At 69.7% G+C, this 189021-nt stretch carries 187 protein-coding genes; 99 read left to right on the top strand and 88 right to left on the bottom strand.

The features are described 5' to 3' along the window. Positions 1–296 precede the first annotated feature (296 nt). Together accD and KTR66_RS11605 are read left to right on the top strand one after the other, a co-directional pair. The gene (accD, locus tag KTR66_RS11600) at positions 297–1166 is read left to right on the top strand and encodes an acetyl-CoA carboxylase, carboxyltransferase subunit beta (RefSeq protein ID WP_213612766.1); all 870 of its coding nucleotides are present in this window, start codon (positions 297–299) and stop codon (positions 1164–1166) included. Then, entirely contained in the window at positions 1163–2449 is a 1287-nt protein-coding gene (locus KTR66_RS11605) for a folylpolyglutamate synthase/dihydrofolate synthase family protein (protein ID WP_213612767.1), read from the top strand. The genes accD and KTR66_RS11605 overlap by 4 nt, the downstream gene beginning before the upstream one ends. On the opposite strand, the gene KTR66_RS11610 is transcribed toward KTR66_RS11605, so the two are convergent. The 8 genes from KTR66_RS11610 to KTR66_RS11645 are packed head-to-tail and all read right to left on the bottom strand — an operon-like array spanning position 2442 to position 10302. Further along, a complete protein-coding gene (locus tag KTR66_RS11610) occupies positions 2442–3320 on the bottom strand; it encodes an SH3 domain-containing protein (protein ID WP_213612768.1) in 879 nt (292 codons plus the stop codon). The genes KTR66_RS11605 and KTR66_RS11610 overlap by 8 nt on opposite strands. A 41-nt stretch (positions 3321–3361) precedes the next feature. Next, positions 3362–3733 carry a DsrE family protein gene (locus KTR66_RS11615; protein WP_213612769.1) on the bottom strand — a complete coding sequence of 124 codons (372 nt, stop codon included), beginning with the start codon at positions 3731–3733 and terminating at the stop codon, positions 3362–3364. After that, positions 3730–4530: a molybdopterin-synthase adenylyltransferase MoeB gene (locus tag KTR66_RS11620; RefSeq protein WP_213612770.1), complete on the bottom strand. Its 801-nt coding sequence runs from the start codon at positions 4528–4530 to the stop codon at positions 3730–3732. The genes KTR66_RS11615 and KTR66_RS11620 overlap by 4 nt, the downstream gene beginning before the upstream one ends. A 41-nt stretch (positions 4531–4571) precedes the next feature. After that, the gene (locus tag KTR66_RS11625; RefSeq protein ID WP_371819105.1) at positions 4572–5048 is read right to left on the bottom strand and encodes a glutathione peroxidase; all 477 of its coding nucleotides are present in this window, start codon (positions 5046–5048) and stop codon (positions 4572–4574) included. A gap of 16 nt (positions 5049–5064) precedes the next feature. Next, the gene (locus tag KTR66_RS11630; RefSeq protein WP_213612772.1) at positions 5065–6240 is read right to left on the bottom strand and encodes a M20 aminoacylase family protein; all 1176 of its coding nucleotides are present in this window, start codon (positions 6238–6240) and stop codon (positions 5065–5067) included. A 14-nt stretch (positions 6241–6254) separates the two neighbouring features. Further along, positions 6255–7109, bottom strand: coding sequence for a MaoC/PaaZ C-terminal domain-containing protein (locus tag KTR66_RS11635; protein WP_213612773.1), 855 nt, complete (start codon positions 7107–7109; stop codon positions 6255–6257). Continuing rightward, positions 7106–9196, bottom strand: coding sequence for an acetate--CoA ligase family protein (locus tag KTR66_RS11640; RefSeq protein ID WP_213612774.1), 2091 nt, complete (start codon positions 9194–9196; stop codon positions 7106–7108). The genes KTR66_RS11635 and KTR66_RS11640 overlap by 4 nt, the downstream gene beginning before the upstream one ends. A gap of 26 nt (positions 9197–9222) precedes the next feature. Next, positions 9223–10302 (bottom strand): M20/M25/M40 family metallo-hydrolase, encoded by a 1080-nt coding sequence (locus KTR66_RS11645; RefSeq protein WP_213612775.1) that lies wholly within the window; start codon positions 10300–10302, stop codon positions 9223–9225. A gap of 12 nt (positions 10303–10314) precedes the next feature. Here KTR66_RS11645 and KTR66_RS11650 point away from each other — a divergent pair, with 12 nt between their 5' ends. The 7 genes from KTR66_RS11650 to KTR66_RS11680 all read left to right on the top strand — a co-directional run bounded on the left by KTR66_RS11650 (position 10315) and on the right by KTR66_RS11680 (position 17623). Further along, on the top strand, positions 10315–11469 hold the full coding sequence (locus KTR66_RS11650; RefSeq protein WP_249732054.1) for a pyridoxal-phosphate dependent enzyme: 1155 nt from the start codon (positions 10315–10317) through the stop codon (positions 11467–11469). A 212-nt stretch (positions 11470–11681) separates the two neighbouring features. Continuing rightward, positions 11682–13178 (top strand): M81 family metallopeptidase, encoded by a 1497-nt coding sequence (locus KTR66_RS11655; RefSeq protein WP_213612776.1) that lies wholly within the window; start codon positions 11682–11684, stop codon positions 13176–13178. Then, entirely contained in the window at positions 13175–14260 is a 1086-nt protein-coding gene (locus KTR66_RS11660; protein WP_213612777.1) for an alanine racemase, read from the top strand. Before KTR66_RS11655 ends, KTR66_RS11660 begins: the two co-directional genes overlap by 4 nt. Beyond that, positions 14254–14661: a (Fe-S)-binding protein gene (locus KTR66_RS11665; protein WP_213612778.1), complete on the top strand. Its 408-nt coding sequence runs from the start codon at positions 14254–14256 to the stop codon at positions 14659–14661. The genes KTR66_RS11660 and KTR66_RS11665 overlap by 7 nt, the downstream gene beginning before the upstream one ends. Further along, a complete protein-coding gene (locus tag KTR66_RS11670; RefSeq protein WP_213612779.1) occupies positions 14652–15482 on the top strand; it encodes a (Fe-S)-binding protein in 831 nt (276 codons plus the stop codon). Before KTR66_RS11665 ends, KTR66_RS11670 begins: the two co-directional genes overlap by 10 nt. Before the next feature lie 260 nt (positions 15483–15742). Continuing rightward, a complete protein-coding gene (locus KTR66_RS11675; RefSeq protein ID WP_213612780.1) occupies positions 15743–16642 on the top strand; it encodes a retron St85 family effector protein in 900 nt (299 codons plus the stop codon). A 3-nt stretch (positions 16643–16645) separates the two neighbouring features. Further along, a complete protein-coding gene (locus KTR66_RS11680) occupies positions 16646–17623 on the top strand; it encodes a retron St85 family RNA-directed DNA polymerase (RefSeq protein ID WP_213612781.1) in 978 nt (325 codons plus the stop codon). A 78-nt stretch (positions 17624–17701) separates the two neighbouring features. On the opposite strand, the gene KTR66_RS11685 is transcribed toward KTR66_RS11680, so the two are convergent. Continuing rightward, positions 17702–18154: a GatB/YqeY domain-containing protein gene (locus tag KTR66_RS11685; RefSeq protein ID WP_213612782.1), complete on the bottom strand. Its 453-nt coding sequence runs from the start codon at positions 18152–18154 to the stop codon at positions 17702–17704. A 94-nt stretch (positions 18155–18248) separates the two neighbouring features. Here KTR66_RS11685 and carA point away from each other — a divergent pair, with 94 nt between their 5' ends. The 10 genes from carA to KTR66_RS11735 all read left to right on the top strand — a co-directional run bounded on the left by carA (position 18249) and on the right by KTR66_RS11735 (position 27303). After that, on the top strand, positions 18249–19622 hold the full coding sequence (carA, locus tag KTR66_RS11690; protein ID WP_213612783.1) for a glutamine-hydrolyzing carbamoyl-phosphate synthase small subunit: 1374 nt from the start codon (positions 18249–18251) through the stop codon (positions 19620–19622). A gap of 21 nt (positions 19623–19643) precedes the next feature. After that, entirely contained in the window at positions 19644–20402 is a 759-nt protein-coding gene (locus tag KTR66_RS11695; protein WP_213612784.1) for an SDR family NAD(P)-dependent oxidoreductase, read from the top strand. A 4-nt stretch (positions 20403–20406) separates the two neighbouring features. After that, on the top strand, positions 20407–20781 hold the full coding sequence (locus KTR66_RS11700) for a hypothetical protein (protein ID WP_213612785.1): 375 nt from the start codon (positions 20407–20409) through the stop codon (positions 20779–20781). Continuing rightward, positions 20782–21435 (top strand): LysE family translocator, encoded by a 654-nt coding sequence (locus KTR66_RS11705; RefSeq protein WP_213612786.1) that lies wholly within the window; start codon positions 20782–20784, stop codon positions 21433–21435. Next, entirely contained in the window at positions 21428–21691 is a 264-nt protein-coding gene (locus KTR66_RS11710; RefSeq protein WP_213612787.1) for a hypothetical protein, read from the top strand. The genes KTR66_RS11705 and KTR66_RS11710 overlap by 8 nt, the downstream gene beginning before the upstream one ends. Next, positions 21688–21957, top strand: coding sequence for a hypothetical protein (locus KTR66_RS11715; RefSeq protein WP_213612788.1), 270 nt, complete (start codon positions 21688–21690; stop codon positions 21955–21957). The genes KTR66_RS11710 and KTR66_RS11715 overlap by 4 nt, the downstream gene beginning before the upstream one ends. Then, positions 21957–22214 carry a hypothetical protein gene (locus KTR66_RS11720; protein ID WP_213612789.1) on the top strand — a complete coding sequence of 86 codons (258 nt, stop codon included), beginning with the start codon at positions 21957–21959 and terminating at the stop codon, positions 22212–22214. The genes KTR66_RS11715 and KTR66_RS11720 overlap by 1 nt, the downstream gene beginning before the upstream one ends. 45 nt (positions 22215–22259) lie before the next feature. After that, positions 22260–25505, top strand: a complete 3246-nt coding sequence (carB, locus tag KTR66_RS11725) for a carbamoyl-phosphate synthase large subunit (RefSeq protein ID WP_213612790.1) — start codon at positions 22260–22262, stop codon at positions 25503–25505. A gap of 117 nt (positions 25506–25622) precedes the next feature. Next, entirely contained in the window at positions 25623–26096 is a 474-nt protein-coding gene (gene greA, locus KTR66_RS11730) for a transcription elongation factor GreA (protein WP_213612936.1), read from the top strand. Positions 26097–26100: 4 nt separating this feature from the next. Beyond that, a complete protein-coding gene (locus KTR66_RS11735; RefSeq protein ID WP_213612791.1) occupies positions 26101–27303 on the top strand; it encodes a threonine ammonia-lyase in 1203 nt (400 codons plus the stop codon). A gap of 156 nt (positions 27304–27459) precedes the next feature. Here KTR66_RS11735 and KTR66_RS11740 read toward each other — a convergent pair whose 3' ends face one another. From KTR66_RS11740 to KTR66_RS11755, 4 genes are all read right to left on the bottom strand, one after another. Further along, positions 27460–28779 (bottom strand): TRAP transporter large permease, encoded by a 1320-nt coding sequence (locus KTR66_RS11740; protein WP_213612792.1) that lies wholly within the window; start codon positions 28777–28779, stop codon positions 27460–27462. Then, entirely contained in the window at positions 28779–29282 is a 504-nt protein-coding gene (locus KTR66_RS11745) for a TRAP transporter small permease (protein ID WP_213612793.1), read from the bottom strand. The genes KTR66_RS11740 and KTR66_RS11745 overlap by 1 nt, the downstream gene beginning before the upstream one ends. A 4-nt stretch (positions 29283–29286) precedes the next feature. Further along, a complete protein-coding gene (locus KTR66_RS11750; RefSeq protein WP_213612794.1) occupies positions 29287–30279 on the bottom strand; it encodes a TRAP transporter substrate-binding protein in 993 nt (330 codons plus the stop codon). Positions 30280–30389: 110 nt separating this feature from the next. Then, the gene (locus tag KTR66_RS11755; RefSeq protein WP_213612795.1) at positions 30390–30884 is read right to left on the bottom strand and encodes an Lrp/AsnC family transcriptional regulator; all 495 of its coding nucleotides are present in this window, start codon (positions 30882–30884) and stop codon (positions 30390–30392) included. A 107-nt stretch (positions 30885–30991) separates the two neighbouring features. Here KTR66_RS11755 and trxB point away from each other — a divergent pair, with 107 nt between their 5' ends. The 3 genes from trxB (at position 30992) to KTR66_RS11770 (ending at position 33802) form a co-directional block, all read left to right on the top strand. Next, positions 30992–31963 (top strand): thioredoxin-disulfide reductase, encoded by a 972-nt coding sequence (gene trxB, locus KTR66_RS11760; protein WP_371819106.1) that lies wholly within the window; start codon positions 30992–30994, stop codon positions 31961–31963. Then, positions 31963–32856 (top strand): LysR family transcriptional regulator, encoded by an 894-nt coding sequence (locus KTR66_RS11765; protein ID WP_213612937.1) that lies wholly within the window; start codon positions 31963–31965, stop codon positions 32854–32856. Before trxB ends, KTR66_RS11765 begins: the two co-directional genes overlap by 1 nt. Positions 32857–33280: 424 nt before the next feature. Then, on the top strand, positions 33281–33802 hold the full coding sequence (locus KTR66_RS11770) for an MAPEG family protein (protein ID WP_213612797.1): 522 nt from the start codon (positions 33281–33283) through the stop codon (positions 33800–33802). Positions 33803–33883: 81 nt separating this feature from the next. On the opposite strand, the gene KTR66_RS11775 is transcribed toward KTR66_RS11770, so the two are convergent. Together KTR66_RS11775 and KTR66_RS11780 are read right to left on the bottom strand one after the other, a co-directional pair. Then, positions 33884–34879, bottom strand: a complete 996-nt coding sequence (locus KTR66_RS11775; protein WP_213612798.1) for an aspartate-semialdehyde dehydrogenase — start codon at positions 34877–34879, stop codon at positions 33884–33886. Positions 34880–34958: 79 nt separating this feature from the next. Further along, a complete protein-coding gene (locus KTR66_RS11780; protein WP_213612799.1) occupies positions 34959–35795 on the bottom strand; it encodes a peptidase in 837 nt (278 codons plus the stop codon). A gap of 49 nt (positions 35796–35844) precedes the next feature. On the opposite strand from KTR66_RS11780, the gene KTR66_RS11785 reads away from it, so the two are divergent. The 8 genes from KTR66_RS11785 (at position 35845) to ureG (ending at position 41746) form a co-directional block, all read left to right on the top strand. Beyond that, on the top strand, positions 35845–36636 hold the full coding sequence (locus KTR66_RS11785) for an urease accessory protein UreD (RefSeq protein ID WP_213612800.1): 792 nt from the start codon (positions 35845–35847) through the stop codon (positions 36634–36636). 24 nt (positions 36637–36660) lie between these two features. Beyond that, complete coding sequence (locus KTR66_RS11790; RefSeq protein WP_213612801.1) at positions 36661–36963, top strand: urease subunit gamma; 303 nt, start codon at positions 36661–36663, stop codon at positions 36961–36963. A gap of 64 nt (positions 36964–37027) precedes the next feature. Further along, on the top strand, positions 37028–37333 hold the full coding sequence (locus KTR66_RS11795; protein WP_213612802.1) for an urease subunit beta: 306 nt from the start codon (positions 37028–37030) through the stop codon (positions 37331–37333). After that, complete coding sequence (locus tag KTR66_RS11800) at positions 37333–38112, top strand: hypothetical protein (protein WP_213612803.1); 780 nt, start codon at positions 37333–37335, stop codon at positions 38110–38112. Before KTR66_RS11795 ends, KTR66_RS11800 begins: the two co-directional genes overlap by 1 nt. Next, positions 38112–39821 (top strand): urease subunit alpha, encoded by a 1710-nt coding sequence (gene ureC, locus KTR66_RS11805; RefSeq protein ID WP_213612804.1) that lies wholly within the window; start codon positions 38112–38114, stop codon positions 39819–39821. Before KTR66_RS11800 ends, ureC begins: the two co-directional genes overlap by 1 nt. Positions 39822–39832: 11 nt before the next feature. Next, positions 39833–40390, top strand: coding sequence for an urease accessory protein UreE (locus KTR66_RS11810; RefSeq protein WP_213612805.1), 558 nt, complete (start codon positions 39833–39835; stop codon positions 40388–40390). Then, complete coding sequence (locus tag KTR66_RS11815; RefSeq protein ID WP_249732056.1) at positions 40302–41105, top strand: urease accessory protein UreF; 804 nt, start codon at positions 40302–40304, stop codon at positions 41103–41105. The genes KTR66_RS11810 and KTR66_RS11815 overlap by 89 nt, the downstream gene beginning before the upstream one ends. Further along, entirely contained in the window at positions 41102–41746 is a 645-nt protein-coding gene (gene ureG, locus KTR66_RS11820) for an urease accessory protein UreG (RefSeq protein ID WP_213612806.1), read from the top strand. Before KTR66_RS11815 ends, ureG begins: the two co-directional genes overlap by 4 nt. 28 nt (positions 41747–41774) lie before the next feature. Here ureG and KTR66_RS11825 read toward each other — a convergent pair whose 3' ends face one another. The 4 genes from KTR66_RS11825 to KTR66_RS11840 are packed head-to-tail and all read right to left on the bottom strand — an operon-like array spanning position 41775 to position 44303. Further along, positions 41775–43091: an MFS transporter gene (locus tag KTR66_RS11825; protein WP_213612807.1), complete on the bottom strand. Its 1317-nt coding sequence runs from the start codon at positions 43089–43091 to the stop codon at positions 41775–41777. Then, on the bottom strand, positions 43088–43696 hold the full coding sequence (locus tag KTR66_RS11830) for a nitrile hydratase subunit alpha (RefSeq protein ID WP_213612808.1): 609 nt from the start codon (positions 43694–43696) through the stop codon (positions 43088–43090). The genes KTR66_RS11825 and KTR66_RS11830 overlap by 4 nt, the downstream gene beginning before the upstream one ends. A 2-nt stretch (positions 43697–43698) precedes the next feature. After that, positions 43699–44010 carry an SH3-like domain-containing protein gene (locus KTR66_RS11835; protein WP_371819107.1) on the bottom strand — a complete coding sequence of 104 codons (312 nt, stop codon included), beginning with the start codon at positions 44008–44010 and terminating at the stop codon, positions 43699–43701. Further along, positions 44007–44303, bottom strand: coding sequence for an SH3-like domain-containing protein (locus tag KTR66_RS11840; protein WP_213612810.1), 297 nt, complete (start codon positions 44301–44303; stop codon positions 44007–44009). The genes KTR66_RS11835 and KTR66_RS11840 overlap by 4 nt, the downstream gene beginning before the upstream one ends. Positions 44304–44395: 92 nt before the next feature. Here KTR66_RS11840 and KTR66_RS11845 point away from each other — a divergent pair, with 92 nt between their 5' ends. The 7 genes from KTR66_RS11845 to phoB all read left to right on the top strand — a co-directional run bounded on the left by KTR66_RS11845 (position 44396) and on the right by phoB (position 50435). Then, a complete protein-coding gene (locus tag KTR66_RS11845) occupies positions 44396–45037 on the top strand; it encodes a DUF2336 domain-containing protein (protein ID WP_213612811.1) in 642 nt (213 codons plus the stop codon). 88 nt (positions 45038–45125) lie between these two features. After that, a complete protein-coding gene (gene pstS, locus KTR66_RS11850) occupies positions 45126–46169 on the top strand; it encodes a phosphate ABC transporter substrate-binding protein PstS (protein WP_371819108.1) in 1044 nt (347 codons plus the stop codon). Positions 46170–46229: 60 nt separating this feature from the next. Further along, positions 46230–47195 carry a phosphate ABC transporter permease subunit PstC gene (gene pstC / locus KTR66_RS11855; RefSeq protein WP_213612813.1) on the top strand — a complete coding sequence of 322 codons (966 nt, stop codon included), beginning with the start codon at positions 46230–46232 and terminating at the stop codon, positions 47193–47195. 10 nt (positions 47196–47205) lie between these two features. Further along, positions 47206–48114: a phosphate ABC transporter permease PstA gene (gene pstA / locus KTR66_RS11860; protein WP_213612814.1), complete on the top strand. Its 909-nt coding sequence runs from the start codon at positions 47206–47208 to the stop codon at positions 48112–48114. Between the two features lie 66 nt (positions 48115–48180). Next, positions 48181–48972, top strand: a complete 792-nt coding sequence (gene pstB, locus KTR66_RS11865; RefSeq protein WP_249732073.1) for a phosphate ABC transporter ATP-binding protein PstB — start codon at positions 48181–48183, stop codon at positions 48970–48972. Positions 48973–48983: 11 nt separating this feature from the next. Beyond that, the gene (phoU, locus tag KTR66_RS11870) at positions 48984–49706 is read left to right on the top strand and encodes a phosphate signaling complex protein PhoU (protein WP_213612816.1); all 723 of its coding nucleotides are present in this window, start codon (positions 48984–48986) and stop codon (positions 49704–49706) included. 12 nt (positions 49707–49718) lie between these two features. After that, entirely contained in the window at positions 49719–50435 is a 717-nt protein-coding gene (gene phoB / locus KTR66_RS11875; RefSeq protein ID WP_213612817.1) for a phosphate regulon transcriptional regulator PhoB, read from the top strand. Between the two features lie 77 nt (positions 50436–50512). On the opposite strand, the gene KTR66_RS11880 is transcribed toward phoB, so the two are convergent. Together KTR66_RS11880 and KTR66_RS11885 are read right to left on the bottom strand one after the other, a co-directional pair. Then, a complete protein-coding gene (locus KTR66_RS11880) occupies positions 50513–51676 on the bottom strand; it encodes a calcium-binding protein (RefSeq protein ID WP_213612818.1) in 1164 nt (387 codons plus the stop codon). 445 nt (positions 51677–52121) lie between these two features. Then, entirely contained in the window at positions 52122–53663 is a 1542-nt protein-coding gene (locus tag KTR66_RS11885) for an acetolactate synthase large subunit (protein ID WP_213612819.1), read from the bottom strand. Between the two features lie 88 nt (positions 53664–53751). Here KTR66_RS11885 and KTR66_RS11890 point away from each other — a divergent pair, with 88 nt between their 5' ends. The 6 genes from KTR66_RS11890 to KTR66_RS25080 all read left to right on the top strand — a co-directional run bounded on the left by KTR66_RS11890 (position 53752) and on the right by KTR66_RS25080 (position 58380). Further along, on the top strand, positions 53752–54219 hold the full coding sequence (locus tag KTR66_RS11890; RefSeq protein WP_213612820.1) for a hypothetical protein: 468 nt from the start codon (positions 53752–53754) through the stop codon (positions 54217–54219). A 17-nt stretch (positions 54220–54236) separates the two neighbouring features. Beyond that, positions 54237–55118 carry a formate dehydrogenase accessory sulfurtransferase FdhD gene (gene fdhD, locus KTR66_RS11895; protein WP_213612939.1) on the top strand — a complete coding sequence of 294 codons (882 nt, stop codon included), beginning with the start codon at positions 54237–54239 and terminating at the stop codon, positions 55116–55118. Positions 55119–55217: 99 nt separating this feature from the next. Then, a complete protein-coding gene (locus KTR66_RS11900) occupies positions 55218–56558 on the top strand; it encodes an LLM class flavin-dependent oxidoreductase (RefSeq protein WP_213612821.1) in 1341 nt (446 codons plus the stop codon). Continuing rightward, positions 56555–57535, top strand: coding sequence for a tripartite tricarboxylate transporter substrate binding protein (locus KTR66_RS11905; protein ID WP_213612822.1), 981 nt, complete (start codon positions 56555–56557; stop codon positions 57533–57535). Before KTR66_RS11900 ends, KTR66_RS11905 begins: the two co-directional genes overlap by 4 nt. An 81-nt stretch (positions 57536–57616) precedes the next feature. After that, complete coding sequence (mobA, locus tag KTR66_RS11910; RefSeq protein ID WP_213612823.1) at positions 57617–58222, top strand: molybdenum cofactor guanylyltransferase MobA; 606 nt, start codon at positions 57617–57619, stop codon at positions 58220–58222. 32 nt (positions 58223–58254) lie between these two features. Next, entirely contained in the window at positions 58255–58380 is a 126-nt protein-coding gene (locus KTR66_RS25080; protein WP_256437564.1) for a hypothetical protein, read from the top strand. 141 nt (positions 58381–58521) lie between these two features. Here the strand turns inward: KTR66_RS25080 and KTR66_RS11915 are convergent, their stop codons facing one another. Then, the gene (locus KTR66_RS11915; protein WP_249732074.1) at positions 58522–59502 is read right to left on the bottom strand and encodes an NADPH:quinone oxidoreductase family protein; all 981 of its coding nucleotides are present in this window, start codon (positions 59500–59502) and stop codon (positions 58522–58524) included. Position 59503: 1 nt separating this feature from the next. Then, positions 59504–60442: a tripartite tricarboxylate transporter substrate binding protein gene (locus tag KTR66_RS11920; protein ID WP_213612825.1), complete on the bottom strand. Its 939-nt coding sequence runs from the start codon at positions 60440–60442 to the stop codon at positions 59504–59506. 60 nt (positions 60443–60502) lie between these two features. Between KTR66_RS11920 and KTR66_RS11925 the strand changes: the two genes are divergently transcribed. The 9 genes from KTR66_RS11925 to KTR66_RS11965 all read left to right on the top strand — a co-directional run bounded on the left by KTR66_RS11925 (position 60503) and on the right by KTR66_RS11965 (position 72670). After that, entirely contained in the window at positions 60503–61630 is a 1128-nt protein-coding gene (locus tag KTR66_RS11925) for a CaiB/BaiF CoA-transferase family protein (protein ID WP_213612826.1), read from the top strand. Positions 61631–61633: 3 nt separating this feature from the next. Then, positions 61634–62980, top strand: a complete 1347-nt coding sequence (locus KTR66_RS11930) for a tetratricopeptide repeat protein (RefSeq protein ID WP_213612827.1) — start codon at positions 61634–61636, stop codon at positions 62978–62980. 236 nt (positions 62981–63216) lie between these two features. Next, on the top strand, positions 63217–63555 hold the full coding sequence (locus KTR66_RS11935; protein ID WP_213612828.1) for a DVU3141 family protein: 339 nt from the start codon (positions 63217–63219) through the stop codon (positions 63553–63555). A gap of 8 nt (positions 63556–63563) precedes the next feature. After that, positions 63564–64367, top strand: coding sequence for an ABC transporter permease (locus KTR66_RS11940; RefSeq protein ID WP_213612829.1), 804 nt, complete (start codon positions 63564–63566; stop codon positions 64365–64367). 7 nt (positions 64368–64374) lie between these two features. Continuing rightward, complete coding sequence (locus KTR66_RS11945; protein ID WP_213612830.1) at positions 64375–65022, top strand: ABC transporter ATP-binding protein; 648 nt, start codon at positions 64375–64377, stop codon at positions 65020–65022. Between the two features lie 40 nt (positions 65023–65062). After that, positions 65063–66331: a capsule biosynthesis protein gene (locus tag KTR66_RS11950; protein WP_213612831.1), complete on the top strand. Its 1269-nt coding sequence runs from the start codon at positions 65063–65065 to the stop codon at positions 66329–66331. Further along, positions 66321–68120, top strand: a complete 1800-nt coding sequence (locus KTR66_RS11955; RefSeq protein WP_249732058.1) for a polysaccharide biosynthesis/export family protein — start codon at positions 66321–66323, stop codon at positions 68118–68120. Before KTR66_RS11950 ends, KTR66_RS11955 begins: the two co-directional genes overlap by 11 nt. 227 nt (positions 68121–68347) lie before the next feature. Next, positions 68348–69520: an efflux RND transporter periplasmic adaptor subunit gene (locus tag KTR66_RS11960; protein WP_213612832.1), complete on the top strand. Its 1173-nt coding sequence runs from the start codon at positions 68348–68350 to the stop codon at positions 69518–69520. 6 nt (positions 69521–69526) lie between these two features. Continuing rightward, positions 69527–72670, top strand: coding sequence for an efflux RND transporter permease subunit (locus tag KTR66_RS11965; RefSeq protein WP_213612833.1), 3144 nt, complete (start codon positions 69527–69529; stop codon positions 72668–72670). A gap of 189 nt (positions 72671–72859) precedes the next feature. Here the strand turns inward: KTR66_RS11965 and KTR66_RS11970 are convergent, their stop codons facing one another. Then, complete coding sequence (locus tag KTR66_RS11970; protein WP_213612834.1) at positions 72860–73453, bottom strand: DUF2889 domain-containing protein; 594 nt, start codon at positions 73451–73453, stop codon at positions 72860–72862. 108 nt (positions 73454–73561) lie between these two features. On the opposite strand from KTR66_RS11970, the gene secB reads away from it, so the two are divergent. From secB to KTR66_RS11990, 4 genes are all read left to right on the top strand, one after another. After that, on the top strand, positions 73562–74056 hold the full coding sequence (secB, locus tag KTR66_RS11975) for a protein-export chaperone SecB (RefSeq protein WP_213612835.1): 495 nt from the start codon (positions 73562–73564) through the stop codon (positions 74054–74056). Positions 74057–74317: 261 nt separating this feature from the next. Beyond that, entirely contained in the window at positions 74318–75400 is a 1083-nt protein-coding gene (locus KTR66_RS11980; protein WP_249732059.1) for a DegT/DnrJ/EryC1/StrS aminotransferase family protein, read from the top strand. A 9-nt stretch (positions 75401–75409) separates the two neighbouring features. Continuing rightward, complete coding sequence (locus KTR66_RS11985) at positions 75410–76639, top strand: glycosyltransferase family 4 protein (protein ID WP_213612837.1); 1230 nt, start codon at positions 75410–75412, stop codon at positions 76637–76639. Further along, entirely contained in the window at positions 76636–77718 is a 1083-nt protein-coding gene (locus tag KTR66_RS11990) for a glycosyltransferase (RefSeq protein WP_213612838.1), read from the top strand. Before KTR66_RS11985 ends, KTR66_RS11990 begins: the two co-directional genes overlap by 4 nt. Here the strand turns inward: KTR66_RS11990 and KTR66_RS11995 are convergent. After that, positions 77715–78212: a thioesterase family protein gene (locus KTR66_RS11995; RefSeq protein WP_213612839.1), complete on the bottom strand. Its 498-nt coding sequence runs from the start codon at positions 78210–78212 to the stop codon at positions 77715–77717. The two genes, KTR66_RS11990 and KTR66_RS11995, sit on opposite strands and share 4 nt — an antisense overlap. A 142-nt stretch (positions 78213–78354) precedes the next feature. Further along, positions 78355–79059 (bottom strand): RraA family protein, encoded by a 705-nt coding sequence (locus tag KTR66_RS12000; RefSeq protein WP_213612840.1) that lies wholly within the window; start codon positions 79057–79059, stop codon positions 78355–78357. Between the two features lie 117 nt (positions 79060–79176). Here KTR66_RS12000 and KTR66_RS12005 point away from each other — a divergent pair, with 117 nt between their 5' ends. From KTR66_RS12005 to KTR66_RS12015, 3 genes are read left to right on the top strand one after another with little or no spacing between them, the layout of a single operon-like run. After that, positions 79177–80550 (top strand): carbohydrate porin, encoded by a 1374-nt coding sequence (locus tag KTR66_RS12005; protein WP_213612841.1) that lies wholly within the window; start codon positions 79177–79179, stop codon positions 80548–80550. After that, positions 80495–81160 carry a DNA-3-methyladenine glycosylase gene (locus tag KTR66_RS12010; protein WP_213612842.1) on the top strand — a complete coding sequence of 222 codons (666 nt, stop codon included), beginning with the start codon at positions 80495–80497 and terminating at the stop codon, positions 81158–81160. The genes KTR66_RS12005 and KTR66_RS12010 overlap by 56 nt, the downstream gene beginning before the upstream one ends. After that, on the top strand, positions 81160–82308 hold the full coding sequence (locus tag KTR66_RS12015) for an aminotransferase (protein WP_213612843.1): 1149 nt from the start codon (positions 81160–81162) through the stop codon (positions 82306–82308). Before KTR66_RS12010 ends, KTR66_RS12015 begins: the two co-directional genes overlap by 1 nt. 2 nt (positions 82309–82310) lie before the next feature. On the opposite strand, the gene KTR66_RS12020 is transcribed toward KTR66_RS12015, so the two are convergent. Further along, positions 82311–83285: a tripartite tricarboxylate transporter substrate binding protein gene (locus KTR66_RS12020; protein ID WP_213612844.1), complete on the bottom strand. Its 975-nt coding sequence runs from the start codon at positions 83283–83285 to the stop codon at positions 82311–82313. Positions 83286–83400: 115 nt separating this feature from the next. Here KTR66_RS12020 and KTR66_RS12025 point away from each other — a divergent pair, with 115 nt between their 5' ends. Continuing rightward, the gene (locus tag KTR66_RS12025; protein ID WP_213612845.1) at positions 83401–84351 is read left to right on the top strand and encodes an aldo/keto reductase; all 951 of its coding nucleotides are present in this window, start codon (positions 83401–83403) and stop codon (positions 84349–84351) included. A gap of 7 nt (positions 84352–84358) precedes the next feature. Here KTR66_RS12025 and hydA read toward each other — a convergent pair whose 3' ends face one another. After that, positions 84359–85804, bottom strand: coding sequence for a dihydropyrimidinase (hydA, locus tag KTR66_RS12030; protein ID WP_213612846.1), 1446 nt, complete (start codon positions 85802–85804; stop codon positions 84359–84361). A gap of 92 nt (positions 85805–85896) precedes the next feature. Between hydA and hemN the strand changes: the two genes are divergently transcribed. Beyond that, positions 85897–87237 carry an oxygen-independent coproporphyrinogen III oxidase gene (gene hemN / locus KTR66_RS12035; protein ID WP_213612847.1) on the top strand — a complete coding sequence of 447 codons (1341 nt, stop codon included), beginning with the start codon at positions 85897–85899 and terminating at the stop codon, positions 87235–87237. A 6-nt stretch (positions 87238–87243) separates the two neighbouring features. On the opposite strand, the gene KTR66_RS12040 is transcribed toward hemN, so the two are convergent. The 8 genes from KTR66_RS12040 to KTR66_RS12075 all read right to left on the bottom strand — a co-directional run bounded on the left by KTR66_RS12040 (position 87244) and on the right by KTR66_RS12075 (position 95519). Further along, positions 87244–87882, bottom strand: a complete 639-nt coding sequence (locus KTR66_RS12040; RefSeq protein WP_213612848.1) for an MBL fold metallo-hydrolase — start codon at positions 87880–87882, stop codon at positions 87244–87246. 64 nt (positions 87883–87946) lie between these two features. After that, entirely contained in the window at positions 87947–89011 is a 1065-nt protein-coding gene (locus KTR66_RS12045; protein WP_213612849.1) for a linear amide C-N hydrolase, read from the bottom strand. A 133-nt stretch (positions 89012–89144) separates the two neighbouring features. Further along, positions 89145–90560 (bottom strand): ATP-binding protein, encoded by a 1416-nt coding sequence (locus tag KTR66_RS12050; protein ID WP_213612850.1) that lies wholly within the window; start codon positions 90558–90560, stop codon positions 89145–89147. A 13-nt stretch (positions 90561–90573) separates the two neighbouring features. After that, on the bottom strand, positions 90574–91329 hold the full coding sequence (locus KTR66_RS12055; RefSeq protein WP_213612851.1) for a response regulator: 756 nt from the start codon (positions 91327–91329) through the stop codon (positions 90574–90576). Positions 91330–91502: 173 nt separating this feature from the next. Next, a complete protein-coding gene (locus tag KTR66_RS12060) occupies positions 91503–92255 on the bottom strand; it encodes an SDR family oxidoreductase (RefSeq protein WP_213612852.1) in 753 nt (250 codons plus the stop codon). 74 nt (positions 92256–92329) lie between these two features. Further along, entirely contained in the window at positions 92330–93832 is a 1503-nt protein-coding gene (locus tag KTR66_RS12065) for a tripartite tricarboxylate transporter permease (protein WP_213612853.1), read from the bottom strand. Between the two features lie 23 nt (positions 93833–93855). After that, positions 93856–94410, bottom strand: coding sequence for a hypothetical protein (locus KTR66_RS12070; RefSeq protein WP_371819110.1), 555 nt, complete (start codon positions 94408–94410; stop codon positions 93856–93858). Positions 94411–94547: 137 nt separating this feature from the next. Beyond that, positions 94548–95519, bottom strand: coding sequence for a tripartite tricarboxylate transporter substrate binding protein (locus KTR66_RS12075; protein ID WP_213612854.1), 972 nt, complete (start codon positions 95517–95519; stop codon positions 94548–94550). Positions 95520–95633: 114 nt separating this feature from the next. Here KTR66_RS12075 and KTR66_RS12080 point away from each other — a divergent pair, with 114 nt between their 5' ends. From KTR66_RS12080 to KTR66_RS12090, 3 genes are read left to right on the top strand one after another with little or no spacing between them, the layout of a single operon-like run. Further along, positions 95634–96836: a M20 family metallopeptidase gene (locus tag KTR66_RS12080; protein WP_249732061.1), complete on the top strand. Its 1203-nt coding sequence runs from the start codon at positions 95634–95636 to the stop codon at positions 96834–96836. After that, positions 96833–97600 carry a creatininase family protein gene (locus KTR66_RS12085; RefSeq protein WP_213612855.1) on the top strand — a complete coding sequence of 256 codons (768 nt, stop codon included), beginning with the start codon at positions 96833–96835 and terminating at the stop codon, positions 97598–97600. Before KTR66_RS12080 ends, KTR66_RS12085 begins: the two co-directional genes overlap by 4 nt. Then, positions 97597–98538: a ketopantoate reductase family protein gene (locus KTR66_RS12090; RefSeq protein WP_213612856.1), complete on the top strand. Its 942-nt coding sequence runs from the start codon at positions 97597–97599 to the stop codon at positions 98536–98538. The genes KTR66_RS12085 and KTR66_RS12090 overlap by 4 nt, the downstream gene beginning before the upstream one ends. Before the next feature lie 12 nt (positions 98539–98550). Here KTR66_RS12090 and KTR66_RS12095 read toward each other — a convergent pair whose 3' ends face one another. From KTR66_RS12095 to KTR66_RS12105, 3 genes are read right to left on the bottom strand one after another with little or no spacing between them, the layout of a single operon-like run. After that, positions 98551–99024 (bottom strand): nuclear transport factor 2 family protein, encoded by a 474-nt coding sequence (locus KTR66_RS12095; RefSeq protein WP_213612857.1) that lies wholly within the window; start codon positions 99022–99024, stop codon positions 98551–98553. Further along, positions 99021–99527: a hypothetical protein gene (locus KTR66_RS12100; RefSeq protein ID WP_213612858.1), complete on the bottom strand. Its 507-nt coding sequence runs from the start codon at positions 99525–99527 to the stop codon at positions 99021–99023. The genes KTR66_RS12095 and KTR66_RS12100 overlap by 4 nt, the downstream gene beginning before the upstream one ends. Positions 99528–99538: 11 nt before the next feature. Beyond that, positions 99539–100516, bottom strand: a complete 978-nt coding sequence (locus KTR66_RS12105; RefSeq protein WP_213612859.1) for an adenosine kinase — start codon at positions 100514–100516, stop codon at positions 99539–99541. A gap of 155 nt (positions 100517–100671) precedes the next feature. On the opposite strand from KTR66_RS12105, the gene KTR66_RS12110 reads away from it, so the two are divergent. The 5 genes from KTR66_RS12110 to KTR66_RS12130 all read left to right on the top strand — a co-directional run bounded on the left by KTR66_RS12110 (position 100672) and on the right by KTR66_RS12130 (position 104969). Then, positions 100672–101229, top strand: coding sequence for a polymer-forming cytoskeletal protein (locus tag KTR66_RS12110; RefSeq protein WP_249732062.1), 558 nt, complete (start codon positions 100672–100674; stop codon positions 101227–101229). A gap of 71 nt (positions 101230–101300) precedes the next feature. Continuing rightward, the gene (locus tag KTR66_RS12115) at positions 101301–101819 is read left to right on the top strand and encodes a hypothetical protein (protein ID WP_213612860.1); all 519 of its coding nucleotides are present in this window, start codon (positions 101301–101303) and stop codon (positions 101817–101819) included. A 30-nt stretch (positions 101820–101849) separates the two neighbouring features. Then, positions 101850–102776: an AEC family transporter gene (locus KTR66_RS12120; RefSeq protein WP_213612861.1), complete on the top strand. Its 927-nt coding sequence runs from the start codon at positions 101850–101852 to the stop codon at positions 102774–102776. A gap of 163 nt (positions 102777–102939) precedes the next feature. Continuing rightward, positions 102940–103923 carry a GGDEF domain-containing protein gene (locus tag KTR66_RS25185; protein ID WP_213612862.1) on the top strand — a complete coding sequence of 328 codons (984 nt, stop codon included), beginning with the start codon at positions 102940–102942 and terminating at the stop codon, positions 103921–103923. A gap of 74 nt (positions 103924–103997) precedes the next feature. After that, a complete protein-coding gene (locus tag KTR66_RS12130) occupies positions 103998–104969 on the top strand; it encodes a tripartite tricarboxylate transporter substrate binding protein (RefSeq protein ID WP_213612863.1) in 972 nt (323 codons plus the stop codon). Positions 104970–105014: 45 nt separating this feature from the next. Here KTR66_RS12130 and phbB read toward each other — a convergent pair whose 3' ends face one another. From phbB to KTR66_RS12150, 4 genes are all read right to left on the bottom strand, one after another. Beyond that, positions 105015–105737 (bottom strand): acetoacetyl-CoA reductase, encoded by a 723-nt coding sequence (gene phbB, locus KTR66_RS12135; RefSeq protein WP_213612864.1) that lies wholly within the window; start codon positions 105735–105737, stop codon positions 105015–105017. Positions 105738–105839: 102 nt separating this feature from the next. Further along, the gene (gene metW / locus KTR66_RS12140) at positions 105840–106439 is read right to left on the bottom strand and encodes a methionine biosynthesis protein MetW (protein WP_213612944.1); all 600 of its coding nucleotides are present in this window, start codon (positions 106437–106439) and stop codon (positions 105840–105842) included. A gap of 35 nt (positions 106440–106474) precedes the next feature. Continuing rightward, entirely contained in the window at positions 106475–107011 is a 537-nt protein-coding gene (locus tag KTR66_RS12145; protein ID WP_249732080.1) for a DinB family protein, read from the bottom strand. A 14-nt stretch (positions 107012–107025) separates the two neighbouring features. Then, on the bottom strand, positions 107026–108174 hold the full coding sequence (locus KTR66_RS12150; RefSeq protein ID WP_213612866.1) for a homoserine O-acetyltransferase: 1149 nt from the start codon (positions 108172–108174) through the stop codon (positions 107026–107028). Positions 108175–108252: 78 nt separating this feature from the next. Between KTR66_RS12150 and KTR66_RS12155 the strand changes: the two genes are divergently transcribed. The 3 genes from KTR66_RS12155 to KTR66_RS12165 all read left to right on the top strand — a co-directional run bounded on the left by KTR66_RS12155 (position 108253) and on the right by KTR66_RS12165 (position 111136). Continuing rightward, the gene (locus tag KTR66_RS12155) at positions 108253–109032 is read left to right on the top strand and encodes a chorismate mutase (protein ID WP_213612867.1); all 780 of its coding nucleotides are present in this window, start codon (positions 108253–108255) and stop codon (positions 109030–109032) included. A 4-nt stretch (positions 109033–109036) separates the two neighbouring features. Next, positions 109037–110125, top strand: a complete 1089-nt coding sequence (gene hisC / locus KTR66_RS12160) for a histidinol-phosphate transaminase (RefSeq protein ID WP_213612868.1) — start codon at positions 109037–109039, stop codon at positions 110123–110125. 123 nt (positions 110126–110248) lie between these two features. Beyond that, positions 110249–111136: a prephenate/arogenate dehydrogenase family protein gene (locus KTR66_RS12165; RefSeq protein ID WP_213612869.1), complete on the top strand. Its 888-nt coding sequence runs from the start codon at positions 110249–110251 to the stop codon at positions 111134–111136. A 126-nt stretch (positions 111137–111262) separates the two neighbouring features. On the opposite strand, the gene KTR66_RS12170 is transcribed toward KTR66_RS12165, so the two are convergent. The 5 genes from KTR66_RS12170 to groES all read right to left on the bottom strand — a co-directional run bounded on the left by KTR66_RS12170 (position 111263) and on the right by groES (position 116896). Beyond that, on the bottom strand, positions 111263–113464 hold the full coding sequence (locus KTR66_RS12170) for a bifunctional diguanylate cyclase/phosphodiesterase (RefSeq protein WP_213612870.1): 2202 nt from the start codon (positions 113462–113464) through the stop codon (positions 111263–111265). Positions 113465–113538: 74 nt separating this feature from the next. Continuing rightward, entirely contained in the window at positions 113539–114273 is a 735-nt protein-coding gene (locus KTR66_RS12175; RefSeq protein WP_213612871.1) for a VIT1/CCC1 transporter family protein, read from the bottom strand. A 115-nt stretch (positions 114274–114388) separates the two neighbouring features. After that, the gene (locus KTR66_RS12180; RefSeq protein WP_213612872.1) at positions 114389–114592 is read right to left on the bottom strand and encodes a cold-shock protein; all 204 of its coding nucleotides are present in this window, start codon (positions 114590–114592) and stop codon (positions 114389–114391) included. 321 nt (positions 114593–114913) lie between these two features. Next, positions 114914–116560, bottom strand: coding sequence for a chaperonin GroEL (groL, locus tag KTR66_RS12185; protein ID WP_213612873.1), 1647 nt, complete (start codon positions 116558–116560; stop codon positions 114914–114916). Positions 116561–116605: 45 nt separating this feature from the next. Then, positions 116606–116896, bottom strand: a complete 291-nt coding sequence (gene groES, locus KTR66_RS12190) for a co-chaperone GroES (protein WP_213612874.1) — start codon at positions 116894–116896, stop codon at positions 116606–116608. Positions 116897–117187: 291 nt separating this feature from the next. Here groES and KTR66_RS12195 point away from each other — a divergent pair, with 291 nt between their 5' ends. Further along, on the top strand, positions 117188–117460 hold the full coding sequence (locus tag KTR66_RS12195) for an usg protein (RefSeq protein WP_213612875.1): 273 nt from the start codon (positions 117188–117190) through the stop codon (positions 117458–117460). 147 nt (positions 117461–117607) lie between these two features. On the opposite strand, the gene KTR66_RS12200 is transcribed toward KTR66_RS12195, so the two are convergent. The 4 genes from KTR66_RS12200 to hemC are packed head-to-tail and all read right to left on the bottom strand — an operon-like array spanning position 117608 to position 121674. Beyond that, complete coding sequence (locus tag KTR66_RS12200) at positions 117608–118858, bottom strand: heme biosynthesis HemY N-terminal domain-containing protein (protein ID WP_213612876.1); 1251 nt, start codon at positions 118856–118858, stop codon at positions 117608–117610. After that, complete coding sequence (locus KTR66_RS12205; RefSeq protein ID WP_213612877.1) at positions 118858–119991, bottom strand: hypothetical protein; 1134 nt, start codon at positions 119989–119991, stop codon at positions 118858–118860. Before KTR66_RS12205 ends, KTR66_RS12200 begins: the two co-directional genes overlap by 1 nt. Beyond that, positions 119988–120677, bottom strand: a complete 690-nt coding sequence (locus KTR66_RS12210) for a uroporphyrinogen-III synthase (RefSeq protein WP_371819111.1) — start codon at positions 120675–120677, stop codon at positions 119988–119990. Before KTR66_RS12210 ends, KTR66_RS12205 begins: the two co-directional genes overlap by 4 nt. A 1-nt stretch (position 120678) precedes the next feature. Beyond that, the gene (gene hemC, locus KTR66_RS12215; protein WP_371819115.1) at positions 120679–121674 is read right to left on the bottom strand and encodes a hydroxymethylbilane synthase; all 996 of its coding nucleotides are present in this window, start codon (positions 121672–121674) and stop codon (positions 120679–120681) included. Positions 121675–121711: 37 nt separating this feature from the next. Here hemC and tsaD point away from each other — a divergent pair, with 37 nt between their 5' ends. The 6 genes from tsaD (at position 121712) to KTR66_RS12245 (ending at position 127861) form a co-directional block, all read left to right on the top strand. After that, complete coding sequence (tsaD, locus tag KTR66_RS12220; RefSeq protein ID WP_213612880.1) at positions 121712–122743, top strand: tRNA (adenosine(37)-N6)-threonylcarbamoyltransferase complex transferase subunit TsaD; 1032 nt, start codon at positions 121712–121714, stop codon at positions 122741–122743. 62 nt (positions 122744–122805) lie between these two features. Continuing rightward, positions 122806–124023: an MFS transporter gene (locus tag KTR66_RS12225; protein WP_213612881.1), complete on the top strand. Its 1218-nt coding sequence runs from the start codon at positions 122806–122808 to the stop codon at positions 124021–124023. Continuing rightward, the gene (locus tag KTR66_RS12230; protein ID WP_371819112.1) at positions 124023–124673 is read left to right on the top strand and encodes a trimeric intracellular cation channel family protein; all 651 of its coding nucleotides are present in this window, start codon (positions 124023–124025) and stop codon (positions 124671–124673) included. The genes KTR66_RS12225 and KTR66_RS12230 overlap by 1 nt, the downstream gene beginning before the upstream one ends. Before the next feature lie 11 nt (positions 124674–124684). Beyond that, positions 124685–125686, top strand: a complete 1002-nt coding sequence (locus tag KTR66_RS12235; RefSeq protein ID WP_213612882.1) for an aldo/keto reductase — start codon at positions 124685–124687, stop codon at positions 125684–125686. A 174-nt stretch (positions 125687–125860) separates the two neighbouring features. Then, a complete protein-coding gene (locus tag KTR66_RS12240) occupies positions 125861–126844 on the top strand; it encodes an amidohydrolase family protein (protein WP_213612883.1) in 984 nt (327 codons plus the stop codon). A gap of 60 nt (positions 126845–126904) precedes the next feature. After that, positions 126905–127861: a tripartite tricarboxylate transporter substrate binding protein gene (locus KTR66_RS12245; protein WP_213612884.1), complete on the top strand. Its 957-nt coding sequence runs from the start codon at positions 126905–126907 to the stop codon at positions 127859–127861. Between the two features lie 218 nt (positions 127862–128079). Here the strand turns inward: KTR66_RS12245 and KTR66_RS12250 are convergent, their stop codons facing one another. The 13 genes from KTR66_RS12250 to KTR66_RS12310 all read right to left on the bottom strand — a co-directional run bounded on the left by KTR66_RS12250 (position 128080) and on the right by KTR66_RS12310 (position 141326). After that, positions 128080–128610, bottom strand: coding sequence for a carboxymuconolactone decarboxylase family protein (locus KTR66_RS12250; RefSeq protein ID WP_213612885.1), 531 nt, complete (start codon positions 128608–128610; stop codon positions 128080–128082). Positions 128611–128761: 151 nt separating this feature from the next. Beyond that, a complete protein-coding gene (locus KTR66_RS12255; protein ID WP_213612886.1) occupies positions 128762–129337 on the bottom strand; it encodes a peroxiredoxin in 576 nt (191 codons plus the stop codon). 121 nt (positions 129338–129458) lie between these two features. Then, the gene (locus tag KTR66_RS12260) at positions 129459–133742 is read right to left on the bottom strand and encodes a DUF4011 domain-containing protein (protein WP_213612887.1); all 4284 of its coding nucleotides are present in this window, start codon (positions 133740–133742) and stop codon (positions 129459–129461) included. Beyond that, positions 133739–135307, bottom strand: coding sequence for a Na+/H+ antiporter (locus KTR66_RS12265; protein WP_213612888.1), 1569 nt, complete (start codon positions 135305–135307; stop codon positions 133739–133741). The genes KTR66_RS12260 and KTR66_RS12265 overlap by 4 nt, the downstream gene beginning before the upstream one ends. Continuing rightward, entirely contained in the window at positions 135307–135465 is a 159-nt protein-coding gene (locus KTR66_RS12270) for a hypothetical protein (RefSeq protein WP_213612889.1), read from the bottom strand. The genes KTR66_RS12265 and KTR66_RS12270 overlap by 1 nt, the downstream gene beginning before the upstream one ends. A gap of 55 nt (positions 135466–135520) precedes the next feature. Further along, positions 135521–136045 carry a heme-binding protein gene (locus KTR66_RS12275; protein WP_213612890.1) on the bottom strand — a complete coding sequence of 175 codons (525 nt, stop codon included), beginning with the start codon at positions 136043–136045 and terminating at the stop codon, positions 135521–135523. Between the two features lie 15 nt (positions 136046–136060). Then, positions 136061–137014, bottom strand: a complete 954-nt coding sequence (locus KTR66_RS12280; RefSeq protein WP_249732065.1) for a tripartite tricarboxylate transporter substrate binding protein — start codon at positions 137012–137014, stop codon at positions 136061–136063. 74 nt (positions 137015–137088) lie between these two features. Then, the gene (locus KTR66_RS12285; protein WP_213612891.1) at positions 137089–137349 is read right to left on the bottom strand and encodes a hypothetical protein; all 261 of its coding nucleotides are present in this window, start codon (positions 137347–137349) and stop codon (positions 137089–137091) included. A 142-nt stretch (positions 137350–137491) separates the two neighbouring features. Further along, a complete protein-coding gene (gene hemW, locus KTR66_RS12290; RefSeq protein WP_371819113.1) occupies positions 137492–138646 on the bottom strand; it encodes a radical SAM family heme chaperone HemW in 1155 nt (384 codons plus the stop codon). Positions 138647–138662: 16 nt separating this feature from the next. Further along, on the bottom strand, positions 138663–139247 hold the full coding sequence (locus KTR66_RS12295) for a glycine zipper family protein (RefSeq protein ID WP_213612893.1): 585 nt from the start codon (positions 139245–139247) through the stop codon (positions 138663–138665). 103 nt (positions 139248–139350) lie between these two features. Further along, on the bottom strand, positions 139351–139740 hold the full coding sequence (hpxZ, locus tag KTR66_RS12300; RefSeq protein WP_213612894.1) for an oxalurate catabolism protein HpxZ: 390 nt from the start codon (positions 139738–139740) through the stop codon (positions 139351–139353). A 3-nt stretch (positions 139741–139743) separates the two neighbouring features. Continuing rightward, positions 139744–141135 carry an AtzE family amidohydrolase gene (locus KTR66_RS12305; protein ID WP_213612895.1) on the bottom strand — a complete coding sequence of 464 codons (1392 nt, stop codon included), beginning with the start codon at positions 141133–141135 and terminating at the stop codon, positions 139744–139746. Continuing rightward, a complete protein-coding gene (locus tag KTR66_RS12310; RefSeq protein ID WP_213612896.1) occupies positions 141132–141326 on the bottom strand; it encodes a DUF4089 domain-containing protein in 195 nt (64 codons plus the stop codon). The genes KTR66_RS12305 and KTR66_RS12310 overlap by 4 nt, the downstream gene beginning before the upstream one ends. 171 nt (positions 141327–141497) lie before the next feature. Here KTR66_RS12310 and KTR66_RS12315 point away from each other — a divergent pair, with 171 nt between their 5' ends. Further along, positions 141498–143120, top strand: a complete 1623-nt coding sequence (locus tag KTR66_RS12315; RefSeq protein ID WP_213612946.1) for a lysine--tRNA ligase — start codon at positions 141498–141500, stop codon at positions 143118–143120. Beyond that, positions 143117–145033: a phosphatidylglycerol lysyltransferase domain-containing protein gene (locus KTR66_RS12320; protein WP_213612897.1), complete on the top strand. Its 1917-nt coding sequence runs from the start codon at positions 143117–143119 to the stop codon at positions 145031–145033. Before KTR66_RS12315 ends, KTR66_RS12320 begins: the two co-directional genes overlap by 4 nt. Before the next feature lie 6 nt (positions 145034–145039). Here KTR66_RS12320 and KTR66_RS12325 read toward each other — a convergent pair whose 3' ends face one another. After that, positions 145040–145561, bottom strand: coding sequence for a cytochrome b (locus tag KTR66_RS12325; protein ID WP_213612898.1), 522 nt, complete (start codon positions 145559–145561; stop codon positions 145040–145042). A 39-nt stretch (positions 145562–145600) separates the two neighbouring features. Here KTR66_RS12325 and KTR66_RS12330 point away from each other — a divergent pair, with 39 nt between their 5' ends. Beyond that, positions 145601–146542, top strand: coding sequence for a hypothetical protein (locus KTR66_RS12330; RefSeq protein WP_213612899.1), 942 nt, complete (start codon positions 145601–145603; stop codon positions 146540–146542). Here the strand turns inward: KTR66_RS12330 and KTR66_RS12335 are convergent. Then, positions 146532–146822 carry a hypothetical protein gene (locus KTR66_RS12335; RefSeq protein ID WP_213612900.1) on the bottom strand — a complete coding sequence of 97 codons (291 nt, stop codon included), beginning with the start codon at positions 146820–146822 and terminating at the stop codon, positions 146532–146534. The genes KTR66_RS12330 and KTR66_RS12335 overlap by 11 nt on opposite strands. Positions 146823–147120: 298 nt before the next feature. Between KTR66_RS12335 and typA the strand changes: the two genes are divergently transcribed. Continuing rightward, positions 147121–148965, top strand: a complete 1845-nt coding sequence (gene typA / locus KTR66_RS12340) for a translational GTPase TypA (protein ID WP_213612901.1) — start codon at positions 147121–147123, stop codon at positions 148963–148965. A gap of 374 nt (positions 148966–149339) precedes the next feature. Here typA and KTR66_RS12345 read toward each other — a convergent pair whose 3' ends face one another. Continuing rightward, entirely contained in the window at positions 149340–149795 is a 456-nt protein-coding gene (locus KTR66_RS12345) for a hypothetical protein (protein ID WP_213612902.1), read from the bottom strand. A 218-nt stretch (positions 149796–150013) separates the two neighbouring features. Further along, on the bottom strand, positions 150014–150967 hold the full coding sequence (locus tag KTR66_RS12350; protein WP_213612903.1) for an acetamidase/formamidase family protein: 954 nt from the start codon (positions 150965–150967) through the stop codon (positions 150014–150016). 208 nt (positions 150968–151175) lie between these two features. Between KTR66_RS12350 and KTR66_RS12355 the strand changes: the two genes are divergently transcribed. Beyond that, positions 151176–153161, top strand: coding sequence for a methyl-accepting chemotaxis protein (locus KTR66_RS12355; RefSeq protein WP_213612904.1), 1986 nt, complete (start codon positions 151176–151178; stop codon positions 153159–153161). 6 nt (positions 153162–153167) lie between these two features. Here the strand turns inward: KTR66_RS12355 and KTR66_RS12360 are convergent, their stop codons facing one another. The 5 genes from KTR66_RS12360 to KTR66_RS12380 all read right to left on the bottom strand — a co-directional run bounded on the left by KTR66_RS12360 (position 153168) and on the right by KTR66_RS12380 (position 156503). Next, positions 153168–154148, bottom strand: a complete 981-nt coding sequence (locus KTR66_RS12360) for a magnesium transporter CorA family protein (protein ID WP_213612905.1) — start codon at positions 154146–154148, stop codon at positions 153168–153170. 58 nt (positions 154149–154206) lie between these two features. Next, on the bottom strand, positions 154207–154869 hold the full coding sequence (mtnC, locus tag KTR66_RS12365) for an acireductone synthase (protein ID WP_213612906.1): 663 nt from the start codon (positions 154867–154869) through the stop codon (positions 154207–154209). Between the two features lie 170 nt (positions 154870–155039). After that, on the bottom strand, positions 155040–155579 hold the full coding sequence (locus KTR66_RS12370) for an acireductone dioxygenase (protein WP_213612907.1): 540 nt from the start codon (positions 155577–155579) through the stop codon (positions 155040–155042). Continuing rightward, the gene (locus KTR66_RS12375) at positions 155576–156139 is read right to left on the bottom strand and encodes a methylthioribulose 1-phosphate dehydratase (protein WP_213612947.1); all 564 of its coding nucleotides are present in this window, start codon (positions 156137–156139) and stop codon (positions 155576–155578) included. The genes KTR66_RS12370 and KTR66_RS12375 overlap by 4 nt, the downstream gene beginning before the upstream one ends. 82 nt (positions 156140–156221) lie before the next feature. Next, on the bottom strand, positions 156222–156503 hold the full coding sequence (locus KTR66_RS12380; protein ID WP_213612908.1) for a twin-arginine translocase TatA/TatE family subunit: 282 nt from the start codon (positions 156501–156503) through the stop codon (positions 156222–156224). 300 nt (positions 156504–156803) lie between these two features. On the opposite strand from KTR66_RS12380, the gene KTR66_RS12385 reads away from it, so the two are divergent. Then, on the top strand, positions 156804–157808 hold the full coding sequence (locus KTR66_RS12385; RefSeq protein WP_213612909.1) for a TerC family protein: 1005 nt from the start codon (positions 156804–156806) through the stop codon (positions 157806–157808). A 390-nt stretch (positions 157809–158198) separates the two neighbouring features. Here KTR66_RS12385 and KTR66_RS12390 read toward each other — a convergent pair whose 3' ends face one another. Continuing rightward, positions 158199–159191 (bottom strand): tripartite tricarboxylate transporter substrate binding protein, encoded by a 993-nt coding sequence (locus KTR66_RS12390; protein WP_249732066.1) that lies wholly within the window; start codon positions 159189–159191, stop codon positions 158199–158201. A 92-nt stretch (positions 159192–159283) separates the two neighbouring features. On the opposite strand from KTR66_RS12390, the gene KTR66_RS12395 reads away from it, so the two are divergent. From KTR66_RS12395 to KTR66_RS12415, 5 genes are all read left to right on the top strand, one after another. Then, complete coding sequence (locus tag KTR66_RS12395; RefSeq protein ID WP_213612910.1) at positions 159284–160240, top strand: tripartite tricarboxylate transporter substrate binding protein; 957 nt, start codon at positions 159284–159286, stop codon at positions 160238–160240. Between the two features lie 4 nt (positions 160241–160244). After that, positions 160245–162170, top strand: coding sequence for a hydantoinase/oxoprolinase family protein (locus tag KTR66_RS12400; protein WP_213612911.1), 1926 nt, complete (start codon positions 160245–160247; stop codon positions 162168–162170). Next, a complete protein-coding gene (locus KTR66_RS12405; RefSeq protein ID WP_213612912.1) occupies positions 162167–163801 on the top strand; it encodes a hydantoinase B/oxoprolinase family protein in 1635 nt (544 codons plus the stop codon). The genes KTR66_RS12400 and KTR66_RS12405 overlap by 4 nt, the downstream gene beginning before the upstream one ends. A 67-nt stretch (positions 163802–163868) precedes the next feature. Beyond that, positions 163869–165080, top strand: a complete 1212-nt coding sequence (locus tag KTR66_RS12410) for an MFS transporter (RefSeq protein WP_213612913.1) — start codon at positions 163869–163871, stop codon at positions 165078–165080. Positions 165081–165131: 51 nt separating this feature from the next. Further along, positions 165132–165530, top strand: a complete 399-nt coding sequence (locus tag KTR66_RS12415; RefSeq protein WP_213612914.1) for a hypothetical protein — start codon at positions 165132–165134, stop codon at positions 165528–165530. On the opposite strand, the gene KTR66_RS12420 is transcribed toward KTR66_RS12415, so the two are convergent. Together KTR66_RS12420 and KTR66_RS12425 are read right to left on the bottom strand one after the other, a co-directional pair. Then, on the bottom strand, positions 165511–166701 hold the full coding sequence (locus KTR66_RS12420) for an MFS transporter (RefSeq protein WP_213612915.1): 1191 nt from the start codon (positions 166699–166701) through the stop codon (positions 165511–165513). The genes KTR66_RS12415 and KTR66_RS12420 overlap by 20 nt on opposite strands. 4 nt (positions 166702–166705) lie before the next feature. Continuing rightward, positions 166706–167416 carry a glutathione S-transferase family protein gene (locus tag KTR66_RS12425; protein ID WP_213612916.1) on the bottom strand — a complete coding sequence of 237 codons (711 nt, stop codon included), beginning with the start codon at positions 167414–167416 and terminating at the stop codon, positions 166706–166708. Between KTR66_RS12425 and KTR66_RS12430 the strand changes: the two genes are divergently transcribed. The 5 genes from KTR66_RS12430 (at position 167403) to KTR66_RS12450 (ending at position 172380) form a co-directional block, all read left to right on the top strand. After that, positions 167403–168632, top strand: coding sequence for an Hsp70 family protein (locus KTR66_RS12430; RefSeq protein ID WP_213612917.1), 1230 nt, complete (start codon positions 167403–167405; stop codon positions 168630–168632). The genes KTR66_RS12425 and KTR66_RS12430 overlap by 14 nt on opposite strands. Before the next feature lie 27 nt (positions 168633–168659). Next, positions 168660–169397, top strand: a complete 738-nt coding sequence (locus KTR66_RS12435) for a dienelactone hydrolase family protein (protein WP_213612918.1) — start codon at positions 168660–168662, stop codon at positions 169395–169397. Between the two features lie 71 nt (positions 169398–169468). Beyond that, complete coding sequence (locus KTR66_RS12440) at positions 169469–170443, top strand: tripartite tricarboxylate transporter substrate binding protein (protein WP_213612919.1); 975 nt, start codon at positions 169469–169471, stop codon at positions 170441–170443. A gap of 70 nt (positions 170444–170513) precedes the next feature. After that, complete coding sequence (locus KTR66_RS12445; protein ID WP_213612920.1) at positions 170514–171482, top strand: tripartite tricarboxylate transporter substrate binding protein; 969 nt, start codon at positions 170514–170516, stop codon at positions 171480–171482. Positions 171483–171498: 16 nt separating this feature from the next. Then, a complete protein-coding gene (locus KTR66_RS12450) occupies positions 171499–172380 on the top strand; it encodes a TauD/TfdA family dioxygenase (protein WP_213612921.1) in 882 nt (293 codons plus the stop codon). Between the two features lie 7 nt (positions 172381–172387). Here the strand turns inward: KTR66_RS12450 and KTR66_RS12455 are convergent, their stop codons facing one another. Then, complete coding sequence (locus KTR66_RS12455) at positions 172388–173713, bottom strand: AarF/ABC1/UbiB kinase family protein (RefSeq protein ID WP_213612949.1); 1326 nt, start codon at positions 173711–173713, stop codon at positions 172388–172390. Between the two features lie 38 nt (positions 173714–173751). After that, positions 173752–175551 (bottom strand): M3 family oligoendopeptidase, encoded by a 1800-nt coding sequence (locus tag KTR66_RS12460; RefSeq protein ID WP_249732067.1) that lies wholly within the window; start codon positions 175549–175551, stop codon positions 173752–173754. A 96-nt stretch (positions 175552–175647) separates the two neighbouring features. Here KTR66_RS12460 and KTR66_RS12465 point away from each other — a divergent pair, with 96 nt between their 5' ends. Further along, entirely contained in the window at positions 175648–177363 is a 1716-nt protein-coding gene (locus KTR66_RS12465; protein WP_213612923.1) for a long-chain fatty acid--CoA ligase, read from the top strand. A 7-nt stretch (positions 177364–177370) separates the two neighbouring features. On the opposite strand, the gene KTR66_RS12470 is transcribed toward KTR66_RS12465, so the two are convergent. After that, a complete protein-coding gene (locus KTR66_RS12470) occupies positions 177371–178141 on the bottom strand; it encodes a sterol desaturase family protein (RefSeq protein ID WP_213612924.1) in 771 nt (256 codons plus the stop codon). Between the two features lie 19 nt (positions 178142–178160). Beyond that, positions 178161–179162 carry a nitronate monooxygenase family protein gene (locus KTR66_RS12475; protein ID WP_213612925.1) on the bottom strand — a complete coding sequence of 334 codons (1002 nt, stop codon included), beginning with the start codon at positions 179160–179162 and terminating at the stop codon, positions 178161–178163. A 124-nt stretch (positions 179163–179286) separates the two neighbouring features. Here KTR66_RS12475 and KTR66_RS12480 point away from each other — a divergent pair, with 124 nt between their 5' ends. Together KTR66_RS12480 and KTR66_RS12485 are read left to right on the top strand one after the other, a co-directional pair. Then, a complete protein-coding gene (locus KTR66_RS12480) occupies positions 179287–180477 on the top strand; it encodes an NAD(P)/FAD-dependent oxidoreductase (RefSeq protein ID WP_213612926.1) in 1191 nt (396 codons plus the stop codon). A gap of 83 nt (positions 180478–180560) precedes the next feature. Further along, positions 180561–180998, top strand: a complete 438-nt coding sequence (locus KTR66_RS12485; RefSeq protein ID WP_213612927.1) for an Rrf2 family transcriptional regulator — start codon at positions 180561–180563, stop codon at positions 180996–180998. Positions 180999–181007: 9 nt separating this feature from the next. On the opposite strand, the gene KTR66_RS12490 is transcribed toward KTR66_RS12485, so the two are convergent. The 5 genes from KTR66_RS12490 to truB form a co-directional block, all read right to left on the bottom strand. Further along, complete coding sequence (locus KTR66_RS12490; RefSeq protein WP_213612928.1) at positions 181008–182102, bottom strand: sulfite oxidase; 1095 nt, start codon at positions 182100–182102, stop codon at positions 181008–181010. A gap of 157 nt (positions 182103–182259) precedes the next feature. Then, a complete protein-coding gene (locus KTR66_RS12495; RefSeq protein ID WP_213612929.1) occupies positions 182260–182793 on the bottom strand; it encodes a cytochrome b/b6 domain-containing protein in 534 nt (177 codons plus the stop codon). Further along, positions 182790–183344, bottom strand: a complete 555-nt coding sequence (locus KTR66_RS12500; RefSeq protein WP_213612930.1) for a YceI family protein — start codon at positions 183342–183344, stop codon at positions 182790–182792. The genes KTR66_RS12495 and KTR66_RS12500 overlap by 4 nt, the downstream gene beginning before the upstream one ends. Before the next feature lie 79 nt (positions 183345–183423). After that, positions 183424–183693 carry a 30S ribosomal protein S15 gene (gene rpsO, locus KTR66_RS12505; protein ID WP_213612931.1) on the bottom strand — a complete coding sequence of 90 codons (270 nt, stop codon included), beginning with the start codon at positions 183691–183693 and terminating at the stop codon, positions 183424–183426. Positions 183694–183750: 57 nt separating this feature from the next. Further along, positions 183751–184692, bottom strand: coding sequence for a tRNA pseudouridine(55) synthase TruB (truB, locus tag KTR66_RS12510; RefSeq protein ID WP_213612932.1), 942 nt, complete (start codon positions 184690–184692; stop codon positions 183751–183753). A 152-nt stretch (positions 184693–184844) separates the two neighbouring features. On the opposite strand from truB, the gene KTR66_RS12515 reads away from it, so the two are divergent. Beyond that, on the top strand, positions 184845–186359 hold the full coding sequence (locus tag KTR66_RS12515) for a hypothetical protein (RefSeq protein WP_213612933.1): 1515 nt from the start codon (positions 184845–184847) through the stop codon (positions 186357–186359). Positions 186360–186365: 6 nt separating this feature from the next. Here KTR66_RS12515 and rbfA read toward each other — a convergent pair whose 3' ends face one another. Beyond that, positions 186366–186785, bottom strand: a complete 420-nt coding sequence (gene rbfA, locus KTR66_RS12520; protein ID WP_213612934.1) for a 30S ribosome-binding factor RbfA — start codon at positions 186783–186785, stop codon at positions 186366–186368. Between the two features lie 72 nt (positions 186786–186857). Beyond that, positions 186858–189021 (bottom strand): translation initiation factor IF-2 (infB, locus tag KTR66_RS12525; RefSeq protein WP_249732068.1); only part of this gene is annotated, 2164 nt, incomplete at its 5' end.

Below are 189021 nucleotides of genomic sequence, written 5' to 3' on the forward strand. Positions count from 1 at the left end.
CGCCATCTCCATCCCGTCGCAGCGTCCGGAGCATCCGGCCGCACGGCGGCCGGCGCGCCGCGCCCGCCCTTCCCTCCGCCGCATCCTCACGCGGCGCGAAGGCAAGGCGGCGGAGCCGCCGCCCGCCCCGCTTGACCCCAGCCCCGCAGCCCGCCATCTCCATCCCGTCGCAGCGTCCGGAGCATCCGGCCGCACGGCGGCCGGCGCGCCGCGCCCGCCCTTCCCTCCGCCGCATCCTCACGCGGCGCGAAGGCAAGGCGGCGGAGCCGCCGCCCGCCGTCTGAGGGCAGATAAAGATGAACTGGATTTCCGAGTGGGCGCTGCCCAAGATCAAGACGCTCTTCGGCACCTCGCGCGAGATGCCGGACAATCTCTGGCACCAATGCCCGAGCTGCCAGAAGATGATCTTCCAGACGGATCTGGAGAAGAACCTCCGCGTCTGCACGCATTGCGGCCACCATATGCGGCTCTCGGCGAAGCAGCGGCTCGACGCCACGCTGGATGAGGGCTGGCAGAAGATCGAGCTGCCCAAGGCGCCGGCCGATCCGCTGCGCTTCCGCGACCAGCGCCGCTATTCCGAGCGCCTGCGCGACGCCCAGACCAAATCCGGCATGGATGACGCCGTCGTGGTGGGCCATGGGCAGATCGAGGGCCAGCGCGCCGTCGTCGCGGTCTTCGAATTCGCCTTCATGGGCGGCTCGATGGGTGCCGGCGTGGGCGAGGCGATCGTCACCGCCGCGCGGCTTGCGGTGCTGCAGGACGCGCCGCTGATCGTGTTTGCCAGCTCCGGCGGCGCGCGCATGCAGGAAGGTGCGATCAGCCTGATGCAGATGCCGCGCACCGTGATCGCGACGCAGATGGTGAAGGATGCGGGCCTGCCCTTCATCGTCGTGCTGTGCGACCCGACGACGGGCGGCGTGACGGCCAGCTTCGCCATGCTGGGCGACATCCAGATCGCGGAACCCGGCGCGCTGATCGGCTTTGCCGGCGCGCGCGTCATCGAGAGCACGGTGCGCGAAAAGCTGCCCGAGGGGTTCCAGCGGGCCGAATACCTGCTGGAGCACGGCATCCTCGACATGGTGGTGAAGCGCGCCGAGATGCGCGAGACGCTGGCGCGGGTGATCCGCCTGCTGCGCGCCGCCGAGGAAGCGCCGGCCGCGGCATGAGCGGCACATCATCGGGCCGTTCGGAGGCCATCATCGAGCGGATGCACGCGCTGCATCCGAAGCTGATCGATTTGAGCCTGGGGCGGCTCGCGACGCTGCTCGGCAAGCTCGGGCATCCGGAGCGCAAGCTGCCGCCCGTGATCCATGTGGCCGGCACCAACGGGAAGGGCAGCACCTGCGCCTTCCTGCGCGCCATCGGCGAGGCGGCCGGCCAGCGCGTGCATGTCTATACCTCGCCGCATCTCGTGCGCTTCCATGAGCGCATCCGGCTGGCGGGCGAACTCGTCAGCGAGGATGCGCTGAGCGACGCGCTCACGGAGGTGGAGCGGGTGAATGGCGCCACACCCATCACCGTCTTCGAGATCACCACCGCCGTCGCCTTCCTGTTGTTCAGCCGCGTGCCGGCCGACCTGCTGGTGCTGGAGGTGGGGCTGGGCGGGCGCTTCGATGCGACCAATGTGGTGGCCTCGCCGGCGGCGACGGCGATCGCGAGCATCTCCATGGACCATATGGAGTTCCTGGGCGACACCATCGGCAAGATCGCCTTCGAGAAGGCCGGGATCATCAAGCCGGGCGTGCCCTGCGCCACCGGGCGGCAAGCCGATGAGGCGCTTTCGGTGATCGCGGCCCGCGCGGCGGAGCTGGGCGCGCCGCTGCTGGCGCGGGATGCGGCCTGGCGGATGGAGCGGATGGGATCAGCGCACCGCTACACGGATGGCGCGGGGAGCATCCTGCTGCCCGAGCTGGGCCTGAAGGGCGCGCATCAGCCGGACAATGCCGGCATCGCCATCGCCGCACTCCGCGCCTGGAACCCGGCCTGGCTGAACGAGGACGCCATCATCCGCGGCGTCGCCGCCGCCGAATGGCCGGCGCGAATGCAGCGCCTGCGGGGGCGGCTGGCACCCCCTGCCCCCTGGGAGCTCTGGCTGGATGGCGGGCACAATGCCGGCGCCGGGCAGGCGCTGGCGGCAACGCTAGAAGAGTTCCGCGACCGGCCGCTGCACCTCGTCATCGGCATGAAGCAGGGCAAGACGGCCTCTGGCTTCATGGCGCCCATCCTGCCGCTCGCCACCAGCGTCACGGCGGTTTCCGAGCCGGGGCAGCATCTGGCGATGAGTGTGGCGGACATCATCGCGGCCAGCGGCGGCGTCGCGAAGGCCGGGCCGGATGTGCGCGCGGCATTGGCCCGCATCCAGGCGGAGGAAGCGCCCGGGCGCGTGCTGATCTGCGGCAGCCTCTACCTCGCGGGCGAGGTGCTGAAGCTGGACGCGGCCGCTACTTGATTTCCTCGTCCGGGAGGACGCCGAAGATCTCGCCGCGCTTGATGAAGCCGCGGCGGTCCTGCACCTGCACCTCGCACCAGTCGCTGCCGGCCTCGCAGCCGCGGATGCGGCCGATCACGCCCGGCTTGAGGCGCGCGACGGGGGCGGAGGAATCCTCGGCGCGGCGGCGCAGCGGGATCTCGGCGCTGGGTTCGCCGCGCACGATGAAGGTGCGGCGCCCGGGCTGCAGGTTGGAGGCGGCGAGCCAGCCTTCCGCGCCGTCGGGGTCGCGGATGCGGCGCCACTGGTCATGCTCGCGGATGATCTGCACCGGCAGGTCGGAGCGCTGGTAGCGCCATTCGACCGGGAAGCGGCGGTCCGGGCCGACGCGCAGGTTCACGTCGTTGGAGCGGAGCGCGGCGAAGCGCGGCATGGGCAGGCCGGTGACGCTGCCGATGGGCGGGATGGGCTCGGGCGGCGGCGGGGTGGCGGGCTGCGGGGGGGCCGCGGCAGCCGCGGTTCCGGCGGCGGCTGCGGCCGCGGCGGCTGCGGCGGCGGCGCGGCGCTGCTGGGCCTGCTGGCGTTGGGCCTGCTGGCGCTGGGCGGCGGTGGGCGGCTGACGCTGCGCGGTGTTGGGCCGCGCGGCCGTGCCGCCCTGCGGCGGGCGTGCCGCCTGGCCCTGCGGCGGGCGCTGCCCCTGGGGCGGGCGCTGTGCGTTGCCCTGGGCGGGGCGCGGCGTGCTGGCGGCCGGTGCCGTGGTGGAGGATGCGGCGGGTGGCGTGGCCGCGCGCGGCGGCGGCACGCTGCCCTGCCCGCCCAGGCTCGATTGCGCGGCCGCCCCGCCCGCGAGGACGAGGACACAGAGCGTGGCAAGGGTGAGGCGGGCCTGCATCACCCCTCTGGATGCCAAGCCCGCCCGCGCCGGGTCAAGCGTCACAGCGAAATCACCTGCCCCCCGCCGACCGCGCCGAGGAAGGTGACGATGCCGGCCAGTTCCGTGCCCGGGGCCAGTTCCTCGCCCTCCAGCCCCTCGGCCTTCAGCCCGGCCTCGCAGGCGATGCAGCGGATTTCGAGGGCGCGTGCCGCTTCCATCAGCGTGGTGATGGTGGCGACCCCGGCGCGCGCCAGCTCCGCCTCGCGCGGGTCATGCTCCAGGGGAGCGGATTTCAGCAGCAGCCGGCAGCCGGCATTGGTGGCGAAAAGCGTGACCGGCCGGCCGAGGGCCGCGGCCGCGGTCGCCAGCATCAACGCGTAATGCGCCCGCTCATGCCCGCCCGAGATCAGCAGCAGGCCGAGCGCGTTCATGCGCCATGGGCCGAGAGGTCATGGATGGTGGCGTGCTCGCCGCAGAGGGCACAGGCCGGGTCACGCTTCAGCTTCACGGTGCGGAAGCGCGCATCCAGCGCGTCCCAGAGCAGCAGGCGGCCGGACATGTCCTCGCCGATGCCGAGAATGACCTTGAGCACTTCCGTGGCTTGCAGCGTGCCCATGACGCCGACCACGGCGCCCAGCACACCGGCCTGGGAGCAGGTGGGGACCAGCCCCTCGGGCGGCATTTCGGGGTTGAGGCAGCGGTGGCAGGGATGCGGCGCGCCCTCATGCGCGCGGAAGACCGAGAGCTGGCCTTCGAAGCGCAGCACGGCCGCGCTGACCAGCGGCTTGCCCAGCAGGTGGCAGGCATCGCCCAGCAGGAAGCGGGTGGGGAAATTGTCGGTGCCGTCGCAGATCACGTCGTAGCGCGGGATGAGCTCCTCGGCCGCCGCGCGGTCCATGCGGCGGGTGTGGAGTTCAAGGCGCACCTCGGGGTTCAGGCCGCGCAGGGCTTCGGCGGCGCTCTCGGTCTTGTTCTGGCCGAGGCGGGCGGTGCTGTGGGCCACCTGGCGCTGGAGGTTGGAGAGCTCCAGGTGGTCGTGATCCACAAGGCCGATGGTGCCCACGCCGGCGGCGGCCAGATACAGCGCCAGCGGCGAGCCGAGGCCGCCCGCGCCCACCACCAGCACGCGCGCCTGGCGCAGCCGCGCCTGGCCGATCGCGCCCACCTCCTTCAGCAGGATGTGGCGCGAATAGCGGTGCAGCTCGTCTTCGGTGAAATCGAGGTCCATGGCGGCCTATATGGGGTGGCAGGGCCGCGAAGGGAACGGGCCTACAGCAGCGCCTCGATCTCGCGCTTCAGCGCCTCGGGCTTGGTGGTCGGCGCGTGGCGGGAGACGACGTTGCCCTGCCTGTCCACCAGGAACTTGGTGAAGTTCCACTTGATCCCGTCGCCCAGGATTCCGCCCTTCTGCTTCTTCAGCCAGGTGTAGAGCGGATGCGCGTCGGCGCCGTTCACGGCGATCTTGGAGAAGACCGGGAAGGTGACGTTGTATTTGGTATCGCAGAAGGCCGCGATCTCGGCGTCGCTGCCGGGTTCCTGCGCGCCGAACTGGTTGCAGGGGAAGGCCAGCACCTCGAAGCCGCGCGGGCCGTATTCCTCCTGCAGGGCCTGGAGGCCCTTGTATTGCGGGGTGAAGCCGCATTTGGAGGCGACGTTGACAATGAGCAGGGCCTTGCCGGCATAGGCGGAAAGGCTCTGCTCCGTGCCATCGCCGAGCCTGGCGGTGAAGTCATGGACCGTCGTCACTGGGGTCTCCCTCGGGTCAGCCGCCGCCGAGTTGCTGCTCCACCAGGCGGGCGAAGCAGCTGGCGCCGATCGGCAGCAGCGCGTCGTTGAAATCATAGCGGCCGTGATGCACGGGCGTATTCCCGTGCTCCGGCGTCATCTGGCCCAGCAGCATGAAGGCGCCAGGGGCCTTCTCCAGATAATAGGCGAAATCCTCGCCGGCCGTCAGCGAGGGCAGGTTGGTCATGATGAGATCGTCGCCCACCACGTCGCGCGCCGCGGCCTCGAAGGCGGAGGCTTCCTCCACCGTGTTGATGGTGGGCGGGTAGGAGCGGCGGTAGTCGAGGCTGACCTCCACGCCATGGGCGGCGGCGATGCCATGCACGGTCTGGTGAAACAGCTCATCCATGGCGCGACGGGTGGTGGGCTTCAGCGTGCGGATGGTGCCGCGCATCAGCACCGTCTCGGGGATCACGATCTGCGAGGTGCCGGCCTGGAACTGGCCGATGGAGAGGACCACCGTCTCATGCGGGTCCATGCGACGGCTCACCAGGTTCTGCAACGCCGTGTAGATCTGCACGGCGCAGGGCAGCGGATCGAGCCCGCGATGCGGCTGGGCGGCGTGGCTGCTGCGGCCGGTCAGCGTCAGGTCGAAGTAGTCCACGGCGGCCAGCACCGTGCCGGGGCGGATGGCGGCGGTGCCGAGCGGCAGGTCATAGGCGTTGTGGATGCCATAGACCTGGTCGCAGGGGTATTTCTGGAAGAGGCCGTCGCGCAGCATTTCGGCGGCGCCCGTGAGCCCCTCCTCCGCCGGCTGGAAGATGAGGTGGACCGTGCCGGAGAAGTTGCGCGTCTCCGCCAGGTAGCGGGCGGCGCCCAGCAGCATGGTGGTGTGGCCGTCATGGCCGCAGGCATGCATGCGATTGGGGATGGTGCTGCGATGGGCGAATTCGTTCAGCTCCGGCATGGGCAGCGCGTCCATGTCGGCGCGCAGGCCGATGGTGCGGTTGCCCGGCCGCTTGCCGCGAATGACGCCGACGACGCCGGTGCGGCCCAGGCCGCGCTCCACCTCGATGCCCCAGGATTCCAGCTTCTCCGCCACGATCCCGCTGGTGCGGACTTCCTCGAAGCCGATCTCGGGATGGGCGTGGAAATCGCGCCGCCACTCCGTCATCTCGGCGTGGAATTCGGCGATGCGGGGGATGGGCTGCATGGCGGGACGACTCCTCAGGCGAAGCGGAAGAGGCCGTTGCTGACGACGACCACGTCGCGCTCGACGACGCGGGCTCGGAAGGCGGCCCCTTCGGGACGATGCCAGATTTCCGTGCGGATGGTCTCGCCCGGATAGACGGGGGAGGAGAAGCGGAGATCCATGCCGCCGAAGCGCGCCGTGCCATAGTCGCAGAGGCCCTTCATCAGCGCGTGGCAGACCACGCCGAAGGTGCAGAGCCCGTGCAGGATGGGGCGCGGGAAGCCGGCCTTGGTGGCCACGCCCGGGTCGATATGCAGCGGGTTGTGGTCGCCGTTCAGGCGGTAATAGGCGGCCTGCTCGGGGCGCGTCGGCAGGTCAATGACCAGATCGGGCGGGCCTTCCGCCTCGGGATGCGGGGGTTTCACCGGGCCCGTGGGGCCGCCGAAGCCGCCATCGCCGCGTGCGAAGGTGGTCATCGCCACCGTGGCGAGCTTCTCGCCGCTGGCGGCATCGCGGATCACGCGCTCGGAATAGATCAGCGCGCCCTTGCCGGGGCCGCGATCCACCAGGCCGGTGACGCGCGAGGTACCGATGACCTCGCCGCTGGTGGGCAGCGGGCGATGCAGGGTGAGGGATTGCTCGCCATGCACCACGCGCACCCAGTCCACGCCCGTATCGGGCGCCTTGATCCAGAAGCCGGGATAGCCGAGCACGACCGCCATGGAGGGCATGGCGGTGAGATTGGGCTCATAGGTGAAGGGAAGCTGGCGCAGATCCATCGGGTCCTGCCCCAGGCCGATGGAGAGGTTGTAGAGCGCCACATCCTGCCAGCGCAGATTCTGGCGGATTTCCGGGATGGGATAGGCGAGGAGCTTTTCGGCGACGATCATTCCCCGATCTCCAGCACGGCATCGGCGGCGAAGGCGCCCTCGCCTTCCGGCAGGACGAGCAGCGGGTTGATGTCCACCGAGAGCAGGCGCGGGCCGGCGGCGACGGCGAAGGTGGAGAGGTTGGCGAGCGCCTGCGCCAAGGCTGTCACATCCGCCTTCCTGCGGCCACGCACGCCGTCCAATAGAGGAAAACCCTTCAGCGAGCGGATCATCGCCTCGGCCTCGTCCACGCCGAAGGGGCAGCGGCGGAAGCTCACATCCTTCAGCACCTCGATGAAGATGCCACCGAGGCCCACCATGGCGACGGGGCCGAAGACCGGATCGCGCACCAGGCCCAAGGCCATCTCGACGGCGCCCTTGATCTGCTTGGCCACCAGCACGCCCTCGATGCGCGCACCGGGCGCGCGTTCGGCGGCGCGGGCGAGGAGGGTGGCGAAGCCTTCGCGCACCGCGGCCTCGCTCGCGATATCGAGCAGCACGCCGCCGATCTCGCTCTTGTGCAGGATGTCGGGGCTCAGGATCTTCAGCACCACGGGGAAGCCGAATTCGCGGGCGGCGGCGACGGCCGCTTCCACATCGGCGCAGGCGCGCTCGGGCACGGCGGGGATGCCGGCGGCGGCCAGGATGCGCTTGCCCTCGGCCTCGGTCGGCGTGGTGGCGGGCAGGGTGACTTGCGGGAGGGCCGGCGTGGCGGGTGTGGCGCGGGCGAAGGCCTCGCCGAAGCGGCCCATGGCGTGCAGGGCGACGACGGCGCGCGTCGGGTCCTCGAAGATCAGGAAGCCGTCCTTCTCATATTCGCGGATCATGTCGCGCGGCGCGATGATGGAGAGCGCCCAGAGCCGGTCCGGGTGCTGGTCCGCCACGGCCTTCATCTGCGCGCGCAGCTTGGGGGCCACCGATTTGGACGCGCCCACCTGGGTGAAGAAGCCGAGGCAGGAGGTATAGCCGCCATCCACCACCATGGCGGTGGCGAATTCGCCGATGAGCTCGGTCTGATTGATGGCCTGGGCGGTGCAATCCACCGGGTTGCGCGGCGCGCAGAAGGGCACGAAGCCGCGCAGCCGGTCCTGCGCCGGCTGCGGCATCTCGGGCATTTCGAAGCCGATGGATTCCGCGACGTCGGAGATCAGCACGCCCGCCCCGCCCGAGACCGTCACCACGCCCAGCGTGTTGCGCACGGGGTAGATGCGCTTGGTGGCGGCATAGGCGATGTCCAGCAGCTCCTCCGTGTTGCGGGCACGCACCACGCCGAATTCCTGCAGCACCGCATCGGTCACCGCGTCATCGCCGGCGATGCTGGCGGTGTGCGATTGGGCGGCAGCCTGGCCCAGCGCGCTGCGGCCCACCTTCATCATCACGATGGGCTTGCGGTTGCGGCGCGCGAGGTCGAGCGCCGCCAGAAAATTCTTCCCCTCGCGGATGCCCTCCGCATAGGCGCAGATCACGTCCACATCGGGGCTTTGCGCCATCCAGCCCAGCACGTCGCTCAGCGTCACCTCGGCCTCATTGCCGGTGGTGATGCAGATCTGCGTGCCGATCTCGCGGTCGCGCGCGATGGAATAGAGATGCGTGCCATAGGCGCCGGATTGCGAGGCGATGCCGATGCGGCCGGGCAAGGGCCAGCCGCTTTCGAAGCTGGCGGAAAAGGTCGCGTAGAAATTGATGGCGGAGTTGAAGAGGCCAAGGCAATTCGGCCCCATCAGCCGCATGCCATGCTTGCGCGCGCTGGCCACCATCACATCCTGCGCCGCCGCACCGCCCGCATCCATCTCGGCGAAGCCGGCGGTGAAGACGATGGCGCCCTTGCAGCCGCGCGCGCCGAGGTCCTCCACCGCCTGCAAGGCCGCGGAACTGGGCACGGCCACGATGGCGACATCCGGCGTCTCGGGCAGGCTGTTCACATCGGCGTAGCTGGTGAGGCCCTGCACCGTGGGGCGCTTCGGGTTGACCGGATAGATCGCGCCCTGGAAGCCGCGTTGCAGCATGTAGGAGATGGGGCGGCCGCCGATGCGCACCGGCTCGTCGGAAGCGCCGATGATCGCGATGGACCGCGGATTCACCACCGGGTCGAGCGAAGAGAAATCCATTTTTTCGTTTCCTCGGGAGTCGGTTTTCAGCCGGCCAGAAGGCTCTGGAAGATGGGCACGGCGCGGTTCAGTTGATCCAGCGCCACGCATTCATGCGGCGTATGCGCGGTCTCGATCGGGCCTGGCCCCAGCACCACGCAGGGCGCGATGGCCTGAAGCTCGGAGGCATCGGTGCCATAGGGCGCGGTGCGGGCGGCCTGACCCGTGATGGCTGAGGCGCGGCGGACCAGCGGGTGGTCCAGCGGCAGCTCTGGCGGGTGGCCCTCATGCGCCTCTTCCAGCGTCAGGCCATTGGCGCGCGCGGCCTCGCGCATCGCGGTCAGCACGGGGGACGGATCAATCTTGTGGCTGTAGCGGAACTTGATGCGGGCGGTGGCTTTCGCGACGGTCACGTTCACCGCCGTGCCGTGATTGTCCACCACCAGGTTGAAGTCGCTGAAGACGGGATCATAGGCCGTGTCCTGCAGCGACGGATCGTTGCGCAGCCGCTCGAACATCGCCTTCACCTCGACCAGGAAGGGGATCAGCGCCCAATTGGCGTTCAGCCCCTTGCCGGTGGAGGAATGCGCCTGCACGCCCTCGGCCGTCGCGGTGAAGGCGATGTGCGCGCGGTGGCCGCGGACGGGGATGAGGCTGGTGGGCTCGGCCACCACGATTCCCGTCAGGCCCGCCTTCTGCGCCAGCTTGGACTGGCCCGCGATGATGCGCGCACCCTGCTTCGTCGTCTCCTCATCGGTGGTGATGAGCAGCGTGGCACGGGGGGCCGATCGGGCGGCGATGACGCAGGCCGCGACGGCGCCCTTCATGTCCACCGAGCCCAGGCCATGCAGCACGCCGTCACGGATCGCGCCGCTCCAGGGGTCGTCCGTCCAGCCGGTGGCGGGGACGGTGTCCATATGGCCGGAGAGAGCGAGGCCGCCGGGGCCGCCGCGATGGGCGACGAGCGCGCGCTTGGCCACGCCGGCGCCGTCCACGTAATCGAGCCGTTCGATCTCGAAACCGGGGAGTTCGGCCTCGATGCGCTCGGCGACGGCGATGTTGGAGAGGTGGCTGCGGCTGTCCATCCGCACCAGGTCGGCCGCGAGGCGGGCGAGTTCGTCGTTCATGGGGGGCGAGGCTTGCCCGAAGCGGGCTTGCGCGCAACCCTGGGCGGCATGACCTCCTATCTCGATCCGCGCTCGGGCCGCATTTATCCGCTCGAAACCCCGCGCTGGTGCGGCGATGACCGCGCCCCCCTGCTGCTGACGGACCTGCCGGGAATCGGCCGGGACGACATCGCCTCCGGCGTGCGCAGCATCTGGCGCTATGCCGCCGCCCTGCCCTTCCTGCCGCAAAAGCCGATTTCCATGGGCGAGGGCTGCACGCCGCTGATGGAAATGACGCTGGGCGAGGGCACGGCGCTGCTGAAATGCGAATGGTTCATGCCGACCGGCAGCTTCAAGGATCGCGGCGCCTCGGTGATGCTCTCCCTGCTGCGGGAGCAGGGGGTGACCGCGGTGCTGGAGGACAGCTCGGGCAATGGCGGGGCCGCGGTGTCCGCCTATGCGGCGGCGGGGGGCATGGAGGCCACGATCTTCGTCCCCGCCAGCACCAGCCCGGCCAAGACGGTGCAGAGCCGCGCGGCGGGGGCGACCATCACGCTGGTGCCCGGCTCCCGCCAGGATTGCGCGGATGCGGCGGAGCGCGAGGCGGAGCGCCTCTTCTACGCCAGCCACAATTGGCAGCCCTTCTTCCTGCAGGGCACCAAGAGCCTGGCCTATGAGCTCTGGGAGGATTTTTCCTTCGCGGCGCCGGACAATGTGATCGTGCCGTGTGGGGCGGGGTCGAACGTTCTGGGCTGCTTCATCGGGTTTTCGGAGCTGCTGCGGGCGGGGCAGATCCGCAAGCTGCCGCGCATCTTCGCGGCGCAGCCCGCGAATTGCGCGCCGATCGCGCGGGCGGCGCTGGGGCTCGATCCGGTGGCCGCGCAGCCCACCATCGCGGAGGGCACGGCCATCGCGCAGCCGCTGCGCACCGCCGAATGCCTGCGCGCCATGCGCGAGAGTGGCGGCGGTGCCGTGATGCTGGCGGAGGATGAGATCGCGGCGGCCTCGTTGATGCTGGCGAAGCGCGGCGTCTATGTGGAGCCGACCTGCGCCCAGGCGGCGGCCGCCTTCGGCAAGCTGCTGGCCTCGGGCAAGATCGCCGCGCGCGAGAGCACGGTGGTCGTCCTGACCGGCACCGGCCTGAAATCCACCCCCCGCTATGCGGAGCTGCTGGGGGTTCAAGTCTAAGGTGCCGCAGGGGTCCGGGGAGCCCGTGGCTCCCCGGGTTTTCTTGACTTTTTGCGGGTCTTCGGCATATTTTCCTAGGATGATTTATGCCCCTGCCCCCTCCCCTCCGCGCCTCGTTCCGACCGGCTCCGGCGCGCGGGGGATTTGTCCGAAACCGGCCTTCGCTGCGCCGGTAAGATCGTAAGATGGTAAGATGGTAAGGTGACACCTGCATGAGTCCGCGCATCGCCCTGTTGGGCTTTTCCATCGAGTGCAACCGCTTCGCGCCCATCGCGACGGAGGCCGACTTCGCCTATCGCTGCCTGCTGCGGGGCGAGGCCATCGTGACCGATGCGCGCAGCGCGAGCCCGCAGGCGCTGGGCGAGATGCCGGGCTTCGTCACCGGCATGGACGCGACCGGGCCGTGGCAGCCGCGGCCGATCACGCTCGCCATGGCCGAGCCCAATGGGCCGGTGGAGCATGGCTTCTTCGAAAAGCTGATGGAGGAATGGCGCGCGGGGTTGCGGGCGCTGCGTGGGCAGGTGGAGGGCGCCTTCTGCGTCATGCATGGCGCGGGGCTGACGACGGTGCTGGATGACCCGGAGGGCGCGGTGCAGGCGCTGGTGCGGGCGGAGCTGGGGGAGATCCCCTTCATCTGCACCTATGACCTGCATGCGAATGTGAGCGACGCCAATGTCGCGCTGAACGACGCCTATGTGGGGTATCTGACCAATCCGCACATGGATATGCGCGCGCGGGGCGAGGAAAGCGCCGGGCTGATGCGCCGGCTGCTGAAGGGCGAGCGCTTCGTCCGCGCGCATCGGCGCCTGCCGATCGTGGCGCCGACCGTCTCGCTGCTCACGGCGCAGGGGCCTTATGCGGAGGTGATCAATCTGGGGCAGGCGCGGCGGGCGGCGGATCCGCGCATCGTGAATGTCTCGGTCATGGCGGGCTTCGCCTATGGGGACACGCCGTTCAACGGGATGTGCGCCATCGTCACCGCCACGCATCAGGGCGCGGCCGATGCGCTGGCCGATGAGCTGGCCGAGGCCGCCTGGGCGCGGCGGGACCGCTTCGTGGCGAAGCTGACGCCGCTGGAAGAGGCGACCGAGCGCGCGCTGACCAGCGAGGTGCCGCTCGCCTTCGCCGATGTGGCGGATAATCCGGGCGGCGGCGGGCGCGGCAACACCATGTGGCTGCTGGAGGCGTTTCACCGCGCGGGGGTGCAGGGCGCCGTGTTCGGCGTGATCCATGACCCGGCGCTGGTGGCCGACGCCAAGGCGCAGGGCGTCGGCGCGCGGTTCGAGGCGCGGTTCAACCGCGCGGCCGAGCAGGACCCGTTCAGCCGGCCCTTCGCGGCGGAGGCGGAGGTGAAGGCGCTCTCGGATGGGCATGTCACGGGGCGGCGCGGCATCTTCGCGGGCACGGCGATGCAGCTCGGCGATACGGCCTGGCTGCGGCTGGGTGGGATTGACGTGGTGGTGATCAGCCAGCGCACGCAATGCGCGGACCCGGCCTTCCTGGAGCATCTGGGCATTGATGTGGGCCAGGCGCGCTGCGTGGTGGTGAAGTCGCGCGGGCATTTCCGCGGCGGCTTCGATGAGTTCTTCCAGCACGAGCAGATCGTGGAGGTGGATGCGCCGGGGCTGACCTCGCCCATTCTCTCCCGCTTCGACTGGACGAAATTGCCGCGGCCGGTGCTGCCGCTGGATCAGGATGCGACGCGATGAATCTCGATGAATTGACGACGCCGGCGCTGGTGCTGGACCTCGGCGTGCTGAAGCGGAACCTGGCGATGATGCAGCGCGCGCTGGCGCGGCATCCGGGCGTGGTGCTGCGGCCGCATCTGAAGACCGCGAAGTCGCGCGATGTGGCGATGCTGGCGGCGCCGGGCTACGGGCCGGTCACGGTCAGCACGCTGGCGGAGGCGCGGTATTTCGCGGAGGGCGGCTGGAAGGACCAGATCTACGCCGTGGGCATCACGCCGCAGAAGCTGGATGCCGTGGCCGCGCTGAACGCGCAGGGCGCCGATGTGAAGGTCATCACGGATGATGTGGAGGCGGCGGAGGCCATCGCCGCGCATCCGGGCAAGATCCGGGCCCTCGTGGAAGTGGATGTGGGCGAGGGGCGCGGCGGCGTGCCGCCGGATGAGGCGCGCGCCATCGCGGCGGCGCTGGGTTCGAAGCTCGCCGGCGTCTTCACCCATGCCGGCCATTCCTATGGCGGGCGCAGCATTCCGGAGATGGCCGCGATCGCGGAGCTGGAGCGGGCGGGCGTGGTGCGCGCGGCCGATACGCTGCGCGAGGCGGGGTTCACGCTCGAGATCGTGAGCCTCGGCTCCTCGCCCACCGCGCTGCATGCGGAGAAGCTGGACGGCATCACGGAGATCCGCGCGGGCGTCTATATGTTCGGGGATCTCTTCCAGGCGCAGCTCGGCACGCATCCGGAAGGGGACATCGCGGTGACGGTGCTGGCCAGCGTCATCGGCCGCAAGCCGGCGCGGGGCGCGCTGCTGCTGGATAGCGGGGCGCTGGCCATGAGCAAGGATCGCAGCACGGAGAAGGCGCCGCGCGATTATGGGTTCGGGCTGGTGCTGGATATGGATGGCGGCAATACGCTGGGCGAGCCGATCCTGACGCGGGTGCATCAGGAGCATGGCGAGGCGGCGCCCGCGCCGATGCTGCCCATCGGCACGAAGTTGCGGGTCGCGCCCAATCATACCTGCCTGACAGCGGCGGCCTTCGACCGCTATCATGTGGTGGATGGATCGCGCGAGGTGATCGCCGTGTGGGATCGGATCAACGGATGGTAGCGCATCAGGACTGGTCCGCGCTGCGGGCGGCGGAGACCCAGCGCATGCTGGCCGCCTGCACGCGATGCGGGGCCTGCTTCGAGGCCTGCCCGATGGTGGCTTACGCGCCGGAGGCTCGCGGCACGGATGCGAAGGCGGCCGTGATCGGCGTGCTGGATGTGCTGGCGGGTGGCCCAGGCGATGCGGCGTCGCGCAACTGGATCAGCGTCTGCACGCGGAGCGGCTCCTGCAACGAGGCCTGCCCGGAAGCGGTGAACCCCATGCTCATGCTGCGGCTGGCCAAGTGGCAGGCGCAGGAGGGCGGCGTGATTCCGAAGCGGGATGCGGCGGAGACCATGGCGCGCGTGAAGGTCTTCGCGCGCTTGTCCATGACCGAAGAGGAGCAGGCGAAATGGCTGTGAGCACCTTCTGGTATGGCTGCAACATGACGCGCCATGGCGAGATCATCCGCCTGAGCCAGCGCATGCTGGAGGCGGTGGGCGTGGAGGCGGCGCCGGTGGGCGGGCCGGGCGCCTGCTGCGGCAGCCCGAAAGAGAGCACGCCGCGCATCGCGGAAGGCATGGCCGACCGGACGATGGAAAAATTCGCGGCGAGCGGGACGCCGCGCGTCATTACGTGGTGCCCTTCGTGTCATGCGAATCTCGATGATTTCATGGGGCAGACGAAGGAGCAGGGCTTCGACAGCCAGCATCTCTGCGAGGCGATCCATGAGAAGCGGGCCGCACTGGCGCCGCTGCTGACGCAGCGGGTTTCGGCGCGGGTCTTCGTGGACCGGCATGTGGGCTTCCAGGGGCGGGTGCCGGTGAATGACATCATCCCGGAGCTGCTGGGGATGATTCCGGGCGTCGAGGTGGTGGACCATCCCTATCGGGCGCCGAGCTACATGTGCTTCGGGCTGGCGAGCGTGCCGGGGGCGCTGGCGGATGTGCAGCGGACCACGCTGGCGGCGATGCGGGAGACGGGGGCGGATACGCTGGTGACGATCTTCCACTCCTGCCATCGCGAGATGATCGGGCTGGAGCGGGACCACGGGATTCGCGTGGTGAACTGGGTGCATCTGCTGGCTGAGGGCCTGGGCTGGCCCTACGAGGATGAATACAAGGCCTGGCGCAACGCCGAGGACCCGCTGGCCGCGATCGGCCCCGAGCGAGTCGCGGCGGCCGGGGAAGTCGCCGTGCGCAAATTGGTCGAGCCGGAGCTGACCCGGCCCAGGCTGGTCTAGGTCCGGATTTTACCTTGTATCGGAAGACCTAGGCGGCTTAAGGTTTAGGGGGTTTTCTCCGAGAGTTGATTACGTGATGGCACTGCTTGTGCTTTGTCTGGCGTTTCGCCAGACATGACTGGATTGTACACTTCTGGCCGGCGCGGGAGGCCGCGGCGACTCGCCGCGAGCCGCTCCGCTCGGCAAGTCGCCGCGGCCTCCCGCGCCTTTGGTAATTGAATCTCTCGGAGAAAATTCCAAACCTCCTTGAACGCTTGGACGTGACCAGCATACGCGTCTACGTCCCAACAAAAATTTTTCTAGTGTGTGGCGGACCACGCCTTACAGAGAATGGAACCCCCTCAAACTGGCGCGATGCCTTTTTACGAATTGCGAAATTCGTAGATCAGCCGGATATTGACGTCCAAATTCCTGAAGACTGCAGCATATTTCCACCGCATGGGCATTATCAAGACTGGCTAACATTCGAAACCGATTTCGCCCATTTATGCGAAGCGATTCTTTTATTCGTTGAAAGCGCAGGAAGTATCGCTGAACTAGGAGCATTTTCTGCAATACCACCTATCGCGGAAAGACTTCTTGTAGTTATTGACTATAAATACTTCAATCACGACTCATTTATTAGGCGCGGACCAGTCGAATATCTGCGAAAAATGCATGGAGATCATTCTGTCATCAGTCTCTCAAAGACAGATGTGGGATGTTTGACCGAAGCATCTTTTCACGACATCGACCTTAACATGCTTTATGATGCGATAATTCCCAACGCATCTATCGTACTTGAAAAATCCCGCCTGAAAACTACATTTGATAAATCGAACATTGGCCACTTGATCTTGCTGATGATTGGCCTAATACAGCATTATGGAGCACTTAAATTCGATGAAATCTCGGAATTAGTCAATTGCATTACAGACTCCTGCTATTCGCGAGAAAAAATCCGTCAGTATCTCTGCGCTGGCGAGTGTGCTGGCTGGATTGTTTCAAGCGTACGCGGGACGTCAGAATATTTCGGTTCCCGCATTACGAAAAAATGCTGGAACTTTGAAGTCACTGGTGAACACATAAACAGGGAGAGGTGGAGAACGGATATCATTGATCACTGGAAGACAAAAGAATCGAGTAGATTTAACTTCATCAGATCAATGGCGGGGGCATAAGTCATGCTTACGCAATATCTTGCACAAGCAACCGGGCTCTCAACCCTGGAGATTGAGAGAATCGCCCGTTCAGCGCCCCGTCGCTATAAAGATTACATGATTCCGAAAGCGAATGGAGGACATCGCCTTATCTCACATCCCGCGCGAGAGGTTAAGGCACTCCAACGCGCATTAGTTGAATGGCTGTCCGATAAATTTCCAGTTCATCATTGTGCCACTGCGTATAAGAAGGGAGGCTCTATCGCATTAAACGCCGATCAGCATGCCCAAAATGGGCCGATAATGAAAATGGACTTTAGAAATTTTTTCCCTTCAATCAAGAGTCACGACTGGATAAAGTTTATTACAGAGAATAATTTTCCGTTGAACGAATTTGATCGAGAATTGACTAGAACTATTTTGTTCCACAAGCGACCAAGCATGCCAGACCTACGCCTTGCAATCGGCGCGCCTTCATCTCCATTTATTTCGAATATAATGATGTATGACTTTGACTGTTACGTTCATGACAAAACGAAGGCGGAGAAAATTACATATACACGCTATGCCGATGATTTAACCTTTTCTTCTGCGCGCGCCTGGAATCTTCGTGACGTAGAGCCAATCATCAAGAAGGCAGTCAGGGATCATGCCTTCTCAAAACTCGAAATAAACAACGAAAAAACGAGGGTAGTTACCACCAAATTCCGGCGCATCGTTACGGGAGTAACGCTTGCCAATCAGGGTCACATTTCAGTCGGCCGGAACGCTAAACGTGAACTACGTGCCATAATGAGTCGACTTTCCTTGAGGCAGACACCCAAACAAAATCCATCTCAGATCGTAGGTATTTTGGGGTTCTTAGGCTCCATTGAGCCCAAATACCTTCAGTCTCTTAAAGAAAAATACGGAAAAGACACGTTCGACTTCTTATACAGTTTAGCTGGCGACTTGCGCACAGATAACAGGCAAGGGCAAGCGGATGCTGCGACCGAAGACTAACGGCGCAACGGATGGCTCCCAAAACTCGGGCCTAGGGCCTTGCGGCCCTGGGTAGCGCGGCGCGGAGCCGCGCGTCCCTCAGCCCCCCAAAGCCGCCTTCACGGCCGGCCCGGCCTTGGCCATGTCCAGGCTCGCCGCGTGCTTCGCCTTCAGCGCGGCCATGACCTTGCCCATCTCCTTGATGCTGGTGGCCCCCGTCTCGGCCACGGCGGCGGCGACGGCGGCGGCGAGTGCGGCGTCATCCATCTGCTGCGGCAGGAAGCTTTCGATCACCTTGATCTCGGCCTCTTCCTTGGCGGCGAGCTCCTCACGGTTGCCCTGGCGGTAGAGTTCCACGGCTTCGCGGCGGGATTTGGCCATGCCGCGGAGCATGTTGATGATGGCGGGCTCCTCCAGGGGCGGGCCGGGGCGGGCGGCGATGTCCATGTCCTTCAGCTTGGCCGTGATCATGCGCAGCGTGCCGGTGGTGGCGGCATCCTTGGCGAGCATGGCGGTTTTCAATTCGGCGGTGAAACGGCTACGAAGGTCCATGGCGTCATTCCTTACAGGGGCAGTCGGGAGTGTTTTTCCCAGGCGCGGGGCTCACGCCTTGCCTTGGGAAGTCATTTCCCACATATGATAGCCCATGCGCTCCGTGGAAGACATCCTTGCCCTGATGGGGGGCGCCGAGGCCGCCGCCGCCCAATGCCAGGTGGGCACCGAGGCCATTCGCAAATGGCGGCAGGCCAAATCCATCCCGGCCAAGCACTGGCCGGCGGTGCTGGCCGCCACCGGCCTCACCCTCTCCGACCTGACCAGCACAGCCCCCAATGGCGCGGCCCCCAACGCCCAGGAAACGACCATGCCCGACCAAGCTCCCGAAGGTGCCACCGCCGTCCTCGTGCTGGATGATGGTAGCGTGCATTGGGGCCGCGGCTTCGGCGCGCATGGCACCCAGGTGGCCGAGATCTGCTTCAACACCGGCCTGACGGGCTATCAGGAGACGCTGACCGACCCCTCCTATGCCGGGCAGATCATCAACTTCACCTTCCCGCATATCGGCATCGTCGGCACCAATGCCGAGGATATGGAGGCGGCGACCCCCGTCGCCCGCGGCCTGATCGTCAAGCAGGACGTGACGGAGCCCGCGAATTACCGCGCCACGCTGCATCTGCGGGACTGGCTGAAGCGACATGGCGTGCCGGGCATCAGCGGGCTGGATACGCGGGCGCTGACGGCGCGCATCCGCGATGGCGGCGCGCCCAATGGCGTGATCAGCTTCCCGGCCGATGGCCGCTTCGACATCCCGGCCCTGCTGGCCCAGGCCAAGGCCTGGCCAGGGCTGGAGGGGATGGACCTGGCGAAGGAAGTGACGGCCCGCCAAGCCTATCACTGGGACGAGACGCGCTGGTCCTGGGGCAAGGGCTTCGGCAAGCAGGCGGCGCCCAAGCATCGCGTGGTGGCGCTGGATTTCGGCGCCAAGCGCAACATCCTGCGCTGCCTGGCCGATGCCGGCTGCGACGTGACGGTGCTGCCGGCGACGGCCACGGCCGAGGACATCCTGCGCGAGAAGCCGGATGGCGTGTTTCTCTCCAACGGCCCGGGCGACCCGGCGGCGACGGGCGCCTATGCCGTGCCCGCCATCCAGGGCGTGCTGGCGGCTGAGGTCCCGGTGTTCGGCATCTGCCTGGGGCATCAGCTGCTGGCGCTGGCCTTGGGCGCCAAGACCTACAAGCTCGATCGCGGGCATCGCGGGGCGAACCAGCCGGTGCAGGACCTCTCGACCGGCAAGGTCGAGATCACCAGCCAGAATCACGGCTTCGCGGTGGACCCGAAGACCCTGCCCGAGGGCGTGGTGGTCACGCATATCAGCCTCTTCGACGGCACGAATGAGGGCATCGCGGCACCCGCGAAGCGCGCCTTCTCGGTGCAGTATCACCCCGAGGCCTCGCCGGGCCCGTCGGACAGCCACTACCTGTTCCATCGCTTTGTGGAGATGATGGACACGGCGAAAGCCTGAACAGGGAAAGGGAAACGCGGCATGTTCGATCTCACGGGGCGCGTGGCGCTCGTCACCGGCGGCAATGGCGGCATCGGGCTCGGCTTTGCCCGCGGCCTGGCCAAGGCGGGCGCGAGCGTGGTGCTGGCGGGGCGCGACGCGGCCAAGAGCGCCGCCGCGCTGGAAGAGCTGCGCGCGCTGGGTGCGAAGGCCGAGGCGGTGAGCGTGGACGTGACCGACCCTGACTCCATCAAGGCGATGGTGGCGGCGGCGGCCGGGTTCTTCGGGCGGCTCGACATCCTGGTGAACAATGCCGGCACCAATATCCGCTCGCGCCCCGAGGAGACCTCGCTGGCCGATTGGCACACGGTGCTGAACACGAATCTCACCAGCACGATGTTCGCGGCGCAGGCGGCCTATCCGCATCTCAAGGCGGGCGGCGTGGGACGCATCATCAACAACGGCTCCATGCTCTCCATCTTCGGGATGCCGCTGCACGCGGCCTATTCCTCGTCCAAGGGCGCGGTGGTGCAGCTGACCAAGACGCTGGCGACGGCCTGGGCGAAGGATGGCATCACGGTGAATTGCGTGCTGCCGGGCTGGATCGACACCGCGCTGACGCGCGGCGCGCGGCGGGACATGCCGACGCTGGATGAGAATGTCCGCACCCGCGCGCCGGCCGGCCGCTGGGGCACGCCCGAGGATTTCGAGGGCATCGCGGCCTTCTATGCGAGTGACGCAGCGGCCTACATCACCGGCACCTCCATCGCCGTGGATGGCGGCTACTCCATTCAGGGATGAGGACGTGGCGCTGCCGGAATTCATGCAGATCGAGGCGCCTCCCTTCGCGCCGCGTCGCACCCTCTCCCTGCTGGAGACGGAGCAATTCCTGCTGCTCGCCACCTATCACCTCTGGCGCGACGATGTCTGGCCGATTGATGGCGAGGCGCTGGACAAGCTGCGCGGCGCCTTCTCGCCGCACCCCGTGCGCGACCAGAACAAGCAGTTCGGCATGAACGTGCTGGAGATGGCGCTGGAGCGGATGAGCACGGGTGGCCTGATCGAGATCCGCAAGCGCGGCATCGTGCCCACGACGCGCGCGATCGAGGAGCTGGAGCGCGCCATCGCCGAGACGAGGAAGAGCGCCGAAGACATGCTGCGCAAGATCCTGGAGGACTAGATGCCCTCCCTCGAAACGCTCCTGGTCTTCGCCGCGCTCTCCTTCGGCCTGGTGCTCACGCCCGGGCCGAACATGCTCTACCTCGTCAGCCGCTCCCTGGCGCAGGGGACGCGCGCGGGCATGGTTTCGCTGGCCGGCTGCCAGGCGGGCTCGCTGCTCATCATGCTGTGTGCCGCGGCGGGCATCACGGCGGCGCTGTTTGCCATTCCCTATGCCTGGGATGCGCTGCGCATCGGCGGCGCGATCTACCTGGCATGGCTCGCCTGGCAATGCGTGCGGCCCGGCGCCACGCCGCTGTTTGCGCCGCGCGCCATGCCGCCCGAGCCCGATGCACGCCTCTTCGCGGTCGGCTTCGCCACCGCCGCGCTGAACCCCAAGGTGGCGCTGTTCTATGTGGCCGTGCTGCCGCCCTTTCTCGACCCCGCGCTGGGCAACCTCTTTCTCCAGGGCATCATCCTGGGCGCGGTGCAGATCGTCATCGCCATCGTCTTCGACGGCATCCTCGTCTGGGGTGCGGCGGGCACGGCACGCTTCCTCGGCACGCGGCCCGCCTGGCTCGCCGTGCAGCGCTATGTGCTGGGGGCGGCGCTGGCGCTGATCGCGGCGAAGCTCGCCTTCGGCGAGGGATTCTCGGGGAGTGCGGCGCGTGGCTGAGATGCTCGTCACCCTGCTCGTCGTGCTGATGCTGCTGGCCGGCTGCACGCTCGTCGCCATCATCGCCACCACCGCCTTCGGCCGGATGCTGCCGCGGCTGGAGCAGGCGCTCGGCCTCTCCATGCTGCTGATGGGCGTGCTGCTCTACCTGGTGTTTCCCGGCACCGGGGCGCTCTACGTCGTCGGCCTCGTCGCACTCTCGCATGCCATCGCGGGGGGCTTGATCTGGTATCGCAAGAAGGTGTTCGGGCGATGAACGGCTTCGTCTTCGCCCTCTTCGCGCTGGGCTATTCCGGCGGCGTGCTCTTCTGGCTGGCGCATGCGCTGAAGAAGATGTTCCCGCCGATGCGCGCGGCACTCACCGCCTTCGCCATCTCCGTCACGGTGCATGGCGTGACGATGTTCTTCCTGGAACCGCAGCATGTGTTGGCCGCACTCGGCTTCTGGGGCGTGCCGCATCTGATCCTGCTGCCGGCGCTGCTTTATTCCGCGTGGCGTGAATCCAAGGGGGTGCGAAGCTGATGGAACAGATCCTCATCATCGTGCAGGGGCTGGTCTATTCGGGCCTCGTCGTCACGCTGCTCGCCAATCGCCTCTCGCAGGGCAAGCCGGGCGTGATCCCGATCCTGGCCGCCGCCGGCTCCCTCATCCTGCTGCACGGGCTGCTGACCTTCCTGGTGCCCGATGCCTGGCGCACCACCTGGTTCGTCTTCTGGGTGCCGGGCCACATCATCACGCCGATCATCCTGATCTGGCGCCGTCGCGCCGCCAAAGACTGAGCTTCACCGGTCGCCACCGGCCTTTCCTTCCCTCTGAGGTCCCCCATGCCCAAGCGCACAGACATCTCCTCGATCCTCATCATCGGCGCCGGCCCCATCGTCATCGGCCAGGCCTGTGAGTTCGACTATTCCGGGGCGCAGGCCTGCAAGGCGCTCCGCGCCGAGGGCTATCGCGTCATCCTGGTGAATTCCAACCCGGCCACGATCATGACCGATCCGGGCCTGGCGGATGCCACCTATATCGAGCCCATCACGCCCGAGATCGTCGAGAAGATCATCGCGAAGGAGCGCCCGGATGCGCTGCTGCCCACCATGGGCGGGCAGACCGCGCTGAACACGGCGCTGAAGCTCGACGCCGCCGGCGTGCTGACCAAATACGGCTGCGAGCTGATCGGCGCGAAGGCCGAGGTCATCGACAAGGCGGAGGACCGCCAGAAGTTCCGCGATGCGATGAGCAAGATCGGCATCGAAAGCCCGCGCAGCGCCATCGCGCACACGATGGACGAGGCCTGGGCCGGCCTCGCGGAAGTGGGCCTGCCCTGCGTCATCCGGCCGAGCTTCACGCTGGGCGGCACGGGCGGCGGGATTGCCTATAACCGCGAGGAGTTCGAGCAGATCGTCTCCGCCGGCCTCGCCGCCTCGATGACGAGCGAGGTGCTGGTCGAGGAGAGCGTGCTGGGCTGGAAGGAATACGAGATGGAAGTCGTTCGCGACCGCGCGGACAACTGCATCATCGTCTGCTCCATCGAGAACCTGGACGCGATGGGCGTGCACACGGGCGACAGCGTGACCATCGCCCCCGCGCTGACGCTGACCGACAAGGAATACCAGCGCATGCGCGATGCGAGCATCGCCTGCCTGCGCGAGATCGGCGTGGATACCGGCGGCTCCAACGTGCAGTTCGGCATCAACCCGAAGGATGGCCGCATGGTGGTCATCGAGATGAACCCGCGCGTCAGCCGCTCCTCCGCGCTCGCCTCCAAGGCGACGGGTTTCCCGATCGCGAAGATCGCCGCCAAGCTCGCCGTCGGCTACACGCTGGATGAGCTGAAGAACGACATCACCATGGTGACGCCGGCCAGCTTCGAGCCGACCATCGACTATGTGGTGGTGAAGATTCCCCGCTTCACCTTCGAGAAATTCCCCGGCACGCCCGCCACGCTCACCACCAGCATGAAGTCGGTGGGCGAGGCAATGGCCATCGGCCGCAGCTTCGCCGAAGCCCTGCAGAAGGGCCTGCGCAGCCTGGAGACCGGCCTCTCCGGCCTGGATGAACAGGCGCCGCCGGGCGATGGCTCGCGCGAGGCGTTCCACGCCTCGCTCGCGACCCCGCGGCCGGACCGCGTGTTGACCGTGGCCCAGGCGCTGCGCGCCGGCGTGCCGGTGGAGGAGATCCACGCCGCCTGCCAGTTCGACCCCTGGTTCATCCGCGAGATCGAGCGCATCGTGCTGGCCGAGCAGCGCGTGAAGGCCGAGGGCCTGCCGAAGAGCGCGCAGGCCATGCGCAACCTCAAGGCGCTCGGCTTTTCCGACAAGCAGCTCGCCAAGCTGACCGGCCAGGCGGAGAGCGCGGTGACGGCGGCGCGCGAGGCGCTGGGCGTCACGCCGGTCTACAAGCGCATCGACACCTGCGCCGCCGAATTCGCGGCCGACACGCCCTACATGTACTCCACCTATGAGGGCGGCTTCGGCACGCCGGTCTGCGAATCCCGCCCCACGGCGCGCGACAAGGTGGTGATCCTGGGCGGCGGGCCGAACCGCATCGGCCAGGGCATCGAGTTCGACTATTGCTGCGTCCATGCCTGCTACGCGCTGAAGGAAGCGGGCATCGAGACCATCATGGTCAACTGCAACCCCGAGACCGTCTCGACCGACCCCGAGACGGCCGACCGCCTCTATTTCGAGCCGCTGACGCCTGAGGATGTGATCGCCCTGATCCGGCGCGAGCAGGAGGGCGGCCGCCTGCTCGGCTGTATCGTGCAATATGGCGGGCAGACGCCGCTGAAGCTCAGCCAGGCGCTGGACAAGGCCGGCATCCCCATCCTCGGCACCAGCGCGGAGGCCATCGACATCGCGGAGGATCGCGAGCGCTTCCAGCAGATGCTGAAGGGCCTGGGCCTGCAGCAGCCGCAGAACGGCATCGCCCGCAACCTGGAGGAAGCGGCGGCCGAGGCCCAGCGCATCGGCTATCCCGTCGTCGTCCGCCCCTCCTATGTGCTGGGCGGCCGCGCCATGGAGATCGCCTACAACGCGGAGCAGCTGCAGCGCTTCGGCGCCGAGGCGGTGCGCGTCTCGGGCGAAAATCCCATCCTCATTGACCAGTACCTGGCGGACGCCATCGAGGTGGATGTGGACTGCATCGCGGACAGCGACGGCGAAGTCTATGTCGCCGGCGTGATGGAACACATCGAGGAGGCGGGCATCCATTCGGGGGACAGCGCCTGCTCGCTGCCGCCCTATTCGTTGCCGCCGGCCATCATCACGGAGCTCAAGGCGCAGACCCAGGCCATGGCGCGCGCGCTCAAGGTGCGCGGGCTGATGAACGTGCAATATGCGGTGAAGGATGGCGAGATCTACGTGCTGGAGGTGAACCCGCGCGCCAGCCGCACCGTGCCCTTCGTGGCCAAGGCCACGGGTGTCGCCGTCGCCAAGATCGGCGCGCGCGTGATGGCCGGTGCGAAGCTCGCCGAGTTCAGCCTGGATGACGACGCGGTGGCCAAGCATGTGGCGGTGAAGGAGGCGGTCTTCCCCTTCAACCGCTTCCCCGGCGTGGATGTGCTGCTCGGCCCCGAGATGAAGTCCACCGGCGAGGTGATGGGCCTCGACACCAGCTTCGAGCGCGCCTTCCTCAAGTCGCAGATGGGCGCCGGCGTGAAGCTGCCCGAGGGCGGCACCGCCTTCATCTCGGTGCGCGAGGGCGACAAGGCGGCCTCCGTCGGCATCGCGCGGCGCCTCTCGGAAATGGGCTTCCGCGTGATGGCGACGCGCGGCACGGCGGCGCGGCTGCGCGAGGCCGGGATCGAGGTCACGGTGGTGAACAAGGTGCTGGAAGGCCGCCCGCATTGCGTGGACGCGATCAAGTCCGGCGAGATCCAGCTGGTGATCAACACCTCGGGCGGCGGGCGCAGCGTGTCGGACAGCTTCGACATCCGTCGCTCGGCGCTGACGCAAGGCGTTCCGCACTACACCACCATCGCCGGCGCCCGGGCGGCGGCGGGGGCCATCGCGGCGCTTCGCGCGGGAACCCTTGATGTAGCGCCCCTGCAATCCTACTCTATCACGTCGTTCTGAAGTCCGACTCCCTGAGGGAGAGGCGATTTTCCGCCTCCTCCCTCCCCCTGTCCCACCGGCCTGCCATCCAACGAGCCTGCCGGGGAGAGGGGTATCGCCGTGAAGGAAGATACCGCCGTGCAGAAGTTCCCGATGACCGCCGAGGGGCTGGCCAAGCTGGAAGAGGAACTGAAGCAGTTGAAGTCCGTCGAACGCCCCGCGATCATCGTGGCGATCGCGGAAGCGCGCGCGCATGGCGACCTTTCGGAGAACGCCGAGTATCACGCGGCGCGCGAGCGGCAATCCTTCATCGAGGGCCGCCTCGCGGAGCTCGAGGCGATCATCCCCTCGGTCGAGGTGATCGACGTCAGCAAGATGACGGGCACGCAGGTGCGCTTCGGCGCGCGCGTCACCATCATCGACGAGGAGACCGAGAAGGAGACGACCTATCGCATCGTCGGCCAGTATGAGGCCGACATGAAGACCGGTTCGATCTCGCTTTCCTCGCCGCTCGCCAAGGCGCTGATGGGCAAGAAGGTGGGCGACAGCGTGGAGGTGCCCGCGCCAGGCGGCGCGCGTGCCGTCGAGATCACCGCCGTCGCGTTCAACTGATCCCGTGACCCTTTCCATCGCCGATATCCGCGCCGCGGCCGAGCGGGTGCGCGGGCGCATCGTCCGCACGCCGAGCATCGAGAGCCCGGCCGTCACGCAGGCCTGCGGCACCCGGGTCTCCCTGAAGCTCGACAACCTCCAGGCCACGGGCGCCTTCAAGGAACGCGGGGCGGCCAATCGCCTCTCCCTGCTGACCGCGCGCGAGCGCGAGGCCGGCGTCATCGCCATGTCGGCCGGCAACCATGCGCAGGCCGTGGCCCGCCACGCGACGCTGCTGGGCATCGCGTCCACCATCGTCATGCCGCGCTTCACGCCCTCCACGAAGGTGGCGCGCACCGAGGGCTTCGGCGCGCGCGTGGTGCTGCACGGCGACACCCTGGCCGAGGCCGCGGCCCATGCGCATCACCTCGCGCGGACGGAGGGTCTCACCTTCATCCATCCCTATGATGATCCGGCCGTCATCGCCGGCCAGGGCACCCTGGCGCTGGAGATGCTGGAAGACGTGCCCGACATCGATGCGCTGATCTTTCCCACCGGCGGCGGCGGCATGGTGACGGGCTGTGCCGTCGCGGCGCGCGCGCTGCGGCCGGGCATGCCGGTCTTCGGCGTGGAGGTCGAGGGTTATCAGGCCATGCGCCAGCGCCTGGCTGGCCAGCCGGTGCAGGTGGGCGGCCCCACGGTCGCCGAGGGCATCGCCGTGCGCGATGTCGGCAGCCTGCCGCTGGAGATGCTGAAGCGCCTCGGCGTGGAGATCCTCGTCGTCCCCGAGCACGCGGTGGAGCAGGCGATCGCGCTGCTGGCCGAGGGCGCCAAGGTGGTGGCCGAGGGCGCCGGTGCGGCGGGTGTTGCTGCGCTGCTGACCCACCCTGATCGCTTCGCGGGGCTGCATGTCGGCACCGTCGTCTGTGGCGGCAACATCGACTCGCGCGCGCTGTCCAACGTGCTGCTGCGGCAGTTGCTGCGCGATGGGCGCATCCTGCGTCTCACCTTCGACATCCCTGACCGTCCCGGCATGCTGGCGCAGATCGCCGCGCGGATTTCCGAGATCGGCGGCAATGTGATCGAGGTGCAGCACCAGCAATTGTTCGGCGCCCCCACGGTGCAGAGCACCGAGCTGCATCTGATGATCGAAGTGCGTGACCGCGCCCAGGGCGAAGCCATGATCGCCGCCCTCGAAGCCGGCGACTTCGGCGTCCGCCGCACCTAGACCGCGCTGCGTTCACATGCGTTCACTTCGCGCGGCCTAGGATTTTTCTGAGAGGATGATTCAGCGTTTCGGCGAGTCCGCCTCAACGCATCATGCTCCAGCGGTTTCCAAAGGCCACGGCCTTTGGTGGGGTCCAAGGGGCAAAGCCCCTTGTCTTCACTTCAAGAAATCCGGCTCGATCAGCCGCGGCAGCAGCAGCGCCATATCCGGCCACAGGATCAGCAGCGCCAGCACGCCCAGCATGGGCAGCAGCATGATCATCACATCCTTCAGCGCATCGATGACGCGCATCTCCGCCACCGCGCAGGTGATGAGGAGACACAGCCCGTAAGGCGGCGTCACCAGCCCGAAAGCGAGCGAGACGATGCCGATCATCGCGAAATGCACCGGATGCAGCCCCGCGGCCTCGGCGATGGGCTGCAGGATGGCGCCCACGATGATGATGGCCGGGATCGCATCCAGGAAGCAGCCCACCACCAGGAAGACGCCCGCGATGAAGAAGCCGGTCATCGCCGGTCCCATCTGCCAGGCGCCGACGCCGGCCATCAGCGCCTCGGGGATCTTGTAGAAGGCGAGCAGCCAGCCGAAGGCACTCGCCGTGCCCACGCAGAAGAGTGCCACGGCCGAGAGCTTGCCCGTCTCGCTCAGCGCATTCCACAAGCCGCGCATATCCATCTCGCGATAGACGATGATGGAGAGGAACCCCGCATAGAGGACCGCGATGCAGGCGCTCTCCGTCGCGGTGAACCAGCCGAAGATCTTGCCGCCGATGATGATGAAGGGCGTCAGCAGCGCCGGGATCGAGACGAGGAAGGAGGCGAAGATCTCGTTGATCGTCGAGCGCGGATAGGTCGGGTAGCCGCGCATCTTCGCATAGGCATGCACCGTCCCCATCTGCGCGAGGCCGATGAGCAGCCCGGGCAGCACGCCCGCCAGGAACAGCGCGCCGATCGAGACGGTCAGCACCCCGCCCCAGACGATCATCAGGATCGAGGGCGGGATGATCACCGCCAGCACGGCCGAGACGGCGGTGATCGCGACGGAGAAGCTGTCGTCATACCCCTCCTTGCGCTGCGCCTCGATGAAGAGCTTGGCCTGGCTCGCCGCATCCGCGGTGGAGCTGCCCGAGATGCCGGCGAAGAAGATGGAGAGCACCACATTCACCTGCGCGAGGCCGCCCGGGAAATGCCCCACCAGGGCGCGGGAGAAGCGCACCAGGCGATCGGTGATGCCGCCGATGTTCATCAGGTTCGCCGTGAGCAGGAAGAAGGGCACGGCGAGCAGGATGAAGCTGTTATAGGCGTTGAAGGTCTCCTGCAGCAGCAGCATGGGCCAGAGCCGCTCCTCGATCAGCAGGATGGGCAGGCAGGCGAGGCCGATGGCCACCGCGACGGGAACGCGCAGCGCCAGCATGCCGAAGAAGCCGCCGAAGAGGATCCAGGCCGCCTGCGCGGAAGACAGCGTGCTCGCCCCCATCAGCCGCGCCCCCGCAGCACCTGGATGCTGTCGTACATGTGCTCACCGGTGAAGAGCAGCCAGGAGAAACCCGCGATGGGCCAGGCGACATGGATGGTCCAGAGCGGCAGTTCCGCCAGCTCGCTGATGCGGAACCAGGCGAAATCGGTGAACTCGATCCCCCACCAGAGAAAGACGAAGCCGAAGACGAGCATGAAGAGATTGGCGATGATATCGAGCACCGCCTTGAACTTGCCCGTCGCCGATGGGAAGAAATCCACGATGAAGTGGCTCCCTTCCCGCACGCCGATCATGGCCCCCAGCATGATCATCCAGACGAGGAGGAAGCGCGCCGCCTCCTCCGTCCAGATGTAGCGCGGGATGAATTCGGTGAAGCGCGCGAAGATCTGCAGCGTCACCGGCACGATGAGGATGACGACGGTGAGCACCACCAGCACATCGAGGAAGCGACTGTAGAGGAAGGTGGCGCGGCGGAAGGCGCCGCGCGGCTGGTGGTGCGCCATCGGCTCAGCTGTTCAGCGCGTTGATGCGGGCAAAGATGTTCTCCGCCTCGATCTCCCGCGCATAGGCCGCCATCACCGGCGCCACGGCGGCGAGCATCGCCGCGCGGTCGGCGAAGGGGATGCGGCGCAGGCGGCCTTCCCCTTCCAGGCGCGCCAGCGTCTGCCCGTCCTCGGTGCTTTCGGTCTGCCGGCCGAAGACGCCGGCCTCGCGCCCCGCGCGGCGCACCGCCTCCTGCACCTCGCGCGGCAGGCGCGCGAAGGTCTGGCCCGAGAAGCAGATGGGGCGCACCGTGATCGCGTGCTGCGTCATGGCGAGGTTGGGCGCCACCTCGAAGAAGCGCATGGCCAGCACGCCCGCCGCCTCATTCTCCCCCGCCTCGAGCACATTGTTCTGGATGGCGTTGTAGACCTCGTTATAGGCGATCACCTGCGGCGCCATGCCGGCCGCCTGGAAGGTGCGGTTCCAGATCGGCGCGCCCTGCACGCGCACGCGAAGCCCGCGCATCTCCGCCATGTTCGAGACCGGCTTGTTCGCGAAGATGTTGCGCACGCCCCCGCCCGCATAGCCGATGAGCATGACGCGCGCGCGCCGCTCCACCTCCTGCGCCACGGGCGAGAGCAGGTCCTGGTCCATCACCTGGTTCCAATGCGCCAGGTCGCGGAACAGGAAGGGCGCGTCGATGAAGGGTGCGGCCCGGCTGAAGGTGGACATGTGCGCGGGCGAGACGATGCCGTAATCCACCGCGCGCCCGGCCGACATGTATTCGAAATACTGCTTCTCGAGGCCGAGGCTGCTGTTGCGGTGCAGGACGAAGTTGATCGGCCGGTTGGCGTATTGCTTCACCAGCTCCTCGAAGCGCAGCAGCGTGCGGTTGAAGACGTGGTCATCATTGAACTGCACGGCGCCGTTCAGCGTGATGGGCGCTTGCGCCCGCACGACAGTGGGGGCGGCGAGCAGGCCAGCGGCAGCGCCGCCCAGAAGCGTTCTGCGATGCATATGCGGATCCTCCCTGTGGTTCCGTCTCACGGCGGGTTTCCCGCTCGCGAGGGGAAGCCTATGCCTTGGGAAGGTCCATTGGGAAGGGTCCGATTTCCGGCCGCCCGGGCCTAGAACGGAACCCCGACGGCGTTCTTCGCCGTGCGGATCGTCTGCAGCGTCTGCACCCGCAGCACGTTCTGCGCGCTCGTCAGCCGTGCCGTCAGCGCGTTCTCGTGCGCCGTGTCCCGCGCCACGAGGCGCAGCAGGAAATCGCCCCCGCCGCGGATCATGTGGCATTCGCGCACCTCCGGCCAGGCGATGACCTCGGCCTCGAAGGCGTCCAGCACCACCTGCTTCTGGCTCTCCAGCCCCACGATGGCGAAGAAGGTGACCTCGAATCCGAGCGCCGCGGGCTCCACATCGGCGTGGTAGCCGCGCAGCACCCCCGCCTCCTCCAGCCGGCGCACCCGGCGCAGGCAGGGCGGCGCGGAGAGGCCCACCCGGCTCGCCAGCTCCACATTCGTGATCCGCCCGTCCGATTGCAGCTCGGCCAGGATCCGGAGGTCGATCGCGTCCAGGTCAGCCGTGCCGACGGGCGTTGTTTCGTTGCTACGGGGTGCCATGCGGCGCAATATCCTTGCGGATGCTGCGAAGTGCAACCCACTCCCTTGTTCCGCATGCCAAGATGGGCAGATATGCGTCCCACACACGCCCGTCTCCGGAATCGCCCGTGACCGCCACCACCCCCACCCGCCTCCTGATCATCGGCGCCGGCCCGGCCGGCTACACCGCCGCGATCTATGCGGCCCGCGCCGGCCTCAAGCCCATCCTCGTCGCCGGCATGCAGCCGGGCGGCCAGCTGACCATCACCACGGAGGTGGAGAACTATCCGGGCTTCGCCGAGGCCGTCCAAGGCCCCTGGCTGATGGAGCAGATGCGCGCCCAGGCCGAACATGTCGGCACCGAGCTGAAATACGACCTCGTCACCAAGGTGGACCTCTCCCGCCGCCCCTTCCGCGCGGAATGCGACAGCGGCGAGGTCTACATGGCGGATTCCATCATCATCGCCACCGGCGCCCAGGCCCGCTGGCTCGGCATCCCTGGCGAGCAGGCGCTGTCCGGCTTCGGCGTCTCCGCCTGCGCGACCTGCGACGGCTTCTTCTTCCGCGGCAAGGATGTGGCGGTCATCGGCGGCGGCAATTCGGCCGTCGAGGAAGCCCTCTACCTCGCCAACCTCGCGCGCCACGTCACCCTCATCCACCGCCGCGACAGCCTGCGCGCCGAGCGCATCCTGCAGCAGCGCCTCTTCGCCAAGGAGAATGTCACCATCCTCTGGGACATGGTGACCGAGGAGATGCTGGGGACCGACGGCCCCCGCCCCGTGGCCCGCGGCCTGGCGCTCCGCCACGCCCGCACCGGCGAGCGGCGCGAACTCCCGGTGGACGGCATTTTCGTGGCGATCGGCCATGACCCGGCGACGAGCCTCTTCCGCGGCCAGCTCGCCATGGATGAAGGAGGCTATCTGATGGTGACACCAGGCGGCACCCGCACCAGCGTGGAGGGCGTCTTCGCGGCGGGCGACGTGGCGGACAAGGTCTATCGCCAGGCGGTGACGGCCGCCGGCACCGGCTGCATGGCGGCGCTGGACGCCGAGAAATTCCTCGCCGCCCAGGAAGCGGCTCATGACAAGGCCGCCGCGTGATGCCGCTCGACTGGGACAAGCTGCGCGTCTTCCACGCCGTCGCCGAAGCCGGCTCCTTCACCCATGCGGGTGAAACCCTGGCGCTGAGCCAATCCGCCGTCTCGCGCCAGATCCAGGCGCTGGAGGATGCGCTCTCCGTGCCGCTCTTCCACCGCCACGCGCGCGGGCTGATCCTCACCGAATCGGGCGAGACGCTGAACCGCACCGTGCGCGAGGTCTTCGCCAAGCTCGCCATGACCGAGGCGCTGCTGACGGAAGGCCGCGAACGCCCGGCCGGGCGGCTGAAGATCACCACCACCACCGGCTTCGGCGGCTCCTGGCTCGCCCCCCGCCTGCACCGCTTCCTGGAGATGTATCCGGAGATCAACGTCTCCGTGATCCTGGACGATGCGGACCTCGACCTCGCCATGCGCGAGGCCGACGTCGCCATCCGCATGCACCCGCCCCGCCAGCCGGACCTGATCCAGCGCCATGTGGCGAGCTTCGGCTGGCGCATCGTGGGCAGCCCGGACTACCTGAAACGCCACGGCATCCCGCAGCGGCCGGAGGACCTGGACGCCCACAGGCTCATCGTCTGGGGCGACTACCGGCCGCCCGTGGAGGAGATCAACTGGCTGGCCGAAGTCGGGCGCAAGCCGGGCCAGGGCCGGCGCGGGACGCTGGAGGTGAACAGCCTGACCGGCATGCTGCGCGCCGTGCAATCGGGCATGGGCCTGGCCGCCATGCCCGACTATGTGGGCCCGGAACTGGAAGGCCTGCTGACGGTGCTGCCCGAGCTGAAGGCGCCCAAGATCAACGCCTATTTCGTCTATCCGGAGGAAATGCGCGCCTCCAAGCGCGTCTCGGTCTTCCGCGACTTCCTCGTGGCGGAACTGGCCGGCGCCAACAGCTGAGCCGGGCGCGCGGACCGCGCCGCGCGCCACATCACGCCATGCACGGTTTCGGACAAATCCCGCGCCCGGCGAAAGCCGGGGGCGCGAGGGCTTGGCCGCGGGCAAGCCCAGCTCGTTGGCCGGGTGGGTCGTGACGCCCGGCACCCGGCTTCGGCACCGGCTGAACATGCCCTGCCGCGATGCCAAAACCGCCCCATAGAGGCCCTTTCCGGACGTCTGGGTGGGGCCGGCAGAGGGGAAACGAGAGCGCATGCCGTCACTATAGGAAAATATACCAGATAAGCGCCAGGAAAAAAGGCCTCCGGCGGCCGAGGGGCTTGCCCCTCGGAACCCGATTCCATCACCCTGGGAGGCGACGGGAAGGCCACTCGCCCGTCCGGGGAGCACGTGATGACAGACGCCGCGCAACGCCCGCGCCCACATCATGACGGCTGAGCAACGCGGCGTGGCCCTCGGCATGGCCACGGCCATGCTCGTCGCGGTGGCCGGCCTCAGCCTGGCCGCCCTGCTCGGAGGCAGCTCGCTGGGATCGGCCCCGTCCGTCGAGCTGCGGCTGGCCGTGCTGGCGTCCTCCGCCCTGGCGCCCGCCGCCGCCTTGATCTTCTGCATTGCCCGGCTGGCGCGGCACCGCTTCATCACACCGGAGGATATCCAGGGCAGCGGCCTGACCGAGGGCTCCGCGCGCGCCAGGCTGCTGCAGAACACGCTGGAGCAATCCGCGCTGGCCTGGCCGGTCTATCTCGCCGGCGCCGTGCTGCTGCCGGGCGCGCTTCTCGCCCTGGTCCCGGCCGCCGCTGCGATGTTCCTGATCGGCCGCGTGCTGTTTTTCGCGGGCTATGCCGGCGGGGCGCATGCGCGGGCCTTCGGCTTCGCCCTCACCTTCTACCCGACGGTCCTGCTGGCCGCGATCCCGATCGGGATCGCGATCATCCACCTCATCGCCTGACGGAAAGGCGATGCCCCCAACACCCGGGGTCCGGGGCCTCTCGGCCCCGGCGGGTCCAGGGCAGCGCCATGGAACTCCCCCTTACTTCCGCAGTTTCTCCGCGATCTGCACCGCGTTCAGCGCCGCCCCCTTCAGCAGCTGGTCGCCGCAGAGGAAGAAGTCCAGCCCGCGATCGCCGAACACCGGGTTCGCGCGGATGCGCCCCGCTTCCACGTCATCCTGCCCCGTGGCCGTGATCGGCATGGGGTAGCGCTGGGCCGCGGGCTCATCCACCACCCGCACGCCCGGCGCGCGGGAGAGCACCTCGCGCGCCGCTTCCGGTGTGATGGGGCGTTCCGTCTCGATGGTCACGGCTTCCGCATGCACGCGATAGGTCGGGATGCGAACGGCGGTGCAGGAGATCAGAAGATCGGGCATGCCCATGATCTTCCGGCTCTCCCAGGCCACCTTCATCTCCTCGCGCGTGTAGCCGTTCGGCTGGAAGGTATCGATCTGCGGGATGACGTTGAACGCCAGCGGATGGGCAAACACGTCATGCTGCGCGGGCTGGCCTTCCACCAGCACGCGCCGCGTCTCGCGCTCCAGCTCGGCCATGCCCTCGGCGCCAGCGCCCGAGGCCGCCTGGTAGGTCGAGACGATGACGCGCTTCAGCCCGAAGGCCTGGCGCAGCGGCTCGAGCGCCACGACGAGGATGGCCGTCGTGCAGTTCGGGTTGGCGATGAGGCGATGCGCGCCGATGGCACCTTCGTTCACCTCGGGCACCACCAGCGGCACATCGGCCTCGAGGCGCAGCGCGGAGGAATTGTCCACTACGGCCACGCCATCGGCGGCCAGCGCGCGCGCATGCGCCTTGGCGAAATCGCCCGAGACGGCGAGCAGCGCGAGATCGAGGTTGCGGGCGCCGTCCGGGCTATAGGCCTCGATCGCGACGTCGCCCCAGGGCGTGGTCTGTTTGGTGCCGGCGCTGCGCGTGGAGGCGAAGAGGCGCAGCTCGCTCACGGGGAATTTCCGGCGGGCGAGCACCGCCACCAGTTCCTTGCCGACCGCGCCCGTGGCACCGATCACGCCCACACGCATCACACACTTCTCCAGGTTGAAAACGGGTTCGTGTAGCGCAGGCGGCGGCGCGGGGAAACCGCGCTCAGCGCAGGGCAGATCAGACCGGCTGGAGGCGCGTGAGGCGCGAGGGATTGATCTCGGCCAGCAGCACGCTGCCATCCGGATGCAGCGCGATGCCATGCGCCCCGTTCAGCACCGCCCGCGCGCGCCCCACCAGGGCGCCCGTGCGGGAGAAGACGGAAAGCCGCGGCACCTGGTCCGTCACCCACCAGTTCCCCTCGGAATCCGAGCCGATATCCATGGGCTTATGCACGTCGGTGATGTCGCGCAGGAAGGTGCCGTCGGGCGTGAAGATCTGCACGCGGCTGTTGTCGCGGTCCGCCACCGCGATCTCGCCAAAGGCGTTCATCCAGACGGCGTGCGGCGTGCAGAACTGGCCGGGGCCGCGGCCGGGCTCGCCCCAGCCGCCATCGGGCGTGCCGTCCGGCTTGAAGCGATGGATGCGCGACGCCGCATAGCCATCCGCCACGAAGGCGGTGCCGTCCGGCGCGAAGCAGATGTCGCAGGGGCTGTTGAAGGGCTCGCACGGCCCATGCCGGCGGCCCAGCGCGCCCAGGCGCTCACCCTCCGCATCGAAGCGGATGATCTCATGTGCGTCGCGGTCCACCACATGCACGCTGCCATCGGGTGCCGCGCAGAGCATGTGCCCATCCGCCACGCGCTCCCCCCAGGAATCCAGGCGCCGCCCCTCGGCGTCGAGCACGATGACGGTGTGGATCGCCGGGTCCACATAGGGGTCGGCGCGCAGCAGCACGTAGATCAGCCCCGCCGCATCCACCGTCACGTCGCTTACGCGGCCCGCGCCGTCCGGCACGGCGCCCCAGGGGCGTTGGATCCGGTAGCGCTGCGCGCCGAGCGTGACGAAGAGTTCCATGCGGTGAAGCTTGCCATGCGCGCGGCGTGGCGGCCAAGCTTCACGCCACATGATTCGACACCAAAGAGCGATCGGCGCCGCATCCCTCGACGTGGCGGCGCACGGCCTTGTCCGCCTGGCCCAGGCCTCGCCGCTGCGCATCCTCTTCCCGACGCCCGAGCCGGGGGCGGCGCTGGAGGCGGCCTTCGTGAATGTCGCGGGCGGGCTCGCGGGCGGGGATTCCATCACCTCGGGCATCACGCTCCTGCCCGGCGCGCGCGCCCAGATCACGACGCCGGCCGCCGAGAAGATCTATCGCAGCCTGGGCGACGCGTCGGCCATCACCACGCGCATCGAGGTCGCCGAGGGCGCCGTCCTGGAATTCCTCCCGCAGGAGGCCATCCTCTTCGACGGCGCGGTCCTGACGCGCGCCATGGACGCCCGCGTCGCCCCCGGCGGCACGCTGCTCGCCGCCGAGGCCGTGGTCTTGGGCCGCATCGCCCGCGGCGAGGTCTGGCACCACGGCGCCCTGCACGACCGCTGGCGCCTCTCCCAGGGCGAGCGGCTGATCTGGGCCGACGCCATGCGCCTCGACGCCGCGCGGCGCGATGCCCCATTCGGCCTGGATGGCGCGGATTCCCTGGGCATGATCCTGCTGCTGGCGGAAGACGCCGCCCGCCACCGGGAACTGGCGCGCGACCTCACCGATGGCGCGGCCTCACTCGTCCGCCCCGGGCTCCTGCTGCTGCGTTTCCTCGGCACGGCCGGTGCGGTGCGTGGCGCCATGGCGGCCGCCATCCCGGCACTGCGCGCGGCGGCCCTCGGCCTGCCGCCCGTTCTTCCAAGATTGTGGACGTGCTGAGCCAAGCCGTTCCATGATGCTGCAATGCACCTGACCCCTCGCGAAAAAGACAAGCTCCTCATCGCCATGGCCGCCCAGGTGGCGCGCCGCAGGCTGGAGCGCGGCGTGAAGCTCAACCACCCCGAGGCCATCGCGCTGATCACCGATTTCGTCGTGGAAGGCGCGCGCGACGGCCGTTCCGTGGCCGACCTCATGGCCGCCGGCGGCGAGGTCATCACGCGCGCCCAGGTGATGGAAGGCGTCGCCGAGATGATCCACGACATCCAGGTGGAAGCCACCTTCCCCGACGGCACCAAGCTCGTCACCGTCCACAACCCCATCCGTTGATGCTGGGCCGATTCACCCTCCGCGCCGCAGCGGCGCTTCGGGACCGGACCAGGGAGGCACTTCGATGATCCCAGGTGAAGTGATCTGCGCGCCCGGCGAGATCGAGCTGAACGCCGGCCAGGAGGTCACCGAGCTGGAGGTGGCGAACACCGGCGACCGGCCGATCCAGGTCGGCAGCCACTACCACTTCTTCGAGACCAACCCCGCGCTGCAATTCGACCGCGCCGCCGCGCGCGGCAAGCGCCTCGACATCGCCGCCGGCACCGCCGTGCGCTTCGAGCCAGGCCAGTCCCGCACCATCCGCCTCGTGCCGCTGCGCGGCGGCCGCGTGGTGCATGGCTTCCGCGGCGACATTGAAGGAAAGCTCTGATGCAGGACGTGATGACACGACTGGGCCTGTCCCATCGCCCGGGCATCGGGGATGTCCCGCGCATCGTCTCCAGGCTGCTCGGCCTGCCCGCCACCGCGCCCGCGCGCCCCACGCCCAAGGGGCTGCTCACGGCACCCGGCCTCGGTGCCGCGCCGCCGCGCGAAGTGAAGCGCAGCCTGCTGATCGCCCTCGGCCTGCAGCCGCATCCGGCGGATCGCGGCAAGCCGCTCGGCCTCATCTCCGGCTTCGGGCCGCGCCCGGTGGGCATTGACCTGCGCACGCCGCGCGGCCTGCTGGTGGCGCCGGGGCTGAAGCCCTCGCCGCTGCACAATGCGGCGCCGGACGGGTGGCTGGCCGCCTTCGGCCTGCATCCACGCGGCGTCACGCCCAACCGCTTCCGCGCGGCACTCGGCCTCGGCCCGGCCGTCCCGGCGCAGCGCGGCCTCTTCATCGTCCCAGGACCTGCGCCCCGTGGCCCCGGGCCCGCCTTGCCGCGCGGCATCCTCGTCCGCCTCGGGATCGTGCCGGCCTCGGCCCGCTTCATCGGCGGGCGCGCGCCGCTGGTGATCCGCGACCTTGCTCCCTCCCGGCTCACCCGGCCCGCCTGGCTGGCGCCGCCGCCCGCCGCCGTCGAAGCCGTCCGCAAGCTCGGCGAGCGCCTGCCCGTGGCCGATCTCCGCCGGAAGCTCAACGAACGCGTCGCGGCGATCGACACCAGCAGGCCCCGGCAATGGCTCGGCACCGCGCGCGATCGCCTCGCCGCGCTGAGGAACCGCTGATGGCCCGCCTCACCCGCAACGCCTATGCCGGCATGTATGGCCCCACGGTGGGCGACCGCGTGCGCCTGGCCGATACCGAGCTCTTCATCGAGGTCGAGCGTGACCTCACCACCTATGGCGAGGAGGTGAAGTTCGGCGGCGGCAAGGTGATCCGCGACGGCATGGGGCAATCCCAGGTCACGCGCGAACAGGGTGCCGCCGACACCGTCATCACCAATGCCCTCATCCTCGACCATTGGGGCGTGGTGAAGGCCGATGTGGCGCTGCGCGACGGGCGCATCCATGCCATCGGCAAGGCCGGCAATCCGGACACGCAGCCCGGCGTGGACATCGTGATCGGCCCGGGCACGGAGATCATCGCGGGCGAGGGCAAGATCCTCACCGCCGGCGGCATTGACGCGCATATTCATTTCATCTGCCCGCAGCAGATCGAGGAGGCGCTGGCCTCCGGCGTCACCACCATGTTCGGCGGCGGCACCGGCCCCGCCCATGGCACGCTCGCCACCACCTGCACGCCCGGGCCTTGGCATTTGGCCCGCATGATTCAGGCGGCCGAGGGCTTCCCGATGAATCTCGGCTTCCTCGGCAAGGGCAATGCCGCCCGCCCCGAGGGCCTGGAGGAGATGATCCGCGCCGGCGCGGCCGGCATGAAGCTGCATGAGGATTGGGGCACCACGCCGGCGGCCATCCGCAACTGCCTCGCCGTCGCCGACAAGTATGACGTGCAGGTCGCCATCCACACCGACACGCTGAACGAGAGCGGCTTCGTCGCCGACACCATCGCCGCCTTCGAGGGCCGCACCATCCATGCGTTCCACGTGGAAGGCGCGGGCGGCGGCCATGCGCCGGATATCCTGAAGCTGCTGGGCGAGAGGAACGTGCTGCCCAGCTCCACCAACCCCACCATGCCCTATACGGTGAACACGGTGGATGAGCATCTCGACATGCTCATGGTCTGCCATCACCTCGATCCGCGCATCGCGGAGGACGTGGCCTTTGCCGAAAGCCGCATCCGGCGCGAGACCATCGCGGCGGAGGACATCCTGCACGACCTCGGCGCCATCTCCATGATGTCGAGCGACAGCCAGGCCATGGGCCGCGTGGGCGAGGTGATCATCCGCACCTGGCAGACCGCCCACAAGATGAAGGTCCAGCGCGGCCGCCTGCCCGGCGCGACGGGCGAGAACGACAATCTCCGCGCGCGGCGCTACATCGCGAAATACACGATCAACCCCGCCATCGCGCAGGGCATCGCCGCGCATGTCGGCAGCGTCGAGGTCGGCAAGCTCGCGGACCTCGTGCTCTGGAACCCGGCCTTTTTCGGCGTGAAGCCGGAGATGGTGCTGAAATGCGGCACCATCGCCATGGCGCCGATGGGCGACCCCAACGCCTCCATCCCCACGCCGCAGCCGGTGCATTACCGCCCCATGTTCGGCGCCTATGGCCGCGCCGCGCTCTTCACCAGCGTGACCTTCACCTCGCAGGCCGCGCTGGATGGCGGCCTGGCGAAATCCCTCGGCCTCACGCGCCCGCTGCTGCCCGTCGCCAACACGCGCGGCGGCATCTCGAAGAAGAGCATGGTGCTGAACGACGCCACCCCCGTGATGGAGGTGGATGCCGAAACCTACGAGGTGCGCGCCGATGGCGAATTGCTGATCTGCGAGCCCGCGAAGGTGCTGCCCATGGCGCAGCGCTACTTCCTGTTCTGAGAGAACACCCGATGCACGACATCCTCCCCCGCGCGACGCGCGTCGCACCCCCCGGCAGCTTCACCGCCGATGCCGAGGTGCGCCTCGATTTCGATGACCGCTACCGCCGGCGCAAGCGCTATGAGACGGCGGGCGGCATCCCCTTCGTGCTCGACCTCGCGGAAGCCCAGGTGCTGCGCGAGGGCGATGGCCTGATCCTCGATGATGGCCGCGTCATCCTGGTCCGCGCCGCGGAGGAGCCGCTGGTGGAAATCCGCGCGCACAACGCGGCCGAGATGATCCGCCTCGCTTGGCATCTCGGCAACCGGCACCTCCCGGCCGAACTGCAGGAACACCGCATCCTGATCCGCGAGGACCATGTCATCGAGCAGATGCTGCGCGGCCTCGGCGCCCATCTCCAGAAGGTGCGCGCCCCCTTCAACCCCGAGGGCGGCGCCTATGGCGAGCACAACCGCTCCTCGCACCAGCACCATCATGGCCATGACCACGGCCACCACCACCACCACGGCGATGGTCACCACCATCACCACCATGATGACAACGGGCACCACCACCATCCCGGTGACTGACGCAGACCTTTTCCGCCTGATGGCCTGGACCTCGCCCGCCTATCCGGTGGGCGGCTTCAGCTACAGCCACGGCATCGAGATGGCGGTGGAGGAAGGCCGGCTGAAGCGCCAGGCCGATCTCGTCGCCTATATCGCCGCCGTGCTGCGCCAGGGTGCGGGGCGGGTGGATGCGGTGCTCTTCGCGCAGGCCCATCGCGCCGCTGGCCGCGATCGCCCTGAGCTTCTTGGCGAAGGGCGTGAATCGCCGGCCCAGAGTGATGCGGCCCTCGACGAGATCGCCGAACTCGCCTTCGCCTGGCGCGGCACGGCCGAGACCGCGCTGGAATCCACCCAGCAGGGCGGCAGCTTCGCCAGCGTCACCGTCACCTGCTGGCCCGACGCACGCTTCGCCACCTTCGCCCAGCGGCATCGCGGCCGCCTCTCCCACGCCGTCGCCTTCGGCGCCGCCGCCGGCATGGCCGGCATGCCGCTCCGCCCCGCCCTCTTCGCCTTCCTGCAGGGCTTCTGCGCCAATCTCGTCTCGGCCGGCGTGCGCCTCATCCCGCTCGGCCAGACCGACGGGCAGATCGCGACCGCCGCGCTTCTCCCCATCATCTCCGAATGCGCCGATGCGGCGCTCATCACCCCGCTGGACGAACTCGGCACGGCGTCCCCGCTGCTCGACATGCTCTCCATGCGTCACGAAACCCAATACACGAGGCTCTTCAGATCATGAGCAATGGACCCTTCCGCGTCGGCGTCGGCGGCCCTGTCGGTTCGGGCAAGACGGCGCTGGTCGAGCGCCTCTGCCGCCTGCTGCGCCAGACGCACGACATCGCCGCCATCACCAATGACATCTACACCAAGGAAGACGCCGAATTCCTGACGCGCGCCGGCGCGCTCGACGCCGACCGCATCATGGGTGTCGAGACCGGCGGCTGCCCCCACACCGCGATCCGCGAGGATGCCTCGATCAACCTCGCCGCGGTGGATGACATGTCCGCGCGCTTCCCGAATCTCGAAGTGCTCTTCATCGAGAGCGGCGGCGACAACCTGGCCGCGACCTTCAGTCCCGAGCTGGCGGACCTCACCATCTACGTCATCGATGTGAGCGCGGGCGACAAGATCCCGCGCAAGGGCGGCCCCGGCATCACGCGCTCCGACATCCTGGTGATCAACAAGATCGACCTCGCCCCGCTGGTCGGCGCCGACCTCTCCGTGATGGATCGCGACGCGCGCCGCATGCGCGGGCAGCGGCCCTTCATCTTCAGCAATCTGAAGATCGACAAGGGTGTGGCCGAGATCGCGGATTTCATCCTGGAGCAGGGCGGGCTGGCCACGCGCGAATCCCGCCAACTGGTGGGGTCTGGGGCCTGAGGCCCCAGCCGCCGGAGGCCCTTTTTGCTTATCGTCTGGCCAGGCTCAGCACGCCCGCCAGGACCGCCAGCACCGCCCCGCAGTAAAACCCCATCCACGGCCCCGCCAGGGTGAAGCAGGCGGCCGCCGTCGTCGCCCCCAGGCTTTGCCCCAGCACGCGCGCCGTGGCCTGCATGCCACCCGCGCTGCCCGCGCGGTGGCGCGGCGCGCTGGAGAGGATCGCGCGGTTGTTCGGCGCCTGGAAGCAGCCGAAGCCCACCCCCGCCAGCAGCAGCGCGCCGCAGACCCAGAGGCTGGCCGGAATGCTCCCCAGCAGGATCAAGGCCAGCGCCAGCACGCCGCCACCCGCCGCGACGGGCAGGGCCGAGGCCGTGCGATCCGCGAAGCGTCCGGCGATGGGCGCCAGCAACCCGACCGCGATCGGATAGGGCGTGATGATCAGCCCGATCTGCACCGGCGTGAATCCCGCCGCCGAGAGGTGGAAGGGCATGGAAATGACCGTCACCATATGCGCCGCGAACATGCAGATGGAGGCGGCGATCGCCAGCCGCACCGTACGGATGCGCAAGAGGTCCAGCGGCAGCAGCGGCACGGCGCGCGCCATCTCCCGACGGATCAGCAGCGCGCCGGTGAAGATGCCCAGCGCCAGCGCGACGAAGCCCGGCACCGGCCAATGCAGGATGAGATCGAGCCCGAGGAAGACCAGCCCGAAGGCGGCCACGTTCATCGCCGCCGCGCCGAGGTCGAAGGCGCGCGCCTGGGGCGGCACGTCGGGCAGCACGCGCGCGCCGAAGATCAGCGCGGCCAATCCCACGGGAAGGTGCACCAGGAACACCGCCGGCCAATTCGCCACCGCCAGCACGGCCGCTCCCAGCGAAGGGCCGGTCGCCGAGCACAGCGCCACCACCATGGCGTTGAAGCCGATGGCGCGGCCCAGCTGCGCGATGGGATAGGTGTGGCGCACCAGCCCCGACATCAGGCTCATCACCGCCGCGCCGCCCAGCCCCTGCGCGATGCGCGCGGCCAGCAGCGCCTCGAAGCTCGGCGCCAGCGCGGAGCACAGCGCGGCCAGGAGAAACAGCGCCAGCCCGGCATTCCAGACGCGCTTGAACCCCGCAATCTCGCCCAGCGCCGCGAAGGGGATGAGCGTGCCGACGACGGTGATCTGGTAGGCATTCACCACCCAGACCGATTCCGCCGGCGTCAGCCCGAGGTCCCGCGCCGCCGAGGGCAGCGCGATATTGACCATCGCGGCATCGAGCACGGTGAGCGCGATCCCCGCCGCGATGCAGGCGGCGGCGCGGGTGCGTCTGGGTTCGGGAAGGCCGTCCGCCTCGGCGTTCACGCCGCGTGCGAGACCTTCCGCGCGGCCTGCGGCAGCGATACGCCGACCAGATGGTCGCGCGAGACGATGGCGGTCAGCTCATCCTCGCTCCAGCCCTCGGTGCCGGGCGGCCGCATCGGCAGCACCATCCAGCGGAAATCCGCCGTGCTGTCCACCACGCGCACCTGGATGCCGGCCGGCAGCACCGTGCCGAATTCGGCCAGCACCGCGCGGGGTTCACGCACGGCGCGCGAGCGATAGGCGGCCGATTTGTACCAATGCGGCGGATAGCCGATCACCGCGCGCGGGTAGCAGGAGCAGAGCGTGCAGACGACCAGGTGATGCACGCTCTCCGTGTCTTCCAGCACGCCGAGCGGCGGGTTGCCCTTCATCGAGACGCCCATGGCCTCGGCCGCGGCCGTGCCGTCGCGCAGCAGGAATGCGCGCCACTCCGGGTCGATCCAGGCGCGGGCCACCATGCGGGCGCCGGTCTCGGGATTCGCGCGCTCGGCGATGGTCCGGCGCAGCGCAATCTCCTCCTCGGTCACGATCCCGCGCGACTTCAGCGCGGCGACCAGCTTTTCCAGGAGGGCGACGCTTTCCGGGCGTGCTTCGTAGCCGGCCATGATTACGCCTCCTCCAGCCAGTGTTCGAACAATTCGATCAGCAGCGTGTCGCCGGGCTCGCCCTCGTTCCAGACGGGCGGCTGGTCGAACAGCACATGGTACAGCACGCGCGGCTCGGCCGGGCGGTTGAAGGCGATGTCCTCGGGGTTGGGGAAGGTGCCCAGCGCCCGCGTCACCGTGCCCAGGCGGCCGCGCACATAATGCGGCGTGCGCAGGTGCAGCCGCGCGATGCGCTCCGGCCGCGCATCCTTCACCCGCACGCGCTGCCCGGCCTTGAAGCGGGCGGCCGCGATGTCACCCACGCCGGTGCTCACTGCAGTTCCTCCCAGCTCACCGCGCCCTTGGCGAGCATGACGGCGGCGATCGCCCGCAGCCATTTCTCGTAATAGGTCAGGCCGAAATACTCGGCCTCGGGCAGGCTTTCGATGTTCAGGCGCTGCTCATCGGTGGTCAGCAGGCCCTTCTCGCGCAGCACCACGCGGAGCGCGTCCACGCGCTTGCCGAAATCATCGGGCGGGCCGTCGGCATCGGGCTCGACGGGGGTGCAGCGGAAGCGGGGATTGCCGCCCAGGTCGTGCTGGGCCGGCGCGGGTGCGGGCGTGTCCATGTCCCCAGCCTAAGCCTGCCTGCCACGCCCTCGCAACCGGCTCGGCGCGCCGTCTTCACCGGTTCGTAAGCCTGCCCCGGCATATTCCGGCCATGACGCCCCGCTTCCCCTCCGCCGGCGCGCTGCCCGAGCGCCTGGCGCTGGCCACCCGCCCCGATGCGCCCCTGCTGTTGCTGGCGGCGGATGAGGCCGCCCCGGTGCGGCTCGCCGTCGCCGCCAACCCGCATGCGCCCGCCCTCGCCGATGCCCTGCTGGCGCGCGACCCGGTGGCCGAGATCCGCGCACGGCTCGCCCGCAAGCTCGCCTGGCACGCGGCGGAGCTGGCCCGGATGGACTGGAGCCGGCTGCGGCAACTCGCGGGCGACGGATCGCCCCAGGTGCGCCACGCGGTGGCCGATACCCTGGCCGACCTGCACGACGCCCCGCATGACCTGGTCCTCGCCCTCGCACGCGACGCCGAACCCAGCGTGAGCGAACCACTGATCCGCCTCTCGCGCGTGCTGACCGAGGATGACCTGATCGCCCTCGTCCAGGCGCCACCCGGGGCGGAGGCCCGGCAATCCGTCGCGCGGCGGCTGAACGTCCCGGAAGCTGTGGCGGCAGCCATCCTGCGCAGCGGTGATCCGGTGGCCATGGCCGCGCTCCGTCGCAACCCCACGGCGCGCCTGCCGGACATGCGGGGGCATGGACCAATCGCGCCAAAGGTCGGTGTCATCGAAGCTTCACAAATCTGAAACACCAGCGTCTCCCCGGCCGCCTACCCCTCCGCCCGCTGAGACGCGGGCCGAGCCCCGCGGATGCCCGATCAAAACGGAGACTCTTGTGAACCGACGCTCCCTCCTGGCCCTGCCCGCCCTTCTGCCGCTGCTGCCCCGCACGGGCTTCGCGCAGCAGGCCACCATCACCGGTGCCGGCGCCACCTTCCCCCGCCCCGTCTATGAGCGCTGGGGCCAGGCCGCCCGCGAGGGCGTGGGCGTGACCCTCAACTACCAGTCCATCGGCTCGGGCGGCGGCATCAATCAGATCACCAACCGCACCGTGGATTTCGGCGCGACCGACGCGCCCCTCTCCGAGGCCCAGCTGCGCGAGCGCAACCTGATCCAGTTCCCGACGGTGATGGGCTCGGTCGTTCTCATCGTGAACCTGCCCGGCGTGGCCGACAACGCGCTGAAGCTCTCGCCCGAGGTGATCACCGACATCTTCCTGGGCCGCATCACCCGCTGGAACGACCCCCGCCTGGTCGAGCTGAACCGCGACATCCGGATGCCGAACCTGCCCGTCTCGCCCGCCTATCGCGCGGATGCCTCCGGCACCACCTTCGTCTTCACCACCTATCTCTCCCGCGTGTCCGAGGCCTGGAAGAATGGCCCGGGGGCCGCGACCAGCGTGCAATGGCCGGTCGGCAACGGCGCGCGCGGCAATGAGGGCGTCTCCAACGCCGTGCGCAACACGCCGGGCGCCATCGGCTATACCGAGAACGCCTATGCCACCGTGAACCGCCTGATCACCACGCAGATCCGCAACAAGGCCGGCAACTTCATCGTGCCCGCCATGCCGAGCTTCCAGGCCGCTGCCGCCGCGGCCGACTGGAACCGCCCCGGCTTCGCGGCCGACATGGTGGACCTGCCGGGCGCCGATGTCTGGCCCATCGTCTCGCCCACCTTCATCCTGCTGCCGACCAACCCGGTGGCGGAGCGCGTGGCGGGCAGCCGCAACACCATGCGCTTCTTCGACTGGGCCTTCCGGAACGGCGCCGACGCCGCCCGCCGCCTGGAATATATCGCGCTCCCCGAAGCGGTGCACACCGCCATCCGCACCAGCTGGGGCCAGGTGCGCGACCCGGCCGGTGCGGCTATCTGGAGCTGACGTCTCAAGGGGGCGGCCATCCGCCCCCTTCCTGTTTCCGCTGAAGGACGAGGTTCCGGCGTGTCGCAATCCATCACCCCCCTCGCCAAGCCGCGCGGCTCCAGCGGGGCGCTCGGGGACAAGCTCTTCGAATGGCTCTGCCGCGGCGCCGGCCTGCTGGTCCTCGCCCTGCTCGGCGCCATCATCCTGACGCTCTTCATCGGCGGGCTGCCGGCCTTCCGGGAATTCGGCCTGCAATTCCTCTGGTCCACCGCCTGGCAGCCGGTCGAGGGGCGCGAGAATTACGGCGCGCTGGTGCCGGTGCTGGGCACCATCGTCACCTCCATCCTCGCCATCCTCATCGCCGTGCCCGCCGCCTTCGGCATCGCCTTCTACCTGACCGAGCTGGCGCCGCCCTGGCTGCGCCAGCCCGTCGGCACCGCCATCGAGCTGCTGGCCGCCATCCCCTCCATCATCTTCGGCATGTGGGGCCTCTTCGTCCTGGTGCCGATCATCCAAAACTGGATCCAGCTCCCCTTCGGCGAGGCGCTGAGCGCCCTGCCGGTGATCGGCGCCATCTTCGACAGCAACAACTTCGCCGGCACCTCGGTCTTCGCCGCCTCCATCGTGCTGGCGATCATGATCCTGCCCTTCATCGCCGCCACGATGCGCGACGTCTTCCTCCAGGTCCCGCCGGTCTACAAGGAAAGCGCCTATGGCCTGGGGGCCACGCGCTGGGAGGTGATGCGCGGCGTGGTGATCCCCTACACCCGCGTCTCCGTCGTGGGCGGCATCATGCTGGGCCTGGGCCGCGCGCTGGGCGAGACCATGGCCGTCACCTTCGTCATCGGCAACGCCAACCGCATCTTCACCTCGATCTTCGATCCCTCCACCACCATCGCCTCGGTGGTCGCGATGGAATTCCCGGAGAGCCTGATGGGCAGCCTCAAGCAGTCCTCGCTGCTGGCGCTAGGTTTCCTCCTCTTCGTCATCTCCTTCATCGTGCTGGCCACCTCGCGCTGGCTGCTGCGCTCGCGGCTGAAGTGAGGAGCGCGCCATGAGCACCACGACCTTCAATCCCGCCAGCGCACCCGCCAAGAACATGTCGGTCGCTCGCGCGCTCGGCCGCCGCCGCCGCCTGGTGGACCGGACGATCCAATACGCCTGCGTCGCCGCCACGGTGATAGGGCTGATCTTCCTGGCCTCCATCCTCGTCACGCTCTTCCTGCGCGGCTTCGCCGCCCTGGACTGGACGGTGCTGACCAAGGCCTTCGAACCCACCACCTATGGCGATGACACGGCCCCCCGCGGCGGCCTCTCGCACGCCATCGTCGGCACGCTGATCCAGACGACCCTGGCGACCCTGATCGGCACGCCCATCGGCCTGCTGGTCGGCACCTACCTCGCCGAATATGCGCGTGGCTCGAAGCTGGGCGAGGCGGTGCGCTTCGTCTCGGACGTGCTGCTTTCCGCCCCCTCCATCCTGATCGGCCTCTTCATCTACCAGCTCGTCGTGCTGCCGATGGGCGGCTTCTCGGGCTTCGCCGGCACGCTGGCGCTGGCCGTCATCGTCATCCCCGTCGTGGTGCGGACGACGGAAGACATGCTGCAGCTCATCCCCAACACGCTGCGTGAGGCGGTGGTGGCGCTCGGTGCCCCCAAGTGGAAAATGGTGGTCCTGGTCTGCTGGCGCGCGGCCGTCTCCGGCATCGTCACCGGCATCCTGCTCGCCTTCGCCCGCATCGCGGGCGAGACGGCGCCGCTGCTGCTCACCAGCTTCGGCAACAATGTGATGAGCACGGATCTCTCGACCGCCATGGCGAGCCTGCCGGTCGCCATCTACCAGCAAGCCAATTCCGGCTTCCCCGACCTGATCAGCATCGCCTGGGCGGGCGCGCTGCTCGTCACCCTCGGCGTTCTCGCCGTCAACATCATCGCGCGGGTTCTGCTCCGCAAGCGCAAGTAGAGTGAGGGCATCGCCATGAACTCCGACACCCAGACGAATATCGAGAACACCGGCAGCTTCGGCGGCATGCAGGTGCGCTCCGATGCGGTGCTGAGCACCGACAACCGCATCAGCATCCGCAACCTCGATTTCTACTACGGCCCGACGCTGCCCAAGGCGCTCAAGGGCATCAACCTGAACTTCCCGAACCGCCAGGTGACCGGGATGATCGGCCCCTCGGGCTGCGGCAAGTCCACGCTGCTGCGCGTGATGAACCGCATGTACAGCCTCTATCCCGGCCAGCGCGCCGAGGGCGAGGTGATGATGGATGGCCAGAACCTGATCGATCCCAGCGTGGACATCAACGAGCTGCGCTCCAAGGTCGGCATGGTCTTCCAGAAGCCCACGCCCTTCCCGATGACCATCTATGAGAACATCGCCTTCGGCGTGCGCCTGCACGAGAAGCTCTCCAAGGCCGAGATGGACCAGCGCGTCGAATGGGCGCTGACCCGCGCGGCCATCTGGACCGAGGTGAAGGACCGGCTCCAGGCCAACGCCATGGGCCTCTCCGGCGGCCAGCAGCAGCGCCTGTGCATCGCGCGCACCATCGCCGTCCGGCCCGAGGTGATCCTCTTCGACGAGCCGACCTCCGCGCTCGACCCGATCAGCACGCTGAAGATCGAGGAGCTGATCGACGAGCTGAAGCGCGACTTCACCATCGCCATCGTCACGCACAACATGCAGCAGGCGGCGCGCTGCGCGGACCAGGTGGCCTTCTTCTACCTGGGCGAGCTGATCGAGGTGGCGCCGGCGGCCGAGATGTTCACCGCCCCCAAGCAGCGCAAGACCCAGGAATACATCACCGGCCGGTTCGGCTGAGGAGCAGTCAGATGCCCAATGGTTCCCCCTCGCACATCGTCAAATCCTACGAGGAAGACCTCAAGCGCCTGCGCGAGATGATCGCCCGCATGGGCGGCCTCGCCGAGCGCCAGGTGGCCGACGCCGCCGATGCCCTGATCCGCCGCGACAACAAGCTCGCCGCCGAGGTGGTGGCGCGCGACAAGCTGCTGGACGACATGGAGCGCGAGGTGGAGCAGTTCTGCGTCCGCCTCCTGGCGCTCCGTCAGCCCATGGCGCAGGACCTGCGCCTCATCATCGCCTGCATGAAGATCAGCCAGGACCTGGAGCGCATCGGCGACTATGCGCGCAACGGCGCCAAGCGGGCCATCGTCGTCTCCCAGCAGCCGCTGCTGGGCAGCCTCAACGGCTTCGAGCGCATGGCCGAGCTGGTGCAGGAGAACCTCAAGGGCGCGATCGACGCCCTCGTCGAGGAAGACCACGCCCAGGCCGACGCCGTCTGGGCGAATGACGAGCCGATCGACGGCATCTACAACGGCATCTTCCGCGAGATGCTGACCTTCATGATGGAAGATCCGCGGAACATCACCGCCGCCACGCACCTGCTCTTCATCGCGAAGAACATGGAGCGCATCGGCGACCACGCGACCAACATCGCCGAGCGCGTGCATTTCGCCGTGCTCGGCACGCCGCTGACCGAGGAGCGCCCCAAGGCGGATGTCTCCACCTCGGCGGTCGTCGAGCCCCCGGCTTAAGGAGTGCGCGCCATGCCCGAAGGCTTCCATGGCGGGGCCAAGCCCACCATCCTCGTCGTCGAGGACGAAGCGGCCCTGCTCGCCCTGCTGCGCTACAACCTCGAGCGCCAGGGCTTCCATGTCGAGGAAGCGACCGACGGGCAGGAGGCGCTGATCCGTATCGCCGAAGCCAAGCCCGACCTGGTGCTGCTCGACTGGATGCTGCCCGCCATGTCCGGCATCGAGGTCTGCCGCCAGATCCGCCGCCGCCCCGCCACGCGCGACCTGCCGGTCATCATGGTCACCGCCCGCACCGAGGACCAGGACGCGGTCCGCGCGCTGGACACCGGCGCCGATGACTACATCGCCAAGCCCTTCGCGGTGGAGGCGCTTCTCGCCCGCATCCGCGCTTTGCTGCGCCGTTCCGCCAGCGTGCCGGCCAAGGGCAGCATCACCTATGCCGACCTCGCGATGGACCAGGACGCGCACCGCGTCACGCGCAATGGCCGCGCGCTGCATCTGGGCCCCACCGAATACCGGCTGCTGGAATTCTTCCTCAGCCACCCGCGCCGCGTCTTCACGCGCGAGCAGCTGCTCGACGCCGTCTGGGGCCGCGACATCCATGTGGAGCTGCGCACGGTGGATGTGCATATCCGCCGCCTGCGCAAGGCGATCAACGAGGAAGGCGAGGTGGACCTGATCCGCACCGTCCGCTCGGCCGGCTACGCGCTGGACGCCGACGGCGGCTGAGCCGGCCGGCCCCGGCGCGCGCATGAAAAAGGGGGCGTGCCGGCGACCGGCACGCCCCCTCTGACGTCTGCGGCGGATCAGACCATCCAGTCATTGCCGAAGATGCTGGCCACGCCGGCGAGCGTGAAGGTCTCGGTGAACCCACCGAGTTCCTGGATCTGGAACTGGCCGTTGCCGAGGCCCACGACGGTCACCCCGAGGCTGTAGCCCGTGAGAACCAGCCGGTCACCGCCCGACGCCGCGCCATTCGCGTTGAAGTCGAAGATGGCATCACCCTCCACCTGACCACGGGCCAGATAGAAGCGATCATCGCCAGCACCGCCGAACATCTGATCCGCGCCGGCGCCGCCATAGATGCTGTCATTGCCCAGGCCGCCATGGATCGTGTCGGCGCCGCCATCGCCATAGAGGATGTCGTTGTTGTCGCCGCCATCCACATAGTCGGTGCCATTGCCGCCATAGAGCAGGTCGCTGCCGACGCCGCCGATGAGGCTGTCCGCACCGCCCATGCCGTACATGGTGTCATTGCCGGAGTCGCCCTGGAGGTAGTCGACATCGCCGCCGCCGGTCACGGAATCCGCGCCCTCGCCGGCGATGACCTGGTTGAAGCCGGCGCCGACCGTGATGCGGTCATCACCAGAGCCGCCATCCACGTAGTCATTGCCCGATCCGGTGGAGATGGTGTCGGCACCGGTGCCGCCGAAGACCTGGTTCACACCATCGCCGGCATTGATCGAGTCGTTCGCATCGCCGCCTGAAATATAGTCATTGCCGCTGCCGGCGTTGATGGTGTCGAGGCCGAAGCCGCCATAAACCTGGTTCGCGCCGTCCCCGGCATTGATGGAGTCGTCGCCCGCGTCACCGGTGATGTAGTCATTGCCGCCGAGCGCGATGATCGTGTCACCCCCGGCGCCGCCGAAGACCTGATTGTCGCCGGTACCGGCTTCGAGACGGTCATTGCCTGCGCCGCCAAGCAGCGTGTCCGCATCCTCACCACCGCGAAGGACGTCGTCGCCATCACCACCATCCAGGTAGTCCCGGCCGACGCCACCGATCAGCGTGTCATTGCCGCCGAAGCCGAAAAGGGTGTCATTGCCCTCGCCGCCGTCCACCCGCTCGGCCAGGGAGCGGCCCTCGAAATAGTCATGTCCATCGAGGAGGTTATAGGTAACCACACTCAAGGGACGGCCGGTCGCAATGATGCGATCAGCCAAGTTGGTGCCGGTAAACGTGCCGCTCATGACAATGACCTTTTCGTTTTCCCGTCGGGGGGGGGGATAGGGGGCAGATCACAGAAATAGATGCCTGCGACGACAATGCGAAACCAACCAATCAGAGAGTGAGCCAACACTTGCTCCCGCCTGGGTTGCGTTTTTCTCACATGTATTTTTTTTGGCTCAAGTCAGATCAATAATAGCGCCGTATGCCTGTTTTGATGCTCGGTCGCATAAAGTGGTATCAGTTTTCTGTCCTTGCCCCACGGCATGGACTCTTCGCGCGTTCTGGACGCACCTCTTTCAGATTATGATGCAGATTGCACGGAAGCGTTATGGATTAATTTTCAGTAATTTTTTGGGGCCGTGGAGCACGCTCGGCCGCGCCGAGCCCACAAAAAAAGCCGCGCATGACCCGGGTCATGCGCGGCCTCGTGCCATGCCCCCCGGGATCGGGGGGCATGCCGTCGCGTCAGATCACCAGTTCGATCAGGAAGGGCCCGGGCCGGGCGAAGCTCTGCGCCATCAGGTCCGCCACCTGGTCCAGCGTGGTGGCCTGCGCGGCCTCCACCCCCATGGATTCAGCGAGCTTGACCCAGCCGATATCCGGATTGCCCAGATCCAGCATGTTCATCGCCGTCGGGCCCGGATTGGCGCCCACATTGTGATACTCGCCGATCAGGATCTGGTACTTGCGGTTGGAGAGGATGATCGTCGTCACCGGCAGCTTCTCGCGCGCCTGGGTCCAGAGGCCCTGCACCGTGTACATGGCCGAGCCATCCGCCTGCAGCGCGATCACGCGCCGCCCGCCGCCACCGATCGCCGCACCCGTCGCCAGCGGCACGCCGCAGCCGATGGCGCCGCCCGTGATCTGCAGCCAGTCATGCGCGGGCGCCGCATGGGTGTGCGGGAAGAAGCCGCGGCCATAGCTCACCGCCTCATCCACGATGATCGCCCCTTCCGGCATGAGTGCGGCGACCGTGCGCGCCAGGCCCTCGGGCGTCGGTCCGCCGCGCACCGCCTCGGGGCGCGGGCCCGGATCAGGCATCGCGACCTTCGGCGCGCTCAGCTCATCGGCGAGCGCGCGCAGCGCCGCCACGGCATCCTGCTCCGGGCGCGTCAGCACGGTGATGCCGGCGCCCTCCGGGTAATGCTTGGAAGGCATGTTCGGATAGGCGAAGAAGCCGATCGGCGCCTTGGACCCGACCAGGATGATCTGCTCGTAATCCTTCAGCCGCGCGATGGCCTGGTCCGCCGGATAGGGCACGCGCTCGAGCTGCAGGCGGCCGCGGCCGCGCTGGAACTTCGCGTTGGAGGTCTCGGCCAGCAGATGCGCGCCGGTCGCGGCCGCGATCCGGTTGGCCTCGATCTGCGCCGCCTCGCTCGTGCCCATGGTGCCGCCCAGCAGCACCAGCACGTTCTTCTTCTCGCGCAGCACGCGCGCGGCATTGCGGATGGCGTGCATCTCGGCCTGCGGCACGGCCGGCACCGGCAGCGCATCCGCCACCACGCCGCCCTCATCCCAGCAGGTGTCGGAGGGCAGGATCATGGTGGCGATCTGCCCGGGCGAGGTGCGGGCGGCCTGCACCGCCGTCGCGGCATCGGCGCCCACATCGGCGGCCTTGGTGCTGGTGCGCACCCATTGCGAGACGCCGCGCGCGAAGCCCTCGGTATCGGCCGTCAGCGGCGCGTCATAGGGGCGGTGATAGGTCGCCTGGTCACCCACGCAATTCACGATGCCCGAGCGCGCACGCCGGGCGTTGTGCAGGTTGGACAACCCGTTCGCGAGGCCCGGGCCGCAATGCAGCAGCGTGACCGCGGGCTTGCCCGTCATGCGCCAATAGCCATCCGCGGCGCCGGTCACGACATTCTCCTGCAGGCCGAGCACGCAGCGCATGCCGGGGATGCGGTCCAATGCGGCCACGAAATGCATCTCGCTGGTGCCAGGGTTGGAGAAGCAGACCTCCACGCCGCTCTTCAGCAGGCTGTGGACAAGGCTTTCGGCACCGTTCACGCAAATTCTCCCCAAGTGTCAAAATGGCAGGCTGGACCCGCAGGGCAGCCTGGGCCACAGATGGCTTCCGGGCAAGACGGGGGTCGCGATGTCGAAGTCCACGGGCAGCAAGATCTGGTTCATCGGCTTCATCGTGGGCGCGCTGGCCATGATGGCCTTCCACCAGGCCTTCCTCCACGTGCTGCACCACCACGCCCATAAGATCCCCATGGTCACCGATGCCATCGGGCGCTTCCCCATGGCCTTCGATTTCCGCCCCGTGTCGCCCTATGGCATCCCCATGCTGGCCCTGCTGGGCCTCTGGGGCGGGGTCTGGGGCATCATCATCGCAGTGCTGGTGCGCATCACCCGCGTCGGCAATTTCGACCTGCCGCTCGGCCTCCTCTTCGGCGGCATCGCCATCACCGCCGCCGAGACCACCGGCCTGCCCGCGCTGATCGGCCTGCCCGTGCTCAACAGCGCCAATGAACCCGCCCTGATCCGCGCCGCCATCCTCAATGCGAGCTTCGGCTTCGGCACGGTCTTCTTCCTGCGCCCCTTCGCGGTGCGCGGCTGAACCGCCATATGGCGGGCATGGACACGCCCGACCTCCAGGTCCGCCCGGACCCCGCCGACCCCCGCCTGACCCGCCGCGTCACCGGCCTCGACCACACCGGCGCCGAGGTGGAGACCAGCGTCACCATGGAACGCCCGCTCACGCTCTACCTGAACGGGCAGGAGATCGTGACGATGATGACGATCCTCGACCGCCCGGAGGATCTCGCGGTCGGCTACCTGCTGAACCAGGGCATGCTCCGCGCGGAAGATCGCCTGACCGGCGTGGATTACGATGACGACCTGGGCGTCGTCGTCGTCCGCACCGAGGCGCGCACGAACTTCGAGGAGAAGCTGAAGAAGAAGACGCTCACCTCCGGCTGCGCCCAGGGCACCGCCTTCGGCGACCTGATGGAGGGCTTCGCCAGCGTGAGCCTCTCCACCGAGGTGAAGCTCCGCACCAGCGACCTCTATCGCCTGCTGCACCGGATCAACACCATTCCCTCGCTCTATCTCGAGGCCGGCGCCATCCATGGCTGCGCGCTGGCCCTGGCCGACCAGCCGCTCTGCTACATGGAAGATGTCGGCCGCCACAACGCGGTGGACAAGATCGCGGGCTGGATGTTCCGGAACGGCATCCCGGGCGCCGACAAGATCTTCTACACCACCGGCCGCCTGACGTCCGAGATGGTGATCAAGACCGTCCGCATGGGCATCCCCATCCTGCTCTCCCGCTCCGGCTTCACCGCCTGGGGCGTGGAGCTGGCGCGCGAGGCGAACCTGACGCTGATCGGCCGCTGCAAGGGCAAGCGCTTCACCGTGCTGGCGGGCGAGGGCCGCATGGTCTTCGACGCCGATCTTCGCTACGTCGAGGAGGAGAGCGCGAAACACTGGCGCAAGAACGCGGCGGAAGCAGAATAGGACGCCGCCGCCCAACAAACCGGCAAGTCGTCCGGTCAAAAAATGTCCATGCGGGCCAAAACCCCTTTTCTTCGGGGTTGAGCGGCGCATCATCGCCTGATGACCGCGCCCCGCCAGATGGCCCTCGCCACCCTCGTCCAGCCCAATGGCAATCACCTCGCCGCCTGGCTCGCCCCCGGCGCGCAGCCCGATGCGGGCACCGACATCGCCTGGTGGCAGCGCATCGCGCAGATCGCGGAAGCCGGGAAGTTCGACCTCTTCTTCATCGCCGACACGCCCACCGTGCGCACCGACGACATGCGCATCTGGAGCCACGCGCCCGTCTTCATGAACCAGCTGGAGCCGCTGACCCTGCTCTCCGCCGTCGCCGGCGCCACGAAGCGCATCGGCCTCGGCGCCACCGTCTCCACCAGCTTCAGCGAGCCCTACAATGTGGCGCGCTTCTTCGCCTCGCTCGATCACATCTCGCAGGGGCGCGCGGCCTGGAACGTCGTCACCTCGGCCAATGACTACGCCGCGCGCAATTTCGGCCATGCCAAGCTGGCGCCCCATGGCGAGCGCTACGAGCGCGCTGGCGAATTCGTGGAGGTCGTGAAGAAGCTCTGGAACAGCTGGGAGCCGGATGCCTTCGTCTATGACACGACGGAAAAGCTCACCTTCGACCCCGCGAAGTTCCACCTGGTCCAGCATGAGGGCAAGCATTTCCGCGTCCATGGCGGGCTGAACATCGCCCCCGCGCCGCAGGGCCATCCCGTCATCATCCAGGCCGGCGCATCGGACACCGGCAAAGAGCTCGCCGCCGCCACGGCGGAGGTGGTCTTCGGCACCTCGGCCACCATCAAGAGCGCCGTGGCCTTCTACCAGGACCTCAAGGGCCGCATGGCGAAATACGGCCGCGCGCCGGAGACCCTGAAGATCCTGGGCGGCATCACCGTCATCGTCGGCGACACCGCCGAGGAAGCGGAGGCGCTCAACCGCGAATACCAGGAGCTGCTGCACCCCGCCGTCGGCGTCATGCGCCTAGGCCAGGATCTCGAGACCGACCTCAGCGACCTGCCGCTGGACGAGCCGGTGCCCGAGCACCGCATCCCCGCCGCCAGCAACCACCACCAGGCCTATTTCGCCGAGATCGCCGGCCTGATCCGCGAGGGCCTGACCCTTCGCCAGGTCGCCATGCGCTACAACCGCAGCAAGGCGACGCTGTGCGGCTCGCCCAGCCAGATCGCCGATCTCATGCAGGAATGGATGGAAGCCGGCGCCTGCGACGGCTTCATGGTGACCTTCCCGGTCATGCCGCGCGGCCTGCAGGATTTCGTGGACAAGGTCGTGCCCGAACTCCAGCGCCGCGGCCTCTGCCGCCAGGACTACACGGGCACGACGCTGCGCGAGCATCTCGGCCTGCCGCGCCCCCGCCACCCCGCCCAGGAGACCCCAGCATGACCTTCCCCCGCCGCTCGCTGCTCGCCAGCCCCTTGGCGCTCCCGGCGCTGGCCACCGCGCAGACGGTGGATGGCTGGCCCAACCGCCCGGTGCGCCTCGTCATCGCCTTCGCCGCCGGCGGCGCGCTGGATGCCATCGCCCGCTCGATGGGCCGGCACATGGAGCGCGAATACGGCCAGCCCTTCGTGACGGATGCGCGCAGCGGCGCGGGCGGGCGCATCGGCACCGCGCATGTCGGCCGCTCGCCCGGCGATGGCTATACGCTGCTCGTCACCAGCAGCGCGGCCCACGGCGTGGCCCCGGGCCTCTACCCGGACCTGCCCTATCACCCGATGAACGACTTCACCCATATCGGGCTCGTCGGCACCGCTCCCATGGTGCTGCTGACCAGCGGCAATGCCCCCTATCGGGACCTTGCCGGCCTCGTCGCCTCCGCCCGCGCACGCGGCACGCCGGTGAATTTCGGCTCGCCCGGCATCGGCAGCCTCGGCCACCTGACGGGCGAACTCGCCGGCCGCACGCTGGGCATCCCGGTGCAGCATGTCTCCTACCGAGGCTCAGCCCCGGCGCAGCTCGACATGCTGGCCGGGCAGCTGGAGCTGGTCTCGGACAACCCCTCCTCCCACAGCGGGCCGATGCAGGCAGGCCGCATCCGCTGCCTCGCCGTGGCGGCCCCCCAGCGCATGGCCGCCTTCCCCGATGCGCCGACCTGGGCCGAACAGGGCTTCCCGCAGATGGTCGCCAGCGCCTGGTACGGCTTCTCCGGCCCGGCCGGCATGCCACCCGCGTTGGTGACCCGCCTCAACGCCAGCCTGGCCGCCTGGCTCGCCACGGCCGAGGCGCAGGAGCTGCTGCGCGGCATGGCGATGCAGCCGGAAGGGCGCATGTCCTCGGCGCAGTACACCGCCTTCGTGGCCTCGGAAGTGGCGCGATGGGCGCAGGTGGCGCGGGACGCGAATGTCAGGGTGGAAGGGTAAGCGGGGCCTCCGGCAGCTGGGGCCGAAAGGCCCCAGACCCCGGCAATTGACGGGCGCGCCCAAGGCCAACACAAGCGCCTGATGCACGATACCTATGGCGTCATCCTGGCTGGCGGCCTCGCGCGCCGAATGGGCGGCGGCGACAAGCCGCTTCGGCCCCTCGCAGGCAAGCCAATGCTTGATCACGTCATCGCCCGCCTCGCGCCCCAATGCGCCGCCCTGGCACTCAACGCCAATGGCGACCCCACGCGCTTCGCGGCCCATGGCCTGCCCGTCCTGCCCGACACCCTGCCCGACCACCCGGGCCCCCTCGCCGGCATCCTCGCCGCCATGGAAGCCTCGCCGCTCCCCTGGATCGTCACCGTCCCCGGCGATTCCCCCTTCCTGCCAAACGACCTCGTCGCCCGCCTCCACGCGGCGCGCGAGGCCGCCGGCACGCCCATGGCCTGCGCCGCCTCGGGCGGCTACACGCATCCGCCCATCGCCCTCTGGCCGCGCGACCTCGCCCCCGCTTTGCGCCAGGCCGTGGCGGAAGGCGAACGCAAGATCGACCGCTGGACCGCCCGCCACGGCGTCGCCACCGCCGAATGGCCCACCACCCCCTTCGATCCCTTCTTCAACGCCAATACTCCCGAGGAACTGGCCGAAGCCGAGAAGCTCTTGCTCAACCGGGGCGTTTCGCCGTAACGGATGATCCGCCTTTTCCGGGAGAAAAGAACATGAAATCCGTCATCACCGGCATCCTCGCCGCCACCATCCTGTCCCTTGCCGCCGCCTTCGTGCTGGACACGCGCGTGCAGGAAACGGTGGACGAGCGCTTCGCCACTTCCGGCGTCCGTCTTTGATGGGACGGCACGAAGGCGTGGCCTTCGTGCCCCTCAAGCGCCGGCGGGCCGCGTCCGCGGTCCTAGGCTTCGCGGCATAAGCCGCGGGGCGCATTCGCGCCCTCGGCCCTACGGGCCGTAGTTTTTTCCTGATGCGGCCCCTCAGGGCCGCAGCACCACCCGCCCCACCGCCCGCCGTCCGCGCACTTCCGCCATCGCCTCGCGGAACTGCGCGAGCGGGAAGCCCGCATGCACCTCCGGCCGCAGCTTCCCTGCCGCCCACCAGACCATGAGCTGATCCCACAGCGCCCGCACGCGCGGTGCATGGCCCTCGCGCCCATCCCCCGGCGACCAGCCGAGATAGGTGCCCCAGTTCAGCCCGGCCACCGCGATGTTCTTCAGCAGCAGGATATTGGCCGGCACGCTCGGGATGCGCCCCGCCGCATAGCCCACCGTCACCAGCGTGCCGCCATCGGCGAGACACCGCAGGGATTCATCGAAGACATCGCCGCCCAGCGTGTCCAGCACGCAGGCCACCCCCGCGCCGCCGGTCACGTCCCGCACCGCCTCGCGGAAGGGCGCATCGCTCTCCAGCACCAGATCGGCGCCGCGCGCCTGCAGCATCGCATGCTTCGCCGCCCCCGCCCGCGCAATGACCTTCGCCCCCAGCGCCTTCAGGATCTCGACCCCCGCCAGCCCCACGCCGCCGGCCGCGCCATGCACCAGCACCCAGTCGCCTGCCTGCACCCGCCCGCGCCACATCAGGGCCGAGGCCGCGGTCGGGTAGCTGATCGGGAAAGCCACGGCCGGTTCCAGCGGCAGTCCGTCCGGGATGGGCACGACGTGGACGGCGTCCACCACCGCCTCCTCCGCGAAGCCGCCCCAGTCCAGCGCCGCGAAGACCCGCGTCCCCACCGGCAGCGGCCCTTCCAGCACGGTGCCCACCACCTCCGTCCCCGGCGCGAAGGGCAGGGGCGGCTTGCGCTGATACTTCCCCGCGACCACGAGCTGCACCGCGAAGGAGACGCCCGCCGCCGCGATCTTGATCCGCACCGCGCCGGGCCGCATCGGCGGGCGAGGCACCTCCTTCACCTCCAGCGCGTCGAAATCGCGCCAGGATTCGCACACCAGTGCCCGCATCATCTCACTCACCCTTGATGTCCGCCTCGCGGATCAGCCTTCCGAAGCGTTCGAACTCCGCGCGCGTGAATTCCGCAAAGGCGGAGGGCGTGCTCGCCACCGGCTCCGCCCCCATCGAGGCGAAGCGCGCCTGCGCCTCGGGCGTCGCCGCCATCCGCGCCACGCTTTCCTGGATGCGATTGGCCAGCGCGGGCGCCATGCGCGGCGGCCCCCACATCCCGTACCAGGTCGTCATCTCATAGCCCGGCACCGTCTCGGCCACCGTCGGCAGATCAGGCTGCGCCGGCAGCCGCGCCGAGGTCGTCACCGCCAGCGCCCGCAGCCGCCCCGACCGCACATGCCCGGCCGAGGAGGCGAGGCTGTCGAACATCACCTGCACCGTGCCGCCCAGCAGGTCCTGCAAGGCAGGGCCGGAGCCGCGATAGGGCACATGCACCATGTCCGTCCGCGTCATCAGCTTGAACAGCTCGCCCGCCAGATGCGGCGCACCGCCGATGGAGGAGGAGGCATAGGAGAGCCGCCCCGGCTGCGCCCGCGCGAGCGCGATCAGCTCAGCCACATTCCGCGCCGGCACCGCCTCATTCACCACCAGGACCAGCGGCACCTTCACGATTTCGCTGATCGGCGTGAAGTCGGTCAGCGCGTCATAGGGCATGTTGCGCTGGAGATGCGGCACGATGACATGCGCGGACGCATTCACCAGCAGCATCGTTCCATCGGTCGCGGCGCGCGAGACCTCCCCCGCGCCGATGGCACCCCCCGCCCCCGGCCGGTTCTCCACCAGCGAGGGCTGCATCCCCGCGGACGCCACACGCCCCACAAGGTCGGTCGGCCCGCCGGGCGGATAGGGGACGATGAAGCGTGTCGGCCGCTCCTGCGCCTGTGCCAGCCCCGCGCAGCCCAGCATCGGCATGGCCAGCATGGCCCGTCTCGTCGCGTTCATCCGCCCTCCCTTTCCAGTCGTGGATTTTGGGGGATGATAGGCGCAACACAGAGGAACGCCATGTCCCAACCCTTGAAGCCCTATGAAGGCCTGGTCGTGCTGGACGCCGCGCAGGGCATTGCCGGCCCCTATTGCGGCATGCTGCTGGCCCAGGCCGGCGCCACCGTCATCAAGCTGGAGCCGCCCAAGGGCGATTGGTCCCGCGGCCTCACCTCCCGCGCCGGCAGCCACAGCGTCATGCACACCGCCTTCAACCGCGGCAAGCGCAGCCTGGTGCTGGACCTGGCCACGGAAGAAGGCCAGGCGCGCGTGAAAAAGCTCGCCGCCCGCGCCGATATCCTGATCGAGGCCTTCCGCCCCGGCGTTGCCGCCCGCATCGGCCTCGGCCCCGAAGCGGCGAAGGAAGATGCCGTCTGCGTCTCCGTCTCCGGCTTCGGCCAATCCGGCCCCTATCGCGAACGGCCCTGCACCGATGGCATCGCCCAGGCCTTCTCCGGCCTCGTCGCGGTGAACACCGGCGCGGATGGCGTGCCGCACAAGACCGGCACGCTGGTGGTGGATGTCGTCACCGGCATTTCCGCCTTCGCCGCCTGCCAGGCGGCACTCGCCGAACGCGCGCAGGATGCCGCCGCGGGCCGCCCGGGCCGCCGCCGCCACCTCGATGTCTCGCTGATGCAGACCGCGGCCTCGCTGCTCGTGCTGCCCATCTCGGAATCCGGCCTGCTCGGCCGCCTGCCGGGCGAGCTGAACACGCCCGCCGGCAGCTATCCCACCAAGGATGGCGCCTGGATCATGTTCGCCCTGGTGCGCGAGGAGGAATGGGTGAATCTCTGCCGCACCATCAAGCGCGAGGACCTGTTGGAAGACCCGCGCTTCACCGATTTCAAGACGCGCTTCGCCAACAAGCCCGCGCTGATCTCCATCCTGCGCGACGAGTTCATGACGCGTGACGCCGCCGAATGGGTCGCGCTGCTGCAAGCTGCGCGCCTGCTCTGTGACCGGGTGAACACGCCGCTCGAATTCCTGGCCGATCCGCATGTCCAGGCCGTGGGCGCCGCGCCCGTTCTGCAGCAGCCGGAGCTGGGCGCGCTTCCCTTCCCGGCCATCCCGGGCTTCGGCGCCTGGGAGGAGACCGCCCCCGCGCTGGGCGAGGACACCGAGGCGCTGCTTTCCGAATGGGGGATCTGAACCATGGCCCATGACGCCCAGGGCAACCGCGCCACCTTCGCCTCCGCCGAGGCCGCCCACGCCTTCGACCACATGGTGGAGGGCTTTCTGAAGTACCGCCTGGACACGCCGCTGCGCCTCAAGGCCGTGCTGCAGCTCGATCCCGAGGCGCCGCTGCCCGTCATGATGAAGGCCGGCTTCGCCATGCTGGCCTACAAGGCCGCCCATGTGCCGGCCGCGAAATCCGCGCTCGACCAGGCCCGCAAGCTCGGCGGCAATGCGCGCGAGCAGATGCACCTGGCCGCGCTCGACGCCTGGGCCGAGGGCGGGCAGGACCGCGCCATCGCCATCTGGGAGCGCATCATCGCCGAGCACCCGCGCGACATCCTGGCCTTCCGCTTCCACCACTTCGCCGCCTTCTGGATGGGCAAGGCGCCCGCCATGTGGAACGCGGTGGAGGGCATCCTGCCGCATTGGGATGGCGAGGTGCCGGGCTATGGCTCCGTGCTGGCCTGCCGCGCCTTCGCCAATGAGGAGGCCGGCAACCTGCTCATCGCCGAGCATGCGGGGCGCGAGGCCATCCGCCGCGACCCGGCCGATCTCTGGGCCGCCCATGCGGTCGCCCATGTGCTGGAGATGCAGGGCCGCCGGGCCGAGGGCATCGCCTGGATCACCGGCCTGCGCCCGCATTTCGAGGGCGGCAACAACCTGATGCATCACATCGACTGGCACCAGGCCATGTTCCACCTGGAGCGCGGCGAGCATGCCGAGGTGCTGCACCTCTACGACACCGGCTTCCGCAACCTGGAGAGCCCGGTCACGCAGATGCAGCCCGACCTCTACATCGACTGCCAGAACGCCGCCTCCATGCTCTTCCGCCTGGAGCGCCAGGGCGTGGATGTGGGCAACCGCTGGGAGGAACTGGCCGAGAAGGCCGAGGCCCGCATCGGCGACTGCCTCTCGGCCTTCACCCTGCCGCACTGGATGATGGCGCTCTGCGCCGCCGGCCGCTTCGAGGCGGCGGACCGCATGCTGGCCGCCATGCGGGACTACGCGGCCAGCAACACGGGCGAAAACCCGCGCGTGGTGCGCGAGGCCGCACTCCCCTGCTGCGAGGCGGTGCTGCTGCGCGCGCGGGGGATGCCTGCGGCGGCGGTCGCCGTGATGCGCCCGGCGCTCGGCGGGATGCATGAGCTGGGCGGCAGTCACGCCCAGCAGGACGTGCTGGAGCAGCTTTTCCTCGATTGCGCGGTCGCGGCCGGGCTGCAGGCCGATGCCGAGCTGCTGCTGGAGCGCGTCACCGGCCGCTGGCCGACGCCCCCCGATCGCCGGGTGGGATATCGCTCGGCGGCGGTGGGCTGGCGGGGCTGACCCCGCGCCACGCCTTCAGCGGCAACCAACACGCTCAACCCCTTGTCCTGATTCAATGATTTGACAGGAAAATCTTTTTGCGGTGTCAATCGGGAAGGGGCCGAGTATATAGCGGCCCTGACTCAAGGGGTGAGCCAGGCGGGGTGGCCAGATCGTCGAAGATCGCCCCTTCGCAGGTTGAAAGGCGCCCCCTCACCATGACGAAAGGTCTGTAGCCTTTGCTGCACACGAGATGGATGTTCCGTGTTTTCGCCCTGGCGCTCCTGCCCGGCTGCGGCATGCAATGGCCCGATTTCACGCCGATCGCCTCCAGTGCGCCCCCCCCGCCCGTCGTCGAGGCGCCGCGCGGCCCTGATCCCCTGGGCGACTTCGCCGAAACCGCCACCCCCGGCGGCGTGGGCTTCGTGAACGGTGAGCGCGCCCGCCTCGTGCGCTCCTACAACGCCGCCAGCGGACGCGAATGCCGCGAGATCATCCTGGGCTCCGGCGGTGCCGAGCGCGTGGCGGTGGCCTGCCGCAACAGCGCGGGCCAGTACGTCTCCTCCACCCCGCTGCTGCGCGGCAGCCTCAGGTAGCCCCTTCCATGGACCTCGCGGGCAGGGATCCGGGCCTACTCGAGAGCTTCCGCGCACGCATGCGCGTCCTGCAGGCGCTGATGATCCGCGAACTGCACACGCGCTTCGGCCGCGAGAACCTGGGCTATGTCTGGCTGTTCATGGAGCCGGCCATGCTGGGCGTCGGCGTCGGCCTCTGGCAACTGGCGGTCCGCGGCAGCGCGGCCATGCCCGGGGATCTGAACAAGTTCAGCTTCTTCCTGATCGGCTATATCCTCTTCTATCTCTTCCGCACGCTCGTCGGTCGCTCGCCGCACGGCATCGCCGCCAATTATCAGCTCCTCTATCACTCCCGCGTGACGATCGAGGCGGTGATGTGGGCCCGCAGCCTGCTGGACGGCGCCGCCGTGGCCATCTGCATCGGGATCTTCCTGATCATCATCGGCGTCGCCTTGGGCGATTGGCCCACCGACCCCCTGCAGATGATGGTCGGCGTCGCCCTGATGACGCTGCTCGCGCACGGCACCGGGCTGCTCTTCCTCGCCGCGACGAGCCTCAACTCGCAGATCGTGGACCGCGTGGTGCATCCGTTCACCTACCTCTCGATCCCGTTTTCCGGCATGTTCTACATGGTATGGTGGCTGCCCGGCCCGATGCAGGAGGTCCTGCTCTGGTCGCCCCTCATCCACATCATGGAGTTCACGCGCGAAGGCCAGTTCGGCCCCCGCGTGCCCTATACCTACGACCTCACCTACGTCGCCTTCTGGATCGTGATCGTGAATTTCCTGGGGCTCTGCGCGCTGAAGGCGGCGAAGCCGCATATGGAGCATTGAGGGCGCGATGCTGCAGCTGGAGGGCGTGTACAAGAGCTTCAAGAAGAACGGCATCACGCGGGAGGTGCTGTCAGGCATCGACGCCACCTTCCTGCCGGGCGACGCCGTGGGCATCCTGGGCCGCAACGGCGCGGGCAAGAGCACGCTGATGAAGATCCTGGCCGGCGTCGAGCATCCGACGCGCGGCAAGGTACGCCGCCGCATGAGCGTCTCCTGGCCCATGGGCTACGACGCGGCAGTGCACGGCGCGTTGACGGGCGCCGACAACGCCCGCTTCATCGCGCGGCTCTATGACCGCCCGGTCGGGTGGGTGGAAAGCTTCGTCCAGGAATTCTCCGAGATCGGCGAAGAGTTCCGCAAGCCGGTCAAGACCTATTCGGACGGCATGAAGGCGCGCCTCATCTTCGCGCTCTCCATGGCCGTGGATTTCGACTGCTACCTGATCGACGAGGTGATCGCCGCCGGTGACGCCCGCTTCGCCGAGCGATGCCGCCAGGCCCTGCTGGCCCGGCGCGGCCGCAGCGCCTTGATTCTTGTCTCGCACCAGACGAATACGGTGCGGCAGCTCTGTTCCCACGCCGCGATCCTCCACGAAGGGAGGCTGAGTTTTCATGAAGATCTGGACCAGGCTTTCGCCGAATACGAGCAGCTCTAGCGCTGGCCCGGCGGCACCTCGTCCGGCGGCTGCGCCGGCGATGGCCGCTCCGGTCCGGACCTCGGGCGGTGCCAGCGCCCTGCGGGCGAAGACGACGCGCACGCTTCCAGCGCGCGCGCCCACGGCCCGCGCCGGCCAGACGGCGAGCCTCGCGGAACGGCTCTCCGGCCGCACGCTCGGCGCGGTGCCGAGCCTCGGCGGGCGCGGCGGCTGGCGGGGCTGGATGCGCGAACACCCCTTCACCATGTGGGTCGTCCTGCCCAGCCTCATCGCCGCCTTCTATCTCTTCTTCGTGGCCGCGCCCCAGTATGTGAGCGAATCCCGTTTCCTGGTGCGCGCGCAGATGCCGCGCGCCGCGACGTCCAGTTCCGTGGGCAGCGAGATGCTGGGCTCGGCCGGCTTCCTTCCCTCGCCCGAGAACGTCGCCGCCGTGCGGGATTTCCTCCTTTCGCACGACGCCGTGCGCAAGACGCGTGAGAAGCTCGACCTCGTCGAGATCTTCCGCCGGCCAGAGGCTGACCCGCTGTTCCGCCTGTGGTGGGCCCACCCCACGGCGGAACGCCTGCGCTGGTTCTACCGATGGCAGGTGACCGTGACGGTGGATCCGACGACCGGCATCTCCGACCTGCGCGTCTGGACCTTCCGCCCGGCCGACAGTCTGGCCCTGTCCAACCGGCTCCTGGAGCTGAGCCAGGAACTCGTGAATGAGATGAACAACAACATCCGGGAGGAGGCGCTGCGCATCGCCCGCTCGGAATTGCGCCGGGCCGAGACGCGGCTGACCGATGCGCGCGTGGCGCTGACCATGTTCCGCCAGCAGGAGCGGGAGGTGGACCCGACCGCCACCGCCACCGCCGCCGTCGCCACCATCAACAGCCTGCAGAGCGACATCGCCCGCGCGCGCAGCGATCTCCAGGCGCTGCAGGCCTTCGCACGCCCCGGCAGCCCGCAGATCCTGGTCCTCGAGAACCGGATCCGCGGCCTCGAGGCGCAGGTGGCCGAGGAACGGACGCGCATCGCCTCCGCCAATACCGGCGTCACCGAGCAGATGGAGACCTTCGCGCGGCTGAGCGCCGAGGTCACCCTGGCGCAAAGCCAGCTCGAGGCGAATGTGCTGGTGCTGGACCGTGCCAATTCGGACGCCGCCCGGCAGACCATCTTCCTCTCGCGCGTGGTGGACCCCAACCTCGCCGAGCGGTCGCTTTTCCCCCTGCCCTACTGGGCCAGTCTCTATGTCTTCCTCAGCCTGACCGTCCTCTACGGCATGACATGGCTGATCGTGACCGGAATGAGAGAACATGCGCGCTGACTTTCTTCGCCCCCTCGTCGTCGCCGCCGGTCTCGCCGGTCTGATCCCGGCCGGGGGCCAGGCCCAGGGCACCTTCACCGGGGGCATGCCGCCCGGCCTCGCCGCCGCGGCGGCCGCCATCACCAATCCGGGCGGGGGCGGCGCGCCGATGGGCGCTCCCGCCGGGACGGCGGGCACAGCCGGCAATGCCCTCTCCGGCGCGCCGGGCGATCCGGGCACCAACCGCCTGGGCAGCACGACGGAGGCCGAGGCCGGCGCCCTGGCCGCGCTGCCGCTGGGCGAACTCGGCCGCGCCGCCGGCCGGCCGACCGCCGTCTTCGGCGCGGCACTCTTCATGCAATCCGCCGCCGCCTCCTCGGAGGCGCCGAACCCGAACTACGTCCTGACGCCGGGCGACCGCGTCTCCGTCCGCGTCTGGGGCGCGGTGGACGCGGACCAGAGCGGCATGATCGACCCGGCGGGCAATTTCTTCCTGCCCAATGTCGGCCCCATCCCGCTCGCCGGCACGCGCTCGGGTGACATCCAGGCCCGCGTGGAGCAGGAACTCCGCCGCCTCTACACGCAGCAGGTCCAGGTCTATGCGACCGTGCTCTCGGCCCAGCGCATCGGCGTCTTCGTCACCGGCTTCGTCCGCACGCCCGGCCGCTTCGCCGGCAGCGCGGCGGATTCCGTCATCGACTTCCTGGTGCGCGCCGGCGGCGTGGACCCCTCGCGCGGCAGCTTCCGCGAGATCTCGATCCTGCGCGGCGGCCGCCAGGCGGCCAGCGTGGACCTCTACCGCTTCCTGCTCGACGGCCGCCTGCCGCCGCTGCGCCTGCAGGAGGGCGACACGATCGTCGTCGGCCGGCAGCGCGCCCTGGTGGGCGCCACGGGCGGCGTGCGCAACAACTTCCTCTTCGAGGTGCCCGGCACGGTCATGACGGGGCGCGAGCTGATCGACTACGCCCGCCCGCTGCCGAGCGCCACCAACGCCATCATCCAGGGCACGCGCGACGGCCGGCCCTTCTCGCGCTACAGCACACTGAGCGAGTTCGCCTCCCAGCGCCTGGGCGACCAGGATGTGGTGACCTTCATCACCGATCGCCCGATGCAGACCGTCCGCGTCACCGTCGAGGGCAGCCGCGTCGGCCCCTCGGTTCTGGTGATGGATCGCGACGCGCAGCTCTGCAACGCGCTCGACTACATCGAGGTCAACCCGACGCTGGCCGACACCGGCAGCATCTACATCCTGCGCGCCAGCGTCGCCGCCCAGCAGGCCCGCGCCCTGTCCGAGGCCGCCGACCGGCTGGAGCGCGCGCTCTTCCTCGCCGTCTCGCCCACCCAGGGCGTAGCCAATATCCGCTCGGCCGAGGCGCAGCAGATCTCCGCCTACCTGCAGCGCGCGCGGCGCGTGGTGCCGGAGGGGCGCATCGTCGTCTTCAGCGGCGGGCGCTGCAACAGCATCCGCCTCGAAGACAACGACATCATCGTGATCCCCGAGCGACGCGAGACGGTGCTCGTCACGGGTGAGGTCGGGGTCACCCGCGCGGTGCTCTGGCGCCCCGGCATCACGGTGCCCGATCTGATCCGCGAGGCGGGCGGCCTGACGGCGCGCGGGAACATGAGCAGCATCATGATCCGCCGCGCCTCGGGCGAGGTGATCCTCGACCCGCGGGAGCCGCCACGTCCGGGCGACGAGGTGATCGCCCTGCCCCGCATCGATCCGCGCAACCTCCAGGTGGCGCAGGACATCATGCAGGTCCTGTTCCAGGCGGCCCTGGCGGCGCGCGTCTTCGTGCCTGTGAATTAGAGTAACAGGCCGCGGCCCGGCCGCGGCAGCGGGCACCCCCCGCTGCCGCGTAACCGAGCCCCTGCCAACCAGTGCGGGGCGAGGCGCCGCCCGGCGCCTGATCGCGCGCATGGGCCCGCATTGCGGCGTTGCACAATTTTGGGTTGACCTGCCCCACCCCTTGGGTTGCAGATGAGGGAAGCTTCGCGGCGGGCCCTCCCGGCCCGTTGCCATAGGGATTTCTCTGCATGCGGTTTTTCGTTGCGTCGGTGTTCCTGGCGGCGGCCTCCCTGGCCCAGCCCGCCCAGGCGCAGATGGGACCCGGCGGCCCTCCTCCCGCCGTGGGCGTGGTCGAGGCACAGCGCCAGCCGGTCACCGAAAGTACCGAGTTCATCGGCCGCATCGAGGCGATCAACCGCGTCGAGCTGCGGGCCCGCATCACCGGCTTCCTGGAGGAGCGCCTCTTCCGCGAGGGCACCGAGGTCGAGGAGGGCAAGCTCCTCTTCCGCATCGAGCGCGCGCCCTTCGAGGCACAGGTGGAACAGGCGCAGGCCAATGTCGCCTCGGCCGAGGCGCAGCTCGCCAATGCGCGCACCTCGCTCGCCCGCGCGCGCGAACTGCGCACCACCGGCACCGGCACGCAGGTGGCGCTCGACAACGCCCAGGCGCAGGAGCGCACCTCCGCCGCCACGCTGCTCGGCGCCCAGGCGGCGGTGCGCGTGGCGGAGATCAACCTGGCCTACACCAACATCACCGCGCCCTTCGCAGGCGCCATCGGGCGCTCCACCTACACGCCCGGCAATGTCGTCTCCCCCTCCAGCGAGCCGCTGGCCACCATCGTCAGCCAGGACCCGATGCGCGTGGCCTTCACCATCGCCCAGCGCACCGCGCTTGAGCTGCGGGAGCGCTATGAGGGCCGCGGCGGCGCGGCGGCCGTCGTGGTGCGCATCCGCCAGTCGGACGGCACCATCTACCCGCTGCCCGGCCGCATCGACTTCATCGACACGCAGGTCAGCCGCGACACGGATTCCATCCTGGTCCGCGCGAGCATCCCCAACCCGATCCGCGCGGGCATGCAGCAGAACGACATCGGCGCACGGCAATTGGTGGACGGGCAGTTCGTGACCGTCCTGCTGGAGGGCGCGCAGCCGGTCATGGCCGTCACCATCCCGCGCTCGGCCATCGCGCAGGACCAGGCCGGTTTCTTCGTCTTCATCGTGGATGGCGAGGGCCGCGCCCAACGCCGCAACGTGACGCTCGGCCGCAGCACGGCCGAGACGGCCGTGATCGAAAGCGGCGTCGAGGCCGGCAACCGCGTCATCACCGAAGGCATCCAGCGCGTCCGCCCCGGCCAGCCGGTGAACGCCGCCCCCGCGGGCGTGCGCCCCGGCGCCCCGCCCCCCGCGGGCCGGCCGGGCTGACGGCGCATGTTCTCCGCCATCTTCGTCCGCCGCCCGCGCTTCGCCATCGTCATCTCGATCGTGATGACGCTGGCCGGCGCGCTTTCGATGTTCAACATCCCGGTCGCGCAGTTCCCGGACATCGTGCCCCCGGTGGTGCAGGTCACGGCGCGCTACCCCGGCGCCTCGGCCGGCGTGGTGGAGGCGACGGTCGCCCAGCCCATCGAAAGCGCCGTGAACGGCGCGGACCGCATGCTCTACATGCGCTCCAACTCGGGCAGCGACGGCAGCTATTCGCTCTCGGTCACCTTCGCGCTCGGCACGAACCCCGACATCAACACGGTGAACGTGAACAACCGTGTGCAGGGCATCCTGGCGCGGCTGCCACAGGAGGTGCAGCGCGCCGGCGTCACGGTGCGCAAGCAATCCTCGGCCGTTCTGCAGTTCATCGGCGTCTCCTCGACCAATCCCGAGCATCCGCCGCTCTTCCTCTCGAACTACGTGACCATCAACATGCTGGACACGCTGCGCCGCCTCCCCGGCGTGGGGGACGTGCAGATGTTCGGCGCGCAGGACTACTCGATGCGCGTCTGGTTCGAGGTGGACCGGCTGAACAACCTCAACGTCTCGCCCTCCGAGATCATCGCCGCCATCCAGGCGCAGAACATCCAGGCGGCGGCGGGCCGCATCGGTGCTCGTCCGATCGGCGAGGACCAGCAGTTCCAGTTCAACATCCAGACCCAGGGCCGGCTGATCACGCCCGAGGAATTCGGCGCCATCGTCATCCGCGCCAACCAGGACGGCTCGACGCTGCGCGTGCGGGACGTGGCGCAGGTCGAACTCGGTGCTGCCAGCATGGATGTGGAGGCCCGGCTCAACGGGCAATCCACCGTCACCATGGGCGTCTATCTCTCGCCCGGGGCCAATGCCGTGCAGGTGGCGCAGCTTGTCAGCCGCACACTGGCCACCATGGGCCAGCGCTTCCCCGAGGGGATGCGCAGCACCGTCATCTACGACACGTCAACCTTCGTGACCGACACGATGTATGAGGTGATCAAGACGCTCATCGAGGCCTTCATCCTCGTCGTCATCGTGGTCTATCTGTTCCTGGGCTCGCTGCGCGCCACGATCATCCCGACCATCGCGGTGCCCGTCAGCCTCATCGGCACCTTCGCCGTGCTCTATGCCATCGGCTATTCGGCCAACACCATCTCGCTGCTCGCCATGGTGCTCGCCATCGGCATCGTGGTGGATGACGCCATCGTCGTCGTCGAGAATGTCGAGCGCGTGATGGAGGAGGAGCCGGACCTCACCCCGGCGGAGGCCACCAACAAGGCGATGGGCGAGATCACGGCGCCGATCATCGCCATCACGCTCGTGCTGCTTTCGGTCTTCGTGCCGATCGGCCTGATTCCCGGCGTCTCGGGCGTGCTGTTCAAGCAGTTCGCGGTGACCATCAGCGTCGCCATGATCATCTCCGCGATCAATGCGCTGACGCTCTCGCCCGCGCTCTGTGCCATCGTGCTGCGGCATGAGGGGGCGAAGCGGGGCCCCATCAAGTATGTGCTCCGCGCCATCGACAAGGTGCGGGACGGCTATGCCTGGATCGTGGGGCGGCTGGTGCGCGTCGCCTTCCTCTCCATCCTGCTCACCGGCGTCTTCGCCTGGGGCATCATGTCGCTCGGCAGCCGCACGCCGCAGGGCTTCCTGCCGAACGAGGACCAGGGCGCCTTCTTCGTCCAGCTCCAGCTGCCGCAGGGTTCCTCCGTCGCGCGCACGCGCGAGGCAACGATCCAGGTGGAGAATTTCCTGCGGCAGAATCCGGCGATCGAGAACATCCTCTCCATCATCGGCTTCTCCTTCATCGATGGCGGCGCGCAGTCCAACTCGGCCTTTCTCGTCGCGCGCATGAAGCCCTTCGAGGACCGCAAGACGGTGGAGGCGAGCGTCTTCACCGGCATCCGCTCGGTCTTCGGCTTCGCGGCGGGCTTCCGCGTCGCCAATGTCTTCGCCTTCAACGTGCCGCCCATCCTGGGCCTCGGCACCGGCGGCGGCTTCGAATACCAGCTGATGGATTATGAGGGGCGCGACCCGGTCGAGCTCGGCGGCGCCATGATGGGGATGATGATCGCGGCCAACCAGGATCCGCGGCTCGCGGCCGTCTTCTCCACCTTCTCGCCCACGACGCCCTCGCTCTACCTCGATGTGGACCGTGACAAGGCGCAGGCGCTGGGCGTGCGCATCAGCGACATCTTCACCACGCTGCAGGCCTCGCTCGGCGGTTTCTACGTGAACGACTTCAACCTCTTCGGCCGCACCTGGCAGGTGAACATCCAGGCCGTGGCCGCGGATCGCGACGACATCCCGGACATCTGGCGCCTGCAGGTGCGCAATTCGCGCGGGCAGATGGTGCCGCTGCGCGCCTTTGCCGATGTGCGCGTCATCCTCGGGCCACAGACCATCCAGCGCTACAACAACGTCCGCAGCCTGACGCTGAACGGCCAGGGAAGGCCGGGCGTCTCCTCGGGCGATGCCATGATGGCGATGGAGGAACTCTCGGCCCGCGTGCTGCCCTCGGGCTACAGCTTCGACTGGACCGGCACCGCCTTCCAGGAACGCCAGGCCTCCGGCCAGACCGGCGTGCTGATCGCGCTGGCTTTGCTCTTCGCCTATCTCTTCCTCGTGGCGCTGTATGAGAGCTGGACGATCCCGGTGCCGGTGCTGCTCTCGGTGGCGGTGGGCGGCCTCGGCTCCTTCGCAGCGCTGGTCATCGCGGGGCTGCCGCTCAACGTCTATGCGCAGATCGGCCTCGTCGTGCTGATCGCGCTGGCGGCGAAGAACGGCATCCTGATCATCGAATTCGCGAAGGAGCAGCGCGAGAAAGGCCTCTCGATCCAGGAGGCCGCGGTGCTCGGCTCCCGGATGCGGTTCCGCGCGGTGATGATGACGAGCTTCGCCTTCATCCTGGGCCTGGTTCCGCTGATCACGGCGACGGGTGCCGCGGCCCTGTCACGCCAGGCGGTGGGCCTGCCGGTCTTCGGCGGCATGCTCGCGGCCTCGGTCATCGGCATCTTCATGATCCCGATGCTCTACGTGGTGTTCCAATCGCTGCGTGAGCGGGTGAAGGGCATGCTTGGCAAGCGCGAGGGTGAGCCGGCGAAGGCGCATTGAGGGGCGGGGGCGCGGAGGACGCGCCCCACCTCGCCGCCAGACGCGGTGCCGAACCAGGCACCCGAGCACTACTCACAGAATCCGGCCGCACAGCGGCCGGCGCCGCCCAACCGACCTCTTGGCCCAGCACGACAGCCGCGCGGCGAAGCCAAGCGCGCGGAGCGCGCGCCCGGCGCCTGAGGGCGTAACCTAAATCTGACTCTCTTCCCGCTTCTCCGCGAGGTCGCTCCACTCGGGCCACTTCTTGCGCACCACCGGACTGTCCGGCGCATAGGCGTGGCAGGTGCCGAGCAGGGCGGGGCGCTTGCGCGGCGCGCCGGCGGCTTCCGCCTTGCGCTGCGCCGCCTGGCGGCGGTTGCGCAGCGGCCACATGGTCTGGAAGGCCACGGTGCCCATCTGCGCCAGCACCTCGCGCAGATGGGTGCAGCCCAGCACGCCCCCCACGCGCTCATTCACCGCGCGGTTGAAGCCCGGCCCGATGGTCAGCCCCGCGAGCTTGGCGAAGGCGGGCGTCGCCCCGGTGCAGACGGCGAAGGGCGTGTGGTCCGAGGCGGCCTCGCAGGCGATGATCAGCATGTCCTCATTGATCGTCATCCGCACCCACATGCCGTGGATGGGATCGCCGGGGCCCACCTGGCCGCGATGCTCGGAGGGGAAGCCGTAGGTCTTGGTGTCGGTGAGATGCGCCTCGATGTCCACCAGCCCATCCTCGCGCACATAGCCGCGCAACTGGATGTCGCGCAGGTGTTCGAGCTTGCGGGGGGCGGGGGCGGAGAGCGGCATCCCTCAGAGATAGGCTTTTGGTGCGCCGCCGCAAAGGGCGCGACATGGCTGGCGGCTCCGCGCCGCCCGTGGTAGCGCCCCCCATCCCTATTGATCGAAGGCGATCCCATGTCCGACCAGCCCCAGAACCCCGCCAACGGGAACCCCGCCAATGGCAGCTCCGGCCAGGAGCAGATGCCGATCGTCCTGAACATCCAGTTCACCAAGGACCTTTCCTTCGAGGTGCCCGGCGCGCCCGGCATCTACGCGACGCTGCGCGAGCAGCCGCGGGTGGACCTGGCACTCGACGTGCAGGCCCGCCCGATCCAGGAGGGCGAGAACGTTTTCGAGGTCTCGCTGATGATCCGCGCCGACGCCAAGGCGAACGACACGGCCTGCTTCATCGCCGAGCTGACCTATTGCGGAATCTTCACGCTGAACGTGCCGCAGGAGCATCTGGAGCCGGTCCTGCTGGTGGAATGCCCGCGCCTGCTCTTCCCCTTCGCCCGCAACATCCTGGCCGATGTGACGCGCGAGGGTGGCTTCCCGCCCGTGATGCTGAACCCGATCGACTTCGTGCAGCTCTGGCAGAGCCGCCGCGCCCAGCCCGTCGGCACGGCGTGACGCCCCGCAAGGGCGGGAATGCCCCCCGCCCTTGCATTTTTTCATTTTTGATCTGCGCGCGAAATTATAAATATCAGCGAGAAATACACGCAGGACTTGCATTTCCACCCATCTGCTCGCTCTAATTTTGGCCAACGGTTACCAAGGGTTAGCCGAATGGCCTCCGTCCGCCTTGCCTTGCCCGACAGCGCCATCCGGCAATCTCCCGGGGCGTCTCAAACGCTGCTCCCACTCTCCCCGCCCCATCTGGCGGGTGGTGAATTGGACCGCCTGCGGCTCTCCCTGGAATCCGGCTGGCTGGCCCCGGCGGGGCCCGAGCTCCTGGGTTTCGAGGCGGAGATCGCGGAAGCCGCGCGCCTGCCGCATGCGCTGGCGACCAGTTCCGGCACGGCCGCCCTGCATCTGGGCTATCGCCTGCTCGGCGTGGAGCCGGGCGACGAGGTCTGGGCGCCAAGCCTCACATTCGTCGCCACCGTGGCGCCGGCGGTGCAGATGGGCGCCACGCCCCGTTTCCTCGACGTGGACCCCACCTCCTGGACGCTCGATCCGTATCTGTTGCGGGAGGAGTTGGCCGTGGCCGCCCGGCGCGGCCGCCTGCCGCGCTGCGTGGTCCCGGCCGATCTCTACGGCCAGCCCGCCGACATGGCCGCCATCCGCGAGGCCTGTGACGCCTGGGGCGTGCCCATCCTGTCGGACAGCGCCTGCGCGCTCGGCGCCATGCAGCATGGCCGCCCAGCGGGCCATGGCGCGCGGCTGGTCGCGCTCAGCTTCAACGGCAACAAGATCGTGACCGCGGGCGGTGGCGGCGCGCTCCTCTCGGCCGAAGCGGGGCTGATCGCCCAGGCGAGGGCGCTGGCCACCCAGGCGAAAGAGCCAGCCGTGCACTACCAGCACGAGACGACCGGGTTCAACTATGCCATGAGCTCGCTGCTCGCCGCCGTCGGCCGCGCCCAATTGCCGAGCCTGGCCGAGCGGGTGACGACGCGGCGCGCCATCTTCGCGCGCTATGCCAAGGCGCTGGCCCATCTGCCGGGGCTTTCCTTCATGCCGGAGCCCGCCTGGGCGCAATCCTCACGCTGGCTCACCGCCATGCTGGTAGAGCCGCGCGCCTTCGGCACGGATCGCGAGGCGCTGCGCCGGGCCCTGGCCGAGGAAGGGATCGAGAGCCGCCCGGTCTGGAAGCCGCTGCACCTCCAGCCCGCCTTCCGCGATGCGCCCGTGGTGGGCGGCGGCGTGGCGGCGGCACTGTTCGAGCAGGGGCTCTGCCTGCCCTCGGGCAGCGGGATGACCCCGGCCGACCAGGCGCGCGTCATCGCCGTCATCCAGGCCCTGCATCGCGGGTGACGCGGCGCCTTGGCGCGGATCCTCTACCTTCACCAGCATTTCTCCACGCCCTCCGGCGCCACCGCCACGCGCAGCCACGCGCAGGCCCGCGCCCTGGCGCAGGCCGGGCATGCCGTCACGCTGGCCTGCGGCCAATGGCAGGGCGCAGTGACCGGCCTCGAAGGCGCCTTTCGGCGGGGCGCCCGCCAGGGCCGCATCTCGGGCTTCGAGGTGCTCGAATGGGCCATCCCCTGCGGCAATGCGATGGGCGAGGCGGCGCGCATCGGCGCCTTCCTGCGCTACGCGGCGCGCGCCACGCGGCTCGCGCTCCGGCCCGGATGGGACCTGGTGATCGCCAGCTCCACCCCGCTCAGCGTCGCCATCCCCGCGCTGCTCGCCCGCCAGGCGCGCGGCACGCCCTTCCTCTTCGAGATGCGCGACCCCTGGCCCGAGCTCCCTGCCGCCATGGGCCTGCGCCGCCCGCTGCTGCTGCACGCCATGGAACGCCTGGCCCGCGCCGCCTGCCGCGAGGCCGCGGCCGTGGTGGCGCTGACCGAGGGCATGGCCGAGACCGCCCGCCGGCGTGGCACGCCGCCCGAACGCCTCCGCGTGATCGGCCAGGGCTGTGACCTCGATCTCTTCGGCCCGCAGGTCCCGCCCTGGCGGCCGGATGGCGCGGGCAGCGGCGAGATGCTGGCCGTCTATGCCGGCGCGCATGGCCGGGCCAATGGCCTGCACCAGCTGCTGGAGGTGGCGGCCCTGTTGCGCGAAGAGCGCCGCATCCGCCTGCTGCTGGTGGGCGAGGGCGGCGAAAAGCCCGCCCTGCTGGCGGAGGCGGCGGCGCGCGGCCTGGCCAACCTCAGCTTCCTCGACCCGATGCCCAAGCCGGAGCTGGCGCGGCTGCTGGCCGGCAGCCAGGTGGGCCTCCTCTGCCTCGCGCCCATCCCCGCCTTCGCCGAATGGACCGCGCCCAACAAGCTGATGGACTATCTCGCCGCCGGGCGCCCCGTGCTCTCCAACGTCCCGGGCGAGGCGGCGCGGCTGCTGGAGGCCGGCGGCTGCGGTGAAACCCATGCGGAACCCGCCGCCATGGCCGCCGCCCTGCGCCGCCTGGCCGAACAGCCCACCCGGCGCGAGGCGATGGGTCAGGCCGCCCGCCGCCTGGCCGAGCGGCAGCATGACCGCCGCCAGCTCGCCACGCGCTTCGTCACCGCCGTCGAAGGCGCGCTGGCCGCCGCCCCCGCGAGGGCCCTCGCATGATCCTGCTGCTCTCCGCGGCGCATCCGAGCGACGACATGCGCGTGGTCCGCAAGGAGGGCGAGAGCCTGGCCGCGGCCGGCTGGGCCGTGACCCATCTCTCACCCGCACCCGCGCGCCCCATCGGCCCCGTGGCGGTGGAGGGGGTGCCGCCCGCCCCGCGCTGGCGGCGCTGGCGGGCGCTGCATGCGCGTGCCGTCGCCCTGCAGCCGCGCGTGATCCACGCCTCAGAGCCCGATGCCTGGATCATCGCCTGGCTCGCCGCCCGGCGCACGGGGGCACGCCTCGTGCTCGACGTCCATGAGCATTATCCCTCACGCCTGGACGCGCGCCTGCCCGCCTGGCTGCGGCCGGTGGCACAGGGCGCGATCCGGCGCGTGATGGCGGCCCTCGGCCGCCGCGCCGATGCCGTGGTGCTCGCGAAGGACGGCCTCGCCGAGGATTTCCCCGGCGCGCGCTGCGTAGCCGTCCGCAACCACGCGCTGGTGCCCGAAAACCTGCCCCGACGCCGGCACGGCCCAGGCCCGGTGACGCTGCTGCATCTGGGTGCCATCGGTGTGGCTCGCGGCTGGCCCGTGCTGCTGGAGACACTGGCGCAGTGCCCGCCGGAGACCCGCCTACTGGTCATCGGCCGCTTCACCGATGGCAGCGAGGCGGCCTTTCATGACGCGGCGGCCGCGCGGGGCCTGGCCGGCCGTATCACCTGCACCGGCTGGCTCCCGGCCGAGGCGGCCATGGCCCGCGCGGCGATGGCGGACGTCAACCTGATCCTGTTCCAGCCGGGCGAGGAGAATCACCGTCTCGCTTTGCCGCATAAGCTCTTCGACGGGATGGCGCTGGGCCTGCCCGTCATTGCGCCCCGCTTCGCGACAGGCGTGGCCGACATCGTGACGGGCAGCGCCTGCGGGCTGCTGGTGGATGTGACGGATGCGGGCGCCATCGCCGCCGCCGTGGCGCAACTGGGCGATGCGGCGTTGCGCGCGACGCTGGGCGAGGCCGGCTGGCAGGCCGCCCGCGGCGCCTGGGGCTGGCCCGCCGAGGCGGAGAAGCTCGTCGCGCTCTATCGCGAGCTGCTCGCCTAGGCGCCCCGCCGCCGCAGCGCGAGCCGCTTCGCCGGCTCGCCCGTCGCGCGGCTCGCCAGGATCTCCCGCACATCCGCAGGCCAGGGTGTCACGCGGCGGATGTTCAGGTCCACGCAGAGATAGAGCACCTCATGCTCCGAGGCGGTCCAGCCCTCGGTGAAGTGGAACATCCGGTGCTTCACCAGCAGGCGCTTGTCATCGGCAGCGAGCACCATGCTCTCCGCGCCGATCGGCATCGCCTCCGTCATCTCGCGCTGGTAGTCGAGCCAGGCCTCCGCCGCGAAGGTGCCGAGGCCGCCCTTCTTGAGCGAGGTGCCCAGCCCCAGATGCGGCCAGAGCCGGTCGGTCTGCAGGTCATAGGCGACCAGGTAGTAGCCCATGTTGAAATGGCGATAGCTGTCCACCCACTCGCGCTTCACCGCGACCAGCGGCTCATCCCAGCGGAACCAGCCATCCTCCAGCCGCGGCGCCGGACCATCCTCGACAAAGGGCATGCAGCCTCCCCAACCCGACCAGAGCAGAAACGAAGAACAAGCATCGCGCCCCGAGAATCCGGGCCGAATAGGCCCGGCGCAAAGCTTCAGCTTTGCGAAGCCAAGCGCGCGGAGCGCGCGCCCGGCGTCTGAGGGCATAAACTCAGTGAATATCGTCGGACTTGGCCAGCGCCTCGCGCAGCTTGCCGATGTCGAAATCCGGGCGCTTCGCCATCTCCAGGATCACCGCCTCCTTGCGGCTCAGCAGATCGATCGCGGCGGGCAGCGCCTTCACCGCATCGGCGGGGATGGTCACGGCGCCATGGCGGTCGGCATGCACCACCTCGTCATGCACCACCTGCATGCCGTGCACCGTCACCGGCCGGCCCCAATCCACCACATGCACATAGGCGTGGCTCGGGTTGATGATGCCGAGCAGCTGGAAGCCGGGCGCCACCATGTCGAGGTCGCGGATCGAGCCGTTGGTGACGCAGCCCAGCGCCTTCAGCCCCTTGTGGACATTGGTGTTCACCTCGCCCCAGAAGGCGCCGGTGCCCGGCACGTCGTCCAGATCCTGCAGCACGACCACGGTCGGCATGTCGGTGTTGGCGACATACTCGTACCAGCCGATGCGCGACGCGCGGTCCTGCTCCTTGGTGCGGCCCGAGGGGAATTGCGCGCGGATGGTGCCGACGCGCGCCGGGCCGCAGATCGGCTTCATGGAGGGGTGGGCGCAGTCGAAGGTGCGGACGGTGAAGCCATGGCCGCGCCGCGCGGGCACCACGAGTTCCAGCGCGTTGCAGATGGTGGGCGTGTCCCATTCGCAGAGCGCGTCGAGATCGGCTTGGGTATAGGGGCGCGTGACCATGGTGTTCCTCCTGAGGTTCGCGCCAGTGTCGGGCGCGGCGGCGCGCGCGTCAAACCGGGGCGTGACAGATTCGTGATGCGCTGGACAGGGCGCGGAACGGCGCTACAGCATCGCCGCGTGCGCGCGCTGCTGCTCCTGCTGCTGATGCTGCCCGGTCTCGCGAGCGCGCAGACCGGCCGCTTCAACTCGGCCGGCACGCCCAATATCGGCGATCCGTCGGAGGCGATGATCCCGAGCCTCGCCGCCAAGCAGGATCGGCTGGAGGAACAGGGCTGGCTGATCCGCGGCCAGGCCACCTTCATCCTGCAGGGCAATGCGGGATTCCGCTCGCCCTATCAGGGGGCGGCGAGCCTGCTGCCGCAGCCCCAGGCGCGCAACACCTTCTCCTCCGACCTCGTGATCGGAAGGCGCCTCTGGCATGGAGCGGAGGTGATCGTGAACGCCGCCGTCACGCGCGGCTTCGGCATCTCCAATTCCACCGGTGTCGCGAGCTTTCCCAATGGCGAGGCCTTCCGCCTCGGCAGCACCGAGCCGGTGCTCTTCTTCCCGCGCGTCTTCGTGCGCCAGACCATCGCGCTGTCGGAGGATATGGTCCCGCCGGACAATGACCCGCTGCGCTTCACCGAGCCGCTGCCGCGCGAGCGCATCACCATCACGGCGGGCAAGTTCTCCGTCTGGGACATCTTCGACGACAACCGCTACGCGCATGATCCGCGCACGCAGTTCATGTCCTGGGCCCTGGTGGGCGGCGGCGCCTTCGACTACGCGGCCGATGCGCGCGGCTATACGGAAGGGCTCGCGCTGGAATGGGAGAACGGCACCTGGGCGCTGCGCGGCGGCGCCTTCCGCGTGGCGCGCGAGGTGAACAGCCTCTTCCTCGACCCCTCGATCACGCGCGGCTTCCAGCTCATCGCCTCGCTGGAGCGCTTCTGGAAGTTCGGCGAGCGCGAGGGCGCGCTGCGGCTGATCTACGGCTATTCGCGCGCGCGGCAGTCGCGCTGGAACGAGCTCTTCAGCAACGGCTTCCAGACCTTCGATATCAACCCCTACGGCTATCGCGCGAAGAACAACGCGACCCTCTCCTTCGACCAGCAGATCACCGAGGATTTCGGCATCTTCGCCCGCGCCTCCTGGAATGACGGGCAGACGCAGAACTGGATGTTCACCGAGATGGACCGCGCCATCAGCTTCGGTGGGACGCTGATGGGCAACCGCTGGGGCCGGCCCGCGGATACCATCGGCCTCGGCACCAATATCGGCTTCATCAGCGGCGGGCGCCGGCGCTACCTCGAGGATGGCGGCATCGGCTTCATCACCGGCGACGGGCGGCTGAACTACAGCCCGGAATGGGTGACGGAGACCTATTACGACGCGCGCCTCGCCCCCGGCCTGCACGGGGCGCTCGGCTATGCCCTGGTGGTGAACCCGGCCTACAATGCCGATCGTGGTCCCGTCTCCATCTTCACCGCCCGGCTGCGCGTCGCCTTCTGACCGAACCGCGCTGTTTGCCGCCGAGCCGCGCTTCGCCGGCATCGAGGAGCGCGCGGGCCCGCTGCCCTGGCGCACGCGCCCGCGCGGCTTCGCCGGCCTGCTGCGCACCATCTGCGGCCAGCAGATCAGCAATCAGGCGGCCGGCGCCATCTGGCGGCGGCTCTCCGCACTCCCAGGGGCACTGACGCCAGCGGGCCTGCTCGCGATGGATGACGCGACGCTCTGTGGCACGGCCGGCCTCTCGCGCCCCAAGGCCCAGCATGCGCGCAGCCTCGCCACCGCCTGCCTCGACGGCACGTTGGATTTCGAGCGCATGGCCACGCTGCCCGATGCGGAAGCCATCGCCATGCTCAGCGCCGTGAAGGGCCTCGGCCCCTGGACGGCGGAGGTGCATCTGCTCTTCGCCGAAGCGCGGCCCGACATCTTTCCCTCCGGCGACATCGCGCTGGCCAATTCCGCGCGGCATCTCTTCGCGCTGGAGGCGCGCCCCGCGCCGCGCGCGCTGGCCCGCATGGCCGAGGCCTGGTCGCCCGCGCGCTCGCTGGCGGCGCGCCTGCTCTGGCACCATTGGCGGCACGAGACCGGCCGCCCGCTGATCGAGGACCCCTGATGCGCTTCTCGTCCACCATTCTCTCGACCGCCGAGCCGCCCATCCCGGCCGCCCGCGCCTGGGCCGCACGCTACCAGGGCCAACGCGGCCAGGCGCTCGACCTCACGCAGGCCGTGCCCGGCTATCCGCCGCATCCCGAATTGCTCACGCGCCTGGGCGAGGCGGCGGCCCAGCGCAGCGCCGCCGGCTATGGCCCCATCGCGGGTGACGAAGCGCTGCGCGCGGCGCTGGCCGAGGATGCGAGCGGCTTCTACGGTGCGGCCATCGGCGCGGAGCATGTGGCGATCACCGCCGGCTGCAACCTTGCCTTCGCCATGGCGATGAAGGTGCTGGCCGCGCCCGGCGACAATGTCCTCGTCCCCACGCCCTGGTATTTCAACCATGAGATGGCGCTGCGCATGGCGGGCGTCGAAGCCCGCCCGCTGCCCTGCCGTGCCGAGGATGGCTTCGTGCCCGATGCGGCGCTGGCGGCCACGCTGATCGACGGGCGCACGCGCGCAATCCTGCTCGTCACACCGAACAATCCGACCGGCGCCGTCTATCCGGCCGAGGTCATCGCCAGCTTCGCCGAACTCGCCCGCCAGCGCGGCATTGCGCTGGTGCTGGACGAAACCTATCGCGACTTCCTCCCCAACACCGTGCCGCATCGCCTCTTCAGCGACCCGGCCTGGGGCGAGGTGCTGGTGCATCTCTACAGCTTCTCCAAGGCCTATTGCATTCCGGGCCATCGCCTCGGCGCCGTCATCGCCGGCACGGCCTTCCAGCAGCAATTGGCCAAGGCGCTCGACACGCTGCAGATCTGCCCGGCCCGCCCCGCGCAGCAGGTGCTGGCCTGGGCCATTCCCGCGCTGCGCGACTGGCGCTCGGACAATCGCAAGATCATGCAGGCGCGCGCGAGCGCCTGCCGCGCCGCGCTCAACAGCGACTGGATCGACGCGATGGGGAGCTACTTCGCCTATCTTCGCCTGCCCGCCAGCGCGCCGGACGCGATGGCGGCGGCGGAATGGCTGGCGGCCGAGCAGGGGCTGATGACGCTGCCCGGCCCCTTCTTCGGCCCAGGGCAGGAGCGCCATTTGCGCCTTGCATTCGCCAATGCGGAAGCCGAGCGCCTCGCCGAACTGCCGGCGCGGCTGGCCGGACTGGGCTGAGCTCAGCCCGGCCGCAACCCCGCCAGATCCGCCGCGCGCCGCGCATTGGTCAGCTCCTGCCGCAGGAAGGCGGCGAAGCCATCTGGCGAGCGCTGCGCCTCGATGGAGGGAATGGCGCCCACCTCCGCGATGCGCGAGAGCACGGCCGCCTCACCCAGCGTCGCGGCCAGTGCCGCATGCAGCGCCGCCACCACCTCGGGCGACGCGCCGCTCGGCGCCAGCAGCCCGCCATAGCTGCCGGCGGTGAAGCCGGGCAGCCCCGCCTCGATGAAGGTGCCCACCTGCGGCATGAGGGGCGAGCGCTGCTCCGTCGCGATGGCGATGATCGGCGCCTGGTTGTCCCGGTGCAGCGGATAGGCGGAGGGCAGCTCCACCATCGCCACCTCCACCGCGCCGCTGATCAGGTCCGGGATCATCGCGCTGCCGCCGCGATAGGGCACATGCGAGGCGCGCACGCCCGCATTGGCCATCAGCAGCTCGAGCGCCAGATGCGCGGCGCTGCCATTGCCTGGCGTGGCCACCGTCACCTGGCCCGGCCGCGCGCGCATCATCGCCAGCAGATCCGGCAGGTTCCGCGCGGGCAGGCGCGCCGTCACCTGGCAGACCATGGGCAGGATGCCGACCAGGCCGATCGGCCGGAAATCGCGCTCCACATCGTAAGGCAGCCGCACCTGTAGCACCGGGTTGGCCGTCAGCGGCCCACCGGCGCCAAACAGCAGCGTGTACCCATCCGGCGTGGCGCGTGCGACGAGTTCCGCGCCCACGCTGCCGCCCGCCCCGGCGCGGTTCTCGATCACCATGGGCTGGCCGAGCCGCTCGGCCATGCGGGCCGCCAGGATGCGCGCCAGGATGTCGGTATTGCCGCCGGCCGCGAAGGGCACGATCACACGGATCGGCCGGTCCGGATAAGCGGCGTGCGCGGCACGCGAGAGGACAAGGCTGGGCGCTGCGGCGAGCAGCAGGCGGCGTGACCACATGGGCATCATCCTCCAACCCGGCATCTGCGGCCGGTTCCGGGAAAGCATGACGCAGCGGCCGCGCTTGCCGCAAGCACGGCGCTGCCCCAGCATCAGCCGAACAGGGAGAGGCGCGATGGAACAGCGGCGACTGGGCCGGACGGGGCTTTCCGTCTCGGTGCTCGGCTATGGGTGCGGGGCGATCGGCGGCCTCATGGTGAAGGGCACGGCGGCGGAGCAGGACCGCGCCATCGGCCGCGCGCTCGATCACGGCATCACCTATTTCGACACGGCGGCCGTCTATGGCGACGGCGCCTCCGAACGCAATCTCGGCCGCGCGCTGCGCGGGCTTTCCGCGCGACCGGTGGTGGGCACGAAGGTGCGCGTCTTTGCGCCCCAGCGCGGCGACATCGCAGGGCGCATCACCACCTCGCTGGAGGAGAGCCTGCGCCGCCTCGGCATGGAGAGCGTGGACATCTTCCAGCTGCACAACCCGATCACCCTCGCGGGGCAGGAGCCCGCCTTCACGCCGGCGCAGATCCTGGAGGAGGCCGTGCCCGCGCTGGAGCGAGCGCGCGCGGCGGGAAAATTCCGCTTCTTCGGCATCACCGGCCTCGGTGACGCGGAGGCGCTGCGGCAGGTGCTGGATGCCGGCGGCTTCGCCACCGCGCAGATCCCCTACAACCTGCTGAACCCGAGCGGCATCGCCCCCGCGCGCCCCGATGTGCCCGACCTCGGCGGCATCATCCGCCATGCGGTGGCGCAGGATGTCGGCGTCATGGCGATCCGCATCCTCGCCGGCGGCGCGCTGAGCGGGACGGAGGCGCGCAGCCCGCTGGGCGTCGCCAAGGTCGAGCCCATCGCCTCGGGCGCCAGCTATGCCGCCGATGTCGCGGCGGCGCAGCGCTTCCGCCCGCTGGTCGAGGCCGGCCATGCGGCGGATCTGGTGGAGCTCGCGCTGCGCTTCGTCATCGGCGCGAAGGAGATCGCGACGAACATCATCGGCACCTCCAGCCTGGAGGAGCTGGACCACGCGGTGGCGGCGGTCGCGAAGGGCCCGCTGCCGGCGGGCCTTATCGCGGATTGAGGGAGCCTTACAGCGGCGGCGCCGCGTCGAAGCCATTCGCCAGCACCCCGCGCGGCTTCACCATGTCATAGGGCCCGCGCGGCAGGTATTGCGCCGTCCCCGGCTCGGCCTGCACCACGCCATCGCGCATCACCACCTCGCCACGGCGGATGGTCATCACCGGCCAGCCCGTCACCTCCAGCCCCTCATAGGGCGTGTAGTCGATGGCGTGCTGCATCAGCGCATTGGTGATGGTGCGCTTCGCCTTCGGATCCCACAGCGCCAGATCCGCATCGGCGCCGATGGAAATGCTGCCCTTGCGCGGCGCCAGGCCCATCAGCCGCGCGGGATTCGTCGCCGTCAGCCGCACGAAGTCATCGAGGCTGATGCGCCCCTTGGAAACACCCTCGCTGAACAGGATCGGCAGCCGCGCGGCGAGGCCCGGGATGCCGTTCGGAATGTCGCGGAAGCTCGCATCGCGGCCGTTCTGTGCCTTGCCCTTGTCGCCCGCGAAGCTGAAGGCGCAGTGGTCGGAGGAGACGACGTCGAGCACGCCGCGCCGGATCAGATCCCAGATGCGCGCATGCTCCGCTTCGTCGCGCGGCGCGGGGCTGCACATGAACTTGGCACCCTCGAAGCCCGGCTGATCCATCTGCTCCGCGGTCAGCGTCACATATTGCGGGCATGTCTCGCCCCAGACCTTCACGCCGCGCAATTGCGCCCGTGCGATCTCCTCCGCCGCCTCCGCGCAGCTGACATGGAAGACCTGGATGGGCTGGTCCACGAATTCGGCGAGTGCGATGGCGCGGTGCGTGGCCTCGCGCTCCACCACCGGCGGGCGGGACCACGCGTGGTACTTCGGTGCCGTCATGCCGGCCGCCAGCAGCGCCTCGGTGCGCCAGTTGATCGCCGCATAATTCTCGCAATGCACGGTGACCAGGCAGCCATGCTTGCGCGCCGTCACCAGCACCTTGAGGTAATCCGCATCGCTCACATGCAGCGGCTCATAGGTGAGGAAGACCTTCAGGCTGCGCACGCCCTTCGCCACCAGCTGCGGGATCTCCCGCTCCAGCACCTCCTCCGTCGCGTCGCTGATGATCTGGTGGAAGGCGTAGTCCACCATGCCCTTCGCCGCGCGGGCGGAGCTGTCCGCGAAGCGCTCCAGCACGCCATGCCCCTTCCATTGCGGCACAAAGCAGACGACCGATGTCGTCCCGCCCGCGAAGGCGGCACGGGAGGCGCTCTGGAAGCTCTCCTCGTTCACGCCATGCGGGTTGGGCTCCTCGATGTGGCAATGGCTGTCCACGCCGCCCGGCAGCACCAGCAGGCCCGCCGCATCCACGCTGGCGCCGGCCGCCGGAAGTTGCTCCGCCAGCGCCACGATGCGCCCGCCCTTCACGCCGATATCGCAACGAACCGTGCCAAAGCCCGTCGCCACCTCGCCGCCGCGCACCACCAGGTCGTAATCCGCCATGAAGCCCTGTCTCCTCTTGCGCCGCCAGCATGGCGCGGCAGCTTGATCCGGCGCAAGGACAGGGCGGTGCGGTGGCGCGCACCGTCCCTCGCATGGACACCCTCGCTCGCCCCACCCCCACCGTCTCGCTCACCGCGAACCTGCCGCGCTACACGAGCTACCCGACGGCGCCGCATTTCGGGCCGATGGAGGAGGCGCTCTACCGCGAATGGCTCGCCGCCATGCCGGCGGGCTCCGCGCTCTCGCTCTACGTCCACATCCCCTTCTGCCACGAGCTCTGCTGGTATTGCGGCTGCCACACCTCGGTGACGCGCAATGACGCGCGCATCGCGCGCTATGCGGCCGCGCTCGAGACCGAGGCCGGCACGCTGGCCCGCGCGCTCCCGGCCGATGGCCTGGTGCAGCACCTGCATCTGGGCGGCGGCACGCCGAGTGCGCTGGGCGGCGCGCGGCTGACCAAGCTCATGGGCCGCCTGCGCGCCCTCTTCCCCTTCTCCCCCCAGGCCGAACTCTCCGTCGAGCTCGACCCGCGGACGCTCACGCAGGAGGTGGTGGACGCGCTGGCCACCTCCGGCTTCAACCGCGCCTCGCTCGGCCTGCAGGACGCGAATGCCGAGGTGCAGGAGCGCATGGGCCGCGTGCAGCCGGCCGAGATGGTCGCCGCGGCCGTCACGCGCCTGCGCAGCGCCGGCATCAGCCGCATCAATCTCGACATGATGTACGGCCTGCCGGGCCAGAGCTGCGAGCATGTGCGCGCCACTGCGGCGCTGGCCGCCGAGCTCGGCGCGGACCGCGTGGCCGTCTTCGGCTATGCCCATGTGCCCTGGATGAAACCCTCGCAGAAGGCCATCCGCATGGAGGAACTCCCCGGCGCCGAGGCGCGCCTCGAGCAGGCCGATGTCGCCGCCCAGGCGCTGCGCGCGGCCGGCTTCGTCTCCATCGGCCTCGACCATTTCGCCCGGCCGAATGACAGCATGGCCCGCGCCAGCCGCGACGGAAGGCTGCGCCGCAACTTCCAGGGCTATACGACGGACCAGGCGGAATACCTGCTGGGCATCGGCGCCTCCTCCATCGGTGCGACGCCGCGCGGCTATGCGCAGAACATCCCCGACGAACGCGGCTACGTCGCCGCCGTCGAAGCCGGGCGCCTCTCCATCGCGCGCGGCCTGACCCTCACCGAGGAGGACATCACCCGCCGCGCCGCCATCGAGCGGGTGATGTGCGACCTGGCGCTCGACCTCGACGCCCTGCCGCCCGAGGTGCTCGCCACCGCGCGCCCGGCGCTGGAGGTGCTGGAAGCGCAGGGCGTGGTGCGCCTCAGCGGCGCCTGGCTCACCGTGCCGGAAGAATCACGCCCCTTCCTGCGCCACGTGGCCGCCTGCTTCGATGCCTATCTGGGCCAGGGCAAGGGGCGGCACAGCGCCGCGGTGTAGCGCGGCCTAACCCTGCAAAAACGGATTGGTCCGCCGCTCCGTCCCGAAATCCGAGCCCGGCCCATGGCCGCAGACGAAGGCGATGTCATCGCCCAGCGGCAGCAGCTTCGTCGTGATCGCGGTGATCAGCGCCTCATGGTCGCCATAGGGGAAATCGGTGCGGCCGATCGAGCCCTGGAACAGCACATCGCCCACGAAGGCGATGCGCAATTCCTTGCTCACATAGACAAGGCTGCCCGGTGAATGGCCCGGGCAATGCAACACGTCGAAGGTGACACCGCCGATCGTCACCTGCGCGCCCTCGTCGAGCCAGGTGTCCGGCACCAGGTTGCGCGCGCCGCGAATGTCATAGGCGCGGCCCTGCTGCTCCAGATGGTCGAGCAGGATGGCATCCGCGCGATGCGGCCCGGTGACGGGAATGCCCGTCTTCTCGCGCAGCTCATCCGCGCCGCCCGCGTGATCAATATGCCCGTGCGTCAGCAGGATCTGCTTGAGCGTCACGCCGCGCGCCGCGATTTCCTGCTGGATGCGCGCCACATCGCCGCCCGGATCGATCACCGTCGCTTCCAGGCTCTGGTCGTCCCAGACCAGCACGCAATTCTGCTGGAAGGGTGTGACGGGAATGATGCTGGCCTTGAGCGGCATGTCGGGCCTCCTTGCGAGCGCGGGCTGTATCACCCGGCGCCCGGCGCGGCCACCCCGGGCGGCCTTACTCGTTGGCCGGCAGGGGCGTGAACATCGCGGCCGGCGCGAAGCGGCCGCCCACATCGCCGATCAGGTCGTAATTCCCCACGACCTCGAGCTTCCTCACGCCGGAAGCTGGCGCGAAGTCGAAGCGGCCGTAATCCACCCAGAACACATTGGCGCTGTAGACGCCGTCGAAATACACGGTCCGCTGCTCGAGGCTGATCACGCTGCGCCAGATGGTGGTGGCGATGTTGGGGCGCGAGCGATCCGCCACGCCGAAGGGGGCGGAGACGTTGCGCATCACGCTCATGATGGAGGCCACCGCCTCGCGCTGGTTGCGCGGTGTCGGCAGGTGCGTGACGTAATAGGCGGCGCGCACGAAGCGATCGGCCGCCTCATGCGTGCCGGGCAGCCGCTCCGTGCCGCCGAAGCCCTGGAAGCGGCGCAGATTCTCGAGCTGCTTGTCGAAGGTCGGCTGGTTGGTCATCACCACGAAGCGGCGGTCATGGTAGATGTTGATGCGGCCGTTGATGCATTCGAGGATCGCGCAGTCGCCGCTCCGGTCGTTCAGCGCAAGATGGACCGTGCCGGCCATGCCGCTATTGGGCTCGACCGACATGCGGAGCTGGAAGGGCTCCGCCCGCGTGCGCTCCACCGCCTCGGCCACGGAGGCGCAAGTGTCGAGATACCAGGTGATCCATTGCGTGATGGCGAGGCCGGGCTTGGCCGGATCACGCGGGCCGGTGCTCGTCTCCGGCAAATAGAGCACATGCGCGGCGAGCCCGGCCTCGTTCACGCCATCCACGGCCGTGTTGTCGTAGACCGTGACGACGAGGCTGCCGTAGCGGCTGGTCCAGCGCAGCGGGTTCACCGGCGTGGCGCCGCTGCGCTCCATGCCGCGCGGCAGGATCCAGAGGTTGCTCTCGCAATCCTCGAACCAGTCGAGATTGCGGCCGACGAAGACGCCAAGGCCCGGCCAGTTCCACAGGGCGCGCGAGCAGGCCTGCGCCGGGCGCGGCGTGGCCGCGAGGAAGGGCAGCGCGGCGCCCGCGCCGAGGATCATCCGTCGCCCGAGGGTCATCGCCATGCGCGTTCCTCCTGTGCTTCCCCGCGCCTCTCTCGCCCCGACCGCCCGGCAGCGATCAGGGGGCGCAGGTCGGGCGCTTGGCGGCAGACTCCCGCATGCCGGGCCAACGTGCAAGGGGAATGGGGGTCGGGTGTCAGCCGGGCAGGCGCGCGATTACGCGCAGGCCCCCGCCCTCGCGGTTGGCGAGCGTCACCTCCCCGCCATGCGCGCGCAGGATGCTGCGCGCGATGGTGAGGCCGAGGCCCGTGCCGCCCGTCTCGCGGTTGCGGCTCGCCTCGACGCGGCGGAAGGGCTGGAACACCGCCTCCTGCTCCGCCTCGGGGATGCCCGGCCCGTCATCATCCAGCGTCAGCACGGCGCCCTTGGCACGGGCTTCCAGCGTCAGCCGCGCGGCATCGCCATACTTGAGCGCATTGCCGACGAGGTTCGCCAGCGCCCGCTTCATCGCGACCGGGCGCAGCTGCAGCACCAGGTGCTCCGGCCCCGCATAGGTGATGCGATCCGCGTGGCCGGGGCTCGCATCCGCCGCCTCGTCCAGCACGGTGCGGGCCAGGCTCGCCAGGTCCACCGCCGCGGCCGGCTCATTCGCCGCATCATCGCGCGCGAAGGTCAGCGTGGCGGCGATCATCGCCTCCATCTCCGCGAGGTCAGCCAGCATCTTCGCGCGCTGGTCGTCATCCTCGAGGAATTCGGCGCGCAGGCGCAGGCGCGTGATGGGCGTGCGCAGGTCATGGCTGATGGCGGCCAGCATCTGCGTGCGGTCGGCCACGAAGCGGCGGATGTTGCTCGCCATGGTGTTGAAGGCGGCGGCCGCGGTCGCGACCTCGCGCGGGCCGTTCTCCGGCAAGGGGGGCGCGTTCACGCCGCGGCCCAGGCGCTCGGCCGCGGCGGCGAGGTCCGTCACCGGCCGCGTCAGGCGGCGCACCGCCCACCAGGTCATCAGCGCGGCGGCCAAAGACATGGCGAGGAAGGCCACGAGGAAGTTGTCGGAATGCCAGGGGCGCGGCGGCGGAATGCGGATGGTAAGGTTCAGCCAGCCCTGGTCCGGGAAGCGCATGGAGACGGCGAAGCTGCTGCGCCCCAGCGCGCCGGACTGCACCTCGATGGGCCGGAAGCGGCGCGGCGGCGGCGGCAGGCCCCCGCCCTCCAGCCGCAGCGCGGGGCGGGGCGCGCCCTCGAAATCCGGGCGGGGTCGCGGCGGCGGGGGTGGCGGCGGGGCGGCCGCATCCAGCCGGAACCAATTCGCCATCGGCAGCGGCACATGCGGCAGGCCGGCCGGCAGCGTCGAATGCGCGTCATAGGTGGCGCCGAGCGTGGAGGGCAGTTCGGCCTCGGCCAGGATGGCCGCGCGCCGCTCGGGCGGCGCGGTGACCAGGGCGCGCCACAGGCCGAAAATCCGCAGCGCCGTCTCCCGCGCCTCGGCCGCCCGCTGCAGCTCCACGCGGTCGAAGGCGTGGATGGTGAGGCCCACCGCCTGCACCACCATCAGCCCCAGGATGAGGACGAGCGCGGTGCGGCCGGCCAGGCTCCCCGGCCAAAGCCTTTTCATGACCGGGGGCGCTTCATTCCGCCGCGCGCTCGGCTGCCGGCTTCTCGCCACGCTCCACGGTGGCCGAGAGCACATAGCCCCCGCCGCGCACCGTCTTGATGACCGAGGGGTTGCGCCCGTCATCCTCGAGCTTGCGCCGGAGGCGAGAGACCGCGACGTCGATCGCGCGGTCGAAGGGCCCAGGCTGGCGGTTGTGCAGCAGGTCCATCAGCATGTCGCGCGTCAGCACGCGGTTGGGGCGTTCCAGCAGCGTGGTCAGCAGCTCATACTCGCCGCCGGTCAGCGGCACCTCCGCACCCTGCGGGTTGATCAGGCGGCGCCGCGCGGGCTCCAGCAGCCAGCCGGCGAAGCGGATATTGGCGCTGGCATCCTCGCTGGTCTGCGCCATGGCCTGCGCGCCCTCGGCGCGGCGCAGCACGGCGCGGATGCGCGCCAGCAATTCGCGCGGGTTGAAGGGCTTGGCCATATAGTCATCGGCACCGAGCTCCAGGCCCACGATGCGGTCCGTTTCCTCGCCCATCGCGGTCAGCATGACGATCGGGATGTTGGACTGCCCGCGCAGCCAGCGCGCGACATCGAGGCCGGATTCCCCCGGCAGCATCAGGTCCAGCACCACCAGGCTGTAGCGCGCCAGTGGCCAGACCTTCCGCAACTCCCGCGCATCACGGGCCAGCGTCACGCGCAAGCCCTGCTTCTCGAGGAACTTCCCGAGAAGCTCACGGATCTCACGGTCGTCGTCGAGGACAAGGATATGCGGGGCGGGTTCCATGGCGGAGATTGTAACAGCCACCCCCGTATCGGTCCGTCGCCAATTGTAACAGCGGGGCAAGCGGCCCGCAGGGCCGAAAGGCCGTCGCCGCTTATGCGGCGAAGCCAAGGGCCGCGGACGCGGCCCGCCCGGCGTCTGAGGGGCACGAGGGCAAAGCCTTCGTGCGGTCCCGATCAATGCGGAAAACGTCTCGTCCCGCCATCCACATGGATCACCTGGCCGGTGATGTAATGCGCGAGCGGCGAGGCCAGGAAGGTCGCCAGCACCGCCAGGTCCCGCGCCTCGCCGATATAGCCGACCGGCACCTGGCTTTCGGCCCAGGCGCGCCGCGCCTCCTCCGTCGGGAGGATGCGCTGGTCGATCTGCTCGGAGCGGATGCGGCCCGGCGGGATGGAGTTCACCGTGATGCCGTCCCGCCCCAGCGTGCGGCTCAGCGCCTTGGCCCAGATATGCACCGCGCCGTTCGGCGCATTGGCCGCATTGATCATCCAGGCCTCGTCCTGGCCCGTCAGGTTGATGATCCGGCCGAATTTCTGCGCCTGCATCATGGGCACCAGCGCATGCGTGATGCGGCGGCCGGCATGGAAGTTGATCTCCATCGCCTCCATCCAGGCCTCGTCCGCGCCCAGCCCCTCCTGCGGGCGGGAGGAGCCGGCATTGTTCACCAGGATGTCGCAGCGGCCGAAGCGCGCCTGCATCGCATCCCGCACGCGCTCCCCCGCATCCTTGGCCGTGAAGTCCTGCTCGATGATGAGCGGCTCCGCACTGGCCGGCAGCTCGGCGGCGAGCGTCTCCAGCAGCGGGCGGCGGCGCGCCAGGATGGCGAGGCGGCAGCCCTCGGCCGCCAACTCCTTCGCGATGGCCCGGCCGAGGCCGGCCGAGGCGCCCGTCACCAGCGCCACCTTGCCCTGCAGTTGAAGATCCATCCCGACGCCCTCCCCAAACGAAAAACGCCGCGGAGGTTGCCCTCCGCGGCGCGTTTCGGGAAGAGCGCCCGGCCTTACTCGGCGAGCGCCTTGTCCTTGCCCTTGCGGATGTTCGGCAGAAGCATGAGCGCCAGCGCGGTGGCCGCGATGCCGAGCATGGTCGCCGAGATCGGGCGCTGGATGAAGACCGACCAGTCGCCGCGCGAAAGCAGCATGGCGCGGCGCAGGTGCTCCTCCATCATCGGGCCGAGCACGAAGCCGATCAGCAGGGGCGCGGGCTCCAGCTTCAGCTTGTTGCACATGTAGCCGAAGACGGTGAACAGCACGGTCATGTACACGTCGAACACGTTGTTGTTCAGCGAGTAGACGCCGATGCAGCAGAACACCAGGATCGAGGGGTACAGGAAGCGGTAGGGCACCTGCAGCAGCTTCACCCACATGCCGATCATCGGCAGGTTGATGACCAGCAGCATCAGGTTGCCGATCCACATCGAGGCGATCAGGCCCCAGAACAGGTCGGGCTGCGCTTCCACCATGCGGGGACCGGGCTGGATGCCCTGGATGATCAGCGCGCCCACCATCAGCGCCATCACGGCGTTGGAGGGGATGCCCAGCGTCAGCAGCGGGATGAAGCTGGTCTGCGCCGCGGCGTTGTTCGCCGCTTCCGGACCGGCCACGCCCTCGATCGCGCCCTGGCCGAACATGTGCCGGCCCTTCGACATCTTCCGCTCCATCATGTAGGAGCCGAAGGCCGCGAGCGAGGCGCCACCGCCCGGCAGGATGCCGAGGAAGGAGCCGACGACCGTGCCGCGCAGCACCGCGGGCGTCGCGCGCTTGAACTCATCCTTGGTCAGCCAGAGCGAACCCACCTTGGAGCTGAGCACCGAGCGCGATTCCGGCCGCTCCAGGTTCAGCACGATCTCGGCGATGCCGAACATGCCCATGGCGATGGGCACGAAGCCGATGCCGTCAGACAGCTCGGGGATGCCGAAGGTGAAGCGCTGCTGACCGGTCTGCACGTCGGTGCCGACCAGGCCCAGCGCCACGCCCAGCACCACCATGCCGACGGCCTTGATGATCGAGCCCTGCGCAAGCACGCAGGCGATGATCAGGCCCAATAGCATCAGCGAGAAGTAGTCGGCCGGGCCGAAGCTCAACGCCACCTGCGTCAGCAGCGGGCCGGAGGCGGCCACCAGGATGGTGGCGATGGAGCCGGCGAAGAAGGAGCCGAGCGCCGCGGTGGCGAGTGCCGCGCCCGCGCGCCCGTTGCGGGCCATCTTGTAGCCTTCGAGCGTGGTGACGACGGACGACACCTCACCCGGCAGGTTCAGCAGGATGGCGGTGGTCGAACCGCCATACTGCGCGCCGTAGAAGATGCCCGCCAGCATGATGATGGCGGTGGTTGCAGGAAGCCCGAAGGTGATGGGCAGCAGCAGCGAGATCGTCGCCACCGGGCCGATGCCCGGCAGCACGCCGATCGCCGTGCCGATCAGCGCGCCCAACAGGGCGAAGCTGATGTTCTGCAAGGAGAGCGCAACGCCGAAGCCATGCGCGAGGTTGGTCAAAAGCAGTTCCATGGTCGCTATCCCCTATCCCGCACTCAGCTCTGCGGCCACAGATTCACACGGATGTCGAGTTCGTAGATGAAGACCCACCAGCACAGCACCAGCAGGAACACGAGCAGGCCCGCGACGCCCTTCTTGGTGTGGGTGTGCTCGGCCACGCAGCTCACCAGGATCACCGCCGTCAGCGCGGCGAAGAAGCCGCCCTTCTCGAGGATGAGGCCGAACAGCGCCACCGCCGCGCAGATGATCGCAAGCAGCTTCCAGCCGGCGGAGATCGCCATCACCAGGAAGCCCACGGTGATGCCGAGGCCCACCGCATTGTAGGTCTGGCCGAAGAAACCCCAGACGGAAGGCGAGAGCTTCCAGGCCAGGGTGCCGGCGGCGATGCCAAGCGCCAGGCTGCCCCAGTCCATCTTCGTCCACTTCTCCAGCGGATCGGGCCCGCTGAACAGGCTGAAGAAGATCACCAGCGCGCCAAGGCCGGCCTGGATGTAGAAGACCATCATGGGCATGTAGCCCGGGCCCATCCGGCGCGCCGTGCCCAGGCTGTGATCCTGGTTGAGGTAAAGCCCCACGAGCGCGACGAGCACCAGGAAGATTCCTGATGCCAGATCCTTGGCGTTGATCTTCAACTGCATAAGCCAGACTCCCAAACGTCGTGCCGGACCTTCCGGCATTTCGCACGAACTGCCAAGCGCCAAGCGCGCCTGGGATCAAATCTTACGAATCAGTCAGGTTGCGCGCCACTTTCGCGAACCAATGTGGCCCAGCTGGCGACCTCCGACGAGACAAAGTTCGAGTATTCCTCGGGCGAGAATTCACCCGCGGTGCCGCCGATTTCAGCAAAGCGCGCGCGGATTTCCGGCATGGCGAGGATCGCACGCACCTCGCGGGAGAGGCGCTCAACCACAGGTTGCGGCAACCTCGCCGGCCCGGAAAGCCCGAACCAGGAGCTGGTGACGAGGTCGTAACCCTGCTCACGCAGCGTCGGCACATCCGGGAAGGAGGGATGGCGCTCCGCGCTGCTCATCGCGATCGCGCGCACGCTGCCCTGGCGGATATGCGAGGCGGCCGAGGGCAGGCTGTCGCTCATCAGCGGCACCTGGCCACCGATCACCGCCGTCATCGCCGGGCCCGCGCCGCGGAAGGGGATGTGGTTGATCTCGCGCCCCAGGATCTGCCCCATGCGCACGATCAGCAGGTGGTTCGAGCTGCCCGCGCCGCTGCTTGCCATGTCCAGCCCGCGCGGACTCGCGCGATGCACCCGCGCGAAATCCGCCATGTTGGAAATGCCCGCGCGCGGATTCGCGACGAAGACCGAGGGGTTCAGCGTCAGCAGCGCGATATGGCTGAAGTCGCGCACCGCATCGTAGCGGATGTTCGGATACAGCGTGGGCGAGATGCCATGGCTCGCGATGTTGGAGAGCACGAGCGTATAGCCATCGGGCGCGGCCTGTGCGGCCATCAGGCTGCCCACCGTGGCGCCGGCGCCCGGCCGGTTCTCGATGATGATGGGCTGGCCCAGGCGTTCCTGCAGCGGTGTCGCCACCAACCGCGCGATGAGATCGGTCGTGCCGCCGGGCGCGAAGGGAACGATGAGACGGATAGGCTGCACGGGCCAAGCTTGCGCGAGCGCCGGCGTCGGCCCGAAGGCGGCGGCGGCCATCAGCGCATGGCGGCGCGTCAGCTTCCCGAACATCCATGCACCCCCGTGATTGTGGCCTGATTGGGGCCGATCATTAACGGCGCTATGGCACGCTGCCCCGCGGCTTACAAGCCGGAACCCTGGACAGTCCGTAAGCTCAGGGGGAGGATGAAGCACCGCAGCGAGGCCCAGAACATGCTCACCAATGATCCCGCCACCCGCATCCGCGAAGAGGCCGCCGCCCTGGAGCCGCGCCTGATCGAGCTCCGGCGCGACATCCACAGCCATCCGGAGCTCGCCTTCGAGGAAGTCCGCACCGCCGGCATCGTCGCCGCGGAACTCACGCGCATGGGCATCCAGCATCGCACCGGCGTGGGCCGCACCGGCGTCGTCGGCGTGATCGAGGGCGCGCGCCCCGGCCCCACGCTCGCGCTGCGCGCCGACATGGACGCGCTGCCCATCCATGAAGAGACCGGCCAGCCCTTCGCGAGCAAGTTCGACGGCAAGATGCACGCCTGCGGACATGACATCCATACCGTCACGCTGCTCGGCGCGGCCGAGATCCTGAACGGCCTGCGCGAGAATCTCGCCGGCCGCGTCGTGCTGATCTTCCAGCCGGCGGAGGAGGTGCTGGAAGGCGCGCCCGCCATGATCGCCGATGGCGCGGCGGAAGGCATCGACATGGCCATCGGCTTCCACAACCACCCGGACAAGCCCGTCGGCACCTTCGGCTTCGTGCGCGGCCCCTCGCTCGCCGCTTCCGACCGCTTCGACATCATCCTGCGCGGCAAGTCGGGCCATGCGGCGCATCCTTACGCGGCGGTGGACCCGATCGTGGGTGCGGCGCATCTCATCACGCAATTGCAGACCGTGGTCGCGCGCGAGCAGAAGCCGCTGCATCCCTGCGTCGTCACCGTCGGCATGTTCCAGGCCGGCACGACCTACAACATCATCCCCGAGCGCGTGCACCTGAAGGGCACGGTGCGCACCCTGCACGCCGAGGCGCGCGATGTCGCGGAAAACGCGATCCGCCGCCTGGTGGAGCACACCGCCGCCGCGATGCGGATGGAGGCCACCATCACCTATCGCCGCATGGTGGCGAGCCTGGTGAATGACGACCGCGTGCTGGAACCCGCCATCGCCAGCGTGCGCGCGCATTTCGGCGAGGTGGTGCACGAGGGCACGCCCTCGATGGGTGCCGAGGATTTCGCCGCCTTCGCCGAACGCGCCCCCGCCTTCCATCTCGGCGTCGGCGCCGGCGCGCCGGGCCGGGACGACAAGCTGCACAACGCGAACTACCAGCCGGATGAGCGCTGCATCGCGCTCGGCGTGCAGGCGCTGAGCCGCATCGCGGTGGACATGCTGTCGTGAGGATCGCGGAGCTTCCCGCGCCCGAGGTCGCGCGCCGCATCGCCGCCGGCCACGCCATCCTGCTGCCGCTCGGCAGCACCGAGACGCACGGGCCCGCCATGCCGATGGGCGACTATCTGCTGGCCGAGGCGATCGCGCTGCGCATCGCGGAAGCCGCGGGGGACGCGCTGGTCGCGCCGCCGGTCGCCTTCGGCGGCGTGGATTTCTTCCGCGGCGTGCCGGGCGGCGTGGCACTCAGCACGCCCACGCTGACGGCGCTGATCACGGAAATCCTCGTCGCGCTGGATGAGGGCGGCGCGCGCCGCATCCTCATCGTCAACGGCCATGGCGGGAACATTCCCGCCATCGAGGACGCGCAGCGCGCGCTGCGGCGCAGCCATGGCGTCATCATCCCCGTGCTGCATCTCTGGAAAACCGCCGGCCCCTGGCAGGCGGAACTGGGCGGCGCGCCCGAGGCGCTGGGCCATGGCGGGGATCCCGTCGCCTCCGTGGCGCTCCATCTGCGCCCCGATCTCTGTGACCCCGGCAAGCTCGCGCCGCGCGCGGCACCCGAGCCTTTCCTCGGCCTGCCCGTCAGCGGCTTCGGCACCATCCGGGCTGACGGCGTGGATTTCGGCGTGCCGATCGAACTGCCCGAGATCGCGCCCGGCGGCGTGCAGGCGACCGATCCTTCGGGCGCGAACCCCGAACTCGGCGCGCGCATCGTGGCGCGGCATGTCGCCGCCGCCACCGCGCTGCTCACCGCCATGAAGGGCGATGCATGAAGGTCACCATCTTCGGCGCCGGCGCCATCGGCAGCCATGTCGCCGCCCGCCTCGTGGCACGCGGCCGGTCGGAGGTCAGCGTCATCGCGCGCGGCCCGCAGTTGGAGGCGATCCGTGCCCGCGGCATCACCGTCGAGGCGCCGGACGGCAGCTTTACCGCCCATCCCCGCGCGGAGCAGGACCCGGCCGCCCTCGGCCCGCAGGATGCCGTGATCGTCACCGTGAAGGCGCCGGCGGTGACCGGCGTGGCCGAGGCCATCGCGCCGCTGCTGGGGCCGGAGACGCCCGTCGTCTTCGTCATCAACGGCATCCCCTGGTGGTGGGGTGAGACGCTGACGAGCCTCGACCCCGGCGGCGTCGTGCGCGCGCGGATCGGCCTCGATCGCACCATCGGTGGCGTCGTCTGGTCCGCCTGCACGGTCACCGAACCCGGCGTGGTCCGCGTGCTGAGTGCCGCCAACCGCGTCATCTTCGGTGAACTCGACAACCGCATGAGCCCGCGGATCCAGGCGCTGGCCGAGGCACTGGAAGGCCCAGGCATGGGTGGCGTCGCCACCACCGACATCCGCACCGCCATCTGGACCAAGCTGCTCAACAACCTGACCAACGGCCCGATCTGCCTGCTGACGCGTCAGGACATGAAGACGACCTTCACCGACCCGGTGGTGCTGGCCGCCGCGAAGGCCGTGATGCATGAGGGCCTCGCCATCGCCGCCGCGCTCGGCCATCCGGTGCCGGGCGACCCGGAGGCGCAGATCCTCCGCTCCGTCGGCATCGCTCATAAACCGTCGATCCTGCAGGATCTGGAGGCCGGGCGGACGCTGGAATTCGAGGCGCTGATCAGCGTTCCGCTGCAACTCGCGCGCGAAGCCGGCGTGGCGACGCCGGTCTTCGAGCTTCTGGTCTCCCTCGCCCGGCAGGCGGCGCGGGCGGGGTAGCTCCCGCGGCCCTTACCGCGCCTTCACGGGCCGGTTGGCGTGGCTGTCCGCCGGCACGCCGCGCGCGAGCGACATGTGGCTGTGCACCGCGATCCAGGGCTCGGCCCCGTCGCCCGGCACGAGAATGAGCGTGGTGCGGCCAGGCCGGTCGAAGCGCGTGCCGTCCGGCTGGTAGCCGGACGAGGTGAAGGGGGCGATGGCCACCGCCATCTTCCCATCCGGGCTTGCCAGGACGCGCGTCACATCCAGGCGGAAGGCGAAATCGGTGGTCTTCGGCCAGACCGATTCCCACTGCCGGTCCCTGAACACCTCCAGCCCCTCCACGATGGGCTGCACCGTGCCGAAGGCGATGATGCGCGGGTGCCAGAACGGGTAGGCGCTCAGGTAATCCACCTCCCGGACTGTGGCGGAGAAGCGGGTCAGCCAATCCAGCACGGCGTCGCGGATGGCGGGCGGCGCCTCGGGCAGGGCGGGGGCCGGGCTCACGGCCGGGCCCGCCGGGCGGGGGCGGGGCGGTTCAGCGCTGTCAGCGCCGCCTCGATCTCCGCCTGCGCCTTGGGGCGGTCATTGGCCAGCAGCGCCGCGCGCGCGGCGGCGATATGGCCGACCGGGCCGCCCTGCACGGGCTGTCCGGCCTGGGCGGGGACGGTGCTGCGCGTCAGCAGGCGGGATTCGGCGCGCTCCAGGAATTCATTGGCCTGGCCGGCGCGGCCGCTGCGCAGAGCGGTGGCCGCCGCCCGCAGCTGGGCCGCCGCATCATCGAGGCTCGCCGCATCGGCATCCGCCGCGTCCCGGCGTTGCGCCTGTACGCCCGGCGGCACGTCCGGGTTGCGGCGCTGGCGCTGCAATTCCTGGATGGAGTCCGGCGTGGCCGCCTGGGCCATCAGATTGGGCGCCGGATGGCGCTCCCCGTGATGGGCCCAGGCGGGAATGACGGTAGCGGGGGCGGCCAACAGCAGGGCCGCCGCTGCAAGCGAGAGATGGCGCATCAGCGAAGTTCCTATCCGACAAGCGCCTTGAGATCGGCCTGCGGGCGGGCCCCGTAATGGCTGATCACTTCGGCAGCCGCGATGCTGCCCCAACGCCCGGCCTCGGCCAAGGGCTTGCCCGCCGTCCAGGCGGCGAGGAAGCCCGCCGCATAGGCATCGCCCGCGCCGGTCGTGTCCACCACGGCGGTCGGCTGTGCGGCCACCACATGCCGCTGCCCGCCCGAGAGGATGACGGAGCCCTGCTCGCTGCGCGTGAGTGCGGCGATCTCGACATCCTGCGCCACGCGGGCGGCCGCCACCTCGAAGTCCTCCGTCTCATACAGCGCCAGGATCTCCGCCTCATTGGCGAAGAGGATGTCGCATTCCTCGGCCACGAAGGCGCGGAAGGCGTCGCGGTGGCGGCCGACGCAGAAGGGATCGGATAGCGTCAGCGCGACCTTGCGGCCCGCGGCATGCGCGGCCTTCGCCGCCGCGCGGAAGGCGGCCTGCGCCGCCGGCGGGTCGAACAGGTAGCCCTCCAGATAGACCACCTTGGCGCGCGCCACCTCGGCCGCGTCCACATCCTCCGGCCCGAAGGTGACGCAGGCGCCGAGGAAGGTGTTCATGGTGCGCTGGCCATCCGGCGTCACCAGGATCAGGCAGCGGGCCGTGGGCGCGCCGGAGGCCAGCGGCGCGGTCGGGAAGTGCACGCCTGCCGCCCTGATGTCATGCGCGAACACCTGCCCCAGCTGGTCGGCGGCCACCTTGCCGAGAAAGCCGACCTTGGCGCCCAGCGCCGCCGCCACCGCGCAGGTATTGGCCGCTGAACCGCCCGAGCTCTCCACGCCCGCCGGCATGGCGGCATAGAGCGCCTCGGCCTGGGCGGTGTCGATCAGCTGCATCCCCCCCTTGGGCAGGCCGCGCCCGGCCAGGAAGGCGTCATCCGTGGGGGCGAGAACGTCCACGATGGCATTGCCGATGCCGAGGATATCGAGGGAGGTGAGGCTCATGCGGGGCTGTCTTCCGGGTCCAGTCGAGGGCTCGGGGTAGCCTTCCCCGCCGGGAAATGCAAAGCCGTGCGGAAATCTTCACAGACGGCCGTTGCCCGGCCACGGCGGCGCGTTATACACCGCCCTCTTCGCTCGGATCTTGAAGGAACGCCTCCATGTCGATCTTCGGTCGCAAAAAGGATGAGAACGCCGATTCCGCCCAGGAAGGCACGAATGGCGGGGTGCCCCGCGACGCGGAGCTGACCATGCCGAGCTATCGCGCGCCCGCCGCCAACAGCGCGCCCATGGGCCTGCCGCCCAAGCCCAGCAACGCCCCGGTGCGCCCCGGCGTGCCCGCCCCGGCCGCCATGCCGGCCCGCGGCGGCCCCATCACCAGCGCCGGCAATGAGCGCCGCACGCTGATCGTCGGCCGCGGCATCAGCCTCCAGGGCACCGTCACCGACGCCGAGCGGCTGGTGGTCGAGGGCACGGTCGAGAGCCAGATGATCCAGGCGGCCGAGCTCTCCGTGGCCCAGACCGGCGTCTTCCGCGGCGAAGTCCAGGTCGAGGATGCCGAGATCGCCGGCCTGTTCGACGGCACGGTCACCGCCCGCGGCAACCTCGTCGTGCGCTCGACCGGCAAGATCAAGGGCATGGCGCGCTACAAGAAGCTCTCGGTCGAAGAGGGCGGCCAGATCGTCGGCAGCATGGAAATGCTGCAGGGCGAGGGCTGACCCACCTCCCGTCCCGCCGCCCCCGCGGCGGGATTTCTCGACTTGAGCCTCCGTTCAGGACCCCCCCGGCCATGGCGCGCCGCCTGATCCTTCCCCTGCTTGCGCTCACCGCCTGCACCGGCGGGCCGGAGCGTGAGCGGGAGGCCGCCGAGGCCATCCTGGACTCGCACCGCGCCACCCTCCAGGCGCTCGGCGCCCCCACGCCGGCGCCCCGCCCAAGGGCCGCGGCACCCCATGCGGGCCATCCCCACCAGGCCGCCTCGCTGCTGGGCGCGACGCCCGAGGCGGTGCGCGCCGCGCTGGGCGAGCCCATGCTGCGCCGCGCCGAAGGGCCGGCGCAGGTCTGGCTCTATTCCGGCGGCGGCTGCCAGCTCGACATCGTGCTCTATGCCGGCGCCTCCGGCCCGCGCGTCGCCCATGTCCAGGCCCGCGCCGGGGGCCTCGCGCAGCGCAGCGAGGCCTCCTGCCTGCGCGACATCTCGGCCCAGGCGGCGAATTCGCGCCACGCCGCCCCGCCCCGGCCTGATCCCCTTCCTGTGCCAGCCCCCTTGGCCGCCCCCTTGGCCGAGGAGGCCGGGTCGGACGCCTGATCCGGACCCCATGAAAGGGAATCGGGCGCGATGATCGCCTATCTCGACGCCTTCGTCCCCGCCTTCGGCCTGCTGGCACTCGGTGCGCTGCTCAAGCGCCGTCTGCTGCGCGAGGACGCGATCTGGGCCGGCATTGAGCGCCTGATCTTCTGGGTGCTGCTGCCCGCCCTGCTGGTCGCCGCCATCGGCTCGGTGAAGCTGGGCGAGGTACCGGTCTTCGGCATGATGGTGGCGATCTGGACCGCGCTCGGGATCGGCACCGCGGCCTCGCTGCTGATTGCCCGCAGCTTCCGCCAGCCACATGCCTCGATGACCAGCGTGCTGATGGGAGGCATCCGCTTCAACAACCTGATCGGCTTCGCGGTGGCCGGCGCGCTGTTCGGCGCGCCCGGCATCGCGCTCGGCGCCGTGGCCACCGGGCTGATCGTGCCCTTCGTGCAGTTCGTCACCAACACCGCCTTCGCGGCCGGCGGGGGGCGCCGCTTCCAGCCCTGGCCGGTGCTGCGCCAGATCCTGCTGAACCCGCTGATGCTGGCCTGCGTGGTGGGCTTCGCGGTGGCCTGGGCCGGCGGACTGCCGCCGGGCCTCAAGCCCTTGCTGGAATCGCTCGGCCGCGCCTCGGTGGCACTCGGCCTGCTGGCGGTGGGTGCGGCGCTCTCCCTCGGTGCCATGGCGGACCGGCTGCCGCTGCAGCTCGTCACCTCGGCGCTCAAGCTCATCATCATGCCGGGACTCACGCTCGCCTTCTGCCTCTGGCTGGGGCTGGAGCCGCTCTCCATCGCCATGGCGGTGCTCTTCATGGCGCTGCCGACGGCCGCCACCTCCTACGTCATGGCCCGCGCCATGGGGGGGGACGCGCCGCTCATGGCCGCGATCACCTCCACCGAGCATGCGCTGGCCATCATCAGCCTGCCGCTCTGGCTGCTGCTGGTGAAGCATATGACCGGGTTGGGCTGAGCGCCCGGGCGGGCAACGCAATGTTCATCCCTCACCCGGTAGCAAGGCGGCGGAGAAGAGGACCCCGCCGCCCCACATGCACAGCACCGCGACGCACCACGCCCCATCCCGTCCGCACCCAGCCCCGCGCAAGGATCCCACCCTGCTCCATGCGCATGCGGCCATGGGCTCCATGCTCGAGCACGGCCTCTCGCCGACACCGGCCAACTACCTGGTCTGGTTCAGCTACCACGGCGATTCCGCCCCCGGCCTGCGCGCCGAGCTCGAACGTCAGCTCGCGGCGCAACCTCGCGTGACGCAGGCCGTGATGGAGGAGCTGCACGTGCAGTTCTTCACCGCCGATCATGAGGCGCTCTCGCTGCGGGAGGTGGCGGCACGGCTCGAGGTGGCGGTGCACGAGGCCATCGGGCTGGTGCAGGACACGCGCGAGGACGCGCTGCGCTATGGCGGCACGCTCGCCCAGGCCTCCGACCGCATGGGCGGGGAGCCCGAATCCCTCAACGCCCTGCTGCGCCGCCTGGCGGCCGAGACGCTGGAGGTCTCGCGCCGGAGCGAGGCGGCAGCCCGCAACCTGGCCGAGACCGCCCGCAAGACGCAGGAGCTGCGCCACGAGCTGGCCGAGGCGCGGCGCCAGGCCGGCACGGACCCCCTGACCGGCCTCGCCAATCGCCGGCATTTCGACCAGGCCCTGCGGGAGCAGCTGGCAGGGCAGCGCCCCACGGCCCTCCTCATGGTGGATCTCGACCACTTCAAGGCGGTGAACGACACGCATGGCCACCCGGCGGGCGACCAGGTGCTGTGCCGGCTGGCGGACATCCTGGGCGAGGCGGCACCCAAGGGCGCGGTCGCGGCCCGCTTCGGCGGCGAGGAGTTCAGCCTCATGCTGCCCTGCAGCCAGCTGCGCGAAGCGATGAACATGGCCGAGCAGATCCGCGGCCGCATCGCGCAGGCCGCGGTGGAACTGCCGGAGGGTGGGGCGCGCATCAGCGTCACCGCATCCTTCGGTGTGGCGATGGCCATCCCGGGCGAGCGCCCGGCGCAGTTGATCGCCCGCGCCGATGCCGCGCTCTACGAGGCGAAGCGCGGCGGCCGCAACCGCGCCTGCAGCGATCCGCCCCCGCCCAAGGCGGAAAGCGTCTGGAACTGAGGGAAACACCCTTGGAAGGGGGCGCGGCGGGCCGCATGATGGGTCCAGCCGTCCATCGCATGAGAGAGCCCGCCATGCCCTTTACCAGACGCCGCCTCGCCCAAGCCGGGCTGGCGCTTGCCTCCATCCCCGCCGCGGCGCGGGCGCAGAGCTTCCCCGACCGGCCGCTGCGCTGGGTGGTCGGCTATCCCCCGGGGGGCGCGTCCGACACCTTCGCCCGGCTGATCGGCGCCCAGATGGCCGCACGCCTCGGCCAGAGCGTGGTGGTGGAGAACCGGCCCGGAGGCGGCGCCCTGCTGGCAAGCGAGATGGTCGCGCGCTCACCCGCCGACGGCTACACCTGGATGCATGTGGACAACGGCATCCTGACCTACAATCCGGCGCTTTTCTCGCGCATGCCGTTGAACCCGGATACGGACTTCACCGGCATCGGCTTCATCGGCCGCTTCCCGCTCTACATCGTGGTGCGGCCCGAGGGCTCGCCACGCAGCTTTGCGGACTTCCTGGCTGCCGCGCGCACCCGCGCACCCACCTATGGCACGCCAGCCGTGGCCTCGCCGCACCATCTGGCGATGGAGCTGGTGCGCCGCCGCACCGGCCTCGAAGCCACGCATGTGCCCTATCGCGGCGGCCCCGCCGCCATGCAGGACCTGCTGGCAGGCAATGTGGATTCGGTGGTGATCGATACGGCCACCGGCCTGCCCTTCATCCGCGACGGCCGCGTCCGCGCGCTGGCCGTGCTGAGCGATGCGCGCAGCCCCCAGGCGCCGGACGTGCCGACCATGGCCGAGCTCGGCCACGCCAATACCGTCGCCTATGGCTGGCAGGGCATGTCGGTGCCGGTGGGCACGCCGGCCGCCATCATCCAGCGCCTGTCCACGGACATGATCGCGGCCATCCAGTCACCCGAAATCACCGCGCGCATGACCACGCTCGGCATCGAGTATCAGCCCTGGACGCCGGCACAGTTCAACGCCTTCGTCCAGGCCGAGAACGCGCTCTGGCGCCCCTTGATCCGCGAGCTGGGCATCCGGCTCGACGGGTGAGCCGCGCAACGCTTCGGGCGCGCCATGCGGCGCGCCCGGGCGGCCTCAATACATATGCTGGCCACCGTTGATCGACAGCGTCGAGCCCGTGATGAAATCCGCCTCATCCGCCGTCAGGAACACCACACCGCGCGCGATGTCCTGCGCGGTTCCGAGCCGCCCGCGCGGGATGCGCGCGACGATCTTCTCCAGCACGTCGGCCGGCACGGCGCGGACCATCTCGGTGTCCACGTAGCCGGGCGCGATCGCGTTCACCGTGATCTGGTTGCGCGCCCCTTCCTGGGCCAGCGCCTTGGTGAAGCCATGGATGCCCGACTTCGCGGCCGCATAGTTCACCTGGCCGAGCTGCCCGGCCTGGCCGTTCACCGAGCCGATATTCACGATGCGGCCGAACTTGGCCGCGCTCATGCCGTCCCACACGGCCTTGCACATGTTGTAGCAGGAGCCGAGGTTGGTATCGATCACGTCGTCCCACATCTGGCGCGTCAGCTTGCGCATCATCGCATCGCGCGTGATGCCGGCATTGTTCACCAGGATCTCGATCGGCCCATGCTCCGCCTGCACCTTCGCCACGGCCGCCATGCAGGCCTCGAAGTCGGAGACGTCGAACTTGATGCAGGGGATGCCGGTGCGCTCCGTGAACTCGGCGGCGGCCGCGTCATTCCCGGCATAGCTGGCAACGACCTTGCGCCCGGCGGCCTTCAGCCCCTCGCTGATCGCGGCGCCGATACCGCGCTGACCACCCGTCACCAATGCAACTCGCGCCATATGCAACCCTCCCTGGGATCTGCTTGTCCTGTGACGGTTGTTTCGGCCGCCCGCCTTGATCTGTAACAAGCGCCGACAGCGCGCGCCACAGAAACCAACCGGCTACTTGCGGCGCAGCTGGAACAGCGCCTGCTGTCCGAACAAATTGGCGAGCCGCACGGAGCGCTTCCACGGGGCCTTCAACCCGCGCTCATCCACCGCCAGCCAGCGCTCGATCACATAGCCCTCCAGCTCCGCCAGCGCGAAGAAGTCGAGGATGGTGCATGGGTGGATATTGGGCGTCTCGTACCAGGGGCGGGACCAGGTCTCTGTGTCCGGCATGCGTCCGCCCAGCAGCAGCTTCAGCCGCACCTCCCAATGGCCGAAATTCGGGAAGCTCACGATCGCGTGCTGGCCGATGCGCAGCATCTGCCGCAGCACCTCGCGCGGGCGTTCCACCGCCTGCAGCGTGCGGCTCAGCACCACATAGTCGAAGGCGCCGTCGGGATAGAAGGCGAGGTCATTGTCCGCATCGCCATGGATGACGGCGAGGCCCTGCGCCACGGCTTCCGTCGCCTCGCGCATGTCGATCTCGATGCCGCGGGCATCCACGTTCTTCTCATTGGCCAGGTGCGCCATCAGCGCGCCGTCGCCGCAGCCGATGTCGAGCACGCGCGCCCCTTCCGGGATCATCTCCGCGATCAGGCGCAGATCAAGGCGCATGTTCTTCGCGACGTATTGGATCGTGCCGTCGCGCATCAGCGTCGCTCCGCCCAGAGATCATCCTCGGACCAGCCGAGGGCCGCGAATTCGGGCGCGCGCAGATGCGCCTCGCCCCAGCAATAGAATTCGTCGAGCTGCGGCGCGGCGCGCCCCAGCATCGCATGGGCCTGGCCGCGATGATGGATCTGGTGCTGGAACAGGTGCAGCAGCAGCCGGTCCACCCGCTCGCGTTGCACGCGATGGCCACGCTGCACCTCGATGATGCGCCCCATCTCCTCATCGCGCAGCGCCTCGCACCAGGCGATCAGCCGGTCATCCACGGCCGATTGCGCGGCCTGCAGGCTTGCGACATCGCGGCACGGCTCCCGGTCGGCCCAGGCGGCGGGGCCGAGCGTGCCACCCTCCAGCGCATCCACGTAGAAATGGTCGATGATGAGGATGTGGTTCAGCGTGGCGCGCAGCGAGGGGAAGAAGCCCATCCGCTGCTGCTCGAACTCCGCCTGGGACAACCCCGCGCAGAAGTTGAGCAGCCGGTGGTTGGCCCAGGCATTGTTGCGCGCCTGCGCGCGCATCAACAGCGCGCCGCTCATACGGCCAGCGCCGCCGCCGCGCCCGCCAGGAAACCGCCGAGCGCGCGATGGAATTCGGGCTCGTCCAGCAGGAAGGCGTCATGCCCCTTGTCGGTCGTGATCTCGACGAAGCTGACCCGCGCCGCCGCCGCGTTCAGCGCGCGCACCAGGGCGCGGCTTTCGCTCGTCGGGAAGAGCCAGTCGGAGGAAAAGCTCGCCACGAAGAAACGCGTCGGCGTGGCGCGGAAGGCATTGGCCACGCTGCCATGCTCATTCGCCAGGTCGAAGTAGTCCATGGCGCGCGTGATGGTGAGATAGGAATTCGCGTCGAAGCGGCGCACGAAGGTGCTGCCCTGGTGCCGCAGATAGCTCTCCACCTGGAACACGTCCTCCAGGAAGGTCAGCGCGCTCGCCCCTTGCAGCCGGCGGCCGAACTTGCGCGTCAGCGCCGCCTCGGAGAGGTAGGTGATATGCGCCACCATGCGCGCGACCGAGAGCCCCTGCGCCGGGATGCGCCCATCCTCCCAATAGCGCCCGCCCTTCCAGTCGGGGTCGGAATGGATGGCCGCGCGCCCCACCTCATGGAAGGCGATGTTCTGCGCCGAATGATGCGTGGCGCAGGCGATGGGGGCCGCCGCAAAGACGCTCTCCGGATAGGTCGCCGCCCATTCCAGCACCTGCATCCCGCCCATCGAGCCGCCGATCACGGCCAGCAGGCGCTCAATGCCCAGATGCTCCACCAGCTTCTTCTGCGCGCGCACCATGTCGCGGATGGTGACGGTCGGGAAATCCGTGCCCCAGGGGCGGCCCTGCGGCACCCCGTTCTCATCCGTCATCTCCTCGCGCGGCCCGGTCGAGCCCATGCAGCCGCCCAGCACATTGGCGCAGATGACGAAGAAGCGGTCCGTATCCACCGGCTTGCCCGGGCCGATGATCGCTTCCCACCAGCCGCCCTTGCCGGTGACGGGCTGGCGCTCGGCCACATACTGGTCGCCCGTCAGGGCGTGGCAGACCAGGATCGCGTTGCTGCGCGCCGCGTTCAGCGTGCCATAGGTGCGGTAGGCGACGGCGAGCGGCCGGATCACCGCGCCGCAATCCAGCGTCAGTCCCTCAGGCAGGACCGCGCGCTGGTGCTGGACCTCCGGGAAGGGGGCGATTTCATTCATGGAAGCGCAGAGATAGGGCCTGCCCCGCGCCGGGGCAACTTGGCGCGCGGCCCGGGCGCCGCTATGCCTTCCGCACCCATGTCCGAACCAAAGCCCGACCCTGACACGCTGGAGGCGCTGCGCGCCGAGATCAACAGCCTCGACGACGCGATGCATGACCTGCTGATGCGCCGCGCCGAGGTGGTGCATCGCCTGAGTGCCAGCCAGGCCAAGCCCGCCGGCACCGTCCTGCGCCCGGGGCGGGAGGCCGCGATCCTCCGCCGCCTGCTGGCGCGCCATTCCGGCCCCCTGCCGCGCCCAGCCCTGGTCCGCCTGTGGCGCGAGCTCTTCGCCAGCTCCATCGCGCAGCAGGGCAATTTCAGCGTGGCGCTGCCGGCCGACCCGGCACTGGCGCGCCTCGCCGCCGAGCATTTCGGCGTCACCACGCCGCAGCGCCAGCACCCCTCGCTCGGCGCGGCACTCGCCGCCCTCGGCCACCGCGAGGCGAGCATCGCCGTCCTCCCCTGGCCGCGCGAGAGCGACAACACGGCCGAGGAATGGTGGACGCGCTTCGATGCCGCGCACCTCTCCGTCATCGCCCGCCTGCCCTTCGTCTCGGATCGCGAGCCGCCGCTGGAGGCGGCCGTGATCGGCCTGCACCCGGCCGATCCCTCGGGCCGCGACGCCACGCTGCTGCGCGTCGAAATGCCGGGCGAGCCGAGCCGCGCCGCGCTCGCCGCCCATTGCGGCGCGGGCCGCGTTCTCATCATGCGCCGCGGCGCCGGCTTCACCCGCGCCCTGGTCGAGACACTGGAGCCGCCGCCCGCCGGCGCCACCATTCTCGGCCGCTATGCCATTCCCGAACGAGGGACCAAGTAACGCCATGAACGCGCTCCTCCCCCGCCCCTCCATCCTCTCCATCGAGCCCTATGTCGGTGGCGAGTCGAAGATCCCGGGCGTGAACCGGATCATCAAGCTCTCCTCCAATGAGGGCGCCTTCGGCCCGCCACCCATGGCGCAGGAGGCGATCATTGCCAGCGCGCGCGAGGCGCATCGCTACCCGGATGGTGGTGCCACCAAGATCCGCGAGGCGATCGGCGCCAAGTTCGGCCTCGATCCCGCGCGCATCGTCTGCGGCAATGGCTCGGACGAGCTGATCGCCTACCTGATCCTCGCCTATGGCGGCGAGGGCACCGAGCTGATCATGCCCGCGCACGGCTTCGTGATGTATGACCTGACCGGCCGCTATGCCGGCTGCCGCGTCATCAAGGTGCCGGAGAAGAACCTGCTCGCCGATGTGGACGCGATGCTCGCCGCCGTCGGCCCGCGCACCAAGCTCGTCTGCCTCGTGAACCCCAACAACCCGACCGGCGCGCTGCTGCCGCAGAGCGAGGTGAAGCGCCTGCGCGCCGGCCTGCGCGACGACATCCTGCTGATCCTCGATTCCGCCTACGCGGAATACGTGACCGATCCCGATTACGATCCCGGTCAGGCGCTGGTGGATGCCTCGGGCAACACCGTCATGACGCGCACCTTCAGCAAGATCTTCGGCCTGGGCGGCCTGCGCCTCGGCTGGGCCTATATGCCGCCGCAGGTGGCCGATGTGCTGGCGCGCATCCGCGGCCCCTTCAACGTGAACGCCACCGCCATGGCCGCCGGCATCGCGGCTCTGGCCGAGCCCGGCTGGATCGAGCGCAGCGTGGCGCACAACACGGAGTGGCGCGCCAAGACCGTGGCGGGCCTGCAGGCCGCGGGCATCAAGGTCTGGCCCAGCGCCTGCAACTTCATCCTCGCCGATTTCGAGGATGCGGCGCGCGCCAAGGCCGCCGATGCGGCGCTGCGCGCGCGCGGCATCATCGTCCGCGGCGTCGGCGGCTACAGCCTTCCCACCTGCCTGCGCATCACCATCGGCACGGCCGAGGAATGCCAGATGGTGATCGAGGGCCTGACCGAATTCATGCGTGATGTTTGACGCCCTCAGACGCCGGGCGCGCGCTCCGCGCGCTTGGCTTCGGAATGCTGAAGCATTCCGCCTCGGCTATTCGCCCCGGATTCTCGTGGCACGGCGCCTGACTTGGGCTGGCGGTTCCCGCCCGTGACCGAGCCCCTCTTCGATCGGCTCTGCCTGATCGGCGCCGGCCTCATCGGCGGCTCCATCGCGCGGCGCAACCGCGAGGGCCACGCCCTCGCGCGGGAGGTCATCGTCACCGCCAACAGCCAGGCCACGCGCGACCGCGTGCGGGAGCTGGGCTTCGCCGACCGCGTCGAGGATGACCTCGCTGCCGCCGTGCGCGATGCCGATTGCGTCATCCTCTGCGTCCCCGTCGGCGTCTATGGGCAGGTCATGGCGAAGATCGCGCCCCATCTGAAGCCCGGCGCCATCCTCACCGATGTCGGCTCCACCAAGGGCTCCGTGATCCGCGACGTGGCGCCGCTGCTGCCGCCCGGCGTGCATCTCGTGCCCGCCCACCCCATGGCGGGCACCGAGTTCTCCGGCCCCGATTCCGGCTTCCCCACGCTCTTCGAAGGCCGCTACGTCATCGTCACGCCGACCGAGGGCACCGACCCCGCGGCCGTGGAGAAGGTGCGCGAACTCTGGCGCCGCTGCGGTTCCATGATCGAAAGCATGGACCCCGTCACGCATGACAAGGTGGTGGCCATCGTCTCCCACCTGCCGCACCTCATCGCCTTCACCATCTGCGGCACGGCGGACGACCTCAGCGAGGAAACCCGCGAGAGCGTGCTGAAATTCGCGGCCTCCGGCTTCCGCGACTTCACCCGCATCGCCGGCAGCGATGTGAACATGTGGCGCGACGTCTTCCTCAACAACCGCGAGGCGGTGCTGGAAATGCTGGCCCGCTTCACCGAGGACGCGCAGGCCTTCGGCCGCGCCATCCGCTGGGGCGAGGCCGGCTTCATCGAGGACCGCATCAAGCGCGGCCGCAAGATCCGCCACAGCCTGATCGAGCGCAAGCAGGCTTAGTTTGCGCCCTCAGGCGCCGGGCGCGGCCTCCGGCCGCTTGGCTTCGCCGCGCCAGAGGCGCGCTGGGCCCATAGACCTGTTGGGCGGCGCCGGCCGCCATGCGGCCGGATGGTTCTGCAGACGCTCTCAGGCGCGCGCCAGCAGCTTCGGCGCGGGCGGCACAAGTGCCTCCGGGGGCATCGGGCGGGCCACCAGCCAGCCCTGGATGATGTGGCAACCCGCCCGGCGCAGCGCCAAGGCCTGCTCCTCCGTCTCCACACCCTCGCCGATCACCTCGATCCCCATGCCCCGCGCCAGGGCCATGGTCGCCCGCAGCACGGCGTAGGATTTCGGGTCATCGGGCAGCCCTGCCGTGATCGAGCGATCCAGCTTCAGCCGCTGCACCGGCAGCCGCACCACATGTGGCAGGCCCGAATGCCCGCCGCCAAAATCATCCAGGGCGAGTGGCACCCCCACCTCCCGCAGCGCGGCCAGGGTGCGCGCCACCCCCGGCAGGTCCCGGATCGCGAGATCCTCGGGAATCTCGATCTCCAGCTGCTCCGGGGGCACCCCGGCCGCGGTCAGCGCCTCGGCCACTTCAGCGGCGAAGGTCGGGTCATGCAGCGTCGCGATCGAGATGTTGATCCCGAGATTCAGCGGTGCCTCGGGGCGCGTCCCCCAGGCGGCCAGCAGGCCCACCGCGCGGTTGAGGACGAAGCGATCCAGCTCGAGCATCAAGCCCGCCTCGGCCGCCGTCACGAGCATCTCCGCCGGCGGCACCGTGCGGCCAAGCCGGGCGCTGTCCCAGCGGATCAGCGCCTCCGCGCCGACCATGCGCCCACTCTCGAGGTCAAGCTGAGGCTGCACATGCAGTTCCAGTTCGCCCGCGGCCAACGCCTCGCCGAACGCCTCGCGCAACTCGGCCCGCTGCTCGGCCCGCGCGCGCAGCGCGGGCTCGAACAGGGCCACCGCATCGCCGGAGGCGCCGCGCGCCTCGAAGAGCGCAAGGTCGGCCGCGCGCAGCAACTGGTCCGCCTCAACTCCATGCTCAGGCGCACAGGCGACGCCGAAGCTGCCGGACAAGGGCCATTCCGCGCCGCCGATCTCCACGGGGCGCCGCAGGGCCTGCCGGAGGCGCTCGGCCAGCGCGGCCGCGCCCTCATGCCCTGCGCCGAAGGCGAGGACGGCGAACTCATCCCCGCCCAGGCGACCCACCAGATCGCCCGGGCGGACGCCCTCGCGCAGGCGCCGGCCCGCCTCGACCAGCAGCGCATCGCCGACGGCCTGGCCGTGGCGGGCATTGGCCGCCTTGAACTGGTCGATATCGACCAGCACCAGCACGCCGCGCCGCTCCGCAGCCAGCATCTCCTCCAGCGCGGCCCTGAAAGTGCCGCGGTTGATGAGGCCGGTCAGCGGATCGCGCTCGACCAACTGCTCGATCTGCTCCTGCGCGGCCTTCAGCGGCGTCACGTCCAGCACCGAGAGGATGCAGCCGCGCAACTCCGCGGCCGGATCGCCCGTCGCCGCATGGGCGGCCGAGACCCAGGGGGAGGCCGCGATCCGCAGGCGCCGATCCACCTGCCCGGGCAGGGTCAGGCATGCCTCGCTCTCCATCTCCGTGCTGAAGCCGAAGGGCCCATCCGGATCGGGCGCCGAGGTCAGCAGGAGGCCGGAGTCCGCCAGCCCTGGCGGGGCCTCCGCGCCGAACAGCGCCACCAGCCGGCGATTGGCGAAGACGGTCCGCCCCTCACCATCCAGCTGCCAGATGCCGACAGGCGCCATTTCGAGCAGGGCGCGCAGTCGCCCCTCGGATTCCGCCAGCGCCAGCTCACCGCGCTTCACGGCGGAGATATCCACGGCGAAAACCGCAACTTCGCCACCCGGCAGCCGGGTCTGGCGCACACGCTCCCAGCCGCCCTCGCCTGTCAGCACCTCGAAGGGCTCACCCACCGCATGGGCATGCTTGTCCAGCCGGCGGGCCATTTCGGCAGCGCGCTCACGCGGCGGGAGGTGGGCGAGCAGCGCCTGCATCACCTCGACCAGATGCGGATGCCGCCCCAGCGGCGCGACGCGGCGCGTCCAGCCCTGGCCCGGCCGGCCATTGTGCCAGGCCAGGCGCTGATCGGCCGCGTAGATGGAGACGCGATAGGGCGTGGCCGCCATGACCTGTCGCCAGAGCGCGACCTCGCGGCGCAGGCGGCAGGTCCACCAGCCGAGGAGCGCGAACGGCAGCACAGGAAGAAACAGCCAGGCCGGCGCCGACCACCAGGCAAGGCCAAGGAACACCCCAACCACCAGGGCGATGCCCAGGCGAAGGATCGGCAGGTTCAGGCGCGGCGGATGGGGCATGTCACTCTCTTCCACGCGGAAGAAAGCGCCCGGGCCGGTTAAGCCTTCCTTGCAGCCACTCGGGAAAAACCGACTCAGATCAGCGCGATGAGCGCCAATGCAGCCAGCACGCCGCCGGCCCCCAGCAGGAGGGCGCGCAGGGTGCCGCCGGCCGCCACCTGCCCCTCCGCCCGCGCCAGCAACCAACCCGCCGGCGCCACGCCGAGGAGCGTCACGAGCAGCGAGGGCCAGGCGCCCGGCGCATCGAGCAGCATCAGCGGCAGCAACGGGAGGAGGCCGCCCATCGCCTGACCAACGGCCAGCGCCGCCGCCTCCTGCGCCGCGCGGGCCGGTTGCGGCTCGATCAGGTCAAGCTCGAAGCGCATCATGAAATCCACCCAACGGCGCTTGTCGGCGGCGATGGCCTCCACCGCGCGGGCCAGCGTATCGCCACGCAGGCCGTAGCGGTGCAGCACGGCCGCGACCTCCCATCGCTCGCGCTCGGGGTATTCCTCGGTCTCGGCTTCCTCGCGGCGGCGCTCGGCCGCGTAGCGCTCTGTGGCGCCCAGCACGGCGAAGTACCGCGCCAGCGCGGCGACCACCGCCCCCGCACCCAGCGCCGCGAGGCCGCCCGCCAGCAGCGCGGGCCCGCTGATGCCCCCCGCCAGCAGGCCGATGATGACGGCGAGCGGCAGCACCGGCCCCTGCGCCAGCCCGGTCAGGAAGGGTACTTCCGCGCGGCTCAGCAGCGCGTGCTGTTCGCCCTCCGGCGGGCCGGGCGGGGCGGGCGGCAATCCGTCGCGATAGGGGTGGGGCGCGGGGTGGTCCATCGCGCGGTTCTACCTCATCCACGCCGCGTGACGAAACCTTCGCGTGGCGCACGAAAAAAGGGCGCCCCTTGCGGAGCGCCCTTCATCATCCGCGATCCCGGAGGGATCGCCGAATTCAGCCGGCCTTGAGGTTGACCGCGGAGGTCTTGCCGCGCTCTTCCGCCAGCTCGTAGGAAATCTGCTGGCCGTCCTTCAGGCCCTGCAGGCCGGCGGCCTGAACCGCCGTGATGTGCACGAACACATCGGAACCACCGCCGGCCGGCGAGATGAAGCCGTAACCCTTGGTGGCGTTGAACCATTTCACGGTGCCAGAAGCCATCCGCTTATTCTCCAAAATCCTGCGCGCGGGAATCTCCGGCGCATATCACCCACTCCAGCCGGACTTCGCAGAACACGCGCTGATCGCCCGCACCTTTCCCGGCAGGGGCACGCGTTGTCCGGCGGGTACACATCCAGCGGGTCTGAAGAGAGCTTCTGGGGTCGGCACGGCAAGACGAAGGTGAGGCGCACAAGCGCAGATCGCCCCGGCGAAGTCAAACAAAACCGGTCGGCCTGCTGCCATGCACGGCACGCGTGGCGCAAAAAGAAAGGGCGGCCCTTGCGGACCGCCCCTCTCGTTTCGCGTCGAGCGAAGGACTTCTTAGAAGTCCATGTCGCCCATGCCGCCCATGCCGCCACCCGGGCCGCCGGCGGGCGCCGCCGGCTTCGCCGGACGCTCGGCCACCATGGCTTCCGTGGTGATCAGCAGCGAGGCGACCGAGGCCGCGTCCTGCAGCGCCGTGCGCACGACCTTGGTCGGGTCGATGATGCCGGCGTTCACCAGGTCCTTGTACTCGTCGAGCTGGGCGTCATAGCCGAAGGTCCACTCGCTGGAGCGGAGCACTTCGCCCGCGATCACCGCGCCGTCCTTGCCGGCGTTGGCGGCGATCTGCTTCACCGGCGCCTGGATCGCCTTGCGGACGATCTCGATGCCGACCTGCTCGTCGTTGTTCAGGCCCTTCAGCGAGGCCAGGTTGGTCGAGGCGCGCAGCAGCGCGGTGCCACCACCCGGCACGATGCCTTCCTGAACGGCGGCGCGCGTCGCATGCAGCGCGTCGTCCACGCGGTCCTTGCGCTCCTTCACTTCCACTTCGGTGCTGCCACCGACGCGGATGACGGCCACGCCACCGGCGAGCTTCGCCAGGCGCTCCTGCAGCTTCTCGCGGTCGTAGTCCGAGGTGGTCTCCTCGATCTGCGCCTTGATCTGCTCGCAGCGGCCGTTGATCTCGTCCTTCGAGCCGGCACCATCGACGATCGTGGTGTTCTCCTTCTCGATGCGGACGGTCTTGGCCTTGCCCAGCATGGCCAGCGTGACGTTCTCGAGCTTGATGCCGAGGTCCTCGCTGATCATCTGGCCGCCGGTCAGGATCGCGATGTCCTCGAGCATCGCCTTGCGGCGATCACCGAAGCCCGGCGCCTTCACGGCGGCGATCTTCAGGCCGCCACGCAGCTTGTTGACCACCAGCGTGGCCAGCGCCTCGCCTTCCACGTCCTCGGCGATGATGACGAGCGGACGGCCGCTCTGCACCACGGCCTCGAGCAGGGGCAGCATCGGCTGCAGCTGGGAGAGCTTCTTCTCGAAGATCAGGATGTAGGGCTGATCCATCTCCGCGATCATCTTCTCCGCATTCGTGATGAAATACGGGGAGACATAGCCGCGGTCGAACTGCATGCCCTCGACGACGTCGAGCTCGGTCTGGATGCTCTTGGCTTCCTCGACCGTGATCACGCCCTCATTGCCGACGCGCTCCATGGCGGAGGCGATCATCTCGCCGATTTCCTTCTCGCCATTGGCGGAGAGGGTGCCGACCTGGGCGACTTCGGCGGAGGTGGTGATCTTCTTCGTCTTGGTCTCGAGCTCGGCGACGACCTGGGCGACCGCCTTGTCGATGCCGCGCTTCAGATCCATCGGGTTCATGCCGGCGGCAACCGCCTTCGCACCCTCGCGGATGATGGCCTGGGCCAGCACGGTCGCGGTGGTGGTGCCGTCACCGGCGATGTCGTTGGTCTTCGAGGCCACTTCGCGCACCATCTGGGCGCCCATGTTCTCGAACTTGTCGGAGAGCTCGATCTCCTTCGCGACGGTCACGCCGTCCTTCGTGATGCGGGGCGCACCGAAGGACTTGTCGATCACGACATTGCGGCCCTTGGGGCCCAGCGTCACCTTCACGGCGTCGGCCAGGATGTCCACGCCACGGATCATCTTCTCACGCGCCGAAGCGCCGAACTTCACGTCTTTGGCAGCCATTTGATCACCTCATATGGGGTTGAAAGCGATGGTCGTGCGGGCCGATCAGGCCTCGACGATGCCCATCACGTCGGATTCCTTCATGATCAGCAGCTCTTCGCCGTTGACCTTCACCTCGGTGCCGGACCACTTGCCGAACAGGATGCGGTCACCCGCCTTCACGTCGAGCGGGCGGACCTCGCCCTTGTCGTTGATGGTGCCGGCGCCAACGGCCAGAACCTCACCCTCCTGCGGCTTCTCCTTGGCGGTGTCGGGGATGATGATGCCGCCCGCGGTCTTTTCCTCGGCCGTGATGCGGCGAACGAGAACGCGGTCGTGCAAGGGGCGGAACTTCATGTCGGTTCTTTCCTCCTGATGAGTCAGGCTATGGGAACCTCCCCGCGTGCGGCGCCTGTTGGCACTCACTGGCGAGGAGTGCCAGGGAGTTAGGCGGGGCCTCGGCCAGAGTCAAGGCGGATGGCAGCACTCTTCGAGTGCGAGTGCTAATCACCTGATTCCACAAAAGATTTTTCTAGCGAAGCCGCTTCCGATCATGTCAGCCTCATGACGTGACCAGCCCGAGCAACGGGCCGGCCGGAGGATCAGCCGGTCCCGCGGGTTGGAGACGACCCTGACGGAGGCTGCCTGATGCTGGATGTTCTCTCCCCCATGGTCCGCCAAAAGGACTGGCGCCTGACCACGGCGGAAATCCTCTACCACATGCCCGACCACCCGGGCGTTCTTCAGACCTTCATCTGGCAGAAGCACGATTTGGCGCCGAGTTTTCCCGAACTGACCCGCTTTCTGGACTACTGGAAGCGCGAAATCGAAGGGCCGCTCCACTCCGTCCGCGTGGCCAGCGCCGCCCTGATCCGCCCGGCGGACCTGAAATACGCCAACGGGGTGTTTTTGTTGCATTAACCGCCCAGAGATTTTTTGCGCCCTCAGGCGCCGGGCGCGCGCGCCCGCGCGCTTGGCTTCGGATCGCTGAAGCGCTCCGCCGGCCGCACGTGCGGCCGGATTCGGCATTGTCGCAACCCACATCCTTCGCGTGGCGCGCCTGGGGGCTTACTTCCCCGCGCCACTCCAGGTGATCGCCCCCGCCGTGCCGCAGGCGCCACAGAGCGGCTTCCATTCGGAATGCTCCGCCCCACAATGCCCGCAGCGCCAGACCGGTGGCACCGGGGCCATCGCCGCCTCGCGCAGCCAGCCTGCCTCGCGCTCGCGCGCCGCATCCGGCCCGTGCTCGGCCCGCTCGACCTCGCCCAGCAGGGCGTAGCAGCGCTGGTCCGCCTGCCCGGTCTCGCGCCAGAGGGTCAGCTCATGCCGCGCGCGCCCGGTCAGCCCAGCCTCGAAGGCGATGCGCGCGCGCAGCAGCCGGCTTTCCGGATGGGTGGGGGTGTGGCGCGTCAATTCCTCCACCAGCCGCACCCGGCGGATGCGGTCCGTGTCCAGGCTCAGCACCAGCTCCGCGATGCCCGGATGCGGTGCCGCATTCCAGCCGCGCTGCAGCACCCCCCGCGCCCGGCGCTGCTGCCCGGCATCCAGCAGCCGCGTCGCATGGGCGATGACGCCTGGCGCGAAGCCGGGCTCGGCCAGGAAGGCCTGGCGCTCCAGCTCGGCCGCACGGACCGGGTCACGCTCCTGCAGGGCGGCGGCGAGGCTGAGTGCGGCACGGGGCGCATCCGCGCCGGAGAGCGCCAGCGCCTCGCTCCAATCCTGCCGGCGCCGTGCCACCTCCGACCGCTCGGCGCGGAGCCAATCGGCCTCAGGCTCGACCGCCTGCGCCTCGGCCGCGATCTCGCGCGCCGCATCCCAGTCGCCCCGCGCTTCCGCCTGGCGCAACAGCCCGCGCAGGCCGAGGAAGCGCGCCTCGGGTTGGGCCGCGAGCGCCTGGAAGGCCTCGGCGGCGGCGGCCTCATCCCCCTCGGCGCGGGAGGCCTCGGCCGCCAGCAGCAGCAATTGCGGGCTGTCGCCCATCAGCCGCCGCGCCCGCGTCACCTCGATCCGCGCCGCCTCCGCCCGGCCCGCCGCCAGCGCCACCAGGGCGCGTGTCAGCGCCTGTTCGCCCTCGGCCCGGTGCGCCCGCTCCAGCCGCAACCGCCGCCGCAGGGGCCAGGCCAGCAGCCAGGACCAGAGCCGCAGCAGCGCGTGCAGCAGCAGGAAGGCCAAGGCCAGCAGGATCAGCGCGGCGGCCAGCGGCGCCCCGATCCAGAGGTCGCCATGCCGAATCTCGACGCTGCCGCCCAGCTCCATCAGCCAGATCACGCCGGCGAAGCCCGCCAGCAGCACCAGCAGCAGCTTGAGGACCAGCCGCATCAGCCGCCGGCCAGCGCCCTGAGCGCGAAGCGCGCCTGGGCCAGGGCCTGCGCCTCTTCCAGCCAGGCGCGCAGGCCCTGGCGCAGCGGCTCCGGCAGGCGCGAGAGATGGCCGAGCGCGCCCTCCACATCCCCCGCCTCCAGCGCGCGGCGGGCGCGTTCCACATTCACCTCGGTCGCATCGCCCCAGACCACCTCCTCGCCGCGGCGGATGGTGAGCAGGCTGTTCAGCCGGGGCAGCGTGCCCTCCTGCGCCACCGCCCGTGCCTGGCGCAAAGCCTCCTCGAAGCCGAGGCGCAGCGCAGGCTCCGTCGGCGGCGGAGTGGTGGCGAAGCGGGCCAGCGCCGGCGGCGCCGTCTGACCCAACCGCGCCAGCGCGGGCGCCAGCGGCTGCCCGGCATCGAGCAGCGCGCGCAGCGCATCAATGGCCGCCAGCCGCTCGGTCCGCGCCTCGGCCGCCGCGAGGCGCTGCAAGGCCTGCTCGACGGGCGCCAGCCGCTGCGCCGCCTGCGCCTCCATGGCCGCGACGCGCTGCGCGACCAGCGCCTCCAGCGCGGCGAGGCGCTGCAGCAGCCCGGTTTCCAGATTGGTCACGCGCTGGCCAAGGCTCGCCTCGCCCGCCAGACGCGCCTGATCGAGCTGCGCGACGCGCGCGCCCAGCGCCTGTTCCGCCGCCTCGCGCCGCGCGATGATACTGGCCTCGAGCGCGGCGAGGCGCTGATCGAGCCGCGCCGTCCCGGCCGCCTCCACCGCCGCCGTCGCCTGGGCGATGCGCTGCGTCAGCGCCGTCTCCAGCGCCGCGATGCGTTCCTGCAACGCCACTTGCCCGGCCGCGCGATCCGCTGCGACCTGCCGCTCCAGCGCGGCCAGCGCCACGGGGTCGCCCGCCGGGCGGTCGCTCAGCAGGCGGATGGTCGCCTCGGCTGCCGCCAGACGCGTCAGCGCGGCCTCCAGCGCCGCCGGCTCCACCACCGGGCGTGCCGCGAGCTGCGCGATCCGCGCCTCGGCCGCCGCCACGCGTTCATCCGTCCGCGCCGGCGGCGTGCGCCCGCTCAGCAGCCAGAGGATGGCCAGCACCAGCAGCAGCCCCGCGCCCAGCAGCGCCACCCAGGCGGGATCGAGCTTGCGGGTCATGGCAGCAGCTCCAAGAGATGGTCCTGGTCCGGCCGCGCCGCCACGCGAAGGCCCCGCCAGGAGACCCCTTCCAGCGCCGCCGCCACGCGCGGGCTGATCGCCAGCGCCTCGATGCCCTGGAGCGCCGAAGCCAATCCGCCGCCCGTGAGCAGCGCCACGCTACACGCCGCACTGCGGGGCGAGAAGAACATCGCGTGTGACACTTGGCCCGCCAGCAGCGCGGCCCTTGCCGCCTCCGGCAGGGTGGTCGCCTCGCGCGCCGCATAGACCACGCGGCGGATCACCCGGAAGCCGCGCGCCCGCAGCAGCGCCGTGAGGTCGAGCGAATAGCCCTCGCCCACCGCCAGCAGCAGCGGGCCGTCGGCGGGGCGCAGGGTCTCGGCGCAAAGTTCCGCCAGCGCCGCCGCATCACCGCCCGCAGCGCGCACATCGGCAAAGCCAGAAGCGCGCGCCGCCTCGGCCGTCGCCGTGCCCACCGCCAGCACGCGGATGGCCCAGGGGGTCAACGCACGCGCCGCCGCGCGGCTGGTCAGGAGCAGGGCCTGGGCGTGGGCGGGTGGCGCCAGCGGGCGTGGCGCCAGCAGCAGCGCCGGCGCCAGCACCGGCGTGAAGCCCAGCGCGCTCAGCCGCCTGGCGGTCTCGGCCGCGCCCGGTTCGGGCCGGGTGACGAGAACGCCGCCCTTCACGTCAGCCGAAGATGTCGGCCGGGCTATCCGCCCGCAATTCCTCACCCAGCGCGGCGCCAATCCGTGCCGCATCCTCGGCCGCGCCGCGCACCTCGCGCTTGAGCAGGAAGCTGCCATCCTCCCGCGCCACCAGGCCGGTCAGCTGCAGCGTCCCATCCGTCAGCAGCCGCGCATGCCCGCCGATCGGCGTCCGGCAGGAGCCGTCCAGCGCCGCCAGCAGCGCGCGCTCCGCCTTGGAGACGGCCGCCGCCTCGCGATCCTCGATGCCCGAGAGCAGCTCATGCAGCTCCACGTCATCCGCGCGGGTGGTGATGCCGACGATGCCCTGGCCGGCCGCCGGCACCATCACCTCGGGCGGCAGGACCACGCCGGCGCGATCCTCCAGCCCCAGGCGGCGCAGCCCGGCCAGCGCCAGCAGCGTCGCCGTCACTTCGCCACGGGCCACGCGGTCCAGCCGCGTCTGCACATTGCCGCGCAGGGTCACCACCTTCAGGTCCGGCCGCGCGGCCAGCAGCTGCGACTGCCGCCGCAGCGAGGAAGAGCCGACGACGGCGCCGCGCGGCAGGCAGGCATAGGGGTCGGAGGGGTCCGGCGTGCCGCAGCCCGGGCCCAGCACCAGCGCATCGCGCGCATCCTCCCGCCGCAGCGTGCAGGCGAGCACGATGCCGGGGGGCATCTCGGTCTCCAGATCCTTCAGCGAATGCACGGCGAAATCCACGCGCCGGTCCAGCAGCGCCTCATGGATTTCCTTGGCGAACAGGCCCTTGCCGCCGATCTCGGCGAGCCGCCGGTTCTGCACCAGGTCGCCCGTGGTGGCGATGGCGTGCTCCTCGAAGGCATTCACGCCGCGCAGCACCGGGCAGAAGCCGGTGATGATCTCGAGGAAATGCCGCGTCTGCCACAGCGCCAGCGGCGAGGCGCGCGTGCCCACGCGCAGCGGCAGCGCGCGCATGCGGGAATGCTTGGCCGGGTGCGAAGCCGGGCTCGGGGCGGACATGGCGGAAGACATCGGCGCGTCATATAGGGCGGGAGTGATGAACGAAACCCGCCCCGATGCATTGCCGGTCCTCGGAATCGAGAGCAGCTGCGACGAAACCGCCGCCGCCGTGCTGGATGGGACCGGACAAATCCTCGCCGAGGCGGTCTTCACCCAATCGGCCGAGCATGCGCGCTTCGGAGGGGTGGTGCCCGAGATCGCCGCCCGCGCCCATCTCCAGCGCCTGGAGGGCATGGTCCGCGGCGTGCTGGACCGGGCGGGCCTCACCCCGCGGGACCTCGGCGGCGTGGCCGCGACGGCCGGGCCCGGGCTGATCGGCGGCCTCATCGTCGGCGCCAGCCTGGGCAAGGGTTTGGCGATGGGGGCAGGCATCCCCTTCCTCGGCGTGAACCACCTGGAGGCGCATGCGCTGACGGCGCGGATGCCGGGCCTGTTCGAGACGCCGCCCGCCTATCCCTATCTGCTGATCCTCGTCTCCGGCGGGCATTGCCAATGCGTGGCGGTGGAAGGGCTGGGCCGCTACCGCCGCCTGGGCACCACGCTGGATGACGCGGTGGGCGAGGCCTTCGACAAGGCGGCCAAGCTGCTCGGCCTGCCCTGGCCCGGCGGCGCGCATCTGGAGCGGCTCGCCGCCGGCGGGGATGCCGGCGCCGTGCCCTTGCCGCGCCCGCTGCTGCGCCGCCCGGGCTGCGACTTCTCCTTCTCCGGCCTCAAGACCGCCGTGGCCCAGGCCGTGGGCAAGGGGCACCGGCGCGAGGACATCGCGGCCAGCTTCCAGGCCGCCGTCGCCGCCGTGCTGGCCGACCGTGCCCGCAATGCGGCCGCCATGCTGCCCGAGGCGACGGCGCTGGTCGTGGCGGGTGGCGTCGCCGCCAACCAGGCGGTGCGCGCGGCGCTGGCCGGGGCCACCCCCCTCCCCCTGCTCGCCCCCCCGCTGCGCCTCTGCGGCGACAATGCCGTGATGGTGGCCTGGGCCGGGCTGGAGCGCCTGCGCGCCGGCCAGCGCGACGCCATGGCCCTCGCCCCCCGGCCGCGCTGGCCACTCGGCGAATTGGCGCCGCCGGCATGAAATGGCGTTAAGCCCCGGCGCGCGACATTGACGCAGCCCCCGGCCGCGCTCAGGTTCCGGCGATGAGCGAAGCCACCCTCTCCGCCCGCCGCGACTATCAGATCTGCGCCCTGATCGGCACGGGCCACTTCCTCAGCCACTTCTACATGCTCTGCCTGCCGCCGATCTTCCTGCTCTGGCGCGCGGAGTTCGACGTCTCCTTCGCCATGCTCGGCGCCTCGCTCGCGCTGATGAGCGGCACCACGGCCCTGCTGCAGACGCCCGTGGGCTTCCTCGTGGACAAGTATGGCGCGCGGCGCTTCCTGGTGGGCGGCACGCTGCTCATGGCGCTCTCCATCAGCGCCATGGCCTTCGTCCAGGATTTCCGGCTGATCCTGGTGCTGGCCGTGCTGTCGGGCATCGGCAATTCCGTGATCCACCCGGCCGACTACGCCATCCTCGCCGGCTCCATCCGCAAGGAATTCGTGGGCCGCGCCTTCGCGCTGCACACCTTCACCGGCAATCTCGGCTTCGCGCTGGCACCCCCCACCATCGCGCTGCTGCTGCTGGTGATGGATTGGCGCGGCGCGCTGATGCTGGTGGGGCTGCTGGGCGTGCCCGTCGTCGGCCTCATCCTCTGGCAGTCGCGCATCCTGAGCGACCAGCCGAAGGCGCGCGGGCCCAAGAAGGAAGGCGGCGTGCGGCTGCTGACCAGCAAGCCCATCCTCGCCTTCTTCGCCTTCTTCCTGCTCTCGGCCATGGCGGGCTCGGGCATGACGGCCTTCCTCATCACCGTGCTGGGCAAGCTCTGGGGCACGCCCATCGCCGTCGCCTCGCTGGCGCTCACCGGCTACATGGCGGGTGCGACGGGCGGCACGCTGGTGGGCGGCTGGTGGGCCGACAAGAAGGGCGGGAACCTGCTGGGCTTCGTCACGGTGCTGACGCTCTGCGCCGCGGGCCTGATCCTCTCCCTCGGCTTCGTGCCCATCGCCGAATGGCTGCTGGCGCCCGTCGCCCTCGTCGCCGGTCTCTGCCTCGGCTCGTCCCGCACGCCGCGCGACGTGATGCTGAAGGAGGCCTGCCCGCCCGGTGAGATCGGCAAGGTCTTCGGCTTCGTCAGCGCCGGCCTGCCGCTGGGCTCCGCCCTCATGCCCGTGCCCATGGGGCTGCTGATCGATTTCGGCCTGACCTGGCTGGTGCTGCCCGTGGTGGCGAGCCTGCTCGTCCTCTCCCTGCTTTGCGCCGGCAGCGCGCGGGCCATGGCGGCGGCGCCCGGGCCGCGCGTGCAGCCCGCCGAATAGTGGCCGCGCTCGACGCCTGGCTCTACTGGATCGACCACGCCGCCATCGCGGTCTTCGCGATCTCGGGCGCGCTGGTCGCCTCGCGCAAGCAGATGGATGCGGTGGGCTTCATCCTCATCGCCATCGTCACCGGCTTCGGCGGCGGCACCCTGCGGGACCTGCTGCTGGGCCGCACGCCGGTCTTCTGGCTGAAAGCGCCGGAGCTGGTGGCCGTCGCCGTCGTCTCGGCCATCCTCGTCTTCTTCATGGCCCATCTGGTGCAGAACCGCTTCCGCGCCCTGCTCTGGGCCGATGCGGTGGGACTGTCCATCTATGCCGTGCTGGGCGCCGAGATCGCGCTGCTGGCCGGCGCGCATGCCTGGGCGGCGGTCATCCTCGGCGTGATCACCGCCACCTTCGGCGGCATCGCGCGGGACGTGATCTGCAACGAGATCCCGCTCATCCTCCGCCGCGAAATCTACGTCACGGCCGCCGCGGCCGGGGCCACGGTCTTCATCCTGCTGCGGCTGGACGGCGTCTGGCGCGAGCCCGCCTTCCTGGCCGGCGTGATGACCTGCTTCCTGATCCGCGCGGCCGCGCTGCGCTATGGCTGGAGCCTGCCGGGGTATCGCGCCCGCCCGGGCCGGGATTATCCTAATCCCGACACGTGAGGGGGAACGCCATGGAATATCGTGTGCTCGGCCGCAGCGGGATGCGCGTCAGCCGGCTCTGCCTCGGGACGATGATGTTCGGCGGCCCGACCGACGCCGCCACCAGCGCCCGCATGATCGCGACCGCCAAGGACGCCGGCTTCAACTTCCTCGATACGGCCGATGTCTATTCGCGTGGCGCCTCGGAGGAGGTGGTGGGCCAGGCGCTGGCCGGCACGCGCAACGATTGGGTCCTGGCCACCAAGCTCGGCAACCCGATGGGGCCGGGGCAGAACGAGAAGGGCCTCTCCCGCGCCTGGATGATCCGCGCCGTGGAAGGCAGCCTCAGGCGCCTCGGCACCGACCACATCGACATCCTCTATCTGCACCGCGAGGACCACGACACGCCGCTGGAGGTGACCGTGGCCGCGCTGGGTGACCTGATCCGCGCCGGCAAGATCCGTGGCTTCGGCCTGTCGAACTTCCGCGCCTGGCGCATCGCCGCCCTCTGCGAGGCTTGCGATCGGCTCGGCGTGGACCGGCCCATCGTGAACCAGCCCCTTTATCACGCGCTGAACCGCATGGCGGAGGTCGAGGTGCTGCCCGTCGCCGCGCATTACGGGATGGGCGTCTTCCCCTATAGCCCGCTCGCGCGCGGCGTGCTCACCGCGAAATACGACCCCGCCGCGCCGCCCGCGCCCGAAAGCCGCGCGGGCCGGGGCGACAAGCGCATGATGGAGGCGGAATGGCACCCGGCCTCCATCGCCACGGCGCAAAAGCTGGCGCAGCACGCGGCGGCGCGCGGCGTTGCGTCCGCGCATCTCGCCATCCAATGGGTGCTGCACAACCCGATCATCACCGGCGCCATCGTCGGCCCGCGCACCGAGGCGCAGCTCGCGGACTACATCGCGGCCCTCGGCTGCACCTACACGGCGGAGGATGAGGCGGTGATCAGCGGCCTCGTCACGCCGGGCCATGCCGCGACGCCGGGTTATAACGACCCGGCCTATCGCATCGAAGGCCGGCCCGCTTAGGTACCGAGGGCGAGAGGCGACGCCTCACCGCCGCGCTTGCCTCGCGAATGGGCAGGCGCTGATGCCGGACAGGGCAAGCCGCGCGGCGGCCGTCCACGACCGCGGCGCCGCGCGCGTTGACGCTCCCCGCCGCGCACCGCATCACACACCGCATCCCTCTCGCGGTATCCGGCCATGATCATTGACGCGCACACCCACACGCTCTGCCCCGGCGTGAACCCGATGGTGGCCGGGCGGCCCGAGCTCCGCGCCATTCCCTATAATCGCGACATGGAGCCGGAAAGCGCCGCGGTGGACCAGGCGCAATTCCCCGAGCTCTCACGCCGCTTCCTCGACATCGCCGCGCGCCGCGCGGACATGGCGCGCATGCGCGTGGACCATCAGGTCGTGATGCCGGCCCCCGGCCAGCAGCATTACTGGGCGGAGCCGGATCTGCTCATCGCCCTCTCCCGCGCGCAAAACGAACATGTGGCCGGGCTGGTCGCGGCCGGCGCCGGCGCCTTCACCGGCATCGGCACCTTGCCGATGACCGCACCCGACCGCGCGCCGGATGAAGCCGCGCGCGCGGTCGAGGAACTCGGCCTCAAGGGCTTTCAGATCGACACGCGCGCGGGCGCGATGGAGCTCTCCGACCCCGCGCTCGATCCGCTCTGGGCGCGGCTGGCGCGGCTCGGGGCGGCACTGGTGCTGCACCCGCTCGGCTTCTCGGATGGCGCGCGGCTTGGGCGCTTCTTCATGGTCAACACGGTGGGCAATCCGCTGGAGGAAGTGATCGCCGCCAATCACCTCACCCTCGGCGGCGTGCTGGACCGCCACCCGGAGCTGCGCGTGAAGATCGTGCATGGCGGCGGCTTCTATCCCTTCCTGGCCGGGCGGCTGGATCATGCGTGGCGGCGCCGGCCGGAGCTGCGGCGCCTCACGGCCGAGCCCCCCTCGGCCTATCTCTCGCGCCTCTGGTACGACACGGTGGTGTTCGATCCGCGCCTGCTGCGCATGCTGTTCGAGCTGGTGGGGCCCGGCCGCATCATGCTCGGCAGCGACTATCCCTTCGACATGGGCGAGGAGGATCCGCGCGCCACCCTGGCCGCGGCCGGCCTGCCCGCCGAGGAGGTGAGCGCCATCGAAAGCGGGACCGCGCGGCGCTTCTTCGGCATCTGACGCGCCTCCTGGCCCGCCGCTTGCTTCGTCACGCGCTCAGCCCGCCTTTCGGAGACCCCCATGCACCGCCGCCACCTGCTCGCCCTCTCCCTCGCCACGCCGCATGTGGCGCGCGCGCAAGCCGCCACGCTGCGCCTGATCGTGCCCTTCGCGCCGGGCGGCGCCTCGGACACCACGGCGCGCATCATCCAGCCAGGGCTGGCGGCGGCGCTGGGGCGCACCATCGTCATCGAGAACCGGGCCGGGGCCTCGGGCTCCATCGGCACGCGGCTCGTGGTGCAGGCGCCGCCGGATGGCTCCGTCATCGGCATTTCCAACACCTCGCCGCATGGCATCGTGCCGCTGGCCATGCAGCCGCCGCCCTATGACGGCGACCGCGACTTCACCCACATCGCCATGGTGGCCGACACGCCGACGGTGATGCTGCTGCCGGGCAACAGCGGCTTCCGCAGCTTCGCAGAATTGCGCGCCGCGGCGGCCGCGCGGCCGCAGGGGCTGACCTATGGCTCCTCGGGCGTGGGCGGCATGCAGCATCTCCAGGGGGAGATGATGGCGAAGCTGGTGGGCGGGCGCTGGGTGCATGTGCCCTATCGCGGGACGGGCCCCGGGCTGCAGGCGACAATCGCCGGCGAGGTGGACTGCTTCCTGACGCCGATGGCCGGCACCACCGGCGCGATCGAGGCCGGCCAGGTGCGCGCCATCGCCGTCTCGACGGCGCAGCCCTTCCCGGCGCTGCCCGGCGTGCCGACCTATGAGGCGCTGGGACTGCCTGCCCTGACCGTTTCCTCCTGGACCGGGATTTCCGGCCCGCGCGGCATGCCGCCGGCCATGGTGGCCGAGATGCACGCCGCGATGCAGCGCGTGCTGGCCGATCCCGATACGGAGCGGCGCCTGATCGCCGCCGGGCTCTATCCGCTGGGCCGCACCGTCTCCTCGGCCGAGTACCAGCAGGTGCACGCGGATTTCGCGCGCGTCTGGGGGCCGGTGGTGCGCGAGGCGCGAATCTCGCTGGAGTGATCCCAGGGCTGGAGTGATCCCAAGCGCACGAAGTTCCGACCTGCGGCCCGCAGGGCCGAGCATGCGAATGCGCGCCGCGGCACATGCCGCCGCGGAGGCGGCCCGCGTCACGCCGGAGGCGTGCGCTCGGCACGATGCGCCTGAGGGGCACGAAGGGGAAGCCTTCGTGCCGTTGGCATGATCTCGCGCGGGAGGGCGGCGCCCTCCCGCATTCCGCCTCAGCCGGCGGCGGCCTCTTCCGCCTCGATCGTCACCGCCGTGGCATGCACGACGGAGGCGATGCGGACCGCGGCCTGCACCTGCTCGCTGGTCAGGCCGGCATGCTTCACCACCTTCTCGTGGCTCTCCATGCACATGCCGCAGCCATTGATGGCGGAAACCGCGAGCGACCAGAGCTCGAAATCCGCCTTCTCCACGCCGGGCTTGGCCATGATGTTCATGCGCAGCTTGGCCGGCATGGAGGGGTAATCGCCGCCCACCAGGTGCGTGAAGCGGTAGTAGATGTTGTTCATCCCCATGATGGAGGCGGCACCCTTGGCCGCTGCCAGCGCCTCGGCGGAGAGTTGCGGGCCGAACTCGGCAAGGATGGCGCGCGTGACCGTCGCATTGCGGCTGGCCAGCGCCGAGACGATGAAGGTGCCCGCGCGCTGCTGCACGGTGAGCGAGGGCTCGGCCGCCAGCGAGCCGAGGTTCAGCTTCTGGTCCTTGGCGTATTCGGGGAGGGCATTGCGCAGGGCTTCCAGCGACATCACGCGGGCTCCATGAGAAAATGATCGGATGTGGGGAAAGAGAAGCCCCCCGCCGCAAAGCGGCCGGGGGGTCTAAGGGGGGCTGATTGCCCCCCTTTTCGCCGCGGAGCTAGGGTTGGTGTGGCGGCTAGCTACGCGGCGAACAAATGACTCAGGCGGCCTTGGAGAAGAGCTCCTGCGGGTTCAGGGCCTCTTCGCCCTTCGTCCAGTTGCAGGGGCAGAGCTCGTCCGTCTGCAGCGCGTCGAGGATGCGCAGCGTCTCCTGCGGGTTGCGGCCCACGTTCAGGCCGTTCACCGAGACATGCATGATCGTGCCCTCGGGATCGACGATGAAGGTCACGCGCAGCGGCACGCCCGCGGCCTTGTCGAGGACGCCCAGCGCCGTGCTCAGCTCACGCTTCACATCGGCCAGCATCGGGAAGGGCAGGTCCTTGATGTCGGCATTGTGGACGCGCCAGTTCAGGTGCACGAACTCGCTGTCGGTCGAGACGCCGTAGATCACCGCGTCACGGTCCGCGAACTCGGACTGCAGCTTGCCGAAGGCGGCGATCTCGGTCGGGCAGATGAAGGTGAAGTCCTTCGGCCAGAAGAACACGACCTTCCACTTGCCGGCGTCGCTCTGGTCGGTGACCTGGATGAAGGACTTGCCCGGCCCCTTCAGGCCCTCGGGGCCGCCCTGCACGGCGGTGAGGTCGAAGCTCGGGAACTTGTCGCCGACGGTCAGCATGGGGGTGTCTCCTGCGAAGCTGTGGGATACGCGCCGGTCATTCCGGCTGCGCCCTGAGATATTGCGTCGCAGCATCTCTTTGCCAATGAATAGTTTTGGAATTTTTGATCGAGTGCGCCGATCATGCCCCAGGCTTGGGCATGAGTTGCCCGGAACCGACCAAAATCGCGACACGCGCCGCCAGCGCCGGCCCGGCGGCGGCATCCAGGCCGAAGAGACGGACCAGGCCTTGGGCGATCTCCTCCTCATTCGCCCGGGGGTCCATCTCCAGCACCAGGCGCGCGCCGGCCAGGACCTCCTCGGCATGGATCATCGCCGGGCGGCGCAGATGGGCGGCCGCCGCCGAGCGGTCCCGCGCCACCACGGCGCCGCGTTCCTCCGGGAACCAGAAGCCGGCGGATTCGCTGAGGCCCTGCAGCAGCCGCGCCTCGTTCAGCGCGCCGGTGAAGGCCTTGGCATCGGGCGCAGCCGGGCCGAGCAGCAGGCGCAGGCGTTCCTGGATGGCCTCGCCATGCACCGGCGCCTCGGTGGCGACGATGGCGGCAATGAGGGCGGCCAACTCGGCCCGGTTGGCGGGCGGCTTGTCCAGTGTCGCTTCCACATAGGCGGGTGCGAGCCGTGCGACCGCGACGGGCGCGCTGGCTGCGGGCGCGGCCAGCCCCAAGGCCGGGCGCAGCTTCGCCGCCGCCGCTTCCGGCTGGTTCAGCCAGTCGAGCGACCAGCTCCGCGCCAGTGACCAGCCCATCCCCTCCAGCGCCATCTGCCGGCCGCGATCACGGTCCCGCGCGCAGCGCAGGCCGGACCAGTCGGCGCCATCCACCTCCACGCCGAGATCGAAGCCCTGCGCCCCGCGCGCCGCGACATCAAGGAAGAGGCCAGACAAGCCCAAGCGCGGCACCGCCTCCCGCCCCGATTGCGTGATGAGCCCGCCGATCAGCCCCGCGATGGCCGAGCCCTCGCGCGCGGCCACGCGCAGGCTGGCGCCGCCTGCCGCGAAATCGAGGAAGGTCTTGAGCGCGGCCACGCCGCGCCCCTTGGCGCGCTCCAGATCCACCTCCTCCGCGCCGATGCCCGAGAAGACGATGCAGCGTTTCTTCGCGCGCGTGATGAGCACGTTCAGCCGCCGCTCGCCGCCCTCGTTCGAGAGCGGGCCGAAGCGCATGGCGAGCTTCCCATCCGCGCCGCGCCCATAGCCCACGCTGATCATGATGCTGTCGCGCTCGTCGCCCTGCACATTCTCGAGGTTCTTCACGAAGAAGGGCTCGGCGGGATGCGCGGTGAAGAAGGCTTCCGTCTCCGGGCTTTCCCGCCTGAGCGCCTCCACGGCCTCGGCGATGGCGTCGCGCTGCGTGACGGAGAAGGCGGCGACCCCCAGTGTATCGCCCGGCGTCTCCCGCGCATGGCGGAGCACGGCCTCGGCCACGGCACGGGCCTCCTCGGCATTGGAACTGCCCTTGAAGCGCCCATCCACGCGCACGAGTGAGAGGCCCAGCGAAGGGCTGCGCGGGCGCGGCGAGGGCAGCACCAGCAGCCGGTTGCCGTAGAACTCGGCATTGCTGGTGGCGATCAGGCTTTCGTGCCGGCTGCGGTAGTGCCAGCGCAGCATGGCGTTCGGAATGCCGCGCGCATTGGCGAGGCCGAGGATGCTCTCCACATCGCGCGCCGCCAGCGCGGCGTCCTCATCGGCCGGCGCGTCATCGTCATCCTCCGTCATGCGCTGGAAGAAGCGTGTGGGCGGCATCTGCTTGTCGTCACCGACCACGACGATCTGCTTCGCCCGCGCGATGGCGCCCAGCGCATCCACCGGCTCGATCTGGCTCGCCTCGTCCATCACCAGCAGGTCGAAGATGGGAAAGCCCGGCTGCGTCGCGTGATGCGGATTGGCGAGGAATTGCGCGACGCTCAGCGGGCTGAGCATGAGGATGGGCTTGGCCTTGCGCAGCAGCGGTGCGGCGCGCGAAAGCAGCGTGCGCAGCGGCGCATGCCCGCGCTTGCGCTCGAATTCGCCGCGCAGGAAGGCGAGGCTCGATGCTTCCTCGCCATTGCGCAGCGCCTCGACGCGCGCGGCGTGGATGGCGGCGGCTTCGGCACGGGCGAGGCGCACGCGCGCCGCATCCGCCGCGCGGAAATCCATCACCCAACGGTCCGCCTCCGCGCCGTCGAAGGCCGCGAGCGCGGGATGCTCGCGCATGGCCACGCGCAGCAGCGCCTCCAGGATCGCGAAGTCCAGCGCAGCCTCGGCCGCATCCGGCGCCAGCGCGCCGGAGGACAGCGCCTCGGCCAGGGGCGCCAGGCTCGGCTCCATCGCCTCGGCCCGCGCCCAGGATTGCCAGGGGGCGAGCGCCTCCGGCTCGGCGGCCATGGCGGCGAGGCGCTCGGCGGTGGCGGCGAAGCTCGCCTCGGGGGCAAGCCCCGTCGCCTCGCGGATCGCCGCCCAGGCCGTGAGCGCCGCGCGCTGCGCCTCGCTCACCGGCGGCGCGGTGAGGGCAGCGGCGTGTCGCGCCATCCAGGCCAGGTCGCGCTCCAGCGTGGCGGCATCCGGCCCCGCGCCGAGCCGCGCCTTCGCCACCTGCGCCGCCAGCAGCGCATCCAGCGCGGCCATATCCTCCGGGTCGCGCAGCGCGGCCGCGAGCGTCGCCTTGGCGGCCCGCCGCCCGCCATCGAGGAAGCCCAGCATGCCGGCGGGCTTCGCCAGCGTATCGCGCGCTGCTGCGAGCCCAGGCACCTCCAGCGCGCCCGGCAGCCAGCGCGGCTCGGCCGCCGCGACAAGGCGCAGATCCGCGAGCCGCGCCTCGGCCGCCGGCACCTCCTCCGGCCGCATCGGCGCCTCCGCGCGCAGGGCTTCCGCCGCCAGCGCCGCTTCGGCCTCCGCAACACCACCGGGTGCCGCCGCCAAAGCGCGGATGGCGCGCGGCAGATCCGCCAGCAGCCGCTGCGCCGCGATGGCATCGAGCGGCGCCGTCACGCCACGCCAGGGGCTTTTCGCCCCCGCCACGCTGGCCGCGAGATTGCGTGCCGCCTCGCGCAGCCCACGCAGCCGCGCCGCATCCCACCCCGTGGGGTCCAGCCGGAAGGGCGGCGGCGCCGCACCCGAGGCGCGCAGCGCGGCGAGCCGCCCCACCACCTCCTGCACCGTCACCCCGGTCTCGCCCACCGTGTCGCGCATCGCGGCCGCGTGGCGGTTCAGTCGGCCGCGCAATTCGCCCAGCTTCTGCACCGCCGCCTCGCGCTGCGGCGGCACGGGCGGCGGCAGCGCCAGCGTGGCGCGCAGCTCATCCAGCACGGCGCGCTTGGATTGCTTCTCGCTGTGCAGCTCCAGCACGGCGGCACCCAGGCCGAACTGCTCCAGCCGCCGCTTCACCACTTCCAGCGCCGCGGCCTTCTCCGCCACGAAGATCACGCTGCGCCCATCCATCACCGCCTGGGCCAGGATGTTCACGATGGTCTGGCTCTTGCCCGTCCCTGGCGGCCCCTGGATCACGAGCGAATGGCCGCGCCGCACCGCCTCGGCCGCCAGCGCCTGGCTGCCATCCACCTCCACCACGTGATCGAGCTTCTCGACCGGGATCGCGGCATCCACATCCGCGTCATCGGCGAAGGGCGGCGGCTCGGCCACCGCCTGCGCGCCACCCAACAGCCGCAGCAGGGGCGCATGCGTCAGCAGCCCGGGATGCGCGACAGGATCGAGGTCCCGCCACATCAGGAATTTCGCGAAAGCAAAGATGCCGAGCGCCAGCGCATCCGGCTCGACTCGCCAGCCCTCGCGCCCCGCGCCGATCGCGGCCTGCATCCGCGCCGCCCAATCCGCCGGCGCCTCCCCCGTGAAATCCGGCAGCGTCACGCGGAAATCGCTGGCGAGCTTCTCCCGCAGCGAGAGGTTCTCCACCACATCCTCGGGGCTCGCGCGCAGGCGAAAGCGGTTGCTGACACCGTCGCGCTCCAGCGTGGCCGGGATCAGCGCCAAGGGCGCCATGCGCTCGGTGCCCGGCGTTCCCGGATCGCGCCAGATCAGCGCGCCCACCGCCAGGAAGAGGCTCGGCACGCCGCTTTCCTCGCGCGCGCTGCGCGCATCGGCCATCACGTCGCGCAGGCGGCGCGTCAGCTCCTCGGGGGCCATCGCCACGCGCAGCATCGTGTCGCGCTGCCATTCCTCGCGCGTCGCCGTGCCGCTGGCGGTCGTGACTCCCTCGGCCCGCTTGCGGCCCTTCGCCTCGCCCGCCACGGCCGCCTCGAAGCCGAAGCCCTTGCCGGCGGCCAGCTGCTGCACGACGAAGCCCGCATCCTCGTCGGCGATGCGGATCACCCCGCGGGAGCGCCCCTGCGCCGGCAGGCTCAGCAGGCGGTTGCGCGTGGAAAGGTCGATCAGCGCGCGCCGCGCTTCCTCCAGCTGTTGCGCGATGCTCATCCCAGCGCCGTCCTCAGGCGGTTCTCCTCGAAATCCAGCTCCTGGGCGAGCTTGCTCAGCAACTCCTCGCTCAGCCTGTCCGCCCGCTGCAAGGCCAGGATCTCGGCCCGCGCGGCCGCGATCGCCTCGAGCCGCACCGCGCGCCGCGCGGCACGCTCCGCCGCCGCCGCGCCGCCACCCTTCACCACGCGCTGCAGATGCGCGGCGCGGTCCGAATGCTCGCCCAGCAGATCGCTCGCGATCGGGCCATAGAGCACATCCGTCGCGCGCTTGCGGATGGCGCCCAGCATGGCCTCCGCCGCCGCGTGGCGCGCATGCGCTTCCTCCGGATCGATCCCGTGCGGATGCGGCGGCTGCACCAGGTTCAGCCGCTTGATCAGCCATTCCAGCGTCGTCCCCTGCACCACCAGCGTGGCCAGGATGGCGCAGAAGGCCAGGAAGATGATGAGGTCGCGCTCCGGAAAGTTCAGCGGCAGGGCGATGGCGGCGGCCAGCGAGACCACGCCGCGCATGCCCGCCCAGGAGAGGATGACCATGTGCGAGACGGGCGGCAGGGGGTCGCGCCGCGCCAGGCTGCGGATCTGCCGCGGCAGCCAGACCGCGGGAAACACCCAGAGGAAGCGCGAGACAATCAGCGCCAGCGAGGTGGCCAGCGCCAGGCCCGTGAGTTCCAGCACGCCGCGGTCGCCGAGGCGGGCGAGGATGTCGTTCAGTTGCAGCCCGATCACGATGAAGATGATCGAGGTCAGCACGAATTCCACGAATTCCCAGACCGCGCGTGCCTCCAGCCGCGTGCGGGCGGAAAACACCCGATGCTGCGCGCGGCCGAGCAGGATGCCCGCCGTCACCACCGCCATCACGCCCGAGAGATGCAGCGCCTCCGCCGCCAGATAGGCGGCATAGCAGGCCAGGAAGGAGAGCGCGGTCTCCAGCAGCGTGTCATGCAGCCGCCCGATGACCCAGAGCGCAACCCAGCCCACCGCCCAGCCCATGGCGATGCCGCCCAGGCCGAGCAGGAAGAAGCTGCCCACCGCCTCATGCGGCACGAAGGTCCCGGCCGCCATGGCCGCGATGGCGAAGCGGTAGATCACCAGCGCCGAGGCGTCGTTCACCAGGCTCTCGCCCTCCAGCACGGTCACGATGCGGCGCGGCAGGTTGAGGCGCTGCAGCACCGCCGCCGCCGCCACCGCATCGGGCGGGGCCAGGATGGCGCCGAGCGCGATGGCCGCGGCCCAGGGCATGTCGGGCACCAGCAGCCGCGCGATCCAGCCGATGAAGAAGGCGGTGAAGAGAACACAGCCCACCGCCAGCAGCAGGATGGGGCGGATATTGCGCCGGAAGGCGTTCCAGTCGGTTTTGAAGGCGCTGGCCTGCAGCAGCGGCGGCAGGAAGAAGGCGAGCGCCAATTCGGGGTCGAGCGTGATGTCGGGCAGGCCAGGGATGAAGGCCATGACCGACCCCGCCAGGATCAGCACCACGGCATAGGGCAGCCCCGCGAAGCGGGCCAGCACCGCCAGCGCGACGCAGGCCCCCATGAGCAGGAGGACAGCCTCGACGAGATGCATCAGCGCCGCTTGATGAGGGCGGCGGCGATGACGCAGGCGGCGATGATCGCCACCGTCATCATCCCCTGCACCACGGTGTAGTTCGGCGCATCCGGCGCCACGAACCAGGCGGCGACCGCGCCGCCCGCCAACATCGCCATCCGCAAGAGCCAGGCCATCAGGGCACCTCCGGCCCCAGAATGCCATGGCATCCGGCCGGATGCCATCACGGCCTCAGAGCTTGCGCTTGCCGAGGCCCACCTTCTCGTAGATCGAATTGATGTGGTCCTTCACCGCCTGGGGTGTGTCGTCCTTGGCCGGCGTATGGCGCCAGCCCAGCTTCTCGCGCGCGTAATTGCCCATCACCTCGTCCTGGTCCGAGGTCCCGCCGCTGATGCCATAGGCGCCCACCATCTCATTGCCCTTGAAGACCGGCGCGGCCCCGCCCGAGATGAAGATCTTGCCGCCGGTGAAGACCGAAGCATTCACCGCCAGCTGCGGGTTGCGCTCCCGCAGCCATTGCTGCGTGACCAGGCCATCCTGGAAGCGCGGGCTCATCGAGCGGAAGGCCGCCATGGTGAAGGCCTTGGCCGAGGCCGTCTCGGGCGTGATCCAGCCCGCATCATCCATGCGCTCCATCGCGATCAGGTGCCCTTCCGGCCCGACGATCGCGACCGAGACGGGCACCTGCATCTCCTCCGCCTTTTCCATCACCGCACGAATGAAGCGCCGGCATTCCGCGAGCTTCAGCTTGGCCATCTGTCTTTACCTCTCTCAGTTATTCCGCGCGCCGGAGGCTTCCACCACCCGCGCCCATTTCGTGGTCTCTTCCGCGATGAGCCGCGCCAGCTCCGGCGGCCCGCCCTCCAGCACATCGAAGCCCTGCGCCGTCAGTTGCGCGCGCGTCTCGCCCGTGTTCATCGCGACCCGCACCGCCTCCGAGAGGCGCGCGATGATCGGCGCGGGCGTGGCGGCGGGCGCCATCAGCCCGAACCAGACAGCGCTGACGAAGCCGGCCAGCCCCGCCTCGATCATCGTCGGCAATTCCGGTGCCGCCGCCGTGCGCGTGACGCCGGTGGAAGCGAGGCCGCGCAGCCGCCCCGCGCGCACATGCTGGATCACGGTGGAGGCGGGCGAGAACATCACGCCCACACGGCCGGCCAGCAGGTCGGTCACCGCCTGGCCGCTGCCGGGATAGGGCACATGCGTCATCCGCGCGCCCGTCATCAGGTTGAACAATTCGCCCGAGAGATGCGGCGCCGTGCCGATGCCGGAGGAGCCGAAGAAGAGCTGCCCGGCGCGGGCCAGCGCGATCAGCTCCGCCACGCTGTTCGCCGGCACGGAAGGATGCACCACCAGCAGGTTCGGCACGCTGACCAGGGGGGCGATGGGCGCCAGGTCCCGCGCGAAATCGAAGGGCAGGTCGCGCTGCAAGCTCGCATTGATCGTATTCGCCACAGAACCCAGGAACAGCGTGTAACCATCCGGCGCCGCGCGCACCGCCTGCTCGGTCGCGATGTTGCTGCCCGCCCCAGGCCGGTTCTCCACCACGATGGACTGGCCGAGCGCCATCCCCAGCGGCGGCGCGATCACACGGGCCGCGACATCCGCCGCGCTGCCCGGCGGAAAGCCCAGCAGCAGGCGCGGTGGCCGCGCGGGATATTCCTGCGCCGAGGCGAAGGCGGGGGCCAAGGCGGTGCCGAACAGAACGCGGCGCGACAAGGACATGATGACACTCCCGGGAGGTGGCGCGATTCCCGCGCTCGGCCCGGACTACACCAGCGCGGCGCGCGAGCGTCCAGTCAGGCGGCGGCGCGCAGCGCCTCGCGCCGGGTTTCCGTCACCCGCACCACGCCCACCACCTGGCCCAGATTGCCGGCAACGAGATGCACCATCCCGGCCGGCATGGCCGTCATGCCGAGTTCCACGCGCAGCATCTCGCCCTCGCGCCGGGCGAGCATGTGGTCCGGCGTGAGGTCGCGCTTGGCGAAGGGTTGCAGCAGGCGGGGCAGCAGGCCGGGCTCGGCGAAGGCCTCCACGGTAAACAGCACATCAGCGGTCATCGGATCGGTTCCTGGCAAAGGGGTGTCGCGAAGCCCCGGCGCGGCGACGCGCCACGGGATCGCGGCGCGGATCAGCCGGCCGGGCGCGTAATTCGCGGAGAGGACGCCATCAGGAACATGACGCCACCATGCACAGGCGCACTCAGCGAAGCAAGGCCGGAAGCAGCGCGTCGAGGCGCACGCGGCCCTCGCTGGTCGCCACCAGACGCGGCCCTTGCCATTCCAGATACCCCTCTTCCAGGCAGGCGGCGAGCATGATGGGGTCCACCGTGTCCACGAAGCGCAAGCCGCTGCGCGCCTCGATTCGCGCGGGATCCACGCCCTCGGCGAGGCGCAGGCCCATGAGCAGCGCCTCCCGCCCGCGGTCGCGTTCCGACAGCGCCTCCTCCTCCACCGCCGCATGGCCGGATTGCTCCACGCGCAGGGCCCATTCCTCCGGGCCGCGATGCCGGCGGGTCGCCCACATCACGCCATCGCGCAGCAGCCGCTGATGCGCGCCCGGCCCGATGCCGAGGTAATCGCCGTAGCGCCAATAGGCGAGGTTGTGCCGGCTCTCGGCGCCCGGCTTGGCGTAGTTGCTGACCTCATAGGGAAGCAGGCCGAAGCGCCGCGCCTCCTCCGCCGTCGCCTCATACATGCGCGCCGCGTCATCCTCCGCCGGCAGGGCGAAATCGCCGCGCGCATATTGGGTAGCGAAGCGCGTGCCGGGCTCGATGGTGAGCTGGTAGAGGCTGAGATGGTCCGCCGCCAGCGCCAGGGCCTGCCGCAGTTCCGCCCGCCAGGCGGCTTCAGCCTGGCCGGGGCGGGCATAGATCAGGTCGAAGGAGAGGCGCGGGAAGATGTCGCGCGCGGCCTCAAGTGCGGCGATCGCCTCGCCCACATCATGCCGGCGCCCCAGGAAGCGCAGCGCCTCCACGTCGAGCGACTGCACGCCGAGCGAAGCGCGGTTCACCCCCGCCGCCGCGAATTCCCGCAGCTTGCCGATTTCCACGCTGGTGGGGTTGGCCTCCAGCGTGACCTCCATCTCCGGCTCGGCCTCGAAATGCGCCCGCGCATCGGCGATCAGCGCGGCCACCGTCTCCGGCTCCATCAGGCTCGGCGTGCCGCCCCCGAAGAAGATGCTGGCGAGCGGTCTCCGGCCGACGCGCGCTGCCTCATGCGCCAACTCTCGCCGGAGTGCCGCGCGAAAGCGCGCATGGTCCACGCCGCCCTCGCGCACATGCGAGTTGAAGTCGCAATAGGGGCACTTCGAGGCGCAGAAGGGCCAGTGGATATAGAGGGCAAGGGGCTCGGTCACGCCCCCTTTCAGCCCATCACCAGCGCCGATAATAGCCCCCGCCATACCAGGGCCGGCCCCAGCCATAGCCCCAGCCCCAGCCCACGCGCGGCCCGACATAGACGCCGTAGGGATATGGCACGGGATAAACCGGGGGCGGCGCATAGACAGGCACGGGGACGTTCACCTGCAAGGGTTGCACCGTGTTGCCGTAACTCGCCATGCATTGCGAATAGGTGACGTCGTAGCGGCCCTGCAGGGAGAGATTGGTGTTCTGCGCCGCCCCCGCGCCGACCGCGCTGCCGGTCACGAGGCCGGCCCCGGCCCCGATCGCCGCGCCCGCCCCCGCATTGCCCGTCGCCGCGCCGATCAAGCCACCCGCCACCGCACCCACCGCGGTGCCGATCGCCGCCGAGCCGATGGCCGATTGGGCCGCCGCCTGCTCCGGCGCCACGCCCAGGCTGTTGAACGCATTCTGCTGGCAGAAGGCGTCCTCGCGCTGGAATTGCCCGAAATCCTTGCCCTGGGGCGGCATGGCGACGACGGTCGGCCCAACCGGCGGCCCGACAGTGCAGGCGCCAAGGCCGATCGCCACCAATCCCAGGATCCAGATGCGTGTCATGACCTACCTCCGGCCCATCCTCTGCAGGACCCTTTGAGCCGGAGATATGGCGCTTCCATGGCGGGGTGCGAGGCCGCGAATTGTAACGCCTGTTCGGCGTCCTTTACTCCACCCCGGGTGGCAGCAGCGAGACATGCGCGGCCACGATCCGCCACCCCTCATCCGTGCGCAGCCAGGTGTGGCTCTGCCGGCCGATGCGATCGCTACCCTCGCGGCGGAAACTGGTGTTGGCCACGCCGAAATCCCGCCCATAGGTGGTGATGACGGTGCGGATGAGATCCCGCGCGAGACCCTGGCTGGGGCGTGAGGCGCGGAAGGCCGCGATCTCGGCATAGGAGAAGAGGTTCTCCGTCACGCCGAAGCGCAGCGTGTGCTCATTGTTGTAGAAAAGCTCATCCAGCACGGCGACATCATTGGTCACCAGCGCCTTTTCATAGCGGTAAAAGGCGGCCGAGACCTCGGCATGCACTTCGGGGATGTTGATCTCGTACATCGGTCAGGCCTTCACGTCAGGGGCTTTGCAGACGCCGAGCTTCTCAAGCATGGCCGCGACACGGAAGAGCTTGGCCTCGGCCCAGGGGGCGGCGATGAGCTGCACGCCGATGGGCATGCCGCCCGGCGTGCCGAGCGCCGCCGGATCGGCGATGGGGGCTGCGATCACCGGCAGCCCGATGCAGGAGATCGGCTGGGTATAGACGCCGAGATTGGGCCTGACGGGGATCATCGCGCCCTCCACCTCGATCATCTCCTGCCCGATCTTCGGCGCCACATAGGGCGTGGCGGGGGCGATGATCACATCCACCTCGTCGAAGAGGGCGAGCGCCTTGGCGCGATAGGCGGCCCGCACGCGCTGCGCCTGCTGCGGCCAATGCGCCGGCAGAAGGGCGCCGGCCAGGAAGCGGTCGCGCGTCGCGAAATCGAAATCCTCCGGCCGGGTGCGGAGATTGGGCAAATGCAGGTTCGCCCCCTCCGCCATGGTGATGAGGAAGGCCGCCGCCCGGCCCAGCGCCGCGTCGGGGATGGTCACGCTCTGCGTCGTGCCCAGCGCCCGCGCCACGGCCTCCACGGCCGCGAAACCCTCGGCATGGCCGCCGCGCGTGAAGTGATCGCCGGCCACGGCGATGCGCAGCCCGCCGATCTCGGGGCTCACATCCACAGGCGCGGCGCCCAGCCAATGTTGCGCCGGGTCCTCCGGGTCCTCGCCCTGGAGCACGTTGTAGGCCAGGGCAAGGTCCGCCAAGTCCCGCGCGAAGGGGCCCAGATGGTCGAAGCTCGCGGCAAACAGGAAGCCGCCGGAGCGCGAAAGCCGCCCATAGGTCGGCTTCAGCCCCCAGATGCCACAAAGCGAGGAGGGCACGCGGATCGAGCCATTGGTGTCGCTGCCGAGCGTGATGGGCACGAGGCCGCCCGCCACCGCCGCGGCACTGCCGCCCGAGGAACCGCCCGCGATGCGCGTCAGGTCATGCGGGTTGTGGCAGGGGCCGTAATGCGCGTTCTCGGTGGTGAAGCCATAGGCGTATTCATCCATGTTCAGCGCGCCAAGCATGACGGCGCCGGCCGCCTGCATCTGGCGCACCAGGAAGGCATCGCGCACAGCGGGCGGGCTGTCGCGCTCGATCTTGGCACCCGCCAGGGTGGTGATGCCTTCCAGGTCAAACAGGTTCTTCACCGCCACCGGCACGCCGGCCATGGGCCCGGGGTCCTGCCCGGCGGCCACCTTGGCATCCACCGCCGCCGCCTCGGCCCGGGCGCGCGCGGCCGTCACCTCGGTGAAGGCGTTGAAGTTGGCGTTGCGGGCGGCGATGTCGGCAAGCCGCTCCTCCAACACATCGGCGGCGCGGCGGCGCCCGGCGCGGATCTCGGCCGCGAGGGAGACGGCGCTGCTCATGGCGTCTTCCGGGGCACGTAGACGGGTGCCGCCTCATCCGCCGGGGTGATCTTCATCTGCTCGATCAGCCCCGCCATGCGCTTGGCGAGCGCCAGGTTCATGGTGATGCCGGGCAGGTGCGCCGGGTTCAGCGGCAGGCCGATGGCGGCGGCCGCCTGCTTCGCATAAGCCTCGGGATCGAATTCGGGCATGGGATGGTCCTTCCACGCGCAGAACTGGCGCGGCGGGGCTTGCGGCGCCAGTGGGTTGCAGGCTGTTCATTTCGCTTGGCACGCCGCGCCTGCGCGCGCCCCGTGCAATCCTGCCCGGCGCTTGGGCATGTCAAGATTGACCCCGCTGCCCTCGCCTGCCATCCCCTGCCCATGACCGCCGATCCGCAATACCAGAACATCCGCGCCTGGCCCTTCGAGGAGGCCGCCAAACTCGCCCAGCGCCTGGCCGCGACAGGCAAAACCGAGGCGCTGTTCGAGACCGGCTACGGCCCCTCCGGCCTGCCGCATATCGGCACCTTCGGCGAGGTGGCGCGCACCTCCTGGGTGCGGCGCGCCTTCACGCGGCTGACCGGAATGCCCTCCAAGCTCATCGCCTTCAGCGACGACATGGACGGGCTGCGCAAGGTGCCGGACAACATCCCGAACAAGGAATTGCTGGTCCCGCATCTCGGCAAGCCGCTGACCCGCATTCCGGACCCCTTCGGCACGCACCCCAGCTTCGGCCAGCACAACAACGCAAGACTGCGCAGCTTCCTCGACGAATTCGGCTTCGAATATGAATTCGCCAGCAGCACGGAATACTACGCCTCCGGCCGCTTCGACGCCGCGCTGCTGCGCATGCTCGCCCTGCATGAGGAGGTGCGGGAGGTGATCCTCCCCACGCTCGGCGCCGAGCGCCGCGCCACCTATTCCCCCTTCCTGCCGATCCACCCGAAGACCGGCGTGGTCATGCAGGTGCCGGTGGAAGCGACCAATCTCGAGGCCGGCACCATCCTCTGGACCGATCCCGACACGGGCGAGCGCTTCGAAACGCCGGTGACCGGCGGCCATTGCAAGGCGCAGTGGAAGGCCGATTGGGCGCTGCGCTGGCACGCGCTCGGCGTGGATTACGAGATGTCCGGCAAGGACCTGATCGACTCTGTGAAGCTCTCCAGCCGCATCTGCCGCGTGCTGGGCAGCGAGCCGCCGGTCTCCTTCACCTATGAGCTGTTCAACGACGCGCTCGGCCAGAAGATCAGCAAGAGCAAGGGCAATGGGCTGACCATCGAGCAATGGCTGGAATACGGCCCGCCGGAGAGCCTCGCCCTTTTCATGTTCGCCTCCCCCGGCTCGGCCAAGCGCCTCCACAAGGAGGTGATCCCCCGCGCCGTGGATGAATGGATCAGCCACCTCACGAAGCTGCGCGCGCAGAATGATCCGGCCAACCCCGCCTGGCACATCCATGCCGGGCAGGTGCCGAATTTCGCGCCGCCGCCCGTCTCCTACGCCACGCTGCTCAACCTCGCCGGCATCGCGAACACCGATGATCCGGAGCGCCTCTGGGCCTATCTGCGCAAATACCATCCGGGCCTGACGCCGGAGGGCGAGCCGGTGCTGGACCGCATGGTGCGCAATGCCTGCGCCTATTGGCGGGACTTCATCGCCCCCGAGCGCAAGTTCCGCGCGGCGACACCAGAGGAGGCCGAGGCGATGCGCGGCCTCGCCGCCATCCTGCTGGAGCGCGCGCCGGAATTCGCCGCCCTGCCCGCGGGTGCCGAGCGCGAGGCGGCGATGCAGAACGCCGTCTATGACGCGGGCCGCCGCCCGCCCTTCGCCGTGCCCAACAAGGATGGCTCCATGGGCGTCGGCCGCGCCTGGTTCCAGGCCCTTTACGAGGTGCTGCTGGGCAAGAGCGAAGGTCCGCGCTTCGGCGGCACCGTCGCCGTGATGGGCGTGCCCGAGACGGTGGCGCTGATCGAGAACGCGCTCTCGCGGGAGAATGCGCCCGCGTGAAAGGCACGCTGGGTCTCCTGAAGCGGCACGGCGCGACAGCCTTCGGGCTGCTGCTGCTGGTGGGCGCCATCTGGGTGGTGCATCGGGAATTCCGCAACCTCTCGGTCGCGGATGTCGAGCGCGCCATGCAGGCGATCCCGACCTCGGCCCTCTGGTGGGGTGCGGGGCTCACCATCCTCGCCTATCTCGTTCTCGCCATCTACGACTGGCTGGGCGCGCGTTACGCGGGCCGGCCGTCGAGCTGGGGGCGCGCGCTGCTCGCTTCCTTCTGCGGCTATTCGCTGGCGCATAATCTCGGCTTCGCCGCCGTCTCGGGTGCCGCGGTGCGCTTCCGCCTCTATTCCGCCTGGGGCTACACGCCGCTCGAGATCGGCAAGGTGGTGGGCTTCACCTCGCTCACCTTCGGCCTGGGCGGCATGGCGCTGGGCGGCATGGTGCTGCTGGTCGAGCCCGAGGTGCTGCCCTGGGCGGGGGACCACCTGCCGCGCTGGCTGCTGCAGCTCGCCGCCCTGCCGCTCTTCGGCGTGGTCATCGCCTATATCCTGCTCAGCCGCTTCCGCCGCAGCATCCGCGTCTTCGGGCATGATGTGGAATTGCCCGGCGTGCGCATGGCGATCGCGCAGAGCCTGCTCGCCACCGTGGATGTGGCCGTCACCGCCGCCATCTTCTACGTGCTGCTGCCGCCGGCCGAGGGCCTGACCTTCCTGCGCTTCATCGGCATCTACCTGGCCGCCTATGCGCTGGGCATCACGGCCTCCGTACCCGGCGGCCTCGGCGTCTTCGACGGCGCCATCATCATCGGCCTCGCCCCCTATATGGGCGCGGCCGAGGTGGTGGGCGCGCTGCTGGTCTTCCGCCTCTACTACTACATCGTGCCGCTGTTCATTTCCGGCGCGCTCTTCGCCGGCTTCGAGATCGGCCAGCGGCGGGATTCGCTGAAGGCGCTGAGCCGCGGCGCCATGCCGCTCGAAGTGCCGATCCTCGCCGGGCTCGTGGCGCTCGGTGGCGGGCTGCTGATCTTCCTCGGCTCGCTGCCCGTCTCGGCCCTCGTCCTGCAGGACTGGGCGGGCTACGAGGCCGCGCTCGCCTCGCAATTCGCCGCCTCCATCGTGGGCTCGCTGCTCATCATCATGGCCTTCGGCCTGGCGCGGCGGCTCCGCCTCGCCTGGGGCATGGCGCTGTTCCTGCTGGTGAACGGCGCGCTCATCGCCAAGCTGCGCGAGGAGCATTGGTGGACCTGGGGCCTGTTCCTGCTGGTCGCCGCCCTGCTCGCCACCATGCGCACCGCCTTCTACCGCGAGAGCCGGCTGCGGCGCGAGCCGCTCTCCAACGAGATGCTGCTGCCGCTGGCGGCCGTCGCCATCTGCGGCCTGGCACTCGCCACGCTCGCCAATGCCAGCCGCCTGCAGGGCGAGACCTGGATGGAGCTGGTGCTCTTCGCCGGCGCGCCCATCCAGCTGCGTTTCACCATCGGCATCATGGTGCTGCTGCTGCTGGTGGGCATGGTGCGGCTGCTGCGCCCCGCCCGCATCCGCCCCGCCCCGCTGGACGAGGCCAACCGCACCCGCCTCGAAGCCCTGGGCGCCTGCGTCCCGCCACGCGCCGAGAGCGTGATCTGGGGCGAGGCCGGGCGCGCCGGCTTCGCCTTCACCCGCTGCGACGAGATCTGGATCGCGCATGGCGACCCGGTGGGGGACCCGCGCGATGCCGTCTCCGCCATCTGGCGCTTCCGCGACTTCTGCGAGCGCAAGGGCGGCCGCCCCGCCTTCATCGGCGTCGGCCCCGATTTCCTGCGCTATTACGGCGATATCGGCCTGCAGGCCCTGCCGGAGGAGGGCAATCCGGGCCGCTTCATCGCCTGCGACGCCGAGCATGACGCGGCCCGGCTGCTGCGGGCGGCCAACGGGCAATAGCCGCCTTCACACCATCCGGATCAGCGTCCCGTCCTTGCGGATCGCCTGGTGGAAGATCACCGCGCCGATATGCGCGGCCAGCAGACCCACGATCGCCCAACCCAGCGTCTGGTGCAGCCAGAGCAGCACATTCGCCCCCCACTCCCAGGCCGGCATGAATTTGGGCAGATGGATGAAGCCGAGATAGGCCGTGGCCCCCTGCATCGGGAAGCCGAAGGCATTGGTGGCGAAGAAGCCGAGGATGGGCTGCAGGATCAGCGCGCCATAGAGCGCGTGATGCACCCCCGTCGCGGCCATCCGCATGGGCGCAGGCAGGCTCGCCTCCACCGGCACCGGGTGCTTGATGCGATACCAGAGGCGCAGCGCCGCCACGAAGAGCAGCGTCAGCCCCGCGCTCTCATGGATGGCGTAGAAGCCCATCTTGCTCGCATCCTTGATGTGGCCGATCACGAAACCGGTGGGCAGTGCGATCAGCATCAGCGCCACCGTGATCCAGTGGAACCACTTCGCCATCGGGGAATAGGCCATGCTCGCCTCCATACAGGGACGCGCCATCCTGTCATGCGAATGATCGCGGCGCACGCGGATTGGTCGGTGGCGCCGGGCAAGCGCTGGATGGCCATCGCCCGGCGCGGTGCTGGCGGCTGGCGGCTGGCGGCGCCCCGCCCCGTGGGGGACCCGCCCGCCTTCGCCGCGGCCCTGCTGGCCGAGGACCTTCCGGCGGCGCTGGGGCTCGACCTGCCGCTCGGCGTGCCCCGCGCCTATGCGGCGCAGCGGCCCGAGGCCGGCTTCCTCGATTTCCTCCGCGCCCGCGCGGGCGATGCACGCTTCTTCAGGGTGAACGAGACGCTGGAGACGATCAGCCTCGATGCGCCTTTCTACCCGCAGCGCGGGGTGAAGGGGATGACGCGCGCCTCGCATGCCGCGGCCCTGGGCCTGCCGGATGCCGAGGCGCTGCACCGCTGGTGCGACCGCGCCACCGCCTCACGCCCGGCCGGCGCGCCGCCCTTCTGGACGCTGGGCGCCAACCAGTCGGGCAAGGCCGCGATCACCGCCTGGCGGGATTGGCTGGCGCCCGCGCTGGCGGCCGGTGCGCCGCTCTGCCTCTGGCCCTTCGAGGGCGCGCTGCAAGGCCTGCTGCGCCCCGGCCGCCTTGCCCTGGCCGAGGTCTATCCGGCCGAGGCGCTGCGCCAGCTTGGCCTCAGCCTCCCCGGCAGCAAGCGGGACCAGGCGGCGCGGCGGGCGCTCGCCGAACCGCTGCGCGCCGTGCTGGACCGACTCGGCATCGCGCCCTCGGCGGAGGCGCTGACGATGATCCGGGACGGCTTCGGGGCCGATGCGGCGGGCGAGGACCGGCTGGACTGCACGCTGGGCCTGGCTGCGCTTGTGGCCGTGCTGGACGGGCGGCGGGAGGATGTGGTCCCCGCCGATGACATGGTGCGCCGCTGGGAGGGCTGGGTGCTGGGGCAGGGCGAGGGGCCGAAGGGCCTCGCGCCGTTCAGCAGATGAGCGTGACGCCGGCGCGGATGCGGCTGCCGTCCGCCCGCACGCGGCCATTCGCCATGGGGATGACCAGGCTGCCGCTGGGCGCGATCTGGAAATTCGTGCTGGCCAGGCGCGGGTCCGGAATGGCGCCGGTCATCTGGAACTGCACCCGGAAGCGCAGGGGCTGGCGCGTCATGTTGCTGACCTGCACCAGGTAGTCATAGGTGCCGGCGGCCCCGTCCCGCGAATAGGTGGCATTCACCTGCAGCAGGTTGCGGCTGAGGCAGGTGCCGGACTGCGCCATGGCGGACCCGGCCGGCAAAACCAGGCCCGCGGCCAATATCCAACCGACCTTACGCACCCGCGCCTCCGCCTCGGCATCGCAGACTCCATTTATTAACATGAAGCCTGCCCATGCCGGAAACCCCGTTTCGGGGATCCCGTCTCCGGTGCCCGCACATCTGTGCTGGCAATTTGGCGCGCTTGCCCCTATGTGTGCGCCGCACACAAGCTCCCTGTGCCATCAATCGCAACAATTGATTGCCCAGCCGCCCGGCCCGCCAACGGTCCCGGGCCTCACACTTGCCCGGAAGTCCTGATCCATGCCCATGCGTAACCTCGCCATCATCGCGCACGTCGACCACGGAAAGACCACCCTGGTGGACCAGCTGCTGAAGCAGGCGGGCACCTTCCGCGAGAACCAGCAGGTCGCCGAGCGCGCCATGGACCGCAACGACCTGGAGCGCGAGCGCGGCATCACCATCCTGGCCAAGTGCACCGCCGTCGAATGGAAGGGCGTGAAGCTCAACATCGTGGACACGCCCGGCCACGCCGATTTCGGCGGCGAGGTGGAGCGCATCCTCTCCATGGTGGATGGCTGCGTGCTGCTGGTGGACGCCGCCGAGGGCGTGCTGCCGCAGACCAAGTTCGTGCTGGGCAAGGCGCTGGCCCGCGGCATCCGCCCCATCGTGCTGGTCAACAAGGTGGACCGCCAGGACGCCCGCCCGCACGAGGTGCATGACGAGATCTTCGACCTCTTCGCCAATCTCGGTGCCAATGACGAGCAGCTGGACTTCCCCATGCTCTTCGCCTCGGGCCGCCAGGGCTGGGCGGATGAGAGCATGGACGGCCCGCGCCAGAACCTGGACGCGATGTTCGACCTCATCGTCCGCCACGTGCCGCCGCCGGCCGTGCAGGAGGACGCGCCCTTCGCCATGAACGCGGCGATCCTCGAATACGACAACTTCCTCGGCCGCATCCTGACCGGCCGCATCGAGCAGGGCGTCGCCCGCGTGAACATGCCGGTGAAGGTGCTGCGCGCCGATGGCACGCAGGTCGAGACCGGGCGCCTGACCAAGCTGCTCACCTTCCGCGGCCTGGAGCGCGTGCCGGTGGACGAGGCGCGCGCGGGCGACATCATCGCCATCGCCGGGCTTTCGGACACCACCATCCCCGACACGATCTGCGCGCCCGAGCAGCCCGCGCCGCTGCCCTCCGTGCCGGTGGACCCGCCGACGCTCGCCATGACCTTCCGCGTGAATGACGGCCCGCTGGGCGGCCGCGAGGGCAAGAAGGTGACGTCGCGCCAGATCCGTGACCGGCTGGAGCGCGAGACGGAGGGCAATGTCGCCATCCGCGTCACCGTCTCCTCCGAGACGGACGCCTTCGAGGTGGCCGGCCGCGGCGAACTCCAGCTCGGCGTGCTGATCGAGACGATGCGCCGCGAGGGCTTCGAACTCACCATCGGCCGCCCGCGCGTGCTGATGCGCGAGAATCCGGAGACCGGCGAGAAGGAAGAGCCCTTCGAGGAAGTGCTGGTGGATGTGGATGACGCCTATACCGGCGTCGTCGTCGAGAAGCTCTCGCTGCGCAAGGCGCAGATGCAGGACATGCGCCCCTCGGGCGGCGGCAAGACGCGCCTCACCTTCCTCATGCCCTCGCGCGGGCTGATCGGCTACCATAGCGAGTTCCTGACGGACACGCGCGGCACCGGCATCATGAACCGCCTCTTCCACGGCTATGCGCCCTGGGCCGGCACTATCGAGGGGCGCCGCAACGGCTCGCTCATCTCCAATGTGGATGGCGAGACGACGCAGTATGCGCTTTTCGCCCTGCAGGAGCGCGGCACGCTCTTCGTGGACCCGGGTGCGAAGGTCTATGTCGGGCTCATCATCGGCGAGAATTCGCGCGGCGATGACCTCGAGGTGAACCCGGTGAAGGAGAAGAAGCTCACGAACATCCGCGCCGCCGGCAAGGATGACGCGCTGCTTCTCACGCCGCCCCGCCGCCTGACGCTGGAGCAGGCCATCGCCTATATCGAGGATGACGAGCTGGTGGAGGTGACGCCCTCCGTGGTCCGTCTCCGCAAGCGCCACCTGGACCCGCACGAGCGCAAGCGCGCCTCCCGCCGGGCCGAGGGCCTGCCGGTCAAGGGTGAGGCGGCCTGAGCCTCACCAGCCTCCGGTCGTGACGGATCCGGCCGCATAGCGGCCGGCGCCGCCCAACCGGGCGCATGGCCCAACGCGGCCGTGGCGCGGCGAAGCCCAAGCGGCGGAGCAGCCGCCCGGCGCCCGAGGGACCCTACAAACCCTTCCGGCCGCAACGCGGCCGGCGCCGCCCAACCGGGCGCATGGCCCAACGCGGCCGTGGCGCGGCGAAGCCAAGGCGGCGGAGCCGCCGCCCGGCGCCTGAGGGACCCTACAAACCCTTCCGGCCGCAACGCGGCCGGCGCCGCCCAACCGGGCGCTGGGCCCCACGCACGCGTGGCGCGGCGAAGCCAAGGCGGCGGAGCCGCCGCCCGGCGCCTGAGGGCATCAGAAAACTACCACCGCGACATGATGGAAACGACGATCTCGGTCGAGGAGGCGAAACCGCGGCTGTCCTCCCGCCGCAGGCCGACCACCGCGCGCTCCATCGTCCAGGTCTGGTAGGACCCGCGATCATTGCTCGTCACGGCCGAGGCCTGGGCCTGCGGCAGGCAGCGGTTGATCTCGCCCTGCAGGTTCCGCATGTGCTGCTCGGCCAGGGTGAAGGCGCGGGGCGAATCATCGCGCAGCATCACGGCGTAGTAGACGGCGCGCGGCGGTGCGCCATCGAAGGGCGGCGCCACGCCGCGCCGCTCACTCACCGAACCGCGCAGGTAATGCGTGCCGGAGGGCAGTTCCACGAAATCCTGCGCGGCCGCCTGCACGATCTGGCGCAGGCCCTGGCAGAAGGCGTCCTGCGCCTGGGCGGAGAGAGGAGCCAGCAGGGCGGCGGCGAGGAGCAGGCGGCGCATGGACGTTCCTTGGAGAAAAAGACACCCCATGAAACGCCATTGACCGGGGAAATCCAATCCCCGGCGTGGAGCAGCACGGACCGTCCCTGCAAGAACGAAGAACCCTTTGGAGAATCCGGCCGCAAAGCGGCCGGCGCCGCCCAACCGAGCCTATGGCCGGGCGCACCAGCCGCGCGGCGAAGCCAAGCGCGCGGAGCGCGCGCCCGGCGCTTGAGGGCTTAAAACAACAACCCCTTCTTCAGAAGGCCGTGCACGCCCTTCTCGCCATTCACCGTCTGCGTCACGTGGAAGTCCACGGCCAGCGAGCAGAACTGATAGGCATCGGCCGCGCTGAGATTGGTGCGGCTGGTGATGAAGCCGATCATCTCGCGCAGCGCCTTCTTCATCGCCTCATCCAGGTCCTCATGCATGCCCATGGTGATGTAATGCGTGGCGGTCTCGGCGCGCGGATAAGCAAGGTTCGCCCCCTTCATCAGCGTCAGGCGGAAATGGCCGGTCAGGCACATCTCCAGCGCGTTGATGCAGACCTCGCCATCGCCCTGCACGCCATGGCCGTCGCCCGCCGAGAAATTGCCGCCCGGCACATGCACCGGCAGGAAGAGCGTGGCGCCCTCGCCGATTTCCTTGTTGTCCAGGTTGCCGCCATGCGCGCGCGGCTCCTTCGTGGAGATCGGGCCCCACTCGGTGGGCGGCGCCACGCCCATCACGCCGAAGAAGGGGCTGAGCGGCAGGGTGATGCCGCCGCCGATCGGCACATGGCCGGTGCGCTTCTCGTGGTCCACGGGAATGTGCAGCATGCGGCGATAGGGGAAATCCTCCGGCAGGGTGCCGCCCAGCGGACGGAAGCCGCAGAAGCCCCATTCGGCGCCGAGCTCGATCTTCTCGATATCCACGCGCAGCACATCGCCCGGCATCGCACCCTTCACGGCCACGGGGCCGGTGAGGATGTGCGGGCCCAGGCGCGGCGGGTTGCTCGCATGGATCGCGGCCAGCGCCGGCGGGATGGTCAGCCCCAGCGCCTCGGCCTCGGCCACCACGTCGGGCGCGCCGGAGACGCATTGCAGGATGACGAGGTCGCCGCTTTCCACCTCGGCGACCGGCTTGGTGCTGCCGTCGAAGGTGCCCCAGCGGATGGTCTCGGGTGTGGCGGGAATGCGATGGGTCGCGGGCATGATCGGCTCCTGACAGAGAGCGCGATGTTGCGGAACCGCATCGCGCGGTCAACCGCCCCCCGCCGCGCACCAGCATGGGCCTGAGGCCAGATTGCCCGCAGATTGGTCACAGCACAGCGCAGCCGGGATGCGATGCGCCCGCGCAAGGGTGCGCTAACCAACGGCGGTGCAGCTTCGCGACGGTATGTCGCGACCTGGCCCCGGACCCATGAACCACCTCAAGATCACGCCCTTGCTTCTGGGGCTCCTCGCCCTGATCGGCCTCATCACCATCGGCTCCATGACCTATGGAGCGCTCGCGCTGAAACGGTCGGGGCATTCGCTCCAGGGCCTGCAGCGCGACACCATCACCTCCCTCGTCCATCTGAAGGCGCTGTCCGATGCCTACGCCGTCAGCGTCGTGGACGCCTCCCACAAGGTCCGCAACGGGACATTCACCTGGGCCGAGGGCGGGACGGCGCTCCAGCAGGCGCGCGAGGCGATCGACACGGCCTGGGCCGCGCTCCAGGCGATGCCGCTCGCGGAAGCGGCGGTGCCCCTGATGGAAGAGGCGAGGCGCCGCAAGGCACCGGCCGAGGCGCTGTTCCAGGACCTGGTCGCCACCCTGCGCGCGCAGGATCGTGCCGCGCTCGATGCGGTCATCATCCAGCGCCTCTATCCGGTGATCGACCCGCTCACGGAATCGATCAGCGCCATCCTCGACGCGCAGATCGTGGATGCGGACCGCCTTGCCGCCGCCGCGGCGGGCCAGGCATCCTTCGCCGCCGACACGCAGTCCATCCTCGCGGTGCTGGCCGTGCTGCTGCTGGTCGGCGCGGGCGCCTGCGTCCTGGTGCGGGTCAGCCGGCCGATCCGGCGCCTGACCTTGGCCACGCAGACCCTTGCGGGCAACGACCTGTCAGTCAGCATCCCCTTCGGCCAGCGGAGCGATGAGGTAGGCCAGCTGGCGCGGGCCGTCATCATCTTCCAGCAGGGCCTTCGTGAGGCGGAGGCGCATCGCGGCGCTGCCGCCGAAGCCCGCGCCGCCGCCGACATGTCCCGCGGCGCCGCGCTGCGCGCCATGGCGGACCAGGTGGAAACCGAGGCGGGCGGCGCGATGCTCCTGGTCGAGGAACAGATGCGGGAGATGGCGCAGACCGCGGAGGCCATGGCCGCCGGGAGCCAGGGAATCGCGAGCGACAGCGCCTCGGTCGCCGCGGCGGCCATCGATGCGCAGCGCAACGTGCATGCCGTCGCCGCGGCCACCGAGGAACTGGGCGCCTCGATCCGCGAAATCACCCATCAGATCGCCGGGGCAAGCGCCGCGACGCGCCGTGCCTCCGAAAAGGGCATCCAGGGACGGGAAAGGATCGCAACCCTCGCGCAGGAAGTGGACCGCATCGGCGGGGTGGCGCGGGTGATCGCGCAGATCGCCGGCCAGACCAATCTTCTGGCGCTGAACGCGACCATCGAGGCGGCCCGCGCCGGGGATGCGGGCAAGGGCTTCGCCGTGGTGGCCGGTGAGGTGAAGCAGCTCGCCGCCCAGACGGCCAAGGCGACGGAAGAGATCGCCCGCCAGGTGCATGAGATCGCGGTCGCGACGGATGGCGCGGTGGAGGTCGTGCGGGAGATGGTCGAGGCGGTGCGCGAAGTGGATGACGCGGCCATCGCCATCGGCGCCGCCATGGAAGAACAGGCAGCGGCGACGCAGGAAATCTCGCGCGCGGTCTCGGGAACGGCCTCGGCCGCGCATGCCGTCTCGGAGCGCATCGCCGCGGTGTCGAACCAGGCCGCCGTGACAGGCTCCCGCGCCGAAGCCGTCTCGGAGGGCGCCGCGCGCTCGCGCGATGCGGTATCCGCGCTGGGCAAGGCCCTGGTCAGGATCGTGCGCGAGGCATCGCCCGAGGTGGATCGCCGGGCCGAGACGCGCTGGCCCCTCGAACTGCCCACCTGGCTGGAAGGCATGGGACTCGCGGCTCCGCGCCAGGTGACGGTGAAGAATATCTCCGCCGGCGGGTGCGCCGTGATCGGCGCCGGCGCCGTCAGCGGCACGGGGCGCCTGCGCCTGGATGCGTTGGAGCCGGGCCTTGTGCTCGGCGCCGAAGCCTTGGCCGGCGGGGAGGAGGCACAGCGACTGCGCTTCGATCCGTCGGACAAGGCAGGGCAGCGGCTCCTTGCGGCGGCCCTGGCCCGGCTGGAGCGTCCCGCCGCTTGAGCGGGCCTAGAGCAGCCCGCGCTTCTTGAAGAACCAGATGGGCAGCACCGCCGTCGCCACCATCAGGATCAGCGCCATCGGGTAGCCGAAGCTCCATTCCAGCTCCGGCATGTGCTGGAAGTTCATGCCGTAGATCGAGGCGATCAGCGTGGGCGGCATCAGCGCCACGCTCACCACGGTGAAGGTCTTGATGATGTTCGTCTGCTCGACATTGATGATGCCGAGCACGGCGTCCAGCAGGAAGGTCGCCTTGCTGTTCAGGAAATTCGCGTATTCGACGAGGGAGCGCACGTCCCGCACCAGGGTCTTGATGGTGCCCTGGTTCTCCTTGCGCACGGCCATCGCCTTCTCGGCGCTGACGAAGGTGAAGATGCGGTTGAGACCGAGCAGGGTTTCCGAGGCACGGGTCGTCACCTCCCCCACCTGGCCCAGCGTCAGCAGCGCCTCCTTGAGGTTGCGGTCGCGCTTGGTGGCAGGGTCCTCGGCGCCACGCTGGAAGATGTTGTGGCTCGCGCGGTCCATGTCGCTGCTGATGCGCTCGAGAATATCCGCGAGCCGGTCCACGATCTGTTCGAAGAGGTGCAGCATGACCGCATCCGCGCTGCTCACCAACGCGGGCGTCTTCTGACAACGCGCGGTGAAGACCGGGAAGGCCTTGGGCGTCGCGTAGCGCACCGTGATCAGCGCCGCCGGCGTGAGCACGAAGGAGATGGGCGTGGAGCCGAAATTGCCGCTCTCGGTGCCATGCAGGAAGTTCGCGGTCAGCACCAGCGAATCCTCCTCGCGATAGAGGCGTGAGGAGCTTTCGACCTCCTGCATCTCCTCGCGCGTCGGCACCTCGATGCCGAGTGCGGCCTGCACCGCGTGCTCCTCCTCCAGCGAGGGCTGCAGCAGATCGATCCAGACCGCGCGGCGCAGCGCGTCGGGGTCGCGCACATGGTCGCGGACCGCGAGGTGGCCGTTCTCGACGGTATAGGTCGTCAGCATGGGCGGGTCTCCGCGGAGAGGGCGGTTGGCCCGGTTCTAACCACGCGCCCGCTCGGTGTCACGCCACGAGGAGCCGGTTCACGGTTTTGAAATCCGCCGCTTCGGGATGCCGGCCTGAGGCTTTCGTTCCGTCCTCTGGGCGCACCAGTTGGCAGGTGACGTAACCCGCAGCACGGGCCGCATCCAACTCTTCCGCGACATCGGAGAGGAAGAGAATGCGGGCCGGCGCCGCACCCCAGGCCTCGGCGATGCGGGCGTAGCTCTGGGCCTCGCGCTTGGCACCCATGCGCGTGTCGAAGAAGCCCTCGAAGAGCGGCTCCAGGTCGCCAGCCTCGGAATGGCGGAACAGCAGCCGCTGCGCCTGCTCGCTGCCCGAGGAATAGATGGCGAGATGCAGGCCCCGCCCCTGCCAGGCGCGGAGTTCCGCCGCCACATCCGGCCAGAGATGGCCCTTCAGCGCGCCATCGGCATAGCCCTGCGCCCAGATCAGCCCCTGCAAGGCCTTGAGCGGCGTGACCTTGGCATCGGCGGCCATCCAGCCGCGCAAGGTTTCGAGCGGATCGCCCGGCACATCGGCCAGGATCGCCGCGACCTCGGGCTCATGCCCGTGGCGCACCAGAAACTCCTCCAACGCCGAGGCCGCGTAGGGAAACAGCGCGCGATGCACGAAGGCGATGGAGGTCGTCGTGCCCTCGATGTCCGACAGGATATGCGTGATCACCGAACGACCCTCACAAGTGCCAATGGCCCCCCGGTCGGCGCCGCGGCTTAGCCGCGGCAACGGAGCAAGCCCTTCAGGAAACGCGAAAACGGGGCCCCCGCGAAGATTTCGCCGGCGCTGCCGCCGCGAAAGCGGCGGTTGAGTCGGCGAAAGCTTCGTGGGGCGGCGGCCTAGCCGACCACGACCGGGAAACGTTCGGCCATGTCGGTGCCGGTGTAATGCGGCGTCCAGCCGCTGGTGTCGGTGAAGACGCGCAGCACGGTGAAGTCCGGCGCATCGCCGCTGTCGAACCAGTGCTGCGTGTTGGCCGGCACGCTGATCAGGTCGCCCCGCGTGCAATGCGCGTCATAGACGCGGCCATTCAGGTGCAGCACGAAATTGCCGGCTCCCTCATGGAAGAAGCGCACCTCATCCTCGGTGTGGATGTGCTCCTTCAGGAACTTGTCGCGAAGCGCGTCCTTCATCGGATGGTCCGGCGTGAGCTGGATCACGTCTGCCGTGCCGGCCGCGGTCTCGGCCAGGAAGGCGTCGAGATGCGGCTTGTAGGCGGCCAGCACCGCGTCAGCGGGGGCGCCCTTGGGCAGCGGCGCCACGGGCCAGCGCTCGAAGCGCACGCCCACTTCCTTCAGCGTGGCGGCGATCGTATCGGCGTCCTCGGTGCGGAGGATCTCCGCCTTGGTCGCGGCATCCCAGACGGTCAGTCGGCTCATCGCGGCAATCTCCGTGCTTCCAGCTCGCATTCGAGCATGAATTCCAGCGCCTCCAGGCGCAGCAGGGCGCCCGGCATGTCATCGGCCCATACATAGACGCCGTGGCCGCGGATCAAGTAGCCCGGCGGGTGGGCGGGGTCCGCCTCCCAGGCCTCGGTCACGCGGGCCTGCAGCCGTGCAATGTCCTGGTCATTTTCCAGCACGGGCAGCCGGATCGCCGCCTCATGCGTCGGCAGGCCGGGAAAGGCCTTGAGCAGTTCATAGCCCGCGAGCGTGATATGCGGCCCCGCAAGGCGCGACAGCACCGTCGCCGGCACGGAATGCCCGTGCAGCGCGGCGCCCGCCTTGGGGAAGCGCCGATAGATGCCGCAATGCAGCCCGGTCTCAGCCGATGGGCGGAGGTTGGACTGCTCCGGCCTTCCGTCGAGGTCCACCGTCATCACCCCGTCCTCCGGGATGAAGCCTTTGTGAAACCCGGAGCGCGTGATGGCGATGCGGCCATCCGCGAGACGGAGGGAGATGTTGCCGGCGGTAGCCGGCACCCATCCCCGCTGATCCATCCGGCGCCCGGCCGCGCGAATCGCCTCGGTCGCTTCGGAAGGAATCACGCCCGTCTCCCGCCGGGCCAAGCCCGGCGCGTGTTCAGGCCGCCGGGCGGCCGGTGGCGGTGGTGCTGCCGCTGGCGGGCTCGGCCGTGGCGGCCGTCGTCGTCGCACCCTGCGGGCCCGCGATGGTGCCGGCCGGCGGGGCCGATTCGGCGGCCATGGAAGCGTCGGCGGGCTTCTCGTCTTCCTTGATGTTCGCCTTGAAGGACTTGATCCCCTTCGCGACGTCACCCATCAGGCCGCTGATCTTGCCGCTGCCGAACAGCAGCAGAACGACCAGCAGAACCACCAACCAATGCCAAATGCTGAAAGAACCCATCGTCGCGCCTCGATCCCGTGGTGCTTATGCTGGCGGGAACCTAGTGTGCGCCCGCTCCGAGCGCAAACTCCCCTCCCGACAAGGCCTCTATGTGGGACGCGGCCGGCCCGGCCGCAATGGGAAATTCATTCAGGTGCGGTTCAGCGCAATCTTGCGCCGTCGTAAGAAATCCTCCATATGGCCCGCCATCCGGGCCCCTCTGGCGCGGGTGAAGAGAAACTTCACCCACGTGATGTCGGATGTTTTTGCCATCTCGCGGGGCAAAACCATCGCACCCCGCCCAGAGGAGTATGACAAACCATGGAATTTCTGGCGCTCGAATGGGTCGGCAAGCCGATCTGGATGTGGGCGGGCTTCCTCGCCATCGTCGTCGCCCTGCTCGCCTTCGACCTCGGTGTGCTGAACAAGGAAGACAAGGAGATGGGCATCCAGGAAAGCCTGGTCCTCTCCGCCTTCTATATCGGCTTCGCGATCCTCTACGGCATCCTCATCTGGTGGGCCTATTCCGCCGGCCACATCACGACGAGTGACGGCACGCATGCCGGCATCACCTATTTCACCGGCTTCTTCATCGAGAAGGCGCTGTCGATCGACAATGTCTTCGTGATCAGCCTGATCTTCGGCTACTTCGCCATCCCGCGGAAATACCAGTACCGCGCGCTGGTCTGGGGCATCATCGCCGTCATCATCCTGCGCGGCATCATGATCGCGATCGGCGCGGCCCTGGTTCAGGAGTATTCCTGGATCCTCTTCATCTTCGGCGCCTTCCTGATCGGCACCGGCGTGAAGATGCTGATGGTGCCGGAGAGCGACCCGGACATCTCGAAGAACCCGGTCGTGCGCTTCATGAAGAAGCACATGCGCGTCTCGGACAAGCTGCATGACCAGAAGTTCTTCGTCCGCGAGCCCGACCCGAAGACCGGCAAGCTGGCGCTGACGGCCACGCCGCTCTTCCTCGCGCTGGTGGTGATCAACATCGCCGACCTGATCTTCGCGGTGGACAGCGTGCCGGCGATCTTCGCCATCACGACCGATACCTTCATCGTCTACACCGCGAACATCATGGCCATCCTCGGCCTGCGCGCCCTCTACTTCGCGCTGGCCGCCATGGTGCACCGCTTCGAGTATCTGAAGTACGCGCTGGCCATGGTGCTGGTGTTCATCGGCGTGAAGATCTTCTGGAACCAGATCTTCGGGAAGCTGGACCCGGCCTTCTCGCTCGGCGTCACCGGCGCGCTGATCGCGGGCGGCATCGTCTTCTCGCTGTACAAGACGCGCGAGCAGGCGGGCAGCGGGCACAAGTAGTTGATGTCCTCAGAGGCCGGGCGCGCGCATCCGCGCGCTTGGCTTCGCCGCACAAGCGGCGGGCCGCATTCGCGGCCTCGACCCTCCAGGCCGCTGGTCCGGATTCGGTGAGGACGCAAACACGAAGGGCGGTGCCGCAAGGCACCGCCCTTTTTCGTTGAATCGGCGCCGCAGCGGCCACTTGGCCGCCCCTGGCACGCCCCCACGGAATGCGAGGCGAATAGCCGAGCCGGAACGCTTCAGCGTTCCGAAGCCAAGTCGGCGGAGCCGGCGCCCGGCGTTTGAGGGCACGACAACGACGTATGCGAGCCGAATAGGCGAGCCGCAAAGCTTCAGCTTTGCGAAGCCAAGCGCGCGGAGCGCGCGCCCGGCGTCTGAGGGCGTGAAAGACTAACTTTCCGGCCGGATGTTGAGGCGCCGGATGATCGGCCCCCAATGCGCCACCTCGGACTGGATGAGCGCCCGGAGCAGCGCGGGCGGCGTGCCCAACGGTTCGAAGCCTGCCGCCTCCAGCGTCCGCCCCGTCTCGGGGTTGGAGAGCGCGCGCCCGACTTCCTGCGCGATCCGCGCCACGCGCTCGGCCGGCATGTTGGTCGGCGCAAACAGGCCGATCCAGGCATAGATCCCGCCCCCCGGCTCGCCCGCCTCGGTCAGCAGCGGCACGTCGGGCAATTGCGTCATGCGCGCATCGCCCGAGACCGCCAGCGCCCGCACCTGCCCGCCCCGCGCCTGGCCCAGCACCGAGCCCGCCGCGGCCGCCATCAGCTCGATCCGCCCGGCCACGATCTCCGTCACGCTCTGCGGCACGGAGCGGAAGGGGATATGCGTCATCTCCAGCCCATGCCGCGCCGCCATCTCGGCGACCAGCATGTGCCCCGTGCTGCCCGCGCCGACCGAGCCGTAGTTCAGCTTGCCCGGATTGGCCTTCGCATAGGCGATCAGCTCCGCCACGCTGCGCACCGGCACGTTCGGGTTCACCGCCAGCACGAAGGGCATGCGCGCCAGCAGCGAGACAGGCTGCAGATCCGTCACCGGATCGTAGGCCAGCGCCGGGTTCAGGATCTTCGCGATGGAGCCGGGCCCGCCGATCGTGACGCCCAGCGTATGCCCATCCGTGGCGCGGGCAGCCGCCTCGGCGCCGATGGTCCCGCCACCGCCGGCGCGGTTGTCGATCACGAAGGGCTGGCCGAAGACCTGCTGCAGATGCGTGGCCACCGCGCGCGCCGCGATATCGGGCGTGGAGCCGCCCGGGAAGCTGACGATGATGCGCACCGGCCGGTCCGGCCAGGCGGGCTGCGCGAGCGCGGGTGTGGCCAGGGCAGGCAGCGCCAAAAGGGCGCGACGCGGAACGGGCATGAAATCCTCCAGGGCTTTGCGCGCCATATAGCGACTCATCGCGCGACTTGCATGCCGTGACGCGGCTGGTCAAACTTGTTCGGACACATTCGCCCAACAGCTTCGCAAGGTGAAGGCCGATGAACCGACGCTCCCTGCTCCTGGCCACCCCTTTCTTGGGCCTCGCCGCCCAGGCGCAGGAGCTTCCGGCGCGACCCATCCGCCTCATGGTCCCCTTCACCACCGGGGGCACGACCGATGTGCTGGCGCGCATCCTCTCCGAGCATGGCCCGGCTGAATTCGGCCAGCCCATCATCGTGGAATCCCGCCCCGGGGCGGGCGGCGTGACGGGCACGGCGCAGGTGGCGGCCGCGGCGCCCGATGGCACCAGCCTCGTCATGGGCACGCCGGGGCCGATCGCCACCGCCCCCGCGCTGATGTCCAGCCTGCCCTATGACCCGCTGCGCGACCTGGCACCCGTCATGCTGGTGGCGAATGTGCCCAACCTCGTCGTGGTGAATCCGTCGAGCGGCATCACCAGCATCGCGCAGCTCATCGCCGCCGCGCGCGCTCGGCCCGGCGCCATCCATTTCGGCTCGGCCGGCATCGGCGCCACCACCCATCTGGCCGGCGAACTCTTCAAGCTGATGACGGGCGTGGACATCGTGCATGTCCCCTATCGCGGCAGCGTGCCCGCGCTGACAGACCTCCAGGGCGGCCAGATCCAGTTGATGTTCGAGAACATGCCGGGTGCCATCGAGCTGGTGCGCGCGGGCCGGCTCACCGGCCTCGCCGTCACCTCGCCCAACCGCGCGATGGCCGCCCCCGACATCCCGACGGTGGCGGAGACGGTGCCGGGCTATTCGGTCGTGTCCTGGTTCGCGCTCTTCACCGGCGGCCAGGTGCCCGCCCCCGTGGTGCAGCGCCTGAATGCCGGCTTCCGCCGCATCATGGCGCGGCCCGCCGTGCGCCAACGTATCCTGGAGCTCGGCGCCGAACCCGCTGATGGCACGCCCGAGGCGCTGGGGCAGCTCGCGCGCGAGGAGACGGAGCGCTGGGGCCGCGTGATCCGCGAAGCGCGCATCAGCGTGCAGTAAGGGGATGCGCGCGGTCGGCATCGAGATCGGCGGCACCTTCACGGATCTGGTGAGCATCGGGCCCGAGGGCGTGCGCGTGGCGAAGGTGCCCAGCACACCCGCCGCGCCCGATGCCGCGGCCTTCGACGCACTGGCCGCCGCCGGCATCGCGCCCGATGCGATGGAGGAATTCGTCCACGGCTCCACCGTCGCCACCAATGCGGTGCTGGAGCGGCGCGGCGCGCGCCTCGCGCTGCTGGTGACGGAAGGCTTTCGTGACGTGCTGCTGCTGGGCCGCCAGGACAAGCTGCAGCTCTTCAACCTGCGCTACAAGAAGCCCGCGCCGCTGGTCGAGCGCGCGGATTCGCTGGACGTGCCCGAGCGCATGCTGGCCGATGGCACGGCCGAACGCGGCTTCGATGCGGAAGCCTTCGCGCCCCGCCTCGCCGCCTTCCTCGCCGCCGGAAACTACGGCGCCGTCGCGATCTGCCTGCTGAACGCCTATGCCAATCCGGCGCATGAGGTGGCGCTGGCCGATCTCGTGCGGCGCCTCGCCCCCGGCCTGCCCGTCACCGCCTCGCATGAAGTGACGCAGGAATTCCGGGAATATGAGCGCGCCAGCACCACCGCGCTCTCGGCCTATGTGCAGCCGGTGCTGGACGCCTATCTCGGCCGGATGGAAGCGCGCCTGGCGGAAGGCGGCTTCACCGGCGCCTTCTCCGTCATGCAGTCCAATGGCGGGCGCGTGCCGGCCACCGCCATGCGGCGCAATGCGGCGAGCGCCCTGCTCTCCGGCCCTGCCGCGGGCGTCATGGGCGCGGTGCGCCAGGCCGGGCGCTCCGGCGTGCGGGACATCATCACGCTGGATGTCGGCGGCACCAGCGCGGATGTGGCGCTGATCGCGAATGGACGGCCCGAGCTGGCGCGCGAGGCCCGCGTGGATGGCCTCGTCGTGCAGATGCCCATGCTCGACATCACGACGGTGGGCGCGGGCGGCGGCTCGATCGCCTGGGTGGATGAGGGCGGGATGCTTCGCGTGGGGCCGCGCAGCGCGGGCGCGGTGCCTGGCCCGGCCTGCTATGGGCGCGGGGGCACGCGGCCGACGCTGACCGACGCGCAGGTCATCGCGGGGCGCATCCCGGCCGGCAAGAAGCTGGCGGGCGGGCTCACCATGGATGGCGCGGCGGCGCGCGCCGCCTATGCGCCGCTCGCCGCGCAGCTGGGGCTTTCCGTCGAAGCCACGGCGGAGTCTGTGATCCGCATCGCGGTCGCGCATGTCGTCGCCGCCGTGCGTCTCGTCTCCACCGAGCGTGGGCGCGACCCGCGCGACCATGTGCTGGTGCCCTTCGGTGGCGCGGGCCCGCTGCTCGCCGCCGCCGTGGCCGAGGAGCTCGGCATGGCGCGCGTGCTGGTGCCGCCGGGTGCGGGCGTGCTCTCCGCCTATGGGCTGCTCGCGGCCGATCACAGCCTGCTCGCCGCCCGCACGCGCCGGCGCACCATCAACGCGGGCGCGGCTGCCGAGGCCATGGCTGCCATCGCCGAGATGCGCGCCGAGCTGGAAGCCCGCTTCGACGCGCATGGCGTGACCGGCACGCGGCGACTGGACGTCAGCCTCGACATGCGCCTCATCGGCCAGGCCTTCGAGATCGCCGTGCCGCTGACCGCCGAACACTTCGACGAAGCCGATCTCCTCGCCGCCTTCAACGCGGCGCATGAGCGCATCTACCGCATGCCCGTGGACACACGCCGCGCGGTCGAGATCGTCTCCTACCGCGTCGGCCTGCATGTGACGCGCGAGGAACTGCCCGGCCTCGCGGGTCCGCCGCGCCTCACCGCCCCCGTCCACGGCCCGCTGCTGATCGAGGACAGCACGGCCAGCCTCTGGGTGCCGCCCGGCTGGGCTGCCTCGGAAGACGCCGCCGGCAATCTCCTGCTGACGAGGGACGCATGATCAGCCCCGCCGACCAGGCCGTGATCGGCCAGGCGCTGATGTCCACGGCGCGCGAGATGGGAGCGAAGCTCTATCGCTCCGCCTTCTCGCCCATCGTGCGCGACGGCAAGGACGCCTCCACCGGCATCATGGATGCGAGCGGCGCGGCAGTGGCGCAGAGCGATGAGCTGATCCCCGTGCTCGTCGGCTCGCTCTCCATCACGTTGCGCCACTGCATGGCGGCCTGCCCGCCGGAGCGGCTGGAGGAGGGGGATTTCTACATCACCAACCACCCCTATCGCGGCGCGCACCACCTGCAGGACATCCTGATCTTCATGCCGATCTTCGTGGAGCAGCGGATCATCGGCTATGCGGCGGCCGTGGCCCACCACCTCGACATCGGCGGCGGCGCGCCGGGCCTCAATTCCTCCGCGACCGATCTCTATGGCGAGGGCCTCATCATCCCGCCCGCGCGCTGGAACCATCGGCGCGACTGGCTGGAGGGCAATCTGCGCGGGATGATCGCCGCCAATATCCGCGTGCCCGAGCAGACCATCGGCGACATCGAGAGCCAGTTCGCCGCCTGCTTCACCGGCATCGCGCGTGTGCGCGAGCTTTGCGCGCGGCACGGCACAGCCACGGTGGAGGCCGCCATGGCCGGCCAGATCGCCTATGTGGAGCGCCGCCTGCGCGCCGCCATCCGCGACCTGCCGGACGGGACCTATATCGGCGAGGATTACGTGGACGACGACGGCATCAGCGCGGAACCCCTGCTGATCCGCGCCACCGTCACCATCGCGGGCGATACGCTGGCCGTGGATTTCACCGGCACCTGCCCGCAGGTGCGCACGCATCTGAACGCGCCCTATGCCTCGGTGGTTTCCGGCACGCTGGCCGCGCTGAAATCCTTCCTGAGCGGCGATGACGTGCCCTTCAACGAGGGCGCGGCCCGCGCCGTCACCATCACCGTGCCCGAGGGCACCTTGCTCAACCCGCGCTTCCCGGCACCGGTCCGCGCGCGGATGGAAGCGACCTACCGCGCCTATGACGCGGTGCTGAAGGCGCTGGGGAACGCCATCCCAGAGCGCGCGGTGGCGACGGGCTTCGACAGCACCACCAGCTTCTGCCTCACGCAGCTGAAGGAAGGCCGCTACCGCGTCTTCATCGAGCTGCGCGACGGCGGCTATGGCGCCTCGTCGGAGAATGACGGCTGTGACGCCGTGGCCGGCCCGCTTTCCAACTGCACCAACGTCCCGGTCGAGGCGGCGGATGCGGACTATCCCTTCTTCCGCATCGAGGAATATCGCCTCTTGCCCGGCACGGGTGGTGCGGGTCGGCATCGCGGAGGCAATGGCTCACTGCGGCGGTATCGCATCCTGGAGGAGGGCGTGCGCCTCGCCATTTACTGCGACCGCTTCCGCGTGGCCGCCGAAGGCCAGGCCGGCGGCGAGGCCGGCGCGCTCGGCGGCTGCCGCGTGCTGCGCGGGGCGGCGGTGATCGAGGTCCGCTCCAAGGATGACCTGGTGCTGCGCGCGGGCGATGTGATCGAGATGTGGACCGGCGGCGGCGGCGGCCATGGGCCGAAATCCGAACGGCCCGCCGCGCTGCGCGAAGCGGATGCGCGGCTCGCCGGCCTTCCCAGCACGGCCTGAAAGCCGCAACATCCCGCCCAAGACTCAGGGCGGAAACGCGAACCCATGATCATCATGACCGAGGCCCATGGCCCGGCCTGATACCGCGACCCTTGCGCGCCTGCTGCGCACGCCGGATTACCGCCGCCTCTGGATGCTGGGCGGCATCGCCAACGCCATGCGCTGGCTGGAGCTCCTCGCGGCCACCCTCTGGACCTTCGAGATGACGGGCTCGGCGCTGGCCGTCTCCGTCGTCGCCATGGTGCGCGCGCTGCCGATGATGCTGCTGGGCGCCGTGGCGGGCGCGCTGGCCGAGCGCATGGACCGCCGTCGCCTGCTCATCGCGCTGCAAACGAGTTCCGCGCTCGGGGCCGGCGGCGTCGCGCTGCTGGCGCTGCTGGGGCAGCTCGCCACCTGGCATCTCATGCTGCAGGGGCTGCTCGCCGGCCTCGCCTGGGCGGGCGAGATGGCGACGCGCCGCCGCATGGCCGCCGATGCCGCGCCGCAGGGCGATCTCGTCCAGGCCGTGGCGCTGGATACGCTCACCGGCAGCACCACGCGCGCCGTGGGCCCGCTGCTGGGCGGCGTGATCTACCAGTTCGCCGGCATCGCGGTCGCAGCCGCCATTGCCTGCGCGCTGCACCTGGTGGCGCTGCGCCTCGCCACGCAGGTGACGGCACCGCCGCGCCGGCCGGCCACCGGCAACCCCTTCGCCGGCATCGGCGAGGCGGTGCGGCTGGTGCTCAGCCTCTCCGCGCTGCGCATCGTGCTGGGCGTGACCTTCGTGATGAATGTCTTCGCCTTCAGCTACAACTCGATCCTGCCCGCCTTCGGCACGCTGGCCTTCGGCGCCTCCTCGGCCGCCATCGGCCTGCTCGCGGCGGCCGAGCCCTTCGGCGCGCTGCTCGGAGGGCTCTGGCTGGCGCTGGGGCGTCGCAATCCGCCCGGGGCCGCGCCGCTCGTCGTCGGGTCCTTCCTCTTCATGATCCTGCTGGTCGTGGTCGCCTTCACCGGCAGCTATGCGCTGGCCTGGCTGCTGCTCGCCATTGGCGGCCTCGGCACCGCGCGCTTCGCCGCCATGCAGACCTCGGTGGTGATGACGGCGGCGCCGCCCGAGATCCGCTCCCGCGTGCTCGGCCTCGTCACCACCTGCATCGGCATGGGGCCACTGGGCGTGCTGGCCATGGGCGTACTGGGCGATTCCGTGGGACCGCGGCTGGCCATCGCCATCATGTCCGGCGTCGGGCTGGCCCTCATGATCCTGCTGCTGCTGAACGAGGCGCGGCGGCGCCAGGGGTAACCATCGCCTCGCCGCCGGCGAAAAGCCGGCAAAGCAGGAGGCAGGCGCCCCATGTCCCACAGCACCCAGACGCTCAGCCGCGCCCAGATGGGGCGCGTCTCCATCCTGGCACTCCTGCTCTGGATGTCGGGCGCGATCCTCATCCGCCTGCTCACCCCTCTGGGCGTCTTCTCGGGTGGCGTGCTGACCGTGCTGGCCTTTGCCGGCGGCGTCGCCTTCAACTGGCCAACCATCTGGCTGGTGGAGCGGCTGGGCGGGCTGCGGCGGAGCCAGATCGTCGCGGGGATGGCGCTGGGCTCCGGCGTGGCGGTGATGTGCGACGGCCTCGCCCTCACCTGGGCGCCTTGGCTCTATGGCGGCGTTTCCGAGGATCTGAGCCGCGCCGCCGCCTGGCTGCTCTGGACGGTGGGCGTGGGCCTCGTCCTCGCTTTCATCCTCGAGCGGCGCTGACCCGCCGCAGCAGGAAAAGCCCCGCCAGCGTCACCAGCGCGAGATGCCCGAAGGCCAGCGCCCAGGCGGCGGGGTTGGCGGGGCCCAGCAGATCGAGCGCCAACCCCACGCCGACCGGCCCGACGAAGCCGCCCGCATAGCCGCACATGCTGTGCAACCCCATCGTCGCCCCGCGCAATTCCGGCCCCGCCGCCTGCACCGTGCCCGCCGTCAGCGCGGAGGAATCGAGGTAGATCGCCACATTCCACAGCAGCACGGCCAGCGCCGCGAGCGGCGCCGAGACCCAGGCGGAAAGCCCGGTCAGCACGGACATCAAGGCCCCCGCGGCCATCGCCCAGGCCACCACGCGCGCGCGCCCGAAGCGCTGCGCCGTCTCATTGCCCGTGACGGAAATGGCGATGCCGGCCAGCCCCGCCGCGGTGAAGAGCGCGGTCGGACCCGGCAGCCAATCCGGCGCGCCCGCGCGCGCAATGACGAGCGTGAGGAAGGTCACCGCCCAGGCGCGCAGCGCGGCCAGTTCCCAGGTATGGACGGTGTAGCCGATGATCCAGCCCGTCGCCGCGCGGTTGCGCAGCACGGGGCGGAAATCCAGCAGCCGGCGGGGCACGGCGGGCGGGCGCGGCGCCACGCGCGGCATCACGATGGCGCCGATGGTGCAGGCGACGCAGGCCGCGACGCCGCTGAACAGGAAGGCCGCCTCCGCGCCGCCCAGCGCGGCCCAGAACCCCGCCACCGCGAAGGAGATGGCGCCCGCGATGCCCACACCGGCCGCATGCCAGGAGACGGCGCGCGACTGCGCATTCCCCTCCAGCCGCTCGGCGATCACCTTGAGCCCCGGCATGTAGCAGCCCGCCCAGCCCATGCCCGCCATGGCGCGCAGCACCAGCCCGCTCCAGAACCCATCCGCGATGAAGGCGAAGCCTAGATGCGAGGCCGCCGTCAGCCCCGTGCCCAGCAGATAGATGCGCCGCGCTGGCAGGCGATCGGTCAACGAAACCAGCACCGGCACCACCACCACATAGGCGGCGAAGAAGGCGCCAATCAGCCAGCCCGCCTCGGTGGCGGAGAGGTTCCAGCGGCGCAGATACTCCGGCAGCAGCGCGGGCAGGGTGAAGGCGCCGATCTGCGTCAGCACCTGGGCGGTGATGACGGCGACGGCAAACCCGCGCATGGCGCTACGGCAGCCCGTTGCGGATATGGCGGCGATAGGCCGGGCGCGCCGACAGCCGCTCGTAATAGGCTTCCAGCGCGGGCAGTTCCGTGCGCTCCACGCTCTTCATCGAGAACCAGCGATGCACCACGAAGCCGGCCGGAACATCGGCCAGCGTGAAGGCCTCGCCCGCAAGGTAGGGCGAATCACGCAACGCCTCGTCCAGCTGCCCCATCCGCCGCGCATATTCCGCCCGCCCCATCTGCACGAAGGAGGCGCGGTTCCAGGGCGAGAGCCCCAATTCGCCGCCCAGATAGGCGCCGCGCATGGGCATGGACATCTCGTACGCCACCCAGTCCATCCAGGCCTCCACGCGCGCGCGGGCGGGAAGCGGCGTCGGGTACAGCGCCTCCGCGCCCACGCGCGCCGCGAGATACCGCAGGATCACGTGGGATTCGCGGATCACCGCCTCCCCATCCACCAGCACCGGCACCGTGCCGAGCGGATTGAGCGCCAGGAATTCCGGATCATCCGTCGAACGGAAGCCGCGCCCCCAATCCTCCTGCACGAAGGGCAGCCCCAGCTCGTCGAGGAGCCAGAGCACCTTGCGGACGTTGAAGGCGTTGTGCCGCCCCAGGAGCCTGAGCGTGTTTTCCATGCCGATCAGCGTCACGGCAAAGCCGCGCCTTGCCAAGGGGGCGCGAAGCCGGTTGAAGCGCGCGATGCAACGCGTCATCGGCATCGACTTCGGCACCACGAACTCCGTGGTGACCGCCCTCTCCCCCGATGGCGAGCTCCGCGTGCTGCGCCGCGCGACGGAGGAGGTCTTCCGCTCCATCCTCTGCTTCTGGCGTGACGGCGCGGGCCGCCTGCTGCACGCGGCCGGCGCCCAAGGCATCAGCGCCTATCTGGAAGACCCGCTGGAAGCGCGGCTCATCCTCTCCATGAAGAGCTACCTCGCGCAACGCAGCTTCCAGGAGACGCGCATCCTGGGCCGCCCCTATGGCCTGGAAGCGCTGGTCGGCCTCTTCCTGCGCGAGCTCCTGGCCCCCTTCGGCCCCGAGTTGGAGGGTGCGCGCGTCATCGCCGGCCGCCCCGTGCGCTTCGTGGGCGAGACGGCGGATGACGCGCTGGGCGAGGCGCGGCTGCGCGCCGGCTTCGCCGCCGCCGGCCTGCCGGACGTGCGGGTGGAGCTGGAGCCCGCCGCCGCCGGCCATCGCTTCGCCACGCAACTCGACAGCGCGGCGACCGTGCTCGTCGCGGATTTCGGCGGCGGCACCAGCGACTTCTCGCTGCTGCGCTTCGAGCCGGGGCGTGTGACGCCGCTCGGCCATGCCGGCGTCGGCGTGGCGGGCGATGCCTTCGATTTCCGGATCATTGATCACGTCGTCTCGCCGCTGCTCGGCAAGGGCGGCAGCTACAACGTCATGGGCACGGATCTTCCCATCCCGCCCGGCTGGTACACCAGCTTCGCGCGCTGGCATTTGCTCTCGCTCATGCGCGCACCTCGCACGCTGCGCGACATCGCCGATGTGGCCCGCAACGCGGCCGAGCCCGAACGCCTGCACCAGCTCATCCAGCTCATCGAGGAGGAGGTGGGGTATGAGCTCTATCGCGCCATCTCCGGCGTGAAGGCCGCGCTCTCCAGCAAACCCCGCGCGCGCCTGCAATTCCGCCACGCCGATTTCGCGGTGGATGCCGAGATCACGCGCCGCGATTTCGAATCCTGGATCGCGCCGGAACTCAAGCAGATCGGCGCGGCGGTGGACGCCGCCCTCACCGACGCATCGCTCAACGCGTCCCAGGTGGACCGCGTCTTCCTCACCGGCGGCAGCTCGCTGGTCCCCGCCGTGCGCCGCCTCTTCGAGAAGCGCTTCGGCAAGGAGCGCGTCATGGCCGGCGGCGAATTCGTCTCGGTCGCGGAGGGTCTGGCCCTGATGGGCCGCGGGTGACAGGCTCTCCCGAAACGGGAGGCCCCCATGATCGAACAGACCCTCGACATCGCGACACCCGATGGCGCGATGGAGAGCTTCATCGTCCACCCCGAACGCCACGGACCGCACCCCGCCATCCTGATGCTGATGGACGCGCCCGGCATCCGCGAGGAGCTGCGCGACATGGCCCGCCGCCTGGCCAGCATCGGCTTCTACGTCGTACTCCCCAACCTCTATTACCGCGCGGGGCGCGACAGCGTCTTCGGCCCCGGCGTGCTGACCGTGGGCGACCCGGAGCGCGACCGCATGCGCGCCATCCGCACCAAGATGACCATCCCGCCCGTCATGTCTGACGTCGCGGGCATGCTCGCCTTCCTCGACACGCAAGCAGCGGTGAAGCCGGGCGCCGTCGGCACGCATGGCTATTGCATGAGCGGCCCCTATGCGCTGGCCGCCGCCGCGCGCTTCCCCGGCCGCATCGCCGCCGCCGCCTCGATCTACGGCACCTGGCTGGTGAGCGATGCCGAGGAAAGCCCGCACCTCACGCTCAGCCAGGGTCGCGCCGAACTCTACATCTGCTGCGCCGAGCATGATGAGCTCGCGCCGCTGCCCATGGTGGCCGAGCTCCAGGCCCTGTTCGACGCGTCAGGTGCGCGCGGCGAGTTGGAAATCCATCCCGGCGTGCATCACGGCTTCGCCTTCCCGCAGCGCTGGTGCTTCGACAAGCCCGCCGCCGAACGCCATTGGGAACGGCTGATTTCGCTGTATCGTCGCAATCTATAGCTAAGAGGATGATTCACCGCTTCGGCGCTTGCGCCTCAGCGGATCATGCTCTGAACGGGAGGAACGCAAGAATGAACATCCGCATCCCGCGCCGCGCCGCGCTCATGCTGCCGCTCGCCACGCCTGCGCTGGCGCAGCCCAACTGGCCCGACCGGCCGGTCAACATGATCGTCCCCTTCCCACCGGGCGGCACGCCCGATATCGGCGCGCGGCTCATGGCGCCGAAGATGAGCGAATTCCTCGGCCAGCCCATCACCGTCGAGAACCGCGGCGGCGCGGGGGCCACCATCGGCACGCGCGCCGTGGTGCAGGCGCGGCCCGATGGGCACACGGTGCTGATGGGCTCCATCTCCTTCCTCACCTCGCCGCTCACCATGCGGCCCATGCCCTATGACCCGGTGGCGGATCTGCGCGTCATCAGCCTGGTTTCCACCTCGCCCTACATTCTCGTGGTGCGCGCCGACGCCCCGCCGCGCGACATCGCGGGCTTCCACGCCTGGACGCGCGCGAATGGCGCGCGGCTGAACTACGGCTCCGCCGGCATGGGCACGCCGCTACATCTGGGCGGCGAACTCTACAAGATGATGATGGGCGTGGAGCTGACGCATGTCCCCTATCGCGGCAGCGGCCCCGCGCTGACGGCGCTGCTGGCGGGGGAGGTGAACATGGTCTTCGCCGATGTGCCGGGGGCGGCCGCCCATATCCGCGCCGGCACGGTGCGCGCGCTGGCGGCGATGACCGAGACGCGCATCAGCCAATTCCCTGACGTGCCGACCATGGCCGAGAGCGACCCGCGCCTTCGCGGCTATGACGTCTATACCTGGGCCATGCTGGCGGCACCCAAGGCCACGCCGGACGGCCCCGTCGCCCGGCTGCATGAAGCCGCGATCCATGCCGCCCGCGCCGAGGATGTGGCGCGCCGCTTCGGCGAGCTCGGCTTCGACTATGTCGGCAGCACGCCCGCCGCCGGCGATGCCCGCCTGGCACGCGAGCGCGACAAATGGCGCGAGGTGATCGAGCGCGGGAACATCCGCGCCGAGGGCTGACCAGCACCTTCACCTTGACAGCGCCGGGCGCGCGGCGTGACGCTCCGCAAAATTCCCTGGGGAGGGAAACATGCGAAGCCATGCCCGCCGCGTCCTGGCCATCCTGCTCCCGCTCGCCCTCGCCACGCCGGCGATGGCGGCCTTCCCCGAACGCCCGCCGCGCATCGTCAGCGGCTTCGCCGCCGGCGGCGGCTCGGACACACTCTCCCGCCTCGTCGCCGAGGCCATCTCGCCTTTGCTCGGCCAGCGCGTCGCCGTCGAGAACCGCACCGGCGTGAATGGCGCGATCGGCGCTGAGCTCGTCGCCCGCAGCGCGCCCGATGGCTACACCGCCTTCCAATGCCCGATGAGCACGCTCTCCATCACGCCACAGCTGCAGGGCGCCAACCTGCCGCTCGATCCGGGGGCGGAGCTGCTGCCCGTCTCCAATGTCGCGCTCTCCTCCTACGCGCTGGTGGTGGCCTCCGGCAGCCGCTTCCAATCCGTCGCGCAGATCCTCGAGGAGGCGCGCCGTCGCCCGGGTGAAATCACCTTTGCCAGCCCCGGCCCCGGCTCCGCCCAGCATCTCGCGGGCGAGCTGATGAAGCGGCTGGGCCAGGTGAACATGCAGCACATCCCCTATCGCGGGGCGGCGCCGGCGGCGGTGGACATCATCGGCGGCCGCGTGGATTTCATGATCACCAATATCGGCGATGTGGCGGGCCAGGTGCGCGACGGCACCATGCGCTTCATCGCGCAAGGCGACCCCACGCGTGTGGCCGGCTACGAGAACCTGCCCCGCATCGCCGAAACGCTGCCCGGCTTCGAGGTGACGGGCTGGTTCGGCCTCTGCCTGCCGCGCGGCACGCCGGCCGATGTCGTTGCCCGCTGGGACGCTGCGGTGCGGGCCGCGATGGCGGATCCCGCGCTGCCGCGCCGCCTGACCGAGGCCGGCTTCACGCCGCTCTATGAACCGCCCGAGGCCTTCGCCAATCGCCTCGCGGCCGACCGCGCCAAATGGCGCGAGGTGATCCGCGCCGCCGATGTCCGCGCGCAATGAGACCGGAGACAACGCCATGCTGACCGTCACCCCGCTCAAGCCCGAGTTCGGCGCCCGCATCGAAGGGGCCGATCTCCGCCGCCCGCTGACCGAGGAAGAATTCGCCGTGATGGACGCGGCCATCGCCCGCTACGGCGTGCTGGTCATTCCCGGGCAGGACATCGATGACGACCAGCAGATGGAATTCGCCGCGCGCTTCGGCCCCATCGAGCAGACGCGCGCCACGGTGGATGTGGAGAAGCAGCGCCTCAAGCATTTCGCGATGAACGACATCTCGAACCTGGATGAGAAGGGCGAAATCCTGGCCGCCGATGACCGGCGGCGCTTCTTCTCGCTGGGCAACCGGCTCTGGCATTCGGACAGCAGCTTCAAGGCGACGCCGGCCAAGCATTCCCTGCTGCATGCCCGCAGCATCCCGCCCGAGGGCGGGGAGACCGAGTTCGCCGATACGCGCGGCGCCTGGGAGGCGCTGCCCGCCGCCATGCAGGACCGCCTGCGGGACATGGTCTGCGACCATTCGCTGATCTATTCGCGCGCCATGCTGGGCTTCGCCGAATGGACCGAGGCCGAGCGCCGGCAATTCGCCCCCGTGCCGCAGCGCCTGGTGCGCCGCCACGCGGAATCCGGCCGCACCGCGCTCTTCCTCTCCTCGCATATCGGCCGCATCCACGGCATGCCGACGCCCGAGGCGCTGATGCTGATCCGCGACCTGCTGGAGCACGCGACGCAGCCGCGCTTCGTCTATTCCCACCGCTGGGCGGTGGGCGACCTCGTCATGTGGGACAATCGCTGCACGCTGCATCGCGGCCGCGCCTATGACGACCAGCGCTACAAGCGCGACATGCGCCGCGTCACCCTCTCCGACGTGGCGCCGACGCTGGAGCAGCAGGCGGCCTGAAACCGAATTAAATCGGCCCCGGCACCCGCGCCTCGGCCAGCGCCGCCGCCTGGCGCTGGGCCAGCTTCTCCTCGCTGTAATCGGCGATGAGCTCGTTGAACATGCGGTGCCAGTTGCGCTGCGCCTTGAGGCGGAAGAAGACGCTGCCCAGGCCGATCGCGGCACGATCCATCAGCGGGAATTCGCGCGGAATCTTCACGCCGCCCGTGCGCTTCAACCCCTCATGCACCGCCTGCGCGACCTTGCGGCCATGCGTCGGGTCTTCCGATTGCTGGATGAAGCGGACCTTGTCCTCCAGCAGCGGCTCATAGAGGAAGTCGGCCCAGGATTTCAGCACCAGCATCGTCTCGCGCGAGAGGTTGCGGAAACCCCAGGATTCGAAGGCGTAGTGCGCCTTGTCGTCATCGCCGTCACGCACCGCCTCATAGAGGGTGATGACGCCGGTGATGAAGCTCGGCGGGAAGATCCGCACCACGCCGAAATCGAGCAGGCTGATCCCGCCCGTCTCGTCATGCACGGCCGGTTGGCGCACCTGGTAATTGCCCAGATGCGGGTCGCCATGGATCACGCCATAGCGATAGACCGGCTTGTACCAGGCCTGGAACAGCGCCTCGGCATAGAGGTTGCGCTCCTCCAGCGAGGGCTCCTCATCCAACCGCTTGAGGATGGAGCCGCCCTTCAGCCAGGTCATGGTCAGCAGGCGGCGGGTGGTCAGGTTGTCGATCGGCGTGGGCACATGCACGCGCGGCTCATCGGCCAGGATCAGCCCATAGAGGCGCTGATGCGCGGCCTCGCGCGTGTAGTCCAGCTCCTCGCGCAGGCGCTCGGCGATCTCGGCATAGGCGTCCTCATTGTCGAGGGCGCTGTCCATCTTGCGATAGAGCTGCATGCCGAGCTTGAGCTGCTTGAGATCCGCCTCCACGACGGAATTCATGTCCGGGTATTGCAGCTTGCAGGCGACCTCGGTGCCGTCCTTCAGCTTCGCGCGATGCACCTGGCCGAGCGAGGCGGCGGCCGCGGCCTCGCGCCCGAATTCGGCGAAGTTCGACTGCCATTGCGGGCCCAGCTCCGTGCCCATGCGGCGATTCACGAAGGCCCAGCCCATGGGCGGCGCGTTGGATTGCAGCGTCGCCAACTCGCGCGCGTATTCCTCGGGCAGCGCGTCGGGGATGGTGGCGAGGAACTGCGCCACCTTCATCATCGGCCCCTTCAACCCGCCCAGGATCGCCTTGAGGTCCCCCGCATGCGCGTCCTTGTTGGTCTTGATGCCGAGGAAGCGCTCGCCCGCCACCCGCGCTGCGATGCCGGTGACGGCGCCCGAGGTGCGCGCCATGCGCTTCACCTCGCCGAAGAAGGAGCTTTCGCGATCGCTCAAGACGCGGCCTCCAGTTCGTCGATGAAGCCCGAGATGACGTCGAGCCCGCGCTTCCAGAAATCCGGCCGCGAGGCATCGAGGCCGAAGGGCGCCAGCAATTCCTTGTGCCGAAGCGTGCCGCCGGCCCGCAGCATGTCGAGATACTTCTTCTCGAAATCCGGCACGCTGCCATCGCGATACACGCCATAGAGCGCGTTCACCAGGCAATCCCCGAAGGCATAGGCATAGACGTAGAAGGGTGAGTGCACGAAATGCGGGATATAGGCCCAGTAGCAGCTGTAATCCGGCGTGAAGTCGAAGATCGGCCCCAGGCTTTCGGTCTGCACCTGCATCCAGATCTCGCCGATGCGCTCGGCCGAGAGCTCGCCGTTGCGGCGCTCGTCATGCACCAGAGTCTCGAAGCGGTAGAAGGCGATCTGCCGCACCACCGTGTTCAGCATGTCCTCCACCTTGCCGGCCAGCAGCAGGCGGCGCTTGGCGGGGTCGGTCTCGGCATCCAGCAGCGCGCGGAAGGTCAGCATCTCGCCGAAGACGCTGGCGGTCTCGGCGAGCGTCAGCGGCGTGCTGGACATGAGGTAGCCCTGCTCGGCCGCCAGGCGTTGGTGGACGCCATGGCCCAGCTCATGCGCCAGCGTCATCACGTCTCGCGCCTTGCCGTGGTAGTTCAGCAGCAGATAGGGGTGGGCGCTCGGCACCGTCGGGTGCGCGAAGGCACCGCCCGACTTGCCGGGGCGGAGTGCGGCGTCGATCCAGGGCTTGTCGAAGAAGGGGGCCGCCAGCTTCTCCATCTCCGGGCTGAACCCGGCATAGGCGGCGCGCACCTGCTGCACCGCCTGCGGCCAGGGAATGGTGCTGTCCGCATCGCGCGGCAGCGGCGCATTGCGGTCCCAATGCATCAGCTTCTCGAGCCCCAGCCACTTGGCCTTCATCGTGTAGTAGCGGTGCGACAGGCGGGGGAAGCTTTCGCGCACGGCCGTCACCAACGCGTCCACCACCTCGTCTTCCACCATGTTCGCCCGGTTGCGGGAGGAGCCGGGGCGCGGGTGGTTGCGCCACTTGTCCATCACCTCCTTGTCCTTCACCAGCGTGTTGGTGATGAGGGAGAAGAGGCGGATGCGGCTGCCGAAGGCCTCGGAAACGCCCTTCGCCGCCGCGGCGCGCACCTCGCGATCGGCGTCGGAGAGCTTGTTCAGCGCGGCGCTGACCGAAAGTTCCTCCCCGCTGACATTGACCGTCATGTTCGCCATGGTCTCGTCGAAGAGGCGGTTCCAGGCGGCGCGGCCCGTCACCTCCTTTTCGTGCAGCAGGCGCTCCATCTCGTCCGAGAGCTGGTGCGGCAGCCAGACGCGCAAATCGCGCAGCCAGGGGCGGTAGCGGGCCAGGGCGGGGCTCGCCTTCAGCTTCTCCCCCAGCGCGGCTTCCGCGATGTGGTTCAGTTCCAGCGTGAAGAACACGAGATGGGAGGAGATGCCCGTCACGCGCTCCTGCATCGTCTGGTAGAAGCGGCCATTCTCGGCGTTCTGCGCATCGCCCGAGAAGAGCAGCTGGGCATAGCTCATCACCCGGCCCAGCACCTCCTCGATCGCCTCGTATTCGGCCAGCGCCGCCGCCAGGGCATCGCCTGAGAGCTGGGCCAGCTTGCCCGAGAGCCTCTCCTGGAAGGCGCGGGCCTGTTCCTCGGCCCGGGCGAGGTCGGCCGTCAGGGCCGCATCATCCGGCGCCCGGTAGAGATCGGAGAGATCCCAGGAGGGCAGGGTCTCGCCGCCGGAGGCGGCATCGAGGGGGGAGCGCAACATTTCAGGGGTGCGGCCTGGGATCATTCGCATCCTTCTCATATATGCGGGTGAGCGCCGCGGCCAAGCGGCCCCACGTCCAAGTTCCGGAACCATCGCATGCTGCACACCGTCGAACAGGCGACGAGCCTGCCCGGGCTGATCTTCACCCTGGCCGTCCAGGCGCCGGACAGGCCCATGCTGGGCTATTGGCGGGACGGCGCCTGGCGGAGCATGAGCCGGGGCGAATTCTGCCAGCAGGTCGCGAATTTCGCCGCCGGGCTGCGCGCCCAGGGCATCATGCCCGGCGACCGCGTGCTGCTGGTGAGCGAGAATCGCCCTGAATTCATGATCGCGGACAATGCCATCATGGCCATCGGCGCGGTGACGGTCCCCACCTACGTCACCAACACCACGGCCGACCACGCCCATGTCCTGCGCGACAGCGGCGCGCGCGTGGCCATCGTCTCCACCCGCCAGCTCGCCGAGCGCGTCCTGGCCGCGGCCCCGCTGGACCTGCTGGTGGCGATGGAACCGCCGCCCCCCGCCCCCGCCGAGACCCGCACCCTGAGCTGGGCCGAGATGACCGCCACCGAGGGCGACCTCGCCATGCTGATCGCCGAGGTGGAGCACATCCCGGCCGGTCGGCTGGCCTGCCTGATCTATACCTCGGGCACCGGTGGCAACCCCAAGGGCGTCATGCTGCCCCACCGCGCCATGCTGACCAATTGCGCCGGCGCCAAGGGGCTGATCGACCAGATCGGCGTGCGCCACGGCCGCTACCTCTCCTTCCTGCCGCTCTCGCACAGCTACGAGCACACGGTGGGCGGCTTCCTCATGCCCGCCTGCGGCTACCAGGTGATCTTCTCGCGCGGCGCGGACAAGCTGCTGGCCGATTTCGCCGAGCACCGCCCGCACCTCATCACCACCGTCCCCCGCCTGTTTGAAGTGATCCGCGAGCGCATCATGGGCGCGCTGGAAAAGGAGGGCGGGCTGCGCCTCAAGCTTTTCCAGCGCGCCCTGGCGCTGGGCCTGCGCAAGCTGGACGGCCCGCCGCTCGGCCTTTTCGAACGCCTCCAGGATGCGGTGCTGGACCGGCTGGTGCGCGAGAAGGTACGCGCCCGCTTCGGCGGTTCGCTGGAGGCGCTGGTCTCGGGCGGCGCGCGGCTGGATCCCGAGCTTTCCGGCTTCTTCCTGGCGCTGGGCGTCACCATCATCCAGGGCTATGGCCAGAGCGAGGCCGGCCCCGTCATCAGCGTGAACCTCCCCTGGGACAATGACCGCCGCAGCGTGGGCAAGCCGCTGCCCGGGGTGGAGGTGCGCCTCGCGGAGGACGGCGAGCTGCTGGTGAAGGGCGGCCTGGTCATGGATGGCTACTGGAACAACCCCGACGCCACCGCCCAGGCGCTGCGCATTCCCGAAGGCGAGCACGAGCCCTGGCTGCACACCGGCGATGTGGCGGAGCTGCGCGACGGGCGCATCCACATCACCGACCGCAAGCGGGACTTCATCAAGCTGAAGGGCGGCGACATGGTCGCCCCCTCCAAGATCGAGGCCATGCTGGCCGGCGAGGCGGAGGTGGCCCAGGCCGTGGTAGCGGGTGAGGGGATGGCCGGCGTGGTGGCGCTGATCGTCCCCGCGGAGGGCCAGGCGGAGCGCGTGGGCGAGGCGGTGAAGCGCGTGAACGCCCGCCTCTCCAACATCGAGCGCATCCGCCGCTTCCACCCCCTGCCCGAGGCCTTCACGGTGGAGAACGGGCTGCTGACCCCCACCATGAAGATCAAGCGCCGCCCCGTGCTGGAGCGCTACGCGGCGGAGGTCGAGGCGCTGGGCTGAGCGCGCCTCAGCGGAAGGGCTGCGTCAGCAGCGGCAGCACATGCTGCTCGCGGGCGGCGCGATAGCCCTTCACGCCCAGCACCAGCTCCCCGGCCCAACGCCCGCGCCAGGAGCCGAAGAGCCGGTCCCAGATGGAGAGGCAGAAGCCGTAATGGCTGTTCGTCTCCTCCTCCCGCTCCGAATGGTGGATGCGGTGCAGGTTGGGCGTCACGATCACCCAGCCCAGCGCCGCCTCCAGCCGCGGCGGGATGCGGATGGCGGCATGTTCGAAGAGGCTCGCCGCGTTCAGGATGATCTCGAAGGCCACCACGCCCTCGGGTGGCGCGCCGAGCGCGATGGCGGCGGCGATCTTCACCCACATGGAGAGCCAGATCTCGATGGGATGGAAGCGCAGCCCGGTGCTGGCATCCATCTCGGGATCGGCATGGTGCACGCGGTGCAGCCGCCAGAGCACCGGCACCACATGGAACACCCGGTGCTGCCAGTAGATCAGCAGGTCCAGCAGCACGATCGTCAGCGGGATCGCGAGCCAGGCGGGCGCCTCGAGCCAATTGAACAGGCCAACCCCCCGTGACTGCGCCCAGAGCGCCGCGCCGACCGCCGCCAGCGGCATCAGGAAGCGTACCGTCACGGCGCCCAGCGCCACCAGCCCGAAATTGGGCAACCAGCGCCGCCAGCCCAGCGGGCGCGGCACTTGCCAGGGGATCAGCCTTTCGGCGGCCAGCAGCAGGGCCAGCACGCCGAGAAAGGCCGCGAGGCGGATCGTGGCTTCGCTCATGCCCCCAGGATATGGGACCTCAGGCGGCCTCCGCCACCCGCGCCCAGTTGGGGTTCACCAACGGCGAGGCGCCGCCCAGCTTCTGCCGCGCCTCCAGATATTCCCGGTGCAGCCGCGCCACGAGATCGGCGGCCGGCACCACCTCATGGATGCCGGAGACGCTCTGCCCCGCGCCCCAGATATCCTTCCACTTCTTGTTGCGCCCCTGGGCGAAGCTCATCGCCGATTTGTCGGAGGTCTCGAGGTTGTCGGGATCGAGCCCCGCATTGCGCACCGAGGGCTTGAGGTAATTGCCATGCACGCCGGTGATGAGGTTGGTGTAGACGATGTCCTCCGCGCCGGATTCCACCAGCATGCGCTTGTATTCCTCCACCGCGCGCGCCTCCTCGGTCGCGATGAAGGCCGAGCCCATATAGGCGAAATCCGCGCCCATCGCCTCGGCCGCCAGGATGCTGCGGCCATGCGCGATACTGCCCGAAAGCGCGATCGGCCCATCGAACCAGGCGCGCGTCTCCTGCATCAGGGCGAAGGGGCTCTGCGCCCCCGCATGCCCGCCCGCGCCGGCCGCCACCAGCACCAGGCCATCGGCGCCCTTCTCGATCGCCTTATGGGCGAAGGTCTGGTTGATCACGTCATGGATCACATGCCCGCCATAGGAATGGATGGCCTCATTCACCTCCGGCCGCGCACCCAGCGAGGTGATGACGAGCGGCACCTTGTGCTTCACGACGAGCTTGAGGTCCTCCTCCAGCCGGTCATTCGAGCGGTGGACGATGAGGTTCATCGCATAGGGCGCCGAGGGGCGGTCCGGGTTGGCGCGGTCGTATTCGGCGAGGCGCCCGGTGATCTCGTAGAGCCAGTCATCCAGCTGCTCCAGCGGCCGCGCGTTCAGCGTGGGCATGGAGCCGATGACGCCCGAGCTGCATTGCGCGACGACGAGGTCGGGCACCGAGATGATGAAGAGCGGCGAGCCGATGAGCGGCAGGCGCAGACGGCCCTGAAGCTTCTGGCGCAGATCCATGAGGCGACGTTCCTTTCCTGTCCCCTGACGCTAGAGCAGGTTTCGCCGGCTTGGAATTGCACCCCTTCACAGCAAGGAATTTCGCGCCAATTGTAACCATCCACGCCGGGAGCCCCAACGCCACATGGCCCAGCCCAAGCCTGTCCTGATCGCCGGCGCCGGCCCGGTCGGCCTCGTCGCCGCCGCCTCGCTCGTCCGCGCCGGTATCCCGGTGCAGGTGCTGGAGGCCGGCCCCGGCATCTCCGACGAGATGCGCGCCTCCACCTTCCACGCCCCCACGCTCGACATGCTGGACGATCTGGGCGCGGCGAAGGACATGATCCGCCAGGGGATCATCGGGCCACGCGTCCAGTATCGGCGGCGGGACCACAGCGTGATCGCGGAGTTCAACTTCGGCCTGCTCGCCGATGTCACGCGCCACCCCTACCGGCTGCAATGCGAGCAGTTCAAGCTGACCCGCATCCTGCACGGGCTGCTCTCGGGCAACCCGCTCTACCAGGTGCGCTTCAACAGCGCCGTGGCCGAGGTGCATGACGAGGGCAGCCACGTCGTCGCCATGCTGGAGGATGGCACGCGCCTCACCGGCAGCTATGTGATCGGCGCCGATGGCGCGCGCAGCGCCGTGCGCAAATCCGCCGGCATCGCCTTCAACGGCTTCACCTGGCCCGAGCGCTTCCTGGTGCTCTCCACCGAGTTCGACTTCGCGAGCGTGATCCCCGGCCTGGCCGACGTCTCCTACTACGCCGATCCGGAGGAGTGGTTCTTCCTGCTCCGCGTCCCCGGCGTCTGGCGCGCCATGTTCCCGGTGAAGGCCGAGGTCTCGGAGGAGGAGGTGATGACGCCCGCCTTCGCCCGCGCGCGCTTCGCCCGTGTGCTGGAGGGCGGCGGCGACTACCCGATCAAGCACACCACGCTCTATCGCGTGCACCAGCGCGTGGCCGAGACCTTCCGCAAGGGGCGCATCCTGCTGGCGGGCGACGCCGCGCATATCAACAACCCGCTGGGCGGCATGGGCCTCAATGGCGGCGTGCATGACGCGGTGAACCTGGTGGAAAAGCTGATCCAGGTGATGCGCGGCGAGGCCGAGGACAGCCTGCTCGACCGCTACGACCGGCAGCGGCGCGGCATCACGGAGGAGGTGGTCCAGCGCACCACCATCCAGAACAAGAAGAACCTGGAAGCGGCGACCCCCGAGGACCGGGCGGATTTCGAGAGCCGCATGGCCGAAGCCGCGAGCGACCCGGCCAAGGCGCATGCCCATCTTCTGGGGATGTCCATGATCAACAGCCTGCGGCGCGCGGCGGAGATCGCCTGACACGCGCCCGCCCGGCATCATCGCCGGCGGTTTTGCGCGGCCTGGTGATTTCGCCCCGGCGGATCATGCTCTAGACACTCCCCATGCTCACACAGCGGGCGAAATACGGGCTGAGGGCCCTCTGCATCCTGGCCGGAGACATGCCGGGGCGGGAGACCATGCCCATCCATGAGGTCGCGGAACGTGGCCATATTCCGCAGAAATTCCTGGAAGCCATCCTGCTGGACCTGCGGCGCCATGGCTTCGTCACCAGCAGGCGCGGCAAGGCCGGCGGCTACGCCCTGGCCCAGCCGCCGCAGGATGTCTCGGTCGGCGACATCATCCGCGCACTCGACGGGCCTCTCGCGCCCATCCCCTGCGCCAGCCTCACCGCCTACCGCCCCTGCACCGATTGCCTCGACCCGCCGAGCTGCGAAATCCGCCGGCTGATGCGCCAGGTGCGCGACGCGACGGCCAGGGTCCTGGACGGGACGAGCCTCGCCGCGCTCGTAGCCTCCCGCCACCCGCTGCTCGAGGCCTGAGCCCCGGCCTCAGACCATCCGGCCGCGAATGCGGTGGACGGCATTGTTCAGATAGCCGCGCGGGTTCCAGACGGGCTGCATCGGCTGGGCGTTGCCGGCGGCATCGGTCGCGCGGGCGAGGAGTTCCACCTCGCCCGCCGCGGGCAGCAGCATCAGCGCCTTGAAGCGGTGCCAGGCCCAGGGGCCCTCGCCGGGTTCGAGCGTCGCACGCTGCCAGGTGGCGCCACCATCGGCCGAGACCTCGACGCGCTCGACCTCGGAGGCCCCGCTCCAGGCGAAACCGCCGACCATGACCGGCCCGCTCGTGCAAAAGCCCGGCGCAGGCTCGGTGATCAGGCTCTTGACCGGCATGTCGGTGATGACGTCGAAGAGGCTGGGGTCGGGCGCCTCACCGGGGCGGATGGGGCGGCGCGGCATGCGGTAATCCAGGCCGGTCATCTTCGCGCCATCATGCTCGCGATCCCGCACCACGATGCGGCTCAGCCATTTCTGCCAGGCCGAGCCGGGATAGCCAGGGGCGACCACCCGCAGCGGGAAACCATGCAGCGGATCGAGCGGCGCGCCGTTCATGCCGAAGGCGAGCAGCGTCTCGGGCGCGAGCGCCTTGGCCAGCGGCAGGCCGCGCGACAAGGCAGGCTGGCCGGGCGCGCCGATCGCATGGTCGGGGCTTTCATGGGCGACGTAGACGGCCTCGGCCGTCACACCCGCCTCCGCCAGGACGTCGGCGAGGCGAACGCCGGTCCAGCGCGCACAGCCCACGGCGCCGGGGCCCCAGGCCAGGCCGGGCACCGGCGGCTCGAAGGCGCTGCGGCCATTGCCCGCGCATTCCAGCACGGCCGTCACCTCCACCGTCGGGAAGCGGCCGCGGAGCTCATCCAGGCGGAGCGACAGCGGACGCCGGACGCAGCCGGTGACCTCCAGCGTCCAATCGGCCGCTGCCTGAGGGGAGACCTCGGGCAGGGTGCCGTTGTTGCGCACGAAAAAGAGCTCCGTGGGCGTGATGGGGGTGGTGAGCAGATGCGGCGGCGTCTCCTGGTTCAGTGCCGGGTCGGCAAGGCTCGTCAGGCCAGGCTTCGGCGTGCCGAGAGTATCCTGTCGCAGCATGGGGGGCTCCCTGTTCGGATCACGCGGCGAGTTTAGCGAGAGGAGGACGGCTCCATCAAGATATTTCCTACAGGAACAATAGACATTCTGAAAACTGCCTTGTGCCATGCTTCATGCACATGAAGCATCCAAAGCGATCAGGCGATCCGTGCCCGGCCTAGCCCCAGATGCGCCCGAGCACAGGCAGCCCCTGGCGGTGGTGCCACAGCGCCAGGGAGGCATGGGCCGCGGCCAGGGCGATCAGGCTCCAGGCCGCGATCTGATGCATGGGCCGGAGCCAGGCATAGAGCGCCGGGTCGGGGTCCAGCAGATGCGGCACGGGGATGACGAGAAAGAGCGTGGTCGGCACCGGCCCGGCCGCCGCCTGGGCCGTCAGGTAGCCCAGCAGCGGCACCACCAGCAGGAGCGCATAGAGCACCGCCTGCCCCCAGCGCGCCGCGCGCTGCCGGGCCGCTGTCAGCCCTTCCAGCGCTGGCGCCGGGCGGGCCAGCCGGAAGCCGAGCCGCGCCAGGGTGAGGATCAGCACCAGCAGCCCGAATGTCTTGTGCAGCTGATAGGCCAGGAACTTCGCCAGCAGCTGGGACATGGGCAGCGCCACCATGGCGAGCGAAAGCGCGAGCGTCAGCACCACCAGCACCGCCCCCCAGGCGTGCAGCCGCCGCTGCGGTCGGGACCAGCGCTCCGGGGTCACGCCTGGATCCGCACATCCACGCTGAGCCGGATCGCATCCGAGATCAACGTGCGGTCCGCGACCATGCCGAATTCGCCCCGGCGCATCTCACCTTCCGCCTGGAAGCGCGCGACGCCGCCCTGCCGCTCGACGAGGCGGGCCGTCATGCGGAAGGGGCGCGTCACGCCTCGCACGGCCAACTGCCCCGCGATGGGAAAGCCACCCGCCTCGGTCAGGCCATTGGCCTCGCCAGCGAAGCGCGCGGTGGGATGGCGGGCCACGTCGAAATAGGCCTCGGAGCGCAGCAGGTCCGTCGCGCCGGGAAAGGGGATGCTGACCTCGCCCGTCTCCACCACGCATTCCACCGCGGCGTTCTGCGGGTTGTTCGGATCGATGAGCAGCGTTGCCTGGAAGCGGTCGAACTGGCCCTGCGAGGTGAAGAGGCCGAGATGGCGGGCGGAAAACCCGATGCGCCCTACGCTCTGGTCGAAGACGTAGCGCGTGCGCGCCTGGCCGCGCACAGGCAGCGCTGGCAGGGCGGCCAAGGCGAGAAGGGCGCGGCGGTCGAGCACGCCCCAGATGTGGGGCGGTGGCCCGGAACGAAAAGGGCCGCCCCGAGGGGCGGCCCCACTGTCAGCCCAGCGGCCCGTCTTAACGACGCAGGCCGAGCTTGGCGATCAGCGCGTCGTAACGCGCCTTGTCCTTGCGCTTCAGATAGTCCAGCAGGCCACGGCGCTGGCCGACCATCACCAGCAGGCCACGGCGCGAATGGAAATCCTTCGCGTGGGTCTTCAGATGCTCGGTCAGGTTGGAAATGCGCTCGGAGAGGATGGCCACCTGCACTTCGGGGCTGCCCGTGTCACCGGGCTTGGTCGCATGTTCCTGGATGAGCGCGGCGCGGCGCTCGGCAGTGATCGACATCGGCGGATTCCTTCAAGGTTGGAGAGAGAAACCGGCTCTGGGCCGAAAGCCCCGGGCTCAGCCGGGCGCCATCAGCCGTTCGGGCCGCATCATCCCCTCTTCGAGACGACACAGGCCCACGAACCGCTCCGCTGCCATCGCGCGAACCAGGCCCCCATCGGGGCTGGCCTCGGACGGAACCCGGCCCATGAGTTCGACGAGGCTCAGGGCCTGGCCGAAATTGAGGCGGGCGGCCTCCGCCTCCGAGACGGCCAGTGCCGGGATGTCGGCCAGCGCGGTCGTCAGGGGGAGCAGAAGGTCCAGTGAAGGAGGCGGGGTATCGCCCGTCACGACGATCTTGTCCAGCGCCACGGCATGCGCCTCGGTGAAGGGACCCACGCGCAAACGCCGCAGCGCCGCGATATGGCCCACCGTGCCGACGGCGCGCGCGAGGTCCCGCGCCAGCGAGCGCATATAGACGCCCTTGCCCGACTGCACCTCGAAGATGGCGGTATCGGCATCCGGGCGCGCGATCAGCTCGAAGCGGTCCACCCGGGCGGGGCGCGCCTCGAGCTGCACGGCCTGGCCATCGCGCGCCAGGTCATAGGCGCGCTCGCCATTCACCTTGATGGCGGAATAGACGGGCGGGATCTGCATGATGTCGCCGGTGAAAGCGGGCAGCGCCGCGCGGATCGCCTCGTCGGTGGGGCGCGCTTCGCTGGTTTCGATCACGGCGCCGTCGGAGTCATCGCTGTCGCGCGCTTCACCGAAGGCCAGGGTGAAGTGATAGACCTTGGTGCCGTCCATCACATAGGGGACGGTCTTCGTGGCGTGCCCGAAGGCGATGGGCAGCAGGCCGGTGGCCAGTGGGTCGAGCGTGCCGCCATGGCCGGCCTTCTGCGCGTCATAGGCGCGCTTCACCTTGTTCACGACATCGGTGCTGCCGAGGCCGGTGGGCTTGTCGATGATGAGCCAGCCATCAATGGGGCGGCCCTTGGGTTTTCTGTGGTGACGGGGCATCAGGTCCTGCGAGCATTAAGCGAGGCTGCGTTTTAGGCGGTTTGCGGCCGGCCGCCAGCGCCATGCGTGCAATCCTGATCCGCCCCGGCCTGCCAAGGCGCGGTCTTCGCCCGTCCTGCCCAATCGACCAAGCGGTGACGAAAGGACGGACCATGAGTCCGTCCACAGCACCAGATATGCAGGTGGAGGCTTTTGATTCCATTTCATTTGATTCCTTGTTTCTTATTGATGAGGCGTATATTCGTCATGCAGCCGTCCTTTTTTCACCTGTCCGAGGACACCGCATGGATGACTTGTCTCTTCGCGACCCACTGGAGGGCGACACGCTTGCCAGGGAAGAGCACCGGCCCTCACTCCGGCGGTTCTCGTCCTCCGGTGAAGGCTGGCTAGAGACCTATCTCGTCCGGTCTGACGTGCCGGAACCGCTTGTCGCGGTCCCGGAAAGCTACCAACGGGCTGTGCTTTTCTCGATCACCGGCCAGAGCAACAGTGCGGCCGGCGGCAGGAAGAATTTCCCGCCACGCGAGCGGGCTGTCACAAGGACGCCTCCCTACCCGCATCGCGCCCTCATGCCGATGACCGGCACCCTTCAGTCCAGCCTGACTGAGATAGACCCATCCACGATTGCGGATCTCGCACCCGCCTGCGAAGCCCGCGACGGCGAGACGCCGGTCACCTCAGCCCTGCGGTGGAGCGTGGCGCAAGATCTCGCGGCTGGAAGGAAGCCCGCTGTCCATATCGGCGCGACGCATGGCCGGGCCGGCCGGAAGCTCAGGGAAATCAGCAAGGGGACGGCCCCTTATGCCAACGGCCAGATGCTGTGGCGCCAGCTCTCGCGGCTGGCCACGCTGTACGGGCAACCTGGCATCTGGTGCCCTGCGCTTCACCTGGATCAAGGCGAGGCGGACCGGCGCAAGACGTCCCGGGCAGAGTGGGTCGCGCTTGGCCAGGCGTTCCATGCCGACAATGAGGCGGACATCCGCGCTGCAACCGGCCAGCCGGAACCAGTATGGCTCATCATGGCGCAGCTGGCAGCCACGCCGGGAACCTTGGCTGACGCCGGGACGGCACTGGCCCAGCAGGATTTGATGATGATGGCGCCACGCACCACCATTGCCTTTCCGAGCTATTTCTTCCAAGGGCGCTATGGCATGAGCGGCGTGCACTTCACGCCGACGGGCCACGCGCTGCGGGGCGAATACCATGCGAAGGCGAACCGGCTTCTCAGGTCGGCAACGACGGCAGTCGCCGACCCCTGGACCTTGAATATCGAGAGTGTGAGGACCTGCCTCCGACCCGACTTCGCAGGCGTCAGGCGGCTGGGCTCCGTCATCACCATCCCATTGGTTCTTCCGGCCGATGGGACACGGGCGTGCCTGGACACCGACAGCCTTCCTCCCGCGCCGCATTTTGGCTTCGAGAAGACCGAGGGAGCGGGCGGCGCGATTGAGGCCGTCGAGCTGGTTGGCAACGTCATCAGGGTGACCTTGGACAGTCCTGGCGGGGCCACGCTCCGCTACGCCTACGCCGCGCAGGGCACGCCTTCCGCCCTCGATCGAAGCGGTGCCTGGGGCAATTTCCGGGACGACTGCGACGCCGAGAGCGTCGTCGTTCCAGGAATGAAGTTATGGAACTGGCTGATCAGCTTTGAAGTGACCGTGCCCTGACGCAGATCAGCCGCCGGTCCGGTCATCTTCCTTCGAGAGATCACGCACCACCTGGGGCTGGCGCATGAGCTGGTCGATCTTCATGGCGTAGTCCAGCGCGCTGTCCGGCTGGAAATGCAGCTCGGGCGCGAATTTCAGGCGGACATTCTTCGCCACCTGCCCGCGCAGGAAGGCATGGGCGCGCTTCAGCGCCAGGAACTGCTCAGGGGGCACGTCCTTGCCCAGGCCGCTGATGAAGGCCGTCATGTGGCGCAGGTCGGGGCTGGCGCGGACTTCGGTGACGGTGATGCGGGCATTGGCCAGCTCGGGGTCGCGGAAATCGCCGCGCTCGAAGATGGCGGCGAGCGCATGCCGCACCTCCTCCGCCACGCGAAGCTGGCGCTGGCTGGGCGCGCCGGGAGGGGTGTCAGTGTGGCGCTTGGCCATCTCTCGCTTCTCTCGAAATGCAAAGGGCGCGGCGGGCTGCCCCGCCGCGCCCCCTATCAGACACACAGAAACTCAGGCCGCCGCGACGGTCTCGGTTTCGAAACATTCAATCTGGTCACCGACGCGGATGTCATCGTAGTTCTTGAAGCCCATGCCGCATTCGTAGCCGTTGGTGACTTCCTTCACGTCGTCCTTGAAGCGGCGCAGCGTGCTCAGCTCGCCCTCGTGGATGACGATGCCGTCGCGCAGCAGGCGCACGCCGCAGCCGCGCTTCACCACGCCCTCGGTCACGCGGCAGCCGGCCACATTGCCCAGGCGCTTGACCTCGAAGACCTGCAGGATCTGCGCGTAGCCGATGAAGCTCTCGCGCTGCACCGGCGCCAGGCGCGACTTGAAGATCGCCTCGATGTCGTCCGACACCTGGTAGATGATCGAGTAGTAGCGGATATCCACGCCGTCCCGCTGCGCCATCTCGCGCGCCTGGGTCGTGGCGCGGACGTTGAAGGCGACGACCACGGCGTTGGACGCCTTGGCCAGCTGGATGTCGCTCTCGGTGATCTGGCCGACCGCCGAGTGCAGCACGCGCACGCGCACCTCCTCGTTGCCGAGCTTGCCGAGGGTGACGTTGATCGCCTCGGCCGAGCCCTGCACGTCGGCCTTGACGACGACGGCCACTTCCTTCTGCTCGCCCGCCTGGATGCGCGCCAGCATGTCGTTCAGCGTGCCACGGCCGGCACCGAGCGCGGCGGCCGCCTTCTCACGCGCGCGGCGCTGGCGGAACTCGCTGACTTCGCGCGCCTGGCTTTCGCTCTCGACGGCGACGAAGTTCTCGCCCGCCGACGGCACGCCCGACAGGCCCAGCACCTCGACCGGGACGGAAGGCCCGGCCGCCTTGAGCGGCTTGCCCAGGCTGTCCACGAGCGCACGCACGCGGCCCCATTCGGCGCCGGCGACGACGATGTCGCCCTGCTTCAGCGTGCCCTTCTGCACCAGCACGGTCGCCACCGGGCCACGGCCGCGGTCGAGCTTGCTCTCGATCACGGTGCCCTCGCCCGGGCGGTCCGGATTGGCGCGCAGGTCGAGGATCTCGGCCTGCAGCAGGATGGCTTCCAGCAGCTTGTCGAGGTTCGTGCCCTTCAGCGCCGAGACCTGGATCTCCTGCGTCTCGCCACCCAGGCTTTCCACCACGATCTCGTGCTGCAGCAGCTCGTTGCGCACGCGGTCGAGGTTGATGCCCGGCTTGTCGATCTTGTTGACGGCCACGATGATCGGCACATCCGCCGCGCGGGCATGCTTGATGGCCTCGATCGTCTGCGGCATCACGCCGTCATCCGCGGCCACCACCAGCACCACCATGTCGGTGACGCCCGCGCCGCGCGCGCGCATCGCCGTGAAGGCCTCATGGCCCGGCGTGTCGATGAAGGTGACGATGCCCGACGGCGTCTGCACCTGGTAGGCGCCGATATGCTGGGTGATGCCGCCCGCCTCGCGCGCCGCCACATCGGTCTTGCGCAGCGCATCGAGCAGCGAGGTCTTGCCGTGGTCGACATGGCCCATGATGGTGACGACGGGCGGGCGCGGCAGCAGCGCCTCCTCCTCATCCACCGTCCCTTCGAGGGCCAGCTCCACATCATCCTCGGCGACGCGCTTCACACGGTGGCCGAATTCCTGCGCGACCAGCTCGGCCGTGTCGGCGTCGATGCTCTGGGTCAGCGTCGCCATCACGCCCATGCGGAACAGCGCCTTCACCACCTCGCCGCCACGGGCGGCCATGCGGTTGGCGAGCTCCTGCACGGTGATGCTCTCGGGGATCACCACGTCGCGCACCACGCGCTCCTGGCCGGCGCGCAGGCGCTGCAGCTCGGCCTGGCGGCGCTCGCGCTCACGCGCGCGGCGGACCGAGGCCATCGAGCGGCTGCGCTCATCCTCGCCATCCATGGCGGCAGCGACGTCGATGCGGCCTTCGCGGCGGCCGGCGGCGAGCGGCGCCTTTTTCACCGGCGCGGGGGCCGGGCGCTTCACGCCACCGGGGGCAGCGCCACCGGGGCGGCGGGCGGGGCCGCGGCGATCATCATCCTCATCCGCACGGGCGCGCGGGTTGAGCGAAAGCTTGGCCGAGGGGCCGGAGGGCGGCGGCGTGGTCGGCCGCAGCGCCGGGCCCTGCGTGGCGCGGGCGGCGAGCGGCGTCACGCGCGGCGCGGCGGGGCGCGGCGGCTCGGCCGGGGCTTCCTCGCGG

It is taken from the genome of Roseococcus sp. SDR, from assembly GCF_019083995.1.
Classification (GTDB): domain Bacteria; phylum Pseudomonadota; class Alphaproteobacteria; order Acetobacterales; family Acetobacteraceae; genus Roseococcus.

Bases quoted from the DNA above. Each gene is read 5' to 3' on its own strand.
- KTR66_RS12335 (WP_213612900.1), bottom strand. From the start codon at position 146,822: ATGGCGCAGTCCGGCACCTGCCTCAGCCGCAACCTGCTGCAGGTGAAT.
- hydA (WP_213612846.1), bottom strand. From the start codon at position 85,804: ATGGCGGATTACGACCTGGTGGTGCGCGGCGGCGAGGTGGCGACGGGC.
- rpsO (WP_213612931.1), bottom strand. From the start codon at position 183,693: ATGTCGATCACTGCCGAGCGCCGCGCCGCGCTCATCCAGGAACATGCG.
- KTR66_RS11745 (WP_213612793.1), bottom strand. From the start codon at position 29,282: ATGGCGCACCACCAGCCGCGCGGCGCCTTCCGCCGCGCCACCTTCCTC.
- KTR66_RS12120 (WP_213612861.1), top strand. From the start codon at position 101,850: ATGATCGCCTATCTCGACGCCTTCGTCCCCGCCTTCGGCCTGCTGGCA.
- KTR66_RS11715 (WP_213612788.1), top strand. From the start codon at position 21,688: ATGAACGGCTTCGTCTTCGCCCTCTTCGCGCTGGGCTATTCCGGCGGC.
- phbB (WP_213612864.1), bottom strand. From the start codon at position 105,737: ATGGCGCGAGTTGCATTGGTGACGGGTGGTCAGCGCGGTATCGGCGCC.
- KTR66_RS12395 (WP_213612910.1), top strand. From the start codon at position 159,284: ATGAACCGACGCTCCCTGCTCCTGGCCACCCCTTTCTTGGGCCTCGCC.
- KTR66_RS12350 (WP_213612903.1), bottom strand. From the start codon at position 150,967: ATGCCCGCGACCCATCGCATTCCCGCCACACCCGAGACCATCCGCTGG.
- KTR66_RS12280 (WP_249732065.1), bottom strand. From the start codon at position 137,014: ATGTCCTTGTCGCGCCGCGTTCTGTTCGGCACCGCCTTGGCCCCCGCC.
- KTR66_RS11790 (WP_213612801.1), top strand. From the start codon at position 36,661: ATGCACCTGACCCCTCGCGAAAAAGACAAGCTCCTCATCGCCATGGCC.
- KTR66_RS11900 (WP_213612821.1), top strand. From the start codon at position 55,218: ATGACCGCGCCCCGCCAGATGGCCCTCGCCACCCTCGTCCAGCCCAAT.
- KTR66_RS11880 (WP_213612818.1), bottom strand. From the start codon at position 51,676: ATGAGCGGCACGTTTACCGGCACCAACTTGGCTGATCGCATCATTGCG.
- KTR66_RS12490 (WP_213612928.1), bottom strand. From the start codon at position 182,102: ATGCTGCGACAGGATACTCTCGGCACGCCGAAGCCTGGCCTGACGAGC.
- KTR66_RS12415 (WP_213612914.1), top strand. From the start codon at position 165,132: ATGTCCCACAGCACCCAGACGCTCAGCCGCGCCCAGATGGGGCGCGTC.
- phoU (WP_213612816.1), top strand. From the start codon at position 48,984: ATGCCCAATGGTTCCCCCTCGCACATCGTCAAATCCTACGAGGAAGAC.
- tsaD (WP_213612880.1), top strand. From the start codon at position 121,712: ATGAACGAAACCCGCCCCGATGCATTGCCGGTCCTCGGAATCGAGAGC.
- KTR66_RS12155 (WP_213612867.1), top strand. From the start codon at position 108,253: ATGTCCGAACCAAAGCCCGACCCTGACACGCTGGAGGCGCTGCGCGCC.
- KTR66_RS11945 (WP_213612830.1), top strand. From the start codon at position 64,375: ATGCTGCAGCTGGAGGGCGTGTACAAGAGCTTCAAGAAGAACGGCATC.
- KTR66_RS11605 (WP_213612767.1), top strand. From the start codon at position 1,163: ATGAGCGGCACATCATCGGGCCGTTCGGAGGCCATCATCGAGCGGATG.
- KTR66_RS12465 (WP_213612923.1), top strand. From the start codon at position 175,648: ATGCTGCACACCGTCGAACAGGCGACGAGCCTGCCCGGGCTGATCTTC.
- KTR66_RS12110 (WP_249732062.1), top strand. From the start codon at position 100,672: ATGTCGATCTTCGGTCGCAAAAAGGATGAGAACGCCGATTCCGCCCAG.
- KTR66_RS12460 (WP_249732067.1), bottom strand. From the start codon at position 175,551: ATGTTGCGCTCCCCCCTCGATGCCGCCTCCGGCGGCGAGACCCTGCCC.
- KTR66_RS11925 (WP_213612826.1), top strand. From the start codon at position 60,503: ATGTCCCAACCCTTGAAGCCCTATGAAGGCCTGGTCGTGCTGGACGCC.
- KTR66_RS12115 (WP_213612860.1), top strand. From the start codon at position 101,301: ATGGCGCGCCGCCTGATCCTTCCCCTGCTTGCGCTCACCGCCTGCACC.
- KTR66_RS11665 (WP_213612778.1), top strand. From the start codon at position 14,254: ATGGTAGCGCATCAGGACTGGTCCGCGCTGCGGGCGGCGGAGACCCAG.
- KTR66_RS11670 (WP_213612779.1), top strand. From the start codon at position 14,652: ATGGCTGTGAGCACCTTCTGGTATGGCTGCAACATGACGCGCCATGGC.
- metW (WP_213612944.1), bottom strand. From the start codon at position 106,439: ATGCGCCTTGATCTGCGCCTGATCGCGGAGATGATCCCGGAAGGGGCG.
- KTR66_RS11780 (WP_213612799.1), bottom strand. From the start codon at position 35,795: ATGGAACTCTTCGTCACGCTCGGCGCGCAGCGCTACCGGATCCAACGC.
- carA (WP_213612783.1), top strand. From the start codon at position 18,249: ATGCGCTCCGTGGAAGACATCCTTGCCCTGATGGGGGGCGCCGAGGCC.
- KTR66_RS12055 (WP_213612851.1), bottom strand. From the start codon at position 91,329: ATGGAACCCGCCCCGCATATCCTTGTCCTCGACGACGACCGTGAGATC.
- KTR66_RS12240 (WP_213612883.1), top strand. From the start codon at position 125,861: ATGATCATTGACGCGCACACCCACACGCTCTGCCCCGGCGTGAACCCG.
- KTR66_RS12000 (WP_213612840.1), bottom strand. From the start codon at position 79,059: ATGGTCACGCGCCCCTATACCCAAGCCGATCTCGACGCGCTCTGCGAA.
- KTR66_RS12060 (WP_213612852.1), bottom strand. From the start codon at position 92,255: ATGGATCTTCAACTGCAGGGCAAGGTGGCGCTGGTGACGGGCGCCTCG.
- KTR66_RS12065 (WP_213612853.1), bottom strand. From the start codon at position 93,832: ATGGAACTGCTTTTGACCAACCTCGCGCATGGCTTCGGCGTTGCGCTC.
- KTR66_RS12265 (WP_213612888.1), bottom strand. From the start codon at position 135,307: ATGCATCTCGTCGAGGCTGTCCTCCTGCTCATGGGGGCCTGCGTCGCG.
- KTR66_RS12310 (WP_213612896.1), bottom strand. From the start codon at position 141,326: ATGCCCGAATTCGATCCCGAGGCTTATGCGAAGCAGGCGGCCGCCGCC.
- KTR66_RS11645 (WP_213612775.1), bottom strand. From the start codon at position 10,302: ATGAACGACGAACTCGCCCGCCTCGCGGCCGACCTGGTGCGGATGGAC.
- typA (WP_213612901.1), top strand. From the start codon at position 147,121: ATGCCCATGCGTAACCTCGCCATCATCGCGCACGTCGACCACGGAAAG.
- rbfA (WP_213612934.1), bottom strand. From the start codon at position 186,785: ATGGCCAAGCGCCACACTGACACCCCTCCCGGCGCGCCCAGCCAGCGC.
- KTR66_RS11845 (WP_213612811.1), top strand. From the start codon at position 44,396: ATGACGCCCCGCTTCCCCTCCGCCGGCGCGCTGCCCGAGCGCCTGGCG.
- KTR66_RS11795 (WP_213612802.1), top strand. From the start codon at position 37,028: ATGATCCCAGGTGAAGTGATCTGCGCGCCCGGCGAGATCGAGCTGAAC.
- phoB (WP_213612817.1), top strand. From the start codon at position 49,719: ATGCCCGAAGGCTTCCATGGCGGGGCCAAGCCCACCATCCTCGTCGTC.
- pstB (WP_249732073.1), top strand. From the start codon at position 48,181: ATGCAGGTGCGCTCCGATGCGGTGCTGAGCACCGACAACCGCATCAGC.
- KTR66_RS11950 (WP_213612831.1), top strand. From the start codon at position 65,063: ATGGCCGCTCCGGTCCGGACCTCGGGCGGTGCCAGCGCCCTGCGGGCG.
- KTR66_RS12285 (WP_213612891.1), bottom strand. From the start codon at position 137,349: ATGACCGCTGATGTGCTGTTTACCGTGGAGGCCTTCGCCGAGCCCGGC.
- ureC (WP_213612804.1), top strand. From the start codon at position 38,112: ATGGCCCGCCTCACCCGCAACGCCTATGCCGGCATGTATGGCCCCACG.
- hpxZ (WP_213612894.1), bottom strand. From the start codon at position 139,740: ATGTACGAGATCAACATCCCCGAAGTGCATGCCGAGGTCTCGGCCGCC.
- KTR66_RS11890 (WP_213612820.1), top strand. From the start codon at position 53,752: ATGTCGAAGTCCACGGGCAGCAAGATCTGGTTCATCGGCTTCATCGTG.
- KTR66_RS11905 (WP_213612822.1), top strand. From the start codon at position 56,555: ATGACCTTCCCCCGCCGCTCGCTGCTCGCCAGCCCCTTGGCGCTCCCG.
- KTR66_RS12515 (WP_213612933.1), top strand. From the start codon at position 184,845: ATGAGTCCGTCCACAGCACCAGATATGCAGGTGGAGGCTTTTGATTCC.
- KTR66_RS12235 (WP_213612882.1), top strand. From the start codon at position 124,685: ATGGAATATCGTGTGCTCGGCCGCAGCGGGATGCGCGTCAGCCGGCTC.
- KTR66_RS12180 (WP_213612872.1), bottom strand. From the start codon at position 114,592: ATGGCTTCTGGCACCGTGAAATGGTTCAACGCCACCAAGGGTTACGGC.
- KTR66_RS11755 (WP_213612795.1), bottom strand. From the start codon at position 30,884: ATGGCACCCCGTAGCAACGAAACAACGCCCGTCGGCACGGCTGACCTG.
- groL (WP_213612873.1), bottom strand. From the start codon at position 116,560: ATGGCTGCCAAAGACGTGAAGTTCGGCGCTTCGGCGCGTGAGAAGATG.
- KTR66_RS11615 (WP_213612769.1), bottom strand. From the start codon at position 3,733: ATGAACGCGCTCGGCCTGCTGCTGATCTCGGGCGGGCATGAGCGGGCG.
- KTR66_RS12360 (WP_213612905.1), bottom strand. From the start codon at position 154,148: ATGCTGACGACCTATACCGTCGAGAACGGCCACCTCGCGGTCCGCGAC.
- KTR66_RS11660 (WP_213612777.1), top strand. From the start codon at position 13,175: ATGAATCTCGATGAATTGACGACGCCGGCGCTGGTGCTGGACCTCGGC.
- KTR66_RS12270 (WP_213612889.1), bottom strand. From the start codon at position 135,465: ATGGCCTGGCTCTTGCGGATGGCGATGTTGGCGGGCGGCGCGGTCGCC.
- KTR66_RS11655 (WP_213612776.1), top strand. From the start codon at position 11,682: ATGAGTCCGCGCATCGCCCTGTTGGGCTTTTCCATCGAGTGCAACCGC.
- KTR66_RS11920 (WP_213612825.1), bottom strand. From the start codon at position 60,442: ATGAACGCGACGAGACGGGCCATGCTGGCCATGCCGATGCTGGGCTGC.
- KTR66_RS12075 (WP_213612854.1), bottom strand. From the start codon at position 95,519: ATGTTCGGGAAGCTGACGCGCCGCCATGCGCTGATGGCCGCCGCCGCC.
- truB (WP_213612932.1), bottom strand. From the start codon at position 184,692: ATGCCCCGTCACCACAGAAAACCCAAGGGCCGCCCCATTGATGGCTGG.
- KTR66_RS11960 (WP_213612832.1), top strand. From the start codon at position 68,348: ATGCGGTTTTTCGTTGCGTCGGTGTTCCTGGCGGCGGCCTCCCTGGCC.
- KTR66_RS12475 (WP_213612925.1), bottom strand. From the start codon at position 179,162: ATGGATCTGCGCCAGAAGCTTCAGGGCCGTCTGCGCCTGCCGCTCATC.
- secB (WP_213612835.1), top strand. From the start codon at position 73,562: ATGTCCGACCAGCCCCAGAACCCCGCCAACGGGAACCCCGCCAATGGC.
- KTR66_RS12020 (WP_213612844.1), bottom strand. From the start codon at position 83,285: ATGTGGTCACGCCGCCTGCTGCTCGCCGCAGCGCCCAGCCTTGTCCTC.
- hisC (WP_213612868.1), top strand. From the start codon at position 109,037: ATGAACGCGCTCCTCCCCCGCCCCTCCATCCTCTCCATCGAGCCCTAT.
- KTR66_RS12375 (WP_213612947.1), bottom strand. From the start codon at position 156,139: ATGGATCAGCGGGGATGGGTGCCGGCTACCGCCGGCAACATCTCCCTC.
- KTR66_RS11610 (WP_213612768.1), bottom strand. From the start codon at position 3,320: ATGCAGGCCCGCCTCACCCTTGCCACGCTCTGTGTCCTCGTCCTCGCG.
- KTR66_RS11620 (WP_213612770.1), bottom strand. From the start codon at position 4,530: ATGGACCTCGATTTCACCGAAGACGAGCTGCACCGCTATTCGCGCCAC.
- KTR66_RS11995 (WP_213612839.1), bottom strand. From the start codon at position 78,212: ATGCCCTTTGTCGAGGATGGTCCGGCGCCGCGGCTGGAGGATGGCTGG.
- KTR66_RS12170 (WP_213612870.1), bottom strand. From the start codon at position 113,464: ATGCCCCATCCGCCGCGCCTGAACCTGCCGATCCTTCGCCTGGGCATC.
- KTR66_RS11930 (WP_213612827.1), top strand. From the start codon at position 61,634: ATGGCCCATGACGCCCAGGGCAACCGCGCCACCTTCGCCTCCGCCGAG.
- carB (WP_213612790.1), top strand. From the start codon at position 22,260: ATGCCCAAGCGCACAGACATCTCCTCGATCCTCATCATCGGCGCCGGC.
- KTR66_RS11685 (WP_213612782.1), bottom strand. From the start codon at position 18,154: ATGGACCTTCGTAGCCGTTTCACCGCCGAATTGAAAACCGCCATGCTC.
- KTR66_RS12275 (WP_213612890.1), bottom strand. From the start codon at position 136,045: ATGGCCAAGCTGAAGCTCGCGGAATGCCGGCGCTTCATTCGTGCGGTG.
- KTR66_RS12260 (WP_213612887.1), bottom strand. From the start codon at position 133,742: ATGAGCATCGCGCAACAGCTGGAGGAAGCGCGGCGCGCGCTGATCGAC.
- KTR66_RS25185 (WP_213612862.1), top strand. From the start codon at position 102,940: ATGGGCTCCATGCTCGAGCACGGCCTCTCGCCGACACCGGCCAACTAC.
- KTR66_RS11915 (WP_249732074.1), bottom strand. From the start codon at position 59,502: ATGATGCGGGCACTGGTGTGCGAATCCTGGCGCGATTTCGACGCGCTG.
- KTR66_RS12080 (WP_249732061.1), top strand. From the start codon at position 95,634: ATGAAGCACCGCAGCGAGGCCCAGAACATGCTCACCAATGATCCCGCC.
- mobA (WP_213612823.1), top strand. From the start codon at position 57,617: ATGCACGATACCTATGGCGTCATCCTGGCTGGCGGCCTCGCGCGCCGA.
- KTR66_RS12010 (WP_213612842.1), top strand. From the start codon at position 80,495: ATGCCGATCGTGGTCCCGTCTCCATCTTCACCGCCCGGCTGCGCGTCG.
- KTR66_RS12385 (WP_213612909.1), top strand. From the start codon at position 156,804: ATGGAATTTCTGGCGCTCGAATGGGTCGGCAAGCCGATCTGGATGTGG.
- KTR66_RS11940 (WP_213612829.1), top strand. From the start codon at position 63,564: ATGGACCTCGCGGGCAGGGATCCGGGCCTACTCGAGAGCTTCCGCGCA.
- KTR66_RS12050 (WP_213612850.1), bottom strand. From the start codon at position 90,560: ATGAAAAGGCTTTGGCCGGGGAGCCTGGCCGGCCGCACCGCGCTCGTC.
- KTR66_RS12355 (WP_213612904.1), top strand. From the start codon at position 151,176: ATGAACCACCTCAAGATCACGCCCTTGCTTCTGGGGCTCCTCGCCCTG.
- hemC (WP_371819115.1), bottom strand. From the start codon at position 121,674: ATGTCCGCCCCGAGCCCGGCTTCGCACCCGGCCAAGCATTCCCGCATG.
- KTR66_RS11705 (WP_213612786.1), top strand. From the start codon at position 20,782: ATGCCCTCCCTCGAAACGCTCCTGGTCTTCGCCGCGCTCTCCTTCGGC.
- KTR66_RS12330 (WP_213612899.1), top strand. From the start codon at position 145,601: ATGATCGCGGCGCACGCGGATTGGTCGGTGGCGCCGGGCAAGCGCTGG.
- KTR66_RS12245 (WP_213612884.1), top strand. From the start codon at position 126,905: ATGCACCGCCGCCACCTGCTCGCCCTCTCCCTCGCCACGCCGCATGTG.
- KTR66_RS11740 (WP_213612792.1), bottom strand. From the start codon at position 28,779: ATGGGGGCGAGCACGCTGTCTTCCGCGCAGGCGGCCTGGATCCTCTTC.
- accD (WP_213612766.1), top strand. From the start codon at position 297: ATGAACTGGATTTCCGAGTGGGCGCTGCCCAAGATCAAGACGCTCTTC.
- KTR66_RS12195 (WP_213612875.1), top strand. From the start codon at position 117,188: ATGCTGGATGTTCTCTCCCCCATGGTCCGCCAAAAGGACTGGCGCCTG.
- KTR66_RS12255 (WP_213612886.1), bottom strand. From the start codon at position 129,337: ATGCTGACCGTCGGCGACAAGTTCCCGAGCTTCGACCTCACCGCCGTG.
- KTR66_RS11630 (WP_213612772.1), bottom strand. From the start codon at position 6,240: ATGCAGCCCATCCCCCGCATCGCCGAATTCCACGCCGAGATGACGGAG.
- KTR66_RS12130 (WP_213612863.1), top strand. From the start codon at position 103,998: ATGCCCTTTACCAGACGCCGCCTCGCCCAAGCCGGGCTGGCGCTTGCC.
- KTR66_RS12295 (WP_213612893.1), bottom strand. From the start codon at position 139,247: ATGACACGCATCTGGATCCTGGGATTGGTGGCGATCGGCCTTGGCGCC.
- KTR66_RS11965 (WP_213612833.1), top strand. From the start codon at position 69,527: ATGTTCTCCGCCATCTTCGTCCGCCGCCCGCGCTTCGCCATCGTCATC.
- KTR66_RS12040 (WP_213612848.1), bottom strand. From the start codon at position 87,882: ATGCCGCTCAAGGCCAGCATCATTCCCGTCACACCCTTCCAGCAGAAT.
- KTR66_RS12315 (WP_213612946.1), top strand. From the start codon at position 141,498: ATGACCGCCGATCCGCAATACCAGAACATCCGCGCCTGGCCCTTCGAG.
- KTR66_RS11955 (WP_249732058.1), top strand. From the start codon at position 66,321: ATGCGCGCTGACTTTCTTCGCCCCCTCGTCGTCGCCGCCGGTCTCGCC.
- KTR66_RS11640 (WP_213612774.1), bottom strand. From the start codon at position 9,196: ATGGATTTCTCTTCGCTCGACCCGGTGGTGAATCCGCGGTCCATCGCG.
- KTR66_RS11720 (WP_213612789.1), top strand. From the start codon at position 21,957: ATGGAACAGATCCTCATCATCGTGCAGGGGCTGGTCTATTCGGGCCTC.
- KTR66_RS25080 (WP_256437564.1), top strand. From the start codon at position 58,255: ATGAAATCCGTCATCACCGGCATCCTCGCCGCCACCATCCTGTCCCTT.
- KTR66_RS12150 (WP_213612866.1), bottom strand. From the start codon at position 108,174: ATGAATGAAATCGCCCCCTTCCCGGAGGTCCAGCACCAGCGCGCGGTC.
- KTR66_RS11785 (WP_213612800.1), top strand. From the start codon at position 35,845: ATGATTCGACACCAAAGAGCGATCGGCGCCGCATCCCTCGACGTGGCG.
- KTR66_RS12485 (WP_213612927.1), top strand. From the start codon at position 180,561: ATGCTCACACAGCGGGCGAAATACGGGCTGAGGGCCCTCTGCATCCTG.
- pstA (WP_213612814.1), top strand. From the start codon at position 47,206: ATGAGCACCACGACCTTCAATCCCGCCAGCGCACCCGCCAAGAACATG.
- KTR66_RS12470 (WP_213612924.1), bottom strand. From the start codon at position 178,141: ATGAGCGAAGCCACGATCCGCCTCGCGGCCTTTCTCGGCGTGCTGGCC.
- KTR66_RS12325 (WP_213612898.1), bottom strand. From the start codon at position 145,561: ATGGCCTATTCCCCGATGGCGAAGTGGTTCCACTGGATCACGGTGGCG.
- KTR66_RS11750 (WP_213612794.1), bottom strand. From the start codon at position 30,279: ATGCATCGCAGAACGCTTCTGGGCGGCGCTGCCGCTGGCCTGCTCGCC.
- KTR66_RS11680 (WP_213612781.1), top strand. From the start codon at position 16,646: ATGCTTACGCAATATCTTGCACAAGCAACCGGGCTCTCAACCCTGGAG.
- KTR66_RS11840 (WP_213612810.1), bottom strand. From the start codon at position 44,303: ATGGACACGCCCGCACCCGCGCCGGCCCAGCACGACCTGGGCGGCAAT.
- hemN (WP_213612847.1), top strand. From the start codon at position 85,897: ATGGACACCCTCGCTCGCCCCACCCCCACCGTCTCGCTCACCGCGAAC.
- KTR66_RS12405 (WP_213612912.1), top strand. From the start codon at position 162,167: ATGATCAGCCCCGCCGACCAGGCCGTGATCGGCCAGGCGCTGATGTCC.
- KTR66_RS12250 (WP_213612885.1), bottom strand. From the start codon at position 128,610: ATGTCGCTGGAAGCCCTGCGCAATGCCCTCCCCGAATACGCCAAGGAC.
- fdhD (WP_213612939.1), top strand. From the start codon at position 54,237: ATGGACACGCCCGACCTCCAGGTCCGCCCGGACCCCGCCGACCCCCGC.
- ureG (WP_213612806.1), top strand. From the start codon at position 41,102: ATGAGCAATGGACCCTTCCGCGTCGGCGTCGGCGGCCCTGTCGGTTCG.
- KTR66_RS12025 (WP_213612845.1), top strand. From the start codon at position 83,401: ATGGAACAGCGGCGACTGGGCCGGACGGGGCTTTCCGTCTCGGTGCTC.
- KTR66_RS11775 (WP_213612798.1), bottom strand. From the start codon at position 34,879: ATGCGTGTGGGCGTGATCGGTGCCACGGGCGCGGTCGGCAAGGAACTG.
- KTR66_RS11970 (WP_213612834.1), bottom strand. From the start codon at position 73,453: ATGCCGCTCTCCGCCCCCGCCCCCCGCAAGCTCGAACACCTGCGCGAC.
- KTR66_RS12205 (WP_213612877.1), bottom strand. From the start codon at position 119,991: ATGACCCGCAAGCTCGATCCCGCCTGGGTGGCGCTGCTGGGCGCGGGG.
- KTR66_RS12045 (WP_213612849.1), bottom strand. From the start codon at position 89,011: ATGGCGATGACCCTCGGGCGACGGATGATCCTCGGCGCGGGCGCCGCG.
- KTR66_RS11635 (WP_213612773.1), bottom strand. From the start codon at position 7,109: ATGATCGTCGCCGAAAAGCTCCTCGCCTATCCCATCCCGGAAATCCGC.
- KTR66_RS11830 (WP_213612808.1), bottom strand. From the start codon at position 43,696: ATGGCCGGCTACGAAGCACGCCCGGAAAGCGTCGCCCTCCTGGAAAAG.
- KTR66_RS11810 (WP_213612805.1), top strand. From the start codon at position 39,833: ATGCACGACATCCTCCCCCGCGCGACGCGCGTCGCACCCCCCGGCAGC.
- KTR66_RS12455 (WP_213612949.1), bottom strand. From the start codon at position 173,713: ATGGCGCGCACCTCGGGCGCCGTCACCGGCATCGCAGCGCGGGTGGCG.
- KTR66_RS12440 (WP_213612919.1), top strand. From the start codon at position 169,469: ATGAACATCCGCATCCCGCGCCGCGCCGCGCTCATGCTGCCGCTCGCC.
- KTR66_RS12145 (WP_249732080.1), bottom strand. From the start codon at position 107,011: ATGCGCGCGCAGGCGCGCAACAATGCCTGGGCCAACCACCGGCTGCTC.
- KTR66_RS12420 (WP_213612915.1), bottom strand. From the start codon at position 166,701: ATGCGCGGGTTTGCCGTCGCCGTCATCACCGCCCAGGTGCTGACGCAG.
- KTR66_RS12370 (WP_213612907.1), bottom strand. From the start codon at position 155,579: ATGAGCCGACTGACCGTCTGGGATGCCGCGACCAAGGCGGAGATCCTC.
- KTR66_RS11990 (WP_213612838.1), top strand. From the start codon at position 76,636: ATGATCCTGCTGCTCTCCGCGGCGCATCCGAGCGACGACATGCGCGTG.
- KTR66_RS12450 (WP_213612921.1), top strand. From the start codon at position 171,499: ATGCTGACCGTCACCCCGCTCAAGCCCGAGTTCGGCGCCCGCATCGAA.
- KTR66_RS12345 (WP_213612902.1), bottom strand. From the start codon at position 149,795: ATGCGCCGCCTGCTCCTCGCCGCCGCCCTGCTGGCTCCTCTCTCCGCC.
- groES (WP_213612874.1), bottom strand. From the start codon at position 116,896: ATGAAGTTCCGCCCCTTGCACGACCGCGTTCTCGTTCGCCGCATCACG.
- KTR66_RS11770 (WP_213612797.1), top strand. From the start codon at position 33,281: ATGACGGCTGAGCAACGCGGCGTGGCCCTCGGCATGGCCACGGCCATG.
- KTR66_RS12100 (WP_213612858.1), bottom strand. From the start codon at position 99,527: ATGCGCCATCTCTCGCTTGCAGCGGCGGCCCTGCTGTTGGCCGCCCCC.
- KTR66_RS12305 (WP_213612895.1), bottom strand. From the start codon at position 141,135: ATGAGCAGCGCCGTCTCCCTCGCGGCCGAGATCCGCGCCGGGCGCCGC.
- KTR66_RS12445 (WP_213612920.1), top strand. From the start codon at position 170,514: ATGCGAAGCCATGCCCGCCGCGTCCTGGCCATCCTGCTCCCGCTCGCC.
- KTR66_RS12435 (WP_213612918.1), top strand. From the start codon at position 168,660: ATGATCGAACAGACCCTCGACATCGCGACACCCGATGGCGCGATGGAG.
- KTR66_RS11815 (WP_249732056.1), top strand. From the start codon at position 40,302: ATGACCACGGCCACCACCACCACCACGGCGATGGTCACCACCATCACC.
- KTR66_RS12380 (WP_213612908.1), bottom strand. From the start codon at position 156,503: ATGGGTTCTTTCAGCATTTGGCATTGGTTGGTGGTTCTGCTGGTCGTT.
- KTR66_RS11935 (WP_213612828.1), top strand. From the start codon at position 63,217: ATGTTCCGTGTTTTCGCCCTGGCGCTCCTGCCCGGCTGCGGCATGCAA.
- KTR66_RS12225 (WP_213612881.1), top strand. From the start codon at position 122,806: ATGAGCGAAGCCACCCTCTCCGCCCGCCGCGACTATCAGATCTGCGCC.
- KTR66_RS11765 (WP_213612937.1), top strand. From the start codon at position 31,963: ATGCCGCTCGACTGGGACAAGCTGCGCGTCTTCCACGCCGTCGCCGAA.
- KTR66_RS12425 (WP_213612916.1), bottom strand. From the start codon at position 167,416: ATGACGCGTTGCATCGCGCGCTTCAACCGGCTTCGCGCCCCCTTGGCA.
- KTR66_RS12105 (WP_213612859.1), bottom strand. From the start codon at position 100,516: ATGAGCCTCACCTCCCTCGATATCCTCGGCATCGGCAATGCCATCGTG.
- KTR66_RS11695 (WP_213612784.1), top strand. From the start codon at position 19,644: ATGTTCGATCTCACGGGGCGCGTGGCGCTCGTCACCGGCGGCAATGGC.
- KTR66_RS12015 (WP_213612843.1), top strand. From the start codon at position 81,160: ATGCGCTTCTCGTCCACCATTCTCTCGACCGCCGAGCCGCCCATCCCG.
- KTR66_RS12200 (WP_213612876.1), bottom strand. From the start codon at position 118,858: ATGCGGCTGGTCCTCAAGCTGCTGCTGGTGCTGCTGGCGGGCTTCGCC.
- KTR66_RS12175 (WP_213612871.1), bottom strand. From the start codon at position 114,273: ATGGACCACCCCGCGCCCCACCCCTATCGCGACGGATTGCCGCCCGCC.
- KTR66_RS12400 (WP_213612911.1), top strand. From the start codon at position 160,245: ATGCGCGCGGTCGGCATCGAGATCGGCGGCACCTTCACGGATCTGGTG.
- KTR66_RS12430 (WP_213612917.1), top strand. From the start codon at position 167,403: ATGCAACGCGTCATCGGCATCGACTTCGGCACCACGAACTCCGTGGTG.
- KTR66_RS11800 (WP_213612803.1), top strand. From the start codon at position 37,333: ATGCAGGACGTGATGACACGACTGGGCCTGTCCCATCGCCCGGGCATC.
- KTR66_RS12480 (WP_213612926.1), top strand. From the start codon at position 179,287: ATGGCCCAGCCCAAGCCTGTCCTGATCGCCGGCGCCGGCCCGGTCGGC.
- KTR66_RS12410 (WP_213612913.1), top strand. From the start codon at position 163,869: ATGGCCCGGCCTGATACCGCGACCCTTGCGCGCCTGCTGCGCACGCCG.
- KTR66_RS12390 (WP_249732066.1), bottom strand. From the start codon at position 159,191: ATGGCGCGCAAAGCCCTGGAGGATTTCATGCCCGTTCCGCGTCGCGCC.
- KTR66_RS12090 (WP_213612856.1), top strand. From the start codon at position 97,597: ATGAAGGTCACCATCTTCGGCGCCGGCGCCATCGGCAGCCATGTCGCC.